The following is a 230,686-nucleotide window of genomic DNA, read 5'->3' on the forward strand; positions in this document are numbered from 1 at the left end:
AACGAGCCGGGTCGATAGCGAGGTTCAGGCGTTCTTGGCGTACTCGGCGAGGATCTTCAGCGACTCGCCGGGTGCCTCGGCCTGCACACTCAGGCGGTCCATGACCGAGAGGTACAGCGCCAGATCCTGTTTCCGATCCAGGTACAGCGCACTGGTCAGATGTTCGAGATAGACGATGTCGGGCAGCTCGGTCTCGGCGAAACGCAAGATGCTGAACGAGCTGCCCGCAGCGGCGTGTTCGCCCGCCGAGTACGGCAGGACCTGCACCGTGACATTCGGAAGTTCCGCCAGCTCGATGAGGTGTTCCATCTGCTCGCGGTGCACCCGCGAACCACCGACCGGCCGATGCAGCGCGGCCTCGTCGATGATCGCCCAGATGATCGGCGGCTCGGCTCGGCGCAGCACCTCCTGCCGACGGATGCGGACCTGCACGCGGCGGTCCATATCGGCGTCCTCGTACCCGAGTGACATTACGGCCCTGGCATATTCGGGCGTCTGTAGCAAACCGGGCACCAGGTGCGCCTCGTAGGTACGGATCTTGGTCGCGGCCTGCTCCAAGCCGAGGTAGGTGCCGAACCAGGACGGCAGCAGATCGCTGTAGCGATGCCACCAGCCTGGTTCGTTCGCCTGCCTGGCCAGATCCAGGAATCGCTCCCGCTCCTCGGCGTCGTTGACGCCATAGAGGGTCAGCAGGTCGCGGATATCGCGTTCCTTGAATCCGGTGCGCCCCAACTCGAGACGACTGATCTTGGCGTGTGAACCGCGGATGGCGTCACCTGCGGCCTCACGGGTGATGCCATTCTTCACCCGCAGGTCACGCAACTGCCCGCCCAGCGCGATCCGCAACACGGTCGGACCACGTTCCACTACAACCGATTGCACACGACCGTCGTCATCGGGTTCTGCGATCATGAAGTCATCTCCGATACTCGGGTTTGACCACAGTGTGTCACAAATACCACGTTTGGAAACACACCGCACCGATCGCCTATGTTACCGCTCAGCTAGTCAGGTCGTCGAACTCCCCGGCCTTCGCGCCGCGCACGAACGCATCGATCTCCGGTCGAGTGTAGAACAGGATGCCACCTTCCGGGTCGCGTGAATTGCGAACGGCGATCGAACCATCCGACGCCTCGGCGACCTCGACGCAGTTACCGCCCGACGGACCGCTGAACGAACTCTTGCGCCACGTGCCTTTGATCTTGGGTGTACCGGTGTCGAACATCTTCCCCGCTCCTCGGCTGCTTCCAGTGTGAGATGTACGCTCGAGCGGCTTTGCAGATGTGCGCTCAAACGTTCTTGCATTTGCACCTACATCTGCAAGATAGCACGAAGTCTCCTATGCGGCACAAAAGAATTCAGACCTGCCGGTCCCTTCGTGTCCCCTGTTCAACGCATTACGCGAGTGCTGCACGCGACGCACTCGAAATGGGTGATCGACTACTCCATCCCGCAGGTCGAGTCGATGCGAATCTTGTACTGTCACAGTGCACATCGGCCGTGCCAGCCAATCGCGACACCCGCCGCCTGAGCAGTCCGGTTCACCGTTTATCAGCTCGCCGAGGAGTCCAGCCCCATGTCCGACGATCAAACCCCGCTCATCCGGACCGACATCCCGCATTCCGCGCGCATCTGGAACTACTGGATGGGCGGTAAGGACTATTACGAAATCGACCGGATCGCCGGTGATGCCGGCGTCGAGGTGGATCCGGACATCACCACCATGGCCGTGCAGTCGCGTCAGTTCCTCATTCGCGCGGTGCGTTGCCTGGCGGGCGAGGAGAGCATCCGCCAGTTTCTCGATATCGGCACCGGCCTGCCGACGATGCAGAACACCCATGAGGTCGCCCAGAGCGTCGCGCCCGACTCGAAGGTCGTGTATGTCGACAACGACCCACTGGTCCTCACCATGGCGCGAGCGCTGCTCACGAGCACGACTCCCGAGGGCGTAACCACTTACGTCGATTGCGATTATCACGATCCGGAGCAGATCATCGCCGACGCCCGCAACGTGCTCAATTTCAATGAGCCGGTCGCCGTGATGTTCATGGGCGTGCTCGGCCACGCCAAGTCCTACGACGAACTGCTTCGCATCGTGCGCACGGTGCTCGCGGCGGTACCGTCGGGCAGCTTCCTGGTCATGTGGGATGGCACCGACGACAGCAAGGAGTACGTAACGCTGTGTGAGAACTACACCGGCACCGGCGGCGTGCCCTATGTTCCCCGACCCCAGGCCGAAATCCGTGCCGTCTTCGACGGTTTGGAACTGGTCGATCCCGGATTCGTATCGATCACCCAGTGGCGCACCGATGCCGCCGAGGTCGGCGAGGTCCGGCCGATCTCCGCCTACGGCGCGGTCGCGCGCAAGCCCTAAGCGCAAGCGGCACAACGGCGGTCATCGGCCACCCGGTCGACGACCGCCGTTCATATTTCTGTTGGTCGTTCGTGCAAATGTACTTGCATCTGTAAGTGCCGACAGCCTAAACTCGGAACCAGAATCGGGGAGGTACGCACGGAGTTCGCACCGGCGTCACCACATTCACCTCCCCATCCGGCAGACGCGAGGGCGGTCGAGATGAGTACGCCATTCCGAACACCGCGCGGGGTCACGATCGCCGGCGGATCCGGGATCGACACCCTGCGGCAATCCTCGGCGCCGGAGTATGCGCCCCTCGATTGCGGTGTCGAGCCGCATGGCCTCACCTATCGGCAGGCCCGCGAGATCCTGCACCTGCACGAGGTACACGGCCCACAGTGCCGCCAGTGGCTTGCCGCCGCGGCCTACCTCTCCGCCGGACTGGACGACGAATAACGTTCGACCCCAACGGTTCCACTGACACGGCCCAAATCGCTTCGCACGCAGCGATGTTCGTACGGATGTACTTGCATCTGCACGGCACACCGCTTTAAACTCGTGCGTGACAAGGCAGTTTCGCACCCGAGAGCCCGTGCCACTGTCGCCATCGGGATCTCTCGGCGCCAGAGCCACAGGGGGCATTCGCATGAATCCACCACGCGTTGCCGGTCGACTCGGGATCGCTGATATCGCCGCGGCCTACGGCACCGACGCGTTGCATCGACGCATCGCCGAACTGCGCGCCAGCGGCCAGCACTACGCCGCCATCGCGATCGAGCGCGAAATCCGTAGCGGTGCAGTCGTAATCGATTCCGAACGGCAAAATCAGCAAGGCGCGGCCTAGCTTCGCCTGCGTCGGCGACGAACCTGGAGTTCAAGGCGCACACCAAGTTCGGATGTACGGCCGGGTCGAGGGCTTGCAGCGCAATGGATATCTTGCGCGGCGCGGACATCGTCGTCAGGCGCACGGACATGTCCTGATCACGCCGTTCTGGAGGTGACTTCGTGCACTGTCGCATCCGGACCCGCGCTACGCCGGCGCAGGCCGATCACACACCGACGTCGGTTCCGCGCCAACGTCAAGACGGCTGGTCACGGATTTCGACAACTCGCGCCGGGCGCTGGGGCTTCCCACCACGGGACATTGCCCCCGCATGTGGACAAGGCACAACGTTGCCGCGCCGCAATAGATTTCGCGTAGTCTTCCCTGGTTCATAACCATTTCGTATAGTGATGTAACGATTCGGGCGCAGATCTATCACGTCCGATGTGGCACTGGAGCGACGCGTATGACCTTCTCCGCGCTGGATCTGTCCGTCGACCCGACGGACCCTGTCCTAGAGATCGGCGGCCAGCCCGCGTCGATTCCCCTACTCAATACCGACCGTGTCGCCTCGCGCATGGTCGGTTACTTCGCGACCTGTATGGCGCCGTGTCGCACGCTGCCCGGCGAGCAGCTACGCGGCGATGTCACCAAGCTGACCCGCAGCTGCCTGGCATTGGCCGCCGAAATGTTCGACAAGCGCACGGTTCCCGGCGACGAACAGCTCGGCGAGGTCAGGGAAGCCGCGGCGCAATGGGCCCGCGAGGCGGTGCCGCTCGGCACCATCCTGCGCGCCTACCACGAGGGGCTGCGCATCGGATTCGGGCTGGTGACCGCGCGCGCCAAGGCCGACGACATCGATGAACTGCTGGTCGCCACCGACCTCATGCTCGAACTCCTTGAGGTGATCACCGCGGCGGTTTCGGACGCCTACGTCGAGGAACAGCATCTCGTCGCGCGCGAACACCAGACCGCGACGCAGACGCTGGCTTCGGCGCTGCTGAGCGGTCGCGGCAGTTCCGCGCTCGCCCGCCAGGCCGGCATCCCGATCGTCGACTCGTACCAGGTGGTCGCGCTATCGATTCCCGAACATCCGGACGAGCGCGATCCACGCGTCGACAGCCAAGTCGCCGCCCGCAGGAAACTGCGCCGCCTGCAATCGGAGCTGGCCACCGCCTTCGAATCCCCGGTGCTCGCGCTGCTGAGCACCAAGGGCGGCACGCTACTGGTCCCGATCGAGGACGATGCACCGGGCCTGACCGCCGAAACACTGCGACTACTCGCCGAATCCGCCGAGGTCGCGCTCACCGCCACGCTGGTCACCAGCGAGACCGACCAGATACCCGACGCCGCCGATCAGGCCCACGAACTACTCAATCTGGTGCGGGTCGGCGGACGCGCTCCCGGCCTGTATCAGATGGCCGACCTGGCCGTGGAGTACCAGCTCACCCGGGGCGGCCCGGCCACTCGACGCATCGCGACCATTCTCGATCCACTCGACACCCATCCCGAACTGTTCGACACCATGCGCGCCTACCTGGGCAACGATATGAATCGCCAGCTGACCGCGCGCCAGCTCTATGTGCACCCGAATACCGTCGATTACCGGCTACGCCGCATCGCCCAGCTGACCTCGATCGATCTGGCCACCTCGGCAGGCATCTCACAGGCCGCCATCGCTCTGCTCGCGCGCGATCTGGACCGCAGCGTCGCCCGACGGTTGTAGATTGCACCCTGATGCGGATTTGTGCTGGTCACGGGATCACAAAGGCGTCATCCTGGTAGTGCTGCGACCTCTGGATGGTGGATTATGCGAATAGCGGAGATCTTGCACAGGAAGGGCAGCGACGTGGCGACCGTCGCGCCCGAGACCACGGTACGGACCCTGCTCGGCAAGCTCGCCGAGCACAATATCGGGGCGGTGGTGGTATCGCCGGACGGCAGCCGGATCGTCGGCATTGTCTCCGAGCGCGATGTGGTGCGCAATCTGCACGCGCGTGGCGCCGCGCTGCTGGATACGCCCGTCTCGGAGATCATGACCGTCGATGTGCGCACCTGCGCACCCGACGACCTGGTCGACGGACTGCGCGCAACCATGACCGAGCACCGCGTCCGACACCTGCCTGTGGTCCGCGACGGCCGTCTGATCGGCATCGTCAGTATCGGCGATGTGGTCAAGAGCGCGATCTCCGAACTGGCCACCGAACGTCAGCATCTGGTCGAGTACGTACAGGGGCAGTACTGAACTGTCGCGAATATCGGCGACAGGGCCTTTGATAGCTGCGACTTGCCGAAAGACGTTGGCTACGAGAATCCTTCGAAGTCGTCACCGAAAGTGCGTATCGTTGGTGGCGTCCAGCGCGGTCCTCGGAGGGAGCGCCACCTTGCGGTCATCTGCGTCCGGGACGCACCCAGCCCGACCGGCCACCACCCGGTCCGCATCGCGGATTGCGGCGCCGTCGCCCCTCGCGACCGTGCGCGAACTCTTTCCGGCGCTGGGCGAATCCACGGAGATCTATCTGGACAGTGCGGCAACGACGCAGAAGCCGCTGCCGGTCATCGAGACCATCCACCGCTATCACACCTCGCGTACCGCCAACGCCGGTCGCGGAACCTACCCCTGGGCTACCAACCTCACCACCCGCCTGGCCCGGGTCCGCGATCGCATGGCGACCTTCATCGGCGCCGAATCGCCCGCGGAGGTAGTTTTCACCGGCGGCGCGACCGCGGCGCTCAATGCCGTCGCATCGTCCTGGGGGCTGGCCGAACTCGATGACGGCGACGAAATCCTCTACAACCCACGCGATCACGCCTCGAATGTGCATCCGTGGCACCATCTGCGCCAGGTGCTCGCGCGCTTCGGTCGGCGCATCGAACTGGTCCCCTACCGGGCGACCGAACTCGGCGAAGCCGATACCGCGGACATCCTGGCCAAGGTCGGGCCGCGCACCCGGCTGATCACCACCAGCCATCTGCACCACGTCTTCGGCGGACTCACCACGCTCGAGGAGTTGCGCGGCAAACTCGATCCCCGGATTCTACTCTGCTTCGACTGCAGTCAGAGCGGTGGGCATATGCCGCTGGATGTGACCGAACTCGGCGCCGACTTCGCGATCTTCGCCGCGCACAAGATGTTCGGCGCACCTGGCACCGGAATCCTCTACTGCCACCGCAGAGTTCACGATCGGCTGCTGCCCTTCCTGCCCGGTGGCAATACCGGGGTCGACCTCACCGACGCCGGATTGACCTCGACCGGCATGCCGCAACTGCTCGAGGGCGGCACCCAGAACATCCCGGGTATCCTCGCTCTCGGCAGCGCGCTGGAGGTGCTGGAATCGCTGGATGTCGGTGTGATCGCCGCGCACAATCGCGAGTTGACACTGCGGCTCATCGACAATCTGCGTCCGGTGCCCGGGCTGGAATTCCTGCCCGGTCCGGCGCATGCGCCGTGCGCGATCGGCTACGGCATCGTGTCCTTCACCCTCGCGGGCATTTCCGCGACCGATCTCGGATTCGTATTGAGCGAGTTGGGTTTTCTGGTCCGCACCGGCTTGCACTGCTCACCCCGGGCTGGCGACGACGCCACGGACTCGGTACGAGTCAGCACGCACATCTACAACACCGTCGAGGAGATCGACCGGTTCGCGACCTGCGTCAAGACGATTGCCGAGGAGGTCACATGAGAATGGACGACATCCCGCGCTATGACCGGCGGGCGGCGTCCCGGGTGCTGGCGGGCCTGGCCCAACCCGGATTGTTCGCCGGTACGATCGCGGTCCCGTCGCGTCGACATATCGAATACACCTGCGCCGCACTGCGTCCCGAGCCCGACAGTCACCTCACCTATTCGCAGCGGCTGTACCTGCAGCAGTTCATGCGGCCATGCCAACCCGCACAGGTCACCAGCGCGACGCACCGCATCGCCTGGACCGATAGCGACGGCGTCCCCAATACCGGACACTTCCGCGCCGACGGCCTCGGGCCGGTGGTGCCCATCGCCATGCGCGAAACGGTGCTGGTGCTGTGGCATGCCCTCGCCGCGAATTCCGCACTGACACAACGGGTCGACGGTCTCGGCCCGCGCGAACACGCGGTGCTGGAGGGCACCACCACCGATCACGATCCGATCGAAATCTTCCGCGTCGGCATCGAGGCCACCGGGCGCGCACTGGCCCAGCACGCACTGCTGGCGCGGCAGACGCACTATCGCAGCGCGGCCGAATTCGCCAGGGGCATACATAATTCCGGCATCTTCTCGGCGGTTGCCACCCGCTGGTTCTGGGAACTGCAGGCCTCCACCTACCGGCGCGGCATGATCCCGGTGACGCTGGCCGCCCAACCGGACGGCACGGTGCGCTACACCGCCGACACGGTGGCGACACTGCGCGCGATGAAGGACGCCACCATCGAGGACGCGCACACGGTGATGCGGCGAGCGACCCGGGTCGAGAGACTGAGCGTCGACGCGGCCATCGCGAAATACCACGACGATCTCGATCTCATCTCCCGCCAGTACGCGTTACTGCCCGCCAATACCCGTCCCTCGTGCCTGGCCGCCATGCCCCATCACCTCGGCGGCGGGCACTTCAACCTGTTACCGCTGGTGGTGGACAAGTTCGTCGAGATCTTCGAACAACTCGCCGAGCGGATCCGGATCACGGAGGTGCGTCCGGAGCTGGACGAACTGACCGCTGACGCTCCTGCAAGCGCCGAGGATCGGATCTTCTATGTGCCGGATATGAGCTGTCAGCACTGTGTCCGCACGATCACCGGGGTGCTGGAGTCGATGGGCATCAAGGTGATCGAGATCGATCTGCCGAGTAAACGGGTGGTCGCCGAATTCCGCAGTCCGCGTAATCGGGCCCGCGCCTTCGAGTCGATCCGCGACGGCGGCTACAACCCGGTGGCCGAGAAACCGGCGCGAACCGCATTGACATCCCCACGGTCCCAGCCCACGGAAACCGTCGTATGACGGCACCGCTACCGGCGCTACCCGCGAAGATCCATCCGCTGGTGCGCGCCTTTCTCGATACCCGCGATGCCGTCGAGGAGACGCTGAGTCGCTTCGGTTCACCGACCCACCTGGTGTTTCCGCAGGTCTACGCGGAGAATCTGAAACGGTTGCGCGCCGTACTCGACAGCAGGGGTGGGCGCTACCGAATCTGCTACGCGCACAAGGTGAATCAATCGCGTGCCTTGGTGCGCACCGCCGAACATGCCGGTATCGCCATCGATGTCGCTTCTCCGCAGGAGTTGGCCAGTGCCATCGGGGCCGGATTCGGCCCGATGCGGATCGAGGTGACCGGACCGAAGGGTGAAGTGTTCCTGCGTGATCTGATCGACTGCGGCGTCACGATCAATGTCGACAATCTGTGGGAGCTGCGGCGGATCACCGAATTGGCCGGCGACCGTGCGAGAGTACCGGTGCTGCTGCGAGTTTCCGGTTTCGACGAGACGGCGGTGAGCCGGTTCGGTGTGCCGCTGGCCCATGTGGACCAGGCCCTGGATCTGCTGTCGGCGAATCGCCGGCGCATCGCGTTCCTCGGCTTCGCCTTTCATATCGACTCCGGTGACACCGGCGAACGCATCCGAGCCATCGACGCCTGCCTGGAGTTGGTCGAGCGCGCCTACGACCACGGACTCGGCCCGTCGGTGTTGAATATCGGCGGCGGCTTCCGACAGGTGTTCACCGCCGATGCGGACCGCTTCGACGGGTATGTTCGGGCGCTGCGCGAATCGCTGCTCGGCCGCGGCGAATCGATGAGCTGGTCGAACAATACCTTCGGCTATCACGTGGACGACGGTGTGGTGCACGGGATTCCGGTCTTCCACAAGTATGCGAACACCGTTCCCGCGACTGCGATGTTGAACGATCTGCTCGGCGCTGCGCTGGAGCGGCACGGTGGCCGCACGGTTGCCCAAGTGGCCGGTGACAATATGCTCGATATCTGGTTGGAGCCGGGTAAGGCGCTGGTCGATCATGCGGGGGTGACGGTGTCGCGAGTGGAGTTCGTCAAGGAACTCGCGGATGGCACGGTGCTGGTGAATCTGGATCTGAGCCGGGATCAGGTGACCCCGGCGGATCAGGAGGCCATGGTCGATCCGGTGATCCTACCGAGTGTCGCGCATATGCCGAGCAGCGCTCCTGTCCACAACGCCATCCCAGGTGACGGGGTGACGCCGCTGCGCAGTGCCGCCGACACCATGCCGACCTTGCGTCCGGTGGTCGAATCCGGGCCGGTCGGTGTGTATTTCGCCGGACGCCTGTGCCTGGAGCGCGATCTGATCACCAATCACAAGGTCTGGCTGCCCGAGTGCCCGCGCCAGGGCGATCTGGTGGTGTTCCCGAATACCGGTGCTTATCACATGGACCTGTCCGCGGCCTCGGCGTCGATGCACGCACTGCCCGCGAAACTCGCTGTCGTGCACCGCGCGGACAGTTTCCAGGTCTATCGCGATACCGATTACGAACCGCTCATACCCGTCGGTCTGCCGCCACCGCGCCGCACTCCGCCACGCGGCCCGCGTCGTCCGCTGCCGCGCCGCCCCTCTGGAGCGCCGTAATGCGCTACGACCACATCACCGAGCTGATCGGCAATACGCCGCTGCTGCGGCTGGATCCGGCCGTGCACGGACTGGCCGATGTCGAGCTGTACGCGAAGCTGGAGTCGCACAATCCCTTCGGCTCGGTCAAGGACCGAGTGGCCTGGAGCATGATCCGCGACGATCTCGACGAGATCCGAGCGAGCGGGCAGACACTCATCGAGGCGTCGAGCGGCAATACCGCCAAGGCGCTGCGCATTCTCGGCGCGATACACGGCATCGGCCTGCGCGCGGTGACCAATCGGATCAAGGTCGCCGAGGTGCGAGAGCTGCTGCAGCTGTTCGGCACCGAGATCGTGGAGTTGCCCGGGCTGTCCGAATGTCCGGACCCGACCACACCGAACGATGTGTATTCGGTGATCGAGGCGACCATGGCCAAGGAGCCTGGCGCCTACTATCACGCCTCGCAGTACACCAACGAGAAGAATATCGAGGCGCATCACCACGGCACTGGCCGCGAGATCCATGAGGATCTGGCCGCCGACGACATCACCCGCGTGGACTATCTGATCGGCGGGCTCGGCACCACCGGCTCCACCCGTGGGACCGCAACCTACCTGCGCAAGCACAATCCCGAATTGCGTTGTATCGCAGTAGTTTCCGATCGGTCGGACTTCATACCCGGTATCCGCTCGGAGACCGAGATGTGGGATGTCGGGCTGTTCCAGCCCGATTTCTACGACCGCATCGTTACTGTCGATTCCACCCGGGCGGTGGACGCCACGCTCGCGCTGGCCACCGGGTATGGCATCCTGGCCGGTCCGACCAGCGGCGCGAGCTATGCCGCCGCGCTGGAAGTCCTTGGTGAGCAGGCACTTTCATCGAACGAACCTATCGTTGCGGTCTTCATCGTCTGTGATCGGCTCGAGCCGTACCTGTCCTATATCAAGAAACGCAGACCGGAACTCTTCGACCGCGCCGATCGCCGCCGCGCACCCACCCCCGCCGAACTGGCCGCGACACCAGCCGTGTCCCCGCAGGAACTGGCCGAACTGGACCACACCGCCCGGCCCACCATCGTGGACACCCGCGGCGCGATGGCCTATCGCATCGGCCATGTGCCCGGCGCGATCAATATCCGCGACGACCAACTAGACGATATGTTCACCCACGGCATCCCGTTCTCCCGATCGCGCCCGCTGATCTTCGTCTGTCCGGTCGGCGAACTATCGCTGCGCTTCGCCGCCATCGCCCGCCAGGACGGCTTCGACGCCAGCAGCCTCGGCGGCGGGATCGTCGCCTGGCGCGATGCCGGATTCGCACTCGAACGCGGCGGCTGATCCCCGATCGGTGTGGCCCAGCGCTGAGCCGGTCATTACGGCCAGGCATTAGTGTGGGCGGGTGCAAAAAGGCCAGGAATCAGCTGACGATGCCGGTCCTCGGATCTGGGGCGGTACCACGCTGACCGAACGTCGGGAGGCACGCCGCTCCGCGCTGCTCGAGGCTGCGCTCGACCTGATCGGAGAATCGGGCGCGGGCGGTGTCACTATGCGCGCGGTATGCCGACGTGCCAACCTCACCGACCGGTACTTCTATGAGAGCTTCGCCAGCCGCGACGAACTGCTGGATGTGCTCTACCGGCAGGTCGCCGATGAATTCCTGGAACCGATGACGGCGTTCGCCGCCGCCGATCCCGCCCGCGACCGCGTGCTGTCGGAGATCCTCGTCGACAAGGTGCTGGCCGATCCGCGCAAGTCCCGACTGTTCCTGGTCGAACCATACTCGAGTACCGGCCTCGGCCAGACCACCATCGCGGTCATGCCGGTCTTCACCAAGGTCCTGCAGGACCATCTGTTCTCTCACATCGATGATCCGGTGCGCCGCAGACTGGCCGCGCTCACCATGGCCAGCGGTAATGCGGGCATGTTCTCGGCGTGGTTGAACGGATCGCTGCGCGCCACCCGCGAGCAGGTGATCGACCACTGCGTGGCCACGCTCGCCGCCTACCGCTCGCTGTACCAGTCCTGATTCGGTCCGCATTCGGCTGCGGCGCAGCGCGATCGGACGTTGCGCGGCTCACATCGGGTTGCGAGGCAGGCACCGCGGAGTGTCTATTTGCCGACGCAAGGTGCCGATCGTTCGGCGAGGATGCGGGCGTAATCGATGACGAGCCGTCCAGTCCGCTACCGTCCGCACGAGCTGGCCCATATGACCGCGCCGATCCGCGATGTCGTAGCGGGTGGTGACGGTATCGGGATCATCCACGCCCAGTACCCGCGTCTGATCGCGGCCCAGCTCCTCCAATTCGGTGACGGCGGCGTCGAATTCGCCACTTCGGCCACGGCAGTTCGCGAGATGGTTACGAACCAGCAGCGTGACGCGATGATCCGGCCCCATAGCGGCAGTCAACACGACCATGCCACCTTCGACTCCCCGACGACGTCGACACCCCGACATGGGCCGCCGTGCGTGGTAGGAAGGTAGCCGAACACACATCGGGGCAAGTGACAACGGGGGCGGCTGATGGCAGCGATCGTCTTGGTGCACGGGATCGCACAGGAGCAATACGGCGCGGATCTGCTGGAAGCGCAATGGCTTCCGGCGCTGGCCGCGGGGGTCCGCACGGCCGGCTACGGTGAACTCGCCGATCAGCTGTGGCGCGGCCAGCGCCCGGGGGTGCTAGAGGTTCGAATGGCGTTCTACGGCAATGCCTTTCTAGATCCCGGCGCGCAGGGCGGCGGCGCGCCGGTCGGTACCGAGAATGCCGAACTCACCGAGCAGATCGCCGAGGCGTGGTTGGCGACGGCGGCCGAGCAGGCGGCCGACCAGCGCGATCGGCTGGAAGCGCAACGCTACCTGGACAATTCCGCGCTCGGCACCGAGGGTGCACAGGGCTTCGGCCGCAAGACCAGACCTGCGGCCAATGCGCTGGCCAAGCTGAAGTGGTTCGCGCCCTTCGGTTTCGGGATGGCGGGGAAATTCGTCAACCGGTCACTGGCCCAGGTCAGCAGATATCTGGCCGAGGGCGCGGTGCGTGACTACGCGCAGCAACAGGTGCTCGACTTGATCGGTCCGGAGACCCGGCTCGTCATCGGACATTCGCTCGGCTCGGTGGTCGCCTATGAGGCACTGCATCGGACCGATCAGCCCGCGACGCTGGTCACCCTTGGTTCGCCGCTGGCGTTGCAATCCATCATCTATCCGCTGCTGCACCCGCAGCCGCCCACGGTGCCCGCCGCGCTCACCCGCTGGGAGAATTTGGCCGATCGCGACGATATCGTCGCGACGCATCTGGATCTGGCGCCCTATTTCCCGCCCGCGCCGGGACACGATGTGGTGCCGACGACCCATCCCGAACTCGACAATGGCTCCAGTCCGCACGATGCCACGCACTATCTCACCAAGAAATCGGTCGGGCGCATCATCGCCGAGTCCTTCTCGTAACCGGAGCCATTCCGAATCGCGCGTACGCTGACAACTCGGGCACCGAGTGCGAGGAGTTCACCGAGATGACCGACCCCGTGCAAGGTTTGACGGGTACGCTCACCTCGCCGATCCGGGGACCCGGAATGCTCGGCGAAGTATTAGTTGCGATTCGCGGGGGCACGGAGATATACATCGCGCGGGCGGCCGAGCCGATCTCGGCCGGTGAAACCGTCCTGATCATCACGGTACAACCGGGCCGCATCGTCGATGTGGTGCCGTGGATTCCGCTGGAACCCGTCCCGGTCGACGACATCTGACACCGCGACCGAAGTTATGAACTGCCATGGAGGCACAGTGCTGGGTTATCACGTTCCAGATCCTGACGAGGCGATGCTGGTCAGCGGCGGTACGAGCAAGGACAACGCGCCCTTCGGCGTAGTCATCGGGCGCGGCAAATGGGTGATGCCGTTCTTCCGCAAGGTGAGCTATCTGTCGCTGGCCATGTTCGAGGCCGAGATCAAGGAACGCTGCGTCACCAAGCAGGCCATCCAACTCGAGGTGCGCGCGGTGATCGCGTTCAAGGTCGCCAACGATACCCAGTCGATCGTCAATGCCGCCCAACGCTTCCTGTCCGAACAGGAGCGGGAGATGTCGGTGCTGACCGGCCGCATCTTCTCCGGGCACCTGCGCTCGATCGTCGGCTCGATGACGGTCGAGGAGATCATCCGCGAACGCCAGCGGCTGGCCGACGAGGTGCTGGTGGCCTCCAAGGTGGAGATGAGCAATATCGGTCTGTGGGTGGATTCGTTCCAAATCCAATCCATCGATGACGGCAATCTGGGGTACATCACCGCATTGGCCGCACCGCACAACGCGGCAGTGCAGCGCGATGCGCAGATCGCGCAATCACAGGCCGCGCAGCGTGCCGCCGAGGCCGAACAGGAATCGCTGCGCCGCCGAGCCGAATATCAGCGTGAGACCGCCATTCTCCAGGCGCAGTATCAGCAGGATATCGATAAGGCCAATGCCGAAGCGGCACAGGCCGGTCCGCTGGCCGAGGCCAAGGCGATGCAGGAGGTGCTCAGCGCACAGGCCGAGCAGGCGCGCAAGGAGGCCGAGTTGCGTGAACAGCAGTTGCAGGCCGAAGTCGTGAAACCCGCTCAGGCCGAAGCCGAACGGGTGCGCATCCTCGCCGAGGCCGAGGCCGATCGGACCCGGATCCAGGCCGAGGCGGCGGCCTCGAACAACCGGATCGCCTTGGACCAGTTGCTGATCGAGCAGCTGCCGGAAATCGTCAAGCAGGCCTCCAACGGCCTGGCGAACGCCAACCTGACGGTGCTCAACGGACCTGACGGTGTCGGCGAATTGGTCAACGGAATGGTTGGTCAGGGCCTCACTGTATTCAACTCGTTACAAAAGGCGCTTTCATCCAACGACGGGGATAATGCGGGCTAAAGTGGCCGAGTAGCGACGGCGCGAGGAGCGGGTGTTGGTGTCCATCGGGAAATTGGTGTCGTTCGACAGTTCGCGGGGATTCGGGTTCATTCGGCCCGACGATGGTGGCCCAGATGTGTTCGTTCATGTGAACGACATCGGACTGGACGAGGATGAACTGCGCCAGGGGCGGGTGTTCGAATTCGATGTGACCGAGGGTGATCGTGGTCCGAAGGCGGTGAACCTCGCGGTGGTCGGCGGTCAACCACTACCACCCGCTCCTCGGCACAAAAAGGACAGATCCGGCTCCGGCCAGCTCACCGTCACCGAACACAAACGCCTGATCACCGAGCTACTACTGGACGCCAGTCCGGCCCTCACCGCCGGTGAGATCCTCACCATCCGCGACCGCCTCACCGCCTTCGCCGATCAGCACGGCTGGCTGGAATAGCGGTATCACCCAGGATTCCCGAGTCGACAACTGATCTGGTGCGCACATGGGTAACTCACCGGGGACGGGCTAACTCGATCCCCCACGTTTATGTCGGCCGCCAGCGCTATTCTCGAGGCACCTGAGTCTGGCCTAGAGGCTCGGGGAGGCGGAACAGCCCGAACCCCCGAGGAGGATCGTGTGGACTTACCGGTCATGCCGCCTGTCCGGCCGATGCTGGCGAAAACGGCACCGTCGGTGCCGCACGAGCCGGGCCTGAGTTACGAACCGAAATGGGACGGCTTTCGCTGCGTGGTGTTCCGCGACGGTGACGAAGTGGAACTCGGTTCCCGCAACGACCGCCCCCTCACCCGCTATTTTCCCGAGGTCGCCGAACTGCTGAAGGCGGCGTTGCCGGATAAATGCGTGGTGGACGGTGAAATCGTGGTGGTCACCGATGAGGGACTCGACTTCGACACCCTGCAGAACCGGTTGCATCCGGCGGCCTCACGAGTCAACAAGTTGGCCAAGGAAACACCGGCCAGCTTCGTAGCCTTCGATCTGCTCGCTCTCGGCGACAAGGACCTGACCGGTGAGCCGTTCGCCGAACGTCGACGGCTGCTGGAGACCATTCTCGATACCGAACTCGCCCGCGTGCACCTGACTCCGATCACCCAGGATCCCGCCGTCGCCGAGGACTGGTTCACCCGCTTCGAGGGTGCGGGTTTCGACGGTGTCATGGTCAAGTCCAGCGAGCTGGCGTATCTGCAGGACAAGCGGGTGATGCTCAAGGTCAAACACGAGCGCACCGCGGACTGTGTGGTGGCCGGTTTCCGCTGGCACAAGGATGGCGAGGGCGTCGGTTCGCTGCTGCTCGGACTGTTCGACGACGAGGGCAATATGCACCATGTCGGAGTCGCGAGCAGTTTCACCGCGGCCAAACGCAAGTCGCTGGTGGATGAGCTGAAACCGTTGCGGGAGAACGCATTGGCGAATCATCCGTGGCGGGAGTGGGCCGATGCCGCGGCGCAGGCGAAGGCCGACGGCAAGATGCCGGGCGGGGTGAGCCGATGGACCGGCGGCAAGGATCTGTCCTGGGAGGCGCTGCGTCCGGAGTTGGTCGCCGAGGTCCGCTACGAACATGTGCAGTCCGGCCGATTGCGGCACGGCGGCAGGCTGGTGCGCTTCCGGTCCGATCGAACACCGGAATCGTGTACCTACGCTCAACTCGACGAGGTCGCACCGGCCGAGTTGAGCGCCATCTTCACCGAAGCCCGGGGGCAGTGATGACCGAGTCGGTCGATATCGAGGTGGCCGGCCGAACCGTCGCCATCAGCAATCCGAACAAGGTCTACTTCACCAAACGCGGTGAGACGAAACTCGATCTGGTCCGGTACTACCAGGCCGTGGCCGACCCGTTCCTGCAGGTGGTGCGCGATCGGCCGCTGCTGCTGGAGCGTTATCCCGATGGGGCCTCCGGTAAGTCGTGGTTCCAGAAGCGGGTGCCGAAATCCGCGCCGGATTGGCTGCACACCGTCGAGGTCGCCACACCCAACGGCACCACCAGCGATGCCCTGGTCGCCCACGATCTCGCACACATTCTGTGGGCGGTGAACCAGGGCTGCCTCGGCTTCCACGTCTGGCCCAATCACATCGACGATCTGAGTATCGCCGACGAGCTGCGCATCGACCTGGATCCCTCCCCCGGTATCACCTTCGATGATCTCAAACACGCCGCCGTACTCACTCGTGAGCTGTTCACCGAACTCGGTATCGACTCCCGCGTCAAGACCTCCGGCTCGCGTGGATTGCACATTTACGTTGCGCTGGAACCGAATTGGGACGGCTATCAGGTGCGCGCGGCCGCGGTCGCGCTGGCTCGCGAACTGGAGCGGCGGCATCCGGACGAAATCACCGCGCAGTGGTGGAAGGAGGAGCGCGGCAACCGCGTCTTCGTCGACTTCAACCAAAATGCACCGCACAAAACGGTTTTCGGCGCGTGGTGTGTGCGACCGAAGGTCGGCGCGCAGGTCTCCACGCCGATCGCCTGGTCCGATCTGGATACCGTTGTCCCCGAGGAATTGACCATTGCCACCGTCCCCGCGCGGCTGGCCGAATCCGGTGACCCGTGGGCGGACCGACCGGCCCAGTCCATCGAGCCGCTGCTGAAAATGTCGGAGCGGGATATGGCGTCCGGACTCATGGACGCACCGTGGCCACCGCAATATCCCAAGATGCCGAACGAGCCGCCCCGGGTACAGCCGAGCCGGGCCAAGAAGCCGGAGACCGAAGGCTAGCTACCGGGAGGCTATTCGGTCCAGAGCACCCACACCTTGCTCTCGCACGTCACTGCGCGCCCGTCCGCGGTGCGGGCACTCTTCGTCGAACCGTCGCATTTGGTCCCCGGCTCCGCGACGGTGCCGCCGACGGTGTATGGACCGTTCCACTGGTAGACACCGCCGCTGGCCAGGCACAGCAGTGTGTTGCCGTCTGCCCCCGTGCCGATGCGGCCCGGCTCGGTGCACACCGTGCCCTTCTTCGGGGCCACCTGGCTCGTCGGCGCCGCGGCCGAGGTGGCCGGAGCCGTGAAGACGGGCGGCGCCACCGAGGGCTGCGGGACGGCGGTCTGGGCGATGGTGGAGGGCAGCGCGGCACTCGATACGACCGAGGCCCGGTGCACCCCGGACAGTGCGTCGGAGAAATTGCCCCCCGACAGCACGACATATCCGGCGATAGCGACCACCTCGATCACACCGAGCAGCAGTGCGCACACCGCCATCGTCTTGCCGCGCGGATGACTGAAGGCGATGAACCCGAAGACGATCGCGACCGGAAAGAGGCCGAGCAGCGCGGCCACCAACGCGACGATCGCATACGGGTTGACGATGGGCGGGACCTCGACCCGCAGGCGACCGGCCCGGGTCGGGCGTCGGGCCGGCGGCTCGGCCTCCGGCCAGCGGTCGTTGGGATCCGGATCCGGCCACCTGCCGATCGCCCCGGTCTCCGGCTCGTACTCCTCCGGCTGTGCCTCCGGCCAGCGCTCTCGCTCACGGTTATCCGTCCGTGCCATTCAGGTCCCTCTTCCACCACAAACCGCGCAGGAACCACGAACTGCCCGGACCCGCCCCGATACCGACAAAGGATAGGGGCCGACGGCCGCAACATCATCCGAAACGGCCGATCGATCGTCATCAAACCGTAATCGCGAACGCCACCATGTCAACTCGGCCCCTACTCGGCACCGGGGCGACCGGATTCGGCACGGTGCGGTTCCAGCACCGGAGTAACAAACCGGCAAACACCACTCGCGCCGCGCGCCGTCGAGGTACATGCTGGTCTCGGGACCGATCCATGCGGTGACGTCAGCAGAGGAGGGATGTATGCGCGGTGAATCCGGTTCGAGAGGACAACAGGGGCGGCCGTGGCATTCCCACGCGGGCGATCTACTCGGTGACGACTACAACGTGCCCGGCATCATTCTGTGCGCGCTCGGCATCGTCGCGATGGCGTGCACACTCACCGCGGCCGGTTACGGCTTCATCGGCTGGACCCAGATCGGTGCGACACTGACCGCCGCATTGTGGATCTCCGGAATCGGCGCACTGCTGGTCGAGCATCGCCGGGAGGAAGTGATCGAGCGGAAGTACGGTCGCAACGGGCACGCCCCAGGGCATGTGCGGCGCGTCCGCTACAGTGCCACCGAGCGGAGGATCGCGGCGGGTGAAAGGCCTTCGGAATTGCCGAAACAACCCACGCCGCACAGTTAGTGCCTGGGATCCACCTTCGGCATGGTTTCGGTCACCAGTGTCATCAGCATGTCGGACAGCAGCGTGTGCACCTGCTCGCGGGTGAGCGCGCCGCGGGTGATCCATTCTCGGCCCGCGACTTTCACCAACCCACCGAATGCGCGGACCATTGCGCGCAGTTGCGCACTGTGCGCCGACTCCGCGCGCCCGACCATCAGCAGCATCCGCTCGGCGGCCGCGTCATCGGCCTGATCCAGGATTTGCTGCACCTCGGGATCGTCGCCGACGCCCTCGTGACTGGTCACCTTGACCCAGGTGCTGCCGTGTTCGGAGATCACATCCAGCAACCAGTGCACACTCGCGTCGACGCGTTCGCGATCGGTGCCGGTCGGCGCGACCATATCGTCGAGGCGCGGCAGTGTGACCATCCGGCGCACGACCGCGAGATACAGGTCGCGCTTATTGCCGAAGTAATGGTTGATCAGCCCGCGCGCGACACCCGCCCGCTGCGCCAGTTCCGCGGTGGAGACCGCCGCGTAGGGCCGCTCGCCGAACATGTCGATCGCGCACTCCAGGATCTGTGCGCGTCGCTCGTCCGGCTCCAGCCTGCGCCTGCGCGGCTGCGCCTCGGTGTCGTTCCCAGCGACCCGCAAGCGATCGCTGGCGGCGACCTCAGAGTGACCTGGCAATGAGATCCTTCATAACCTCGTTGCTGCCCGCGAGGATGCGCAGCACGCGGGCACCGGTGTAGAGCTGGGAAATCGGATACTCCGTCATGTAGCCGTAGCCGCCGAACAGTTGCAGGCAGCGATCGACCACAATACCGAGTTGGTCGGTCAGCCAATACTTCGACATCGCAGCCGTGGGAATGTCGAGTTCGCCGCGCAGATGTTTGCCGATGCAGTCGTCGAGGAAGATCCGGCTCACCTTGGCAATGGTCGCGCATTCGGCCATCTCGAATTTGGTGTTCTGCATCGCGAACAGCGGCTTACCGAAGGCCTCGCGCCCCTTGGTGTAGTCGACTGTCAACTGCACCGCCTTCTCCATCATCGCGACCGCGATAATGCCGGTGACCAGCCGCTCCTGGGCCAGCAGCTGCATCATCTGATAGAAGCCCTTGCCCTCTGCCTCGCCGAGCAGATTCGAGGCGGGCACGCGCAGTCCGTCGAAGAACAGCTCCGCGGTGTCCTGGGCCTTGCCGCCGATCTTGTTCAGGATGCGGCCGCGCTTGAAGCCCGGGGTGTCATCACCCACCTCGGCGAAGATCAGCGAAACGCCCGCCGCGCCCTTGGTCGGATCGGTCTTGGCGGCGATGATGATGCCGTCGCAGAGCCAGCCGTTGGTGATGAAGATCTTCGACCCGGTGATGACGTATTCGTCGCCCTCGCGGACCGCGCGGGTCTTGATGTTCTGCAGATCCGAGCCGGTGCCCGGTTCGGTCATGCCGATGGAGAGCACCATCTCTCCGGCCGCCGCCTTGGGCAGCACCCGCCGCTTGAGGTCTTCGGTACCGAAGTGGTGGATATAGGGCGCGATGATCGAGGTGTGCACGGCCATGCCCATCGAGCCGTCACCCGCGAAGGCCTGTTCCTCGATAATGGCGGCCTCGTGCGCGAAAGTGCCACCGCCGCCGCCGTATTCGGTCGGGGTCGCGGTGCAGAGCAGGCCGAGTTCGCCTGCCCGGTTGTACAGGGCGCGGTCGGGATGTCCCTGCGCGACGAACTTCTCCTCGTGCGGGACGACTTCCTTCTCGAAGAAGTTGCGCGCCAGTTCCCGGACCGCTTCGACCTCGTCGTCACTCCATGCCGCGCGTGCCATCGCAGAATCCTTTGCTCGATCGCGCGGGCCTGTCGCACCCGCGTTTCGTCATCAGAGTGGCGCACTATTGGCATGATGTCAACAAAGCGGACCCATGGTGGGCGACGTGGGGTTACAGCGTGAGCGCACCACCGAGGTGCCGGTGCAACTCGTCGTGGACACCACCGACGTGCTGGTGCCCCCGTTCCTCTACGACGGCAGCGCACGCGGGTGGATCGACTGTGGCGCTGCCCGATTCCGGCCGATCACCGGCTGCCGGTGACCGAGCCGCTGCTCGTCGCCGAGGCCATCGCGAACTTCGTCGAGGACCTGCGCGCGGCCGACGCCAGCATCCCGCAGTGACCCGCCAGCGGTGAGTGGTCGCCAAATCGGAGGGGGTGGTACTTTGCGCGCATGACCGGACCGGGGGAACAACAGAACCAGCCCAACGACGCATGGTGGGCGCAGGAACAGCCGCAGCAGCAGGGACCGCAGTATTCACAATCGGATCCGACGATGGTGGGGCAGCCGGGGTATCAACTGCCGTCGCAGCCCGCGGTTCCGGTGGTGGGACCGCAAGGCCCAGCCGAGCAGCAGCCCGCTGATCCGACGATGGTGCGTCAGTCGTTCGATCAGCCGGGGGCCGCGCCCGCCGGATACCAATCGGGCACCGGATACCAGCAACCCGCCTACCACCAGTCCTCGCCCGGATATCCGCAGCCGGGGACATCGCCGGCCGCGCCCGGATTCCAGCAGGCCGGAGCACCGCAAGCCACACCCGCCGGATACCAATCGGGCACCGGATACCAGCAACCCGGCTACCACCAGTCCTCGCCCGGATATCCGCAGCCGGGAACGCCGCAGGCCGCGCCTGGATTCCCGCAAGCCGGGGCACCACAGGCCACACCCGGATTCCCGCAGCCCGGGTTCCGGCAGCCCGGATTCGAGCAGCCCACACCCGGATTCCCGCAGGGCGCACCAGGTTTCCAACAGCCCGCATACCAGCAACAGGCACCCGGATATCAGCAGCCGCCCAAATCCGGTGGCAAAGGCTGGCTTTGGGCGCTCGGCGCGGTCGTCGTCACCTCCGCGGTATGGGCGGGCGCGATGTTCGCGATCGGCGCATTCGATGCGGGCAAGGCCGATATCAGCAAGGATGCCGATCTGCGCGGCTACAAGTACGTCGCCAATCTCTGCGATATCACCGACACCTCGCCCTACACCAGTGCCGGCTTGACGTTGTCGAAGACCGATTCCTCGGGCAATACCTACCCGAAGCACGAGGGTTCCACGCACGCGGCGGTCGATTCGATGGGGTGCGATGTCCGCTTCACCCCGTCCGGCTCGACCGAGAAGTACGAATACGCCGCCATCTACACCAGCGCGCAGGTGCATAAGCAGACCAATCCGGGACCGGAGTTCACCGCGTCGTACGAGACCTGGACCCAGAGCGAATACGGCAAGGACGCGAAGGTCGACAAGATCTCCGGACTCGGCGACGAGGCGTATGTGATCACCGGTAAGCACAAGTCGGACGATCCGACGGCCGATGTCTCGGTGGCGGTGCGAGACGGCTGGGCCACCTATCACATCAGCTGGTCGCAGTATTCGTCCAGTTCGTCGAAGTCCTCGGGCAAGATCCTCAGCGCGTCCGAGGTCACCGATCTGCTGAAGAAGACGGCTACCTCGACCATGAGTAAGCTGCGCAAATAGGCGATGTCCGGCCGGTGCGGGACTGCTCGCGCCGACCGGTCCGCATTCGAATGCGACAATGGCTGGGTCAACCTCCCAGTTCACGAAGGATAAATTCGCATTCCGATGGTTCAGAACACCGCATCGACGTCTACCGCACCAGCGCCGAGCGGCACCGCTATCGACCCCGATGAGCTGGCGATCTGCTTGCGCGTGCTGGAGCAGGCCGGGCAGCTGGACAAGGACGATCCGGCGTCGGTCACGGTGCAGCGCGCCGTCGGCCATATGTTCAAGAAATTGAAGCAACGCAGGCGAACCGTGGCCAGGGATGCGGTCGCCGAGGCGGACCGGGCGGTGGTCGCGGCGACCGCGACCGGATCGCCGAATCGGATCGATGACGAAACCGCTGGCATTCCGCTGACCTCGAATGCGGCGGGTGCGAGCGCGGGCACGCTGCTGCGGGCACGGCCCTGCTATATCTGCAAGCAGCGCTACACCAGGGTCGACGCGTTCTATCACCAGCTCTGCCCGGACTGCGCGGCAGGCAGCCTCGCAAAACGAGACGCCCGTACCGATCTCACCGGGCGGCGTGCCCTGCTGACCGGCGGTCGCGCCAAGATCGGTATGTATATCGCGCTGCGGCTACTGCGCGACGGTGCGCACACCACCATTACCACCCGCTTCCCGAACGATGCGATCCGCCGCTTCGCCGCCATGGACGACAGCGCCGACTGGCTGCACCGGCTGCGCATCGTCGGCATCGATCTGCGGGATCCGGCCCAGGTCGTCGCGCTCGCCGATGACGTCGCGGCACAGGGACCGCTGGATATCCTGATCAACAATGCCGCCCAGACCGTGCGCCGCTCCCCCGGCGCGTACGGCGCGCTGGTCGATGCCGAGTCCGGTCCGCTGCCCGCGGGTGCGCTGCCGGATGTGGTGACCTTCGGCAAGACCATGCAAGCGCACCCGACCGCACTCACCGCATCCCTGACCCCGACGCTGTCCTCGGCCGATGTGGCGGAGTTGGCGCTGGTCGCGGGATCGGCCACGCCGGAACGCATTTCGCGCGGTATCGCCATCGACGCCGGTGGTCTGGTGCCGGATCTCGCCCACACCAACAGCTGGGTGCAGACCGTCGCCGAGGTGGACCCGACCGAGCTGCTCGAGGTCCAGCTGTGCAATTCGGTGGCGCCGTTCATTCTGGTTTCCCGGCTGCGCCCGGTCATGGCCGCTGCCGGGGCCCGCCGCAAATACGTTGTGAACGTCTCCGCGATGGAAGGCCAGTTCTCCCGTGCGTACAAGGGTGCGGGCCACCCCCATACGAATATGGCCAAGGCCGCGCTGAATATGTTGACCCGCACCAGTGCCCGCGAAATGTTCGAGCAGGACGCCATCCTGATGACCGCGGTGGATACCGGCTGGATCACCGACGAACGCCCGCACTACACCAAACTCCGCCTCGCCGAAGAGGGCTTCCACGCGCCGCTGGACCTGGTGGACGGCGCCGCCCGCGTCTACGACCCGATTGTCCAAGGCGAATCCGGTACCGACCTCTACGGCTGCTTCCTCAAGGACTACCAGCCCTCGCCCTGGTGATCCGCGAGGGCCGAGTCCGCACACATCCAGCGCTACGCTGGGCATATGCTGTATCGGCTGCTGGCCGATGCCACCGCCGCGGTGCATTTCGTATTCGTGGCGTACGTGGTGGTCGGCGGGTTCATGGCGTGGCGGTGGCCGCGCACCATCTGGCTGCATCTGATCGCGTTCGGGTGGGGATTCAGCACGGTGCTGTTCGGATTCGATTGTCCGCTCACATATTTGGAGAACTGGGCGCGACACCGGGCCGGGATGGCGGGGCTGCCGCCGAGCGGGTTCATCGACCATTATCTGACCGGGGTGATCTACCCGCAGAGTGCGCTGGGATTGGTGCGCGGGCTGGTCGCGGTGTGCGTGGTGGTGTCGTGGGTGGGCTATGTGTGGAGGGTGCGGACGATGAGGTCGGCGACCTCGGAGACCTTGTCGTCGAGGTAGAAATGACCGCCGGGAAAGACCGTGTGGTCGAACGAACCGGTGGTGTGTTCGCGCCATTCCTCGGCCTGCTCCGGCGTCATCGTCGGATCTTCGGTGCTGACCAGGGCCGACACAGCGCAGGACAGCGGTGCGCCCTCGCGGTAACGGTAGGTCGCGACGGCCTGGTAGTCGCTGCGCACCGCGGGCAGTACCAGTTCGGCGAGGCTCGGTTCGTCGCGCAGGATCTGAACGGACGCGGGATCGGTCGCCAAGCGCTCCAGATCACCGATCAGATCGTCGTCGGAGCCGAGATGCAGCCGACCCTGCTCGACGAAAGTCGGTGCGGGACGGCCGGATACGAACAGCGCGGTAAGCGGCTGTCCCTTGCGTTCCAGGCGGCGTGCGGTTTCGAAGGCCACGGTCGCGCCCATGCTGTGGCCGAACAGCGAAAGCTGTTCCACCGGGCCCTGATTCAGCACCTCGTCTACGATCCGGTCGACGAGGGTGTCCATATCGCCGATGGTGGGCTCACCGAGCCGGTCCTGCCGACCCGGGTACTGGACGGCGGCAACGGCAATGCCGTTGTCGAAGCGTTCGGCCAGTGCCCGATAAGCCGTGACCGCTCCCCCGCCGGGCGGGAAACACAGCAGTTGATGGCTCGGCGCGGGATGTGCGCGCAACACCCGCAGCCAGTCCGTCGCGGCAATGGCCCTGCCCGCCTTGCTCTTCTTCACCCGAGGTACTTTCCGTACCAATCCAGGACCCGCTGCCACGCCTCCGCGGCGGCGGTCGGGTTGTAGCGCGGTCCGGTGTCGTTGAAGAAGGCGTGGTCCGCATTCGGTGCGACGTAGATCTCATGAGTGAGACCGGCCCCGCCCAGGGCCGCTTCCGCGGTGGGACGCGAAGCGATCACCCGCTCGTCCTTGGCGGCGTAGATCCCGAGTACCGCCGCCTTCGAACCGGACAGATCCCCGTTCTCCGGGAATGGGCCGTAAAACGGTATCGCCGCAGCGAGTGTCGGCGTACCCGCGGCCAGCAGCATCCACACCAGACCGCCGCCGAAGCAGAATCCGGTCGCGCCGATCTTCTTTCCCGGGACCCGCCGTTCCAACTCGGCGATACCGGCCCGCAGATCGCCGATGAACTGTTGCGGCGCGATCTTGCCGAGTTCGGCGGTGGCCGCCGCCGGGTCGGTGAAGGCGGCGGTGCCGCCGAGTTCGGACAGCAGGTCGACCGCGAGTGCGGAATATCCGGCACCCGCGAATCGCCCTGTCACCGAACGGATGTGGTCGGTCAGACCCTTGTTCTCGTGGATGACGAGCACGCTGCCGCGCGGCTGTGGCGCGGCGGCCCATGCGGCTTGTAGCCGGCGGCCTTCCGGTCCGGGAAAAGTGATCGCGGTGGCCGCGACCGCGCCGCTCGTGCCCGGCGGGGCCGAGGACGCCGCGGGTTTCGAGCCCGTCGACGCGGTATTCGCCTGGTCGCCGCTATCGGAGCAAGCGGCGAGCAAGGCAACCGCCGTGGTGGCGCCGACCCCGAGCATTCCAAGTCGGCGCAATGCTTCCCGGCGGCCGATCAATCCGTCGGCATGGTCGGTGGCTATCTCTTCGGCGATATAACGCTGCAGCGGCGTCATGGCCCCGACCCTACTACTGCGGCGCAACAACTACTCTCGATCTCGTGATTGCGCACGAACAGCTGGTCCGCGACTACGAGGCCGGAATCGGTGTACCGGCCTCCGGCACCGTCCCCGCCGCCGATCCGGGCAGCTGTTTGGCTGCGGCGCTGCCGGTTTGGGCGCTGGCTGCCGGATCAGTCGCCGCGGTGACGGCGGCGGCGAACCGAATTCGCGACGCACACCACCTGAATCCGGTGCTGCACCGACTGGATCCGGTCCGGATCACCGCCGCCTTCTCCAGTGAACGCCTGCTGCGCGTCGGCGGTGCGCCCGCCAAGGGATTCGCCGATCTGTCGGGATTCTTTCCCACCTTCGACGGCTGGGTCCGCACCCACGCCAACTATCCGCATCATCGCGCGCGATTACTCGCCTCGCTCGGACTGCCCGACGACGCCCCCGTCGATCTCGCGGTCGCGCAGATGGCGATGAGCCGGGCCCGCGATATCGAGGAGCGTGCGGCCGCGCACGGCGCCATTGCGGTGCAGGTGCGTAGCGAGCAGGAGTGGGCGGAGAGCCCACAGGGCGAGGCCGCCGCATCGGGGCCGCTGGTGGCGATCGACACCCGGATCGACCGTGGCGAACTCGGCCTGCCGATCGGGGCATCACCATTGCAGCCGTTACGCGGAGTCCGGGTACTCGATCTGACCCGGGTGATCGCCGGACCCGTCGCGACCAGGACCCTGGCGCTGCTCGGCGCCGAGGTGCTGCGGATCGACCCGCCGCACCTACCCGAGATCCCCTGGCAGTATCACGACACCTGCCAGGGGAAGCGCTCCACGCTGCTGGATCTGCACCGGCACCTGCCGCTGATCAACGAGCTGCTCGCCGCCGCCGACGTACTGATCACCGGATATCGACCCGGCGTACTGGAAAACGCCGGGCTCACCGCCGCCCGTCGTCCCGGCCTCGTCCACGGTCGGATATCGGCGTGGGGTGAATCCGGCCCGTGGGGTCGGCGGCGCGGTTTCGACAGCATCGTGCAGGCCGCAGCAGGTATTTCGATTGTCGAGGGCGCACCCGCGGTGCCGGGGACGCTGCCCGCGCAGGCACTCGACCACGCCTCCGGCTATCTGCTCGCCGCCGGGGTGATCGATGCGCTGGTCGCCCGCGCACACGACGGTATCGGCCGCGACGTCCGAGTCGCGTTGGCGCGCACCGCAGCCTGGCTCCTCGACGCGCCCGGACGCGCCCCACGTCATCCGCGGGCCGCGCCGCCGAGTCCGATGGCGGCGGTCACCCACGGCAATGTCACCACCGCAGCCCCGGTGCTCGCCGAGTATCCGGATTACGCGTGGCCGGCACCGAGATACGGCGCGGACCGGCCGGTGTGGCCGCTGCACGCCCGATAGCACGCACGCCGTTAGACGCGCTCAGGGCTCACCGGCCAGGGCCGCAATCGCCTTGGCCAGCCGCGCGCCGTCGGGCAGGTTCTCACCGCAGGTGATCGTCCACAGGATGCCGAGGCCCTGGGTCAACACGAAGTAGAGCTCACCTATCGCCTGGGCGGTGTCCGCATCGAGGTCAGGACGGGATTCCCGGACCGCTCGACCGATGTCCTCGTATGCACCGTTGAGGCTTTCGTCCATGAACGTCCGCGATTCCGGCGTCCGCGCGACGCGAACCAGATTCTCCAGACTGGCCAGCATGCCGTCCCGGTTGTCCTCGAAGACCCGCGGCATCGCGTTCCACATCTGCGTGAACGCCTCGAGCGGCGACTGACCGCGGCCCGCGCGAATCAAAGCTTCCATCCGATCGCCGATATCGTTGCCGAGCGCCTCCGCGAGCGCCTCGGTGATCAGCCGATCCTTCGAGCCGAAGTGATAGCCGATCGCGGCCAGGCTGACACCCGCGGCCGCCGCGATATCGCGTGCGGTCGTCTTCGCCACGCCACGTTCGATGATGGCCTTACGCGCTCCTGCCAATAGGTCTTCTCGGTTTCCCATGACCTCAGCTTACACACGACTAAGACATTTGTACTAGACATCCGTGCCAACCATGTGTTAGACATATGTCTGACACATTCGTTCGAAAGATTGGCGCGGGGCATGAGCATCAAATCCCTCCACATCCTCATCAGCGGCGGCGGCATCGCGGGCAACGCACTCGCACTGCAATTGCTGCGGGCGGGCATCCGAACCACCGTCGTAGAGCGCGCTCCGAAGCCACGCCCGGGCGGACAGGCCGTGGACCTGCGCGGCCCGAGCCGCGACGTCGCCGAGCGGATGGGACTCATGTCGGGCATCCGCAAGTACCAGCTCGACGAGCGCGGCATGGCCTACGTCGACGAAAACGGCCGGGAATTCGCCCGGATGCCCGCGGAGATGTTCGACGGCAAGGGCCCGGTGGCCGAAATCGAAATCACCCGAGGCGATTTGAATCAGGTACTGCTCACCGAAGTGGCCGGCACGGCGGGCGAACTCGATTACCGCTACGGCGAGTGGATTGCGGCGCTGCGCCAGGACGATACCGGGGTCGAGGTGGACTTCGCATCGGGGCGGACCGAGCGGTTCGATCTGGTGGTCGGCGCGGACGGCGTGCATTCGGCGACCCGACAGCTGGCCTTCGGACCGGAGGAACAGTTCGTCACTTATCTCGGCGGCTACATGTCGTTCTTCACCATCCCGACACCCGCTGGAACCGAGCCGGGCTGGTTCAAGATGCATACGGTGCCCAGCGCCGCGGTCGCGATTCGACCTGATGCCGATCCGGCCACCTCGAAGGCGATCATCACCCTGCGCACCGAGGCCGATCCGGCACTGCGCCGCGATGTCGCCGCGCAGCAGCGGCTCATCCACGACATGCTGGCCGAGGCCGGATGGGAGGCGCCGGCCATCCTCGACGCGATGACCACCACCCCGGACTTCTACTTCGACATGCTGGCCCGCGTCGATATGCCGTCGCTGTCGGCCGGACGGGTCACGTTGCTCGGCGACTCCGGCTTCTGCGGCTCCCCGATGACCGGTATGGGCACCGCCACGGCCATTGTCGGCGCCTACGTCCTGGCCGGTGAAATCGCCGCCGCCCCAGATGACCTCGTGACGGCACTGACCCGCTACGAGGAGATCGTCACACCGTTCCTGGACAAAGCCAAGGAGGTGCCCGGCGGCGGCATCAAGATGATGCTGCCCACCTCACGCCTCGGCACGCGGATGGCGCGCGCGAGTATGAAGGTCATGACCTCGCGAGTGATGCGCCCGGTCATGCTGCGGATGATGTCCGATACCGACGGCTACGTGCTGCCCACCTACTGAACCGTCCCGGTCCGCTCGCTAGGCTCGACTGGTGCGGCAGAAGATCGTCATGGATGTCGATACCGGGATCGATGATTCACTCGCGCTTCTCTACCTGCTCGCCTCCCCGGAGGCCGAGATCGTGGGAATCGCCGCCACCGCGGGCAATGTGCCCGCACCGCAGGTGGCAGCGAACAATCTCGCCTGGCTGGATGTGTGCCGCGCACGCGATATCGAGGTCGCGCTGGGTGCCGCGGAACCGCTCGCGATCCCGCTGCGCACCACCGAGGACACACACGGGCCGCAGGGAGTCGGATATGCGGAACTGCCGCAATCCGCACGGCCGATCTCGGCCCGGTCGGCGGCGCAGATGTGGGTCGAGCTGGTGCGCGGGGCTCCCGGCGAGATCGTCGGGCTCTGCACGGGACCGCTGACGAATCTGGCGCTCGCCCTTCGCCTCGAACCACGGCTGCCGCTGCTGCTGCGGCGGCTGGTGATCATGGGCGGAGCCTTCAATCACCCAGGCAACACCACGCCGACCAACGAGTGGAATGTGCACGTGGATCCGGAGGCGGCCAAGGAGGTCTTCGACGCCTTCTCCGCCGCCCCCGCCGATCGGCGGCCGATCGTGTGCGCGCTCGATATCACCGAGACCATCGAGATGCGGCCCAAGCATGTGGCGCAGCTCGCCGAACGCGCGGGGAGTCTGCCCGTGGAGCTCGTTTCGCAGACCGATCCACCGGAGGCCAGGTCCGCGACGAGTAACCCGATCGTGCGCTACTTCACCGATGCGGTCCGGTTCTACTTCGATTTCCACAAACTCTACGACCAGGGCTATCTCGCGCATATGCACGATCCGTTCGCGGCGGCCGTCGCGCTGGATCCGGAACTTGCCATAACTCGACCGGCCACTGTCGATGTCGAACTCGTCGGCGCCATCACCCGGGCCACCACGGTGGCCGACTGGGCGGGCATGTGGGGGCGAGAACCCAACGCCGACATCGTGGTCGGCACCAACCCCGAGGTGTTCTTCGAGCGATTGATCACCAGGGTCGGTGACTTCGCACGGTCGGTATACCCGCAGGAGGCTGCTCGATGATCGGTGACAGCGACGACAATACCTATCTGACCGCATTCCGCACCCGGCTGGAACTGCCCGGAATCATCGACGTCCATACGCATTTCATGCCGGAGCAGGTCATGGCCAAGGTGTGGGCGTGCTTCGATTCGGCCGGCCCGCTGGTCGGCCGGGATCGGCCGATCGCCTACCGCGACGATGAGCAGGTCCGTTTGAAGACGTTGCGCGGCTTCGGTGTTCGCGCGTTCACCTCGCTGGTGTATCCGCACAAGCCGGATATGGCGGCGTGGCTCAACGAATGGACCGCCGATTTCGCCGAACGCACCCCGGACTGCCTGCACACAGCGACGTTCTATCCCGAACATTACGCGGACAGCTATGTGGAGGCCGCGATCGAGCGCGGTGCCCGGGTGTTCAAGGTGCATGTGCAGGTCGGCGATTTCCATCCCGGTGATCCATTGCTGAATCCGGTGTGGGGCATGATCGAGGACGCCGGAATACCGGTGCTGATCCACTGCGGCTCCGGACCCGCGCCCGGCGAGTACACCGGACCGGAGCCCATTGCCGGTCTGCTGCAACGCTATCCGCGCCTGCGGCTGATCATCGCGCATATGGGCACACCCGAGTACTCCGAATTCCTGGATCTGGCAGCGGAATACCCGGGTGTGCACCTGGACACGACGATGGTGTGGACCGATTTCACCGAGGCCACCGCCCCCTTTCCGACCGCCGAGCACGGCAGGCTGCACTCGTTGCGTGACCGTATTCTGTTCGGTAGCGACTTTCCGAATATCCCTTACTCCTACGGGCATTCGATCAGTGCGCTGGAGCGCCTTGACCTGGGTGATTCCTGGCTGCGGCAGGTCTGCTACCGAAATGCCGCACGGCTCTTCGACATCGCGTAGCACTCACACCGATGCGCGGGTGAACCTGGATCGCCGGTGCCAGAGCCGCTCGGTTTCGTCGAGCAGAGCTACCGCGAAATCCGCTACAAATATCACCGAGACTCGGTCGGCATTCATGAGCAGTTCGTCCGCGCCGAACCGGTAGGCGCCGGTTTGCCGACCCTGCGCGAGGCCCACCGCGACTAGCTCTGACACGCTCGGCGACAACCCCGCGGCACCGCGGCGGCAGGGTGTCACCACCTCAACTGTCGAAAGCGTCGAGGAGCTGCTCGGCGGCCAGTGCGGCGGTCGATGTTCCGTCACGCACCTGCTTCTCCACTTGTGCCCGAATGGCCTTGACGTTCGGGTTCTCCGCGAGGCGGCGCAGCAGTTGGTCGTGCACCATGGTCCAGGTCCAGTCGACCTGTTGGCGGCGCCGCTTTTCGGCGAATTCACCGGCCTCGGTGATGATCCGGCGGTAGTCGAGGACGGTGTCCCAGAACTTGTCCAGCCCATGGCCTTGCAGACCGCTCATGGTGAGCACCGGCGGACGCCAGAGCGCGTCGTGCGGATGGATGAGGCGCAGCGCCCCGGCCAATTCGCGGGCGGCGGCCTTGGCCTCGATCTCGTGCTTGCCGTCGGCCTTGTTCACCGCGACCAGGTCGGCGAGTTCCAGGACACCTTTCTTGATGCCCTGCAACTGATCTCCGGTGCGGGCCAGGGTCAGAAAGCAGAACACGTCGACCATATTGGCGACCGTCACCTCGGACTGACCGACACCGACGGTCTCCACAAGGATCACGTCGTAGCCCGCGGCCTCGAGCACCACGATGGTCTCGCGGGTCGCCTTGGCGACGCCGCCGAGGGTGCCCGCGGTCGGCGACGGACGAATATAGGCGTTGCGCTCCAACGACAGTCGCGCCATGCGGGTCTTGTCACCCAGGATGGAGCCGCCGGTGCGGGTCGAGGACGGGTCGACGGCCAACACCGCGACCCGATGCCCCTTGCCGATCAGATCCATACCGAGCGCATCGATGAACGTCGACTTGCCGACGCCGGGAACACCGGTGATGCCGACACGATTCGAGGTGACCGTATCGGTCGGCGGGGTCAGCTGCAGCAGCAGTTGCTGCGCAAGCTTCCGATGATCGGCCCTGGTCGACTCGACCAGGGTGATGGCTCGGGCAAGGGCGGCCCGCTCCCGCGAGCGGACCGCCTGCGCGAGCGCGTCGACATCTATGGCGCGCTTCGCACCCGTCGCCCGACCACCACCGCTGCTCGAATCGCTGCGCGATGCTGCAGTCATTCGCCGCTGCCGCCGCCGATCTCGTGACCGAGTTCGCCCGCCAACTTCTTCAGCAGATCGATCGCGGCGTCCGCGATCACCGTGCCGGGCGGGAAGATCGCGGCGGCACCCGCCGCGTACAGCTCCTCGAAGTCACCGGGCGGGATGACGCCGCCGACGATGACCATGATGTCGGGTCGCCCGACATCGGCCAGTGCCTGCCGTAGGGCGGGCACCAGGGTGAGGTGGCCGGCCGCCAGCGAGGACACACCGACGACGTGTACGTCGTTATCGGCCGCCTGCTGCGCCACCTCTTCCGGGGTCTGGAACAGCGGGCCCACATCGACGTCGAAGCCGAGGTCGGCGAACGCCGTGGCGATCACCTTCTGACCTCGGTCGTGCCCGTCCTGGCCCATCTTGGCGACCAGGATGCGCGGCCGACGACCCTCCGCCTCGGCGAATTCCTCGACGAGTTCGCTCGCCTTGCTGATATTGGTCACCTTCCCGGCCTCGTCGCGGTACACACCGGAGAGCGTACGGATCTCGGCCTGGTGGCGGCCGTACACCTTTTCCAGCGCATCGGAGATCTCACCGACGGTGGCCTTGGCGCGCGCCGCGTTGATGGCCAGCGCGAGCAGGTTGTTCTCCATGCCGCCCTCGGAAGCGGCCGCCGCACGGGACAATTCACCCAGCGCCCGTTCCACCTCGGCCGAATCGCGTTCGGCGCGAAGCCGGTTCAGCTTCTCGATCTGTTCGGCGCGCACCCGCGAATTCTCGACCTTGAGGACCTCGACCTGCTGGTCCTCTTCGACCTGGTACTTGTTCACGCCGATCACGGGCTGCTGACCGGTATCGATGCGAGCCTGCGTGCGAGCGGCCGCCTCCTCGATGCGCAGCTTCGGGATACCCTCGCCGATCGCCTGCGCCATCCCGCCGTGCGCCTCGACCTCGGCGATATGCGCACGGGCGCGGTTGGCCAGCTGGTGGGTGAGCCATTCCACGTAGTAGGAACCACCCCAGGGGTCGATCGGGCGGGTGGTGTTGGACTCCTGCTGAATCAGCAGCTGGGTATTGCGGGCGATACGCGCGGAGAAATCCGTCGGCAGGGCCAGCGCCTCGTCGAGGGCGTTGGTGTGCAGCGACTGGGTGTGGCCCTGGGTCGCGGCCATCGCCTCGATGCAGGTGCGCGCCACATTGTTGTAGGCGTCCTGCGCGGTCAGCGACCAACCCGAGGTCTGCGAATGCGTCCGCAGCGAAAGCGATTTCGCGCTCTTGGGCTCGAACTTCGCGACCAGCTCACTCCAGAGCAGCCGTCCCGCACGGAGTTTGGCGACCTCCATGAAGAAGTTCATGCCGATGGCCCAGAAGAACGACAGCCGCGGCGCGAACTTGTCGACCTCCATGCCCGCGGCGATACCCGCGCGAATGTACTCGACACCGTCGGCGAGGGTGTAGGCCAATTCCAGATCGGCCGTGGCTCCGGCCTCCTGGATGTGGTAGCCGGAGATGGAGATCGAGTTGAACTTCGGCATCTTCGCGCTGGTATAGGCGAAGATGTCGGAGATGATCCGCATCGAGGGCTTAGGCGGGTAGATGTAGGTATTGCGGACCATGAACTCTTTCAGAATGTCGTTCTGAATGGTTCCGGCCAGCTGTTCCGGTGCGACGCCCTGTTCCTCGGCCGCGACCACATAGAGCGCGAGGATCGGCAGCACCGCGCCGTTCATGGTCATCGACACCGAGACCTGATCCAGCGGGATGTGGTCGAAGAGCTGACGCATATCGAGAATGGAATCGATGGCAACACCGGCCATCCCGACATCACCCTGGACGCGCGGGTGGTCGGAGTCGTAGCCGCGGTGGGTGGCCAGGTCGAAGGCGACCGACAGACCCTTCTGGCCCGCCTGCAGATTGCGACGGTAGAAGGCATTCGAATCCGCGGCGGTGGAGAAGCCCGCGTACTGGCGAATGGTCCACGGCTGATTGACGTACATGGTCGGGTACGGACCGCGCAGGAACGGCGCGATACCGGGCACGCTGTCGAGCGGATACCCTTCGGCCGCAATGGCATCACGGTCGGCCTTGGTGAAAACCGGTGGCACGTCGATACCTTCGGGCGTCGACCACACCAACTGTTCGGGGGTGTAGTTGTTCGCCTCGGCGGCGGCGCGCACATAGGCGTCGACCTGTGCGGAGTCGACGTCGGCGGGCTCGGCCGGACGCTCGGACAGCGGCACCTCGGCGAAACTACCGATCCGGTGCTCGATGCCGCCCGGCTCGTCGATTTCGCCCGGCTTGTCGATATGACTCAATGTCATCAGGCTCCCACCTTCTCCAGCAGGTCGGACAGTGCGGCCACCGCATCGATGCGGGCCGCGAGATAACCGTCGGGGCGCTGTGCGGCGCCGAGCTCGGCGACGGCCTTTTCCGCACCGGCCAGCAGCACCGTCTCGATACCGGCGGCCCGCAACTGCTCGGCCGCCGGGCCCGCTTGCTCGGCGTAACGCTTGTCCGAACCACATAATACGGCGATCGTGGCACCGGATTCGGTTGCCGCCGTGCCGATTCCGGCCACCTCCAGCGGACCGGGGTCGATCGACTCGATACCGCCCGAGGCCAGCAGGTTCGCAATGAAAGTGACCCGCACATTGTGCTCGGCCACTGTTCCCAGCGGCACCAGCAGCGCACGTGGCCGCGCCCCCTTGGCGGCGAGGTAGGAATCCGAGCGGTTGCGCAGCGCCTCGAAGGCGGCGCCGTAGCGAACCACCTGTCCGGGCCGGCGCGCGGCCTCCGACAGCGGCTGCTCGGCCAGGTTCGGGAATTCGTTGACACCGGTGAGCGCCGTCTTGCGGTGTGCCACATCGGCGTCCCGGGCCGACCGGGTCGCGGCGATCCGCTCGGCGAGCAGGCCGGAGTCCAGCGCGGCCGGGTAACCGCCCGCCGCCTCGAGTTCCTGCATGAACTCCCATGCCTTGGCGGCGAGTGCGGCGGTGAGATCCTCGACGTACCAGGAACCGGCGCCCGGATCCTGCACATGACCGAGGTGCGACTCCTCGAGCAGCAGCAGCTGGGTATTGCGAGCCATACGGTCGGCGAACGACTTCGAGACGCCGAGTTCGCCGGGCGGCAATGCCGAATCGAAGGGCAGCACCGTGACCGTGTCCGCGCCACCGACTCCCGCGCCGAAAGCCGCGAGGGTGGTGCGCAGCATATTCACCCACGGGTCGCGCTGGGTCATCATCGCGGCGGAGGTCACCGCATGCTGCGGGGCGTCACCGAATGCGGGTGCGCCGCACACATGCGCGACGCGGGCCCAGAGCTGGCGGGCCGCACGGAATTTCGCGATGGTGGCGAACTGGTCGTCGGTCGCGGCGAAGCGGAACTCCAACTGCTCGAAGGCATCCGCGATATCGTGACCGCCATCGGCGAGTGCACGCAGGTAGGCCAGGCCAGCGGCCACCGCCGCACCGAGCTCCTGGGCGTCCGAGGCGCCCGCATCGTGAAAGACGGTGCCGTCCACCGTGATAGCGCGCACGCTCTCCGGACGCTGCACCGCCTGACCGGCCAGGGCGATGGCCTCCGCCAGTTCGATATCGGCGGTTCCGGCGAAGCGACTGGTGAGCGGGGCCGCACCCAATGCGACTCGAATTTCGGTCCGGTCCGCCACCTGGTAATCGTCGAGCTGCGCGAAGACCTGTTGTGCCGCTGCGGAAACCGCGTCACCCGCGGCGAGTGTCAGCGGTGCCAGTTCGAACAGCAGACCCGACAGCCCCGCGGGCAATTCGGCCACCGGCACACCCCGCTCGCCCACGCCGAGCCACAGTGCACTGATTCCGTTCTCCAGCGCGGCCAGGATCTCGCGATTCGCCGCGGCGCCATCGGCCGCGCCGATGAAGGCGCTGACATACCAGCCACGATGCACATCCCTGGTGGCGTCGCGGCCACGGACGAACGGATATTCACCCGGCAGCGGCAGTTCGGCCCGCTCATCCCCGCGGGTGTACAGCGGGGCGATGGTCAGACCGTCGTAGGTCTGTTCGTCGAGCAGCTTTTCTGGCTCCTCCGGAAGTTCGGCGACGTCGACCCTGCGGGCCTTCGCCAGCACCCCCGCCACGCCCTTGCGCCATGCGGCGTAATCGGGCACCGGCTCTGAAGCAATCGGCATAGCTGCTGTTCCTCTTCTCCTCGGCGCACACCCTCGCGTGCGCCCGAAACCGTTGCATTCGCCCAGCTCAGCGAGCGCATCGGTTAACGAGCATTCGTCCCGTTTCCTTCGATGCTAGCGGCAGCTCCGCAGCCGGTTGACCGTGGCCGCCACTACCAACGGGTAACCTTGCGCGGTGCTCAGGCTCATCCGTGACCCACGCATCCTGGCCCTGCTCGTCGGTGGCGCGGCACTGTTCATTGCGGCCATGCTGGTCCCACTACCGACACCGCAGCAGATGCAGGACTGGGCCACCTCGGTCGGCCCGATCTTCCCACTGCTGTTCTTCGTGGTCCATGCGCTGGTCACGGTGGCTCCGATCCCGCGGACCGTGCTGACGGTGAGCGCGGGCGTCCTGTTCGGACCCGCGCTCGGCGTCGTCCTTGCCGCCTCGGCGACCACGGTCAGCGCCGCACTCGCGATTCTGCTCGTCCGCGCGCTGGATCGCGATCGAGTGGCCGCCCACCTCACCCATCCGGCGGTCCGGTCCATCGATGAACGCCTCGAACGCCGCGGCTGGCTCGCCGTCGGCTCGCTGCGCCTGATCGCCTTCGCACCGTTCTCGGTGATCAACTACTGCTGCGCCCTCTCTTCGATCCGCTTCTGGCCATACCTGATCGCCACCGTCATCGGCATCCTTCCAGGGACCATCGGCACCGTCATCCTCGGCGACGCGCTCACCGGACGTACCCACCCCGGCATGCTCGTAGTCTCCGGGGTGCTCATCGCCATCGGCATCATCGGTTTGATCGTCGATGCGCGCTGGTCGCAAACCCATGAGCCGGATCTCGAGACCGCCCCGGTCACCGTGACCGACTGACGACCGAGCGGCGTATGCACGCCTTGCATCGATTCCGGTTTGCGGTTGCTCGCGGACGGCTAATCCGCAACAGCAACTACCGCTCGAAGGGAGGTGACGAACGATGGCGGTACACGCAGTCGAACCAGGGCCGAACGGCAATAACCACGACAACTGGAATCAAGACCCCCGCGAAGATCTAGCCGACGACGTCATCCGACCGTGGGGCCGATGACGACCTGAGCTAATCCACGGTCAACTCGATCGGGATGGCGAAGACATCGACCATCGCGCCGTTGCGCAATACCGTCACCGGCATCGAGACCCCGATGGCGTCGCCGAAGAGTTGGCGTTGGATGCCCTGGGCGTCGGCCACTTCCGAGCGGGCGACGCTGAGTACGAGGTCGCCGCGGCGCAGCCCCGCGTGATCGGCGGGGCCGCCGCGGACGACTTCGACGATGCGGACACCGGCATGTTGGCCGGTCCGGGCGGCGACCGGTGCGGGCAATGGAGCCGGAACGCCGACCAGGCCCAGGTAGGCGCGGCGCACCCGGCCGTCTTTCAGCAGGGTGCTGATGATGCGACGCGTGGTGGCGTTGATCGGGATGGCGAGGCCGAGTCCGACGCCCGCGACCGCGGTATTGACACCGACCACCCGACCCGACGAATCCGCAAGTGCGCCACCGGAATTGCCCGGATTAAGGGCGGCATCGGTTTGGATCACGTCCTCGATCACCCGACCGGCCCGGCGGGAGGCGACCGGGACAGCGCGCCCCAGCGCGCTCACCACGCCCGCGGTCACCGAGCCCGCCAACCCCAGCGGACTCCCGACCGCCACCACCAATTGGCCGACCACCAGCTTGTCGGCATCGCCGAGCACCACCGCGCCCGGCGCACCGGCGCGGGCGCGCAGGACCGCGAGATCGGAGAGCGGATCGATGCCGACGACGTCGATGCGTGATTCCACACCGTCCGCGAACACCACATCGCCGCTGCTCGCCGAGCCGACCACATGCGCGTTGGTCAGCAGGAATCCGTCATCGTTGAAGACCACCGCGGATCCGCTCCCCCGACGGGTCCGGACACTCGCGACATGTGGTGTTACCGATGCCGCGACGGCGATGACCGACCGCGAGTACGCGTCCATCGCCGAATCATCCAGATCCTGTTGCCGTGTGGTGTCTTCCGGACCCGACAACGGGACCGACTCGTCGTCCACGCTGACCACCATCCTGCTCATCGGGCGCGCACTCGATATTTGGGCCGCCCTCTCCAGCATCCTCCGCCACATCGTCCGGTGCAGCGTGTTCGCCACAGGCGCAACCGGATTCATCCGACGTTCACCAACGCCCGCGGAGGCAGCGCGATCGCGCAGAACTATTGCCCGAACCGTCTCAGACGGTATCGGGTGCGAGCGTCCGGGCGCGACCGAGCCGGGTGCCAGTTGGTCGTCGATGCCACCTGCCCGAGGATGCCCGCGATGCCACCGCGCGCCGGCGGATACCTCAACCTTGCCCGCCGCCGATCACGGAGTCGATTACGCGCGAGGTAAGGATCAGCGCGCGAACCACCGCGGCCATTGATGACCGCGCTCCCACACCGTGTCCCCCGCGACGACGACCAGATCGCAGATCTCGGTGACCGCGCGCCGCGACGCCCAGATGTGCTCTCTGCTCGGCACGATGACCGCATGTGCACCGTAGCGCGCGATGGCCGAGAGCAGCCGCGCGACCGGGTCGCCCTGCGGCCCCACCGTCATCGGGACCAGGCCGTAACCCATCCGAGCCGCGCAGCAGCGGGTCACCCGCACATCGTGATCGACCATCGATCCCGAAATATCCCACCGCACGAACCCGATCGCCCACGGTTTGGTCGACACCCCGTTGCCGAGTAACCCCGTTTCGCTTGCCAACCGCCCGACAACCTCCCATGCTACCGACCCGCTCATGTCACCAAACCTGTCTGCCAGCACCCACCGAGAACGGTAGAAAAGTGGCCGGGCGCGGCACCATGGTTTTGCGGGGATTTGCGGAAGTTGTTGACCCATTTGACGCTGACCCGTGACGATTGTGTGCAGCCAGCGCAATACCCACGCGAGACGAGGCCACTCTGATGCGTATACAACTGCTCGGCGGACCCACCAACAACACCGGCTCGCCCCGGCTGTGGATCGATGAGGATCGACATCTATATCTCGTGCAGGGCTACCGGGTGGCCCATGACGCGAACCGCGTCGAGATCCCGCACATGCTGCTCGGCTGGCTGCAGCCCGGCACCTACATCGGCGCTCCGCTGCTCGATTCCGGGCACGGTTCCTTCACCCTCGCCGGACAGCCGATCACCGATCCGGATGCCTTGGCACATATGCGTATTCCCGAGCACGAAACCGCGGTCGCGGTCCCGGTCGGACAGAGCCCGTGGGAATGGTAATGCAATGCTCTTCTTCAGCATCGAGGAAACCAACGATCTCATTCGCGAGACCCGAAGCGACGCTTTCCATCTCGAGGTGTCCGATGATCACTCCCAGGTCTCCGACGAGACCGAACCGATGCGCCGTGTGCTCGCGGGCCTTCCGCCGTTCGAGGAGGAGTCCTATCCACCGTCGTGGCGGGCCTGGGAGGAGCTCACCAGCGAGGTCGCCGGACGCGGTGTGCCGATCCGGCGCGTTCGGGTGGTCTCGGAGCCGCTCACCGACTACGTGCGATTCCTGCACGCGCTCACCGATCGCAATCAGCGTTACGGCGAGGATATCCGCTGGCTGCCAAGGCATCTCGCCGATCCCTCGGAATACACCGACGACGAATGGTGGCTGCTCGACGATACGGTCGCCTTTACGATTTTCACCAAGACCGGCGATCTGGCGGGGGCCGCGGTGACCACCGACCCCGTGTTGGTCGCGCGCTGCACAACAGTACGAGATACACTGTGGAACAAAGCAATTCCGCACCACGACTATATGCCCGGCGGGCGGAGTGGATGACCGGTGTCGAGCAGTCCCGGCAAGCCTTCGGAGCACGCTTACGCGAAGTGCGCAAGGCCGCACATCTGACCGGCGTGCAGCTCGCCGCCGATGCTGGCTGGCATTCGGCCAAGGTGTCGCGCATCGAACACGGTAAGCAGACGCCGAGCGATAGCGATCTGGCCGAGTGGTGTCGACTGTGCGGCGCCGAACTGCTGCTGCCGGATCTGCGTGCGGCACTGGCGAATATCGAGGCGCTCTGGCAGGAGTGGCGGCGCATCGCCGCGACCGGACATGCCCAGCAGCAGCGCCGCCGCATCGAGTTGGAGGCGCGCGCCACCACCATCCGCAATTTCGAGAACGCAGTCGTCCCTGGCTTGTTGCAGACCGAACCCTATGCCAGAGCCGTGCTCGAGACCTGTATCGACTTCGTCGGCGGTATCGACGATATCGATCGCGCGGTGGCGGCGCGGATCGCGCGCCAACGGATTCTGCATCACGGCACCCATCGGATCAGCATCCTGTTGGCCGAACAGGCGCTCTACACCACGGTCGGCGATAACGAGGTGATGGCCGGTCAGCTCGAACGTCTCATCGATGTGATGCCGCTGCCCCGGCTCGCACTCGGCATCATTCCGCGGACGGCGAACTTCCTTTACACCACAACATGTTTCGTACTGCTCGACAAACGCGTCGCGGAGGTCGAGACCATCTCGGCGGGTCTGACCATCACCCAGCCACGCGAACTCGCGTACTACGAGAAGACGTGGGCCGCGCTGCACCGGCAGGCCCGGTACGGCGAAGCCGCCCGAGCCATAATCACCGATGCGTTGAAGCTGCGGTTGACGCAGCTGTAGTTACAGTGCCGCACGGAGTTTCGCGGCACTCTCGTAATCGTGCTGCCATTCGGGGCCGGTCGGAGCGAGGATGACGCGTTCGACGCCGGCGTCCCGGTGGGCGGCGAGCAATGCGACAGCCGCCGAATGATCGGCGGGCAATACAGGCGCGACCACGGTCACCGCTGGCACCGAGCGATCGAATCCTGCTGCCAGCGCCCGCAATTCGTCGAATTCGGCGGCCAACTGGTCCAGGCCCGGCTGCAGAGTGATCCAGCCGTCGGCGTATTCGGCCGCCCGCCGCCGCGCCCGAGTCCCATTGCCCGCCACCAGGACCGGCGGCATCGTCGATCCGGGTGCCAGCGCCACGTCGACGCCGTTGACCGTCGCGGTCGAACCGGTGACGAGATCTGGCAGCACCCGCAGCGCCTCATCGGTGCGCCGACCGCGGTTCTCGAATGTCGTACCGGCCGCGCGCCAACCGATATCGCCGTGCGCCGGATTTCCGGTGCCGACACCGAGCAGCAACCGGTTCGCCGATACGTACTGGAGCGTGCTGATCTGCTTGGCCGCCCACGCCACCGGGCGCAGTGCGAGCAGCATGACGTTGTAGCCGATCCGGATCCGCTCGGTGACGGCGGCAGCGGTCGCGAGCGTTACGGTGCTGTCCAGCATGGGCGCGCTGGCCACGAGATGGTCGGTGGACCAAACGGATTCGAGCTCGAGTTGTTCGGCGAGGCGGGCGGCGGCCCGCGCATCGCCGAGGATCGGATGCGCCGGATCGGGGGTGGAGGTCGGGAGGATCACGCCGATATCGAAGGTCATGAGCACAACGTCAGGTACGAATTGTGAGCGTTCCAATGGCTCGATCGCTCAGCCCATGCCCGCAACGCTCATTCCGTCGCGGCCGCCTGCTCGGCGGGTTTGCGGTGCAAGCCCTTTCGGTCGTAATACTGGGTCACCAGGGCACCGACGACCAGGCCGATGCCCAAACCGAGCACCGCCATCCAGCTTCCACGCGCGAGTCCGGCGGCACCGTTGGCGTTGAAGTAGAGGATGGCGCGCAATCCGAGGAAGACCTGGTGCATGGGTTCGAAGGTGGCCAGCCACTCGAAGTACGTCGGCGTGGCTTCGATGGGCACACTACCGCCCGAGGACGGCAGGCCAAGCACGATGAACAGGATCAGATTGACCAGCAGACCCGCGGTGCCGAGCGCGGCCAGCACCGACAGCGCGGTCACACCGACCGCGATGATCGCGAGCACGCAATACAAGAACAGCGCGAGCGGATGATCGAGCGGCACGTCCAATGCCGCGGCGACACCGAGGAATACCGCGGAGACGATCGGCGCGGTGACGATCAGGATCGCCCATTTCAACAGCAGGGTGCGGAAGCGGGAGATCGGCGCGGCCGGATAGTGCACGTACCACGGGCCGTATTCGGTGGGCGCGAAACCGAGGGCGGAATCGGTCATCGCGTGGATGATCATCGCGCCGGTGAATCCGGCGAGCAGCACCATGATCGTGTAGAAGAATGCGGACAGACCCTGTCCGGTGCCCTCGGGCAGCGGCCGATAGGGATCGACCACCACCTGGATCGGATGGGCGAGCATCAATTGGCTGGCACCGGCAAGCTGTGGCGCCTGGCCGCCCCCGGCAGATTGCAACTGGGTCTGCACGGTATCAGTGAGTTGTTTGCCGACTGTCTCGTCGACGCGAGTCAACGCCTGATCGGCGATGCGCTGCATGACCCCGGTGGCGAAACTGCCCGCCCGAGGGTTGGTGTGCACCGTGATGATCGGCTGTTCGACCTTGCCCGGCACCACACCGGCCGCGCCGAGAATGGCCAGCCGCTTGGTGAAGTCACTGGGGATGACGATCGCACCGTAGACCTTGCCCTGGCTCAATTGCCGTTGCGCCTCGCCGAATCCGACGACCCGCAGGTCGATCTTGTCGGTGGGCAGGCTCGCGACGAGAGCGTCGGTGATCTGATCGCCGACATCGGCGGGCTTGCCGCCCAGGGTGTCGCCGTCGTCCTGATTGACCAGTGCGACGGGGAAATCGTGCAGGTTCTTGGTCGGATTGACCACGTATGCCAGATACATCGTGGCCAGCAGTGACATGAGCAGGGTGACCACGGCGATCGGGGCGATCCAAGCCCGTGGCCGCAGATGGCGGGCGGCCGGTCCGGCAATCGTCATGGGCGCACGGTAGTCCGTCGCGGCGGTGTTTCGGTACCGATCCGGCGCGTTCGGTGGCTGCTCACACCCCGGCAACGACACCCATCACCGAGATCGCGATCACAGCCTCAGCGCAAAGGCCATCGCCCGAACCCAACGCCGTGACCAATTCCGCAGCGAACTCGGCGGGCCGCACCCCACCCGCTTCGCGGCCGCAAGCGCGACGTTCGACTGGAAATCCGCACGCTCTGAGCGCCGCACCACCGGATCCGCCCCTACCAGGTCCGCACGCGCCCGACCGATCGCCGCGCCTACGACCACGGGCAACCCGATCGAGCAGCGGCAATACCCCCGAATCAGCCATGCGCAATCCCTCCTGTCCTTGTGGACCGTGAGTATTGCGGCGCACCCGATGCCACGCCGAACCATTTTCCCAGCGGGCGCCGACCAGGTCACCGCGGCAAGACCGCCCCGCCCGCGGACCGGCCGGTAGCCTCGACGAGTGGCCGAGGCTCGGCGTTCGAGGAAGGGAGCGGCTGTGACCGCATTCCGTGTGCGTAGCGGACTGGCCGTGCTCGCGGCCACCGGACTGTTGACCGGCTGTTCAGATAAGGCCGCACCGGACGCCCATCCCTCCGCCACCCCTGCGGCCGGCTCATTCGCGAACTGCACACCGCTGACCGAAGAGCAGATCAGCCGGGCCACGCAGGCCGACACCCTCACCACCCGCCACCGTCCACCGGTCTGCGTCTGGCAGGCACAACGCGGCGCCGACGAATCCGACCTGACTTTCACCTACACCGACCGCGAATCGCTCCAGCAGACATGGCAGCGGGCCGAGGACGACGGTTTCCAGACCGAACATCTGACGATCACCGAACAGATCTTCGGTGCGACCGTCACCGCGACCGGTTTCTATATCCGCAGTCCACAGGATCCTGGTGACTGCGCGGTCGCAGCCGCGGACAACGGCACCATCGTCTGGCGCGTGCAAAACAATTCCCATACGACAACACCCGATCCCTGCGCCATCGCACTCCAATTGGCAACGCTGACCATCGATCTCGCGCCGTAGGCAACGAGCAAGAACCCCCCGGATCTCGACAAGGTCCGGGTATTCGCGGCTACTGCGACGGCGGCTGCCAGGACTGTCCCTGCGGACCGTCCGGGCGGTACGGCGGCTGGTGCGGCGGAATCTGCTGCGGCGGGGTCTCCTGCCGAGCTGGCATTACCGGCTGGTGTGGGGAGGGCTGGGTTCGGGTCACCGGAGTCGCCACGCCCTCCACCGAAGCGCGGGCATCGGCCTCCGCCGCGCGCACCGCCTGTTCGATGGCCGGATCCCGAGCCGTATCGAACCAGCCCTCGACATCGGAATCGTCCTCCGGCTTGCTCTCCACATCGTCGACCGGGGTGGGTTCGTAACGGAATACGCCGTCCTCGCCCTTGGTCGCGAAGTTCTGGGCGAAGCCCTCTAGCGCCTTGCCGAAATCGCTCGGCACCAGCCACACCTTGTTCGCGTCACCGCGGGCGACCATCGGCAGCGTCTGCATGTATTGGTAGGCAAGCAGTTCCGGCGTCGGCTTGCCGGATTTGATTGCGGCGAAGACCTTTTCGATGGCCTTTGCCTGGCCCTGGGCCTGCAGGTAGGCAGCGGCCCGTTCACCCTGGGCGCGCAGAATCCGGCTCTGCCGTTCACCTTCGGCCGCCAGGATCGAGGACTGCTTGGCACCCTCGGCGGAGAGGATCTGCGCCTGCTTGGCGCCCTCGGCCGTCTTGATCTGCGATTCGCGGGTGCCCTCCGCGGTGAGGATCATGGCACGCTTCTCGCGGTCGGCCTTCATCTGCTTCTCCATCGACTCCTGGATCGATGGCGGCGGATCGATGCTCTTGAGTTCGACCCGCGCGACGCGCAGCCCCCAGCGCCCGGTAGCCTCGTCGAGCACCCCGCGCAGCTGACCGTTGATCTGATCGCGGGAGGTCAGCGTCTGCTCCAGGGTCATGCCGCCGACCACATTGCGCAGGGTGGTCACGGTGAGCTGCTCGACGGCCGCGATATAGTTGCTGATCTCGTACACCGCCGCCTGCGGGCTCGTCACCTGGAAGTACACGACGGTGTCGATATGCAGGGTCAGGTTGTCCTCGGTGATCACCGGCTGCGGCGGGAAGGACACCACCCGCTCGCGCAGATCGACCTTCGCGCGGATCCGGTCGGCGAAGGGCACCAGGAATGTCAGCTGGCCCGAGATTGTGCGCGAATATCGGCCTAATCGCTCGATGACGGCCGCCTCCGCCTGTGGCACCAGGGCGATCGATTTGAAGACCACCACCACGACCAACAGCACGAGCACGGCGGCAACGATGAGCACAGCCATTTACGGCTCCTTCCAGACGACGGCGGTCGCGCCGTCGATCTTCATGACGTATACCGTCGTCCCCTTGGGATACTCGACCGTCGAATCGAACGGCCGCGCGGTCCACTCTTCGCCACCGATTTTGACCAGGCCGCTGTGTTCGGCGACCGGTTCGAGCACAAGCGCCTGCTTGCCCGGCAGCGCATCGACATTGGTCGGGATCGGCGGCGGAGTTCCGAAGCGGCGCCGGAGAACTGGCCGCACCCCGAGCAGCAGGATCAGCGCCAGCACCGCGAAGATCACCGCGTCGGCGACCAGTCCGGTACCGGCCACCGCACCGACTCCCGCTGTGCCGAGCGCGGCGACGCCCAACATCAGCAGCGTGAGGTCCCCGGTGAGCATCTCCGCCGCCGCGAGCAGCAGGCCCGCGACCAGCCAAACGATTGCGGCCACAGCCCCACTGTAGTGGTCCGAACCACTTCTGGGGCGCGACAAACTCGAGATCACCGGCGACGGTTCGACGCGTCTTTTGTCGGACTGCTCAGCCATCGAAACCGAAACGACTGTGCGCCTATTGATTTCGGTCGAAGCGCCGACCCAGCGGCAATCCGCTGAACCAAACCGGCTCCGCATCCGTAATCGCAACAACATCGCGGACGAAGGACGAGGAGCCTGGGATGTTTCGGAGATCACGCACCCTCATTTCGGCTGCCTGCATAGCGGTAGCGGGTCTGCTGGCCGGGTGCGGCATCGCCGGTATACCGGTCGCGGCCGAACCCGATGTTCGCAAGCTGGAGATCGGCGATTATCCGGTCGACAAATACCACTACGACCAGGACGCGCACGGCAACGGCGCACTGCTGGAAGGCATTCGGATGGCCGAGGCGGTGGTAGCGACGAGCCGTATCGATCCGAAATTGACCTTCGGTGTGCTCGGTGGCGTCGTATCCGATAACCAGGAAGCGGCCGACTACTACACCGGCAGCGCGTCGATACCGGTGCTCGAACGCCACAAAATGCTGGCCGCCTACGGCGCGGTCGGTGCGGACCGCCCCTATGAGCCGTTCCAGATCGATCAGCGCGGCCCCAGCCCGGACGTCACCATCATCTCGCAACTGCTGATGCGTTTCCCCAACGCGACCGAGGCCGAACAGGCGGCACGCGAACTCGAAGCCGCCGATTTCGCGGTCGCACCCGATCAGAACAAGCGGCTCGAGCTGGACAAATATCCCAATGCGCACACCCACTGGCGGCCCGATGTCGCCAATATCGGATCCTTCATCGCCGATAAGGAATTCGTCCTGCAGGTATTCATCCAGCGACCCAAGGCCGATGAACGCGATCTACTGGGCTGGCTCGGCAACACCTTCGACGCCGAACTCGCCGTCGTCGACAAGTTCCGGGCCACCCCCCTGGACCAGCTCGACGACTTGAAGATCGATCCGGATGGGCTGCTGGCCCGCGCTGTCGTCCGCGACCGCCGCAATCACACGCTCGACCTGCGCGAATTCAGTGTGTACGGCCCGGCCATCGTCGTGCACACCGCCACCAATCAGGCCACCTCGCAGCGGATGATCGACGAAACCGGGCTGGACGCCTGGGCGATCGCGGACGACACCATCGTCTATCGAGTACGCGACGAGGCTTCGGGGCCGCGTCTGGTCAACGAACTCATCGCGCGTTCCGGTGACGAATACGATCCGATCGATGCGCCCAAGGATGTGCCCGGCGCGATCTGCCAGCGACTCAATCGGCGCGGCGATACCGATAAGCAGTACAAGCACAGCTGCTACGTCACCTATAAGCGCTATGTCGCGAACGTCAACGGCGATAACGAAGCCGACGTTCGGCAGAAAGTGGCGGCGCAATACGCGCTGTTCGCCAATAGTCTGTGACCGGCACACCAACTCGCTTGCGCCGCAACCCGAACCGGCGGTGCTAGTTTCGGGCGGGTGAGCGGGCGTGACATGTATGGCGGCGACATCTTCTCCGGACATTCGCGATCGAACAAGCGGGCCGTGCCGACGGTCGTCGCCGAACGCGACCTCGTGGTGGAGGATGCGGCGACCGGATTCTGCGGTGCCGTGGTCGGATTCGACCGCGGCTACGACGGCGAATTCGTCAAGTTGGAGGATGCGCGCGGTGCCGTGCGGCTGTTCGCATTGCGCGAGGCGGCATTCCTGATCGACGGTGCGCCCGTCACGCTGGTCCGGCCCAAGGCCGCGGCCCCGAAGAAGCCGACCCGGTCGGCATCGGGTTCGACTCGGGTGGAGGGGCTGCGCGCGCAGGTCGCGAAGACGAGCCGGATCTGGGTGGAGGGCGTCCATGATGCCGCATTGGTGGAGCGGGTCTGGGGGCACGATCTGCGGGTCGAGGGCGTGGTGGTCGAACATCTCGAGGGTCTGGACAATCTGGCCGAGCGGCTGACCGAATTCGCGCCCGAACCGGGTCGACGGGTCGGTGTGCTGGTCGACCATCTGGTCACCGGTTCCAAGGAAACCCAGCTGACCACCGGCCTCGGTAAGTATGTGCTGGTCACCGGACATCCCTATGTCGATATCTGGCAGGCTGTGCGTCCTGCCGCGGTCGGTATCGCGGCATGGCCGGAGGTGCCGCGCGGGGAGGATTGGAAGACCGGCATCTGCCGTCGTCTCGACTGGGGCACACCGCAGGAGGGGTGGCGGCGGGTCTACCACGCGGTCGAATCCTTCCGTGATCTGGAATCCCCCCTGATCGGCGCGGTGGAGCGGCTCATCGACTTCGTCACCGAACCGGAGTGACCGGTATATCGGGTCCATTCGCTGAAATCATGTCCCACTCCGCGGAATTCGGCCCGCACGCCGACGGCGGCGGCGCATCCGCCGTTGTGGTACTCGCGGTACCGGGTGGCGGATCGATGCGCGCAGCTCACCGAGGTATCCGGCATGGCCGCCCCCGAGTCGCAACCCTCCTTTATGCTCGATAATTATGTGCTCTCCTAGTGCCACGTTGACGGTGTGGGCCGGCTCCTGGCTGGCCGGTTGCAGCGCGCCCGACGACATCCTCGAGGCGCTGTACGCCTGGGCGCCACGGCACACCATCGCCGCAGGCGATCCGTTGACCGGCGGCCGCGACGACCTGCCGTGGTCTTCTCGCGACAATCTGTCCGGCACCGGAGTCATGGCGCTACTCAAGGTGATTCGCGAGGCGATGGCACAACCCGGTGCACAGCTGCGCTTGGTGTTGCCGGTGCCCGGCGATGTGCGCGGACTGCCGACCGGAACGGCCTTCGCCGCTGATGCCATCGAGGCGGGCGAGGGAATGTTGTTCGGCGTTCCGGGCGAGGAGGGCACCGGATTGATCCCGCAGTGGCCCGATGACGACACATTGCAGTGGACCGTCTACAGCACCCCGATTCCGGCCGCGCCGGGCCAGGATATGTCGCTCGGCGAGGCGGAATACACGATGCGCGAAGCGGTGCGCGATGCCGCCGACGCCCTGATGCGCCTGCACACCACCGCCGCCGGCGCGGCCGTCGACTCCGACCCACGCGAACTCATCGAGGCCGAACTCGCGGACTACTCCCGCCACGACTATCCGGATTCGATCCCGTTGCGCGCCAGGCGAATCCTCGACAGCGCCGACCACGTCGCCGCCATCCTCACGGTCGCCCAACGCGAACCGGCCTCCTCCCCCACTTCCGCCACTGCCATCGGCGCGCAGGAAGACCTCCTACGCCCACTGTGGGACGCGATCCGTGCTGCACGGTTGGTGGCGGTACACGCGGCGGCTCGCGGCAATTCGTAAAGCACCGGCGCGAGGCGGCCACCGGTCCCGTAGGCGCGAGAACACCGGCATCCTCTGGTTGAATAGGCCGAGCGATCGCCTGAATCGTCCGGGAGGCGCCATGTTTCGCATATCTCGCATTGCCGCGGCGATAACCGCCGCATTCATCGTCGCCGTCGGCGCCCCTGCCGTTCCCGCCACGGCGATCGTGGGCGGAAATACCACCGAGACGAGCGCCTACCCGTGGCTCGCCGCCGTCGGCAGCCCGTTCTACGTCTTCCGACCATCCGGGCAGTTCTGCGGCGGTGCGCTCATCGCGCCCGATCGGGTTGTGACAGCTGCGCACTGCGTCGATGTGGCGCGGCTGCTGCCGCAGGCGATCACCGTCACCTTCGGCCGCACCGACCTGCGCTCGCACGACGGAATCACCGTGGGAGTCAAGGAGATTCGCATCGACCCGGATTTCCGGGAATCCGATTTCGAGGGCGAGACCGTGCACCACAATGATCTCGCGATCCTCGTCCTCGACGAGCCGAGACCGGGCCCGTTCCTGGAAATCGCCGCGCCACAGGGCGATCCGCGCGCATACGGCGACACCGGCACCATCGTCGGCTGGGGCGCGACCTCCGAGAGCGACACTTCGAATACGCTCCTGCGCTCCGCACCCGTCCCGATCGTCTCCAACGCCACGTGCGCTGTCGCCTATGGCTCCGCCTTCGACCCCGCCGATATGCTCTGCGCCGGATCCCCCGACGCCGATACCGCCGAATACGACAGCGGCGATCCACTTCTCGTCGCGGGCCGCCTGATCGGGCTCACCTCATGGGGCAAGGGCAGCGCCCGCCCTGGGTATCCCGGTGTCTACGCCTACCTCACCACCCTCAGCTTCTGATCGACAACACCGCGACGGAGCCTGCCTGAACTGGTCCTCGGGTGCCGACGTCAGCCTGGACCGCGGTTTACGTCGTCGACACCCAACACCGAACAGGTGTTTGTGCTGGCGGGTTGCTGACGACCGGAATTGCGAGGTAGTCGAACATTGCCGAGAGGCTGCGGTCCAGTCGTATACTCGCGTCATGGCGGATCACCAGTCCTCCATCGAATCCCCCGGGACGCCGGTTCTTGTGGTGCAGACCCGGGAACGCGTCTATCGGCTACGCGCTGGGACGGCGTACAACGTCGGTCGCGATCCGGCATCCGACATTATCGTGACCGATCCACGCGCGTCTTCGGTACATGCCGTGCTGGAGCGCGGTGCGGACGGTTGGGAAATCGAGGATGCGGGCAGCCTCAACGGCACCTTTTTCGAAGGTCACCGCGTCGAGCGGATGCTGATCGACCATGACGAGACGTTCCAGCTCGGTCACGCCGTGGACGGCGAGCAGTTGGCCTGTTCCCTGGAAGGGCAAGAAGACCGAACCGGCCGAAAGTCCGATGACGATATCGGGGTAGACACGATGATCGTCTCCGATCCGGGCTACGACCTCGCCGATGAAGCAACGATCACGAGGTTCCACGCGGGTCGGTCCAGGCGAGTTTCGCGAACGTCACCGTCGGTGGCCCGCCCCAGCGCGATCGTCCAGATCACATCGCCCACACTTCGGATCGGACGCGCGGCGGACAACGATATCGTCGCGCACGACCTCATGCTCTCCCGCCATCACGCCGAGCTGCGCACGATCGGCGACGGCAGATACCGGATCGTCGACCTCGACAGCCACAACGGCACCTACGTCAACGGCCACCGGATCGACGCCGCGGACCTGTCCGAATTCGATCTCATCGGCATGGGCCACACCACGTTCCGGCTGGTGGGCAACGAACTGCGCGAGTTCGTCGACACAGGTGACGTATCGGTCTCGGTGCAGAGCCTCACCGTGCGGACTCCCGAGGGCAAGGTGCTCCTCGACGGGGTCAGCTTCCCCATTCCGCAACGCTCACTTGTCGGGGTCATCGGGCCGAGCGGAGCGGGCAAGTCGACACTGCTCGGCGCGGTCACCGGGTTGCGGCCCGCGACGGAGGGGACGGTCCGCTACGACGGACGCGACCTGTACACCGACTACGACGAACTCCGGCACCGCATCGGACTCGTCCCGCAGGAGGACATCCTGCACAACCAGCTTCCGACCCGGCGCGCATTGCTTTACGCGGCCGAGCTGCGCTTCCCTGGCGATACGCGCGCCGAGGAGCGCGAACAGCGGGTCGACGAGGTCCTCGACGAGCTCGGTTTGACGCGGCACGCCGATACTCGCATCGATCGACTCTCGGGCGGGCAGCGCAAACGGGTCAGCGTGGCACTGGAGTTGCTGACCAAACCGTCCCTGTTGTTCCTCGACGAACCGACCTCCGGCCTCGACCCGGGCCTGGACAAGACGGTCATGGAAATGCTGTCGGAATTGGCACACGACGGGCGGACAGTCATCGTCGTCACCCACAGCGTGGCGAATCTCGATTCCTGCGACCGCCTGCTGGTCCTGGTGCCCGGTGGTCGGCTGGCCTATTACGGGCCGCCCGCCGAGGGGCTGCAGCAGTTCGCGCAGCCCAGCTGGGCCGAGGTGTTCCAGGCGTTCGACCGCGAGGAAGACCGCGACTGGGCAGATGAGTTCCGTACTTCGCCGCGCTTCGAGAACTACGTGGCGGTCGGGCTGACCGACGACGTCGGCCCAACGGAAGTACACACACCCGCGCCGCCGCCCGCACAGCAGTCCAAGTTCAGCCAGCTCAGCACCCTGTGCCGGCGATATCTGGCAGTGATCGCCTCGGACCGCAGCTATTTGGCCCTCCTTGGGGTGATGCCCCTGCTACTCGGTGGCTTGATCGCTGCGATCCCGTCTGGCCAGGGATTCGCCGGGGCGCCGGGATCCAATACCGACGCCCCGACAAAGCTCATGGTTTTGGCATTCGGTGCGTGCTTCGTCGGCACCGGCAACTCGATTCGCGAGATCGTCAAGGAACAGACGATCTACCGCAGAGAACGCGCGGCAGGCCTGTCGGCCGGAGTCTATTTGATGTCGAAACTGCTGGTCCTGGGCGTGATCACCGCCCTGCAGTCGGCGGCGCTTGTGCTGATCGGCCTCATCGGTGTCGATATGCCGCCCAAGGGGCTCTTCACATCTGTCGAGCTGGAGCTGATCCTGGCGATGGCGCTGCTCGGCATCGCGTCGTTGGTATTGGGCTTGCTCGTGTCCGTCTCGGTGAACACCTCGGAGAAGACACTGCCGCTGCTGATTGTGCTGTCGATGGCACAGCTGGTGCTCACCGGCGGGCTGGTGCGGCTACCCGGCACCTTCGGCTTGGAGCAACTGGCCTACATAGCGCCTGCCCGTTGGGGGTTCGCCGCCGGAGCCGCCACCATCGACCTGGATACCCTCTCACCGCACTCGGGCGCGGCCGACCCGCTGTGGAAACACAGCATCGGCACGTGGCTGCTCGATATGGGAGTCGTCGCCGGGCTGGCGGCAGTCTTCCTGGCGCTGGCCTGGTACCGCCTGTATCAGCTGCGTCCACGGCGCCGCGGTGCGCGACGCGCGACGATTTGACGGCGGACGCCCACTTCGAAGCTACGTTGCCGCGGCAGGCCGTCGCGGTGGGGTGCAGCAGTCGATTGCGCAGGGGGCACCATTCACGGTGCACCCATAACCCGGAATGTCGCCGAGTCGGCGCGGCGGGCTACCGGTCAGGCGCTCGGTGATCAGTTCGACGACCAGCTGGGCGAAGCGGGGATCGGTGCCGGGGGTGGCGGCCCTGACGAACGCCATGCCGAGTTCCTCGGCCTTCTCCCTGGCTTCGTTGTCCAGATCCCAGATGACCTCGAGGTGATCGGAGACAAATCCGACCGGGCAGACCACGACCGAATCCACACCCTTGCCGGACAGATCCTCGAGATGATCGACGATATCCGGATCGAGCCAAGGGATCCGCGGTGGCCCGGAGCGGGACTGCCACACCAGGTCATAATCGGCGAATCCCGTTGCGGCGGCGCATAATCGGGCGGCCTCGGCGACTTGACGACTGTACAGACGACCACCATCGACGGGCGGTCCCGCGGAAATATCGGCCGATACCGGGATCGAGTGCGCGGTGAACACCAGTCGAGCACCTTCCCGGCGCTCGGCCGGAAGCGCATCCACCGCGGCGCGAATCGACGCAACAAACGCCTCGATCAACAGTGGATGATCGAAGTACTGCCGCAACTTCACCAGCTCCGGCGCATCCGGCCCGAAAGCCGCACGCGCCCTTGCGATGTCCTCGTCGTACTGCAGACAGCCGGAGTACCCACCCCACGCCGAGGTCGGGAATACCAATGCCGTCCGCACACCGTCGGCCGCCATGCGCGCGACGGTATCCTCGACCATCGGATCCCAGTTGCGGTTACCGAAGTACACCGGCAATTCGATTCCGGCACCGGCCAATTCGCGCTCCACCGCGGCGATGATGTCGCGGTTGAGCGCATTGATCGGGGAGACACCGCCGAAGTGCAGGTAATGCTGCGCGACCTCCTCGAGACGTGGGCGCGGCACGCCCCGCCCCCGAGTGACGTTCTCCAGGAACGGCATCACGTCCTCGGGCCGCTCGGGACCGCCGAACGACAGCAGCAGCAGGGCGTCGGCGGCCCGAACCACGGTGTCTCCCTTCGGATTACCTCAGTTGATCGACATGTTCTCCGGGAACCAGGTGTTGTGGCTGGCTCCACCGTCGACGTAGATGATCGAACCGGTGGTGCCGGGCAGCCAGTCCGAGAGCAGCGCGACGATCGACTTCGCCACCACGGTCGGGTCGTCGACATCCCAGCCGATCGGCGACGCGCCGTCCCAGTAGGCGTTGAGCTGGTTCAGCTTGGCGGCATCATCGGTCGCGGTGCCCGCGATGGCCTTGGCCGCGAGGGTCTTGATCGGGCCCGCGGCGATCAAATTCGAGCGAATCCGCTTGGCGGTGCCGACCTCGCGCGCCACATACCGGTTCACCGACTCCAGCGCGGCCTTGGCCACACCCATCCAGTTGTAGAACGGCATCGCGGTGCGCGGATCGAAGTCCATGCCGACGAGCGAACCGCCCTCGTTCATCACCGGCAGCACGGCGCGGGCCAGCGAGGCGTAGCTCCAGGCAGAGATCTCGAAGGCCTTGGCCGCATCCGGACCGGGACCGTCCAGGAACGGACGCGCCTCCGGGCCCATCAGCGTGCGCGGCGCGAAGGCGATCGAGTGCAGCACACCGTCGAGACCGACCGGTGCGAGTTCCCGGACCTTATCGGCGAGCGCGACCAGGTCGTCCTCGTTGGTGACATCGAGCGGGATGGCCGGGGCGACCTCTTGCGGCAGCCGCTTGGCGATCCGATCGATCAGCCGCAGCCGCTCCGGAATGCCGGTGATGATCACCTTCGCGCCCTGCTCCTGCGCGACTGCCGCCGCGTGGAACGCGATCGAGGAATCGGTGATGATGCCGGTGATCAGGATGGTCTTGCCTTCGAGCAATCCGCCCATGGGTTTCGGTTCTCCTGTAATCGAAGTTCAACTGGTTACGCGACCGCCGAACACGCCGGCTGTCGGTTGGGTCAGTGGCCCATGCCCATGCCGCCGTCGACCGGGATCACCGCGCCGGACACGTAGCGCGAATCCTCGGAAGCGAGGAAGCTGACCACGGCCGCGACATCCTCGGGCTCGCCCAACCGCTGCAGCGGAATGAATTTCTTCGCCATATCGCGCAGATCGTCGGGCAGCTCAGCGGTCATATCGGTCTCGATGAAGCCGGGCGCGACGACATTGGCGGTGATCGAACGCGAACCGAGTTCACGGGTGACCGAGCGAGCCAGACCGATGACGCCGGCCTTGGACGCGGCGTAGTTGATCTGTCCGGCCTGACCGGCAAGACCGACCACCGAGCCCAGGAAGATCATCCGACCCCAGCGTGCCCGCAGCATCGCGCGGTTGGCACGCTTGGCGCAGCGGAACGCACCGGTCAGGTTCGCATCGATGACCTTGGTGAACTGCTCCTCGCTCATCCGCATCAGCAAGGTGTCGTCGGTGATGCCCGCATTGGCGACCAGCACCTCGACCGCCCCCTGATGCTGCTCCACCTCGGTGAAGGCGGCATCGACCGAATCACTGTCCGTCACATCGCATTTCACACCGAACAGACCGTCCGGAACCCCCGACCCACGATGCGTGACGGCCACCTTGTGCCCATCGGCAAGCAGACGCTGCGCGACCGCGAGTCCGATACCGCGGTTGCCACCGGTCACCAGGACCGACCGGGATGTGATTTTCGACATGAAGACCAACCTATCTGTTCGGGTTCGTGCGCCACGCCCGGGCCACACATAGTGCGCTATGTCGAACCGGGCGCGTCGCGACGGCGGGCATTGACGACTACGGCAGGCGTTGACGATAGAGCAAGCCGGTAACTACACCGGCAGCGACAACGAGCATGCCGAGCAAAAGCCACGGTCTGCTGGCATCGCCCCTGGTCATCTCGTAACCGATCTGCTCTTCGAGCGTGTCGTAGACCGCGGTCAACTCGGTCAGGCTCGAGGCGGTATAGAAATCGCCGCCGGAGAGTTTGGCGATCTCGCGCAGCGCATCGTCGTCGACAGGCACCTTGACGCGCTGGGCGCCTTTACCGTCCTGATCCGGAATCTCCACCGTGCCCCATGACGTGCCGAACGAAATCGTGGATACCGGAACGCCTTTGTTCTTGGCGAGGCGGGCCGCGGTGAAACCGTGCCGTGGATTGTCGACATCCTTGTCGTCGGGCACCGTTTGCTTACCGTCGGACATCAACACGATGCGCGCGGGCGGTGGCGTTTCCGCACCACCGAGCACGGTGGCGATGGTGTCGATCGACTGCAGCGCGGTGAGAATGCCCTCACCGGTGGCCGTGCGCTCGGCGAGTTTGATGTTGTCGATGGCCGCCTTGACGGCCTCGCGGTTCGTCGTCGGCGGCACCATCACCGAAGCGGTGCCCGCGAAGGTGACGAAGCCGAGATTGATACCGGGCGGCAGCCCGTCGACGAATTCCTTACCGGCCTTCTGCGCCACCTTCAGTCGCGACGGCGGCACATCGGTCGCCTCCATGGACAGCGAAACGTCCATCACCAGAACGACTGTCGCGCGATTGCGCGGCACCTTCTTGACGGCGGTCGGCCCCGCGGCCGCGATGGTGAGGAACACCAGACCCACCAGCATCAACGCGATCGGCACATGCCGCATCGGACTCGGCCGCGACGGGGCGACCTTCTCCAGCAGCTCCATATTGGTGAACTGCAACATGTGCCGGTGGCGGCTGCGCTGAACGAGGATATAGCCCAACGCGATCAGTACGACCACGGCGAGAAAACCGAGCCAGACCAGCGCGGTGAAATGCGAAATACTCACTGGCGCGGCGCCCGTCCGCTCGGGGCGCCGAATGCGTGGCGCCGGGTGGACACGAACCGGACCACGTCGGAGATCCAGTCCCGATCGGTCTGCAGGGTGAGCACCGGTGCGCCGCAACTACGCAGCGCCTGTTCGACCTGAACACGATGCCGCTCGGCGGCGGCCGCGAAATCGGCACGCAGCGAAGGTGTCACGCTGAATTCGCGGGTGCGCCCGGTCTCGGGATCGTGCAGCACCACATCACCCACATCGGGCAGCGACAGGTCGCGCGGATCGAGCACCTCCACCGCGAGCAGATCGTGGCGCGCGGAGATGGCGCGCAGTGAGCGCTGCCAGTTGATATCACCGAGGAAGTCGCTGATCACCACCGCGAGTCCGCGCTTGCGCTGCGGGCGGCGCAGCGATTCGATCGCCTCGCGCAGATCGCCGCGCACACCGTCGGGGGCGTGCGGCGTCGTCGCGATCTCGCGCAGCATCGACTGCGCGTGCACCCGGCCGCTGCGCGCGGGAATGCGGGTCAACTGCTCACCGGTCGCGACGACCGCACCGATCCGATTGCCACCGCCGCTGGTGAGGTGGGTGATCGCCGCGGCGGCCGCGACGGCCAGATCGCGTTTCTGGCACAGCGCGGTACCGAAGTCGAGGCTGGCCGACAAATCGACCACCATCCAGGTCTCGAGTTCCCGGTCCGCGATCATCTGCCGCACATGCGGATGGGTGGTGCGGGCGGTGACGGACCAATCCATCTGGCGCACATCGTCGCCCGGCTGATAGGTCCTTGCCTCGCCCGGCTCCGAGCCGGGGCCCGGAATCAAACCGAGGTGATCGCCGTGCAGAACACCGTCGAGCCGGCGACGGACGGTGAGTTCCAGCGTTCTGAGCGCTGCGGTCAGTTTGGGGTCGGACAGTTCGCCCGATCGGAAAGACGGTGGTGCATGTGGGGACATCGGCACTGGTGGAACCCCGTCTTGTGGAAAATCAGGCACAGCCGATGCCGAGGTCACTTCGGCTGGTTATTGCCGGCGGCCGGAGACATCTGCGCGACCGGCGGCTGCGGCACCGCGTCCTGGGGGGCGGGCGGCTGCGGGATCGGCGGCTGCGCCCCGTGCGGACCCATGGCGGGCGACCCGGCCGGAACGGGTGCGGCCTGCGGCTGTGCCCCGGCTCCTCGAGGTGCGACCGCCTGCGGCGCGACCTGCGGCAGGCCGACTGTCTGCAGCACGCGCTTGATCACATCGTCGGGGCTGATCTCATCGGCGAGCGCGTCGTAGGACAACACGAGCCGGTGGCGCAGCACATCCGGAATCACCTCGACGACATCCTGCGGCACCACATAGTCGCGGCCGCGGATCAGCGCGACGGCACGGGCCGCGGCGATGATGCCGAGGCTGGCGCGCGGCGAGGCACCGTAGGCGATCCAACTCGCCACATCCTGCATGCCGAAATCGCCGGGCTTGCGGGTCGCCGCGATCACCCGGACCACGTAGTCGACCAGCGCGTGGTGCACGAACGTATTCGCGGCCACCTTCTGCAAGCGGATCAATTCGGACGGCTCGAGGATCGGCTTGGCCTCCGGCGGGGTGACACCCATCCGGTAGATGATCTCGCGCTCTTCCTCCACCGACGGATAGTCGACGACCACCTTGAACAGGAAGCGGTCGCGCTGCGCCTCGGGCAGTGGGTACACGCCCTCGCTCTCGATCGGGTTCTGGGTCGCCATGACCAGGAACGGATCGGGCATCGGATAGGTCTTGCCACCGATCGACACGTGCCGCTCGGCCATCACCTCGAGCAGTGCGGACTGCACCTTGGCCGGCGCGCGGTTGATCTCGTCTGCGAGCACGAAGTTCGCCACGACCGGGCCGAGTTCGGTATCGAATTCCTCGCGGCCCTGGCGGTAGATGCGGGTACCGATCAGGTCGGTGGGCACCAGGTCGGGGGTGAACTGGACGCGGGCGAACGAACCGCCGACCACCCTGGCGAAGGTCTCCACCGCAAGGGTTTTGGCGATACCCGGCACACCCTCGAGCAGTACGTGGCCGCGTGCGAGAACCCCGACGAGCAGCCGTTCGACGAGCCGGTCCTGGCCGACGATAACGCGCTTGACCTCGTATATCGCCTTCTCCAGGGTCTGGACGTCACGCTCCAGGGTGCTGGGTGCGGGAGCAGCGGCCTCTTTCGCCAAACTTGCCCCGCTCACACCGTCCGTCGAAGTCACCAACATCCCCGCTTTCGCTTTGGTCCTGTGCGTGCTGCCACAACTATTCCAGGTAATGGCCGCATATGCCGCAACCGGACCCGAGATCACGGCAAATCAACAGGTTCACGGTCGGGTTCGCGGCGTTCGGCCCAGCCTGGGGGTTACCAGACGAGCCTAGGGGTTAGGAGACGATCCGCACCGCGTACGGCATGATGCCGCCCTCGCGCACCGAAGACACCCGTACCACTTCGCCGGATTGCGGCGCCTCCACCATCTTCCCGTTTCCGAGGTAGAGCGCAACATGTTCGCTGCCGTTCGGCCCCCAGAACAGCATGTCGCCGCGGCTGCGCTCGGCGACGGGCACCCTGGTGCCCGCGTTGTATTGATAGCCGCTGTAGTGCGGCAGTGAGACGCCGATGCCGGCGAAGGCGTAGATCATCAGACCGGAGCAGTCGAAGCCGACCTTGTTGTAATCGCCGTAGCTGTCGGCGACACCGCCGTCGCGGATGCCGAGGGTCGGCCCGTCCTCGTCGCCACCGCCCCAGGCATAGACGACACCCAGCTGCGACATGGCCCGATCGACCACGGTTTCGATCGCCTCGGAGCCGCCGATGGACGGCGTGGTCACACGCGGGCGGGTCTGGCGCGGCGACGGCGAACCGTCCATCTGGATATGCGGCCGATTACCCTCGCCCGCCTGTGCCGCGCGGTCCTTGGCGGCCTGGTCCTGGGCCGCACGGGCGGCCGCGGCCGCGGCGGCCGCACGGATGGCGGCCTCCTCGGCCTTGCGCTGTTCGTCCCAGGCCAGATAGGCCTCGCGTTGTCCTTGCAGCCCGGCCACATTCGCGCGCGCCTGGTCGAGACGGCCCTGCACCACCGCGCGCTCGCGTAATAGGCCCTCCCGCTGCGCCGCCTGCTGATCTTGTTCGGCCTTTACGGCGGCGACGGCGTTTTCGGCGTCGGTCTTCTTCTGCTCGGCCACCGCGGCGGCCGCGTCGGCGGCCGATTTCGCTTGGCGCGCACTGGCATTCCTATTGCCCTGTTCGATCTGGGCGCGGCGCAACGAGTCGAGTACCGACTGCTGATTCTTCGATACCAGCGTGACCACCCGGGCGCGGCTGAGGGCGACATCCGGGGTGGCCGAGGACAGATAGGTGACCATCGAGGTCGCGGCGGGCCGGGTGTACGCCTGCACCGCGAACTGGTCGAAGTTGTGTCTGGCCTGGTCGACCTGGGCTCCGGCGTCGCTCAGTTCGCGCTGGGTCCGCACCACCGCGGCCGCGGCCGCGTCGGCGGCTTCGCGAGCGTCCTGCAGATCGACGAGGGCCTTGTTCACCTCTTCGCGCTTCTGGGCGATCGCGCCGTCGAGTTCCTGCAGCTTCTGATCCGTCACCGCGACCTGGTTGATCAGCGCGCCGACCTCGGTCACTCTGGCGTCGACTTGTGCTCCGGCGTCGGCGATCTGGCTATCGCTCGGATTGGGCGGGGCAGGCGGCACCGCAGCGACCGGTCCGGCTGTCACGAGCACAGCGGCAGTAACCAGCAACCCCAGAGCGACCCACAGTGGACGCCGAGAACAGGCAACGCCGTTGTTGCGCATCGCACCTCCCAAGGACCCGACCAGGCTTGACCTCACGAGCCCCCTGCGAACCATCACGCTCAGTGGTGCACAGATAGCTCTCTGAACACTCTTTCCCCATCAGTCACCATTCGAACCGTACGACACATCATTCACTAAAGAAACTCCGGCAACAGAACTACAGCCGCGTAATTTGTCCGTTGCCGAGAAATAGCCACATGGGCACGGGGATTCGGTCGGCAAAAACAAACCGACCGACAGGAAAAGTAGCTGAGCGGATGCTCGCTACGAGGTTGGGTCCCGGTCGTCGCGGCGACCCGAAACCCCTACCGGCACAGCCCGCTCGGCAGAACGGCGGGACTTCACCCAGTAGAGTCCGCCGACCAGCGCCGCCGTGCCGACAAGCAACACACTGGTGATCACGGTCCAGGAGAACGTCTCCGGCCGCTCCAGCTGATCGACGAAAAGCTGCGCCGCCTGCGCCGAATGCCCCTGCGTGCTCTTGGAAAAGTCCTCGGCCCGCTCCAGCTTCACCCGGCTGATCGAATCGCTGTAGGTGCCGACCCAGTCGTCGCTGAACACCACAACGGTTCCGTGCTCGGTCTTACCGACCTCGGTGGCCAGGTCCCGTAGATTGGAGTCGTGGCCTGGATTACCGGGAATCACTACGATGCTGAGCTCGATGCCGTGGGCACGAGCATCCGCGACGACCGCCTCGAGCGCGTCCTGATCCTTCCCCTTCGGCGTGGCCACATGATTGTCGACCACATCCTCCTTGATCTGGGTCAACGTCTTGTCGTCGATACCAGGGGGGAGTTCGGCGCGCATAGGCGTGAACACCGAGGTGTGCGAGACGGTCATCTTCCATCCGGTCTGTCGAGCCGCATCGGCACGCGAGGCGACGGGCATACAACACTGCAGGGTGAAGCGGTGCAGGCCCACCGGTCACCCCGAGCAACTCGAAAGCACAGTACGCGACGGAGTGTCGGCTCACCTTCGGACGGCGCGTTCAACGGCACCCGCGCGTTTCACAGGACAAGCGTACTGTTAGGCTCGAAGCCGCGAGGAGCCAGTATGTTCCAGCGCTGGAACCCTCCGAACACGTAACCGTAGCGACTGCCTGCAAGTCGCTCGAAAAATCAGCCGCGGGCACAGCCCCGCCCGCGGCCACCCTCACAGACGAGTGGAGCTGACGTGACGACAAGTATCGATACTTTCGGCGCCAAGGGCACCCTCGAGGTCGGAAGCGACTCCTACGAGATCTTCCGTCTCTCGGCCGTGCCCGGGACCGAAAAACTCCCCTACGCACTGAAGGTCCTCGCGGAGAATCTGCTCCGCACCGAGGACGGCGCCAACATCACCGCCGACCATGTCCGCGCGATCGCGAACTGGGATCCGTCGGCCGAGCCCGACACCGAGATCCAGTTCACCCCGGCCCGCGTGATCATGCAGGACTTCACCGGTGTGCCCTGCATCGTCGACCTGGCCACCATGCGTGAGGCCGTCACGACCCTCGGCGGCGACCCGAACAGGGTCAACCCGCTCGCCCCCGCCGACATGGTCATCGACCACTCGGTCATCCTCGATGTGTTCGGCCGCGCCGACGCCCTCGAGCGCAACGTCGACCTGGAGTACCAGCGCAACGGCGAGCGCTACCAGTTCCTGCGCTGGGGCCAGGGCGCCTTCGACGACTTCAAGGTTGTGCCGCCCGGCGTCGGCATCGTGCACCAGGTCAACATCGAATACCTGGCCCCCACGGTTATGGTCCGCAACGGCCAGGCCTATCCGGACACCTGCGTCGGCACCGACTCGCACACCACCATGGTCAACGGCCTTGGCGTACTGGGTTGGGGCGTCGGCGGTATCGAGGCCGAGGCGGCCATGCTGGGCCAGCCGGTCTCCATGCTCATCCCGCGCGTGGTCGGCTTCAAGCTGACCGGTGAGATCAACCCCGGCGTGACCGCCACCGACGTGGTGCTCACCGTCACCGATATGCTGCGCAAGCACGGTGTGGTCGGCAAGTTCGTCGAGTTCTACGGCAAGGGCGTCGCCGAGGTGCCGCTGGCGAACCGCGCCACCCTGGGCAACATGAGTCCCGAATTCGGTTCCACCGCAGCGATCTTCCCGATCGACGGCGAGACCATCAACTACCTTCGCCTCACCGGCCGCACCGACGAGCAGCTCGCGCTGGTCGAGGCGTACGCCAAGGAGCAGGGCCTGTGGCACGACGCCGACAACGAGCCCGCCTACTCGGAGTACCTCGAGCTGGACCTGAGCACCGTGGTGCCGTCGATCGCCGGTCCGAAGCGTCCGCAGGACCGAATCCTGTTGTCGGACTCCAAGACCGCGTTCCGCAAGGACATCCACAACTACACCAGCGACGCGGAGACCGGCCCCGCTGCCGTCACCCCGCACTCGCACCTGGACGAGGCCGTCGAGGAGTCCTTCCCGGCTTCCGATCCGGCCGTGCTGTCCTTCGCCGACGATGACGCCTTGCTGCCGTCCGCCGCAAACGGCAATGTCGGCCGCCCGTCCAAGCCGGTCAAGGTTTCCGATCCAGAGCGCGGCGACTTCGTGCTCGATCACGGCGCGGTCGTGGTCGCGGGTATCACCTCGTGCACCAACACCTCCAACCCGTCGGTCATGCTGGGCGCGGCCCTGCTGGCTCGTAACGCGGTCGAGAAGGGCCTGTCCTCCAAGCCGTGGGTCAAGACCAACATGGCCCCGGGCTCGCAGGTCGTCGCCGACTACTACGAGAAGGCCGGTCTGTGGCCGTACCTCGAGAAGCTGGGCTTCTACGTGGGCGGCTTCGGCTGCACCACCTGCATCGGCAACACCGGCCCGCTGCCGGACGAGATCTCCAAGGCGATCAACGACAACGACCTGTCGGTCACCGCGGTGCTGTCCGGTAACCGCAACTTCGAGGGTCGTATCTCCCCCGACGTGAAGATGAACTACCTGGCCTCGCCGCCGCTGGTCATCGCGTACGCGCTCGCGGGCACCATGGACTTCGACTTCGAAACCGACGCCCTTGGCAAGGACACCGACGGCAACGATGTCTTCCTGAAGGACATCTGGCCGTCCCCTCAGGAGATCGACGACACCATCAAGACGGCGATCAGCCGGGACATGTTCACCAAGTCCTATGCCACGGTCTTCCAAGGCGACGAGCGCTGGCAGGGCCTGAACACCCCTGAGGGCGACACCTTCGCGTGGGACGAGAACTCGACCTACGTCCGCAAGGCGCCCTACTTCGACGGCATGGATATGGAGCCGGTTCCGGTCGAGGACATCAAGGGCGCGCGCGTGCTCGCGCTGCTCGGCGACTCGGTCACCACCGACCACATCTCCCCGGCGGGTCCGATCAAGCCGGGCACCCCGGCCGCGCAGTACCTCGACTCGCACGGCGTGGAGCGCAAGGACTACAACTCCCTCGGCTCGCGTCGCGGTAACCACGAGGTGATGATCCGCGGCACGTTCGCCAACATCCGGCTGCGCAACCAGCTGCTCGACGATGTCTCGGGCGGTTACACCCGCGACTTCACCCAGGAGGGCGGCCCGCAGGCGTTCATCTACGACGCCTCGCAGAACTACCAGGCCGCCGGGATCCCGCTGGTCGTGCTCGGCGGTAAGGAGTACGGTTCGGGTTCCTCGCGTGACTGGGCCGCCAAGGGCACCTCGCTGCTGGGTGTGAAGGCCGTCATCACCGAATCCTTCGAGCGCATCCACCGCTCGAATCTCATTGGCATGGGCGTCATTCCGCTGCAGTTCCCGGCCGGTGAGTCGGCCGCGTCGCTGAAGCTGGACGGCACCGAGACCTTCGACATCGAGGGCATCACCAAGCTGAACGAGGGTGCGACTCCGAAGACCCTTAAGGTCACCGCCACCAAGGAGAACGGTGATGTCGTCACCTTCGACGCGGTGGTACGGATCGACACCCCCGGTGAGGCCGACTACTACCGCAACGGTGGCATCCTGCAGTACGTGCTGCGCAACATGATTCGCGGCTGAACGACTGTGCTGCAGTAGGTCCGCGCACCGCATAACCCGCGGTGCGCGGACCTCTTCACATCGCATTGCCCGCTTCGCTCGGAGGAGCCCGCCGAAATGCCCAAAGTCAGTGATGATCACCTCGCCGCCCGGCGTAGTCAGATTCTGGACGGGGCGCGGGCCTGTTTCGCCGAGTACGGGTACGACGGTGCGACCGTGCGCCGCCTGGAAGAGGCCATCGGCCTGTCTCGCGGCGCGATCTTCCACCATTTCCGGGACAAGGACGCGCTGTTCCTCGCGCTGGCCCAAGAAGATGCCGACCGCATGGCCGATGTCGCGGCCAATCAGGGTCTGGTGCAGGTCATGCGCGATATGCTCGCCCACCCGGAGCAATTCAATTGGCTCGGAACCCGTTTGGAGATCGCGCGCCGCCTGCGCACCGATCCGGAATTCCGTGCGAGCTGGACCCAGCGCTCCGCCGAACTCACCGCTGCCACCCTCGCCCGCCTGGAACGCCGCAAGGCCGCAGGCGCTTTGCGCGACGATGTCCCGACCGATGTGTTGCTCGGATATCTGGACCTCGTGCTGGACGGGCTCATCGCCCGCATCGCCTCCGGACACACCAACGAAAACCTTTCGGCCGTACTGGATCTCGTAGAAGCCTCGGTCCGCCGCAAGGAGTGAGTCAGCCGCGGCATACCCGCGCGAACCATCCGGTCACGGCGACATCCTGCAACCACAGATGCGTCACGGAATGCGGAATCTCGACAATAATCGTCGACATGGAACTGAACGGAGCACGAGTCCTGATCACCGGCGCGACGGGCGGGATCGGGGTCGCGATCGCCGCCGCGGTCACCGCACGGGGTGCGAACGTAGTGCTGTCCGGACGGCGAGCCGAAGCACTCGACCAGGTCGCGACCCGGTTCGGCGCGCGGGCGGTGGTCGCGGACCTCGCCGTGCCGGGCGGTGCCGAGAAGCTGCTCGAGGAGGCCGGTGACCTCGATGTCGTCATCGCCAACGCCGCACTGCCCGGTTCGGGCGACCTGCTCGACTATTCGCTGACCGAGATCGATCGGGCGCTCGAGGTCAATCTGCGCGCCCCCATCGTGCTTGCCCGCCTTGCCGGTGCGCAGCTGGCCGAACGCGGCACAGGACACCTGGTCTTCATCAACTCCCTGTCCGGCAAGGCCGCATCCGGCAAGGCGGCGATGTACAACGCGACAAAATTCGGACTGCGCGGCTTCGCCTTGGCCTTACGCGCCGACCTGCAAAGCCGGGGCATCGGTGTCTCCTCGATCTACCCCGGATTCGTCAGGGACGCGGGCATGTTCGTCAAATCCGGCGCGACCGTACCACCGGGCGTCGGCACCCGGAGCCCGGAAGACGTCGCGAAAGCCGTGGTCCGAGCGATCGAACGGAACATCGCCGAAACCGACGTGGCCCCGCTCCCGGTCCGCCTCGGCGCGACATTGGCCCTGATCGCCCCCAATCTCTCGAGCCGCGTCCAGCGTCTCTTCGGCGCCGACAAGGTAATGACCGAACTGGCCACTGGTCACCGCAATATGCGCTGAGCCCTACAACGGGATGCGACGCCGTTCCGCAATTCTCGTCGATCTTCACCCGCGGCATGTAGAAGCTGGTCAGCTGTGCGATAGCCGACTGAATACGATGCCGGCACCGGCGAATCCGAGGGTGCCCAGCACAGCGCACCAGAGGAGGGCGAGGGGGGCGTTGTGGCCGGTGTCCAGGGAGTTCAGGAGTCCACGCACGGTTTCGATGATGGGGGTGGCGGGTTGGTAGTCGGCGAAGCCGCGTAGCCAGTCGGGCATGGTGGTGGTTTGGACGAAGGCGCTGCTGATGTAGGGGATGAACATGATGGCGTAGGTGAGGCCGCCGGCGGCTTCCGGATTCTTGGCGACCAGGCCGAGCGCGACGGCGATCCAGGAGATGGCGGTGACGAACAGGGTGATTACCGCGAGGGCCGCCAGCCAGCCGAGTGGACCGGCCTGCGGGCGGTAGCCGAGCGCGAGCGCCACCGTGACCGCGATGGCGATGGCCGCGAGATTGCGGACAACGCCCTCGGCGACGTGGCCCGCGAGCACGGCCTGACGGAACATCGGCAGGGTGCGGAAGCGGTCGATGCTGCCCCCTGTCATATCGGCGGATACGGCGGTGGCGGTGATCGATGAGCCGAAACCCGTGCACAGCAACATGATTCCGGGCACCACATAGTCGAGGTAGGGTCCGCCGACATCGATGGCACCGCCGAAGACGTAGGTGAACAGCAGCATCACCAGAATCGGCATGAGCAGCGAAATGATCAGGGTGTCGCGGCTGCGCAAGGTGTGCCGGGCACAGCGTCGGAACATGACGAGGGTGTCGGCGAAGACGTCGGTCACCGGGCGGCGGTTTCGATGATGTCGGCGGTGCGGGCGGCGGCGTCCTCGGCGCTCAGCGTCTTCGCGAATTCTGCTGCACGGGAGCGGCGTTCGGGCGTCAGCAGCGACGCGACGCCTTGTTCCAGCCGGGCTTCGGTCAGTCGCGTGAACGGCAGATGCGCACCCACACCGAGCCGCTCGACCTGCCCGCCCCACATCGGTTGTTCGAACGACACCGAGCACACCAACGTCGGCAATCCGGCGCGCAGACTCTCGAACAGCGTCCCGATACCGCCGTGATGCACCGCCGCGGCACAATACGGAAAAACCAGATCGTGCGCGAACGGACCGACAACTTTCACATTCGGCCCTGCCTGCGCATCGGCAATATCCAGATCACTCCATCCCGCACTGACCAAAGCACGCACACCCGAACGAGCAGACACCTCGATAACCATCGCCAGCACCGCGGCCGTATCCCGAATGGGCATACTGCCGAATCCGAAGAACACGGGCGGCTCCCCCGCCTCGATCCACGACAGAATGCCGGCGTGGTCGCCGGCCAGATCACCGACGGCCTCACGGGCAGCGTGATCGAGCGTCAGAAATCCGGTGAACGGCCTACGCTCATCCCATTGTTCGGGCAATCCGGGAACCAACGCCGGATCGTAGATCTGCACCTCGGGAACATGCGCACGTGCCAATACCGCTGCGGTACTCGCCCGTGATTTCGGCAGGCCGAGCGTCGCGCGTAGCTCGTTGAGATAACGCATGAACACCACCCGGCGCAGATTCTCCGCGACCGCCCATGTCGCACGATTCACGGCCGCGGGCGGATTCCACCGCGGCGGCAGCGCACCCGGGAACGGATATGCGCCATTACTCCGGCAGGGAAAGTAATGCAGGCTTACCAGCGGAATCCCCATTGCCTCCGCAACCGAACTCGCGCGATCCTCGGTGACCGTGCTCGCCACGATCAGATCCGCACCCGTGCAAACGTCGATGACTTCTCGATTCATCTGCTGGGCGTAATCGGCCATCTGCCGGGCTACCAATTGCATCAACCGCAAGGTGTTGCCCGCGGCCAGCGCCCGCTGCCCGGCGTCCGAACTGTAGAGTTGCTGCACATCCGGTCCGCAGGCGAGGGCGGCAAGCCCGGTGGCCGTGGCGAATTCGACCAGATTCGGCGGCGCCCCGAGCAGCACATCGTGGCCGCGACGACGCAGCTCGACTCCGAGTGCCACGACGGGCTGGACATCACCGCGGGTTCCGGTGAGCGGAATCGCTATTTTCACGGCGGCTCTTTCGGTGTCGGTTCCCCTGGCGACGCCGACCGGATATTCCACAGAATTGAGGGCTCCGCACGGCGGCGATGTGTCAGTACAGTGCCATTGTGCACATAGCGATGTTCATGGACTACCACCCGACCACCCTCGGTGGGGTCCAGACCGCGGTCGCTTCGCTGTGCCGAGGACTCGAACGCGCAGGTCACCGCGTCACCCTGTTCGTCGCACCGCAGCCGGGCGCCGACCGGCTCCCGAATGTGGTGCCGCTGCGCGCCGTCGGTGGTCTCGCGGTGAACGGATTCCCGGTTGTGCTGCCGACCGAGCACAATGCCGAACTCATCGACGCCGCCTTCGCCGCACACGGCTTGATCGACCTCGTCCACACCCACACCACCTACGGTGTCGCCATCGCCGGCATGAAAGCCGCACGGCGACACCGGATTCCGCTGATCCACACGGCCCAGAGCCGCGACGACGCGTTCATCGAGAACACCTCACCCGCACCCTATCCGGCGGCGCTGGCACTGCGCGCCCTGCACGGCCGGTTCGTACCGAACGATCAGCACATGCCGCACCGCGCCGAAAGCCGTGCGGCACGCCATGCCTGGTGGACGATCGTCGCTCAGGCCCAGGCCGCGGATCGCGTCATCGCGCCGACCCAGCACTTCGCCGACCAACTACTCGCCCACGGTCTGACCCGGCCGCTTCGGGTGGTATCCAACGGCGTCGATGACGAGCTCATCGAAAACCTCGGCGGCACACCGGTTGTCGAACGCGCGATCGACGCGCCATTGCGGCTGATCTGGTGCGGGCGGCTCTCGGCCGAGAAGCGCTTGCTCGCCGCGATCGAGGCAGTGCGGTATCTCGACGACTGCACACTGGACGTCTTCGGCGACGGCGACCTACTGACCCAGGCGGCCGCCACCATCGCCGAAAATCGACTCGCGGACCGAATCCGCTTGCACGGCAGGGCCACTCAGTCCGAATGCCTCGTTGCCATGTCCGAAGGCGACGCACTGCTGTTCCCCTCCAACGGTTTCGACACACAGGGCATGGTCCTGCTGGAGGCGGTGGCAGTCGGCCTGCCGATCATCTATTGCGATGCCGATCTCGACGAGTCGGTGCCTGCCGGGGGTGGCATTCGCACCGCCGACCCGTCGCCGGGAGCGATCGCCGACACCATTGCCGAACTCGACGCCGATCGCACCGCGCTCGCGGAAATGCGCCAGATTCTCGGCAAATACGGCGACTCGGTGCGCCAGTCGCAGCACATCGGGACCGTGCTCGAAATATATCGACAGGCTCGGGCCGAGTCCGCGCGCAGCCCAGAACTGGTCATGCCGCAGTCACTTTCGGACGTACCTACCGCGCCTGGTCGATTGCCACTGGTCGGCCACAGTCTGCGGGCCCTGCGCGACGCTCCGGGCTTCGTCACCTCGCTGGCCGATCTCGGCCCGATCGTGCGCCTGCGGTTCGGCCAGAAGACCGGATATCTGCTCACCACACCGGATCTCGTGCGCGAGGTCGGGCTCGGCGATGCCGAACTCAATCGGGACGATCTGCGTGAGGCCATCGAGGATGTCGCGGGCGGCTCCGTCAATGTTCTGCGCGGTGAAGAACACAAGCTGCGGCGACGCATGATCTCGCCCGCACTGCGGCAGAGCAGGCTTACCGAATACACGCGGTCGGCGGCCGATATCGCCGAAACCTGGTCGGCGGGACTGCCTTCGGGCAGACGCGTGAATCTCATGGACGAGGCGCACGGCCTGATTCTCGACACGGTCTCCTCGACACTGTTCACCGCCGAGTTCAGCGATCACGCGCGCCGCGAGATCCGGGACAGCGTCCCATGGCTGCTCAGTCAGGTCATTCTGCGCACCGCGCTGCCCCCGCAGGTGCGCCGACTGCGGCTCATCTCGAACTGGCGCTGGCGCACCAAGGCTCGCCACCTACGCGCGGCCATCGGCGCCGTCATCGCCGAATACCGCCGCCGCGACGAGGATTTCAACGATGTGGTCTCGGCGCTCATCCGGCACACCGACAGCGAGACCGGCGCGACGCTGTCCGATGAGCACATCATCGACGAAGCGATCCTCATGCTGGCCGGTGGCGTCGGCTCGATGGCATCGCTGACCGGCTGGCTCTGGCACGAGGTCATGCGTCGCCCACACATCGCCGAGCGGTTGTATGCCGAACTCGATTCCGTCGTTGGAACGGGCCCGGTCCGCGCCGATCATCTCGGCGCCCTTCCCTACCTGAAACAGGTTGTGGCAGAGACGCTTCGGTTCTGGGGGCCGTGGATCAGCGCGGGCACCGCCGAGGGCGACGTCACCATCGGCGGACTCACCGTTCCGGACGGCACCGCAATCATGTTCTCCCCCTACCTGGTTCAGCACAACAAGCGCTACTACGCCGATCCGGAAGCGTTCGACCCGGATCGCTGGTCGCCCGAGCGCGCAGCCGATATCGACAAGAAGGCCAACCTTTCGTTCGGCGTCGGCCGTCGCCGGTGCCTCGGCGACCATTTCGCCATGATCGAGATCGGCCTCGCCGCCGCCGCGCTGCTGGCCCGCTGGCGCCCGACACCCGACCCGAACTACACGGTGCGCGCCTCCAATCGAGACTTCGTCCTGTCTCCCTCGGCGCTGCCGGTTACGCTGCGACCGCGATAAATACTTGCTTGGAGTGCACTCCAGGTCACTAGCGTGGGTCGTATGAGCAAAGCTTGGTTCATCACCGGAGTCTCACGAGGATTCGGCCGTGAATGGGCACTCGCCGCATTGGAGCGTGGCGATCAAGTGGCCGGCACGGCGCGCGATACCAGCACACTCGATGATCTCGTCGCCAAGTATCCGGACACATTCCTTCCGCTGCAGTTGGACGTCACCGACCGGGACGGTGATTTTGCCGCGGTACAGCAGGCCGCCGAGCGATTCGGGCGGCTCGATATCGTGATCAACAATGCCGGTTACGGTCAGTTCGGCATGATCGAGGAACTCAGCGAGGACGAGTTCCGCGCCCAATTGGAAACCAATGTCTTCGGCGCACTGTGGGTCACCCAGGCCGCACTGCCGATCCTGCGGGCCAAGGGCGGCGGCCACATCATCCAGGTATCGAGCATCGGCGGTATCTCCGCCTTCCAGAACCTCGGTGCGTACCACGCGTCGAAGTGGGCGCTGGAAGGTTTCTCACAGGCGCTCGCTCAGGAGGTCGCACCCTTCGGCATTCACGTCACCCTGATCGAACCGGGCGGATTCGGCACCGACTGGGCTGGCCCCTCTTCGCGGCATGCCACCCCGCTCCCGGCCTACGATGCGGCCAGGGCCGCGCGAGCCGCCCAACGCTCGGCGGTGCGCCAGGGCGATCCGGCCGCCACCAGCGCCGCCATCCTCGCGGTCGTCGATGCGCCCGAGCCGCCGCTGCGCATTTTCCTCGGCGAGGTCCCGCTGACCATCGCCACCGCGGATTACGAATCCCGCCTGGCGCTCTGGCGCGAGTGGCAGCCCATCTCCGCTGCCGCACAAGGGGATTGAGCCGCAATCTCTGGTGCGACGCCGCCCGGGGAGAGTGAGGATGATGGTAGCCTTGCCCCCGGCGGAAACCGCCGCGGACGGGTCAGTAGTTGGCGTTCAGATAGTCGGCGGCATGGGTCGTCCACAGCACATTCGTGCCGGGCATATTGTGTCCGGAGTAGAGAACGTGCTGACCGTCCGGCCACGGCGTCAGATAGCCGATGACACCGTTGACCGCGGTCGCATAGCGATCGAGATTGTCGATTGGATCGTTCATCAGGAAACGCAGCAATTCGGCGAAGATCAGCGGAGCCACGTTTCCGATGCGGGCGCCTTCGACGAACGAGAACGGCGAGATGCCGACATCGATGACCCGCAGCGGCGAGTCGCCTGGCGACGCGGTGATGATATCGCCCGGATTCGCATACTCCTTGACATCGAGGGCCGGCCAGGAGCCGCGTTCCCCGTGCAGGCCGTAAGTCGTTGCCGGACACAGATTGCCGACCGACTGGCCGCGTTTGCGCAGTGGGTTCGCGATATTGACGGCGAAGGCGATCTCGAGGGGCGAGCCGTCGGTGTTCTTGTACTTACCCGACCGCACTCCCTCCAGAATCTTGCTCGCACAGATACTTCCGAGCGAATAACTCAGCAGCCCACAGACATTCGGCGAGTCCTGAATCGCCCGCACGCCCGCGGCAACACCGAGCCGGATCGAGGTATCCAGCGAAGGGCCCCACAGATCCGGGCTCGGCCCGACCGAGGCAGGCCAGTCCGGCTCGAAGGCGGTGAAACGGCCGGGATCGAGCAGTTTCGTGACATCGCGCAGCATGCCGGCGGGCGTCCCATTGATATTCCGCGGTTCACCCGTGCCGCGGAGGGTGATGATGTCGATCATCGTCCCATGGTGAACTCATGACCCGCCCAGCACCCGAGTAGCGAACTACCCTATTACACCCCGCCCTCGAGGCTCCCGAGCAGTACCCGGGCGATCCGATCCAGGTCGCGTCGATCCTTCGCCGAAAGGACCGACAACATCCTGGTCTCGTTCTCGGTATGCGCGGTGACGACCTTGTCGATCAGTGTGCGGCCCGCCTCGGTGAGCGCAACCCGGATGGCGCGGCGATCCTCCGCATCCGCGATGCGCCGGACCGACCCCGCCGACTCCAGACGGTCGAGCCGCCCGGTCATTCCGGCGCGCGACAGCATCAGAGTGTCGGCGAGCACCGATGGGTTCAGTTCGAACGGCTCACCCGAACGACGCAGTGCGGCAAGCACATCGAACTCGCCGCGTTGCAGCCCGTGCGCGATGAAGACCGCCTCGATATCCCGCTGCGCGACCACGAGCAGCCGACCCAGCCGCCCGATCACGCCCATCGCCTCCAACTCGAGGTCCGGCCGCTCCCGCCGCCACTGCTCGACGATCGCATCCACCGGATCCTGTCCCGCCTCCCCGAGCCTTTTGCCGGTCGCTCCTGCCGCGACAGTGTCATTGCGGGCCGACGGTCGAGTGCCTGGCGGCGTTCTGGGCGTACCCGGCGAGTTACCCATGTGCCTGCGAAATCAGTTGTCGCGTCTCAGCCATGGACAGCATTCTATTCGCTGAGATATAGTTCGCTAGCGAATTATATCTCAGCGAACCACTTGGAGACCGCCATGAACGCCATTGCCGACCGCTCTTTCGCCATCCGCCAGCCACAGGAGGCCGAGACCCTGGTGACCCCCTCGGTCACCATGCGCCTGCTCATCGACTCGAACGAAGCGGGCGGCGCGGTCAGCCATCTGGAGGTCAATATGGACAAAGGCGCAGACGGCGCGGCACCGCACTACCACACCAAGTCGGACGAGCTGTTCTACGTCGCCGACGGCGAACTGCAGGTACTGGCCGGGGACAAGATCGTCACCGTCGGAGCGGGCGGGTCGATCGTCGTCCCCAAGCTCATGCCGCACGCTTTCGGCGCCGCCCCGGACAGCTCCGCGCGGATCCTGATCGCCCTGATGCCCGCGGTGGAGCGCTTCGGCTACTTCCGCCTGCTCGATCGGCTGGTCAAGGGCGAGGCCACCTTCGAAGAACTGGCGGCATCCCAGGAGGAATTCGACAACTGGTTCGTCGAGTCGCCCGAATGGTGGGCCGAGCGCAACGCGAACCGGCGCGATTCGTGAAGCAACACAGCGACAACTGATTTCGTACGCACATGAGTAACTCGTCGGGTGCGTCCAAAACGCAACCGAACGGTCGACCGCCGGCCCGCGCCGAGACGGTCGAGGCACCCAGATCCGGGGAGGCGGAGAAGCCGGCGGCAAGATCTTTCGAATACACCAGGAGATGCGCGAGATCGACGGTACTGTCGCAGCAGAGGTCGAGGTGGTACTCGGCATCTTGGATCTCACCGCACGCAAATTGGTCACCGATCCCGGCGAACACTTGCGCGCCATCGCCGAACAACCGGATCTGCTCGGACCCTGAACAGCGGCGGGTAGATCCGCGCCAACGGATGCACGGCCGCCGATCCCGGGCAATATCGACCGCCAGAACTGCCCGAAAGTAGCTCGAGGGTTGCTGATGCCGTGGCGGGCCCATACTGAAAATCTTTCGGCGCTAGCACATCCCGAGCGAAATCTAGTTTGCCAGCGGCGGTGAAATCTCGCGATCCGGACCGTGCGAGACCGCTTGCGCGATATGATCCAGTTCCCGCTCGGGGTCCTGGCAAATCGCGAGCAGATCGGAGAGCTCACTATGACCGACGCAATCCACCTCCCCGGCACCGGGCCGGCGGGTGACCGCGTCCCCGCGTTGCAGGGACTGCTGGTGGCCGAGTCGGAACGAGATTTCACGGTCAGAGTGACCGAAGGAACCTGGACCTTCCGGCGCGACGATGTCCTCCGGGTCCTCGATTGGACCGACGGCGCGACCACCGAGCGCGAAGGCCGTCCGGTGCTCATGGATATCCGTCCCGGCGCCACCGCCGATTTCACCCGCCGTCTGCGCATCGACCTCGTCGACCGGCCCATGACACTGGCCGAGGAACCCTCCGCGGCACTGGGAGATGAAGCGCTGCAACAACTCACCGCATCCTGGGCCGACAGCCTGCAGCTCGCCGATTGCCTGGGCACCAGCGGAGCGACCTTCACCTACTGCCAAACCAAATCGCTCGCGACAAGCGACGACGGCATAAACTGCGACAGTCTCGACTGAACGGAACTGCGCATGGCGGCGCGCCGGACAGGTTCGGTCCTCATCGTCTCCGAATCCGATGATCTGCACGGGACCGCGATGGCGGCAACCTTGCGAGAACACCACGGGCTCAGCCCGATTCACCTCGACCTGCGCGACTTCCCGCGCGAGTCCGGAAGTTTCCGGCTCGATCGGCACGGCACCACGCGTTCGCTGTCGCATGTGATCGGGCTCGACGACGTCCGCTCGGTCTGGTGGCGCAGACCGCATCCCGCACAGGTTCCGGCCGGCGTGCGCGCCTCGGATGACGCCTACCGCCAAGCCGAGTGCGATGGCTTCATCCAGGGTCTGCTGTGGTCGATTCCGGCGTACTGGGTCAACGATCCGGGCGCCGATCGCACCGCGAGCCGCAAGATCGTGCAGTTGGAGACGGCACGGCGAGCCGGCTTCGCGATTCCGGAAACGCTCATCACCAACGATCCGGACGAGGCACGCAGCTTCGTCGAATCACGTTCGGGCTCGGTGGTTTACAAGCGAACCGGCACCGGACGCGCCGAATTCGCAGAAACCCGATTGATTACCAAGGCCGACTTCGGCCGCCTCGCGGGCATCCGCTCCGCGCCGACCACCTTCCAGGACTACGTCGAGGCACAGTGCGATCTGCGTGTGGTGTGGATGGACGGCGTCGAGTGGGCGGTGCGCATCGACTCGCAGTCCGGGGTCGGCCGGGTCGATTCCCGGCTGGACACCACGGTCGACTTCGTACCGGAGCATCTGCCCGCCTCGGTCAGCAAGTCGCTGGCGACGCTGATGGGCGCACTCGGCCTGAGCTTCGGCGTGCTGGATCTACGCCTCGGCCTCGACTGTGAGTACTACTTCCTCGAGGTCAACCCACAGGGCCAGTTCGCGTATCTGGAGATCAAGACGGGCCTGCCGATGTTCTGCAGCCTCGCCAACCTGCTGGTCAACGGCGACGGCGCGGTTCCGGGCTATTAGCGCGCACGATCTCGCTCGGTGTCGGCGAAATCCATTCGCCGACACCGGCATCCAGATCCAGGAACGCTACTGGCTCTTGCGGCGGTTCGCGCCGCCACGACTGCGGAGCTGCACGTGCGACTCCACCAGCACGTTGTGGATGAAGCCGTAGGAGCGGCCGGTGGACCGGGCCAGCGATCGAATGCTGGCACCCGCCTCGTACTGCTTCTTCAGCTGGGTTTGCAAACGGTCTCGTGATTTCCCCGTGACGCGTGTGCCCTTACCCAGTGTGGCCTTGACTTGTGTGGGCCTGTCGCTCATGGCTTCCTCCGAGTCGCCGAGCCGCGTCTTTCCAGGCTAGACACTCGGGAAGCTGTGATCAACGGGTCCTTGTGATGAAAATCACCGGAGATCGGATCCCGGGGAAGCGAAAACCCACCGCCCGCAACGCAACTCCGGCCGGACCACCCCGGATCAGGCCAGCTGAATCAGTTCCAAATATTCCGCCGACCAGTGGTCTTCCTGGCCGTCCGGCAGCAAGATCACCCGTTCCGGGGACAGTGCCTCGGCCGCGCCCGGGTCGTGGGTGACCAGCACGACCGCGCCCGCATAGGTGCGCAGCGCGTCGAGGACCTGTTCGCGCGAAATCGGGTCCAGGTTGTTGGTCGGCTCGTCCAGCAGCAGCACATTGGCCGCCGAGGAAACCAGCCCCGCCAGCGCGAGACGGGTCTTCTCACCACCGGAGAGGGTGCCTGCGGGCTGGTCCAGCTGCGTTCCGGAGAACATGAACGCACCGAGCAGTCCGCGCAACTCCTGCTCCCCCGCATCCGGCGCGGCATGGCGGATGTTCTCCCACACCGTGGCCTGATCGTCGAGGGTGTCGTGCTCCTGGGCAAAGTAGCCGATTTTGAGCCCGTGACCAGGAACGAGACCGCCCGCCGTCGGCGTCTCCACCCCGGCGAGCAGGCGCAGCAGCGTGGTCTTGCCCGCACCGTTGAGACCGAGCACTACGACGCGGCTGCCGCGGTCGATGGCCAGATCGACGCCGGTGAAAATTTCCAGCGAGCCGTAGACCTTGGTCAGGTTCTCGGCCATCAGCGGGGTCTTGCCGCAGGTGGCGGGTTCGGGGAATTTGATCCGCGCGACCTTGTCGGCCACCCGCACGTCGTCGAGTTCGGCCATCAATCGGTCCGCGCGCTTGGCCATGTTCTGTGCCGCAGTGGCTTTCGTGGCCTTGGCGCCGAGTTTGGCCGCCTGGGCACGCAGGGCGCTGGCCTTCTTCTCGGCATTGGCACGTTCGCGCCGGCGGCGCTGTTCGTCGGTGGCACGCGCGTCCAGATATTTCTGCCAGCCCATGTTGTAGACGTCGGCCTCACCACGCACCGCGTCCAGGAACCAGACCTTGTTCACCACATCGCCGAGCAGTTCGACATCGTGGCTGATCACGATCAAGCCGCCGTCGTGGTTCTGCAGGAAGCCGCGCAGCCAGGTGATGGAGTCGGCGTCGAGGTGGTTGGTCGGCTCGTCGAGCAGCAGAATGGTGTCCGAGCGTCCGCCGCTGCCGTCGGAAGCCGCGAACAGGATGCGCGCCAACTCGATTCGTCGGCGCTGACCACCGGAGAGCGTGCGCAGCGCCTGGCCGAGCACCCGATCGGGCAGGCCGAGGCTATTGCAGATGCGCGCGGCTTCGCTCTCGGCCACATAGCCGCCGAGCGCGGAGAAGCGTTCCTCCAGCCGACCGTATTTGCGCACCGCCTTCTCGCGTTCGGCGTCATCGACCACCTCGGCCATCAGCGCCTGCTGCTTCTCCATATCGCGCAGCAGGGTGTCCAGGCCGCGGGCGGAGAGGACGCGATCGCGGGCGAGTACGTCCAGATTGCCCTCGCGCGGATCCTGCGGGAGATAGCCGATATCGCTGGAGCGCAAAATCTTTCCAGCGTAGGGCTCACCCTCGCCCGCCAGAATGCGCAGCGTGGTCGTCTTGCCCGCGCCATTGCGTCCGACCAGTCCGATCCGGTCGCCGGCCTGCACCCGCAGCGCGGGCCCGGGGGCCGACAGCAGGGTGCGGACGCCGGCCCGGACCTCCAGGTCCGTCGCGGTGATCACAGGCTTCTCCTACGGGTACGTGGTGCTGGTCGGTTGCTGTTCGATTGTGCGGGGCGAACCCGCACAAGAACCACCGATTTTACCTGGTGCCAGCGGTGCTTCTGACACCCCACGATCCAGGTGTGACCGCGCTAACTCCGGGATCGACGCTAGGCCGCTACGCCGGCCATGCTGGACGCGATGCTGTTGGCGTTCGCAACGCGCTGGCCACGGGCCTCACCCGAGCTTCGTTCGTAGTACTGATCGAACGCCGCTGCCGCGGCACCGGCCGAGCTCGCCGACGTCAGATGACCGTAGGCGCTCGATTCGCTGCCCTTCAGTTCGTGAATCATGAAATCGACTTGGGTCTGCCAGTCGGTGACGGATCTGCCCTGCGAGGCGGCGAATGCCTCGAGATTCGCCCGTCGACCACCCTCCCACTGGCACAGGCCAATGGCGCCTTCGCCCGGGTTGTACGCGCCGGTATCGAAACCGGACTCGACCTGCATATTGCCCAAGATGCCTGCCGCTTGCGCCGGTGTGAAGCCCTTGCTGATCAGATAGTCGTAGATCTTCTTGGCGGTCACCTTCTGACCACCACCGATCGGTTGAGCATTCGCGCCGTTGCCAAGCCCAGCGGGTCCACTGGTGTTGCGGCCGTTTCCGCCGCTCCCGGTATAGGCGGGGAACTGGTTACCGCTACCGATCGAATTCGGGGCACTTCCGCTGTGGTCCGACTCCGGGTCGGTGATCTTTCCGGCGTGGTCGTCCAATGCTTCGTACGCGTCCGAGACTGCCTTCGCCGTTTTGTCGACCTCTTTATCGATCTTGTCGATGGCGGTTATCTGCAACTCGATGCTGCGGGGCAGCGGAACATCGGTCAGATTCGGCACATCGGCAATAATCCCTTTGACGTTCTTCACCAGGCCTTCCACCTCGGTGGTCACGGTGTTGGACACGTCAGCCGACTTCGACGCGATCTGGGCGATATTGCTGTCCAACGAGTTCAGATCGTCTCGATATTTCGTGGCGTCGCTCTGTTGAGCATGGTATTTCGTGACGAGATCGCCATCCTTCAGCTGCGACTCCCCCAAGCCCTGGAGCCCGTCGACGGTAATCGACTTCGCCGACCCGTCGCCCACCGCCTTCACCAACTTCGCCAGCACCGCCTCTATATGGCCGACGAAGGCGTTGAGGATAGGCGCATCCGGGCGCGACGGCAGCGATGTATCGACAGCCATGCTCCGTACCTTTCCGCCGAAACCCTGTCCGGCAGCGTAATCCGATGCGCACCGACGATATTTGTCCGTACTCCCGCCGCTGGGAACACCGAGCTGGGGCGCGGTCCGGTGTCCGAGAGCTCGACGATCCGGCTACTGCGGTAGCGTGCCATCACATGACGACCGATCTGTTGGGCAAGAGCGCACTCGTTTCCGGAGCCAGCAGGGGCATCGGCAAGGCTGTCGCCGCCGAGCTGTTGCGCCGCGGCGCGAATGTGCTGATCACCGCCCGCAAACCGGAACCACTCGAGGAGGCCGCCGCCGAGCTGCGGGCGCTCGGCCATCGGGGCGAGGTCAGCGCGCTGGCGGGCAATTCGGGTGATCCGGACAGCCGGGCCGCCGCGGTTGCGCGGGTGGTCTCGGAATTCGGCTCGCTGGACATCCTGATCAACAACACCGGCATCAATCCGGTCTACGGCTCGCTCATGGATGCGGACCTGGAGGCGGTGCGCAAGATCTTCGACGTCAATGTCGTCGCGGCGCTCGGCTACGTGCAGGAGGCCTACAAGGCTTGGATGCGCGAGCACGGCGGTGCGGTGGTGAATGTGGCCAGTGTCGCCGGGCTGCGCTCGACCGGCGTGATCGCGGCGTACGGCGCGTCGAAGGCCGCGCTGATCCGGCTCACCGACGAACTGGCCTGGCAGCTGGGCCCGAACATCCGGGTGAACGCGGTGGCGCCGGGCGTGATCAAGACCAAGTTCGCCGATGCGCTGTACTCGGCGGATGAGGAGCGGGCCGCGAGCGTGTACCCGATGAAGCGACTCGGTGCGCCGGAGGATGTGGCGCAGCTGATCGGATTCCTGGTCTCGGACGAGGCCGAGTGGATCACCGGTGAGACGATCCGCGTCGACGGCGGATTGCTGTCTACCGGCGGAATCTGAACCGTCCCAACAGAACTGATGGCCGTGCGGCGAATACCGCACGGCCATCGGCGTTTTAAACCCTGGCGGGCTGGCGCAGATCTTCCGGATCGGGCAGTGACGGCGCGGACGGTCCTTCATCGAATCCGAAACGCTCGTGCAGCTTTTCGAGCGGGCCGGGCGCCCACCAGTTCCAGTCGCCGAGCAGTTTCATCACCGCGGGCAGCAGGAAGCCGCGGACCAGGGTCGCATCGACCAGCACCGCCAGCGGCAGACCGATACCGAAGGCCTTCATGAAGGTGATGTCCGAGGCCAGGAATCCCAGGAATACCAGAGAGATCAGGACTGCGGCGGCGGTGACGATCCGGCCGATCTTCTCGAGCCCATGGGCAACCGCGGATTCGTTCTTGCCGGTGCGTTCGTATTCTTCGAGGATCCGTGACAGCAGGAATACCTGATAGTCCATGGCCAGACCGAAGGCGACACCGAAGAGCATGACCGGCACCGTCGGCGGCAGGTCGCCGGTCACGGTGAAATCGAGCAGGCCGGACAGGTGCCCGTCCTGGAAAATCCAGACCAGCGCCCCGAAGGTCGCGGTGAGGCTGAGTGCGCTGAGCACGATCGCGACCAGCGGCAGCACCACGCTGCCGGTCAGCAGGAACAGTACGACCAGCATGATGATCACGACGAAGGCCAGTGCCACGGGCAGCGCCGAGGTCACCGCATCGAGAGAATCGGCGCTCGCGGCCGCGATACCGCCGACCAACCGCTGTGCGGGTGCGGGCACTGCGCGCAACTCCTCGGCCACCCGATCCAGCAGCGCCGGATCGCTGGTGTCCGGTGTCACCGAAAGGTATGCGGCGTCCTTGGTTTCGAAGCGCGCGTGCTCTGCCATGGCCGGGGCGAGTTGCCCGCCGTGGGCGTAGCTGCCGGTGGCGGTGTCGACGCGTCGGACGTTGTCGAGTTCGGAGAGTTTCCTGGCGTAGGCGTCCAGCCCGGATTTACCGTCGGGCAGTACGACGAAAAGTCCATTGGTGTCGGTGGCGGCGAAGTCGCGCTGGATGGTCTCGGTGATCTGCCGGTTGTTCATCGACTCCGGCAAGGCCCGCTCGTCCGGGAAGCCGAGTTTCACACCGAGGAAAGGGGCCCCGAGCAGCAGCAGGAATGTAGTGACAGCCAGACCGATCGGTACCGGCTTGCGCATCACGAATACCGCGAGCCGATGCCAGAAGCCCTCACCGGGCGCGGGACGTTGCGGACGGAAGAACCAGCCGAGTTGGCCGCGATCGATGCGACTGCCGAGCACCAGCAGAATCGCGGGCAGCACTGTCAGCGATACCGTCGCGGCGATCGCAGCGACGGTCAGACCTGCATACCCCATGGAACGCACCGCGAGCAGTGGGAAGAACAGCAGTCCCGACAGCGCTACCGCGACGGTGACCGCCGAGAAGGCCACGGTACGCCCGGCCGAACGCATGGTCGCGGCGACGGCAGGACCGGTTGCGGCGCCTGCGGCCAGTTCGTCGCGGTAGCGGCTGATGATCAGCAGGCTGTAGTCGATCGCGAGACCGAGACCGAGCAGGGTCGCGACATTGGTCGCGGTCGCGGCGAGATCGGTGACCAGGGTGATCATCCACAGCGCGCCCATGGTGATCATCACGGTCACCGCCGCGACGACCAGCGGCAGGCTGGCCGCCACCAAACCGCCGAATACGAACAGCAGGGCGATCAGGGTGATCGGGAAGGCGATGGATTCGCCGAGGACGACGTCCTTCTCGCTCTGCTGCACGGTCTCGTGCAACAACATCGCGTAACCGCCGACCCGGACCTGCACCGGCCCGTGCGTGCCACCGTAACGATCCGCAAGACCGCCGACCTTCTGGTCGACCGCACCCTCCTCGCCGAGAATGCTCGCGACGATCAGCCCGGATTTGCCGTCGGCGCTGCGCAGCGCGGGCGACTTGTCCATCCAGTACGACATGACACCCGCGACACCCGGCTCATCCTTCAGCTTCAGCGCCAATTTCACCGCGGCCGTTGCCGATTCGGGATCGTCGACCGAGGTGTCGCTGTGCACCAGCAGCACGAAGTTCGGCGGCGCCTGACCGAAGGTATCGCGCAGAATCTCGGTGGCCCGGCTGGATTCGCCGCCGGGGTCGCTGTAGCCACCGCCCTGGACTCTGTCGAACAACGTCGAGCTGAGCATCCCCATCAGCAGCGCGAGACCGACAAATATGCCGAGGATCCATTTGCTGCGCTTCATAGCGACTGCTTGCAGGTCGCTCGAAATGGTCAGCTTGGTCAGTTCGAACACCGCTACACCCTCATCACTCGTTAAGCCGCGCCGCGTTCGCTCCCTGACGAATCCGCGACGTGCCCGGTTTGCACCTGCCTGGCCACCACCCGCATCGGCAGATACTTCGGGTGCACCAGAGCGCCGATCACCGTCTCTTGCACCGCGATACCGGGCATCGGGCGCAGGCGCCAGCGCCCGCCGATCGTAGCAACCTGCAGGGCAACCTCGGTGAGCGAGAACACGTTTCCCGGACACTGCCGGGTGCCCATACCGAACGGCAGGTACGCGCCTTTGGGCCGGGACTCCAATGCCGCAGGCAGCCAGCGGTCCGGGTCGAATTCATCGGGCTTCGGGAAGATCGCCGGATCCCGATGTACCGCAACGGGACACACCAGCAACATGGCGCCCTCCGGCAATGCCTTGCCGCCGAGTTCATAGTTCGCGGGCACATCGCGGACGGTCAGCCAGGGCGAGTACATGCGCAGGGTTTCGGTGACGATCCGCTTGGTCAGATCGAGTCGGCCGAGATCGGCGAATTCGGCCGGGCGGCCGCCGAGCACCGCGTCGATCTCCGCGTGGAAAGCGGCCTCCAGCTCGGGATTTCGGCCCAGCTCGTGGAACACCCAGGACAGCGTCATGCCGGTGGCCTCGGTGCCACCGACCAGGAAGTTGATCAGCTCGTCGTGCACCTGAGCATCGGTGAGCGCGACATCGTCCTCGTCGCGGGCCTTGATCAGGGTGTCCAGCAAGTCGCCGTGATCCAGGTTCGGGTCGGCGGCCAGGTCCGCACGGTAGGCGGCGATGATCTTGCTGGTCGCCGACTTCATGCCGGCGACAAGGCCTTCGAAGCGCCGGTTGCCGGGCAGTGGCAGCTTGTCGATCCAGGCCGGGCGGGTGACGCGGCGGGCGAGCAGCGTCATCACCGGTGTGAGCATCTCGTGGATTTCCGCACCGGTCTCCGCGCCGAGGTCGCCGCTGAACAGCGCCCCCGCGACCGTGCGCAGCGCCAGATCGTGCATCTCGGTATCGACGACCACCATTTGACCGTCGCGCCAGGCATCGGCCTGTTCCGCGCCCAGACGCGTCATTACCGTGGCGTACTGCGCGATGCGGCCGCGGGCGAAGGCCGGGGCGATCATTCGGCGTTCCCGCTTGTGCTGCGGGCCCGACAGCACCGTGACGCCGGCGCCGAGCAACGCATCCGCGCGATCGATCATCGCCCCCTGATCGGACAGGCCGACGAAGGCCTCGCGAATCAGGTCCGGTTCGGTGACGACATAGGTGTCGTAACCCGGAATCTTCACCCGCACGACGGGTCCGAGGTCCGACAGCGTCTGCAGGAAGCGGTACGGCCTGCGCGCGAGGCGGTGTGAATGGCCGATGAGGGGTAGGGCGCCCGGTGCGGTCGGCACCGCGTTCGTGCCGGTCGGGCGGCTGGCGAGCCGGGTGGTCATCATGGGAGTCTCCTAGTCATCTGCGAGCGATGACGGCGTCGACGCCGCCGATCTGTCCGACCCAGTCCACGTAGGCCGCCAGACCGTCGGCCAGCGAGACCGTCGGCGCGTAGCCGAAATCCCGGGTGGCAGCGCTGGTGTCATAGGTGCTGGAGACGGTCAGTGCCGCAGTGGTCCAACTGGACAGCGGCGGCGCGTAGCGCTCCTTGATCGCCGGCACTCGCCAGATAGTGTCGAAAACCGCGATGGCGGCGTCGAATACCGGTTTGGGAATGGTCCGGGTGGGCGGCGTCAGATCCAATGCGACGGCGAGATCCTTGACGAACTTCCACAGATCGACATCCTCGGGATCGGCGAGGAAGTAGGCATTGCCCGCGACCTGATCCGAGCGCGCCGCCTGCAGACAGGCCGTCGCGGCGTGCTCGCAGTAGGTGATCGACACCATGACGTTCCTGCCGCTGGAGAGGTCGGGCAGCTTGCCGGACTGCAACTTTCGCAGCAGCAGCGTCATCCAACCCGAGGAACGCGGCCCCCAGATCATCCGCGGTCGCAGCGCGCAGGTCACGAAGTCCGGGGTGTTGGCGGCCAGGACGAGCTGTTCGGCGGCGGCCTTGGTCTCCACGTACAGACTCTTCGGGGCGGTCACGTACGGCTCGGACTCGTCGATGCCGAAGCGGTCGGTGTCATATGAGGTCGCCACCGAGGGGCTGCTGACGAAGACGAACCGGCCGACACCGGCCTCCCGCGCGGCCTTCAGCAGCCGCCGGGTGCCCTCGACATTGGCCTCCCGGAACTGCGCCCGGCTACCGACCTCGGCGACCAGCCCGGCGCTGTGATACACCACATCGACGCCTTTGCACGCGGTGACCAGCGATTCGTAGTCGCCGAGATCGCCTGCCACCGTTTCGAGTTCGGGCACCGTCGACAGGTAGCCGAGATCGCTCGACGACCGGACGACGGCACGTACCTCGTCACCGGCCGCCACCGCGGCGTCGACGAGATGGCTGCCGAGGAATCCGGTTGCCCCGGTGACCAAAGCCCTCATGGCGTCATACCCTTTCCGGCCCATACGGCCAATTCCTCGCGCCCGATCTTGGCGTTGTGCCTGATGTCGACCGGGAATCCGGGATGGGCGCGGAATACCTTGATGGATCTGGTGAATTCGCGCTCACGTGCGATGGACCACAGCTCCCGCTGGACCCGTGGGATCTCGGATTCCGCCACCCCGGACCGTAATTCGAAGCACAGCACCGGGATCTGTGCACCTGGCTCCCCGACACCGACGAGCGCCGTGCGTTGCACATCCGGGTGGGCGTTGAAGATTTGCTCGCACTGCACGGTGAACAGGTCACCGGCGGCGGTGCGGACCCGCTGCGCCGATCGGCCACAGAACCACAGCCGACCGGACTCGTCCTGCCAGGCCAGATCGCCGACGCGATGCCAACGGCGCACAGTGCCGTCCGGGCGGGCTTCGTCGATCTTGTTACGGGCATCGGCGGCCGGGTTGCGGTGATAGGCGGTGCTGACTTGGGCACCGGTGGCGACGATTTCACCGATCTGCCCCTGCGGCAGCACGAGATCCTCACGCCAGGTGGGGATTTCGTCATCGGAGACGGCAATGATCCTTACTCTTGCCTCGTTCTCGGACCCAGCGCTGTCGGATTCCGCTATGGGGCGGCCGACACAGGTGCCCGCGCCCTCGGCGGTCTGCTTGCGGGTTTCGTCGAGTTCGGACCATTCGAGCGTGGTCAGCGGCAATGCCTCGGTCGCACCGTAGGTGGTGAAGACGCGCGCGGACTCACCGAGAGCGGCCCTGACCCCCACCAGCGCATCCAGGTTCGCGGGCGCGCCCATCGAGATGACCCGAACCAGACTCGGCAGCGTGATCCCGGTTCTTGTCAGATATTCGCCGAGCGGACCGAGCAGGGCGGGCGATGCGGTGATATCGGTGGCCTGGAAACTCTGGACCACATCGGTGAGCAGTGCCGGATCGGCCTTGGACACCCGAACCGGATCGACCGGCCCGAGCACCACATGCGCACCCTGCAGCAGATCGAAGATGCCGAACAGCGGCACCGAGGTCAGCGAGACGAAACCCATTGGGCGACCGTGCAACTGCTCGATCACCCGCAACGAGGCCGCGAATCCGGCCCTGGTGAACTCGACTCCCTTGGCCGGTCCGGTACTGCCGGTGGTGAAAGCGATCATCAGCAGATCGTCGGGCGCATGGTCGATTTCGGGTGCGGCCGCACCGGGCGTCTGCCGCATGGCGAGCAAGGTGTGTCCACCCCAGAACGAATGTCCGGCCGTCACATGCACCCGCACCGATGCGAAGGTGCGCCGTGCCGCCAGCCGCACCAGATGCGCCAGCGGTATACCGATGAACGCCTCCGCACCGACGCTGCGGAAGCAATGCAGCATGCGGCGCACGCCCATACCCGGATCCACCACCACCGGCACCGCGCCGACCCGGAACAGCGCAAAGATCACCGCGAACAGATCGGGATCGGGCTTGACCATGACAATGGTCTTGACGCCCTTGCTGATTCCGATCCGTTCGAAGGCCGCGGCATACGCCTCGACCCGCGCGCCGAGTTCGGCGAAGGTCAGCACCGCGAAGTCGAGATCCGCTGTGCGTTCGGCACGTTCGGGATGCGCGACGGTCGGATAGCTGATAGCGGGCAGGTCGGCGCGCCGCCGGAGCTGGTGCTCCAGCAGCGCGCTCAGATCTGCGGGCTCCTGGCTCATCCCGCACCGCCGACGGGAATGGTGTAGCTCACGCAGCCGGCGATCGGACCGGATCCCGCGGCGACCAAGAGCAATTCGTCACCGGCCGACAGTTCACCGGCCTCGAGCAATTGGTGGTAACCGATGATCAGACCCGAGCTGCCCGCGTCCAGGTCGCCGGTCGCGGCCTGATGGGTTCGGACGAAACCGAATTCGCTCGCCAGGGTGGTCGCGAAGTCGGGCACCGGGTTATTGGTGACCAGTACGCGCTGTCCCTCCGGACGTTCGGCCAGGTACGGGCGGACCGCGGCAAACGCTGCGCCGCTGACCAATTCGGCGTAGTCGTCGGCGACATCGACGGTGATCGAGCGCTGCCCGTTGTTACCCATCGCCTTCAGATCGAGATACCCGGCGACACCGGGATGGGTACCGACCGCGCGCGGTAGCGGCGCCGGGATATGTACGCGGTCGAAGCCGGTGCCCTCATCGATCCCCTTGGTCACCAGGAAGGCGGCACCAACCGCGGCATATCGGAAGTCGGCCGGTGCGTGTCCGACACCGCCGGGATGGGCGTCGCTGCCGACGATCAGCACCCGCTCGACCGTGCCGTTCTCCAGCAGCGCACCCGCGGCCTGCAGTGCGTTGAGCACGCCGCAGGCCCCATTGCGCAGATCGAGCGAGAATCCCGCCCGCGAGGAGCCGACCTGGTAGTCCAGGTGCATCCCCAATTCCTTCTGGATCAGCGCCGCATTGGACGGTTCGACGATATTGCTGTCGCGGTAGACGCCGACATTGATCAGCACGTCGATATCGCCCGGCTCGACGTCCGCGCCCGAGAGGCACTCTCCGGCCGCCCGCACGGCGTGGTCGATGGAACCCAGGGTGGGGTCGGCGCTGACGGCGGACCGCCGAATAATGAACGTCATTTCATCCCACCAATGCGCTGATAGTTGCCGAAAGGACACCGAAGACCATTCCGGAGGCCGTCGGCACGAAACAGATTTTGGCCCCCCTCGGGATCTCGCCTCGGGAAATGTAGTCGTGCAGCACCAGGAAATGCGTACTTGCCCCGGTGTTGCCATACTTTTCGACGGTCGCCAGCCGCGGCGGCATCGCGGTGCCGTGAATCTTGCTGCCGGATTCGGCGAGCTTCTCGGTGAATCCGACGCCGAGCTGGTGGAACACGATGAAGTCGAACTTCTCGTCGGCGAATGTGGTGCCGCGCTTTGCGAGGATATCGCGATGGAATTTCGCCCATGTTTCCCGGCGCGGCGCTGCTTGCATAGTGAGATTGTCGGTCAACATGATCATGTTCTCGCTGGCATCGCTCGGTTTGGCAATACACAATGGCGAGTACTCGGCGCAGGTCGTCAGATCGACGTAGTGCAGTAGGTCTTCCTCGTCCACGGCGGGGTCCAGGATGACCGCGACAGCGGCATCCGCGAGCGTGAGTGCGGCGAACTGTGGATCGCGCACATCGACGGCCTCGGCAAGTGCGCCCTCGGTCACCGGCGAGATCACCTCGGGCGTGACGACCATGCCATTGCGCACCGCACCCGCGCGAATCAGATTGTCCAGCAGATAGATTCCGGTCATGGTGCCGCCGCAGGCATTCGCCACGTCATAGCCGGAGGCATTGACCGCGCCGATGCGCCGGGCGATCTCCTGCGACGCCGACGGTTCGAAGACCATCTGGAACCCGTCGTGCACGGTGGTGCCGCCGCAGATGATGATGTCCAGGTCGGCGGCGTCCAATCCGGACTTCGCCAGCGCGTCCCGCGCGGCCCGCGCGCCGAGGGTCAGGGTGTCCTCGCTGGTGCGGTCGACCATATAGCGAGTAACGATGCCGGTAATTCGCTCTACGTCGAACTCGCCGCCGCTCGTCATCCGACTCAGTACTTCCGAAGTGGTGTATTCGCCGTCCGGAAGGGCGGCTCCCAGGGCGCGTAATCGGGAAGAATTCACCGTAGCGGTCCTTTCGACAGAGACGGGCAGCACGAACTCCCCGGGTGGCACGACAATGGCCGCGGGCAGATGATGCGAGAATTCCGTTCCACGCGATCGCGAGAACAGAAGGTTCCGAAATCAACATTGATTTCGGTAATCGGATCCGAATTGCCCGACCCTGGGCAATCCGTTCGACAACGCCGAGCATACGGCGCACCGGACAATGTGACCAGCCAGATGACAGCACGGAGCTACTGGCGAGTCACATCGTTGCTGGAAAAGCGAGATCTGACATGATCGCATTATGAAGAATGTCACCGTCGATATCCGTGAACTATCACAGCGCAACGGTGACCTGCCCGCCCGACAGTACGATCCGCACGACCGACGGACCGCGCCGACAACGAAGGGGTTCGCTCTGCAAACCACCGAACTCGCTGTGCCACAACGGCATCCACGTTCCGCACGGGAAACGCGATGACCGCGGACATCGTCGTCTGCGGTCTCGGACCCGCCGGCCGCGCACTCGCGCACCGCTGTCTCGCGCACGGAATGTCGGTCACCGCAATCGATCCGGTGCCGGATCGACGCTGGGCGGCGACGTATGCGGGGTGGTACGACGAGCTGCCGGGATGGCTGAATCCTTCGGTCGTCGCCACTACCGTGGAGCATCCGACGGCCTGGGGTACGAGGTCGCATCGACTCGACCGAACCTATGTCGTCTTCGACTCGGCGCGGTTGTGGGATTCGCTGAATCTCGACGGTGCGCGAGTAGTTGCCGATCGGGTTGTCGAAATTCGGCACAACACAGTGACTTCGGCTTCGGAAACAATATTCGGCGGGAAACGTGTTATCGACGCACGAGGAATTGCCCGCTCCTCCGAACTGGCCGAGCAAACCGCGTACGGCGTGGTCGTGCGACGCGACGCCGACATAGAACCTCTGTTCATGGACTGGCGCGTGGACAACGGCGCGGAACCCGATGCGCCACGGTCGTTTCTGTACGCGGTGCCGCTGAGCGCGGACACGATGCTGCTGGAGGAGACCTGCCTCGCCGGACGCCCCGCCCTCGACACCGCGGTGCTGCGCGACCGCCTGCACCACCGGTTGCGCTCGCGCGGAATCTCACTCATCGGCACCGAACCGATCGAGCGCGTGCGTTTCCCGGTGCAGGGCGGCCACCCCGGACAGCGACGATTCGGCGCGGCGGGCGCGTTCACTCATCCCGCAACGGGTTACAGCGTCACCGCATCGCTCGCCGCCGCCGACACTGTCGCCTGCGATGTGTCGGCATGGCCGGCCCGGGCGCGAGCGGTACACGCGTTGCGGTCCGCGGGTCTGCGCGCACTGCTCGCACTGCCGCCCGCCGACCTTCCCGTCTTCTTCGATGCCTTCTTCACTCTGCCATCGCAACTGCAACGGGCCTATCTGTCGGGCCGCACCGATCTCGGCGGCACCGTCGCCGCCATGCGCACCCTCTTCGCCACCCTGCCCGCACCGCTGCGTCGGCGCGTCGCGACCGCGACAATCGGGATTCCGATTCGCTCGCCTATTCGAATCGGTTCGTCCATGATGGAGTGATGGCACGAGCTATCTGGAAGGGCTCGATTGCGTTCGGGCTGGTAAACGTCCCTGTCAAGGTGTACACGGCCACCGAGGACCACGACATTCGGTTCCACCAGGTGCACGCCAAGGACGGTGGCCGGATCAAGTACGACCGCGTCTGCACGGTCTGCGGCAAGTCCGTGCAATACGCCGATATCGATAAGGCCTATGAATCCCCCGAGGGGGACAAGGTTATCCTGACCGACGAGGACTTCTCGAAGCTGCCCGCCGCCGAGAAGCACGAGATTCCGGTGCTGCAGTTCGTACCCAACGACCAGATCGACCCGATCCTGTTCGAGAAGAGCTACTATCTCGAACCCGACTCGAGTACGCCCAAGGCCTACGTCCTGCTGGCGACCACACTGGAACGCATCGATCGGACCGCGCTCGTACACTTCACGCTCCGGCAGAAGACCAGGCTCTCGGCGCTGCGGGTGCGCGACGGCGTACTGGTGCTGCAGACGCTGCTATGGCCCGATGAGGTCCGTGCCGTCGAATTCGAATCCCTGGACGGTGTCGCCGAGCCGAAGCCGCAGGAGATCAAGATGGCCGAGACGCTGGTCGAGACCATGTCCGACGATTTCGATCCCGAGCAATACACCGACGAGTACCAGATCGAGCTGCAGAAGGTGCTCGACGAGGCCATCGCCAGCGGCACCGGGAAGGTGGTCAGTCAGCCCGAGGAGGCGCCCGCCGCGATGGACGCCGAGGTCGTCGACCTGGTTGCCGCACTGCAACGCAGTCTGGAGGCCAGTGGACGACGAACGGCCGAGAGTTCGGGCAAGACAGCCGCCAAGGCCAAGGCGGAACCGGCGAAGAAGGCTACCAACGCAGCGGCCTCCAAGTCTGCGGACTCCAAGGCAGCGGCCTCCAAGGCAGCGGCCTCCAAGTCTGCGGCCTCCAAGTCTGCGGCCAACAAGACCACCGCCAAGCCCGCCAAGAAAACCGCGAAGAAAGCAGCCGCCCGCAAGGGCGCATAACCGACTTGATCGTCAGGACTCGGCGGCCCGCGCTTTGCCTTCCTCGAAGAAATCGAGCAGGGCGGCAGCGTTGTTCACCTCCTCGCGCGAGCGCAGCGCGCCGAACGAGGCATTCCAGAATTCGCCGGTGCGCGGCGTCCATGGTCCGACATAGGCGTACGGACCCGGATGCGCCGAATCACCCGGTGATACACCGTAATTGACCTCGTTGAGGGTGCTGGAAAGATCGAAATGCTCCGGCCACAGCACCGGAATGACGTCGGGCGCTGTGCAGCGCAGCGTCGAATCCCCGAGCGCGAACCACCCCGCGATGACACCCGCCGCCTCAGGATCGACAGCGAGCTGGTCGCCGGGGTCGACTCCGGTGGTGTCGGCGTAGACGTTCGGGGCCTCGGGTTCGAAGCCCGCGGCGGCGGCGACCTTGTCGAAGGTGCCCGCGAGCGCGACCCGGCCCTCCGGCCACACCAGATCGGTGCCGACCACGGAGACCGGCCACTGCGCACCGCCGAAACCACCATGCACTACCCGTAGCCGGATGGTCCCGAATCGCCGATATTGTGGGCCCGCGATCAACAACTCACCCACCGCGTGCAGCGCGAGCCGGGTGTCCCGATACGTGATGTCGTCCACCCGGAAATCATCGCCGCTGCGGGTCGCGCGCGCTGGCGAATCGCACCAGGGGAATCAAGACGGATGGGCGATAACCGACAACCGGGCTCGATGCGGATTCATCGCTGTCGCCTACTATCGAGATGTTGTCGAGGGAAGGACACTGCCGTGGAATTCCGAGTGCCGGTCATCGATATCTCGTCATATATCGGCGATGGTTCCCCAGCCGAACGCCGGGCCGTTGCCCGCGCAGTCGACGCCGCCGCGAGCACGGTCGGCTTCATGCAGATCACCGGCCACGCCATTCCGCAATCGGTGCTCGACGACTTCGCGGCCGCACTCGACAGCTTCTTCGACCTCGAACCGGTGACCAAACAGGGCTATCGCACCCCGCCCGAAATCAATCGCGGCTATTCACCGCCCAAGAGCGAGAATCTCAGCCTGAGCCTCGGCGGCGCATACGCCACCCGCATGAACGATTACTTCGAGGCATTCAATGTGGGCATCTCCGCGGCCGCCTATCCGGAGGTCGAGTTGTCCGCTGGCGACTACGCCGAAAACCTGTGGCCGACAGAGGTTCCCGGCTTCCGCGCACCCGTGGAGACCTATTTCGCACATGCCGCTCGGATCGCGCGAACCCTCACCACCATTTTCGCCGACGCCCTCGAACTACCGCCGGGCTACTTCACCAGGTTCACCGACCATTCCCTCGACGTCCTGCGAATGAACAACTACGCGCTGCCGCCGGGCACCGTGGAAATCGACGACGAACTCACCGGTATGGGCGAACACACCGACTACGGCATCGTCACCGTCTTATGGGCCGACCAGGTCCCCGGTCTCCAGGTCGTCGGCGCCGATAACCGATGGCACGATGTACAACCCGCTGACAACGCCCTGCTGGTCAATCTCGGCGACGTGATGGCGCGCTGGACAAACGAACGCTGGTTGTCCACCCTGCACCGCGTCATGCCGCCGATCACCGGCGGAACCATCCGAAGACGTCGCAGCGCGGCCTTTTTCCACGACGGCAATCCGGACGCCGTCATCGAAACACTCCCCTCCTGCCTCGGCGAGGGAACCAAATACGCCCCGATCACCGTCGCCGAACACCTGCGCACGAAACTCGCCGGTTCCCGTGCCCTGCAACCCAATACCGATGCCACTCGCGAAGCCGCACGTGCCCTGGCCGCGACAAGCGCAAAACGTACTCCGGAGTGAGCACCCCCACTCCTTTGCGGAATTCGGTCTCCAACTCGGCCAGTGTGGCTTGCAGATCCGCCGCATCAACCGTCTTGATGATGCCCTGAATCCGGCCTCCCCACAGACGGCGGCCTCGACCGGTTTGCCGTCAGCCCGCGTTCGCGGTGCACTGCGAATCGACGATGCGCGGTTCGCGCGGTGCCGAACTGCCGAAGTTCAGCAGCGGCGGCGGTGCGGTCGGCCCGGCATTGGCGATCGCCTGCTGCTCGGCCTCGGCCCGTGTCGGCGCCCAGGCCCAGCCCAGGTGATCATCGCCATTGCGGGCCACGGCGGCGCACGCATTGGCGAACTGCACGATGACACGGCAGCTGGACAGTCCGCACTGCTGCACCGCCGCGCGGTCCGAATCCGCCCAGTTCGAGTAGTTGTACGCCCAGCCGAGGGTCGCATCGCCGCGCGACGAGACCGAAATCGCCAATGAGCCGTACAGGCCATCGTCCGCCTGTGCGGTGCCGGCGGCGACGAACGCACCCGCGGACGCGGCCACCAGACCCATGGCAGCCTTGGACGATAGTGACATGTGTTGTGCTCCCCAGTTCCGAAAATAGCTTCGGATCGAAATCCTGACCGTTCCGATCCGAATTGTCCAAACCTTTGTATCACCAGAGCTGGACAACCCGTCGGTCAGCGACCCTTCAGCGCCTCAGGTCCTCTTGCCGCTAACGCCGACGAGCCCCACGGCGGCACCACATCCCGCCAGCCCGCCTGCCAATTCGCCAGCGCCACAACCATCATGATCACCAGATGAATCGGCGCCGAGGTGCCCTGCCAGAACGGCGAGTCATCGATGAGATGTGTGGTGACCGCACCGGTCAGCACCAGCATGGCCGCGCCCAAGAATCTGCTCTCGCGGCGCGGAAGCACGAGCAGCACCGCGGCGAGCAACTCCAGTCCACCGACCACGAACCGCATGCTCTGATGAAATCCCCACTTCGCGAACTTCTCCGAATAGGCGGGCCCGAAAACGTAGACCCCGGGCCAGAACTCGGTTGCGAAGCCGACGAAGAACTCGAATCCGAGAAACCAGTAGAGCCCGGTAACGTACCCGCTCCGACCGCAAGCGTTGCGACATGTTCCCTCTCGTCCACCGCTATGACCGCTCCCCGCCGTGAAATGTGACGACGGCGCGAAACGCGGCGACCCCGACCGGATGGTCGGGGTCGCCGCGAATGGGTTCGGCCGCGGCCGGATTCGTGGTGCTAGACGGTGAAGCCGAGGGCGCGGAGTTGTTCGCGGCCGTCTTCGGTGATCTTGTCGGGGCCCCATGGGGGCATCCAGACCCAGTTGATCTTGAGGTCTTCGACCAGCCCGGAGCGGACCAGTGCGTTGCGAGATTGATCCTCGATGACATCGGTCAGCGGGCAGGCCGCCGAGGTGAGGGTCATATCGAGGGTAGCGATATTGTCCTGGTCGACACTCAGGCCGTAGACCAGGCCGAGGTCGACGACATTGATGCCGAGTTCGGGGTCGACGACGTCGCGCATCGCCTCCTCGATGTCCTCGAGCTGCTTGATGTCCTCGGCCGAAAGTTCGACCTGCTCGGTCGTTTCGGTGACTGGTGTCTCACTCATGCCGTTTTCCATTCGTGGAGATGTCGCTGCCCATGATGCGCTTGGCCTCTTCCGCGGAGGATATCCGGATCACCGCATCCTTGAACGCCAGCCAGCCGAGCAGTGCGCATTTGACTCGCGCCGGGTACTTGGACACTCCGCTCAGCGCAATACCGTCGCCGATCATGTCCTCGTCGCCCTCGACGGTGCCGCGGCTGGAGATCATCTCGTTGTACGAGTCGACGACCTCGAGCGCCTGCCGCACCGGCAGCCCGATCACCTGATCGGTGAGGATCGAGGTGGCGGCCTGGCTGATCGAACAGCCCTGACCGTCGTAGGACACATCGGCGACATCACCGTTGTCGTCGAGCTGGACGCGCAAGGTCACCTCGTCACCGCAGGTCGGGTTGACGTGGTGCACCTCGGCACCGAACGGCTCCCGCAGCCCGCGGTGATGCGGGTGCTTGTAGTGATCCAGGATCACTTCCTGGTACATCTGCTCCATGCGCATGTCTTATGCAACTCCGAAGAAGCTCTGGGCCTTCCGCACGGCGGCTACCAGCTGGTCTACCTCATCGAGGGTGTTGTAAACCGCGAAGGACGCACGGGCGGTGGCGGGCACGCCGAGACGACGCATCAGCGGCCAGGCGCAGTGGTGACCGACTCGCACGGCGACGCCCTCATCGTCGAGAATCTGCCCGACGTCATGGGCGTGGATGCCCTCGACCACGAACGACACCGCGCCGCCGCGATCGATGTTCTCGGTCGGTCCCATGATCCGCACGCCCGCGATCGCCGCGAGTCCCTCCAGCGCCGCGCCGGTGAGCGTGTGCTCATGCGCCGCAACGGCATCCATGCCGATCTGTTCGAGATACCGCACGGCCGCGCCCAATCCGACCACCTGAGAGGTCATCGGCACACCGGCCTCGAACCGCTGCGGCGGCGGCGCGTAGGTGCTGCCCTCCATGGTCACCGTCTCGATCATCGAGCCGCCGGTGATGAACGGCGGGGTCTCCTCGAGCAGCGCACGCCGCCCGTAGAGCACGCCGACGCCGGACGGGCCGAGCATCTTGTGCCCGGAGAATGCGGCGAAGTCGACACCCAGCTCACGGAAGTTCACCGCCATATGCGGCACCGACTGGCAGGCATCCAGCACGGTCAGCGCGCCGACTTCCTTTGCCCGGCGGACCAATTCGGCGACATCGCTGACCGCGCCGGTCACATTCGACTGATGCGTGAACGCGACAACCTTGGTGGCGGAAGACAATTCGAGCGAATCGAGGTCGATCCGGCCGTCGTCGGTGATGCCGTACCACTTCAGGGTCGCACCGGTCCGGCGGGCGAGCTCCTGCCAGGGCACGAGATTCGCGTGATGCTCGAGCTCGGTGATGACGATCTCGTCGCCCGGACCGACGTGGTACGGGAAGCGGTCATCGGAGAACGCGTACGTCACCAGATTGAGCGATTCGGTCGCGTTCTTGGTGAACACGATCTCGTCCGCGTCCACGCCGACGAATCGGCCGATATCGGCCCGCGCGCCCTCGTAGGCGTCGGTGGCTTCCTCGGCCAACTGGTGCGCACCGCGGTGTACGGCCGAATTACGCTCGGTGAGGAATTCACGTTCCGCGTCGAGCACGGCGAGGGGACGTTGCGAGGTCGCGCCGGAGTCCAGGTACACCAACGGCTTCCCGTCCCGAACCGTGCGGCTCAGGATCGGGAAGTCGGCCCGGATCCGGGCGACATCGAGGGTACGGACCGTGGCGGTCATATCAGGCTCCAGCGGTAGCGGTCTGAGTGAAACGGACGTAGCCATTCGCATCGAGTTCTTCGGCCAGCTCGGCGCCGCCCTCGGCGACGATGCGGCCGCCGACGAAGACGTGCACGAATTCGGGCTGGATGTAGCGCAGGATGCGGGTGTAGTGCGTGATCAGCAGGATGCCGCCGTTCTCGCGCTCCTTGTAGCGATTGACGCCCTCGGAGACGATGCGCAGCGCGTCGACGTCCAGGCCGGAGTCGGTCTCGTCCAGGATGGCGATCTTCGGCTCGAGCAGGCCCAGCTGCAGGATCTCGTGGCGCTTCTTCTCACCGCCGGAGAAACCCTCGTTCACGCTGCGCTCGGCGAAGGCGGCGTCGATTTCCAGCTCGTTCATCGACTCCTTCACCTCCTTGACCCAGGTGCGCAGCTTGGGCGCCTCGCCGCGGACCGCGGTGGCGGCGGTGCGCAGGAAGTTCGACATCGAGACACCGGGGACCTCGACCGGGTACTGCATGGCGAGGAACAGACCCGCGCGCGCCCGCTCGTCGACCGACATGGCGAGCACATCTTCGCCGTCGAGGGTGATCGAACCGGAGGTCACCGTGTACTTCGGGTGCCCGGCGATCGCGTACGACAGCGTCGACTTGCCGGAGCCGTTCGGGCCCATGATCGCGTGCGTCTCACCGGATTTGATGGTGAGGTTCACGCCCTTGAGGATCTTGATGGGCGCACCGGACTCGTCCGGGTTGGCGACCTCGACGTGCAGGTCCTTGATTTCCAGGGTGGTCATCGAATTCGGATTCCTTTGCGGGATAAGGGGTTCTGGGTCAGGCGCCGATGGCGGCGAGTTCGGCCTCGATGGCCGACTCGAGCCGCTCCCGGACCTCGGGTACCGCGATCTTCTGGATGATTTCGTGGAAGAAACCACGCACCACCAACCGGCGGGCGGCATCCTCCGGAATACCGCGAGCGCGCAGGTAGAACAGCTGCTCGTCGTCGAAACGGCCGGTTGCGCTCGCGTGGCCCGCGCCGACGATCTCACCGGTCTCGATCTCCAGGTTCGGCACCGAGTCGGCGCGCGCACCGTCGGTGAGCACCAGGTTGCGATTCACCTCGAAGGTGTCGGTGCCCTCGGCGGCGGCGCGGATGAGCACATCACCGACCCACACCGTGCGGGCATCGCCCTTGGGCGAATGCGGATCACCTTGCAGCGCACCCTTGTACAGCACATTCGACTTGCAGTGCGGCACCCCGTGGTCGACCAGTAGACGCTGCTCGAAGTGCTGACCGGCGTCGGCGAAGTAGAGGCCGAGCAGTTCGGCATCGCCGCCGGGACCCGCGTAGCGGACATTGCCGGTGAGGCGCACCAGATCACCGCCGAGGGTGACCGAGGTGTGCCGCAGGGTGGCATCGCGCCCGAGCTCGGCGTAGTGCGCGGTGGCGTGCACGGCGTCGTCGGCCCAGTCCTGGATCGCGACGACGGTCAGCTTGGCGCTGTCAGCGAGTACGAATTCGATGTTCTCGGCGTAGGTTCCGCTGCCGCGCTGGTCGATGACCACAGTGGCGACGGCGAAGTTGCCGAGCCGGATCTGAAGGTGGCCGTAGGCGGTCTTACCCTCGCCGGGACCGTCGACGGTAACGGTAACCGGTTCGGCGACTTCGGTTTCCGAACCGACCGTGATCACGGTCGCCCGCTCGAAGCCCGAGTACGCCTGGGCCGCAACACGATCCGACGGCACCCCGGCCGCGCCGAGGCGAGAGTCGGTGCGCGCCACCGTTTCCACGGTCACACCGGCGACCGGCGCCACCTCAATGGTGGCCTCGCCGTCGCGGACGGCGGTACCGTCCTGCAGACCACGCAGGCGACGCATCGGGGTGAACCGCCACGCCTCATCCTTCGCCGAGGGCACTTCGAAGGCGTTCACATCGAAGGAGGTGAACACCTCCCCCTTATTGCTCGGCGCATGCGTCGTGTCGGTAATGCGAGCCTCGGCGGCTTCCGCAACGTTGTCCAGCGCTGCCATCAGCCGACGGCTCCTTCCATTTGCAGTTCGATCAGGCGGTTCAGCTCGAGCGCGTACTCCATCGGGAGTTCCTTGGCGATCGGCTCGACGAAGCCGCGCACCACCATCGCCATCGCCTCGTCCTCGGTGAGGCCGCGGCTCATCAGGTAGAACAACTGGTCCTCGGACACCTTCGAGACCGTGGCCTCATGGCCCATGGTCACGTCGTCCTCGCGGATGTCGACGTAGGGGTAGGTGTCGGAGCGGCTGATCGTATCGACGAGCAGCGCATCACATTTCACGGTCGACTTGGAACCGTGCGCCCCCTTGTTGACCTGGACCAGACCGCGGTAGGAGGCCCGGCCGCCACCGCGCGCCACCGACTTGCTGATGATGGTCGAGGAGGTGTGCGGCGCCAGGTGCAGCATCTTCGCTCCGGTGTCCTGGTGCTGACCGGCACCCGCGAACGCGACCGAGAGCACCTCACCGCGCGCGTATTCGCCGGTCATCCACACGGCCGGGTACTTCATGGTGACCTTGGAGCCGATATTGCCGTCGACCCATTCCATCACCGCGCCCGCCTCGGCCTTGGCCCGCTTGGTGACCAGGTTGAAGACGTTGTTCGACCAGTTCTGGATGGTGGTGTAGCGGCAGCGTCCGCCCTTCTTCACGATGATCTCGACCACCGCGGAGTGCAGCGAATCGGACTTGTAGATCGGCGCGGTGCAACCCTCGACGTAGTGCACGTAGGCACCCTCGTCGACGATGATCAGGGTCCGCTCGAACTGGCCCATATTCTCGGTGTTGATCCGGAAGTAGGCCTGCAGCGGAATGTCGACGTGCACGCCCGGCGGCACGTAGATGAACGAACCACCCGACCATACGGCGGTATTCAGCGCGGAGAACTTGTTGTCACCGGCCGGGATCACGGTGCCGAAGTACTGCTCGAAGATCTCCGGGTGCTCGCGCAGACCCGTGTCGGTGTCCAGGAAGATGACGCCCTGGGCCTCCAGATCCTCGCGGATCTGGTGGTAGACGACCTCGGATTCGTATTGCGCGGCGACACCGGCGACCAGGCGCTGCTTCTCCGCCTCCGGGATGCCGAGCTTGTCGTAGGTGTTCTTGATGTCCTCGGGCAGGTCTTCCCAGCTCTCGGCCTGCTTCTCGGTCGATCGCACGAAGTACTTGATGTTGTCGAAGTCGATGCCGTCGAGGTTGGAGCCCCACTTCGGCATCGGCTTGCGATCGAAGATGCGCAGCGCCTTGAGCCGGTGCTCGAGCATCCACTCGGTCTCGTTCTTCTTGGCCGAGATGTCGCGGACGACAGCCTCGGACAGGCCTCGTTGCGCGCTGGCACCGGCCACATCCGAATCGGCCCAGCCGTAACCGTATTTGCCCAGGGAAGCAATGGTTTCTTCCTGAGTGAGCGGTTGCACCTGGTCGGTGGTCGTCGTCATTCGGCACTCCTTCCGGAGTCGTTCGTACGTACCGCTGCGGGCTGTGCAGCGGTTTTATGGGAAGCGTTATCGGTAGTAGGGAGAACGAACAGCGGCACATGGGTAGTGCACGCGCAGTCGCCGTTGGCGATCGTCGCAAGTCGCTGCACGTGGGTTCCGAGCAGATCCCGGAACGCCTCGAGTTCTGCCTCGCACAACTGCGGGAATTCCTCGGCGACGTGGGCCACCGGGCAGTGATGCTGGCAGATCTGCACGCCCGCCCCGACCTTGCGGGTGGACGCGGCGAATCCGGCGTCGGTGAAGGCCTCGGCGATCTCGTCGGCCTTGGCGGTGGTGGTCTCGGGGGTGTGTTCGGCGACCGGCTCGATGCCCTCGACGATGGTCCGCGCCCGCTTGCGCGCGAAATCGACAATGGCCTGCTCGCCCCCGACCTCACCCAGCTGGCGAATGGCCGCACCGGCCAGATCGTCGTAGGCGTGGCCGAGCCGTCCCCGGCCGACGGCCGTCAGCTGATATTGCTTGGCCGGTCGGCCGCGACCCTTCTGCTGCCACGGCGCCGAGCGGCCGGCCCGCGCCTGACCGGAGTCGATCAGCGCGTCCAGGTGCCGACGGACACCGGCCGGCGTCAGGCCGAGCTTGGTGCCGATCGCCGTCGCGGTGATCGGGCCCTCTTCGAGCAGCAGTTGGACCACGGCGGCGCGAGTATGTCCTTCACCGCCCGTGACCAGGGGCGTGGGCGCAGCAACGGACCCGGCACCGGTACGGCGACCGGCCCCTCGATCCTCGTCATGCGGCAAACCCACGGTTTTCACAACACCAGTGTGACGGAATTCGTTCCCGGAATCCAATAAGGATGCCCTGAGTTGAACGCGCCGATGACCTGCGCGGGAGCGCTTTTCCGGCGGCGTTCGGATGCGACACGTTCGTTACCTGCGGGTCTCGTGCGACGACCGGCCCGAGCATCCGGCGAAATCATGAGTGCGATTTAGGCCACACGTCGGTGCCGAAAATCCGTCAGCGCACCGTGACCAGCTTAATCGACACCTGACAGTGGGCCCGGTTCGAACTTCCGCAGCCGCGCCTGTGCCCGGCCCGAACGTGCCCCGCGGTCGGTTCCGCGGGGCACCGGATCCGCCGGTGGTATCGGCTACGCTGGCCGCGTGATGTCAGGCGAACACGGCGAACCAGGTGTCGAACGTGTCGAACGCAGCCGGTCGACCAACCTGATTCGCCTGCGTCGGACCGCGCCCATCAGCACCGCCGTCGCGGTGGGGCGCCGGATCATCGGTCTGGATGTCGCGCCCGACCACACCGTCGGCGACACCCTGCACATCAACGAACCCGAAGCCGCCGAACTCAACCCGCAGGAGACCGCACAGCTGCGCCGCGTCCGTCTGTTGGGCGCGACGGGTGCGGTGATGATGGCCATCGGCGCGCTCGGCCTCGGCGCCCAGCCCACGCTGCAGAATCCGACCTATGGCAAGGCGATTCTCGGGCTGCCCGCGCGGGTGCACAATTCGGGACTGGCAACGACCATGGTCGGCACGGTCATCGTCATGCTGGCCTGGCTGCTGCTCGGCCGATTCGCACTCGGCTTGCAGTCCAACCGCATTCGCCGCATCAGCCGATCACAACTCGACCGCACGCTGCTGCTGTGGATCATCCCGCTTTCGGTCGCACCGCCGATGTTCAGTCAGGATGTCTATTCCTATCTGGCCCAAGGTGAGATCGCGGCCAGCGGACTCGATCCCTACGACGTCGGCCCGGTACAGGGACTCGGCCAGGACCATATTCTGACGCGCAGCGTCCCCAATATCTGGCAGAATTCGCCCGCGCCATACGGGCCCCTCTCGATTTGGCTGGGCAAGGGCATCGCCGAAATCGTCGGCGACAATATGCTCGCCGGAGTGCTGCTGCACCGAATGCTGGCGTTGCTCGGCGTGGCCTGCATCGTTTGGGCGCTGCCGCGACTGGCCCAGCGCTGCCGAGTATCGCCGGTGGCCGCATTGTGGCTCGGCGCCGTGAACCCACTGGTGATATTCCACCTGGTATCCGGTGTGCACAACGAGGCCATGATGCTCGGCCTGATGCTGGTCGGGTTGGAATATTGTCTGGCGGCCCTGAGCAATATCGGACCGATGCGCGGCCACGCACTCGTGCTGCTCTTATCGGGCACCACGCTGATCGCACTGTCCGCCATGGTCAAGATTCCATCGATGCTGGCACTGGCGTTCGTGTGGATGGCACTGAGCCGAAAATGGGGCGGCGACTGGCGTGCGGTGCTCAGATCCGCGCTATTCCTCGGTTGCATCACCGGTACCGTCATGCTCGCGGTATGCCTGGGCAGCGGTCTCGGTTTCGGCTGGATAGACACCCTGACCATGGCCAACTCGGTGCGCAGCTGGATGTCGCTGCCCACCGCGCTCGGGGTGGTCACCGGATTCGGCGGCGTTCTACTGGGATTGGGCGACCACACCACCGCCCTGTTGAGCATCACCCGACCGATCGCGGCGGTCGCGGCCTCGCTGATCGTGGTGCGGCTGATGGTGGCCACCTGGCGCGGGCGGCTGCATCCGGTCGGTGCGCTCGGCGTCGCCTTCGGCGCGGTCGTCCTGCTGTTCCCGGTGGTGCAGCCCTGGTATCTGCTCTGGGGCATCGTCCCGCTGGCGGCGTGGGCCAGCCGCCCCGCCTTCCGGGTCCCGGCCACGATTGCCTCGGCGGCGATCAGCGTCATGCTCATGCCCTCGGGCAGCGAAATCCAGCCGTTCGTCCTTATCTATGCGGCCTGCATCACCATCCTCACCTGCACGCTGATGATCCTGGCCACCCGCAAGTCGCTGCCGTGGCGGCTACACCAGCTCGGCGCCGACACGGCGCCCACCGCGGCCGGTCCTGCCGGACCGCAGAGTTGACGAGGCAGGGGTGTCGTCCGGGTCACATCCGTCGACGGCTTACGGTGTGACACCGTGAGGGAGCCAAGCGAGCGAACAATGGGTACAGCACCCTTGGACGCGACGGAGCCGAGCACCGGGGCGCGATGGTGACCGCAGCTTCGGAACCCGCCGTCTGTATCGACGGCGTCGTCAAGCGTTACGGCGAAACCACCGCCGTCGCCGGGATCAGCTTCGCGGTCGAACGGGCACAGGTGCTGGCCCTGCTCGGCCCGAACGGTGCGGGCAAGACCACCACGGTCGAAATGTGCGAGGGGTTCAAAACCCCGGATGCCGGTTCGGTCCGGGTGCTCGGACTCGATCCGATCGCCGACTCCGACCGGTTGCGACCGCGCATCGGCGTCATGCTGCAGGGCGGTGGCGCGTACCCGGGTGCGCGCGCGGGCGAGATGCTCGATCTGGTCGCCGCGTACTCGGCAGATCCGCTCGATCCCGAGTGGTTGCTGAAAATCCTTGGCCTGCAGGACAACCGACGCACTCCGTATCGACGGCTGTCCGGCGGCCAGCAGCAGCGACTCGCCCTGGCCTGCGCGCTGGTCGGAAAGCCGGAGATCGTCTTCCTCGACGAACCGACCGCTGGCCTGGACGCGCAGGCCCGGCTCATCGTGTGGGAGCTGATCGACGCGCTGCGCCGTGACGGGGTCACGGTGCTGCTCACCACCCACATGATGGACGAGGCCGAGCAACTGGCCGACCAACTGGTGATCATCGATCACGGACAGATCGTCGCCTCCGGAACACCCGCCGAGGTCACCGCACACGGCGCGGCCGGGCAGCTGCGTTTCACCGCCCCGCCGAAACTCGATCTGCGCCTGTTGAAAACCGCTCTACCGGAAGGCTTCTCGCCGCGCGAGACGACGCCGGGACAGTATCTGGTCGAGGGTGAGATCGATCCGCAGGTACTGGCGACGCTGACCGCCTGGTGTGCCCAGCAGAATGTGCTGGCCACCGATATCCGGATCGATCAGCGTCGCCTCGAGGATGTCTTCCTGGAACTCACCGGACGGGACCTACGCGGATGAAGCAGCCAGGTCTCACCGGGAACCGCTTCGCGCCGGGCACTTTCACCCCCGATCCGCGCCCGAGCGGCCGCCTCGCCATGATGACCGCGCAGACCCGGCTCGAGCTGATCCTATTGCTGCGCAATGGCGAACAGCTGCTGCTCACCATGTTCATTCCGATCACGCTGCTGGTCGGGCTCAGTCTGTTGCCGTTCGGGGACCTCGGCCAGGACCGAGTCGACAAGATCGTGCCCGCGGTCATGATGGTCGCGGTCATGTCGACCGCCTTCACCGGACAGGCCATCGCCGTCGGATTCGACCGGCGCTACGGTGCGCTGAAACGCCTCGGCGCGACCCCGCTCCCCCGCTGGGGCATAGTGGCGGGCAAGAGCGCCGCCGTCCTGATCGTGGTGGTGATGCAGGCAATTCTGTTGGGGGCCATCGGATTCGCGCTCGGCTGGCGACCGGAACTCGCCGGGCTCGCGCTCGGTGCGCTGGTGATCGCGCTCGGGACAGCCACTTTCGCGGCAATGGGTCTGCTGCTCGGCGGCACCCTCAAGGCGGAGATCGTGCTGGCACTGGCGAATATCCTGTGGTTCGTCATGCTCGGTATCTCGAGCATCGTGTTCGCATCCGACGATCTGCCCGCGGCGGTGAATGTGCTCGTGCGGTTGGTGCCGTCCGGGGCGCTGGCCGTCACGCTGGAAGACGCCATGCGCACCAGCATCGACTGGTTCGGCATCGCCGTGCTCGCCGCTTGGGGCGGCGTCTCCGGCTTCCTCGCCACCCGCTGCTTCCGCTTCGATTGATCGGGCCAACGACGGGATGTAGTAGACCGGGTGCGGGTGGCCGAAGTGGCCCGGCTACCATCGTTGGGTGCTGTATCGCGCATTCCTGCGACTCGTCGATCTGCTCCCGCTGCCCTCGTTGCGGGTGCAGCGACTGATCGCCATCGCGGTCATCGTCTCCCAGGCGGGTATCGCCGTCACCGGTGCGATCGTGCGGGTCACGGCGTCCGGACTCGGGTGCCCGACCTGGCCGCAGTGCTTTCCTGGCAGCTTCACCCCCACCGGGGTGGCCGAGGTTCCGATACTGCATCAGACCGTCGAATTCGGCAACCGCATGCTGACCTTCGCGGTGACACTGTGCGCGGCGCTCATCGTGCTCGCCGTCACCCGGGCCCGTCGCCGTCGCGAGGTGCTGGTGTACGCATGGTTGATGCCGGGCGGCACGGTGCTGCAGGCGGTCATCGGCGGCATCACCGTGCGCACCGGTCTGCTGTGGTGGACGGTGTCGGTGCATCTGCTGGCATCGATGCTGATGGTGTGGGTCGCGGTGGTCATGTTCGCGAAGGTCAGCGAACCCGATGACGGCCTCGAAGTAATCCAAGCGCCCGCGCCGCTGCACTGGCTCACCGGACTGAGCGGGGTCGCACTCGCCGGGGTCCTCATCGCGGGCACGCTGGTCACCGGCGCCGGACCGCATGCGGGCGATAAGAGCATCGAGCGACCGGTCGAACGCCTGCAGGTCGAGATCGTCACCCTGGTGCATCTGCACTCACAGCTGCTCGTCGGCTATCTCGCACTGCTCATCGGCTTGGCCTTCGGCCTCTTCGCCGTCGGCATCGCCCCCGCCGTCCGCACCCGACTGTTCGTCCTGCTCGGCCTGGTCTGCGCCCAGTCTCTCGTCGGCGTCGTCCAGTACTTCACCGACGTGCCCGCCGCCCTGGTCGCCACCCATGTCGGCGGCGCCGCAGCCTGCACCGCCGCCACCGCCGCCCTCTGGGCGTCCCTGCGCACCCGCGAACGCGTCACGGCGTCGGTCTCCAACTCCGCGGAACAGTTGGCATAGCGCACACCGTTCCGATGCGCCAATCAGCGTCGAGTACCGATGCGCCACAACCGTTCCCGGATATCGAGCCGTACGAGCGCGGACTCCTCGACGTCGGCGAGGAAACCAGGTCTATTGGGAGACCAGCGGTAACCGGCACGGTAGGCCCGCGCCGGTGGTGCACGGCGGACCGCCGCGGATCGCGAAAGTTATTCGATCCCAACGTATATCGGATCATCCTCTGCGATCAGCGCGGGTGCGGGGAGAGTCTGCCGCCCGCCTCGGACCGCGGCCGAGTGACACGCGCGAGTGTTCGGATCAAAGCATCCGATGCCAGTTGCCCGCGTTCGATGCGCAACCCCGCATAGCACGGATCGCCGTTCTCGACGAGCCCGACGATCGTCGGCTCGTCCAATTGCTCCGCGGCGAACGCGTATATCTGCTCCAACTTGGGCACGATCAGACCGTAATCGAGCGCCCGCGCCACGCGTCCCTCGAGCGCGAGCACCGCATCGACGGACATATTCGCCAGCGGATACACCTCGGGAAAAACATTCCGCAGGTCGAGGAACAGGCGAACCGAGCTGCGGCGCGGATCGGCCGACCAGCTGCCGAGACCCCCGAACCGGCCCAGCGCCAGCGTCGGTCGTGCCACCAGGACGTGGGTGAACAGCACCCGCATGAGCGTCACATTGATCATCAACCGCTCGGCGGGCAATTCGGCCGCGGCCAATTCCTGATGTTCCAGATAACCGGCGACGATGCTGCGGTTGTGCGCCCGGTACCACGCCGCGGGCGAAGGGGCGATGAGGAATTCGAGCCACAGCCGGGCACCGGGTGTCGACGCCTCGCGGGCATCGGCGTGATGCAGCAGCGCGGCCTCCAGTTTGTCGTGCAGTAAGCGGTCGTTGATGGCCCGCCACCACGGGCTGCCGGTATCGGCGTGCAGCACACCGCGAGCGAGTTCCCATTGCAGAAAAGCGATTTCGGCCCGACGGAAGGCGCGCAGTCGCGGCGGATAGAAGCTCTCGGCGAGGGCGACGCGGTGCTGCGCGTCGGCATGCGCGGCGCCGACCCGCCGAGCCGCCAGCTCGCTCGCCTTATCCGCGTTCATCGTCCCCTACTTTACGATCCGGACGCCGCCCGCACCCGGAACCAGAGACCCATCAATATTACGATGTCTCTTATTGGCGATCCTATTGGTGCTTCGATGAACGGGTGCCTAACGTCGACATCGCGACGAACTGACACGCCGCATGCGCCAGCGCGTCAACCCTAATCCCCGATCAGGAGGCACACGATGTCGAAGGTTCTTTTCGTCATGACCGGCGTCGACTATTGGACGCTCGCCGACGGCACGAAACATCCGACCGGGTACTGGGCCGAAGAGGTCGTGGCTCCGTACAAGGCCATCAAAGCGGCGGGTCACGAGGTTGTGGTGGCCACTCCCGGCGGCGTCGAACCGAGGGTCGACCAGGGCAGTCTCGCACCCGAGGTCAACGGCGGCGCGGACGGTGCCGCGGCGATCGCCGAGACCCTGGCCGATGCGGCAGAACTGCGCAGCCCGATCCGGCTCGAGGATGTCGACCTGGCCGACTACGACGCCGTCTACTACCCGGGCGGACACGGCCCGATGGAAGACCTGTCGGTGAATGTCGACTCCGGCGCCCTGCTCACTGCCGCGCTGGCATCGGGCAAACCACTCGGCGTCGTCTGCCACGCGCCCGCCGCGCTGCTCGCGACCGCCATCGATGGCGATTCCCCGTTCGTCGGCTACCAGATCACCGGATTCACCAATGCCGAAGAGGCACAAGCCGGATTCGCCGATAAGGCCAAGTGGCTGCTGCAGGATCGGCTCGTGGAACTCGGCGTCGATTTCCGCGAGGGCGAGCCGTGGGCACCGCATATCGAGATCGATCGCAATCTCTACACCGGCCAGAACCCCGCATCGTCGGCACCGCTGGCCGCAGAGATCGTCAAAGCGCTCGGCTGACGTGAGAGAGGGCGAGGCAGAGGACATCGGGGAAACGTAAAGATCGCTTGCGCCAACGGCTCTCGGTGGCCGCGAGGTCTAGCGCGGAGTGGTCGAACCGCGGCCAGGGAGGTGTCGGTGGCGACAAACGTGATCGGCAAGATGCCGATCGGGCCCCAGCCCACGCCTACGCTGCCCACGCCTACGCTGCCCGCGACCGTCGCCCGCGTCACCGCGAGATCAAACCGGACCATCTCGGCGAAGTTCTGATCGAGGTACGAACTCCCGAAGTAGACCACGAGTCGGCGGCGATCCGCGAACGATTCGCCGCCGACGCCCGAAGTACCCTTCGGTAAGGGCCGTTGGTCCCTTGTTCGACATTCGGTGTCTCTGCGACGGTAATACGTCCGATCATCGGTAAGCGGAAAGCGAACTCGCGTGACATCGCTGTTGTGGATCGCGCTGCCCTATGGCGCGTTCGTATCTTTCGTACTCGGTCATGTGTGGCGCTACCGGCGCGACGGTTTCCGCAGCTACACCCGTTATCCGGAGATGGACCGCAGCCAGCGGTTCGGATCGACGGCATTTCGGTCCGGGGTGTGCCTCATAGTCCTCACCCGCCTGATCAATGTGATCACCACCGAACCGCACGCCCGCCCCTCCGGTGCGCTGCACGTGGTCACCACGATCGTGCAGATCGGCGGCGTCGCCGCTGCCACGATCGGGGCGGTATTGCTGTTCCTACCGGATCTGATAGTGGGTCCGTCGCGTCCGGTGATCACCCCGCTGGACCGCATAACCTTCCCGGCCCTGACGGCCGCGCTGCTGTCCGGGGTGATCACCGAATACGACCCGACCACGGTGGCGCGCGAATATCGAACCGGCGAAACGCTTTTCGCGTGGTTCCGCTCGCTGGTCACCATCGATCCGAATCCCGAGGCCATGCAGCATGCACCGCTCATCTACCAGGCGCGGGGTCTGATCCTGCTGCTGGTCCTCGGCATCTGGCCATTCACCCGGCTCGCGGGTATTTTCGCGGGCCCGGTCGCGCGGCGGATCCTGCGCGCCCTCCCACGCGAGACTCGTGGATTGAACGGCGCGACCACGGGAGGCTGAACGGCTCAGTTCTCGTTGCGCGCCTTGGGAAAACGGGTCTGCCGGGCGACCCAACCGGCCATCTTGGCCCAGTGTCCCTTGCGCGGGGTGACCACCGAGATCAGCTCGCGATCCCATTCATCGGCCTCGGTCAGGCCATCGATGGTCTCGACCAATTCCTTGGCGGTCGCCAGATCGTCGACCACGCGGTCACCGAGGACACCGTCGGAGCCGATCAAGGTGACGCGCACGCCCGCGCGGCCGATCGGCTGCAGTACAGCGGTGGCGGAGCCGCCGTGCTCGGCGACGAATCCCTTGACCGAATCCACCAGGGAACCCGACAGCTGGACTGGGGCGGCGGCTTCAACACTCATGGCGGTCAGTTTACTGACCGGTACGTTCGGGTCCAGCACCCGTGGGTGTAGAACGGATCTCATGCGCGCTATTCAGGTTTCCGAGCACGGCGGTCCCGAAGTCCTGAACTACGTCGAGGTGCCGGATCCGCAGATCGGTCCGGATCAACTGCTCGTTGACACCGAGGCGATCGGCATCAATTTCATCGATACCTATATCCGCACCGGCCGCTACCCGCAGGCGGTGCCCTATGTTCCGGGCGCCGAGGGCACCGGCGTGGTGGCCGAGATCGGCACGAATGTGACCGAATTCGCAGTCGGCGACCGGGTCGCCTGGGCAGCCGCACCCGGCAGCTATGCCCAACGGGTCGCGGTACCTGCGGCGGTCGCGGTCAAGGTGCCCGACGGTGTCGACGCACCGGTTGCCGCCTCGGCGCTGCTGCAGGGTATGACCGCGCACTACCTGATCGAATCGATCTACGAGCCCGAACCCGGCGAGACCGTGCTGGTGCATGCGGGCGCGGGCGGCGTCGGCCTTATGCTCACCCAGCTCGCCGCCGCGCGCGGCGTGCGGGTGATCACCACCGTCTCCTCGGACGCGAAGGAAAAACTGTCCCGCGAGGCGGGCGCGAGCGAGGTGCTGCGCTACAGCGATGATCTCGCAGATCAGGTTCGTGCACGCACCGAGGGCGTCGGCGTCGCGGCCGTATACGACGGGGTCGGCGCGGCCACCTTCGAGGCCGGCCTCGCGTCTTTGCGGGTGCGCGGCATGCTGGCACTTTTCGGTGCGGCCAGCGGCCCGGTACCGCCTTTCGACCTGCAGCGTCTCAATCCGGCAGGGTCGCTGTTCGTCACCCGCCCCACGCTGGCGCACTACACTCGCGACCGGGCCGAATTACTCTGGCGCGCAACCGATATCCTCACCGCGATCGCCGACGGAACGCTGCATGTGCGGATCGGCGCTACCTATCCGCTGGCCGACGCCGAGCAGGCGCACCGCGATCTCGAGGGCCGCAAGACCACCGGGTCGATCGTCCTGCTGCCGTAACGGATGCCAACGGCCGTGCGCCAGCGCGGGCCGTTGGCATCTGGAATCCATTGCCCAGCAGCTTAATTCGCACCTGATCCGCCGGATCAGTCCCGGCGACAAGGCGACCGGACAGTACGTCGTGGATGTCGACGGTCACGCCTTCACCGCATATGACGCGGTCGACGGCACCATCGTACGAGTCCGGCCCGACGGATATATCGGCTGATTCAGCCGAAGAAGCTGCCGATCGTGTCCCACCCGAGCACCGAATCCACCGCGAGACCACAGAACACCACGGCCAGATAGTTGTTGGACTGCAGGAACAGTCGCAGCGGCTTCACCGATTCACCGCGCCGCACACCGGAGTACAGCTGGTGCGCCATGAGCAGGAACCACGCTCCGGCCACCAACGCGACGGCCGCGTAGACCACACCGGTCGCGGGGACCAGCGCGAGAGTGGTGAGCACGGTGAGCCAGGTGTAGATGACGATCTGCTTGGTGACGGCCTGCTCGGTGGCCACGACTGGCAGCATCGGCACACCTGCCGCGCGGTAGTCCTCCTTATAGCGCATGGCCAGCGCCCAGGTGTGCGGCGGCGTCCAGAAGAAGATGACACCGAACAGCGCGATCGCGGGCCAGCCGATATTTCCGGTGGCCGCCGACCAGCCGACCAGCGCGGGCATACATCCGGCCGCGCCGCCCCACACCACATTCTGCGAGGTCCGGCGTTTCAGGCCGAGGGTGTACACGAAGACGTAGAACAGGATCGTCGCGACGACCAGCAGGCCACTGAGCAGATTCGCCTGCCACCACAGCCAGGCGAAGGAGCCGATGCCGAGCGTGACACCGAAGACGAAGGCATGCGAGGTCGGCACGGCCTCCCTGGCCAGCGGCCGCTTCGCCGTCCGCTTCATTACCTTGTCGATATCGGCGTCGGCGACGCAGTTGAGCGTATTGGCGCTGGCGGCGCCCATCCAGCCGCCGAACAGCGTGACCAGGATCAGCCGGATGTCGACATGGCCGCGATCGGCCAGCAGCATCGTCGGAATGGTCGCGACCAGCAGCAGCTCGATGACGCGCGGCTTGGTCAACGCGATATAGGCGAGGGGTCGGCGCAGTAGTCGGGACAGCAGGCCATCGCCGGTCAACCGGTCGGCCAGCGCCGTCGCGGAGGAGCCGTGTGCGCCATTGCCACCCGGCTGTTGCCCAATCCGCACTGTCTCTCCTCGCACGCTGTGCATCGCATCCGGCATCGAACCGCCACCGTCCTCCCCTGCTCGAGCTGGTGCGAGGCGGCAACTACTACAGACGATGGTAGACCCAGCCGCACAGCCTTCTTTCCATAGCCCCTCGCTCCGGCATACTGTCGCAGCGATTCGACACCCGTAGTAAGCCGGGTTCCTCACATGCCGGTCACCGGGCACATCTAGGGTAGTTGGGGTAAACCGGTTCGCATTCCACCGCTGCCGTGCGTGCACCCCTCCGCCACCGTCGACGAAACAATGTCAGGAGAACCTCGGTCGTGTCAGTGACAGACGACATCCGCGCCCTCACTCAGCCGCACCACCCGGACGACTGGACGGATCTGGACACCAAGGCCGTCGACACCGTTCGGGTTCTGGCCGCCGATTCGGTGCAGACCGCCGGGAACGGGCACCCCGGCACCGCGATGAGCCTCGCACCGCTGGCCTACACGCTCTACCAGCGCACCATGCGCCTGGACCCGAGCGATCCGAGCTGGGTCGGCCGGGACCGCTTCGTACTGTCCTGCGGCCACTCCAGCATCACCCAGTACATCCAGCTCTACCTGGCCGGATACGGTCTGGAGTTGAACGATCTCGAGCATCTGCGCAAGTGGGGCTCGCTCACCCCGGGCCACCCCGAATTCCGCCACACCGACGGCGTCGAGATCACCACCGGCCCGCTGGGTCAGGGTCTGGCCGCCGCGGTCGGTATGGCGATGGCGGCACGGCGCGAGCGCGGTCTGTTCGACCCGGACGCCGCACCGGGCACCAGCCCGTTCGACCACTTCATCTATGTCATCGCCTCCGACGGTGATATGGAGGAGGGCGTCACCTCCGAGGCCTCCTCGCTCGCGGGTACCCAGCAGCTGGCCAACCTGGTCGTGGTCTACGACGACAACAAGATCTCCATCGAGGACGACACCACCATCGCCTTCACCGAGGATGTCGCCGAGCGCTACGCGGCCTACGGCTGGCATGTGCAGGTGGTCGAGGGCGGCGAGGACGTCGTCGCCATCGAGGCGGCGCTGGCCGCGGCCAAGGCGGAGACCGGTAAGCCGTCGATCATCGTGCTGCGCACCATCATCGGCTTCCCCGCCCCGAACAAGATGAACACCGGCGCCGCGCACGGTGCCGCACTGGGCGCGGACGAAGTGGCCGCCACCAAGAAAATCCTCGGCTTCGACCCGGAAAAGAACTTCCAGGTCGACGATGACGTCATCGCGTACACCCGCAAGGTCGTCGAGCGCGGCCGGCAGGCGCATGCGGCGTGGCAGCAGCAGTTCGACGCGTGGGCTGCCGCGAACCCGCAGAACAAGGCGCTGTTCGATCGGCTCGCCAAGCGTGAGCTGCCCGCGGGTTGGGCCGCGAATCTGCCTACCTACCAGGCGGATCCGAAGGGTATGGCCACCCGCAAGGCGTCCGGCAAGGTGCTCGCCGCGCTGGCGCCGGTGCTGCCGGAGCTGTGGGGCGGTTCGGCCGACCTCGCCGAATCCAACAACACCACCATGCCCGATGCGCCGAGCTTCGGTCCGGAGTCGATCTCGACCGGCATGTGGAAGGCCAACCCGTACGGCCGCACCCTGCACTTCGGTGTGCGCGAGCACGCCATGGGCGCGATACTGAACGGCATCGCCCTGCACGGACCGACCCGTCCGTACGGCGGCACCTTCCTGGTCTTCTCCGACTACATGCGCCCGGCCGTGCGCTTGGCGGCGCTGATGCGGGTGCCCGCGATCTACGTGTGGACGCACGACTCCATCGGCCTCGGTGAAGACGGCCCGACGCATCAGCCGATCGAACACCTGGCCGCGCTGCGCGCGATTCCGGGCCTGAACGTGGTCCGTCCCGGCGACGCCAACGAGACCACCTACGCCTGGCGCACCATCCTCGAGCGCGACAGCAGCGAGCACACCTCGCACTTCTCGGTCTCCGAACCGGCCCACCAGGACGGGCCGTCCGCGCTCGCGCTGACCCGCCAGGATCTGCCGATCGTCGAAGGCACCAGCTACGAGGGCGTCAAGAAGGGCGGCTATGTGCTGGCCGAGGCGTCCACCGGCACCCCGCAGGTAATCCTCATCGCGACCGGATCCGAGCTCCAACTCGCAGTCGCCGCCCGCACTACGCTGGAAGCGCAGGGTATCGGCACCCGTGTGGTCTCGATGCCGTGTGTGGAGTGGTTCGACGCGCAGGACAAGACATATCGGGACGAGGTGCTGCCCCCGGCGGTCGCCGCTCGCGTGGCCGTCGAGGCCGGTATCGCGATGCCGTGGTATCGGTTCACCGGTGACGCGGGCGAGATCGTTTCGATCGAGCACTTCGGTGCCTCGGCCGATTTCAAGACCCTGTTCCGCGAGTTCGGTATCACCGCGGAAGCCGTAGTCGCTGCCGCGCAGCGCACCCTGGAAAACGTGAAGGGATAAGAGCTCATGGCACAGAACGAAAACCTCGCCGCCCTCTCCGCCGCGGGCGTCTCGGTGTGGCTCGATGATCTGTCGCGGGACCGGATCCAGTCCGGGAACCTGGCCGAGCTCATCGAAACCCGCAGCGTCGTCGGCGTCACCACCAATCCGACCATCTTCCAGGGCGCCCTGAGCCAGGGCCACGCCTACGACGGTCAGGTGAAAGAGCTTGCCGCACAGGGCGCGGATGTGGATTCCGCGATCCGGACCATCACCACCGACGACGTGCGTGCGGCCTGCGACGTGCTGGCCGGGGTCTACGAGGCCAGCAACGGTGTCGACGGCCGGGTCTCCATCGAGGTCGACCCGCGCCTGGCCTTCGACGCCGAGCAGACGGTCGCGCAGGCCATCGACCTCTGGAAGACGGTGGATCGGCCCAACCTGTTCATCAAGATTCCGGCCACCGAGGCGGGCCTGCCCGCGATTACCCGGGTGATCGCGGAGGGCATCAGCGTCAACGTGACCCTGATCTTCTCGGTCAAGCGCTACCGCCAGGTGATGGGCGCCTACCTCGACGGTCTGCGCGGAGCCAAGGCCACCAGCCACGACCTGGCCAAGATCCATTCGGTCGCTTCGTTCTTCGTCTCCCGCGTGGACACCGAGATCGATAAGCGACTCGAGGCGATCGGTACACCGGAGGCGCTGGCATTGCGCGGACAGGCTGGTGTCGCCAACGCGCGCCTGGCCTACGCCGAATACCAGGATGTCTTCGACGGTGGAGCGCATACCTCGACCTACGCGCATCTGGCCGCCTCCGGTGCGAATCGGCAACGGCCGCTGTGGGCTTCGACGGGTGTGAAGAATCCTGAGTACTCGGACACGCTGTATGTCACCGAACTCGTCGCACCGAATACGGTGAACACGCTGCCGGAGAAGACCCTCGAGGCCGTCGCCGATCACGGCGCGATCCGTGGCGACGCCATCAGCGGTACCGCCGCGGCCGCGCAGGATGTCTTCGACGAGCTGACCGCGGCCGGCATCGACCTCGACGACGTGTTCGACGTGCTCGAGCGCGAGGGTGTGGAGAAGTTCGAGAAGTCGTGGGAGGAGCTGCTTTCCGCCACGGCAGGTGAACTGGCTGCGGTCGATTCGGCCGGATCGGGTGCCTCCGTGGCCACGCAAGCTGCCGCCTCCGGGCCTGCCGATCCTGCCGGGTCCGGGGCCAACTGACCCGATGGCCGGCACCCAGACGAATACCTGGAAGAACCCGCTCCGCGACGAGCGGGACAAACGGGTCCCCCGCATCGCGGGGCCGTGCAGCATGGTGATCTTCGGCGTCACCGGCGATCTGTCCCGGAAGAAACTGATGCCGGCCATCTACGATCTGTCGAACCGGGGGCTGCTGCCCCCAGGCTTCGCGCTCGTCGGCTTCGCCCGCCGGGACTACGCGGACGAGGACTTCGCGAATGTCGTGCTCGAGGCGGTAAAAGCGCACGCCCGCACCCCCTTTCGGCAGGAGGTCTGGGACCACCTGGCCGAGGGCATCCGCTTCGTGCAGGGCTCTTTCGACGATGATTCCGCCTTCGCCAAACTCGCCGACGTATTGGCGAAACTGGACAAGGACCGCGGCACCGGCGGCAACCACGCCTTCTACCTGTCGATTCCGCCGAATATGTTCCCGGTCGTGCTCGATCAGCTCTCCGAGCACAAACTGGCCCAGCCGACGAAAACCGAGGGCGAGGGCCGCAAACCCTGGCGCCGGGTGGTGATCGAGAAGCCGTTCGGCCACGATCTGGACAGCGCGGTCGAACTCAACGCACTGGTCAACCGGGTGTTCCCGGAGGAGACGGTATTCCGCATCGATCATTATCTCGGCAAGGAGACGGTGCAGAACATCCTGGCGCTGCGCTTCGCCAACCAGCTCTACGAACCGATCTGGAATGCGAATTACGTCGACCATGTGCAGATCACCATGGCCGAGGACATCGGATTGGGCGGGCGCGCAGGCTATTACGACGGTATCGGCGCGGCCCGCGATGTCATCCAGAATCACCTGCTGCAGTTGCTCGCGCTGACCGCCATGGAGGAGCCGATCAGCTTCGAGCCCAAGCAACTGCAGGCGGAGAAGATCAAGGTGCTCTCGGCGACCAAACTCGTCGAGCCCCTCGATGAAACCACCGCGCGCGGACAGTACGCGGAGGGCTGGCAGGGCGGCGAGCATGTGGTCGGACTGCTCGACGAGGAGGGTTTCGACCCGCAATCGCGCACCGAGACCTACGCGGCGATCACCCTCGAGATCGACACCCGGCGCTGGGCGGGTGTGCCGTTCTACCTGCGCACCGGAAAACGCCTGGGCCGCAGGGTGACCGAGATCGCGGTGGTGTTCAAGCGGGCCCCGCATCTGCCGTTCGACCAGACCATGACCGAGGATCTCGGGCAGAACGCAGTGGTCATCCGGGTACAGCCCGATGAGGGCATCACCACCCGATTCGGTTCGAAGGTGCCGGGGTCGAGCATGGAAGTGCGCGACGTCAATATGGATTTCAGCTATGGCGAGGCGTTCACCGAATCCTCCCCCGAGGCCTATGAACGCCTGATCCTCGATGTGCTGCTCGGGGTGCCGTCCCTGTTCCCGGTGAACGCGGAGGTCGAATTGTCCTGGCGCATCCTGGATCCGGTGCTCGAGCACTGGACCGCCGACGGTAAACCCGAACAGTACGAGGCGGGGACCTGGGGTCCGGCCTCGGCCGATGAGATGTTGGCCCGCACCGGGCGCGAATGGCGGCGGCCATGATCGTCGATATGCCGCAGACCACCACTGCCGAAGTCACCAAACGCCTGGTGCGCCTTCGAGAGAGCAATGGTGTGATCACCATGGGCCGGGTGCTGACCCTGGTCGTGTGCACGTTGGACAGTTCCGAGGCCGAGGACGCCATCGACGCCGCCAATGACGCCAGCCGCGAACATCCCTGCCGTGTGGTCGTTTTGGCGCGCGGCGATCGCGAGGCCGAGCCCCGGTTGGATGCCCAGATCCGCGTCGGCGGTGATGCCGGAGCAGCCGAAGTGATAGTGCTGCGGCTGCAGGGGGATCTGATCAACCACGAGAGCAGCGTCGTCATCCCGTTCCTGCTGCCGGACACTCCGGTCGTGGCGTGGTGGCCGCGTGGTGCCCCGGAGTTCCCGTCCAAGGATTCGGTGGGGCGCTTGGCGACTCGCCGCATCACCGACGCCACCTTCGCCGCCGATCCTCAGGCGACGATCAAGAAGCGGCTCGGCTCGTACGCCTCCGGCGATACCGATCTGGCGTGGAGTCGCATCACCTACTGGCGGGCGCTGTTGGCGGCCGCCATGGACGAACCGCCATTCGAGCCGGTGGATTCGGTGATCATCTCCGGACTGCGCGAAGAACCCGCGCTGGATATGCTCGCGGGCTGGTTGGCCGCCCGGCTCAACTGTCCGGTGCGTCGCCGCTCGGGTGCGTTGCGGGTGGAGGTGCATCGCCCGACGGTGTCGATCGCGATCGAGCGGCCGCAGACCGGGCGCACCGCGACACTCACCCGCACCGGTGATCCGGATCAGCGAATCGCCTTGGCGCGCCGAGAAACTCGCGACTGCCTCGCCGAGGAACTGCGACGGCTGGATGCCGACGAGATCTATGCCGAGGCACTCGCCGGAATCGAAAAGGTGACATATGAGTGAGCGCGCGAACGTTCCCGCGAGCGCCGTCGAAGTACACGACGACACCGATGCCTTGATCGCCGCCGCAGCCGCGCGATTCGTCGCGGTCGTGGTGGCGGCGCAGGCCGAACGTGGCTCCGCATCGGTGGTGTTGACCGGCGGTGGCACCGGGATCGGACTGTTGGAACTGGTCCGTAAGGCACCCGGCGATATCGACTGGTCGCGGCTCGATGTGTTCTGGGGTGACGAACGATTCGTGCCCGCGGGCGATTCGGAGCGCAATGATCTGCAGGCACGACAGGCGCTGCTGGATCATGTGCCAGTTGATCCCTCGCGAGTGCATCCGGTTGCCACCTCCGATGGTGAGTATCCGGATCCGGTCGAAGCCGCCGCCGAATATGCGGCGGCAGTGCACGCGCACCTGGCCGAGCACGGGGCTTTCGATCTGCATCTGCTCGGTATGGGTGGCGAGGGGCATGTGAATTCGCTGTTCCCGCATACCGATGCGGTGCGCGAACAGCACGAACTCGTTGTCGCGGTACCGGATTCGCCGAAGCCGCCGCCGGTGCGGGTCACGCTGACGCTGCCCGCGGTGCGGCACAGTCGCCATGTTGTGCTGGTTGTCGGTGGTGCCGCCAAGGCCGAAGCCGTCGCCGCCGCGGTTGCCGGTGCGGATCCGGTAGAGATTCCCTCGGCGGGTGCCGTCGGGTCGGAATCCACTACGTGGCTGTTGGATCGGGATGCAGCCGCGGCATTGGCGGATGCCGCGAGCTGACTCAGCAACTGCCGCTCGGTCGGGCGGCGGGTCAACTCACCGTGGTATTCGGAGAATTTTCTTGCAACTACCGAGGTGATCAGAATACTTTCGGAAATAGCGCCGAAATCAGGTCCGCGGAGCAGCGTCTGTCGGAGATGATCACAGCGTGACCGAACAGCGAGTCGACCTCGAGGAGCGGTTCCGTGCCGAGCTATCGGCCTTGGAGCCGCGGCCCAGCCGTCCTGTCGAACAGCCGCTCGAGGAGGTAGGGCTCACCGGAGCCCAGTGCCTGGACCTGTTCGAATCACAGGCGACCAGTAGGCATCTCGATCTGGCGGCGCGCCGGTTGGGCAGCGCCAAGCGCGGCTATTACAGCATCGGGTCGTCCGGGCACGAGGGCAATGCGGCGGTTGCGGCGGCTCTGCGCCCCACCGATCCGGCACTACTGCACTATCGCTCCGGGGCATTCTTCGTGCACCGGGCCAGGCAGGTGCCCGGTCTCGACCCGATCCGCGATGTGCTCCTCGGCGTGGTCGCGGCGGCCACCGAACCGATATCCGGCGGCCGTCACAAGGTTTTCGGCAGCAAACCGGCCGCGGTTATCCCGCAGACCTCCACCATCGCATCACATCTGCCGCGCGCTGTCGGACTCGCCTTCGCGATCGAGCGTGCGGCTCGGCTCGGCGTCACCTGTGAATGGCCGTCGGATTCGGTGGTGGTCTGCAGTTTCGGCGATGCGTCGGCCAATCACTCCACCGCCGCCGGTGCCATCAATGCCGCGATTCACACTGCGCGCCAAGGTGTTCCGCTGCCGCTGCTGTTCGTATGCGAGGACAATGGCATCGGCATCAGCGTCCCGACCCCGCCCGGCTGGATCGAACAATCCTACGGCATCCGCCTCGGGCTGCAGTATTTCGACGCGGACGGCTGCGATCTCCTCGACGTCGCGACAACCGCGACCCAGGTGGTCGACTGGGTGCGCGAACACCGCAAGCCAGCCTTTCTCCACCTGAGCACCGTGCGACTCATGGGACACGCCGGATCCGATGTCGAATCCGCCTACCGCAGCCCCACCGATATCGCCGCCGACCTGCGCCGCGACCCGGTGGCCGCAACCGGCCGCATCCTGGTCACTTCCGGTGTCGCCACCCCGGCCGAAGTCATCGCACGCTACGACGAAATCGGTCGCCGAGTCGCCGCCATGGCCGAATTGGTTTGTCGTGAACCGAAATTGACTTCTGCCGCTGCGGTGATGGCACCGCTTGCCCCGCCGCATCCGGACCTGGTGCAGGCCGATGCTTCGCGTCGAGGACACTCAGCGACACAAGGTGATTCGGTGACATTGGCACAGGCGATCAATCAGACGCTCGCCGCCCTGCTCGACCGGAGCAATGACGTCCTGGTATTCGGCGAGGATGTCGGCCGCAAGGGCGGCGTGTACGGCGTCACCAAGGGCCTGCAGAAGCAGTTCGGGGTGCGCCGCGTCTTCGATACATTGCTCGACGAACAGAGCGTGCTCGGCACGGCTCTGGGCGCCGGGCTCGCCGGATTCGTGCCGATTCCGGAGATCCAGTATCTCGCCTACGTGCACAATGCCGCGGACCAGTTGCGCGGAGAAGCCGCCACACTGTCGTTCTTCTCCCAGGGGCAATACCGGAATCCGATGGTCGTCCGCATCGCCGGTTATGGCTATCAGAAGGGGTTCGGCGGCCACTTCCACAACGACAATTCCATCGCGGCACTGCGCGATATCCCGGGCTTGATCATCGCCTCCCCCGCTCGCGCCGACGATGCCGCCGCCATGCTGCGCACCTGCGTCTCCGCCGCTCGCGTCGACGGCCGCGTATGCCTCTACCTCGAACCCATCGCCCTCTACCACACCCGCGACCTGCACCAACCCGGCGATAATGCCTGGCTTGCAACACCTTCCGATACCGACCATATCGCCATCGGCCGCGCCCGCAGCTACGGCGACGGCACCGACCTCACCATCGTCACCTTTGCAAACGGTGTCCCCATGAGTCTGCGTGTAGCCCAACGGCTCTCATCGCGCGGCATCCGAACCCGCGTGCTCGACCTCCGCTGGCTCTCGCCCCTCCCCCTCGACGACCTACTTCACCACGCCCGCGCCACCGGCCGAGTCCTCATCGCCGACGAAACCCGCCACACGGGCGGCGTCTCCGAATCCCTCTGCGCCGCCCTGATCGACGCCGGTTTCCACGGCCCCGTAACCCGCGTAACCAGCGCAGACTCCTTCATCCCCTTGGGCAAGGCCGCCACTGCCGTCCTGCTCGACGAATCCCGAATCGAATCCGCAGCCACGAAACTCCTCACCCGCTGACCGTTCCGGACCGCGCGTCACTCGCCGACCCCTCGTATCGGCGAGTACCGCGCGCCCGCCGGAACCGTTATCGCCGCAACCGCAGCACCGCTTCCAGGACTTCTCGCATCGATGGCCGAAACCTGTTGTGCGGCTCGTGGATCCAGCGCCGAAATCCGCGCCGCTCGTCAGCGGGAGACGGCAGCACAATGTAGTTCGACGCAACGCCGATATTCCAGCGCAGCAGCGCGGGGGTCAGACTCTCCGGACACGGTCCGGACGGTCCGGTCAGAAAGGCCCACCGCCGCGACGTCGGATGCTCTATCACTGGACCCAACGGCCCCTGCTGCTGCGCGATGACTTCCGTTGCCAGCCTCGAGGGCATCACCACCGCACTGACGGGTCCGGTCTGCACGATGATCCGCGTCTCGGTGTCGGGCATGATCACCGCGGGCAGTCCCAGATCGCGTTGGTAGTGCCGACAGCGCTGCGCGGTTGCCTCTGCGCTACTGGACATTTCACACCATCCGACGATCGTTCGTGGCTGTCGTCATCCGACACCCCCTCAAAACGCGACGCAGGGGACGGTCCTCGATGACACCCACTGCCTCGGCGTGCTGTGATATCTTTGGTGTGGTAATGCTAGCGTGATTATCACGCTCCAGGAAGTGAATCGGATGAGTAGCGTCAGACCGATACGCTGGGGAGCCATGGGAACTCGATTACGGACCGCGCGAAAGCTGTTGCTGGGACGCGAGATCGAGCATATGGTCCGCACCGCGGGTGTGAGCCAGACCGAAGCCGGCAAAATCATCGAGTCGACCCAGAGCCGAATCAACCAGCTGATCAACGGAGTCGGCGCCATCAGCGTCGGCGATCTGGAACTCCTCGCGACCACACTGGGTTTCACCGATCCGGGCTATGTCGAGACGCTCAAGGAACTACGCCGCGACAACCACAAGCGCGGCTTCTGGACCACCGGCCATCGCCGCGCCTATGTCGAGGACCTGCGACTGCTCGTCGATCTGGAGGCGCATGCCAGTCTGTTGCGCACCGCCGAGGCGGAGATCATGCCGGGACTCGTGCAGTGCGAGTCCTACATTCGCGCACTGCACGAACCGATCACCACGGTCGCGGCCGACCGCGTCACCGTCGAGGAGTCGGTGCAGGCGCGGCTGGCCCGGCAACAGGTCCTGACCGAGGCGGACCCGCCGGAATTCCGCGCGATCCTGTCCGAATCCTGTCTGCGCCGCGAATATGGTGGCCGCGAGGTGATGCTCGAACAACTCGAACAACTGTCGAATCTGTCCAGACGGCCGAACATCCTGATCCAGGTACTCCCATTCACCGTCACCACCCGCGGGGCGGGAATGGAGGACCGGTACAGCCTGGTCCGAGTGCCGTCACCGGGTGCCGCGGGCGACCTCGAGATGGCGATCGTGGAGAGCCAGGGCGATATCCGCTACATCGATGACAAACCCGCGGTGGCGGCCCGCGAAAGTGTATGGTCCCGACTCAGTGCCGCCGCTCTCGGCGCCGCGGACTCCCGGAAATTCATGGAGCACGTCGCACGATCGTTGCGCCGCAAGACATTCACCAGTACTTGACGAATCAGGAGCACCCGGATGTCCGCCGACTTCGAGCCCCGAGAGATTGATGCGAGCCGACCATCCGCCGCCCGCATGTACCACTATTACCTGTCCGGGGAAGCCGTGTTCGAGGTCGACAAGATCTTCGGTCAGCGACTGTTCGAAATACTTCCGTTCCTCGATGTGTGGGCACATCACAACCGCGGATTCCTGCGCCGTGCAACACGATTCATGGTGGAGCAGGGCATCCGGCAATTCCTCGACATCGGTTCCGGACTCCCCACCGTCGGCAATACGCACGAGGTCGCACGGGAATCGGCGCCGGATTCGCGCGTGGTCTATGTCGACAACGACCTGGAAGCGGTCAATCGCGCCCACGATCTCCTGCTGCACGGCGATGCCCTCGACAACACCGCCGTCATCGAGGCCGACCTGCGTTATCCCGACCTGATTCTGGACCATCCGGATACCCGACGACTGATCGACTTCGGGCAGCCGCTTGGCCTCTTGATCGTCAGCGTCTGGCCGTTCGTGCCCGACGCCGACCAGCCGCACGAGTTGATGGCTCGATTACGCGACCGGCTCCCCTCGGGCAGCTATGCCGCGATGACCCACGTGTCCCTGGACGACGCCGGTCCGGAGATCAAGCAGCAGATGGCCGCAGCCGCCGCACTGTATGACGAGACCTCCGATCCGGTGTCCTTGCGCACCCGTGCCCAGTTCACCGCCCTCTACGACGGCCTTGACCTGGTCGAACCCGGTATTGCCTACGCACCGGACTGGCGCCCGGACCAACCGGTCGACCGGGCAGATACGGCGCGGCCGTGTAATTTCGCCGCCGTTGGCTATAAGCCTTGAAGGACGAGCAACGGGTCTGCCAACCCGCGCGACTCCTGCTCTACCCGTTGAAAGGAAATGCAATGACGCAGCCCACCTTCACCGTCGCCGAATTCCGCAAGGCGACCTTCAGCTCGCCCAACCAGAATTGCGTGCGCGTCGCACGCAAGAACGGGTGGACTGCGGTCTGGGACGACAAGCTCGCCGACGAACGCTACACGCCCGGAATGGCGTTGCGCGACCAGGAAATTCTCGTCTTCACCGATGAGCAGTTCGACGTTTTCCAGGCCGGGATGCGGGCGGGTCGCGTCGAGGATCGATATCTGGCGATATCGCGCCGCGACGGCGGATACGTTTTCCGCGCCGCCATTCCCCAGCCGATCGATGGCGTGGAACTACTCTTCGATCAGGATGAGTTCGATGCCTTCCGACAGGGTGTGTTGAACAACGAATTCGATTGCGCGCGATTCATCGCGGCCTGAGAGCTATCCCGGTGGCGCCGACCGATCCGACACGCGGTAGCCGACTTCCGGTGAATCCGATTCGGCGGCGCCACCGGGGAAATACAGTGGACACACGGTGACCAGCAGCGAAAGGGCACGGCTATGACCACGATGTCCATGCTCGGCGAGGTACGACCCGAACACGATCGGGCGATCGAGGAAGGCCGGGTGCTATTGCACTTTCTGCGGTCGTTCCGCATGCCCGTACTGGACGTGTGGTCCGCCTGCGCCGAACGCAGGCAACTGGATCGCTGGTTCGGCAAGGTCACCAGTGGCAATGGCAACCTGACCATCGAACCGTTCGACGGTCCGGTCCCCGGCCCCATCGCAATCCGTGTCGAAGACTGCCGCGCACCACATGATCTGGTGATACATATCGATGGCGGCATCCTCGAAATGCATATGACACAGGTGGGGGTCGTCACCAATCTCGAACTCATCCGCCGCCACATCTGCCCCGCCGACGCCTGCTCGGTCGGCCCGCGCTGGCAGTACCTGCTGGATCGGCTCACCGCCTACCTGGACCGACGTCCACTCCCCAGCTGGGCCGACTACCCCGAGTTGACCAACGAATACCGCTGACCCGGCTATTGCGTGAGGGCCGGATTCGGAACCAGGTCGCGCAGGTGGCTCGTGATCAGAGCGTTGATCTCGTCGGTGCGTTCCAACTGCACGAGATGGCCCGCGTCCGCGATCTTGGTGACGGCGCGCAGCTCCGGAACGTTCGCACGCAGAGTTGCGAGCGGGTCACGCCCGCTGAAGCCCTCCATATCCGGATCTCGGTCGCCGTAGAGGAAATACGTCGGAACGGAGATCTCGGCGTCGGCGAATTCGGCGGTGAGTTCCCAGTTCCGATCGAGCACGCGGTACCAGTTGAGACCGCCGGTGAAGCCGGTGCGCTCGAAATCCTGTGCCAGGGTGTCGAATTCGGCGATGGAGAGCCAGCGCCACGGCGGCAGCGGAGCTTCGGGGAGAACGTCGAGGTAGCCGGTACCCTCGGCCGGGAAGCGCCAGGTGTCGAGGTAGTGGTAGTCCGCGCTGAGCGAGTAGTAGACGCGAGCCAGGAATTCCCTTGTGCGGCCGCCCAGTTCGGCATCGGCCACGCCAGGCTTCTGGAAATAGTCCAGATGCAGGAAGTGACGCCGAGCGGCCTTGGCCCATAGCCGCGATGGCGCGCGCGGCGGCCGCGGGGCGAACGGATTATTGACCACGATGACACCGCTGACCCGCTCCGGCGCGCGCAACGCCAGCTCCCACACCAGCGCGGCCCCGAAGTCCAGACCGACGAAGACCGCCTGCTCGGCACCCATCTCGTCCAGCAGGCCGAGCAGATCGCCGATGACAGCGCGGTTGGTGTAGTCCTCGATATCGGTCGGCACATCCGTGCGCCCGTATCCGCGCAAATCCGGCGCAACGGCCCGGTAACCCGCGGCGGCGACGGCCGCGAGCTGGCGATGCCACATGAACCAGGTATGCGGAAAGCCATGGCAGAAGATCACCGGATGCCCCTCGCCCTGCTCCGCGACATGCATGCGAATGCCGTTGCTCGTAACGAACCGATGGATCAATTCCACTACGGCCTCCAATTGCTAGAACGTGTTCTTGTTTCACGGTAATGTCCCGGGATCGTGAACGGAATACCTCAGCTTCTAGGCGGCCGGGTCGCAGTGGTGACCGGCGCGAGCCGCGGCATCGGCAAGGGCATCGCGCTCGAGTTGGGCGCTGCGGGTGCCACCGTCTTCGTCACCGGGCGCTCGGCCGTACCAGGACGGCTGCCGGGGACCGTGCACGCGACCGCGGCCGAGATCGACCTGCACGGCGGCATCGGGGTTCCGGTCGTCTGCGATCACCGCGACGACGATGCGGTCGAGCGACTGTTCGAGCGGATCCGCAACGAGCACGGGCGACTCGATGTGCTGGTTAACAACGTCTACAACGCCCCCGCTGCCGCGCGTTGGCTGGGCAAACCGTTCTGGGAGGTGCCGCCGCAGGCCTGGGATGAGACATTCGACGTCGGCCTCCGATCACATTACGTCGCAAGCGTTTTCGCCGCTCCCCTGCTGATCGAATCGGCGGGCCTGATCGCCAATATCTCCTCCCCCGGCGCCGAACGCTATATGCACAACGCGGTGTACGGCGTCGCCAAGTCCGCGCTGGACCGGCTCACCTCGGATATGGCCGACGATCTCGCCGAGTCGGGCGTCACGGTGGTCTCACTGTGGCCCGGAATCGTCGACACCGAACTGCTGCAAATGGTTCCACGCGATAAGGACGGCCGCCGCGTCGTCTCGCTGCCCGGTGAGGGCACCTACGACCTCGACAACGCCGAATCCCCCCGCTTTCCGGGCCGCGCCGTCGTCGCACTGGCCGCCGATCCGGACCGCAGCCAACGCTCCGGATCGGCGTGGCGCATAGCGGATCTCGCCGAAGAATACGGTTTCACCGACGTCGACGGCCGCATCCCGCGCAACGACTGAGATTCAGACCAGGCTCAGGAAGCGCTGCACCGATCGCAACGGCGTCGGCTCGACCCGCCAAGTCAGATAGATATGCGAACGCGGCGCATCCACGATGTCGACATAGACCACGCCCGGATGCGGTGCCCGAGAGCGTGCCGGCACCGGCACGATCCCGCAATTCAGGCGAACTTGATCTCCAGGCCGATGCCGAGGATGGCGATGAGCCAGATCAAACCGGTGAAGATGGTGATGCGGTCGAGGTTCTTCTCGACGACGGTCGAACCCGACAGGCTGGACTGCACGCCGCCGCCGAACAAGCTGGACAGACCTCCACCCTTGGCGCGGTGCAGCAGCACCAGCAGCACCAGCAGCACGCTGGTGACGATCAGGAGGATATCCAGGAACATCCGCATGCCGCACAGTCTATGGGTGCGGGTCGGTACCCGCATAATCACCCCGGCTCGACGCGACCTACGGTGTGTCTACCGCAACCAGGTGCGTGGCGGCGTCCTGGCCGATCATGAACTCCGCGACGGCGCGTTCGCGCCCCAACACCGCCATCGCCGACTGGGCCCCGACCAGCAACCTGCGCCGATCCAACAGATCCGCCAACACCCCGACGGAATCGATAACAGCATCGCCGGCAATGTCGTCGCCGTCTGCACGAAAGCCACCAACGTCGCGGCACTGGGCGCATCGACCAGAATCCACCGCGCCCCAACGGTTTGCATCCAGGTACCCAGATTCGAGACCAGCTGCGCGATCCACCGCCCGATAGATTCGCGACCGTAACGGCGCCCAAGTGGATAAGGGTGTCGTCGCATCAGCAGTGGTCAGTGGCCCGAGCATAGCTATGGGTCGAATTACGTGCCCGTTCGCCATTGGTGTGGATCTGGTGACTACGACCTCGGCGCGGCTCGGGTCGGTGCGGTGGCAGGCCGGATCGGCTGGTGGTCGACGAGACGGCGGTACGCGCGCGCCCGATCGGCTGCCTTACGCCACTGGCGTAGTACGAGCGCCGCCACACCGAGGGCGAGGAGGACCGAGCCGATTCCCAACACTGCGCCGAAGTGGTCGCGCCGCTGCGGCGCCCGCCCTGCAGTCGACGTGTCGGATGTTTGCGCGACAGCTGCTTGGCTGGTGGTCGTCGTGATCGGCTTGGTGGTCGCAGCAGTGGTCGCGCCGGAGCGAGGGGCGATCGTGATCTGCCGGACTGCAGATGACTCGCCACACGCCGCGCTGATCGTCTGCGGGCCGGTTGCGGCCTGATTGGACACGGCGATCGAGGTGGCGAACCTCCCCTGGGAGACCGATGCGTTCTGCGGCGAACCGGACCAGCTCGGGGTAAGGCGGACCATGGTACACGGCCAGTTACTGCCGTTCACTGCGATCTGTGTGCCGCGTTCCGCACGGGTCGGCGCAACGTCGAAAGTGGGATCGGGAAGCGGACAAGTTTCCCCCACCGCCGTGCGAGCCGTAGTGCACGGCCCCGCCTGTCCTGCGGTTGTCGAAGATGTGGTCGGCGTAGGTGTGGTTGTCGTAGGCTCCGACACCGCGATCGGTACCGCCACCGCGCCGAGCACACCCGCCGCGGCCGCCGCGACAAGGAATGCTCGCACCTCGCTTCTCATAGCTACCTCTCCGAAACGCGGATCACCGAGCATCGATCCGTGCTCCGGAATCAAGTCTGTGCCCCGCCCCGACACACTGACATGAGTAATCCACTACCTGTCTCGACGGTCGAGGCGCCGCAGCGGCCGGCTGAATTGCGCGGTTTCCAGCGGCAACGCCCGTACCATCGGCTACATGTCGGCTACCACGGTGCGCGTCGGGATTCTTCTGGCTATGGCGGCCGGTCTGGTGGCCGGATGTTCGGGCGATGAGAAGCAGAACCGACCGGCGGGGTCGCCGATGGGGCGCACATTTGTCTCGACCGGGGTCGAGGGGCTGCCGATTCCGGGCGGCGGACCGATGACGCTCGCCTTTACCGATGGCAGGATCTCGGCGAACTCCGGCTGCAATACCGCCGATGGCTCGGTGGATCTGACCGATGGGACCCTGCATGTCGGCACCCTCTCGAGCACGCTGATGGCCTGTCCGGATGAACGGAGCCAGGCCGATAGCTGGCAGGACAAGGTGTTGACGTCGCTGCCGAAGTGGCGAATCGACGATTCGACACTGACGCTGACCGGGAAGGAAACAACGGTCACGTTGCTGGACAAGAAGGTCGCCCAACCCGATAGGCCGCTCATCGGCACGACATGGATCGTCTCCGCCCTGATGACGCCCGATGCGCAGATCCGTTCCCAGACGCTGGACGATGTGAAGCCGACGCTCGCCATCGCGGCGGACGGTGGGGTCGCCGGAAGCTCCGGATGCAATCGCATGACCGGTCACGCCACCGCATCGCCCACCGCCAACGGTCCGGACGTCACGTTCCAGATCGGCACCACGAAGATGGCGTGCGCGCCGGAGATCATGGAGGTCGAGCAGGCGGTGCTGAAGGCCCTCGACGGCGAGACAACGGCGACCATCGACGCGGACACGCTGATCCTGCGCAATACCAACGGCTTCGGCCTGACCCTGCGCGCGGCATAGTCGTGAACCAAAACGCCTCCCGCACACCGGATCTCCGCCACCCGGACCGCAAACGCACCTGGCATACCGAGATAGGCCCGTGGCCGGATCTTCCGTCCGCCCACATCGAGAAGCTGCCCGCGCCGCCGTCCCCGGTAACCCTCGTCCGCTACGCCGAGCTCTACACCGCCGCAAGCCGCATCCGCCGCACCGAACACGGCGGCTCGGATATGGATTCCGTCGCCGCGCTACTCGCCGCGCGCGACGAATTCCTGCACACCACCTTCACTTTGGGCTTTATCGACCCCGACGGCGCACTCCTGGCCGAATGCTCGGTCGGCATCTCCGGTACCACGGCCAAGCTGTACATCGTGCACGCCACCAAGCAGCCCGCCGAACTCGCCCACCTCCTGCGTGGCACCCTGTACCGACTGCACGTGCACTATCCGAACGTGCGGACCGCCGAGATCTCGATGGACCCGCACGACGAGCCACTGGAGCTGGCACTCACCGCCAGCGGTTTCATCGTGAATCACCTGTGATCCCAACTACTTCCGCGTCAGGATCACCCGGTCCGCAAGTCGCATCCCGAGCACCGGTATGCCTCGCCCCGGGCGGGAAGGCTCGACGCAAATCAGCCCGGCAACACGCGCTCGAGCGTGCTACCGGGCTGATTCGAACATTCACCCGTCAGGGCAGCGGACCACCCGCGGCAATCGCGGACAGCGTGGCGAATTCGTCGCCCTTGAGCGACGCACCGCCGACAAGCGCGCCATCGATATCGGTCTGCGCGACCAACTCGCCGACGTTCTTGGCATTCACCGAACCGCCGTAGAGCACCCGCACGCCCGCCGCGATCTCGGGCGAGGCCAGTTCGACGAGCTCCGCGCGAATCGCACCGCAGACTTCCTGCGCGTCGGCGGGGGTGGCGACCTTGCCGGTGCCGATGGCCCAGACCGGCTCATAGGCGATGACGATCTTCGAAATCTCTTCGGCCGTCAGACCTTTGAGCGAACCACGCAACTGCTCGAGGTTGTACTCGACATGGGTCTTCGCCTCGCGGACATTGAGACCCTCACCGATGCACACGATCGGGGTGATCCCGTACTTCAGCGCCTGTTTGGTCTTGGCCAGCACGGTGGCGTCGTCTTCGGAGTGGTACTGCCGCCGCTCCGAATGGCCGACGACCGCGAAGGCGCAGCCCAGCTTGGACAGCATGGCGGCGCTGATCTCGCCGGTGTACGCGCCCTCGTCGTGCGTCGAAACATCCTGCGCACCATAGGTGAGCAGCAGTTTGTCACCCTCGACAAGGGTCTGCACACTGCGGATGTCGGTGAACGGCGGAATCACCGCGACGTCGACCTTGGCGAAGTACTTCTCCGGCAGCGCGAAGGCGATCCTCTGCACCAGGGCGATGGCCTCGAGGTGGTTGAGGTTCATCTTCCAGTTACCCGCGATGAGCGGTTTACGTGCCATGGTTCAGTCCTCCAGTACCGCGATACCGGGCAGTTCCTTGCCCTCGAGGTATTCCAGGGATGCGCCGCCACCGGTGGAGATGTGCGAGAAACCGTCCTCGGGCAGGCCGAGCGCGCGCACGGCCGCGGCCGAATCGCCACCGCCGACAACGGTGAAGGCACCCTTGCCCGTCGCGGTCACGATCGCCTCGGCGACACCCCGGGTACCCGCGGCGAAGCTCTCGAACTCGAATACGCCCATCGGGCCGTTCCAGAACACCGTCTTCGCCTCGGTGAGCAGTGCCGCGAACCGGTCCACCGACTCGGGACCGATATCGAGGCCGAGCCAGCCGTCCGGAATCTCGTTGGCGGGCACCACCTTCGAGTCCGCATCGGCCGCGAACTTATTCGCGACGACGATATCGCGCGGCAAGTGGATGACGTCCCCGTAGCGCTCCAGCAGCCCCTTGCAGGTCTCGATCATCTCCTCCTGCAGCAGCGAGGCGCCCACCGCAAGGCCCTGTGCGGCAAGGAAGGTGAAGCACATGCCGCCGCCGATCACCAGGGTGTCGACCTTGGGTGCCAGTGCCTCGATGACGGCCAGCTTGTCGGAGACCTTGGAACCCCCGAGCACGACCGCGTACGGGCGCTCCGAGTTCTCGGTCAGCTTGGCAAGGACCTCGACCTCGGCGGCGACCAGCGTGCCCGCGTAATGCGGCAGCAGCTTCGCCACGTCGTAGACCGAGGCCTGCTTGCGGTGCACCACACCGAAGCCGTCGGAGACGAACGCACCGTCATCGCCGACCAGCTCGACCAGCGCCCCGGCCAGCTTGGCTCGCTCGGCATCGTCCTTGCTGGTTTCGCGTGCATCGAAGCGCACGTTCTCCAGCAGCAGCACATCGCCGTCGGTGAGGCCCTCCGAGCGCGACAGCGCGTCGTAGCCGACGACGTCACCGGCCAGCTGGACATTGCGGCCCAGCAGCTCGGCCAGCTTCACCGCGACCGGAGCGAGGGAGAATGTCGGATCCGGCTCACCCTTGGGACGGCCCAGATGCGCTGTGACGACGACCTTGGCACCGGCCTCGACCAGCGCCCGCAGCGTCGGCACCGATGCGATGATGCGGCCGGGGTCGGTGATCTCGCCGTTCTGGTCGAGGGGGACGTTCAGGTCGGAGCGCACGAGTACGCCCCGACCCTCGACACCCTCGTTCAGCAGATCCTGGAGTGTTTCGACCGCCATGTCAGAGCGACTTGCCGACGAGGCCGATGAGGTCGGCCAGGCGGTTGGAGTAGCCCCACTCGTTGTCGTACCAGCCGACGACCTTCACCTGGTCATTGATGGTCTTGATCAGCGGCGCGTCGTAGATGCACGAGTGCGGGTCGGTGACGATGTCGCTGGACACGATCGGGTCCACGTTGTACTTGAGGATGCCCTTCAGCGCACCTTCGGCGGCGGCCTTGTAGGCGGCGTTGATGTCATCGATCGAGGCCGACTTGCTCAGAGTCACGGTGAGGTCGGTGACCGAGCCCGTCGGGACCGGGACGCGCAGCGCGTAGCCGTCGAGCTTGCCGTTGAGCTCCGGGAGCACCAGGCCGATGGCCTTCGCGGCGCCGGTGCCGGTGGGCACGATGTTCAGCGCGGCGGCGCGGGCACGACGCAGATCGCCGTGCGGGCCGTCCTGCAGGTTCTGGTCCTGGGTGTAGGCGTGGATGGTGGTCATCAGACCACGCTCGATGCCGAAGTTGTCGTTGAGCACCTTCGCCAGTGGACCGAGGCAGTTGGTGGTGCAGGACGCGTTGGAGATGATGTTCTGGCTGCCGTCGTACTTGTCGTCGTTGACGCCCATGACGACGGTCAGGTCCTCACCCTTGGCGGGCGCGGAGATGATGACCTTCTTGGCGCCCGCGGCGATGTGGCCCTTCGCCTTGGTCGCGTCGGTGAAGATGCCGGTGGATTCGACGACCACGTCGACGCCGAGGTCACCCCACGGCAGCGCGGACGGGCCCTCCTTGATAGCCAGCGCCTTGATCCGCTGGTCGCCGACCACGATGGTGTCGTCGCCGTCCAGCGACACGTCCTGGGGCAAGCGGCCCAGGATCGAGTCGTACTTGAGCAGAGTGGCCAGCGTCGCGTTGTCGGTGAGGTCGTTGACCGCGACGATCTCGATGTCGGTGGTGCCGAGCGCCTTCTGCGCCTCCACCGCCCGGAAGAAGTTACGTCCGATACGGCCGAAGCCGTTGATGCCTACCCGGACAGTCACGTTATCGCTCCTCAGCTTTCAAGCGGATTCATTCCGATGCCACAGACCACAGTAATGCCCGAGCCGTGTCTGATTTGCAGCGCCTACGGCGCTGCGTGTTCGCGGCCTCGCGGCGTCACGCGGCTGACTCTTTCGAGCGACCCGCAAGCAGTCGCCAGCGATGCCGTCGAGACTCGCGACTACGTTGCATGCGCTTCGACGACTCGGACGCCAGACGGGCCGCGAACGTCGCTCGTAAGACAGCTCCGTGGTGGTCAACTGGGCCGGAACGGGACATACGTCGCTCGACTTGTTGTCTGTTGAATTCACGTCGACGGGCAACTCGGCGGTGGCGATCCCCATTACCGACTGCTTGTGCCGCCGGGTGGACGCCACCGATATTCGACGTAAGACACATTGACATGCGACGTCCGGTCGAATCGCCGCCCAGTCTCGGGCGACGATTCGGCTCAAGCTTCGTCGAGCAGTTCGGCCGTGACGGCCGATTCGGTATCGGGGACCCCCAACTCCTTGGCCCGGCGGTCCGCCATCGACAATAGTCGCCGAATCCGGCCCGCCACAGCGTCTTTGGTCATCGGCGGATCGGCGAGCTGGCCCAGCTCCTCCAGGGACGCCTGGCGATGCTGCACGCGCAGCTTGCCCGCCGCGGCCAAATGGTCGGGCACCTCATCGCCCAGAATCTCCAGTGCGCGTTCGACTCTCGCGGCGGCGGCGACCGCGGCACGGGCCGATCGGCGCAGGTTGGCGTCATCGAAATTGGCCAAGCGGTTCGCGGTGGCCCGCACCTCACGGCGCAGCCTGCGCTCCTCCCAGACAATCCGGGTGTCCTGCGCGCCCATCCGGGTCAGCAGTGCGCCGATGGCCTCACCGTCGCGTACCACGACCCGATCGGTGCCGCGTACCTCACGCGCCTTCGCGGTGATGCCGAGCCGCCGCGCCGCACCGACGAGTGCCAGCGCGGCCTCCGGACCGGGGCAGCTGACCTCGAGCGCCGAGGAGCGACCGGGTTCGGTGAGCGAGCCGTGCGCGAGAAACGCTCCGCGCCAAGCGGCTTCGGCGTCGCCGATGCTGCCGCCGACCACCTGTGCGGGCAGACCGCGCACCGGACGGCCGCGCACATCGAGCAGGCCGGTCTGTCTGGCCAGCGCCTCGCCCTCCTTGGACACCCGTACCACGTAGCGCGAGGTCTTGCGCAGACCGCCCGCGCCGAGCACGTGCACATCGGAGCCGTAGCCGTACAGCTCGAAGATCTCGCGCCGTAGCCGGCGCGCGATGGAACCCATATCCACCTCGGCCTCGACGATCACCCGCCCGCCGACGATGTGCAGACCGCCCGCAAACCGCAGCAGCGCAGACAATTCCGCCTTGCGAGAACTCACCTGCGAGACCGTGAGCCTGCTCAGCTCGTCCTTCACTTCGGCCGTCATCGCCACGAGACGCGCTCCTTTCCACCCAACCCGGAACGCACATCCTGACCCATGTGCCGTCCCTCGACTCGAAGCCCTGCCATATGTGGCCGAGGTTGCCGGATCAGCTGATCCAGTGCGGCGGCAAGCTTTCCGGGGTGATGCCGGTCGGTTCCCGCTTCGGCGACATCGGAGAAGGTTACTCGCGCCCGCAATTGTTCGGCAGCCCTGGCCACATGTTCTCTTTCGCGACCCTCCGGCACCGACCCGGAATCGACCAGTACCTCATCGACCACGAATTCCGGTGCGTGCTGGGACAATACATGTAGATGGCGTTCCGCGGAGAAACCTGCCGTTTCTCCCGGCTCCGCAGCCAGATTCAGCACCAGGATCTTGCGTGCTCTGGTGTAGACCAGCGCATCACGTAATTCGGGTACCAGCACGTGCGGAATCACGCTGGTGAACCAGGAACCCGGGCCCAGCACAACGACATCGGCGTGTTCGATGGCCGAGGTTGCCTCCGGACTGGCGGGCGGATCGGACGGAATCAGCCGCACCCGCCGCACTTTGCCCGGTGTCGTCGCGATGGCGACCTGGCCGCGGATACAGCGGCTCACCCGCGGATCCGCTTCCAGCCCAGCAACATCTGCCTCGATATCGAGGGCGATGGGCGACATCGGCAGCACCCGTCCGGTGATACGCAACATCTTGGCGACCTCGTCGAGCGCCGCGACCGGATCGCCGAGCACCTCGGTCAGGCCGGCGAGGATCAGATTGCCGACCGAATGTCCGGCCAGCGCACCGGTGCCGCCGAAGCGGTGCTGCACGGTGCGCGTCCACACATCGTCGCCGTCCGCGGCCAGCGCCGCCAGGGCCATGCGCAGATCGCCAGGTGGTGGCACACCGAGTTCGGCGCGCAGTCGGCCCGATGATCCGCCGTCATCGGCGACGGTCACCACCGCGCTGATCTTTCTGGTCAGCCGCCGCACCGCGGTGAGCGTCGCATACAGCCCGTGCCCGCCACCGAGCGCAACTATGGCGGGATCCGATTCCCACCCCGTCATTCGCGCCCCAGATCCCGATGCACGACCCGCACGACATCGGCCGGGCCGGATTTCTCCGGCTCGGAGCCGATCAGTTCGCCGAGCGCCTCGGCTATCGCCACGCTGCGGTGTTTACCTCCGGTGCAGCCCACTGCCACCGTCATGTATCGCTTCCCCTCTTGGCGGTAACCATTCGTCGTCAGGTCGACCAGGTGGTGGCAGGTGCTCAAGTAATCGGCCGCGCCGGGACGCGACAATACATACTCGCTGACCACGGTCTCCTGTCCCGAATGTTCCCGAAGTTCCGGTATCCAATGCGGATTGGGTAGAAAACGCACATCCAACACCATGTCCGCATCGAGTGGAACCCCGTACTTGAATCCGAACGACTGCACCGTCAGCTGCAGTGCGGTGGGCGCCCCGCCGCCGTAGGCCTCCTCCAGCTTGCGGTGCAACTGGTGGATCGAGAGTTCGGTCGTGTCGATCACCAGGTCGGCCGCCGTTTTCACGGCGGAGAGGCGGATCCGTTCGGCTGCGATGCCCGCCGAGAGCGTACCGTCGGCGCTTTCGCTCTGCAGCGGGTGGCGCCTGCGTGCGAAGCCGAAGCGCCGGATCAGCACGTCATCGGAGGCCTCCAAGAACAGGATCCTGGTCGGCACGCCCGCGGACCGCAGCTGATCGGTGACGGCCGAGAGATCGCCGGTGAAGAAACGACTACGTACATCCATGACCAGCGCGAGCCTGCGAATCGGCGGTTCGGCGGAGGCACCGAGTTCCACCATCGGCCCGATCAGCTCGGGCGGCAGGTTATCGGTGACATACCAGCCCAGATCCTCGAGTACTCGGGCCGCGGTACCCCGACCCGCGCCGGATAGCCCCGTTACGATGACGACCTCGACCTTTGGCTGCGCCGGGTTGCCGTCGCCGCGTTCGACAGGTGCGCCGACGGTGCCCGCGGGGCCGGTCCGCCCAGCGGTCGACCGCGGGCTGCCCGCACTGTTGTTCGATTCGACGCGTGTCATGTCCTACCGGATCTGTGTCAGGGTGCGTGTCGATCATCCCGCACCCGTTCGGGTATCGGGCGCAGACACACAACGTAGGTGTCTTATTCCTCCCGCAAAGCGGCCAGAACCGCCTTCGCGGTCGCCACACCGATGCCGGGCACCTCGGTGATCTGCTCGACCGTAGCCTCCTTCAGTTTGGCAACCGACCCGAAATGGGTGACGAGCGCGGTCCGGCGCGACTCGCCGAGGCCGCGCACCGAGTCCAGTGCGGACGCGGTCATCCGACGGGAGCGTTTGCTGCGGTGGAAGGTGATGGCGAAGCGGTGCGCCTCGTCGCGCACCCGTTGCAGTAGATACAGCGACTCACTGTTGCGCGGCATGATCACCGGATCGCTCTCCCCTGGCACCCACACCTCCTCCAGCCGTTTGGCCAGGCCGATAACCGCGACATCGGTGATGCCGAGTTCGTCGAGGACCTCCGCGGCGGCCGCGACCTGGGGTGCACCGCCGTCGACCACATAGAGATTGGGCGGGTAGGCGAATTTGCGCGGGCGACCGGTGCGTGGGTCGATGCCGGGGCGTGAAGTCAGTTCGAGGTCGTCGTCGGCGTGTCCGTTCTCCTGGCCGGACGCCAACTCGTCGGCCGCCAGCTCGTCGCGTTCGCGGCGCAGGCGATAGAACCGCCGTCTGGTCACCTCCGCGATGCTGCCGACATCGTCGGAGCGGCCCTCGCCCGCGGCCTCTTTGATCGCATAGTGGCGATACTCCGACTTGCGCGGCAGGCCGTCCTCGAATACCACCAGCGAAGCCACCACATCGGTGCCCTGCACGTGGCTGATATCCACACACTCGATTCGTAGCGGCGCGCTGTCCAGATCGAGGGCATCTTGAATGTCTTGCAGCGCAGCGGATCTCGAGGTCAGGTCGCCGGCGCGCTCGAGTTTGTGCTGGGCCAGCGCCTCCATCGCATTGCGCTGCACGGTTTCGGCGAGCGCCTTCTTGTCACCACGCTGCGGCACCCGCAGCCGCACCGCCGAGCCGCGCAGTTTGCTCAGCCATTCCTCCACCTGTTCGGCATCGGCGGGCAGTTCCGGCACCAGCACCTCGCGCGGCACCGCGGTGGCCGGTTGTTCGGCCCCGCCCGGTACGTCCGCACCCTGTGCGGCCAGCTCGCCGTAGAACTGGGTGAGGAACTGCTCGACCAGTGCGGCGACCTCACCACCGGCCTCCTGGCCGTCGATGGCGTCACCGGATTTGTCGACCACCCAGCCGCGCTGGCCGCGCACCCGGCCGTCGCGGACGTGGAAGACCTGCACCGCCACCTCTAGCTCATCGATGGCGAAGGCGACCACATCGGCGTCGGTGCCGGTACCGAGGACGACGGCCTGCTTCTCCAGTGCCCGCCGCAGCGCTTGGACGTCGTCGCGCAGCCGGGCGGCGGTTTCGAAGTCCAGGTCCTCGGCGGCGTCGTGCATCCGGCGCTCCAAGTCGCGCACCATGCGATCTGTGCGTCCGGCCAGGAAGTCGCAGAAGTCCTCGACGATCCGGCGATGCTCGTCGGCATCGACGCGGCCGATGCACGGGGCCGAGCACTTGTCGATATAGCCGAGCAGGCAAGGCCGCCCGATCTGGTTGTGCCGCTTGAAGACTCCGTTGGAGCAGGTGCGCGCGGGGAAGACCCGCAGCAGCAGATCCAGGGTTTCCCGAATGGCCCAGGCGTGCGCGTACGGCCCGAAGTACCGCACCCCCTTCTTGCGCGCGCCGCGATAAACGAACAGCCGCGGGTACTCCTCGTTCAAGGTGACCGCCAGCACCGGATACGACTTGTCGTCCCGATACCGCACGTTGAATCGCGGATCGAACTCCTTGATCCAGTTGTATTCCAACTGAAGGGCTTCCACCTCGGTGGAGACCACGGTCCATTCGACGCCGGCCGCCGTCGTGACCATCTGCTTGGTCCGCGGATGCAGCGACGCCACATCGGCGAAGTACGAATTCAACCTGCTGCGCAGGCTCTTCGCCTTGCCGACATAGATCACACGCCCGTGCGCGTCCCGGAATTTGTAGACACCGGGTTCAACGGGAATCGTGCCCGGCTTCGGCCGGTAGGTCGCGGGATCTGCCACGAATCCAAGCCTATCGACCGGCTCCGACACATCCGCACGGGCGCGGCTCAGCCGAAGCGGCGGGCACCGGCGGCGATCGCGTCGCGCAGCGCCTGCTCCGGCGCGGACAGGGTCGTCCGCCGCCGCATCAGCACGAATTCGAGGTCGCCGAGCACCGAAGCCGCGGGTCGGCGAGCACGCGCAGACCGTCCGGGATCAGGGCTTCGGCATGCACGATAACGCCGAGACCGGCGAGGACCGCGTCGCGCAGGCCGAGCTGGCTGTCACTGGTGCAGGTCACGCGCGCCAGCTGCGGGCGTCGCGTTCGTCGAACCACGCCTTGGCTTCCGGTCGCGACAATTGGTAAAGGATCGTCGCCGACGCGCCCAGCGTGAAGAGGACGATGACCAGCCGGGCCGAGTCCGGGACAGCCTCGACATGAATTCGCAGTACCGCGACGGACTGCACCATGACCGAAACGATCGCGACCCGGCGCACCCGCGGCCCACGGCCGAGAACCAGTACCGCGAGGCCGAGCACCCAACTGCAACCGAATTGCAGGGCCGCCGATCTGGCCGCCTCGTCCCCGGCGATCAGGCCCATGACGACCGGATACGCGAGGCCGAAGCCCGCAAGTCCCAATGCGGCCTCTCTGGCCTCGCCGACCGATCCGGGCAGGCCGGCGGGCCGTGCCGTCCGCACCACCGACGATTCGAAATATGCCTCGGCATCATCCATGGCCACTCCCCGTCGAGCTTGCGCACCGCACCGCGATGTGGTGGGCGTCACAGCAAGCTAATTCAGTTCGCGGACATCGACATTCAGTAACAGCAGAGTGTGTCGCAGGTCACATAATGGACGCTAGGCCAGTTCGTGTCGCCGCAATACCTCGAGCAGACCTTCGGCACGCTGCACCGTCGGCAACGGATCGACCAGCGCGAAACCGCAGCCGGCCGCGACCGCGCCGCCATCGGCCTCGGCACTGTCGCCGACCATGAGCGCCGATTCGGGACGCACACCGAGCTGTTCCACCGCGGCCAGGAAGATCCGCGGATCCGGCTTCACCGCACCGACTTCGAACGACAGCGTGTGCGCGGCGACCAGCCGATCCCAACCGTTTGCGGCGAACGCCGGACGGATATCGAAGGCGATATTGCTCACCACGGCGACCGGAATGCCCTGTGCCGCCAGGGTTTTCAACACGGCACCGGTGTCGGGATACGGCGTCCAGGCGAGCGGGTCGAGCATCCAGTCGTAGAGTCGCGCGACCAGCGCCGGTGTCGGCACCCCGGCTTGTCGCATCAACTCGCGGTAGGCCGTGCGATGCATCGCCGGATCCAGATCCCGCCGTTCCCATGCGAACCGGCCCTCGGCGTCGAAGACCGCACCGTCGCCGACCGGCCTCGTCATCCGATCCAGGATCGCGTCCTGCCGCGACCGGTCCAGGGGTTTGCCATCGGCCCCGACCATATCGGCCCAGGTTTCATCGGGTTCCAGTCGGAACAGAGTGCCGGAGAAGTCGAAGAGAACTGCCTCGATCGCCACTGGGCCAGCCTACCGATGACGACGGGTGTCATTGGGGTCGAGCGGAATTGGCCTCAGCGCCTATTCCTGCGCAGATCTCGCAGAAATTGCATCCGACATGGGCGCTCAATGCAATTGCCCGCTAACCGTTTTCGCTGAACTCACCAGTACCGGGAGCCCACAGCGCCGGATTTGCCGCGACGCTCGGCGATCGGCGATACAGTGCCGTCCATGAGTGGCACGCGAAGAACCTGGGTCAGCGCCGCGGCGGCGCTCACGCTCATCGTCGGCGTTGTCAGCGGATGTTCCTCCGACGACACACCCGCGAACGCGGCGTGTAGTGCGACGCCGAACGGAACCCCGGTGGTCGCGACCTCAGCGGGTGCGACTCCAGGCGCGACCAAGGATCTGAGCACCAATCCCGAGATCGCGACCGGCTACCGGTCCGATATGACGGCGGTGCGCACCAAGACCTACGCGGTGTCCACGGCCAACCCGGTCTCCACCAAGGCCGCCTGTGAGGTGCTGAGCAACGGCGGCACGGCCGCGGATGCGCTCATCGCGGCGCAGATGGTGCTCGGGTTGGTGGAGCCGCAGGCCTCCGGCATCGGCGGTGGCTCGTTCGTGCTCTATTACGACGCGGCCAGCAAGAGCGTGGAGGCGTACGACGGTCGGGAGATCGCCCCCGCCGCGGCGACCGAGAACTATCTGCGCTGGGTCAGCGATACCGATCGCACCGAGCCGAAACCGAGTGCCCGTGCGAGCGGGCGCTCGATCGGCGTGCCCGGCGTCTTGCGCATGCTGGAACTGGCGCATCGCGACCACGGCAAGACCGCTTGGCGGGACCTGTTCGACCCGGCCATCGGACTGGCCGATCGCGGCTTCCCGATCAGTCCGCGCCTGGCCGGTCAGATCGCCGAATCCGCCAAGGATCTCGCGGTGGACGAGTCCGCGAAGGCCTACTTCCTCAATCCGGACGGCACCCCGAAACGGGCCGACACCGTACTGACCAACCCGGCCATGTCGAAGACCTTGAACGCCATTGCCACCGACGGCGCGAATGCCTTCTACACCGGCGCTATCGCCCACGACATCGTCGATGCGGCCGGATCCACCGCAGGCGGGCGCACCCCGAGCCTCATCACCGCCGACGACCTCGCCGGGTATCAGACCAAGAAGCGGACCGCGCTCTGCACGAACTACCGCACGCACGAGATCTGCGGTATGCCCAGCCCGTCCTCGGGCGGCATTACCGTCGCGGCCACCCTCGGCATTCTGGAGAACTTCGACCTATCGCCGCTGAAGCCGGACAATATCGACCGCAACGGCGGCAAGCCGAAGGCCGAAGCGGTGCATCTGATCTCGGAGGCCGAGCGGCTCGCCTACGCCGACCGGAACAAGTACGTCGCCGATACGGATTTCATTCCACTGCCGGGTAATTCACCGCAGACCCTGCTGAACAAGGACTACCTGAAGCAGCGCGCCGGTCTCATCGATCCCGGCCACAGCATGGGCACCGCGCAGCCGGGCGATTTCGGCCCGGTGCCACTCGGTGTCGGCCCGCAGCCGCCCGAGCACGGCACCAGCCATATCTCGGTCGTCGACAAGTACGGCAATGCCGCCTCGATGACCACCACGGTCGAATCGGCCTTCGGATCATTCCACCTTGTCGACGGATTCGTGCTGAACAACCAGCTCACCGACTTCTCCGCCGATCCGCTCGGCACCGACGGCGCCCCTGTCGCCAATCGCGTGCAGCCGGGTAAGCGGCCGCGCAGCTCGATGAGCCCGACCCTGGTCTTCGACCACAATGCCGACGGCTCACGCGGCGATCTGACCCAGGTCGCCGGCTCCCCCGGCGGTTCGGTGATCATCCAGTTCGTCGTGAAAGCCCTTGTCGGCGTGCTGGATTGGGGCCTGGACCCGCAACAGGCGGTTTCCGCGGTCGCGTTCGGCGCCGGAAACAGTCCGGCCACCGGCGTAGGCGGCGAGCATCCGGCCATCAACGCCACCGACAACGGCGATCACGACCCACTGGTCCTACGCCTGCGCGAACTCGGCCACCAGGTCTCGGTCGCCCCCCAATCCAGCGGCCTCAGCGCACTGCAGCGCGACGGTGCCGAAGGCTGGATCGGCGGCGCGGATCCCCGACGCGAAGGCGCCGTCCTCGGCGACACCCGTTAACCCGCGGTTGTTCTATCCGGTCTGCGGTGTCGGACGGAGCGTCGGGCCGTCATCGAGCGCCAGGTGACCCTGTATGAATCCCAGAACAGCGGTAACGTTGTTCGACGGCGAACCGCGATCGGCCGCAAGTAGCGTCATGAACGGATCGTCAGCGAATGCCTCGGCGACACGCTGACATCCGGCGGCCGACTACTCTTCGGCGGCGGTGTATTTCGCGCCGAGTGCGCGCAGTTTGTCCAAAGCCTCGACGGCGCGTTGCTTATCGTTGGAACGGATAGCCATGAGGGGGACGTAGTCGTCATCGACGAGTTCGAGGCGGGCCCAGGACTTTCGGTCCGGGAAGGAGACGCCGCGGATGTACTCCCAAGGGAATTCGGTGTCACCCAGGATGTTCCGCACCGAGACGCCGCGCTTGCCGACACGGACGCGCGGCCGGGTCAGCAGGAGTACCGCCGCCGCACCGAGCACGCCGATGCCGATCATCGCGAACTGGTCCGCGAGCCGGAAATTCACACCGGTCGAACCGTGGCGCAACAGGATGCCGCCCGCGGTGAAACCGGCGACGAGCAGCACCGCCACGGTCCATGCGGTCCGCACCGCGCGATGCGGCCGCACCTCGAGCTCCCACTCGCGGGAGCCCGATTCGGCAGCCGCGGCCGGACCTCTACGCCAGATGCGAACGACCGGCATGATCTACGGCCGCAGAGCGCGCAGCGTCAGCGCGGCATCGAGCGCTGCCGCGGCGGCCTGTTCGCCCTTGTTCTCGGCGGAGCCCGGCAATCCGGCCCTGTCCAGCGCCTCCGCCTCGTTATTGGTGGTCAGCACACCGTTGGCCACGGGCGTACCCGCATCGAGTGACACCCGCGTCAGACCGGCGGTCACCGCGTCACAGACGTATTCGAAATGCGGTGTGCCACCACGGATCACCACACCGAGCGCGACCACCGCGTCATGGGAGCGGGCCAATTCCTGAGCGACCACCGGAAGTTCCATCGCACCCGCGCACCGGACCACGGTGATGTGCTCGACGCCCGCGTTCTTGGCCACCTGCTCCGCATTCGCGACCAGCGTGTCGCAGATCTGGGTGTGCCAGCGCGAGGCGACGATGCCGAGCTTCAGATCCTTGGCATCCGACAGCTCGAAGCTGGGGACGCCAGTGCCGCTCATGCCTGCGCCTCGCTGACGCCCGGCTCCGGCATGCGCGATGCACGCTGTGACATGGTTCGCTCGCTCACTGGTGTCCTTTCCAGGCTGCGTCGAGGTGAGAACTCACTGGGCGGTCTCGCCGAGATCGAGTTCGTCCAGCCCGATCAGGTCGTGCCCCATCCGGTCCCGCTTGGTGCGCAGGTACCGCAGGTTCTCGGCGTTGGCGCGCAACGGCATCGGCACCCGTTCGGTGATCTTCAGCCCGTAGCCGTCGAGTCCGACGCGCTTGGCCGGATTGTTGGTGAGCAGGCGCATCGATCGAATCCCGAGGTCCACCAGGATCTGTGCGCCGGTGCCGTAGTCACGGGCGTCGGCGGGCAAACCGAGCTCCAGATTCGCGTCGACGGTGTCGTGGCCCGAATCCTGCAGCTGGTAGGCCTGCAGCTTGTGCATCAGCCCGATGCCACGCCCCTCGTGTCCACGCATGTAGAGCACCACACCGCGCCCCTCTTGGGCCACCATCTCCAGTGCGGCGTCCAGCTGCGGACCGCAATCGCAGCGCAGCGAACCGAAGACATCACCGGTAAGGCATTCGGAATGCACCCGCACCAGCACATCGTCGCCGTCATCGATATCACCGCGCACCAACGCGACATGTTCGACATCATCGTAGATGCTCTGATAGCCGACGGCCTTGAATTCGCCGTGCGCCGTGGGGATCCTGGCCTCGGCGACCCGAATGACCTGCTTCTCGTGCTTGCGCCGCCAAGCGATCATTTCCGCGATGGAGATCAGCGCCAAGTTGTGCTCGTCGGCGAAGACGCGCAGTTCCTCCGTGCGGGCCATATGGCCCTCGTCCTTCTGGCTGACGATCTCGCAGATGACACCGGCGGGCTGCAATCCGGCCATCCGCGCCAGATCGACCGCGGCCTCGGTGTGCCCGGGACGACGCAGCACGCCGCCTTCCTTGGCGCGCAACGGAACCACGTGACCGGGCCGGGTCAGATCGTCGGCCTTGGCGTTCGGATCGGCGAGTAATCGCATGGTGGTGGCACGGTCGGCACCGGAGATACCGGTGGTGATTCCGTCCCTGGCATCGACCGAAACGGTGTAGGCGGTGCCGTGCTTGTCCTGGTTCTGCGCGTACATCGGCGGCAGGCCGAGCCGATCGCAGTCCTCACCCGTGAGCGGCACACAGATATAACCGGAGGTGTAGCGAATCATGAAGGCGACCAGCTCGGGGGTCGCCTTTTCCGCCGCGAAGATGAGGTCACCCTCGTTCTCACGGTCCTCGTCGTCGACGACGACAACCGCCTTACCGGCAGCGATATCGGCGACTGCGCGCTCGATGGTGTCGAACCTGGTCACGTCTGTTGTGCTCCATCTCGAAATAGGTGCCTCACATACAGTAGTCGACTGGTCATAGGCCGACGCCGAGCCGCCCGACCAGCCACCACGGAGCTGTCTTACGAGCGACGTTCGCGGCGCAGGCGCGGCAATTAGACAGAGTCGCGCTGTTGGAGGCGTTCGACGTACTTGGCGATGACATCGACTTCCAGGTTCACCTTGGCACCGACGGCGGCCGCACCGAGGTTCGTCATGGACAGGGTGGTCGGGATCAACGAGACCTCGAACCAATCGCGGTTGCCGTCTGCGGCGGGCGCGTCGGCGATGCCGAGGCCCGAGACGGTCAGCGAGATGCCGTCGACGGTGATCGAACCCTTCTCCACTACATAGCGGGCGATCGCTTCTGGCAGCGAGATTCGCACGACCTCCCAGTTCTCCGAGGGCGTGCGCGCGAGCACGGTCCCGGTGCCGTCGACGTGGCCCTGCACCAGGTGGCCGCCGAGCCTGCTGTTCAGCGCGGCCGCACGCTCGAGGTTCACCCGCGAACCCGTGCCGAGTCCGCCGATGCTGGAGCGGTTCAGCGTCTCCTGCATGACGTCCACGGTGAACGAATCGCCGTCGACCACGTCGACAACGGTCAGGCAGACGCCATTGACGGCGATCGAATCACCGTGTCCGGCATCGGAAGTGACCAGCTTGCCCCGGATCGTCAGCCGAGCGGCATCGGCCAACTCTTCGGTGGCGACGATCTCGCCGAGTTCTTCGACGATGCCTGTGAACATGCCTTGACTCCCTGTCGCGTCGTTTCTACGGTTGCCGAACAGCCGGATCCGGGCGACTATTCCCGCCGGTACGCCGATCCCTCCTCAGCCTAACGACGCCGGGTCGTAGACGACACCGCGGTTCCAACCAGCGGTCGGTCGATACCGCGGTTCGGCAAGTCCCCAGGGAAGCGGACCGCAGGGCAACGCACGCAGCGTCGAACCAGCGGCAGTTATTTTTCGAAGCGAAATAGTACGCGTCCGCGCGGAAATATCGCCGTTTCCCGGCGACGACAATTATTCATTCCTTTTTCCGGAACCGCGCGAACGGACTTCATATGTGGCGCATAGTGTCGAACAGGTCGTAATACCCAGCGGAGACACGATTACACCAAAGCCTTGCGCGGCTCCGAAAACGGTCGCAAGATTGTTATGTTGTTGATTCCTGTCGTTCAACTTCTACCCGAGCAGTGCAGTGCGGAACGGTTCTACCCGGTCCGACGCGGTCCGGCGAGTTCGACCCAGGGAAATCCACCACTCGAGGAAGCCAGAGACAGCAGTGGGTCAAATCAGGTTCGATACCAACGGGGGTGCTGCGTGACCACTCTTGTCGATTCGACGCTGGAAGTTCGCTGTGTGCAGTATCGGCGCGAATTCCATATGCCGGCGTCGATCGACCCGACGTCCCGCCGCATCCTGCTCCATATCGGCACCTATTACGGCGCTATAACGATGCCCGCAGAGCTGGGCGAGCAGGTGCAGCAGCAGCTCACCCAGACGCAGATCGCGGCACCGGTGGTGCACCATCCGCGAGCCAAGCGCTGGACCTTCATCACCGGCCCCGCCCGGCCCGATACCCTCAGCGCGGCCGTCTCCGCAGAGCTGTTCCGGCTCTACGCAACGGTCGCCTGTACCGGGAGCCAGGTCGTGCTGCCCTCACCCGATGACGAGCGCACCGGCTATCGCACTTGGATCCAGCCGCCGGCGAACGCGACGGCCCTGCCACCGCTCAGCGCGGTGATCGAGGCGACACGTGCCATCGGCAGCCGGAAAGCGCCCGCCCGCTAGGAAATTCGCGAGCTAGGAGCTGCGCAGCGCCGCGGCCTGCTGCCGCAGCTTTTCCACGGCAGCACCCGGATCAGTGGTGTTGTAGACCGCGGATCCGGCGACAAAACAATCGATGCCCGCCTCCGCTGCGGCCTCGATCGTGCCGGCATTGATGCCGCCGTCGATTTCCACGATCAAACGCAGTTCGCCCGCGTCCACCAGTCGACGCACGATCCGCGCCTTTTCCAGCACATGCGTGATGAACGACTGGCCACCGAAGCCCGGCTCCACACTCATCACCAGCAGTGTGTCGAAGTCGCGCAGGATTTCCAGATATGGCTCGATCGGCGTATTCGGCTTCACCGAAAGACCGGCCTTGGCGCCGGCCGCGCGAATATCGCGCGCGACCGCGATCGGATCGTCGGTCGCCTCGGCATGGAAGGTGACATTGTATGCACCCGCCTCCGCGTAGGGCGGAGCCCAGCGGGCCGGATCCTCGATCATCAGATGGCAGTCGAGCGGAATATCGGTGGCCTTCAACAGGCTTTCGACCACCGGGAGTCCGAGAGTGAGATTCGGCACGAAATGTGCGTCCATCACATCGACATGCAACCAATCCGCGCCATGCACGGCATTCGCCTCATCCGCGAGTCGTGCGAAGTCGGCGGACAGGATGGACGGGGCGATCATCGGCGTGGTCGGGCGCGTAAACGTCGAAGCGGACACATCGCGGGAGCTTACCGGTACCTAGGGTTGCTCCGGCCGGGAGTGGGTAGCCTGCATAGGGTGATCAACATTTCGGCGGAACAGGGGCTCTACAGCACCCCGGTGGAGATTCGGGTGGCTGCGTCGGTGACGCAGCTGCCGATCGTGCGCGGGCTCGCCGAAACACTGGTGCTGCTCAGCGATTTCACCCTCGACGAGGTGGCCGACATCCGGTTGGCCGTGGACGAGGTGTGCTCGACGCTGATCGCGGTCGCAGCACCGGCGACCAGCCTGCACTGCCGGTTCACCGTGGGTGACACCGAATTGCTCGTCAAGGTCACCGGCCTCGCCGGGACGGAGGGGTTGCCGGATCAGCGCAGCTTCGGCTGGCATGTGCTGCGCACCCTCACCGATGAAGTACAGGCGACACAGGACCCATTCGACTCGGCCGCATCCGGATATCCGACGACGGTGGAGTTCCGTCGGGTCCGGGGGAAAGCGTAGTGGCGGACGAGAACACCGTGTCCGACGCCGAGCGAGACGACGACGCCGAACCTGTGCTGACCGAAGAGGCAGCCGAGGAAGTCGAAACCCTCCAGGCGTCCGGCGCGGGGTACGACGACGTCGGCGCGCTGTTCGAGCAGCTCGCCGCCAGCAATCCGGGTACCGCGCGGCATACCGCACTGCGTGCCGAGCTGATCAGCCGGTGCATTCCACTCGCGGACCACATCGCCCGCAAATTCAGTGGGCGCGGTGAGCCGTTCGACGATCTCACGCAGGTGGCACGGGTCGGTCTGGTGCACGCGGTGGACCGTTTCGATATTTCGCGCGGCTCGAACTTCCTGTCCTTCGCGGTGCCGACGATCATGGGTGAGGTGCGTCGCTATTTCCGCGACAACACCTGGGCCATGCGGGTACCGAGACGGGTGAAGGAGACCCATCTGCGCATCGGCGCCGCCATCGACACGCTCTCGCAATCCCTCGGCCGCTCCCCGACCGCGAAAGAGATTGCGGCCGAACTCGATGTGGATCCCGACGAGGTGACCCAGGCCGTCATCGCGGGCAACGCCTACCAGCCGAGTTCCATCGATGCCGCCTCACTCGGGCGCGATACCGAGGCATCGCTGCTGGACACCCTCGGCGAGGAGGAATCCCAATTCGACCGGGTCGAGGAATACGTCGCGATCCGTCCGCTGCTTGCCGGACTCCCGGAACGCGAACGCCGCATCCTCACGATGCGGTTTTTCGAATCGATGACCCAGACCCAGATCGCCCAGCGCATGGGTATCTCGCAGATGCACGTCTCGCGCATTCTCGCGAAAACCCTTGCCCGCCTGCGCGAACAGTCGGCCCGCGACTGAGCGGAGTCAGCGTGCCTGCTGTTTGCGAAGTTTCGCGGGCGCTGACAACCACCAGGCGGCGTCGAGCAGCTCGCGCAGTTGATCGGGATCGATCCGGTCGAGGTCGATGAGGATGTAGGGATATCCGTCATAGTGCGGGGTGGTGTAGAAGGCCGGGTCACCGGAGGCGAGCATGGCCTCCTTCTCCGCCATCTCGCACAGCAGCACGAGTCCACCCTCGGCCTCCGACCGTAACCGCGCGAACCCCTTACCGCTCACCTCGAGCGCGGGACTGCGCCACCACGTCGATTCCGCCACCTCGGGCAGTTCGGTCGCCAGCGCCACCACCTGCTCCCATGTCATCGCCATGCGATCAGTCTGCGCCGCCGACCTGCCCGAGTCTTGGACGAATGTCGCCTCGGACTCTGGACCTCCAGTTGTCTTTCCAGACCGACCGATGCAAGGCCCGACGCGATGTTCGATGCGGCACGCGCGCGGCGATGCAGCGAGCCATCGGGATCCGCGACAAACCGCAAGCAGCACAGGCTGCTACCGGGCTGGCTGCCAACGGGATACTGGAAAGTTGCCAGAGGCGCCTCGGATCAGGTGCTATTCGATTTGCGACGCAGCACAGCGGCGAACATGGCGTCGCCACCCGGCGGTGCGAATCCCGTGCCGCACCTGGCACGAACTCGCGACCCGTCGCCGCTCGATTGCCGAGCCCGATGTCGCAGACCGCTGGGCGCGCCTCCGATCAGGTGCTACTCCACAGGCTTTCGCAAGGCGGCCAGGAACATGGCGTCGGTGCCGTGGCGGTGGGGCCAGAGTTGGGCGCCTGGGCCATCGCCGATATCGGTGACGCCGGGGAGGATGTCGCGGGTGTCGAGTTGGATGGCGCCGGTGCGGCGGACGGCGTCGGCGACAACGGCGACGGTCTCCAGGAGGTGTGGGGAGCAGGTCGAGTAAAGGACTACGCCGCCGGGGCGCAGGAGATCCCATGCGGCGGCGAGGAGTTCGCGCTGCAGGACGACCAGCTCGGCGACGTCGGCGGACGTGCGCCGCCAGCGGGCCTCCGGGCGGCGACGCAGAGCGCCGAGGCCGGTGCACGGTGCGTCGACGAGGATGCGGTCGTAGCCGGGAGTGAGGCCACTGTTGCGGCCGTCGGCGACGTGCACGTCGACGGGTAGGTCGTGGACGGTCTTGCGGACCAGCTCGGCGCGGTGTTCTGCCGGTTCGACCGCGTCGACGCGGTGGCCGTCGATTGCGGCGATCGCGCCGAGCAGGGCCGCCTTGCCGCCGGGTCCTGCGCACAGGTCCAGCCAGCGGCCGTTGTCCGGACCGTCCAGTTCTGCGCGGGTCAGCGCGAGTGCGACAAGTTGACTGCCCTCGTCCTGTACTGCCGCCATACCTTCGCGGACCGGCTCCAACTTGCCGGGATCACCGCCGCTGTCGAGGTAGACCGCGTACGGCGACCACTTGCCCTCTTCGCCGCCCGTCACCAGGGCCAGTTCCTCGGCGGTGATATCGCCGGGACGAGCCACCAGATGCACGATCGGACGAGCATCGTCGGCTGCCAGCACGTCCCGCAGTTCCCCGGCCCGCGCGCCGAGCGCATCCGCGAATGCCTGCGCGATCCACACCGGATGCGCGAATTCGAATGCCAACCGGCCCACCGGATCTCGCGGCGCGAGCTCGTCCACCCACTCGTCGACGGACTTCTCCCCCGCCCGCCGCAGCACGGCATTCACGAAACCCGCTTTGCCCGCACCGAATTCCGTGCGCGCCAATGCCACCGAGGTATCCACCGCCGCATGCGCCCCGATCCGGGTACGCAGCAACTGGTAAACCCCGAGCCGCAGCACATCCAGCAGCGGCCCATCGATCTCGTCGACCGACCGCCCAGCGCCCGCCGCGATCACCGCGTCCAGCAGCCCGAGTGAACGGCAGGCCCCGTAGGTCAGTTCAGTCGCCAACGCCGCATCCCGCCCCGAAATCCGCCGGTCGCGCAGCAACCCCGGCAGCACCAGATTCGCGTAAGCGTCCCGCTCCCGCACCGCCCGCAACACATCTCGCGCCACCTGCCGCACGGGATCACCGTGTGCTACCGAATCCTTTTGCCGCCCACGACCTTTCGATGCGGCAGCACGCGTGTCCGAAGCGCCACCGGTTCGGCCGCCTCCGCCTGCCGCCGAGCGCTGAGCACGGTTCGAACGCCGCTCATCACCACCCGCAGCTTGTCGCCCCTCGTTCGATCCCGCCGAACCGGACTTCGCCGAGCGGTTGACCCGCCGCTGCCCGCCGGACGCCGCATCGCCCTCGTGTGAACGAGCACGCCGGTTCGCTGGAGATGACGCGTCCGCGCGCCGGTCATCGCCGGACCGTCGCGCGTCCCGGGTGCTGTCCTCCCACGCCGAAGACCGCCTCGTGGCATCGCCACGCCTCACCGGATCGTCCTGCCCGCCGGCTCGACCGCCCTGCCATCCGCCGCGCGCCGAGCCTTTGCCCGGCGCCGAGCCCGAACCCTTGCGCTGCGACGAACTGTCCCCCGATGATGCGGACTTGCGCTGATCGGTCATATTCCGCCGCTCTGATTGAGTCCGCGGCACAGTGCCGCGGATCTGGTCGATGCGCCACGGTCGGGCTTCCTCGTCGCGCCGTATGGACTGCGAATTATTCTGTTGTGCACCACTTTTCGCTGACATCGCGCGGGCGAGCCAACCGCCGTCGACGGATTTCTCGGCGGACTTGCGATTCGTGGTCACTCGACCACCGCGCCGGCCTGCAGGCGCGCACCGCGGGCCCAGTCGAGGGCCGACATCATGCGTTTGCCTTGCGGCTGAACCTGATCGAGGCGGACCGCGGTGGTTGCGGTGCCGACGAAGACCCCGGACTTGCGGACCTCGATCGTCCGTTCCGGCAGGACTTCCTCGACCATCTCGACGGGACCGACCTTCAAGCGGGTGCCGTTCACCTCGGTCCAGGCACCGGGTGCGGGGGTGACCGAGCGAATGCGGCGGTTGATCGCCAGCGCGGGCTGATCCCAGCGGATGTGCCCGGCCTCGACCGGCACCTTGGGTGCATAGGAAACACCGTCGTGCGCTTGTGGAACCGCCTGCAGTGTCCCGTCTTCCACGCCGTCGAGCGTTTTCTCGAGCAGCACCGCCCCGGTATTCGCGAGCCGGTCGAGCAACGCGCCCGCGGTATCGGCCACCGCGACCTTCTCGGTCACCACACCGAAGACCGGGCCGGTGTCGAGGCCCGCCTCGATCTGGAACGTGGACGCGCCGGTGATCTCGTCGCCCGCGTCGATCGCCGCCTGCACCGGAGCCGCGCCGCGCCATGCGGGCAGCAGCGAGAAGTGCAGATTGATCCAGCCGAAGCGCGGAATATCGAGCACCTGCTGCGGCAGCAGCGCACCGTAGGCCACGACCGGACAGCAGTCGGGCGCCAGTTCGGTGAGCTGCTCGACGAATTCCGGCTCGGCCGGGCGCCGCGGCGTCAGCACGGGAATGCCGTGCTCATCGGCGAGCCGCCCGACCGGCGACCGCTGCACCTTGCGTCCGCGCCCCGCGATGGCATCGGGGCGGGTCAGCACGGCGAGCACCTCGTGCCGCTCCGAATCGATGAAACGCTGCAGCGACGGGACCGCCGGTTCCGGTGTGCCCGCGAAGACGATGCGCATCAGCGACCCCGCCCGAACGGTCCGGCCTCGGTCGAGCCGAGCGCACGCGAACTGCGCACGGTGATACCCGCGCTGAACCAATCGGATTCGCGAATGGTGCGCATCGCCTCCTTGCGCTGCGCGGGATCGAGCCGATCGATGAACAGCACACCGTCCAAATGATCGGTCTCGTGCTGTACGCAGCGGGCCAGCAGGCCCTCGGCCGCGAATTCCACCGGCTTGCCGTTCACATCGACACCGGCGGCCCGCACCCGCAGCGCGCGGCGCGTGTCATAGCGCAGCCCAGGAATGGACAGGCAGCCCTCGGGCCCGACCTGCTCCTCCGCACCCACTACCTCGTAGGTCGGATTGATCAGATGCCCCCTGGCGTCCTCGGTGTCGTAGACGAAAACCCGCAGCCCGACGCCGATCTGCGGCGCGGCCATTCCGACCCCGCCATCATCGTGCATGGTCTCGGTCAGGTCGGTGACCAACTGCCGCAGCTCACGATCGAATTCGGTGACCTCCGCCGCACGTGATCGCAGGATGGGATCGCCGAAGAGGCGAACGGGCTGAATGGTCACGGTGGCGGCTCCCCAAAACGATGAACACGGTCGATTCATTCTAGAGAGCGACACCGTTCACGCCGATCTCCCCGACCGAACGGGAAAAAGCTGGTAGAACTCCAATGCGGTCCGGGCGGGGTGTTCACCCCTCCGCCCGGCCGCCTGTGCTTGTCAAGCTTATTTCCGGCTTGTTTCCAAGCACCCTGAACGTCGACCGCGTCGCCGAACCCACGTAGCGTCGATGGGGTGATTGTTCCTGAACACCTGCCGACTACCGTCGGCGAATTGCGCGCGGGCGGCCATCTGCCGCGCAGCGTGAAGTCCGAGATTCGCGAGAACCTGTTGTCCCGGTTGGGTTCCGGTGACGATCCGTGGCCGGGCATCGTCGGCTTCGATCGGACCGTCCTGCCGCAGCTGGAACGTGCACTGCTGGCCGGCCATGACGTCGTACTGCTCGGTGAGCGCGGCCAGGGCAAGACCCGGCTACTGCGCACCATGATCGGCCTGCTCGACGAGTGGACACCCGTCATCGTGGGTACCGAACTGGGCGAGCATCCACTCGCGCCGATCAGCCCGGCCGGTCGCCGATTGGCCGAGGAGTTGGGCGACGACCTGCCGGTCACCTGGCGGCACCGTTCCGAGCGTTACGCGGAGAAACTCGCAACTCCGGACACCTCGGTCGGCGACCTGATCGGCGATGTCGATCCGGTCAAGGTGGCCGAGGGCCGCAGCCTCGGCGATCCTGAGACCATCCACTTCGGGCTCGTACCGCGCGCGCACCGCGGCATCGTCGCCATCAACGAATTGCCCGATCTCGCCGAACGCATCCAGGTCGGGTTGCTGAATGTGATGGAGGAGCGCGATATCCAGGTCCGCGGTTACACCCTCCGACTACCTCTCGACGTGCTGCTCGTCGCCACCGCCAACCCCGAGGACTACACCAACCGAGGCCGGATCATCACTCCGCTGAAGGACCGGTTCGGCGCGGAGATCCGCACCCACTATCCGTTGAGCGTGCCGGCCGAGGTGGCGCTGGTCCGTCAGGAGGCCGAATTGGTGGCCGAGGTCGGTGACCCGCTGATCGAGGTGCTCGCCCGATTCGTGCGACACCTGCGCGAATCGTCCGCGATCGACCAGCGCTCCGGCGTATCCGCCCGATTCGCGGTGGCCGCCGCCGAGACGGTGGCGGCTGCCGCACTGCGCAGATCGGCGCTCACCGGCGAGCGTCCCGCGGTCGCGCGACCCGTCGACCTCGAATCCGTGCCCGCGGTATTGCGCGGCAAGCTGGAATTCGAGTCCGGAGAGGAAGGGCGTGAGCAGGAGCATCTCGCACACCTGATGCGGCGTTCGTTCGCCGAGGCCGGGAGTGCGCTGCTCGGCGGCCTGAATCTGCGGCCGTTGGCGGAGGCGGTCGGCGACGGTCATCTGGTCACCACCGGCGAACGCGTCCCTGGCAAGGATGTGCTCTCGGCGTTGCCGGAACTGCCTGTCCTGCACGAGGTGGCGCGGCGGCTCGGCGTCGGCGCCGACGAACCGCCGGCCCGCATCGCGTCCGCGGTCGAATTCGCGCTGGAAGCCCTCTATCTGGCTCGTCAGATAGCCAAGGATTCCGATGACGGCGTCGCGGTGTACGGCTCATGACCGCGCCCGACCGCTACGCCTACGGGCCCTATCACGACGGACCCGATCCACTGGCGCCTCCGCTCGATCTGCGCGAGGCGCTGGACCAGATCGGGCGCGACGTGATGGAGGGCAGCTCCCCCCGCTCCGCACTGGAGGAGTTGCTGCGCCGCGGTATGCGCGAAATGCGGGGGCTCGATGAGCTCACCCGGCAGGTGTGGCAGCGCCGCACCGAGATCAGTAGACGACACCGGCTCGACGGCACCCTGCAACAGGTCCGTGAGCTGCTGGAACAGGCTCTGAAAGCCGAACGCCGCGAACTGTTTCCTGATCCCTCCGACGATGCCAGATTCGCCGAGGCACAGCTGGATGCCTTGCCGCCCAGCACCGCGGCCGCCGTCAACGAACTCGCCGATTACCAATGGCGATCCGAAACCGGCAGGGAAAACTACCAGAAGATCCGCGACCTGCTCGGTCAGGAACTGCTCGAATCCCGGTTCCAGGGCATGAAACAGGCCCTGGAGAACACCACTCCCGAGGATGTCGAGCGCGTCGGACGGATGCTATCGGATCTGAACGACCTGCTCGCGGCGCATGCGAGAGGCGAAGACACCGAACAGCAGTTCGCCGAATTCATGGCCGAGCACAGCGAATTCTTCCCCGAGAATCCGCGCAATACCGATGAGCTGATCGACGCGCTCGCCGCCAGGTCCGCCGCCGCACAACGCATGCTGAACTCGATGTCTGCCGAACAGCAAGCCGAACTGGCCGAGATGATCGGGCAGGCATTCGGCGATCCGCGCATTGCCCAGCAGGTCGCCGCACTCGACGCCGCGCTGCGGGCGCTGCGGCCGGGCGAGGACTGGGACTCCGCCCAGCGGTTTCGGGGCAACGATCCATTGGGCCTCGGTGCGGGCACCCAAGCCCTGCAGGATCTCGCCGAACTGGACGCGCTCGCCGAACAGCTCAGCCAGTCCTATCCGGGCGCCAGCCTCGAGGATATCGATCTGGACGCCCTGGCCCGCCAACTCGGCGACGACGCGAGCGTGGATGCCGCCCGGTTGGCCGAACTGGAACGCGAACTGCGCAGACAGGGCGTATTCGAACGAGCACCGGACGGCTCACTTCGGTTGACGCCCAAGGCTTTACGACGGCTCGGCGAGACCGCACTGCGCGATGTCATCGGGCGGTTGCGGTCCCGGCGCGGCGAGCGAGATACCCGGTTGGCCGGTGCGGCGGGTGAGCCGACCGGCGCCACCCGGGCATGGCAGTTCGGCGATACCGAACCGTGGGACGTACCGAGGACGGTGCGCAATGCGGTGCTGCGCTCGTTGTCGGTGGGCCGTCGCGGCGTCACGCTAGATGTGTCCGATGTCGAGATCATGGAAACCGAGCAGCGCTCCCGGGCCGCTGTTGCGCTCTGCGTCGACACCTCGTGGTCGATGGTGCAGGAGGGCAGATGGCTGCCGATGAAACGCACTGCCCTCGCGATACATCAGCTGATCAGCACCCGGTTCCGCTCCGACGCACTGAGCTTGATCACCTTCGGTCGGCACGCCACCACCGTCGATATCGGCGAACTGACTGCGCTGGAACCCGTTTGGGAACAGGGCACCAACCTGCACCATGCATTACTGCTGGCCGCACGCCATCTGCGCAGACATCCGGATGCGGTGCCCGTCGTACTCGTCGTGACAGATGGCGAGCCGACCGCGCACCTGGATCCGAACGGTGCGGCGTACTTCAATTGGCCGACCGCACCGCGCACCATGGCCGTGACAATGGCCCAGGTCGACGCCCTGGCCAAGCTCGGTGCATCGGTCACCGTTTTCATGCTCGGCGAGGATCCGAGCCTGGCCGCGTTCGTCGATTTGGTGGCCCGCCGCAGCGGCGGTCGCGTCGTCGCCCCGGATCTGGACGGACTCGGCGCCGCCGTGGTCAGCGACTACCTGCACGGCAGGCGCGGTTGATCCGCTAGTCGTCGACCACGACCACCTTTCCGGTGGCATGGCCTTCCTCCTGGTAGCGCACGGCCGCCGGTACCGAACAACTCCTGGGTGAAACCAGTGCCCGACTACCGAGCACATGCATCGCGTGGTGGGTCTGGTCGTAGGAGAAGCCGCCTTCGCGCATCAGCCCGAGCAGGCCGTCGTAGTAGCGCAGCACTGCCCGGCTGGTATTGGTCCGCGTCTGGAAAACACCCGGCGCCCACGGATGTCGGAGCAGTACCTCGTGTGCGGACAGAATCCGCTGCCGCACGGCCTGCTGCCACGCGGCGCCGGCAGCGGGCACATCGATGTCGGCAACGACCTCGTTGATCTCCCCCGCGATGCGTCGACGATGCCGTCCAGCACGTCTTCCTTGTTGGCCACGTGGTGATATAGCGACATCGCCTCGACCCGAGCAGTTCCGCCAACCGACGCATCGTCAGCGCTTCGATACCACTCGTGTCAGCGACGCCGATCGCCGTGGAAAGTACTCGCATCCGGCTCAATGGGATTCGAGACTCGACTTCGGCCGCGAGTTACGCATCTTCCCATACGGCGTAAGTCCGGCATGGACAGCCGAGCCGGGCGAAGGGTCGACGCCTCCGCCCGGTCGACCGAATGGCGGTCGTCAGGAATGTCCGGCGATGATGACCTCGGGAATGCCGGTGCCGAGCGGCACCTCTCGGCACGTCGGAGCCGGTGCGTGGACCGGGTCCAGCGTCCGCAGCAACAGTTCCTGCACGAATGGGTCGTAGACCATGTGGAAGTGACCGGTCTCGTCGATCGCGCATTCGTCCTGCAGTGCGATGTTCTCCACGTTCGGGCCGTGGTGCAGTGCGATATTGCTGAACGGCTGGATCATCTCGTCGACGCGGCTGCCGATGGTCACATAGTGCGGGCCGGGCACCGTGTCACCGCCCGCATTGAGTTCGACCATCAGCGGCGAGCCCTGCACCTGCTGCACCGCCGCGAGTGAGGTGACCTGCGCGACGGCCTGCAGCGCACCCGGAATCGACTGCGCCACCGGCACCAGTCCGTACATCACCCCGCCGTAGCTCGGCGATGCGAGGCCGATCCATTGACCGACCTTCGGCGCGCCACCGAGCTTGTTCACGTAGTAGCGAGTGACGTTGGCGCCCTGGGAAAATCCGACAATATCGACCTGGGTGGCATTGGTGGCGGCCATTACCTGGTCGACGAATGCGCCGAACTGGTAGGCGCTCACCCACATGTCCTCGGTGCCCCAGGTGTCTTTGCCCGGTGCACCGCCATAGTTGAGTGCGAAGACACAGAAGCCGAGCGCCGAGATCTGCGGGCCGATGGCCGCCCAGTCGGAGTACGCCGAGGAATCGGTGCCGTGCGCCAGGACGACCGGGCGGGGATGTTCGGCGGTCGGCTTGCAGTCGAAGTTGTTGGTACCAGCCGGGGCAACGTTCTTGTGCGCCTTCTGATACACCGCCGCGGCCAGGTGGTCCGATTGGGACGGACCGATTTGGGTGGGTACATCCGGCGGGCGATATCCGGCGATCTGGCCACTCACCGGCGCAGGACCAGCTGGTTCGGCACTTGCTATGGGTGCCGCGCCGGAGCCGAAGAAGACGGCTCCGGCCAATACACCGGCAGACACCACTCGCCTGAACTGTGATACTCCCCAACCCCACTGACCATTCGGCTGTTCCATATCACAATGATGTACCCGATCCGCTCGAAAAGTGCACGCTCAGGCGGCGTTTCACACTGCCATTACTTTTCGGGGGCGTCGTCCTCGGCGAGAATGCGGTATAGCGATTTACGCGCCTCGGTCAGCACCTCCGCGGCCCGAGCCGCCTGCTGCGGAGTACCCGCCGCCGCGACCTGGGCGGCCGCACCCATCAGCTGTCCGATCAGTGCGCGCAGATCCATCGCCTGAGTGCCGACGTCCTCCTTGACATCGGCCCAGGGATCGCCGAGTTCGTCCCGACGCTCGGCGACGTAGGTCTCGCCCGCGTCGGTGAGCTTCGCGGTCTTGCGACCGGCGACCTTCTCGATGAGCACCAGACCCTCGTCCTCGAGCTGCGCGAGCGCCGGGTAAATGGATCCCGGGCTCGGGCGCCAGACATCGTCGCTGCGCTCCCTGATCTGCTGGATCAGCTCGTAGCCGTGCATCGGACGCTCGGTGAGCAACAACAACACCGCGGCACGCACGTCACCGCGCCTGCCCCGGCCACCGCGGCCACGCCCACGTCCGAATCCCGGGCCGAAGCCGGGCCCGAAACTCGGTCCGAACTCGGGTCCGAAACCGTGCCGCCCACCGCGGCGATGCTGGCGATGACCGGCGTCGCCCTCGTCGTGACCAGGCTTCCGCCAGCGACCACGACCTCTGAATTCTCCGTATTCGATGTTCTCCATGTCAGCCTCCTCGGGCTCTCGTGTATATCTCACGTTATCAACGATATATCGACAATGCATCGCATGCAAGGGTGGCGGGCGACACGAACCGACCGGCGCTCTGAAACGAGGGATGGGCCGCACATCGGTCGATGCGCGGCCCGCATAGGAACTAGTCACATGAGTGGTTTGTCCTGATGGAACAAGTCACCGCCGAATGCCGCATGCAAGTCAGAGCGCCAAGTGGCGTTCGGCACCCAATTCCGCGGAAGCCCGACGGAACACGGTGTGGCAGCCGGACACTCGCCATCGTGGCCAGCGTCTCGGCGTCGCGAACCGAGAGTTACCGACCAGGCGCTCATCAACCCGGGAAACTCCACTATGGCGCAAGCGAATCGATCCAGCGCTCGAGCCGATGCCCCTCGGTCACCATGAGTTCCGGATCACGGAGGGTATTGGTCAGCAACGAGATCCCCTGATAGGCGGCGAACAGCGCAACCGCGAGTTCCCCCGCATCCGCGCGACCCATTGCCGCGAACTGCTGCTCGATCCAGTCGAGCAGCGTGCGAATACTCGCCGCCGATGCCAACTCCAGGCCGTCGCCACGTTTTCCCAGCTCCGAGGCCAAAGTCCCAGTGGGGCAACCGAATTGCACGGCGCGGTCACGCTGGTCCACCCAGCCTCGGACCAGCGCCTTCAGCCGGTCTTGCGGCTCGTCGTACTGCTCGAGCACGGCAATCAACTCCTGCAGCGTCTGCGCGTGCGCGCCGAGTGCCGCCTCGACCAGCTGATCCTTGGTCTTGAAGTAGTAGTACACATTGCCGAGCGGAACATCGGCGACCCGCGCGATATCGGCGATGGTCGTCTTCTCGACGCCCTGCTCGTGGAACACCTGAGCGGCCGCGGCGGCGAGGCGTTCACGCTTGCCCGCCTTGGGCGTCGCGCGCCGACCTTCGACTGAGTTAGTCATGCAACTAACCATAGACAAGCGCCGGATCCATCCGCTACGTTCATTTAAGTCAGTCAACTAACTCAGGAGTGAACGTGATCGTAGTGACCGGAGCGACCGGCAATATCGGACGTACCCTCGTGCGCCACCTCGCCGCCGCCGGTGCGCAGGTGACCGCCGTATCCCGCGGGAATCAGGACATCGTCGTGGCCGACGACGTGCGGCATCGGCGGGCCGATCTCGCCGATCCCGAAAGCCTCTCCCCCGCAGTCGAAAACGCGGATGCGCTCTTCCTGCTGCTGACCGGGCCGCAGCTGGTGACCGGACCCGATCCGGCGCGGTTCATCGAGGTCGCCGCGGCGGGTGGAGTCAAGAAGGTGGTGCTGCTGTCGTCGCAGGCGACGGGTACCCGGCCCGGACTGGCGTCACATGCTCGACTGCATGCGTTCGAGTCCGCGCTGCAGCGATCGGAGTTGGACTGGACGATCCTGCGGCCCACCGGATTCTTCTCCAACACCTACGCGTGGATCGAGTCGATCCGGGCCGAGCAGGTGATTGCCGCCCCCTTCGCCGATACCGCACTGCCCGCCATCGATCCCGAAGATATCGCCGAGGTCGCCGCAACCGTATTACGCACGGACGGCCACTCCGGACGCACCTATGAACTGACCGGTCCCGCCGCGATCAGTCCGCGCGAGCAGGCCCAAGCCGTCGAAGAGGCGTTGGGAATTTCGTTGCAATTCGTCGAATTGACCCGCGATCAGGCGCGTTCCGGCATGTTGCGATTCATGCCGGAGGATGTGGCGGATGGCACGCTCGATATCCTCGGCACGCCGACACCGGCCGAGCAGCAGGTCAGCGCCGATGTCGAGCAGGTGCTCGGACGGCCCGCGACATCGTATGCCGAATGGGCGCAACGCAATCGCGCCATCTTCGGCTAACCTCGCCGGCGGCTCGAATCTGACACTCGCCCTTGCGATCTCGCCCATCGACACCGAGGCAGACCAGCAGCTTGTCGTCGAACGAAGGCAGGTCAGTGGTGGTCGCCGTCCCGGCCGCGGGTCTAAAGGCGGTCGCGCCGGGGCGAGTCCACTGCGGTGCGGGGACAAGTTCACAGACCGCGCCCTTATTGTTCGCGCCCGTTCCGGGCGCGTTGGACGTGGTCGTCGGCACGGTGAGCGCCAGGCTCTCGTTGGGGATCAGCCGATGTCGACAGGGTCGATTTGGACGCGGAGGGGGGCGTCGGAGCGGTGGGTGCTGCGGACCGCCTGGGCGGCCGCGAGGGCGCGGGCGAGAGTGGTGCCGGCGGTGCGGTGTACGCGCAGGAGCATGCGTTCGACTTCGGCGGGGGTATCGCCGCTGTCGAAGGGTTTGCGGGCGCCGGGCGGGAGGGGTACTGGGCCGAGGATGTCGACATGGTCGGGAAGCTTTGCAGCGGAGAGCAATTCGGCGATGGAGTCGGCGGTGCCGTCGATGGCGGCCATGCGGACGGCAGGTGGGAATCCGACCTCGGCGCGGCCGGCCACCTCGGCGCGGGCGTGGCCGACCGGATCCCAGCGCAGTAGCGCCTGGACCGTGGGTAGCGAAGGTTCGGCCATCACGATGACCTGGCCGTGATTGCGCACCAGGGTGGCCGCCGACATCCAGCGACGCAGGGTGTCCTCGGCGGCGCGCAGGTCCGCCCGGCTCAGCAGCGCCCATCCGTCGAGCAGCAGGGCGACGCCGTAGCCGCCGGGCAGCACCGGTTCGGCGCCGACCGTCGCCACGATCACCTGCGGTCCCGGTTCCACCGTGTCGAGTACCGCGCCGCCGCTGGATCCGCGAATCGGTACGCCGGGAAAGGCCCGACCGAGTTCCTCGGCAGTCCGGGCCGCACCGATCACCACCGCACGTAGCGCTCTGGAAGCACAAGCCGGACAGCGGAAGGCGGCCTCGGTGATACCGCACCAGCGACATGCTGGACTGTGCGCGGTCTCGCCGCGATGCCCAGCCCGGCCGTCCGGCAAGGAAAGTGGGCCATTGCAGCGCCGACATCGTGCGGGCGTACGGCATTTCACGCAGGCCAGCGCCGGAATGTATCCGCGCCGCGGCACCTGCACCAGCACCGCGGCACCTTCCTTCAGCGCGGATCGCGCGGCAGCGTAACCAACGGCGGGAATGCGGACCGCGCGCGCGACCGGGTCACGCTCCATCGCGATATCGGAATCACCCGGTGCGCTGATGCGCGGGGAAAATTTGCGCACCACAGTACGATCGGCGACCAGATCGTGCGCCCACCCCGAATCGACCACCGCCTGGATCTCCGCCGTTCGCGCGAATCCGGCCGCGACGAATGCCGCCCCGGTGTCATGTGCCCGCAGCATCGCGACCTCGCGCGCATGCGGATACGGCGCTCGAGGCTCGGCATAGGTGTCGTCGCCGTCGTCCCAGATCGCGATCAACCCGAGATCAATTGCGGGAGCGAACACCGCACTGCGCGTCCCGACAATCACCCGTGCGGTCCCCCGCAATGCCGCCAACCACCGCCGATACCGCGCGGCCGGCCCCAGCCCCGCAGCCAACCCGACCGCCGAATCCCCCACCAGCCGAACACATTCCGCCAGCACGCGATCTAGATCCCGCTGATCCGGGACCATCAGAATCGCGCTGCGCCCCCGCCCAACGACAACCGCCGCCAATTCCGCCAACCGCCGCGCCCAATCCTCCCCGGGCACCGCCTGCCATCCCGCCCGCACTCCTTTCCCCTGCCCCAGCGCCGACACAAACGCCGCCCCATGGATGTAGCGCTCCCACGGCCGCCATTCCACACCGTCCGGCAGCCCGGTGCCACCCGAATCAGCTGGTACCGCAACAATATTCGCTGATTCAGCAGCAACGACAGCGCGCTCACCCACCGGAGCGTCAGCACCCTCCGGTTCCACCTCCCCTTGTCGGTCGGCGGCCGCGGCAACGTCCTCCACCGATTCGATCGAATCCGCTGACAGCGACTCCGATCCAACACCAGCGACCATCACATGATCGGCCGAGCGCGAGGGCGCCGGAGCAGTACCGAACCGATCGCGAACGTCGACCGCCTCGCCCTCGCCGGCCACCGTCGGCGCATCGACGGAATGATCGAGCGCCGCGACCGCAGCGTCGGCCGCAGCGGATTCGGCGGAATCGGCCCCCGTCGCCGAATCACCCACCGTCGGCAGGTCACGCGAATCCACCACCGCCGCTGCGGCATTCGGAGTTCCAGTAGGCCCGACAGTGTCAGCTGCCAATGCCGCCGAGTCAGTCACCAGCGTGGCATCTGGCGACGGTGAGCCGGGCGACGACGATACGGCCGCCTTCTTCGCCCCCCCGTTCTCGGTGCGCGCATGCCGGGGCGGAATCGCGAGCCGCAGAACATCCGCGCGGGTCCCTGCGTAGCGGGCGGCCACGGCGGTGGCCAGTTTCAGGATTTCCGGGGTCAGGACGCGTTCGGCGGAGACCACGCGTTCGAGTTCGACCATTTTTCCGGTGTGGTCGCTGCGCGACAGGCGGGCCAGCAGATACCCGTCGACGAGGCGGCCGGCGAAACGGACGCGGACTCGGACGCCGGGTTGGGCGATTTCGTCCAGCTCAGGAGGGACCAGATAGTCGAAGTCGCGGTCCAGGTGAGCAGGCGAAAGCAGCGGAAGCACCCGGGCGATCGGGTGTCTCGCTGCTGTCGAATCGTGCGTTGCCGTGGCTCCCGCCCCTGCGGAAGCCACGGCGGTGAGGTCCGCTGTGGGTTCGTGCACGCGGGCCCCGATATACCTACAGGCCGACGGCTGCGCGCAGCTTGTCCGCGCGCATCAGGCAGGGCCTCCCAGCACAGGTCGGCTTATCCATATCAGCTACTCCTACAAGCCCACGGCTGCACGCAGCTTGTCGGCGCGCATCAGGCAGGGCCTCCCAGGACAGGTCGGCTTATCCATATCAGCTACTCCTACAAGCCCACGGCTGCGCGCAGCTTGTCCGCGCGCATCAGGCAGGGCCTCCCAGCACAGGTCGGCTTATCCATATCAGCTACTCCTACAAGCCCACGGCTGCGCGCAGCTTGTCCGCGCGCATCAGGCAGGGCCTCCCAGCACAGGTCGGCTTATCCATATCAGCTACTCCTACAAGCCGACGGCTGCGCGCAGCTTGTCGGCGCGGTCGGTATGCTCCCAAGGCAGGTCGACGTCGGTGCGGCCGAAGTGGCCGTACGCGGCGGTCGGCGCGTAGATCGGGCGCAGCAGGTCGAGGTCGCGGATGATCGCGCCGGGACGCAGATCGAAGACCTCGGTGATGGCCGTGGCGATGCGCGCCGGATCGACCTTCTCGGTGCCGAAGGTTTCTACGAACAGACCGACCGGTGCGGCCTTGCCGATGGCGTAGGCGACCTGGACCTCGACCCGCTCGGCGAGTCCGGCCGCGACGACGTTCTTGGCGACCCAGCGCATGGCGTAGGCGGCCGAGCGGTCCACCTTCGACGGATCCTTACCGGAGAACGCGCCACCACCGTGACGAGCCATGCCGCCGTAGGTGTCCACGATGATCTTGCGGCCGGTCAGGCCGGCATCGCCCATCGGACCACCGAGAACGAACTTGCCGGTCGGGTTCACCAGCAGGCGAATATCGGAGACATCCAGCGGCGCGGGCAGCTCGAGATCGGCGAGCACCACGTCGACGACCTTCTCGCGGATATCGGGTGCCAGCATGTTGTCCAGGTCGATATCGGCGGCGTGCTGTGTGGAGATCACGACCGTATCCAGGCGGACCGGACGGTCGCCGTCGTATTCGATGGTGACCTGGGTCTTGCCGTCGGGACGCAGATATGGCAGCACACCCGACTTGCGAACCTCGGTCAGCCGGCGCGAGAGCCGGTGCGCGAGCGCGATCGGCAGCGGCATCAGCTCGGGAGTGTCGGTGTTGGCGTAGCCGAACATCAGGCCCTGGTCGCCGGCGCCCTGCCGCTCGATCTCGTCATCCGATCCGGCGGTACGTGCCTCGTGCGAGGTGTCGACGCCCTGTGCGATATCCGGCGACTGTGCGCCGATTGCAATATTCACACCGCAGGAATTTCCGTCGAAACCCTTTGCGGACGAGTCGTATCCGATTTCCAGAACCTTTTCTCGGACGATTTTCGGAATATCCGCATAAGCCGACGTGGTTACCTCACCCGCGACGTGCACCTGGCCGGTGGTCACGAGAGTTTCCACCGCGACCCGGCTGCGCGGATCCGCCGCGAGCAGGGCGTCGAGGATGGAATCGCTGATGGCGTCACAGATCTTGTCCGGATGACCTTCGGTCACGGACTCACTGGTGAAAAGGCGGCTGCCAGACGTGGGCACAGTTCTTCCCTCTCCCTCAACGGGTTACTCGTATCGGATTGCGACGGTAACGCGATGTGGCCACCGCACAACCCTTCATTCAGACTATTCCAAACCACCGACACGACGGGGTTGACGACAGGCAACTGTCTCAGACTATTGAAATCCGTCGATATGTCGGGCCGGGGCTCCAGCCTCCAACACATCGACCAGTCCGGGTTGCGGTCGACAACAGCCTAACCATCACGCGGCGGTGTATCCACCGGACATCCTCGATGCACAGCACAAACCAAGCGCCGCAACAGGTCTCAGCGCAGCAGCGGACCGAGCGCGTCCAGCACCCGGCTCGCGAGCAATGCCTTCGATCCGTGGTCGAGCGCCTGTTCGGTGCCGTCGGCACCGAGTAGCCAGCCGTCGTTGGTGTCGACCTCGAACGCCTTGCCCTCGCCGACCGCGTTGACGACCAGCAGATCACAGCCCTTACGCGCCAGTTTGGCCCGCGCGTGCGTGAGCACATCGCCGTGCTCGTCACCGGTCTCGGCGGCGAACCCGACGATCGCGGTTCCAGGTAGCTGACCATCACGTCGCGACTGAACGAGTCCAGCGAGAATATCGTCGGTCTTGGTCAGCGGGATCACGTCGGGCTCGTGCGCGCCCTTCTTGATCTTGGCCGCGGCCACGGTGGTCGGCCGGAAGTCGGCGACGGCCGCGGCCATGATCACCGCGTCCGCACCGAGCGCATGCTTCTCGACGGCGGTCTTGAGCTGTTCGGCGGTGGTGATGTGCACCAGATCGACGGCGGCGGGTGCGGCCATCTCGATCGTGTTGCCCGCGATCAACGTGACGTGGGCGCCGCGCTGCGCGGCGACCCTGGCCAATGCGTAGCCCTGCTTGCCGGAGCTGCGATTGCCGAGGAAACGCACCGGATCCAGCGGTTCCCTGGTGCCGCCCGCGGTGATCACCACGCGGCGGCCCGCCAGATCACGCGGGATGGCGTCGGCGCGTTCCAGCAGCAGCGTCGCCAGCCCGAAGATCTCCTCGGGCTCGGGCAACCGGCCGGGTCCCGTATCGGTACCGGTCAACCGGCCCGACGCGGGTTCCATGACGATCGCACCGTGCGCGCGCAGCGTCGCGACATTGGCGACGGTGGCCGAATGCTCCCACATCTCGGTATGCATCGCGGGCGCGAACAACACCGGACATCGGGCCGTCAGCAAGGTGGCGGTGAGTAGATCGTCGGCGCGGCCCTGTGCGGCACGCGCCATCAGATCGGCGGTCGCCGGAGCGATGACCACAAGGTCCGCCTCCTGGCCCAACCGCACATGCGGCACCTCGGGGACATCGGTGAACACATCGGTGTGCACCGGATTCCCGGACAGCGCCTCGAAGGTTGCCTTACCGACGAACTGCAGCGCCGACTCGGTGGGGATCACCCGTACCTGGTGCCCGGTCTCGGTGAACCGGCGCACGATCGAACAGGCCTTATAGGCGGCGATCCCTCCGCCGACGCCGACGACGATCCGTGTGGTCACTACGCCTCCGGCCTAGATGTGGTTGTTACTCGCCTTCGGAGTGCTCGAGCAGGTCGGAGTGGATCTCACGCATCGCGACCGACAGCGGCTTCTCCTGCAGACCCGGCTCGACCAGCGGGCCGACGTATTCGAGGATGCCGTCGCCGAGCTGGTTGTAGTAGTCGTTGATCTGACGGGCCCGCTTGGCCGCGTAGATCACCAGCGCGTACTTGGACGACGTGCGCTCGAGCAACTCGTCGATCGGCGGGTTGGTGAGGCCGACCGGAGTGTCGTATGCGGGCGCGGGCTTGATGTCCGTACTGCTCACTGAGAGGGCTCCTGCGGGGATCGGTTCTTCGGGTTGGGTGGTTTTCCGAGAGTGCGGGTCACGAACTCGAATTTGTGCTAACGAACAACGATACCAACTGCTCACAGGCGCTGGTCACCTCGTCGTTCACTATGACGATGTCGAACTCGTCACAGGCCGCCAATTCCGTCCTGGCGGTCTCCAACCTGCGGGCGATCACCTCGGGTGATTCGGTACCCCGCGCGGTCAGCCGGGAAACCAGTTCCTCCCAGCTGGGCGGGGCGAGAAATACCAGCAGCGCCTCCGGCATGGCCTTGCGCACCGACCGCGCGCCCTCGAGGTCCACCTCGACGAGCACCGGCAGGCCGGCGGCGAGTGCGTCACGCACCGGTTTCGCCGGTGTACCCGAGCGCTGCAGTCCCCCGTGGATATCAGCCCACTCGAGGAGTTCGCCCGCCGCGATCATGGCGTCGAACTCCTCCCGGGATACGAACCGGTAGTCGCGGCCGTCGACCTCCCCGGGCCGGGGGGCCCGGGTTGTCGCCGACACGCTGAAGACCAGCTGGGGCAGTCGCTCGCGGACGCAGCGGACCACGGTCGACTTGCCCACGGCCGAGGGGCCGACCAGCACTACCAGTCGACCCTTCCGCGTGTGTTCGACCACCTTGGTGGTCAGGCGAAGTCGAATCGGGCGAGCAGCGCCTTGCGCTGCCGATCACCCAGTCCGCGCAGACGCCGGGTGGGGGCGATCTCCAGCTCGCTCATGATCTCTGCCGCCTTGACCTTGCCCACCTTGGGCAGGGCCTCCAGCAGCGCCGACACCTTCATCTTGCCGAGGATCTCGTCGGTTTCGGCGTCGGTGAGGACCTGCTTCAGGTCGGTGCCGCCACGCTTCAGGCGCTCCTTGAGCTCCGCCCGAGCACGGCGAGCGGCAGCCGCCTTCTCCAAAGCAGCGGCGCGCTGCTCGTCAGTCAGCTGGGGAAGGGCCACGGTTCCTCCGTCTCATCGTTCATTACATCAACTCCTGCCGGTAACCCAGCAGTCTCAGCGACCGTACCCACGACGTTGCCCGATTGCGAACCCACCCCCCAGGTCAGCGCATGATTCGCCGATGTCGTAAGGGTAGGCCCGGCGGGATGCGCACAGCGTGTCGATCGCTGCGGTGATCCTACCGCCGAAATCTCGAAACGCCCCGCTAGCAGGGCTTTTTCATGCCGAAAGCGGGTTAGCGGAGCGGTTGCGGCGCCAACGTGCATCGGACCAGCAACCGGTCACGTGTCCGACCTGGAATTTTCTGGGATTTTTCCGCGTGTCGCGTTGTTCTTGCGCGTGTCGGAGGCTCGAAATGACCGACTTCAGGCTTCCTTACCTCCCGAACCGACGCCCGACTCGCGGATCGCCACAAAGTCCTGGCATTGGCCTGGACCACAGCACGGCGACAGCGAACGGCACTCTGTGCCGGGCCAGTTGGCTCCGTGATCGATCAGGACGCCGCCTCGGCCACCGGTGTGCCCGGTGGCGGGGAAATCGGCGCAGCGGGCCGCACAGCTGTTCGATATGACACGTCATCCCCGATCAACGTGCCCGCCTCGCCCGAAACGCGAAATGGACCGACGCCCGAAGCGTCGGTCCATCGCAATCGTCACGCGTCATCGCCGCAGGAAGGCGAACTCCTCCTGCAGCGCGCTCACCTTGGCACACAGTGCCGACACGGATGGGCCGACGCCGAGCACCTCGCGCGAAACGGTCGGCACCGCGGCGTGCAACGACTGCTCCGGCACCAGCTCACGCGCAGTTTCCGGACCGCCACCCTGCGCGCCGACGCCCGGCATCAGGATCGGGCCGTTGAGCCCGGCGAGATCCGGCGCTTCGGTGAGGGTGGCGCCGAGCACAATGCCGACCGAGCCGAATTCCTGGCCCGCATTGCACTGCGCCACCGCATCGACCATGGTCTGCGCGATCGTGCGACCGTCCGCCGCCACTGCCCGCTGCACCTGTGCACCTTCGGGATTCGAGGTGGCGGCGAGTACGAAGACACCGCGCCCGTTCGCCTCCGCGAGCGTCAAAGCCGGTGCGAGGGAACCGAATCCGAGATACGGCGAGACCGTCACCGCATCCGAGCCGAGCGTGCCGTCGGCGAGCCAGGTCCGCGCGTAGGCATCCATGGTCGAGCCGATATCGCCGCGCTTCGCATCGGCGAGCACCAGGGTGCCCGATGCGCGCAACACCTCGATGGTGCGCTCGAGCACCGCGATTCCGCCGGAACCGTAAGCCTCGAAAAAGGCGACCTGCGGTTTGATCAGCGCAACCCGGCCGTCGAAAGCCTCCACGCAGATCTCGGCGAAGGCCTCGACACCGTCGACATCGTCGGTGAGACCCCACGATCGGAGCAGGCCGGGATGCGGATCGATGCCGACGCACAGTGGCCCGAGATGCCGCATGGCGTGCTGTAATCGGGCACCGAAGGTCTTCACCGCACCGTCTCCTTCGTCAGCCACGCAGCACCGAATGCAGTTCCTGCAGCGAGCGCACCCCGATGCCGCCGTTGATGCTCGCCTCGATGCCCTGCACGGCCGCGGCCGCACCCTGCACCGTGGTGATGCACGGGATGTTCACCCCGACCGCCGCCGTGCGGATCTCGTAACCGTCCACGCGCGGCCCGGAGTTGCCGTAGGGGGTGTTGAACACCATGTCGATCTCGCCGTCGCGGATCTGCTCCACAATGGTCGGCTGGTCGGCCGGCCCCTCCTCGGAGTGCTTGCGCACCTGTTCGCACGGAATTCCGTTGCGGCGCAGCATCTCCGCGGTGCCCTCGGTGGCCAGGATGCGGAAGCCGAGGTCGTTGAGGCGCTTCACCGGGAACACCATGGCGCGCTTGTCCCGGTTGGCGATCGAGACGAACACGGTACCGTCGGTCGGCAGCGAACCATAGGCCGCGGCCTGGCTCTTCGCGAAGGCAGTGCCGAAATCGGCGTCGATGCCCATGACCTCACCGGTGGACTTCATCTCCGGCGAAAGCAGCGAATCCACACCGCTGCCGTCGGCCTTGCGGAACCGGTGGAACGGCAGCACCGCCTCCTTCACCGCGACGGGTGCGTCGAGCGGCACGTGGCCGCCGTCGCCCTCGGCGGGCAGCATGCCCTCCTTGCGCAGTTCGGCGATGGTGGCGCCCATGGTGATCCGTGCGGCCGCCTTGGCCAGCGGCACCGCGGTGGCCTTGGAGACGAACGGAACCGTGCGGCTGGCCCGCGGATTCGCCTCGAGTACGTAGAGCACATCGTCCTTGAGCGCGTACTGCACATTGAGCAGGCCCTTGACGCCGATCCCCTTGGCCAGCGCGATGGTGGAGCGGCGAACCGCCTCGATATCGCTGCGGCCCAGGGTGATCGGCGGCAGTGCGCAGGCGGAGTCGCCGGAGTGGATGCCCGCCTCTTCGATGTGCTCCATCACACCGCCGAGGTAGACCTCGTCACCGTCGCAGAGCGCGTCGACGTCGATCTCGATGGCGTCTTCCAGGAACCGATCGACCAGCACCGGATGTTCCGGACTGAGTTCGGTGGCCCGGGAGATGTAGCCCTCCAGCGAGTCCTCGTCGTAGACGATCTCCATACCGCGACCGCCGAGCACGTACGACGGGCGGACCAGCACCGGGTAGCCGATGCCTGTGGCGATCTTCTTGGCCTGCGCGAAGGTGGTCGCGGTGCCGTACTTCGGTGCGGGCAGGCCCGCGGCGACCAGCACGTCACCGAATTCGCCGCGATCCTCGGCCAGGTCGATGGCGGCGGCGCTGGTGCCGACCACCGGCACACCGGCGTCGGTTAGGCGCTGCGCCAGCGCCAATGGGGTCTGGCCGCCGAGCTGGACGATTACCCCGGCGACCGTGCCGGACTCGGTTTCGGCGTGGTAGACCTCGAGCACATCCTCGAAGGTCAGCGGCTCGAAGTAGAGCCGGTCGGCGGTGTCGTAGTCGGTGGAGACGGTTTCCGGGTTGCAGTTGACCATGACGGTCTCGTATCCGGTCTGCGAAAGCGTCTGCGCCGCATGGACACACGAGTAATCGAACTCGATGCCCTGGCCGATCCGGTTCGGGCCGGAACCCAGGATGATCACTTTGTCGCGTTCGCGCTGCGGCGAGACCTCCGACTCGGCGGCGGGATCGAGTTCGTAGGTCGAGTAGTGATACGGGGTCTTGGCGTCGAACTCCGCGGCGCAGGTGTCCACGGTCTTGAAGACCGGACGAATACCGAGTCGATGACGCAGTGCGCGCACGCCGGTCTCACCCGCCAATTCCGGTCGCAGCGCGGCGATCTGGCGATCGGAGAGGCCATAGTGCTTGGCGCGGCGCAGCAGCGGCTCGTCGAGTACGGGTGCGTCGATGACCTCTCGGCGCAGCTCGACCAGTCCGGCCACCTCGGCGACGAACCAGGGGTCGATGCCGGAGGCCGCGGCGACGTCCTCGATGCTCGCGCCCAGCCGCAGCGCCCGCTCGACCTGGTAGATGCGTCCCTCGGTCGGGGTGCGCAGGTCTTCGAGGATGGCTTCGGTATCGGTCCAGTTGCCGTCGCCCTGGGTCCAGAAGCCGGCGGCCTTGGTCTCCAGCGAGCGCAGCACCTTGCCGAGTGCCTCGGCGAAGTTGCGACCCAGCGACATCGCCTCGCCGACCGACTTCATGGTGGTGGTGAGCGTGGCGTCGGCGCCAGGGAACTTCTCGAAGGCAAAGCGCGGCGCCTTGACGACCACATAGTCCAGGGTCGGCTCGAAACAGGCCGGGGTTTCCTTGGTGATGTCGTTGACGATCTCGTCCAGGGTGTAGCCGATGGCCAGCTTGGCGGCGATCTTGGCGATCGGGAAACCCGTTGCCTTGGAAGCCAATGCGGACGAGCGCGAGACGCGCGGGTTCATCTCGATGACGATCAGGCGTCCGTCGGCCGGATTAACCGCGAACTGGATATTGCAGCCACCGGTGTCGACGCCGACCTCGCGCAGGATGTCGATACCCAGGTCGCGCAACCGCTGGTATTCGCGGTCGGTCAAGGTCATGGCGGGTGCGACGGTGACCGAATCACCGGTGTGTACACCCATCGGGTCCACATTCTCGATCGAGCAGACCACCACGACATTGTCGCGGCCGTCGCGCATCAGCTCGAGTTCGTACTCCTTCCAACCGAGGATGGATTCCTCGATGAGCACATTGGCGGTCGGCGAGGCGGCCAAGCCACCGCCGGCGATGCGATCGAGGTCCTCGTCGTTGTAGGCCATGCCGGAGCCGAGGCCGCCCATGGTGAACGACGGCCGCACGACCACCGGAAAGCCCAGTTCAGTGACGGTTTCGCGGACCTCTTCCATGGTGTGACAGACCCGCGAGCGGGCGCTCTCGCCGCCGACCTCGGCGACGATGTCCTTGAACTTCTGCCGGTCCTCACCGCGTTGGATGGCCTCGAAATCGGCGCCGATCAACTCGACGTTGTATTTCTGCAGCACTCCGCGCTCGTGCAGGGCGACCGCGGTATTCAGCGCGGTCTGCCCACCGAGGGTGGCGAGAATGGCGTCGGGGCGCTCCTTTTCGATGACCTTCTCGACGAACTCCGGCGTAATCGGTTCCACATAGGTCGAATCGGCGAACTCCGGATCGGTCATGATGGTCGCCGGGTTGGAATTCACCAGCGATACCCGCAGGCCCTCGGCCCGCAGCACCCGGCACGCCTGGGTGCCGGAGTAGTCGAATTCGCAGGCCTGGCCGATGACGATCGGACCGGAGCCGATCACCAGGATGTGCTTCAGATCCTCGCGGCGAGGCATCAGGCTCCTTCCATGAGACCGGCGAAACGGTCGAAGAGATAGGCGGCGTCATGGGGTCCGGCGGCGGCCTCCGGGTGGTACTGCACCGAGAACGCGCGTCCGTCGACCAGGCGCACGCCCTCGACGGTGCCGTCATTGGCGCACACGTGGCTGACCTCGGCCTTGCCGAACGGGGTGTCGAACTGTTCGCCCTGTTCGCCCTCCAGCGCGAAGCCGTGGTTCTGCGCGGTGATCGAGATCCGGCCGGTCTCGCGTTCGACGACCGGGATATTGATGCCGCGGTGGCCGAACTTCATCTTGTAGGTCTTGCGGCCGAAGGCGCGGCCGAGGATCTGATTGCCGAAGCAGATGCCGAACAGCGGCAGCCCCTGCTCCAGCACACCCTGGGTGATGGCGACCGCGCCGTCCTGGGTTGCCGGGTCGCCCGGACCGTTGGACAGGAAGACGCCGTCCGGCTTCAACTCCAGGATCTGATCCAGCGAAACGGTCGACGGCACCACATGCACCCGCATGCCGCGCTGGGCGAACATGCGCGGGGTGTTGGTCTTGATGCCGAGGTCGACCGCGACGACGGTGAAGCGCGGGTCGCCGTTCGGTTCGATCGTGTACAGCGCGTCGGTGCTCACCTCCTCGGCCAGATCCGCCCCCAGCATCGAGGGCTGTCCGTTGACCCGGGCCAGCAGTTCGTCTGCATCGGCGAGCGCCGAGCCGGAAAAGATGCCCGCTTTCATCGAACCGCGGGTGCGCAGGTGGCGCACCAGGGCCCGGGTGTCGATGCCCGCGATACCGACGATCTGCTGACGGTCCAACTGGTCCTGCAGGGTGCCGGTCGAGCGCCAGTTCGACGCGACGCGCGAGGCGTCGCGGACCGCGTATCCGGCGACCCAGATCTTGCCGGATTCGTCGTCCTCGTCGTTCCAGCCGGTATTGCCGATCTGCGGGGCCGTGGCCACCACGATCTGGCGGTGGTAACTGGGGTCGGTGAGGGTCTCCTGGTACCCGGTCATCGCAGTGCAGAACACCGCCTCACCGAGTGTTTCGCCCATCGCGCCGAAGGCCGTGCCGCGGAAAACCCGGCCGTCCTCCAACACCAATGCTGCTGCTTCTTGTGTCATCCCTCGTCGTCTCCCGTCATCGCCCTGGCCCACGCCGGGTACACCGTCTTGTCGTCACCTCGGAAACCGGTATCTATCTCGGTTCCGGTGGGCAGCTTCCAGCGAATTACCAGCACACCATCTTCCGTCATCACCTTGCCCGCATGTCCACGTTCGGTCCGCACGGCGGTAATGGATTCCTGCGGAATCCAGATCACCGTCGCACCGTCGCGCTCGAGCAGAATCCCCCGTTCGAACCGTGTGAGTTCCGCGGTGGCCCGGAAACCCAGGTCGCCCACCGCGATCCGGTCCTGCCAGCTCGGCGCGATGGTGCTGCCGAGATACAGTCCGGTGGTCGGCTCGAGCACCTGAGCGCCGAGATCACCCGGCACATGCGGTAGTTCGCCGATGCGCGCCTCCTGACGCGCGGCACGGTTCTGCCAGCCCCGGTACATCAGCCAGACGCACAGAACGAACAGTGCGATCAGCCCGACCACCAACAGCACTCTCATTTACGAACCTCCCACCGCCTTGCCCTCACGGGCGGTTACCCGGCCTCTGAGCAACGTCGTTGTCACCCGAGCCGGGAACGTCATGTCCTCGAACGGCGTGTTGTTCGAAATGCTGGCGAGTTCGGCGGCCCGCACCGTCCAGCTCGCATCCGGATCGACCAGCGTGAGATTGGCCGGCTCGCCGACCTCGATCGGGCGGCCATGGCCGTCGAGTCCGACGATTTCCGCCGGACGCTCGCTCATCACGCGCGCGACACCGCGCCAGTCCAGCAGGCCGGGTTCGACCATGGTCTGCACGATGATCGACAGCGCGGTCTCCAGGCCGAGCATGCCGGGGCGGGCGGCGGCGAATTCGCAGCACTTGTCCTGTTCGGCGTGCGGGGCGTGATCGGTGGCGACGCAGTCGAGGATGCCCTCGGCCAGTGCCTGCCGCAGCGCGATGGTGTCGGAGACCTCGCGCAGCGGCGGGTTCACCTTATTGACCGCGTCGTAGGTCTCCAAGCGCGAGTCGTCGAGCAGCAGGTGGTGCGGGGTGACCTCGGCGGTGATCGAAATACCTTGGGCCTTGGCCCATTTCACCAGCTCGACGGTGCCGACGGTGGAGGCGTGGCAGATGTGCACGCGCGCATCCGCGTCGCGGGCCAGCAGTGCATCGCGGGCCACGATCGACTCTTCCGCGGCGCGCGGCCAACCGGCAAGCCCGAGGCGAGCCGCGGTCGGACCTTCGTGCGCGACAGCGCCTTTGGTCAGGCGCGGCTCTTCCGCATGCTGTGCGATCAAGACGCCGAGGGAGTTCGAGTACTCCAGTGCGCGGCGCATGAGCAGCGGGTCGTAGACGCAGTGGCCGTCGTCGGAGAACATGCGCACCGCGCCGACTCCGGCGGCCATGGTGCCCATTTCGGCGAGCTGCTTACCTTCCAGCCCGACCGTGACCGCCCCCACCGGGTACACGTCGACCAGCCCGACCTCCTGACCACGCCGCCACACGTGATCGGTGACGACCACGGAGTCGGCGACCGGGTTGGTATTGGCCATGGCGAAGACCGCGGTGTAACCGCCGAGTGCCGCTGCGGCGGAGCCGGTTTCGATGGTCTCGGTGTCCTCGCGGCCGGGTTCGCGCAGATGGGTATGCAGATCGACGAAGCCGGGCAGCAGGATCTGGCCCTGCGCGTCGATGACCTCGGCGTCGATAATGCCGAGATCGGTTCCGATGGCGGCGATTACACCGTCACGCACGAGTACGTCGACCGGCTCGCCCTCGCCGTACGGCCGAACACCCTCGAGCAGCACGCTCATGCCTTCACCTCGCTGGCGCTCGGCTCCGGCATGCGCCATGCGCACCGGCACATGATTCGCTCATTTCGTTCGCTCATGCGGCTGCCTCCTGGGTACCGACCAGCAGCCGGAACAGCACGGCCATCCGCATATGCACTCCGTTCGTGACCTGTTGCAGGATCGCCGCTTGCGGGGAATCGGCCACCGGCGAGGCGATTTCCATGCCGCGCAGCATCGGCCCCGGATGCAGAACGACCGCGTTCTCGTCGAGCAGTGCCAGCCTGCGCTCGGAAAGTCCGTAGTTGACCGAGTATTCGCGCGCAGACGGGAAGAAACCGCCGTTCATCCGCTCCTGCTGCACCCGTAGCATCAGCACCGCATCTGCGCCGGGCAATTCGGCGTCGAGCGAAGGCGAGATCCGAGCGGGCCAGAGGTCCGCACCGACCGGCAGCAGCGTGCGCGGCGCGACCAGCACCACCTCGGCGCCAAGAGTATCGAGCAGAAAGACATTCGAGCGCGCGACCCGGCTGTGCAGGATATCGCCGACAATGACGATCCGCTTGCCCTCGATATCGCCGAGGCGCTGACGCAGGGTCAGGGCGTCCAGCAGCGCCTGCGTCGGATGCTGGTGGGTACCGTCACCGGCGTTGATGATGGCCGGGCCCTGCCTGCCCTCGGCGACCGCCCAGCCATCCATCCAGCGCGCGATCTGATGCGCCGCGCCGGAGGCCGGGTGCCGGACGATGAGCGCATCGGCGCCCGCCGCGTGCAGAGTCAGCGCGGTGTCGCGCAAGGATTCGCCCTTGGCGACCGAGGAGCTGCTCGCGCTGACATTGATCACATCGGCGCTCATCCACTTGCCCGCGACCTCGAACGAGACCCGGGTGCGAGTCGAGTTCTCGTAGAAGACCGTCATCACGGTGCGGCCGCGCAGCGTCGGCAGCTTCTTCACCTCGCGACCCAGCAGCGCCTGCTCGAAGCGCTCGGCCTCGTCGAGCAATTCGGTGGCGGTGGCACGATCGAGGTCGGTCACCGTCAAGAGATGTCTCACAAACGCACCTCATAGCCACTCGCTCCGGCGAGCCGGTTCACTGCGCTTCCTCCTGATGCAAGTAGACGCCGTCGCGGCCGTCGTGTTCGGTGAGCAATACAGAGATGTCCTCGCTGCGGGAGGTCGGCACGTTCTTGCCGACGAAATCCGCGCGGATCGGGAGTTCGCGATGGCCGCGGTCGATGAGCACCGCGAGTTGGACGGCGCGGGGGCGGCCGAGATCGCGCAGACCGTCGAGGGCGGAGCGCACGGTGCGGCCGGAGAAGAGCACGTCGTCGACCAGGACCACGAGTGCGTCCTCGATACCGCCGTCGGGCACCGAGGTGCGCTCGAGCGGGCGGTGCGGACGGCTGCGTAGATCGTCGCGATAGAGGGTGATGTCGAGTGAGCCGAGTGCCGGGCGGACCCCGGAGAACTCCTCGATCTTGTCGGTGAGCCGCGCGGCCAGCGTGGTGCCGCGGGTGGGAATACCGATCAGCACCACACGCGGCGCGTCCGGCTCGCCCGCATCGAGGGCGGTCTTTTCGATGATCTGATGCGCGATGCGCGCGATGGTCCGGCCGACGTCGGACGGAGACAGCAACTCTCGTCCCGCGCTCACCCACTCCGGGGTGTGTCGCTGCGACGTTTCGGCAGCGCCGGACTTGGCGGCCCGGTCCTCGGGCACAGCCATGCCGACCTCCTTCCCCGCCTCACCGGACGGTCCGTTAAAGGATGTCTTTACGGCATGCAGCCTAGCAGCGCCGTTCGCACTGCTTTAACCAGGCATATCCCGCTGTGAGCGGGCCGCGCGCGGTTCGGACACTCCGGGCATTGCGGGCGGTTCCCGCTTCGCGGACCGCGATGACGACTCCGATGTCCGGATCGTTCGAAGCGACGGGCCGGTCCAGCGCGGCGACCGTATCGTCCCAGCTACGGAATTCGGTATGCCAGCCGTGTTCGTCCAGCCAGGTTCTGGCATCGGCGCCGAGGCGGTGCGCGGACGATCCGCGTCGTCGTCACCGCGGACCAGGCGTTCGAGTTCGGCGTACGGCCGGGCATTTTCGTCGACGGCGAAGCGGTCTGACGCCGAAACGGCTTCCCGGAGCGGATAATTCGGTCAGTGCGGTGACCACGTGCAACGCGTGTTCATGGGGCCGGGTAGCCCAGGACGCCCTCGTCTACCCAGTGCGTGGACAGATCCGGCCGAAATCCGCGCTCCCCGAGCAGCTTTGCCCAGTCTTCGCGCAGATCGATGGCGAGCACCGCGCGGCGGCAGCGAGGTTGCGCACGTGCCGCGGCGAGGACCGGTTCCTTGAACCCGATGGCCGGTCCGGACCAGCCGGCGCTCGCCGTCTTCCGTGCACGCGAAGCCCTGCTCGCCATCAGCTGGAGCACCGCCATGATGGGCGATCTTCCGCTCACCGACGACGAGCGCTACGCCGCGGCCGTCGATATCGCGCGAGACATTCTCACCAAGAGTTGAATGACCGTTTCTCGCTAGCACATATGTTCGACAACGCGTAGATTCGACGGCATGTCGACACCGCTGCAGGGATCATTGCTGGACGGATTCGGAGACATCGAAGTGGGCGGGCTCGATGGTGTGCGCCGGACGGCGTTGAGTCATGGGGCCTGGGTGGATGTGTTGCCCGGGTGGCTGTCGGGGGCGGATGTGTTATTCGAACGGTTGGCGGATGGGGTGCCGTGGCAAGCGGAGCGGCGGCCGATGTACGACCGGGTGGTGGATGTGCCGCGGCTGCTGTGTTTCTACGAAGAGGGCGCGGAATTACCGGATCCAGCATTGGACGAGGCACGGGAGGCACTGACCGCGCACTACCGCGAGGAACTCGGTGAACCGTTCCGCACGGCCGGGTTGTGCTACTACCGCGACGGACGCGACAGCGTGGCCTGGCACGGCGATACCTTCGGACGCGGCGCGACCGACGACACGATGGTCGCCATCGTGTCGATCGGTGCGCCGCGAGCGTTGCTGCTGCGACCGCGCGGTGGCGGCGCGAGTCTTAGATTTCAGGTCGGACATGGAGATCTGCTGGTCATGGGCGGCTCATGCCAGCGTACCTGGGAGCACGCCGTACCGAAGACGAGCAGGCCGACCGGGCCGCGAATCAGCATTCAATTTCGACCGCGCGGCGTGCGCTGACTACGCAGCGGCGGGACGGCTTGTCGTCCTCAACCACGGTTGAGATAAGAAGCTGATCTGCATGAGCGCACCGACAATTCAGCCTGTGGTCGCGGACACCACGGTCGACCACACCCTAGTTCTGCCTCGCGTGCGTTCCAGGAGAACACGGCCGCCACGACGAGGCAACGGATTATTTGCGCGTGGTTGAACAATGGTCCAGAGCACAGCGGTGCACGGCCTCTCCCGATAGATTGGCCATATGACCAATCCTGGGGCGGGGGTTTTGGCCGTGATGCCGCTGCATACGATCAGCGAGGTTTACGGCGAAAGCGGACTGCGTGAACGACTACTGCTGGAAATCGCGGAACTGTCCGATACCGAACGGCTCACCCAGGCATTGGACCTGGCTACCGAACTGCACCGCGAGGATCGCTACGGCCGCGAGCCGTATCTGAGTCACCTACTGCGCGTTGCGATTCGGATCGTCAGCCACTACGAGGTGCGGGACCCGGACGTCGTCGCGGCCGGGCTGCTGCACGATTCGGTCGAGGATCACCCGGAAGAACTGGCCGGAGCGCGTCCCGGTTCGCCGACCGATGCCGCTCTAGCCGAACTCTCGGCCCGGTTCGGCACCCGGGTCGCCGAACTCGTCGCCGCCGTCACCAATCCGGAACCGGATCCGGACATAGATCAGCACGCGCAATACCGCGAACATGTGTCGGCCAATCTCGATCGGGCGCCGTGGGCCCGCATCGTCAAACTCTCCGACTTCACCGACAATGGCGTCGGCATCCTCTACGCCGACGGACCGGCGATGCACAAACTCGCCACCAAGTACCGCCCGCTCACCGATGTCTACCGCGACCTCGTCACCCGCTCGGATACCCCGCTCGCCGAGCACGTCAAACGGCATATCCTGCACCAGCTCGACAGCGCCGACGAACGTTTCGACGCCATTCTCGCCAGGGACTAGGGCGCGCGCAGCACAGATTCGACGAGTGCACGAACCGCCGCGCGCAGCCGTTCGGTAGCTCCGGCACGAGCCAGTCGCGGCACCTGTTCGCCACCCAGTGCACCGAACAGCAGCCTGCCGACCACTTCGGCATCCAGGTCCGGGCGGGCCTCCCGCAACAGCGCGGTGATGTGCGCATCCCAGAATTCGTGGATTTCGGTGGCACGCGGATGCGGCGGGCCCTGTAGATAGGCGACCGTCACCTCGATGTTGTCGGTCATCATTCGCACGAAGGCGTCGAAGAAGGCCAGTAGTCGCTCCCCGGGCGCCGCCCCTGGACCCAGCGGCGGCGGTCCGCTCCGGACGGCATCCATCAAGGCGAAGGTGCTCTCGGCGATCATCTCGTGCAGTAATCCGGCGCGATTGCCGAAGCGGTGGAAGATAGTGCCCTTGCCGACCCCGGCGGCCGCCGCGACTCGATCCATGGTGAGTGCGTCGGCGCCGTGTTCGGCGAGCAGGGCGGCCGTCGCGGCCAGGATCGCCTGCCGGTTACGCGCGGCATCCGCCCGTTCCCTCGGGCGTTCGTCGGTCATTCCACCACCTTCATTGACAACCTGACCGGCGGTCCATATTGTTCCGAGACATCTGGACCGACAGTCAAGTTATGGAGTTAGCAATGAAAGCAATCGTAATGACGGGCGTCGGCGGACCCGAGGTCCTGGTCGCCCAAGATGTCGCCGTACCGCATCCAGGCCCCGGCGAACTGGTAATCCGCGCCGAGGCGATTCCGGTGCTGTTCCCGGAGACCAAACTGCGCTCGGGTGAGTTCCCGATGCCTGTCGAAACACCGGTGGTTTTCGGTTTCCAGGCCGCCGGAGTGGTCGTCGAGATCGGAGACGGGGTCGACTCGGCACTGCTGGACCGGCGGGTCGCGGTGGCCACCGCAGGCTGCGGTTCCTACGCCGAATTCGTCTGTGCACCAGCATTTTCCGCGATCACGATCCCGGATGCCCTCTCGTCGGAAGACGCTGCGGCTGTCCTGATGGACGGATCGGTGGCACTGCCTCTGCTCGCGAAGGCGGCGCTCACCGGCACCGAAACCGTCCTGATCGAAGCCGCCGCAACAGGAGTCGGCAGCGCACTCACCCAACTCGCCAAGGAATTCGGCGCCGCGCGCGTCATCGCGACCGCCGGCGGTCCGGAAAAGTCCGCGCGGGCATTGGCATTGGGAGCGAACGAGGTCATCGACCACAATGCGCCGGACTGGCCGGCCCGGCTGCGCGAAGCCCTCGGCGGCACAACACTCGACGTCGTCTTCGATTCCATCGGCGGCGGCACCGCTCGAGATCTACTGCCAGCCATGACCCCGGTACGCGGCCGAATCCTCAGCTACGGCTGGCTCTCCGGAGCCCCCGCCCAGATATCCACAACAGACTTACTCCCCCACGGCCTCACCCTCACCGCCTGCGCCGGCCCGGCCTGGCTCACCGAGGTATCCCGCTCCGGTGCCGCCGCCCTCGACCGAGCCACTTCCGGAACACTCACTCCCCGAATCGATTCCGTTCTCCCCCTCGACGAGGCGGCCAAAGCCCACCAGCTCATCGAGCAGCGTTCCCCCATCGGCAAGATCGTCCTGTGTCCCTGATGCACCGCGGATATCCGCCGCGCCGTCGCCGTCATCGAAAGTGCATACGGACATCGAAATAGATTGTGGCCCATGATGTTTCCCCAGAGCATTCGGTGCCCGGCCTGCATAGTTGCACCGAGTGCATCCACCGGCTGTGTCAGGGGCGGCGAGCGAAAGCGGGGGCGTGTTCTGGGAGTATCCCTCGGGCGATCAGGAATGGGGGGAGGGTGCGGACGACCGGAATTCGGCGCAGGATGCGTAGCGGCAACGGAGTCGTTGCGGCGTTGGCGATATCGATTCGGCCGGACAGGGCGGGGCGGAATACGGCGGTGTGCAGGATACGTTGCAAGCCCTGGGTGACGGCGGTCGGCAGGGTGCGGCGACGCTGCACCCTGGCCAGGTCGTGGGTGGTCAGGGTGCCCGAAGTCAACGGTGGGGCAAGGATTCTCGCGGTGGCGACGGCGTCCTGGATGGCCAGGTTGATGCCGACTCCGCCGGCGGGTGACATGGCGTGAGCGGCGTCGCCGATGCAGAGCAGGCCGTCGGTGTACCACTTGGTGAGGCGGTCCAATTTCACATCGAGTAGTTTCACCTCGTCCCAGTCGCGCAGCGCATCCTCCCGGTCACGCAACCACGGTGCCGAATCGGCCATACTGCACACGATTTCGGTGACCGGACCGCGCCGGGCCGCCGCGTCGCCGCCCTTGGCGATGAGGGTTGCGACCTGCCAATAGTCACCGCGATCGAACATGACAGCGGCGCGGTGGGCGCTGAGCAGTCCGATCAAACCGGCGGGGTCGATATCGGTGCGCGGCAAACGGAACCACCACACATCCATCGGTGTCGGCCAACTTCGCGAGCCGAGTCCGACCTCGGCCCGCAGCACCGAGTTTCGGCCGTCGCAAGCCACGGTCAGATCGGCGCGGATCTCGCCGGTTTCGCCGTCTCTGGTCCGGTAGGCGACACCGGCGACCCGGCCGTCCTCCCGAATCACTGCTGTCGCTTCGGTATTCATGCGCAGCCGGAAACCCGGCTCCCGATCGGCCGCCCCCGCCAACAGGTCCAGCAGATCCCACTGCGGCACCATCGCGATGTATTTGTGCGTACCCGGCAAATGTTCCAGGGTGAATACCGTCTGCACCGACCCGCGGATCGGCAGCTGGATCTGCTGCAGCTTGCGCGCGGGTAGTTTCGCGAACTCCTCGCCGAGACCCAGTTCATCGAGCAGGTCCAGGGTCGTTGGATGTACTGTGTCGCCGCGGAAGTCACGCAGGAAGTCGTTATGTTTCTCCAGGACGGTGACATCGATACCAGCGCGAGCCAGCAGCAGCCCGAGCACCATCCCCGCCGGTCCACCACCAACCACCAAACACGTCGTACGTTCCATTGCCCCGACCTCCCTCCGTGCGCACGCGCCGGACGGACATTCCGCGGGCGCGGATGTAGCGGTTTCCCTGGCCGACTTCAATGGTATGCCGCTCCGTCGAGCCCAAGGCCCGTAACCGCTGCGGCAACGATCAGATCAGCGGCGGAGAACGAAAAAGTACGGCTCGGTCATCCCTCGCATATCCATCACCCCGAGTAGCGTATCTACATCCACGCGGCGGAAGTGGTCGATGATCGGCAGCTGGTCGTAAACCATCGCGGCACCCACCGCACCGCGGTATTCGATATCGCGCAAACGTGCTGTCGGCCTGCGAGTTCGGATCGCCGGGGCAACGACGGGCAATAGCTTCCGCGCCGTCCGCACGCCCGCGACCGGCACCTTACCGACCAGACCGAGCGGCACCCGCCGCGGATCGACTGCGAAGATATTTCCCGATTCGTCGGCGAACAGCAGTGGATGCACCGACTCCGGATCATCGAACTGCTTGCCGTACCAGCCCGAGGCGACCAGCACCCCGGCCATCGGATGCCCGGTATCCAGTTCCTCGCCCCGCCAGCGGCCGACGGTCACCTCCGCAACCCTGGCCGCGGGCAATCTATCGAACAGCTCCCACGCCTGATCCGTCGTGCATCCACCATCGAGCAAGTCCGCCAGATCGGACTGCGCGCTCTCATTCTCGGCCATGACCGATCTCCTTCCCCATGGCAACATTGCGAGAATAAGGCTATCAATCTCTTATTCCGGTTCGAGGAGTTCGGGCTGCTCGGCCGTCGGCAGCGCTGCGGTCACCTTCAGTCAATCGAATTCGAGCTGCGCGGTGGAACTCACCGCGTCCCGCCGCCCTCCTGAAGCACGCCATCGGCATGGCTCAGGCCAATACGCAAGGGGCCCAATCGGAATGCCACCGGTCATCCGACGGACTCAGGGTAACTTCCACCCGATTAGTCGGTCCGCGACGGCAGAATTGTGCGTACCCTGTGAATGCAACCGCGACGGGGGGTTCGGCCGCTGACCGGCCAATGGTCTCCGATGCCCACTCCTCGATTTCGTGGCTCGAACGATCAACGGAGTATCGAATGGCTTCTGCCGGCACGGAGCGGCGCAGCGGGATGCTTGCCGCTCTCCTGAGGACGACCCGCACCCAGATCCTGTGGGCTGGCGTCGGTATCGGTGTGTTGATCGCGGTGACGATGCTGGCCAGGGGAAATCTACACAAGATCTACGAGGTGCAGCCGGATTTCGTGCTCGGCGCCACGCTGACCATCAGCACCTTCTGCTTCACCAAAGCGTTCAGCCGCAACGGTGTCGATATCGCGGTGCAACTCATCCAGGAGGGCACCGCGCCCGAGGTGGTAGAAGCGCTGAACCGGGCCCGGGAGGAGACACTGCATCGCGACGGCGTCTATGAGCAAACCGCGCTGCTGATAAGAAATCTGACCGCCGCCAACAACCGTGCCGTCGAGTATTACGACTTGCAGGCCAAGTCGCCGCGGTTCTATCTCGTGGCGCCGTATCTCTCGGTGGTGATGCAGGATCTCGACGAGGCACTCCACAATGCGGCCCAGATCGGTCGCGCGGTCGGCAGCCAGCAGATGCAGCTCCCCAGCTATCCCTTTCCCGAGCAAGCCAGGTACCTGCTCAGAGAGGCGCTGCGCGATCTGCACGAGGCAGTTGCCCGCCGCAACGAGGCCTACGAAGCGCTGTCCACCCAGTTCGAGGTCCCGCAGGAGGATGAGCTCTGGGGCGCTTTCACGGTGATGACCTCCGACTCGCTCAAAGCATTGCGGGACCTGGAGTCACTGCTGGGCAAGAACATCCTTGCTCCGCCGAAGGATCAAGTCGCCAGCCTGCGCGGTTATGTCGAAGCCGCGCAGCGACGGGCCAAATCAGTCGATGAAATGATCAACGGACGACCGGCGCTCGCGTATCCGCCCGCCCTCGCAATTCTGCTCCAGGACCTGGAGCATGTCCTGGCAAAACTCGAGGGAGTCGACACCGCTCTCGCACAGGATAACGGCGCGTGATATCGCGCCGACGCTATTCCGGTGATCCGTTGTGCCGGTGCATGAATCGGAGCGCGCCAGCGGCTACCTGGTGGAATCCGACCGCGCCGACCTCGAAGTACTGACCGACCTGGTCGAGCGGCGGCAGTTGCGCCCACTGGTGGAAACGGTGCTGCCACTGGAGCAGGCAGGCACACCGCCTCATCGAGCAGGGCCGAGCCAGCGGAAAGATCGTGCTCACCGTGAGTGACCCAGACCACACAGCGGAATCTTGACCTCGAGTGCAGTTGAGGAACCAGGATCGAACCGTGCCAAGGTTCGCCGAAAGCGGTGCACACCCGTCGGTGCGCACCGCGGCGCCGGGCACGCCCGATTCCGCGAGACGGTCCTCGCGGTTCGCTCCCGCTGGGCCAGTACACCCACCAGCGGGAGCTCGGAGCGGCTATGGCACCGGATCGCGATCGGCCCTGAAACGTCAACAGCCGCACACCATTTCGGTGTGCGGCCGGGGCCGACGGCAATCAGGCGGAGACGGCGATCTCCCACTCGTACACGGTGAGCTCCGAGGAGCCGGTGGTGTGCACCGGGTCGGTGAACGCGATTTCCCTTGCGGCTTCCAGACTTTCGGCGTTGATCACATACGCACCGCCGGTGCCGTCGGTGAACCGACCGCTCTCCACCAACTGCCCGCGCTCGAGCAATTCGTCCAGGAACTGCTTGTGCGGCTCGATCACGGCCGGGTCGAACGACGGCTTGCGCATCGCCATGACCAGATACTTGTTGATCACGCCTGCGACTCCGGACGCGGTGCCCTGGTCGCCGCGGCGGCGGCGCGCACCTGCGGGGCGACCAGCACGACCTGGCCGAGCACACCGTTGACGAATCCGGGCGAATCGTCGGTGGACAGCTCCTTGGCCAACTCCACCGCCTCGTCGACCGCGACCACCGGCGGAACATCGTTGGCGTGGAACAACTCCCACACCGCGATCCGCAGGATGGCGCGGTCCACGGCGGGCAGCCGGGACAGCTCCCAGTCCTTGAGGTAGGACTCGATGGTGCCATCCACCCGATCGAGATCGTCGGCGACGCCCTCGACCAGGGTGTGGGTATAGGCGTGCACCGGGGCGACCGCCTGATCCTGGGTGGCCAGTTCGACCCGCTCGGTGAGCAGGTCGGCCGCGTCCACATCGCGGGCCTCCGCCTCGAAGAGCAGATCGACCGCCCGGCGGCGGGCCTTGTGACGCGCGCCGAGCTTCTTGAATGTGGACTTCTTGTCTATGGGCTGTTCCGCCACAGCACTCATTATCCCTGTTCGCAGTGTCTGATGGCGGCAGCAGCGGGTCCCTCCGTGGTCACGCTGCGCTACCGCCTCCGGGCCTGTCGCTACTGCCGCGGGGTGGGCGATCAGGCGTTCACGCGGCCGAGGTAGCTGCCGTCGCGCGAATCGATGCGCAGCTTGTCGCCGGTGTTGATGAACAGCGGGACCTGCACCTCGGCGCCGGTCTCCAGCGTGGCGGGCTTGGTTCCGCCGGTGGAGCGATCGCCCTGCAGGCCGATGTCGGTGTGCTGCACCTCGAGTTCGACGGTGACCGGCAGCTCGACGTAGAGCGGGGCGCCCTCGTGGGTGGCGACCTGAACGAGCATGTTCTCCAGCAGGAACCGGGCGCCGGGGCCGATGGTCTCCTCGGAGATGGAGATCTGGTCGAAGGTCTCGCCGTCCATGAAGACGTAATCCGAACCGTCGTGGTACAGGTAGGTCATATCGCGGCGGTCGACGGTGGCGGTCTCCACCTTGACGCCCGCGTTGAAGGTCTTGTCGACGACCTTGCCGGACAGCACGTTCTTCAGCTTGGTCCGCACGAAGGCAGGGCCCTTACCCGGCTTGACGTGCTGGAATTCGATGATCTGCTGGAGCTGACCGTCGATCTTCAGCACGAGGCCGTTCTTGAAGTCGCTGGTGTCCGCCACTGTTCTCGGATCTCCTAGTTCTGGATATGCGCTCTCGGTGACCGGCATCATTCGACGACGGTCAGGTCTTTGCTGGTGTTGGTGAGCAGATCCGGGCCCCCCTCGCGCACCACGAGCGTGTCCTCGATCCGGACGCCGCCGCGGCCGGGGAAGTACACACCTGGTTCGACGGTCACCGCCACGCCAGACAGAAGTGTACCGGTTCCGGTTTTGGCGATTCCCGGCGCTTCGTGGATCTGCAGTCCGACACCGTGTCCGAGACCGTGCACGAACAGCTTCCCGTGCCCGGCCGCCTCGATCACCGCACGAGCGGCCGCATCCACGTCGGTGACCGGCGCCCCGGGCTTCAGCGCCTCGCGTCCGGCCCGCTGGGCCGCCTCGACCAGCGCGTACACCTCTCGGTGCCAGTCGGATGCGGTGCCGAGTACAAAGGTGCGGGTCATATCGGAGTGGTAGCCGCCGACCACGGCGCCGAAGTCGATCTTGACGAAATCGCCAGTGGTCAGGACCGCTCCGGTGGGCCGGTGATGCGGGATGGCGGAGTTCGCACCGGTCGCCACGATGGTCTCGAAGGCGACCGCATCGGCGCCGTGTTCGAACATCGCCCATTCCAGATCCCTGGCGACCTCGCGCTCGGTACGGCCGGGGCGCAGGCCGCCGCGTTCCCGCAGGGTCGCCAGCCCGGCGTCCCCTGCGGCGCAGGCGGCACGCAACTGTTCGATCTCGTAAGCGTCCTTGACCATGCGCAGCTGTTCGACCAGCCCCGGAGTGGCGACGAATTCCAATCCGGTCTTCTGCTCGATGAATCCGCGATGCTGGTCGACGGTGACGATATGGCTCTCGTAGCCGACCCGGCCGAGCTGCCACTCCCCTGCGAGTTCCACGATCCGCCGGGCGGTGGCCCTGGCGATTTCGGCGCGCAGATCCGGCACCTGTTCGGCGACCTGGCCAAGATAGCGCCCGTCGGTGCCGATCACGGTGCGCTCCTCGGAATTACGCATATCCCAGGAGGTCACCAGCAGTGCGGCATTGGACCCGGTGAAGCCGGTCAGGTACCTGATGTTCACCAGATCGGTGACCAACAGCGCGTCGACCTCGTTCTCCACCAGCAGACTGCGCAGTGCGCCACGGCGCGCCGCGTAGTCGGGCCCAGGACCCGCGTGATCAGCAGACATGTCTCAAAACTACCGCCGACACGCCGCAGATCCCGCATTAAACACAGGTTTACCGGTATTCGAGCGAGGCGATCGATGTTCACATATCGATCGGTTATCCCCAATCCGAAATCAGGGGCTGCGTCCGCGACCGGGAGCGGACGAGGCTGAAAGCCATGTCCCCCATCGCTTTTGCCCTGCTGCTGGCATGGTGCTCGGTGCTCACCGCCAGCGATATCCGGCAGCGCCGACTGCCCAACGCGCTCACCGTCTCCGGTGCGCTGATCATCTTCGGATATGCGCTGTTCACAACACAATTCACAGCCGCTGCGGTCGGTTCGATCTTGTTGGCGACGCCATATTTATTGGTGCACTTGATCGCACCGGCCGCACTCGGGGCGGGTGATGTGAAACTGGCCGTCGGGCTCGGCGCGGTCGCCGCGCTCGGCGGTGCGCAGGTATGGGTGCGGGCGGCGCTCATCGCACCCGTGCTGACTGCGGCATCAGGGCTCGCCGTATTGGCTCACTGGCGGATTCGGTCCGGTGCTGATCGGGCCGGACCGCGTCCGCTTCCCCATGGGCCGGCCATGTGTGTCGCGACGGTGCTGAGCCTGGCGGCGGCGTATGGCTAGCCGATGCCACGACGCCGCCGTGCCGGTCATCACGGCGGGCCGCGTGCCAGAGCACCCCCGTCGACATGGGAAGATGGACAGCGTGTTGCGCTGGATAACTGCCGGAGAATCCCATGGTCCCGCTCTTGTCACCATCCTCGAGGGGATGGTGGCGGGTGTCGAGGTGACGTCCGACGAGATCTCCGCACAGTTGGCGCGCCGACGGCTCGGGTACGGGCGCGGCGCCCGAATGAAGTTCGAGGCCGATAGGGTCACCGTCATCGGCGGAGTGCGGCACGGGCGCACCATGGGCGGACCGGTGGCCATCGAGATCGCGAACTCCGAGTGGCCGAAGTGGACGACGGTCATGTCCGCGGATCCGGTGGACGAGAACGAACTCGCCGATCTGGCGCGCAACGCACCGCTGACCCGGCCGCGGCCGGGGCACGCCGACTACTCGGGCATGCTCAAGTACAACTTCGACGACGCCCGCAATGTTTTGGAGCGGGCCAGTGCCCGCGAGACCGCCGCGCGCGTCGCAGCGGGCACGGTCGCCAGGAATTTCCTGCGCCAAGCCTTCGGCGTCGAGGTCATCTCGCATGTCGTCTCGATCGGTACCGCCGCCAATGCCACTGGGATCGTGCCGACAGCCGCCGACCTGGCCGCGATCGACGAGAGTCCGGTGCGCGCATTCGACAAGGACACCGAGGCCGCGATGATCGCCGAGATCGAGGCCGCCAAGAAGGACGGCGACACTCTCGGTGGTGTGGTCGAGGTGGTCGTGGACGGGCTACCGGTTGGATTGGGTTCGTTCATCAGCGGCGCGGATCGGCTGGATTCGCGCCTCGCGGGCGCGCTCATGGGGATTCAGGCGATCAAGGGTGTCGAGGTCGGCGACGGTTTCGAAACCGCGCGCCGCCGCGGCAGCCAGGCACATGACGAGATGAAGCCGGGACCGGACGGCGTGCTGCGCTCGACCAACCGTGCCGGTGGTCTCGAGGGCGGTATGACCAATGGCGAGCCGCTGCGCGTGCGCGCCGCGATGAAGCCGATCTCGACGGTGCCGCGCGCGCTGTCCACGGTCGATATGACCACCGGCGAAGAGGCTGTCGCCATCCACCAGCGCTCGGATGTCTGTGCCGTGCCCGCCGCGGGTGTGGTCGCCGAGACCATGGTCGCGCTGGTCGTCGCGCAGGCCGCGCTGGAGAAGTTCGGCGGTGATTCACTGGTCGAGACCGTCGACAACATCACCAGCTACGTCAAGCGCATCGGCACCCGACCACACGTGCCGCAATGATCGTGCAGTCCGATCCGCGCGCACCGCGCGTGGTGCTGGTCGGACCGCCGGGGGCGGGGAAGTCGACGATCGGCCGCAAGCTCGCCAGGGAACTCGGTGTCGAGCTCTACGACACCGATGCCGGAATCGAGCGCGAGACCGGACGCACCATCCCGGAGATCTTCACCGAGGACGGCGAACCGGAATTCCGCCGGATCGAGGAGCAGGTGGTGCGTCGCGCCATCCTCGCCGAACGCGGTGTGGTCTCGCTCGGCGGTGGGGCCGTGCTGTCCGAGGACACCAGGGCGCTGTTGCGCAATCGCACCGTGGTGTATCTGGAAATCAGTGTGGCCGAAGGACTTCGGCGCACCGGCGCGAGTACCCAGCGACCGCTGCTCAATGGTGTGGATCCGGTTGCGAAATATCGCGAGCTGATGCGCAAGCGCAGACCGCTGTATCGGGAGGTTGCCACGGTGCGGGTGCGCACCGACGGTCGCAGTCCTGGTCGGGTGGTGCGGATGATCATGGCGAAGCTGGGCATGGAATCGGTACTGCCGCAAGAAGCGGAGCCCGACTCGAGCGGAACTACGCCGGACATCGCAGCGCCGAAACCGCAGGGCAGCAATAGATCCCGAGCCCGGCGCGCCGCCCGGGCGCGGGCGGCCGCGCGGAGTCGGGCCGCCGCCGCACAGGCGGACGGCACCGAATCCGCGGCGACCGAGCGGCTCGAGTCCAGCGGCAATATCACCGCGGCCGTCCGGATCCCGACCGATACCGCAACAGTCGATCGCCCCAAGCCCACCGGCAAAATCGCCAGCGGGCGTGCCGGTTCCGAAGGATCCGGTGACCCAGCGACACCCGGGAGCCGGTCCCGCCGCACCCGGGCACGTCGCGCCCGCGCGCGAGCGCTCAAACAATCAGCACGCACAGAATCGGAGCCGAGTACACGTGAGTGAGCGAAGCGAGCGACCCATCAGCCCAGCTGAGCAGCAGCCGACCAGCCCGACCGAGCCGAGTCGGATCGAGGTCCGCACCGCCGATCCGTATCCGGTGATCATCGGCCGCGGCCTGCTCGGCGAGCTCGTCGAGTCGGTCGTCGGCGCGACTACCGGCGTGCGCACCGTCGCGATCTTCCATCAGCCGCCGCTGGCCGAAACCGCCGAGGTGGTGCGCAAGGCCTTGGCCGACAAGGGTATCGACGCGCACCGCGTCGAAATCCCGGATGCCGAGGCAGGTAAGGATCTGGCCGTGGCCGGCTTCTGCTGGGAGGTGCTCGGCCGCATCGGCCTGACCCGCAATGACGTGGTGGTATCGCTCGGCGGCGGTGCGGCTACCGATCTGGCCGGATTCGTCGCCGCGACCTGGATGCGCGGAGTGCATATCGTGCATGTGCCGACCACGCTGCTGGCCATGGTCGACGCGGCCGTCGGTGGTAAGACCGGTATCAATACCGAGGCGGGCAAGAACCTCGTCGGCAGCTTCCACGAACCGGCCGCGGTGCTGGTAGACCTGGCGACTCTGGAGACAATCCCGCGCAACGAGATCGTCGCGGGGATGGCCGAGATCATCAAGGCCGGCTTCATCGCCGACCCGGTGATCCTGGACTTGGTCGAGCGTGATCCGGAGGCCGCGCTCGACCCGACCGGTGATGTGCTGCCCGAATTGATCCGCCGCGCCATCCAGGTGAAAGCCGATGTCGTTGCCGCCGACCTCAAGGAAGCCAGCCTGCGCGAGATCCTCAACTACGGCCACACTCTCGGCCACGCCATCGAGCGCCGCGAGCGCTACCGCTGGCGTCACGGTGCGGCCGTGTCGGTGGGCCTGGTCTTCGCCGCCGAACTCGGCCGACTCGCCGGTCGCCTCGACGATGCCACCGCCGACCGCCATCGCAGCGTCTTGGCCAGCGTCGGCCTGCCGACCAGCTACGACGCCGACGCCCTCCCGCAACTCCTCGACGCCATGCAGACCGATAAGAAAACCCGCTCCGGCGTGCTGCGTTTCGTGGTCCTCGACGGCCTCGCCAAGCCCGGCCGCCTCGAAGGCCCGGACCCTACCCTGCTGGCCGCCGCCTATTCGGCGATCGCCCGCGAGGACAGCGCCAGCAGCGGCGCGATCCTGCTGTAGTCGCGAACAGCGAAGCGGCGCATCCGATTCGGTCGGTTGCGCCGCTTTTGCGTCACGATCTCGGCCGCACGCACATCGGCATCGGCCCGCCCGCTGGATGGGCGAACTCAGCACCTGAACAGGCGCTGCGGCCCATCCGGAAAACGAAGGCGACCCTCGTGGCCGTATCGGCCGATGAAGGTCGCCTCCAATCGAATTCGCCAGCGGCTACGCGGGAGTCGCGGCGGCGCCCGGTGCCTGGGGTGTCGACCGTTTGGCAGACTTGTCGATCTGGCGGTCGGCAATGATGCGGCCGATGCCGATGCCGATGAGGCCCGGGATGAAGACCAGCAGGATGATGAAGGACGCGCCCGCCGTCAGCTCGAAGAGCAGGCCGTTATCGCCGAGATCGAAGCGGGGCAGCCAGTCGAGCAGCCACGAAACCACACCGCTGCCCAGACCCGCGGCAGCCGCGGTCTTCAGCCACAGGATGGTGAGGTCGGAGCCGTGCTCCGGATCCGGATGGACCTCACGGTCCTTGCGGCCATCCAGCACACCCCAGAACACCACCGCGGCGAGCAGCACCACCAGGCACAGCGGTCGCATCCAACTGCCCTGGGTCGGCCAGTACACCATCGCGAAGCCCAACGCGGCACGCAGGAAAACGACCAGCGCACCGAGCCCGATGGCCCGCAACACCCAACCATTCATGGTCAACACCATAGCCTCGAGTCGGCCGGATCCAAATGAGAACCGGTTACAGATTTATCGCCGCGGCCATCTCCGCGTGCGGAGCCGGGCGGCCGGTGAACTGTTCGACCTGTCCGTAGGCCTGGTTCAGCAGCATCTCCAGTCCGCCCACCACGGTGTGCTCTGCCCGCGCGACCGCAACAGCCAGCGGCGTCGGCCACGGGTTGTAGATCGCGTCGAGCACCACCGGGGCTACCGCCACCGCCTCGGCGACAACCGCGGCCGCCTCGGCCGGGATCGTGCTCACCACGGCACCGGTCACCGCGCACGCCGTGCGCAATGCGTCTTTGTCGAAGCCGATCACGACGGTGGTCATACCGAGTTGCTCAGCGAGGTCCACTGCGTTGCGCGCCCTTCCGGCATCGCGGGCGACAACGGTGACCGCCTTGGCACCGAGTTCGGACAATGCGAGCAGCGCCGGACGTGCGGTTCCACCCGCACCTAGTACGACGGCCTCGGTCAACTCGCCGACACCACCGCCGCGCAACGCGCCGAGCACACCGTCGACGTCGGTGCAGTCGGCACGCCAATCCTGCGAGCCGATCCGAACCAAGGTGTTGGCCGAGCCCACCAGAACCGCCCGTTCGGTGCGTTCGCTCGCATATGCCAGCGCGGCCTCTTTACCCGGCATGGTCACCGAAAGTCCGACCCATTCCGGTCCGAGCCCATCGACCAGACCGGGCAACTCCTCGGCCGAACATTCGATCCGCTCATAGCTCCAATCGAGCCCGAGCGCACGGTAGGCCGCAAGATGCAGCTGCGGCGACCGCGAATGCGCGATCGGCTTACCGAGCACAGCCGCTTTGCGGGTTTGCGTCATCGCCTCACCGCCCACTGTCGAGAATTCCGCTCTGCCTGGCCTTTTCGATATTGCGCAGATGTTCGCTGTAGCTCTCGGTGAACAAGGTGGTCCCCTGTTTGTCGACCGTCACGAAGTACAACCACGTCCCCGGCTCCGGATTCTCCACGGCGCGCATCGCATTCAACGATGGCGCGGAGATCGGGGTCGCCGGCAGTCCCGGCATGGCGTAGGTGTTCCACGGCGTGCGCTTGGCCCGGTCGCTGTCGGTGGTCGCGACCTCGGTGCGGTCCAGTGCGTAGTTCACCGTCGAGTCGAACTGTAGTGGCTGGTTCTCGGCGAGCCGGTTCACGATCACCCGCGCCACCTTGCCCATATCCTGCGGCAGTGCCTCGCGTTCCACCAGCGAGGCGGCGATCAGGGTTTGATATGGATTCAGCTTCGTCTCGGCGCCGGACTGCAGCAGACCGGTCGACTCGTAGCTGCGCGCACTCGCACTCACCAACTGCTTCAGAATCTGATCCGGCGTCCCACTGGGATCGAAATCCCAGGTGCCCGCGGCGATTAGACCTTCCAGCTGCCTGCTGCGGTCGGGTACGTCACGCACCCGCTGCTCGGCCCAGCTCGGCACGCCGAGGGCGGTCAGATCCGCACCCGCACCGGCGGCATCGAGCTGGTCGTAAGTGATGCATTTCTGATTCGTACCGGTGCCGACGCAGCTGGCGTCGGCGATCTTGCGGTAGATGCCGTCCTTGCGCGAGCCGGTATTCACGTCCTGCTGGTCGTGCAGCTGCCGTCCCTCGGAGACGACCAGATTGCCGACCCGCGAACTCTTGCCGAGCAGTGCCGTCACCGCCTGCGTGGACGGGCTGTGACTCGGGATCGCGTAGTAGCCGGGTTGCACCGAATTCATATTCGAATTGCGCACGGCCGCTTGGAAGAAGGCCTCACTGCTCGCGACGATGCCCTTGTTGTGCATCTCCTCCGCGATCTGGTTCGACGTATCGCCCGGATGGACCTGCACCACCACCAGCGGTCCAACCGGACCCGCGAAATCCTCGGGCGCGCCGAACATCTTGACCACTTTCATCCCCGCGAATACCGCGGCACCGGCGAACAGTGCCACGAACAGCGCACCGATCAGCCACAGATTCCGGCGCCGTTTCTTGCGCTCGGCGGCCTTACGGGAGGCCGCCCGAGACCGTCGGCCGCGCGTGGGCGTACTGCGCCGACGCTCCGAGCGGGACTCCGCACGCTCCTCGTCTGCCCGGCTCCCGCCGCGGTCGGGCCTGGTGCGCCCGGAGCGCGCGGACGCGGCACCGGAGCGTCCACCCACCCCGGCACCGCGGGCCCGCCGCGGCTCCGCTCCATCGGTCCGCTGCGGCCGCCCACGCCGCGGTTCCCCGTGCTGGGTCGCACGCCGCGAACGCTCGGCCGCGAGCACCTCGTCGTGATCTTCGTCGGTATAGCGCGGAATGACCGTGGTGTCGTCGTCGTAGTCCTCCCATGCCTGGTCGTTTCGCCGATAACGCCGCTCAGCCTCGCGCTGACGGAAACGTTCCTCGGCTCGCGCCCATCGATCCGTCATGCACCGTCTCCGGAATCAGACGCCGCTTCGGCCGACTTCAACACCGCACTCCGTTCGTCCAACCATCCCTGCAGGATCGCTACGGCGGCCGCCTGATCGATCACCTGCCGCTGGCCACGCGCGCGAACTCCACTGTCCCGCAATGCACGTGCAGCTGACACCGTAGTCAAACGTTCGTCGGAAAGTCGGATAGGCACCGGGGCTATGACTGCGCGCAAATGCTCCGCAAACGCCATCGCCGCATCGGCTGCGGTCCCTTTTTCCCCGCGCAATGTCCGTGGCAGACCGACGATGACCTCGACGGCCTCGTATTCCCGCACAATTTCGGCAATTCTGGAAATGTCGCTTGCTGGTCCGGGCGCGCGCCTATTCGGCTTTGCGCGCGCCACTGTTTCCACGGGCGTGGCGAGCATGCCGTCCGGGTCGCTGGAGGCGACCCCGATCCGGACACTGCCGACATCGATGCCGATCCGCCTGCCGCGGCCGGGGTCGGTGTCGGGCGAGGGACGATGACTCTCCGAGTCGCCCATCACCGGGCGAGTTCGGCCACCTGGGCACGGACCGAGGCCAGACCGACTTCGATACCCGAGGGGTCCGAACCGGCACCCTGCGCCATCTCCGGCTTGCCGCCGCCACGACCGGAAATGCTCGGGCCGAAGCTCGAGACCAGGTCTCCGGCCTTGAAGCCGAGAACCTGCGCGCTCTTGTTGACCGTCACGACGAAGGGGACCTTGCCATCGGCATTGCCGAGCAGCACGACGACCGCAGGTTCGGTGCCGAACCGGCCGCGGATATCGGTGGCGAGGGTACGCAGGTCACCGGCGGTGACGCCTTCGGGCGCGGCCGCGGCCACCAGCAGCACGCTACCGACCCGCTCGGCCTCGTCCACGAACTTGGCCGCCGAAGCGAGCACCGTGGCAATCTTGGTGCGCTCGAGCTCCTTCTCGGCCACCTTCAGCCGCTCCACGAGCTGCTCGACGCGCGCAGGCACCTCTTCCGAAGGCACCTTCAACGAGGACGCGACACCGGCCAGCAGGGCACGCTCCTTCGCCAGATACCTATACGAGTCCAGGCCGACGAAGGCCTCGACGCGTCGCTTACCGGAACCGATCGCCGATTCGCCGAGCACGGTGATCGGGCCGATCTGCGAGGAATGCTGTACGTGCGTACCACCGCACAGCTCCATCGAGAACGGTCCGCCGATCTCCACTACGCGCACCTCGTCGCCGTAGTTCTCACCGAACAGCGCGAGCGCGCCCATCTGCTTGGCCTTGGGCAGATCGGTGACGAAGGTGTTCACGGGGAAGTCCGAGCCGACCGCGTCATTGGAGACGGCCTCGATATCGGCCTTCTGCTGTTCGGAGAGCTGTCCCTGCCAGTTGAAGTCGAAGCGCAGATAACCGGGCTTGTTCAGTGAACCGGCCTGCACGGCGTTCGGGCCGAGCACCTGCCGCAGCGCGGCATGCACCATATGCGTGCCGGAGTGTCCCTGGGTGGCGCCATGGCGCCAAGCCGGATCGGCTTGGGCGAGTACGACATCACCCTCGGTGATCTGGCCCTGTTCGACAGTGGTCTTGTGCACCCACAGCTTCTTGGCGATCTTCTGCACATCGTTGACGCGCAGTTTGAGGCCCTGCGCCGTAATGGTGCCGCGATCGGCGATCTGACCACCCGACTCCGCATACAGCGGGCTGCGGTCCAGGATCACCTCGATGTCCTGTCCGATGGTGGCGGTCGGCACTCGGACACCGTCGGCGATCAGCGCGAGAACGTGCGCCTCGGAGGTGAGCTCGTCGAAGCCGGTGAATTCCGTGGCGCCGCGGTCGACCAGCTCCTTGTAGATGGACAGGTCGGCATGGCCGTGCTTGCGCGCCTGCGCGTCCTCCTTGGCCATCTTCCGCTGCTCGGCCATGAGCGAGCGGAAGCCCTCCTCGTCGACCGACAGTCCGGCCTCGGCTGCCATCTCCAGGGTCAGCTCGATCGGGAAGCCATAGGTGTCGTGCAGTTTGAAGGCGTCCGAACCTGGAATCGTCTTGCCGCCCTTGGCCGCAACCTCGTCGACGGCATCGGCGAACAACCGGGAGCCGGTATTGAGTGTCTTGAGGAACGCGGTCTCCTCACCCACCGCGACATTCTCGATCCGCGCGAAGTCGGTGGCCAGTTCCGGATACGACGGCGACATCAGCTCGCTGACGACCTTCATGAATTCGCCGATCACCGGCTTGTCCGCGCCGAGCAGCCGAGCCGAGCGCACGATTCGGCGCAGCAGGCGGCGCAGCACATAGCCACGGCCCTCGTTGCCCGGGTTGACACCGTCGGCGATCAGCATGGCCGAGGTGCGGGCATGGTCGGCGATGACGCGGAAGCGGCGGTCGTCCTCGTGTTCGACACCGTAGGACCGGCCCGTCAACTCCTCGGCCTTATCGATGATCGGGCGCAGCAGGTCGGTCTCGTAGACGTTGTCGACGCCCTGCAACAGCAGCGCGATGCGTTCGACGCCCATGCCGGTATCGATATTCTTCTTGGGCAGCGATCCGACCGGCGGGTGGCCGAGCTTGGGGCTCTGCTCACCGCGAATGTCCTGCATGAAGACCAGATTCCAGATCTCCAGGTAGCGGTCCTCGTCGGCGACCGGGCCGCCGTCCCTACCGTATTCGGGGCCGCGGTCGTAGTAGATCTCCGAACACGGGCCACCCGGGCCGGGCACACCCATATCCCAGTAATTATCCTTGCCGTCGCGGAACTGGATCCGCTCCTTCGGGATGCCCGCGACCCGGTGCCAGATCTCGGCGGCCTCCGGATCGGATTCGTAGGCCGTCACCCAGATCCGCTCGGGATCGAAGCCGTAGCCGCCGTCCTCCTGCGACTTGCTGATCAACTCCCAGGCGAGGGTGATGGCGCCCTCCTTGAAGTAGTCACCGAAGGAGAAGTTGCCCGCCATCTGGAAGAAGGTGTTGTGCCGGGTGGTGACGCCGACCTCTTCGATATCACCGGTGCGTACGCATTTCTGCACACTGGTCGCGCGCGGGAACGGCGGCGCCTCCTGGCCCAAGAAGTACGGCTTGAACTGAACCATGCCCGCGTTGACGAACAACAGGGTCGGGTCGGCCAGGATCAGCGAGGCACTGGGCACCTCGGTGTGTCCGGCACGGACAAAATGGTCCAGGAATCGCCGTCGGATCTCGTGGGTCTGCACAGATATCCAGCCTACCGGTGCCCCGCATCCCCTTTTTCAGCGACCGGGTGGTCCACCTCCGCCGCCGGGAGCGCCCGGACCGGGTCTGCGGCGAAATGAGCGATTATCGTCCGCGGACGATTCTGCGCAGCTTCTCGACGCGGCGTTGGATATCGCGCTCGACGCCGTGATCGGTCGGAGAGTAGTAGTCGCGGCCGACGATTTCGTCGGGCGGATACTGTTGGGCCAGTATGCCGTCCGGGTCGTCGTGCGGGTATTTGTAGCCTTGGGCGTTGCCGAGAGCTGCGGCTCCCGCGTAGTGGCCGTCGCGTAGATGCGCGGGGACCGTACCCGCATTGCCTGCCGAAATATCGGCGAGCGCGGCGCCGAGCGCGGCGGGCACGGCACCGGATTTGGGGGCCGTGGCCAGGTGGATCGTCGCGTGGGTCAGGGTGAGTTGGGCCTCGGGCATGCCGATCAGCTGCACGACGTGCGCCGCCGCGACCGCCGTCTGCAGTGCCATCGGATCGGCCATGCCGATATCCTCGCTCGCCGAAATGACCAGGCGGCGGGCGATGAAGCGGGGGTCCTCGCCCGCGCTGAGCATGCGAGCCAGGTAGTGCAGTGCCGCATCGACATCCGAGCCGCGAATGGACTTGATGAAGGCGCTCACCACGTCGTAGTGCTGGTCACCTGCACGGTCGTAGCGCACGGCCGCCTTGTCCACGCTGGCCTCGACCAGATCCACATCGACGGTGCCGTCCAACGAGGATTCCGCCGATGCCTCCAACGCGGTCAGCGCCCGGCGCGCATCACCGCCGGCGATCCGCACGATGTGCTCGAGCGCGGCCTCGGTCACCGTGTACGCGCCGCCGTAACCACGCGAGTCCGCGAGCGCACGATCGAGCACCAGCCGGATATCGGCGGCGGTCAGCGACTGCAATTGCAGTACCAGCGAACGCGACAGCAGCGGCGAGACCACCGAGAACGATGGATTCTCGGTCGTCGCGCCGACCAGCAGCACGATCCGGTTCTCCACCGCGGCCAGCAACGCGTCCTGCTGCGTCTTGGAGAAACGGTGCACCTCATCGATGAACAGCACAGTCTGCTCGCCCGCGGTGAGACGGCGGCGGGCCACATCGATGACCGCACGCACTTCCTTCACCCCGGCCGACAAGGCCGACAGCGCCTCGAAGCGCCGACCCGTGGCCTGCGAAATCAGCGACGCCAGCGTCGTCTTGCCGGTTCCCGGCGGTCCGTACAGCAGCACCGACGCCGCGCCCGAACCCTCGATCAACCGCCGTAACGGCGAGCCGGGCCCGAGCAGATGCTGCTGGCCGACCACCTCATCCAATGTCGCGGGCCGCATCCGCACCGCCAGCGGCGCACCAGCATCGCGGCGCACCACACTGTCGATGGAGTGTCCGGTCGGCACCTCGTTACCGGGCACGTCGAATAAGCCTTCGCTCACACCGAGCACGTTACCGAGGAGCACCGACAGCGCCGGGTCGTGTGCCGATTTGCCTCGCCGACGTGGATCGGCTGTGATCGCAGCCGTGGCTGAAAACGTCGTCGTTCCGGATTCCGAGCCTTTCGCTCGACGCACTCTGCTGAAGGGTGGTGCCGCGGCGACAGTCGCCGCATTCGCGGTCGCCACGCCCGCACGCGCCGAGGGACCGGTATTCCGTCACGGCGTCGCTTCGGGTGATCCGCTGGCGAACGGTGTGATCATCTGGACTCGTGTCACCGTCTCCGACGACGCGACACCCGGTTCCGGCGTCGGCGAATCCGCGGCCGTGCGCTGGGAACTGGCCGCCGATGAGCGCTTCGCATCCGTGATCGCATCCGGAATGGCCACGGCCACAGCGGATTACGATCACACTGTCAAGATCGATGTGACCGATCTGCAGCCCGGCAGCGCGTACTTCTACCGCTTCACCGCGTTCGGCGTGCACTCCCCCGTCGGCCGCACCCGAACCGCTCCGGCCACTTCTGCCGCGGTCGATCGCCTGCGCTTCGGCGTGGTGTCCTGCTCGAACTGGGAGGCGGGATACTTCGGCGCGTACCGGCACCTGGCCGATCGCACCGACCTCGACGCGATCGTGCACCTCGGCGACTACATCTACGAATACGGCCGCGGCAAATACGGCGGGCGCAGCGGCGCGGTGCGTCCACACGAGCCCGCCGATGAGATCGTCACCCTGGCCGACTATCGCATTCGGCACGCGCAGTACAAGACCGATCCGGATCTGCTCGCGCTGCACGCGCGGGTGCCGTTCATCTGCACCTGGGATGATCACGAATTCGCGGACAATGCCTGGTCCGGCGGTGCGAACAACCATGATCGGGCCACCGAGGGCGACTGGCAGCGGCGCCGCAGCGCCTCGGCCCGCGCCTATCTCGAGTGGATGCCGGTCCGGGCGAGCAGTTCGGGATCCGACGTCCAGATCTATCGGCGGCTGCGTTTCGGCAACCTCGCCGAGTTGTCCATGCTCGACCTGCGCAGCTACCGCGACCAGGAGGTCGAACCGGTCGCGGGCTGGCGCGAGGTCGACAACCCGGCGCGCACCATCACCGGCAAGGCCCAAATGGATTGGCTCACTGCCGGTTTGGCATCCGCGCCGGTGCAGTGGAAGCTCGTCGGCAATTCGGTGATGATCGCGCCGCTGGTGTTCCCCCCGCTGGAACCGGCGACCACGGAGGCCATCACGACCATGGTGGGTGTGCCGCGATCCGGCGTTCCGGCCAACGCCGACCAGTGGGACGGCTACACCGCCGACCGTCGCACACTGTTCCAGTCGATCGCCGATCAGCAGGTCCGCGATGTCGTCTTCCTGACCGGCGATATCCACTCCTCGTGGGCCGCCGATCTGCCCGTCGATCCGGCGGACTATCCGGGCGGGCCGACGGTGGGCGCGGAATTCGTGGTCCCGTCGGTGACTTCATCGAGTCTCGGGGAGCTGCTGAAGGCACCGCCGCGCACGGTCGCGGTCTCGGTCGAGGAGTCCGTCAAGGGGGTGAATCGGCATCTGCGGTACGTCGAGATGGAATCGCACGGCTACGGTGTCTTGGAGCTCACCCCGGCGCAGGCGCAGATGGACTGGTTCTACGTCACCGATGTCGCCGATCCCGATTCCGGCGTGCGCCACGGTGCGTCGTTCGCCGTTCGTTCCGCTGGACGCGTCGAGCCACGCCCGGGTCCGGTCGCCTGATCGTTCGCGAGAGTCCGCATCGGCCCGACATGCGAGACGCCACGCGATTCCAGGAGCAGAATTTTCTCGCGAAAGGTTGTCGATTTCCGTCGAGCTCGATCGTCGGAACGAATACGACGGCCCGATCGGCGGGCCGGCGCAACCCGAAGGAGCGAGATCATGAGCCAGTACCTGGTGCTGATTTACGAGGACGAAAATGCGTACGCGACCGCGTCGGAACAGGTCATGGGTGAGGTCTACCAGGCGCACGTGACCTTCCAGGAGATCGCGGGCGACGCCGTGCAGGGCGGCAACGCACTCCAACCGACTGCTACCGCCACCGCCATCCGGCAGAAGGACGACGGCGATTTCACCGTGACCGATGCCCCGTTCGCCGAGGCCAAGGAGGCGCTCGGCGGCTACTACCTGATCGAGGCCGCGGATCTGGATGCCGCGATCGCAGTGGCCAAGCAGGTGCCCGCCCGATTCGGCGGCGTCGAGGTGCGCCCGATCATGACCTTCGACTAGCCCTGTGCCGATCGACACCGAAGCGGCTGCCGCCGTCGACCAGGCGCACCGTCGCGAATGGGCCTTCGTGCTCGCCGCGACGGTGCGGCTGGTTCGCGATTTCGACCTCGCCGAGGAGTGCGTGCAGGATGCTTACGCGCGGGCACTCACCGAGTGGGTCGCGCACGGCGTTCCCGCCAAGCCGGGCGCCTGGCTGACCACCGTCGCCCGCCGCCGCGGCCTCGACCTGCTGCGCCGCGATTCGACCATGCGGCGCGCACTGCCCATGCTGATCACCGACTTGGCCGACGACACCGCCGATCTCGCACTCGCGGAACTGGATTCGGCATCGGCCATTCCCGATGACCGGTTGCGCCTGATCAGCACCTGCTGCCACCCGGCACTGGCCCGTGAGGCCCGGGTGGCGCTGACCCTGCGTCTGGTCTGCGGTGTCACCACCGCCGAGGTCGCCCGCGCCTTCCTCACCAGCGAATCGACCATGGCAGCCCGAATCACGCGCGCCAAGAAGAAGATCGCGGTGGCGCGCATTCCGTATCGGGTGCCGTCGGTGCGCGAACTCCCCGACCGGCTCGATGCCATCTGCGCGGTCATCCACCTACTGTTCACCACCGGTCACACCGCGCCGTCGGGTGACGCGCTGGTTCGTACCGATCTGGTCGAACGGGCGCTCCAACTTGCACGAATGATGCATGCGCTCGTCCCGGACGACCCTTCCGTCACCGGGCTCCTTGCCCTGATCCTGCTCACCGACGCGCGCCGCGCCGCCCGAGTGGATACTGAAGGGCGCCTGTGCACTCTCGAACACCAAGACCGCTCCCGCTGGGATCGTGCGGCCATCGCCGAGGGTATTGCCTTGGTGAAAACCGCTCTGCCACATACGGATCGGTACACGCTGCAGGCCGCCATCGCCGCCGTCCACGACGAGGCGCCGTCCTGGGCGGAAACCGACTGGCGTGAGATCACCGGCCTGTACGTACTCCTGCTCCGGATCTGGCCCGCACCGGTGGCGCGCCTCAATCACGCGGTAGCAGTGGGCCTTTCCGGCAATCCGAGCCGAGCGCTCGCCCTCCTCGACGCGCTCGCCGCCGAACCGTCCCTCGCCACCTACGGCTACCTCGAAGCCTCCCGCGCGGCCTTTCTGACCCAACTGGGCCGCACCAACGAAGCCGCCCGAGCCTACGAATCCGCTCTACTCCTAACCGAAAACACCATAGAGCGAGCCCACCTCGAATCCCGGCTGTCCGACCTCACGGCCTGACGCAGCCGAGTAGGCGCGAAGCTATTCCGACCAGCGCTCTTCGAGCATCGCCGACACATCCTCGGCGAAATCCCCCACCGCGTCGTCGCCGGTGCAGCGCGCGTCTTCTGCCAGGGCGGCCCAGCGATTGATCAGGGCTTCCGAGCGCGGAACGGACAGGCCGTGTTCGCGGGCGGCGGCGATGCGGGTGTGGTCGGCGGGCAGGAACCAGTAGGTGGTGAGCCAGACCCAGATGAGGCGGGCTTCCAGGATGCGTTCGGCGAGTACGGTGTCGTCGGCCAGGGCAGGCCAGACGCCGACGACCTCCGCGCGCCACGCTTCGACCATTTGCTTGGCGCGCTCGCGGGATAGTTCGAAGTCGCAGAGGCAACCCGGAAAGGATACCAGCGCGTAGGCGATATCCAGGGTGGCGTCGCGGTAGCCGCCCCATTCGTAGTCGAGGAAGCGTGCACCCTCCTCGTTGAGGATCACATTGTCCGGGCACAGGTCCGACGGGCTGAATGCGCGGAAGCGCCCAGCGGAGAACAGACGATTGCCTCGAACGATCCGCTCGGCGATCTCACCGGGCACCTCGATGCCGAGTTCGCGCTGCAGCATGCCAGGCACCTCGGAGATGGCGGCCTCGGCCTGTTGCGCGATGCCGTCGACCCGGTGCACCACATCCACCCGGCGCAGCAGCGCGACAAAATCCGCTTCGCGCCCGACGGTTGCCGCATGCATCCGACCCAGCGCCTGCGCGAAGGCCATCAGCGCGTTGCGCGTCGCCGGTTCCGCACCGGATTGCAGCACCTGCGTCATCCGGGCGTTCTCCCCGAGATCACTCAGGACGAGCAGCCGGTCCGGGAGGCTGTGCGCGATCAGGTACGCACCGGGCCGCTGATCGCGGCTGAGCGCGGTCGTGAACTGATACGACACGGCCTCGCGTAGAAACGCGGAGTCGATGCTGGCGACGCCGGGCGCTAGTCCACCCGTCGTGCGGTCCGCCGCGGATCCGCGAACCTGCTTGACGATGAGCGTCCGGGGCAGGGAGAAGGCGTTCTCTGAAACACGCACGCGTAGGACCGTCGTCCTACCACTACCGCTGAGTTCCATCGGATCGCTCAGCTTTACCGGAGCACCCATTCGCTTTGTGAGCAACTGCTGTGCTGCGGACACGACTTCGGCGGCGCGTTCGGCCAATAGTGCGGTCATCGCTAATCAAGCTACTCGCACCGGGTCACTTCTAGCGAGCGGTTACACAACCTTTCCGCGTCGTTCGGCGTGTCCGCGTCAAGGTTGCGGAACGGGCGCTGGTTGCTTGACACCATTGCGGCTGTCCGGTTTTCTCATCGTCAACTGCCGTGCGCCACACCGCAAACCAGTTGCGTCGAAAGGTCTGCAGACAATGTCCGACTCACCGTCGCCCAAGCCGAACGAACCAACTGACTCGCCCGAACCGAGCGGCGGCGCGCCCGACGAAGGTGACGGCGAACAGTTCGCCGCACGTCCGGGTCAGCACGAAAGCCCGAATCCGCACCCGACGGAACCCAGCACCGGGCACAGCAGGCACGAGATGGCAGGCCCGGCGGGCTACCCGCAGTTCGAGGGTCCCGGCGCGGCGCAGTACGGCAGTGAACCGGTGGAGCCGCCACCGCCGGTCGGCGCGCCCGGGCAACCGGGACAGCCGAGCTACGGCCCACCGGGAACCGGTCCCGGTTCGGCGCATCCCGCAACGATGCCACCCGGCACGATGCCACCCGTCACGATGCCACCCGGGGTTGCCGCAACGCCTGCTGGAGCGGTCCCGCCGGGCGCAATGCAATCCGGCTTCGATCCGGCCGGTGCGGCAGCGCCCGGCCTGGCGAAGCCCGGCACCATGCCGCCCGGTGCCGTACCTCCCGGCGCAACGCAACCCGGCTTCGAACCTGCGGGCACGATGCCTCCTCCCGGCGCAATGCCTCCGGGCGCTCAGCCCGCCGCGCCGACCTACGGCTACCAATCCGCCCCCGGCGCGCCGACGACCCTCGATGTCGGCAATGCCCTGAGCTACGGCTGGGAGAAGTTCCGCGCGAATTTCGGCCCATGGCTGGCCGTTACCGCGATGGGCGTGATCATCTACCTCGCCTTCGTGCTCATCGTCCAGGCCGTGCAACCGAATTCGCTGTTCAGTCTGTTGCTGATCTTCCTCGCGGTCATGGTCGCGATCTGGCTGCTGCAGGCCGCCATGATCCGCGGCGCTCTTTATGAAACCGACGGCAACAAACCGACTTTCGCGTCCTACTTTCATTTCGTGAATGCGGGCAATGTCGTCTTGACAGCACTGCTCGCCTTCGCACTCACCTGGATCGGCGCGGCGCTGTGCTTCGTGCCCGGTCTGATCGCCGGATTCCTGTGCATGTTCTCGCTGCACTTCGTCGTCGATCAAGAGCAGGGTCCGTTCGACGCGATCAAGTCCAGCGCGACGCTGGTCATCGCCAATATCGGGCAGGTGCTGCTACTCGGCCTCGCCGTACTGGTCATCACCGTTGTCGCCACCCTGCTGTGCGGCTTCGGCCTGCTGGTCGCCGGGCCGGTGTGCACGATCGCGGTGACCTACGCCTACCGGGCACTCACCGGCGGCACCGTGTCCGTGTCCTAGCCTCCGGTGTCCTAGCCTCCGGTGCGCTGGGCGCCGCCGCTCCCAGCGCACCGGAACATCGGCCCCGCAAAGGAATTGGCGGTCACTTCGAGGGCACTGACCGCAGCCACCACCACTGCTTGAACCGGGCGATCGGTCCCCCTTCGCTACCCGCACGCGGACGCAGCGCCAGCACGAGCACCCCGGCCGTGACGATGCCCGCCAGGTTCACCGCGAGCTGCCCCGCCGACATGAATGCGATATGCCACTGCCCCAGAGTTGCCGCGATTACCGCGAATCCGGCCGCGGGCACGGTGGTCACCGAGATGAACACCCCGACCAGTGCCGCGGATTTCGCGGTGACCACCGCCAGCATCCCCGCTGCACCAGCCAACAGCGCGACCACCAGTGAGAACGGCCCGACCTCGTAAATGAAGTCGACATTCTCGATGGTTTCCACACCGGTGACCGTGATCCAGCCGAACTGCTCCCACAGCAAGGTCGCCAACAGCGTGATGACCATCGCCACCGGAAATGCGACCAGCAGCGCGACCGCCGACTTGCGAGCGAGCATGAAATCGCGCCGCCACAGCCCCACCGAAAAGGCTGCCAGTGGCCCGAATTCCGGCCCGACCACCATCGCGCCGACGATCGTCACCGGTGAGTCGGTGGCCACGCCGACCGCCGCGAGCAGGCACGCGATGGTGAGGAAGGCGACGAAGGTCAGCGTCAGCGAGGACTCCTCATGAGTCTGGGCGAGCAGTTCCTCCCACACCACCGCGTCGGTCGGATCCCCCGGAGCCTCCTCGATGGCCCGCTCACCCGCATCGGAGATCACCGTCTCGACGGGGCCGAGCGTGATGCCGCCGGTGTGCTTGATGCCGAGCGTGGTCAGATCGGCGAGCACGTCATTGGCGGCCTCACGCGCGACATCGGCCTGGATCAGATCACCGACGGGCTCGACGGCGACACCGCGCGCCAGCGTCACATGCGTGACGCCTGGGTCGGCACTCAGCACCGCCATCACCTTGTCGGTGAGTTCGGACGGGCTGATCATGCGCAAGTGCAGCACTGGAACCCCTTGTGGTCAGCATCGATGAGACTGACCAGAAAGTACCGTTCCAGCGGCAGCGCCCGCTATTCCGAAGCGCGACCCGCGTCGTCGACCTGGTCCTTCTTCTTCTCCGGTTTGAAGTCCAGGCCCGCTTCCTTACGCTGCTGTGCGGTGATCGGCGCGGGCGCATCGGTCAGCGGATCCACACCACCACCCGTCTTCGGGAAGGCGATGACCTCGCGGATCGAATCCATGCCGGCCAGCAGCGCGGTGATCCGGTCCCAGCCGAAGGCGATGCCGCCGTGCGGCGGGGCACCGTAGGAGAACGCGTCGAGCAGGAAACCGAACTTCTCCTGCGCCTCGTCATGCCCGATGCCCATCACCTTGAAGACTCGCTCCTGCACATCGCGGCGATGGATACGGATGCTACCGCCGCCGATCTCGTTGCCATTGCAGACGATGTCGTAGGCGTAGGCCAACGCCGAACCCGGGTCGGTGTCGAAGGTGTCCAGCGACTCCGGCTTGGGCGAGGTGAACGCGTGGTGCACCGCGGTCCATGCCGAATGACCAAGTGCCACATCGCCACTCGCGGTCGCCTCGGCGGCGGGTTCGAACATCGGCGCATCCACGATCCAGACGAACGCCCACGCGTTCTCATCGATCAGACCACATTTGCGCGCGATCTCGCCACGAGCCGCACCGAGCAGCGCACGCTGTGCTTTGGCCGGACCGGCGGCGAAGAACACACAGTCACCCGGTACCGCGCCGACATGCTTGGCCAGGCCCTCGCGCTCGGATTCGCTGAGGTTCTTGGCAACCGGACCGCCCAGCGTGCCGTCCTCCTGTACCAGCACATACGCCAGCCCCTTGGCGCCGCGCTGCTTGGCCCACTCCTGCCAGGCGTCGAGCTGACGCCGCGGCTGACTCGCGCCACCGGGCATCACGACCGCGCCCACGTACTCCGCCTGGAACACCCGGAACGGGGTCTCCTTGAAATACTCGGTGCATTCGGTGATCTCGACACCGAAGCGCAGGTCCGGCTTATCGCTACCGAAGCGGCGCATCGCCTCCGCGTAGGTCATATGCGGAATCGGGAACGGAATCTCGTAGCCGACGAGCTTCCACAAAGCCTCCAGGATCTCCTCGGCGACCAGGATCACGTCCTCCTGGCGTACGAAGCTCATCTCGAGGTCGAGCTGGGTGAATTCGGGTTGGCGGTCGGCGCGGAAGTCCTCGTCGCGGTAGCAGCGCGCGATCTGGTAGTACCGCTCGACACCGGCGACCATCAGCAGCTGCTTGAACAGCTGCGGGCTCTGCGGCAGCGCATAGAAGCTGCCCGGCTGCAGGCGCGCGGGCACCAGGAAGTCGCGGGCGCCCTCGGGCGTCGAGCGGGTCATCGTCGGGGTCTCGACCTCGACGAATTCATGATGGGCCAGCACCGCGCGGGCGGCCGCGTTGACCTTCGACCGCAGCCGGATGGCCTTGCCCGGCGCCTCGCGGCGCAGGTCGAGGTAGCGGTACTTGAGGCGGGCTTCGTCACCGGGCTGCTCGTCGAGCTGGAACGGCAGCGGCGCGCTCTCGTTGAGTACCTCGAGTTCGCTGACGTTGACCTCGATGGAACCGGTCGGCAGCTCCGGGTTCTCGTTGCCGTCGGGCCGCTGCTCGACCACACCGGTGACCCGGACGCAGAATTCGGCGCGCAGTTTGTGCGCCTGCGCAGCGGGCTCGCCCTCGCGGAACACCGCCTGCGCCACACCCGACGCATCGCGCAGATCGATGAAGATCACGCCACCGTGGTCACGACGCCGGGCCACCCAGCCGGTGAGGGTGACGGTCTGACCGGCGTGCTCGCTTCGCAGCGAACCAGCCAAGTGGGTGCGCAGCACGGGATTCCTTTCGACGAATGTGACACCGGCAGGGCGATCCGGTGCGGTTGCCATCGTAGTGAGGCACATATCCCGAGAGGAAACCGATATCGTCACCCCGCGTGCGAAGCTGTATCGGCAGGGTATGACCGAGTCGTTCAGGACACGAGAAAGCGAAGCAGATGACCTTCAACGAAGGCCTCCAGATCGATCCGGATCGGGCTTCATCCGGCGGTGGCCCCGGGATGGGCGGCAAGCTCGCCCTCGGCGGTGGTGCGGGTGGTCTCATCCTGCTGGTAATCGGCCTGTTGCTCGGTGGGGATCCCGGTTCGCTGCTCGGGCAGTTGAACGGCAGCGAGAGCAGCACTGTGCAGCCCGGCACCGCGGGCACGCCCGCGCACTGCAAGACCGGCGCGGACGCCAACAAGTACGTCGACTGCCGGGTGGTGCTCACCGCACAGAGCCTCGACGCGGTGTGGGCGGCACAGCTGCCCCAGCAGACCGGCAAGAAGTATTCGAAGCCGAAATTGGTGTTGTTCTCCGGCGCGGTCTCGACCAGCTGTGGCAACGCGACCAGCGCAGTCGGCCCGTTCTACTGCCCGGCCGACCGGACCGCGTACTTCGACACCGCCTTCTTCCAGGAACTGGTCGACCGCTTCGGTTCCAGCGGCGGCCCGCTCGCCCAGGAGTACGTGGTGGCACACGAGGTCGGCCACCACATCCAGAATCTGCTCGGCGATATCGGTCGGGCCCAGCAGGATCCGCGCGGACCGGAATCCGGCGCGGTGCGGACCGAACTCCAGGCCGACTGCTACGCGGGCATCTGGGCCCACTTCGCCGACAAGCAGCCCGCCCCCGGCAGCGATCAACCCTTCCTGAAACCTCTGTCCGACAACGATATCCGTGACGCCCTCTCCGCCGCGTCCGCGGTCGGCGACGACCGAATCCAGCGTGCCGCCCAGGGGCGCGTCAACCCGGAGGCCTGGACCCACGGTTCCTCGGACCAACGCCAGAAATGGTTCCTCACCGGCTACAAATCCGGTCAGGTCCAAGCATGCGACACGTACTCGGCCTCCGACCTGAACAACCCGTCGGCCTTACGCTGATCGCCGACGGATGATCGATAACCGAATCCAGTTGGACTGTGGCACAGCGTAGATAGGGATTTCATGCGGAGAACGAAGTCGGCACTGCTGTTTCTCGTCGTGGCGCTTGCGGGTAGCTGGGGGGTCGCCTCGGCCGAACCCGCTGCCGACGCACCACAACCGCCCGCCCCGGCACTCCTGACACTCACCACCATCCCGAGCGGTTGGTCCGAGCGGGTCGACCTGCGCCCAGTGCTGCAGATCTACGCCGACGGCCACGCGGTCGCACAGCCCGACGCCGCGTCCACCACCCGCGCCGCCGACACACCACCGCAGCGGCTCACCGGCACCGTCCCCGCCGACGTCCTGAATGCCGCACTGGCGGAAACCAAATCACTCGCCGCCCTCGACCTCGGCATGCCGAGCGCCACCGACCAGGGCACTCAGATCATCGACCTCATGCCTACGCCGCCCGACCAAGACGTCCATGTCCTCATGTACGCCCCCGATGCGACCGAGAACCTCACCTCTGACCAACAAGCCAACCGCAAGCGCTTCACCGATCTCTATCGCAAACTCGTCGACGCCTTCACCCGAGACCATTGAGCCGGTTGTCGACCTCGGTGGCGCTGGCACGAGGAACATTGCGCGCTTCGGTATCTCCGAGGCCTGAGGTACCGCAACACCGTTCGGACGTATGCCCGGCTGGAACTCCAGTGCCCCCACTCGAAACCGAGCGGGGGCACTGGAGGACTGTTTCGGCCTAGAACTGATCCTGTTCGTAGTCCGAGCTGACCAGTTCATCCGGGTGGGTCGCGCCGATGACGTCCGGGGTGGACTCACCGAGTGGCCCGGTGAGGTCGTCGTTGCCCGTGCGGCTCTGGTACGGGTCCACATTGCGCGTGTGCTCGTCGTCGTTGCCGCCGCGTTGGCCGGTGGCGCCGGGGCTGCCGCCCATGAAGGAGCTCCCCGAGCCGGCCACGCCGGTCGACGTACCTGTGCCCGAGGATGTGCCGGACAAACCCGGGACCCGGCTGATGGGCGAGACGGTGCTGCCCGGCGTCCCGGTCACCTTCTGCGTCGACGGCGAGCCCGATGTACTCGGCGAACCGGAACGGCTTCCGATGCCGCTCATGCCCGAGATCCCAGAGGTGGTGTGCCCGGCATTGGTCGATGCCGCCATGGTGGACGTGCTCGGCGAACCGGAGGTGCTGGAACCGTCCAATAGGCCGGCGGCATTGGTCGACGCATCCTGTGCGACCGACTGCGCCTGTTCCATGATCGGCTCACCGATGTTCTGCATGACCGCCTGCGCGACCTCCTGCGGCGCAGGCAGACCGCTGGTCCCGAGCAGCTGGTTCACCAGACCGGTCAGCTCGGCGGTCTTCCCGGCCAGGTCACCGCGGGTGGCATTGGCGACCGCGACGGCCGATCCAAGATGTTCGGTCGCGGTCGCGATGAGCGCGGCCTGACCGGGCGGCGTCAGCGCCACCGGCACGAGCGCGGTTGCCTGCGTGGCGAATTCGCTCGCGATCCCGAGCAGCTGCGCATTGCCCTGCTGCACCACCGCGGCGGCCCGTTGGGTGAGTTCGGAAATATCGATACCGCGCTGACTGGTGTCCTGCCCCTGGGTCTGCGCGGTATTGCTGGCGGCCTGCGCCTCGCGGGACGACTGGCCCTGCCACAGCTGCTCGACCGTCTGCAGACCACCCTTGCCGACCGATACCGCGGCCTCGATGATCTTGGACGACTGACTGAGAATCGCGGTCGGGTCGAAGGCTCCGATAACGCCGGTGCCGAAGCTGTTGAGCAGCTCCAAGATCGGCTGGAACAGCGTGTCGATGCCGGGAATTCCAGGAATCGACAAACCCTGCATCAGCGCCGCGACCGGATCGGATGGAATATTCGTCGTCGCCGCGGCCGCCGCGGCACCCTGGTTGCCCGCCCCGCCGAGGGCACCGGTGACCGCACTCTGCGCCTGTTGCGCCGCGCTCTGTGCCGCCTGCACCACCGGCGCGGCCGCATGGCTGATCGCGGTCTGCGCATCGGTAAGCGCCTGCGACACATCGGGGGGCACCGCACCGGACAGAATCGCGCTCGCGTCGGGGGTCGAATTGCCGTTGAGCCCCGGCATGCCGGTCGGTATGGTCCCCAGCTGCGGCGAATCCTCGGTGATCTTGCGCGCGAGCACGAATTCGGGCGCCTCGATCGGCGGCAGATCCGCGGGCAACTGCGGCAGCGACAGATCGCTCAATCCCTGCGATGCGTTCTGCAGTGCGTCGACGGCGGTATTCTGCGTCGCGATCACGGCCTCTTCGATTGCCGCGCTCTGCTGATCGGGCGCGATTACGCCGGTCGCGCCGGAATCCATCGGTCTCATGCTCCGCCTCCGACCTGGTCGGCGATCGCGTTCAGTGCGCCCGCGTTGCCGAAGTCGGTGGTATCGAACGCTGCGGCCGCGGTGAACGCGGACTTCGAGAGCTTGTCGTATTTGGTCGACAGATCATTGATGTCCTTGGCCTGCAATACCTGCGCCGCGGCGAACGCCAACAGATAATCGGCGCCGATCAAACCGAATACCGGCGTGAGCGCCGCAACGTTCTGCACGGCATCGAAATTGCCCGCTCCCGCGATCTCGCCGGCGACCCCGGCATTGGTCGCCGCGAACGCTCGGACCGCATCGGTCTCCACCGAGAGATCAGCCATCGAGTTGCACCCCCCAAATCGTCGTGAACTGTAGTTCCGTGTTCATAGCGTCGATCAACATCTACTCCCTGCCCGCACCGGCAGCTCGGCTGCGATCGGGCCCCTGCGCAGCTGCGAGTCGGTACCGGCGCCGCTGCGGTTGCGCTCAATATAGCGGACCCCACCGGCAAGTTTCGAGCCCGACGCGGCCACCGGAAACGAACTGGAACAGGTTGCAAATTAGAACAAGTTCTATATTCTCGATCGCATGAAGGTCGCAGTGACCGGCGCAGCCGGCTACCTTGGCACGAATCTGCTCAGCCTGCTGGTCGAACGAGGACACGAGGTCACAGCAATCGATCGCGTCGTTCCGGAGCAGCGGACGGACCCGAACGTCGCCTGGGTCGCCGGCAATGTGCTCGACCCCGAATCCATGCGCACCGTGCTCGCCGGCGCGGAGATCGTCTACCACCTCGTCGCCGTGATCACCCTGGCCGAGCAGCACGACCTGGCCTGGAAGGTCAATACCGAGGGGGTGCGTGTCGTCGCCGAGGCGGCGTTGGATCTGGGCGTGCGCCGCATGGTGCACGCGAGTTCCATCCACGCCTTCAACCAGTACACCTGCGGCGGTCGCATCGATGAGACCTCGGCGCGCTCGACCGATCCCGACCTGCCCGTCTACGACCGCTCCAAATGGGCTGGCGAAATCGAACTGCGCGAGGTGATCGAGCAAGGCCTGGACGCGGTGATCTGCAATCCCACCGGCGTCTTCGGCCCGCTCGACTACGGCACCCCGCTGTCCAGGATCAACCGCACCCTCGAGGACGCCGCCCGCGGCCGGGTACCGGCGATGATCCGTGGCGGCTTCGATCTGGTCGACGTCCGCGACGTCGCGAAGGGCCTGATCCTGGCCGGAGAGCGGGGCCGGACCGGCGAGAACTATCTGCTCGGCGGTTCGATGATCTCGATGCTCGACCTGTGTCGCACCGCGGCGGAATGCGGCGGCAAGAAGGGACCGAAGTTCTCGATCTCGCCCAGGTTCGTCAACGGCTTGATTCCGGTGCTCGAACCGATCGGCAAACTGCTCAAGACCGACATCATCTCGAAGGCCGCACTCGGTGCGCTGGTCTCCGCCCCGATCGTCGACCACGGCAAGGCGGAGCGCGAAATCGGTTATCAGCCCAGGCCCATCGAGGAGACGGTGCGCGACCTGGTCACCTTCTTCACCGATCCGCTACAGCTCACCACGCCCGATGCCCGACAGATCGCTTGACACTCCTTAGAACACATGTTCGACTGATGGGGTGCGGTGGCAAAGCCAAACCCTGGATGCCGACGACGGCGCCCTGCCCGGTCTCGACCGGGCGGGTTTCGTACGCACCGTACAGACCCCCGAATTCGAGGGCATCACGTTCCACGAGGTGCTGTGTAAGAGCGCGCTGAACAAGATGCCGGAGGCGTCGAATCTGCCGTTCCATTGGACGATCAATCCGATGCGCGGCTGTTCACACGCCTGCCGCTACTGTTTCGCGCGGCCCACCCACGAGTATCTGAACCTGGACGCGGGCCGGGATTTCGATTCGCAGATCGTGGTGAAGACCAATATCGCCGCGGTGCTGCGCAAGGAACTCGGCCGGCGGTCCTGGCATCACGAACCGGTCGCGCTGGGCACGAATACCGATCCGTATCAACGGGCCGAGGGCCGATATCGGTTGATGCCCGGCATTATTCGCGCGCTGACCGATTCCGGCACACCGTTCTCCATTCTCACCAAGGGCACGCTGCTGCGCCGGGATCTGCCCCTGCTCACGGCGGCGGCACGCCAGGTCCGGGTGAGCGTCGCCGTCTCCATCGCGATCCTGGATATGGATCTGCACCGCAGCCTGGAATCCGGTACGCCATCGCCCAGGGCGCGGTTGGAGATGGTGCGGGCGCTGGCCGATGCCGGGTTCGAAGTGAATGTGATGGTCGCGCCGGTGATTCCATATCTCACCGACAGCCGCGCCCAGCTGGACTCACTATTCGCTGCGGTCGCCGAGGCAGGGGCGGTATCGGTGGTCGCATTCCCGATGCATCTGCGCGGCGCCACCCGTGGCTGGTTCCTGAGTTGGCTGGCCGAGGCGCATCCAGCGCTGGTCCGCCGCTATCGCCAGCTCTATGGCCGCGGCGCCTATGTGACGCCGGAGTATGCGTCCTGGCTACGCGAGCGGGTGCAGCCATTGCTCCAACAACACGGCCTCGCCCGCGAGCACACACCGGAGCCGCAGACACAAACCCCGACACCGCTGCCCAACGACACGCAGCTGGCGCTCTTCGCGTAAAGCATTTCACAAACAATTCCCGCACACGGCGGAGTAGGTTGGCCAATGGCACCTCCCATCGGACGAGGAAGTGAAGCAGGCATATGGTTTCCGACCAAAGTGATGTCGGCACAGCGAAATTGGAAAAGGTCGTAATTCGGTTCGCCGGGGACTCCGGTGACGGAATGCAGCTCACCGGTGATCGCTTCACGCACGAGGCAGCCGCATTCGGCAACGACCTCGCCACCCAACCCAACTTCCCGGCCGAGATCCGGGCGCCACAGGGCACGCTGCCCGGCGTCTCGTCCTTCCAGATCCAGATCGCCGATTACGACATTCTCACCGCGGGCGACCAGCCCGACGTGCTGGTCGCGATGAATCCCGCGGCGTTGAAGTCCAATCTCGAGGACCTGCCGCGCGGTGCCACCCTCATCGTGAACACCGACGAGTTCACCAAACGCAATCTCGGTAAGGTCGGCTACACCACCGATCCGCTCGACGACGACACACTGAGCGATTTCGTGGTCCACCGCGTGCCGATGACCTCACTCACCCTCGGCGCGACCGAGCCGACCGGTGTCGGCAAGAAGGACGCTCAGCGCGCGAAGAATATGTTCGCGCTCGGCCTGCTGTCCTGGATGTACGGACGTCCGATCGGCGGCACCGAACGCTTCCTGCGCGAGAAATTCGCCGCGAAACCCGATATCGCCGAGGCGAATCTGCTCGCCTTCCGAGCGGGCTGGAACTACGGCGAGACCACCGAAAGCTTCGCAACCACCTTCGAGGTGGCCCCGGCCAAGCTCCCGACGGGCACCTACCGCCAGATCACCGGCAATACCGCGCTCGCCTACGGCCTCGTCACCGCGGGGCAGTTATCCGGGTTGCCGGTCTTTCTCGGCACCTATCCGATCACACCAGCCTCCGACATCCTGCATGAACTCAGTAAGCACAAGAACTTCGGCGTCACCACCTTCCAGGCCGAAGACGAGATCGCCGGCATCGGCGCTGCGCTCGGCGCGGCGCTGGGCGGCGCGCTCGGCGTCACCAGCACTTCCGGCCCCGGGCTGGCGCTCGAGAGCGAAACCATCGGGCTGGCGGTGATGACGGAACTGCCGTTGGTGATCGTCGACGTGCAGCGCGGCGGACCGTCCACCGGACTGCCGACCAAGACCGAACAGGCCGATCTACTGCAGGCGCTCTACGGCCGCAACGGGGAATCGCCGGTGGCGGTACTCGCGCCCCGCTCCCCCGCCGACTGCTTCGCCACCGCGGTGGAGGCCGCTCGCATCGCACTCACCTACCGCACGCCAGTGCTGTTGCTTTCCGACGGCTCGATCGCCAATGGCTCTGAGCCGTGGTCGATTCCGCGGGTCACCGAGCTGGAGCCGATCGATCCGCGCTTCGAACCCGAGGCCGAGGAGGGCACGCCGTTCCAGCCCTACTCCCGTGATCCCGATACCCTCGCCAGGCCGCTCGCGGTGCCGGGGACCACAGGTCGCGCGCATCGGATCGGCGGATTGGAGAAGGCCGACGGCAGCGGTGATATCTCCTATGAGCCCGGCAACCACGAACTGATGGTTCGCCTGCGGCAGGCCAAAATCGATGGCATCACCGTCCCCGATCTCGAGGTGGACGATCCGGACGGGCGGGCCGAACTCCTGCTGATCGGCTGGGGCAGTTCCTTCGGGCCGATCGGCGAGGCGTGCCGGCGCGCCCGCCGTCGCGGCGTCCCGGTCGCACAGGCACATCTGCGATATCTGAATCCATTGCCCGCCAACCTCGACACCGTGCTGCGGAGCTACCGGACGGTGGTCGCGCCGGAAATGAACGGCGGTCAGCTGGCCATGCTGCTGCGGGCGAAGTATCTGGTGGATGTGCGACCGTGGACGAAGATCGCGGGCACGGCATTCTCCGCACAGGAACTCGTCGGGGTAATCGATGCGGCACTGGACGGGTCGATCGAGGATATGGAACACGACAAGGCGTTCGCGGCACGGGCGCGTGCCACCTACTCGACTGGGGGTAACTGATGACCATCGTCGAGACCTCGCTCGTCGGAACCGATCTGGGCCTGACCGGACTCTCGGGAGTGCCGGCCGCGGACGGGCCGCAGAAGGTCAAGGACTTCACCTCCGATCAGGAGGTGCGCTGGTGCCCCGGCTGCGGTGACTACGTGATCCTGGCGACCGTGCGCGGCTTCCTCGCCGAACTCGGATTGCGCAGGGAGAACCTGATGTTCGTCTCCGGGATCGGCTGCTCGAGCCGGTTCCCGTACTACCTCGAGGCCTACGGCATCCACTCCATCCACGGCCGCGCGCCCGCCATCGCGACGGGGCTCGCGGTGACTCGCCCGGATCTGTCGGTGTGGGTGGTGACCGGGGACGGTGACGCGCTGTCGATCGGCGGCAACCATCTGATCCATGCCCTGCGCCGCAATGTGAATATGACGATCCTGCTGTTCAACAACCGGATCTACGGACTCACCAAGGGCCAGTACTCCCCGACCTCGGAAGAGGGCAAGATCACCAAGTCGACGCCGATGGGGTCGGTCGACCATCCGTTCAATACGCTGTCGGTCGCGCTCGGCGCGGAAGCCAGTTTCGCCGCGCGCGCTCTGGATTCCGACCGGGCGGGCCTCACCGAGGTGCTGCGTGCCGCCGCCGAACACCGCGGGACTTCGTTCGTGGAGATCCTGCAGGACTGCCCGATCTTCAACGACGGTTCCTTCGATGTGCTACGCAAGGGCGATGCCGAATCCCGCCTCATCCCGCTGCACCACGGTCAGCCGATCCGTTTCGGCGCCGATGGCGAATTCGCCGTGGTACGTGCCGGTTTCGGGCTCACGGTGGTGCGCACCGAGGAGGTCGAAGAGTCCGAGATCATCGTGCACGACGCCTACACCGACAATCCGGAGTACGCCTACGCGCTCTCGCGCCTGTCCGACCAGGACCTCGGCCACGTGGTCACCGGCATCTTCCGCAATGTCACCCGGCCCACCTACGACGATGCGGTTCGCACCCAAACCGCCATGGCGCGGGAACGCAAACCGGTACAAGAGGATTCACTGCAGTCCCTGCTCAACGGCTCGGAAACCTGGACCATCGGCTAGGCAGACCGTGCCGATCGGCGAGCGTGCCGAGAATGCGATGTAGGTCGGCACGCTCGGCGGCGCTGAGGTCCGCGGTGGTCTCGGCGTCGATCGCCTGCGCGGCGTCGAGGCTTTTGCGCAGTAGTGCGCCACCGTGAGAGGTCGGGCTCAGGTTCTGACGGCGGCGATCCTCCGGGTCCCGCAACCGTTCGGTCGCCCCGAGGGACTCGAGGTGGTCGGCCAGCGCGACTACCAGACTCGGCGCGACGCGCAGTACCTGCGCCATCTCCATCTGCGACGTCGGGCCATTGACTGCCAACACATTCAGCAACCCCGGCATGCTTCGTCTCGAGCCCGAGACTCGACACATCGGCGCTGAAGCGGCTGGTCAGGACCGCGCCCAGTATGCCCAGGCCTACGCCGCGCGTGCCATCCCGTTGGGCGCCGCGTTGCTATTCAGCCTGGCCAGCCGCCGCAAGTGGTCGCTCCTACCGCTGCTGACTGTGGTCGGGCGCGGTACAGCTCGGTGATGTCGCCATCGGCGCCACCCAGGGAATTCCGGGCTGATGGTCGGCGGCAGCTGATTCATCTCGCCACCGCGGGTCATTTGGGCCTCCGCAGCAGGCGCTCGGCCGTAGCCGCAGCCTGAGCTGTGGCTCTACCGATATCGATCAGACGTGCTTGGCGAAGCCGAGGTCGATAACGGCGTCGCGTTCCTGTTCGAGTTCCGCGACGCTGGCGTCGATGCGGGCGCGGGAGAATTCGTCGAGTTCCAGGTCCTGGACGATCGAGTAATCGCCGCCCACGCAGGTGACGGGGAACGAGGTGATGAGGCCTTCGGGAATGCCGTAGGAGCCGTCGGAGGGGACGGCCATGGAGGTCCAGTCGTCGGTGTGAGTGCCGAGAGACCAGTCGTGGATGTGGTCGACTGGCGGCCGAGGAGGCGCCGCGGGCCTGGATGATGGCGGTGCCGCGCTGCTGGACGGTGGGGATGAATTCCTCGCGCAGCCAGCTCTGGTCGACGAGTTCGCCGGCGGGACGGCCCGCGATGGTGGCGTGGGTGATATCCGGATACTGGGTCGCGGAGTGGTTGCCCCAGATGGCGACGCGGGCGATATCGGCGGCGGGCGCGCCGGTCTTCTTGGCCAGCTGCGCGATGGCACGGTTGTGGTCGAGGCGGGTCATCGCGGTGAATCGCTCGGCCGGGACGTCCGGGGCATTGCTCATGGCAATGAAGGCGTTGGTATTGGCCGGATTCCCGACCACGAGCACCTTGACGTCGTCTGCCGCGCTGGCGTTGATCGCCTGGCCCTGTTCGGTGAAGATCGGGCCGTTGGCGGCCAGCAGGTCCGCGCGCTCCATCCCCGTGGTGCGCGGCCGGGCACCGACCAGCAGTGCGACGTTCGCGCCCTCGAACCCGACCCACGGATCGTCACTGATGTCGATCGACTCGAGCAGCGGAAACGCACCGTCCTCGAGCTCCATCGCCACACCCTCCAGCGACGCCACTGCCGCCGGAATCTCCAGCAACCGCAGCCGTACCCGCGTCTGGGACCCCAGCAACGCACCGGACGCGATACGGAACAGCAGGCCGTAGGCGATCTGCCCAGCACCTCCGGTCACGGCGACGGTCACGGGCGCGGTCCGGGCAGCGGTGCTCACGAGAGACTCCTTGCGATAGACGGACACTCGATCCCCACCCTAACGACTCTCACGGCACCCGAACCCCAGTGGTGAGCTACGCGACAATCACCCCCGCCACATCCGTCCACCCGCACCAGCTAACGACAAGCACCCACAACGGGCGCGAAATCCGACAGAGTGCGCGCCGTTCAGCGCATGACGCAACCGCGCATCGCACGCAAACCCGCATGGCACGCCGATTCGCGTGTCGCACAACTCAACTCGCGTGTCAACACAGCCCCGCGACTTCCTGATCGGTCAGGACGATCGGCGACACATAGTCCTTCGCCCGAGCCAGGCGAACAGCACGGTACAGCGGCCGCTCCTCCAGTCCGGCATCTCGGGCCTCGGCGCGCAGTTGGTGGACGAGCATGGTCGACACCGCTACGGCCGCGGCGAGTTCGCTGGCGGCCAGGGCGTCGGCCAGTTTGCGGAGGCCGAGCAGATGGAGTTCGCGACCACTGCCCGCATCGGTGTACATCGCGAGCGGCACGACCTGCGACTCGACGCCTGCGGTGACCCGCAGGACGATGCGGCTCAAACGGGCCGGGAAGACGAGGATCTCGACGCCGCTGGCGGCCGCGATATCGACCTGACGCTCCCCGATCACCCGCCGCGCGTGAATCGTGGTCCCGGCCAACCACATCCGCCGACGGCGCAGCGCGATCGCGTAGGCGACGGTGGGCGCACCGACGGCGAGACCGATCGCGATCGCGATCGACCACGGCACCAGCAGCGCCGCGAGCAATGCGGCCCCGATACCCACCCCCACCGCGGCGAGGGCGAGTCGCCGTAGCATGGGCGCGTAGGTCTCGGGCGCGACGAGATCGAGTCCTACCGACGGAACCGGTTGGGCTGCACCGGGATTCGTGGGTTCTACAGGCACGGCTGCCCATTCGTCGTGGTGCGGGTGTACCCCGGCACCGTACTACTCGCCCGAGCGCAGAGCGGTCGCGACGGCGGCCACCGTCTCGTCCAGTGGGATCTGACGCTGTTCACCGGTGGCCATATCCTTCATGCCGATGGTGTTCTCGGCCAGATCCCGGTCACCCAGGACCAGGGTGAATTTCGCGCCGGACTTATCCGCGGCCTTCAGCGACCCTTTGACGCTTCGACCTCCGTAGGCCAGATCGACCCGGATGCCCGCCGCCCGCAACTGTGCCGCGAGCACGACCAACCGCTGCTTGGCCGCATCTCCGAGTGATACGCCGTAGACCTCGCACCGCGCCGGATCGCCCGCCGACTTGCCCTCGGCACGCAGCGCCAGAATGGTGCGGTCCACACCGAGCCCGAATCCGATGCCGGACAGCGGTTGTCCGCCCAGTTCGGCCATGAGCCCGTCGTAGCGTCCGCCGCCGCCGATACCCGACTGCGCCCCGAGACCGTCGTGCACGAATTCGAAGGTCGTCTTCGTGTAGTAGTCCAGGCCGCGCACCATCCGCGGATTCACCACGTAGGCCACGCCGAGCGCGTCGAGATACCCGAGCACCTGCTCGAAGTGCGTCTTCGCCGACTCCGACAGGTGATCGATCATCAGCGGCGCGTTCGCCGTCATCGCACGCACCTCGGGCCGCTTGTCGTCGAGCACCCGCAGCGGATTCAAGCGCGCCCGTCGCTTGGTCTCCTCGTCCAGCGGCAGCCCGAACAGGAACTCCTGCAACAGCTCTCGATACTGCGGACGACAGGTCTCGTCACCGAGCGAGGTGATCTCCAGCCGGAAGCCATCCAACCCGAGTTCGCGATATCCGGCGTCCGCGATCGCGATCACCTCGGCGTCCAGCGCCGGATCATCGATTCCGATCGCCTCGACACCGACCTGCTGCAACTGCCGGTACCGACCGGCCTGCGGGCGCTCATACCGGAAGAACGGACCCGAGTACACCAGCTTCACCGGCAATTGTCCCCGGTCGAGCCCGTTTTCGATGACCGCACGCATGACACCCGCGGTGCCCTCCGGCCGCAGCGTGACACTGCGCTCGCCGCGGTCGGCGAAGGTGTACATCTCCTTGGTCACCACATCGGTGGATTCACCGACACCCCGCGCGAACAAGGCGGTGTCCTCGAAGATCGGCAGCTCCACATGCCCGTACCCGGCGAGTCGGGCGGCACGGATCAAGCCGTCACGCACCGCGACGAACTCGGCCGAGCCGGGTGGCACGTAATCCGGAACCCCCTTCGGGGCGGAGAAGCTGCTGGTCTTGGTCACGATGGTCCAGTTTCCACCACTACGGCCCGTCAAGTCCAACCGGTTTGCCACCACGGGTTGATAGAGCGTCACGACTGGTCGAAACGGCCTGCTGAGCAGTCTCAGGAATAGATGGCACAATCCTGTGCCGTACGTAACGGATACGGGAGGAACGTGGTAGTGCCGAGCAACGAACAGCGACGAGCAGCGGCGAAACGCAAGCTGGAGCGCCAGCTGGCCAACCGGGCCGACCGGGCGCGCAAGCGCAAGCGACTCATGATCGCCGGATCGGCGCTCGGCGTGGTGGTCGTGGCGGCGGCGGCCGTCGGCGTCTACTTCCTGACCAAGGGTGACGGTAATAAGCCCGCGGCCATCAGCTGCGACTACCGAGACAGTCAGAAGCCCGCGGATAAGCAGGTGCAGAAGCCGCGCACCAGCGGCATCGAGAACACCGGCGACAATGCGAGTCTCAGCGTCAGCATGGAGACCACCCAGGGCCCCATCGGCCTCACCCTGGACAACGCCAAGGCGCCGTGCACCGTGAACAGCTTCGCCAGCCTGGCCAGTCAGGGCTACTTCGACAACACCACTTGCCACCGCATGACCGCGGACGAGGGCCTGAAGGTGCTGCAGTGCGGTGACCCGACCGGCACTGGCACCGGCGGTCCCGGCTACCAGTTCGACAACGAGTACCCGACCAATCGGTACAACCCCGCCGACCCCGCATTGCAGCAGCCCATGGACTACAAGCGCGGCACGCTGGCCATGGCCAACGCGGGACCGGATCCCGTCACCGGCGGTGGCACCAACGGCAGTCAGTTCTTCATCGTCTACGGCGATTCGAAACTGCCGCCGAATTACACGATCTTCGGCACCGTCGATCCGGACAGCATGGGCACGCTGGACAAGATCGCCGCCGGCGGTCAGGACAACTCCAACGGCCAAGGCGACGGCAAGCCCAATCTCCCCGTCACCATCCAGTCGGTCCGCCTCGACTGAGCCGACGCTTTCGGGCCACCCGCGAGCAGTCGCTACGACACGCCCGATCCGAATACTCGCTCCATTCGGACCCGCTGCGCACAATGAGCAGCGGGCCCGACCTACCTCCCTGAACCAGCCAGGGTAGGCGACCCTAATCGTTCGGTTAGGGTGTGCTAAAACCGGAGATCCTCCGAAGCTTTCCCGTAACCGCCGGAATTGTGCGATATATGCTGTTAAGCGGCACACCCACACGGTTGGCGCCGGGTTTTCTCGGGTAATCTCGAATAAAGGAGAACGCGTAGCGTAGTCATCTCCGGATCGGACGATCCCCAACCGGGAATGCCACGCGACGAGTTCTCTGGGTGTCCACGTTTGCAGGCGGGGCACCGGCGCGGCGGACTACAGTTCGACGTGGCGGCGTCCGTGACGAAGCACCACAACATCCATAGTGATCACTGCAGCATCGGGGAGCAGCCATGTCCGAGGAACTGGACGACATCGGCCGGGAAACCGCGGCCATGATGAAGACTATGTTGCAGCTTGCGACCCTGGTCGCGCTGCGGACCCGTGAGCGTGGTCAGAAAGAAGCCGAAGCGCGCGTCAAGCAGACCGAGGCCCGCATCAAGGAGGCCAGGGAAGTCCAGATCCGTGAGGCCCGCGACGCCAAGGCGAAGGACCCACGCAATCTCGAACTGGCCCGAATGGTCGAGAAATCGGTTCCGGCCAAGGGGATTTCATTGGAGAAGGATCGCTTCTCCGCACAGGCAGAGGCCAGCCGGATGGCCGCGACGGCGTCGGCTCAGTCCAAACCGCTCGTTCGTTACGACTCCCAGGAGCGTCGGCAGGCCATCGCGGCGCATCTCGCCCGGATCGGTATCGCACCGGAACTCGCGGCGGTGCGGATGCTCATCGAGGTAGGTCAGGGCCAACCGCCCGAAGAGGCCGTACGCATACGCGACGAAGCCGCCCGCGCGGCCGCTGCCCGAGGTCGGGAACAGGACGCACGCGGTTTGGAACGCGTCCGACAGTAGCTGGATCCGACGCCGGAAACCGAAAACGCCCGCTGAAATCAGCGGGCGTTTCGACGTTCTCGGCTCCTCAGACGCGGAAATCGCCGACGGTCGGATCGCCGAAAAGCCCCTGGGTGGGCGACTTCAGCGGCAGTGGGCTCAGCATGTCCTTGTGGCCGTTGCGCACACTGCAGTACTTGAACGGTCCGCGGGGATCGAAGAGTTTGATCATATGCGGATCCGCGTGGTCGAGGAACCAGATGCTCAATCCGGTGCTCGGCTCGAGCCGGTAGTGCTCCCATGCGCGCCAGAGCGCATCTAGTCGTGCCACCGCCTCGGCATGTTTCCACCACTCCGGGCACCACACCGTTTCACTGATGTCGGTGACCTGACGCCGGTACACCAGGCCGAGGTAGTTCTCGACGAAGTCCACCACATTGCTGTAGATCATGGGCTGTTGCTGCTGTTCAGTCACAGCTCCACCTCGCCGGCGCTCGGCTCCGCTGTGACTGGCGGTGCTGTGTCCATGGTTCCCTCGCTACGCTCGGTCACAGTGGCCGAACCTCCTCGATTTGACCGTATTCGGGTGGCGGAGCAGCCTTGGTCAGGTTGGGCGAGCCGAACAGGTCGGCGATCTCGGTCTTACGCCCCGGAAGATGGTGCGAGATCGACTTCTTCACGTCCTCAGCGTAGTCGCCCTCCCACCAGGGCACGGTTCGCACGAGCACCGCCGGCTGGCCGGAGGTGAAGACGATCGCGCGGCTCTGTGGCAGGGTAGCCAGCGCGTTCACGGTGAATGTCTTGGACGAACCGAGTGAACGCGAATAGCTCTTGCCGCCTTTGGATTCCGAGACCGAGGACGAGATCGCGTCGTATTCGCCGATTGCCTCGGAACGGTCGCGCAGGAAGTTCATGTCGTCGACGCCCGGACCGAGCACCTTGATGTTGGCCGCCGACCACAGCGCCAGCATGCCGTCGTCACCCCAGCAGCGCGCACCCTGGGCCCAGGACTGCAGCACCGTCATCACTACGATGCCGCGTGAACCGAAGTGACTGTACTGCTTGGGCAAATCCTTCCAGCGCACCACATTCGCCGCCTCGTCCAGGACTGCGAGCATCGGGATCGGCAACCGTCCGCCGGGCGAATGTGTGGCCTTGCGCATGGCCACATCGACCACGGCCTCGGTGAGCGCACTGACCAGCGGCGCCGCCGAACCGCGGCCCTCGAGCGAGAGGCTGTAGAGCGTGCCGTTGTTCTCGATGAATTCGAGTTCGTCGAACTGCATGCGGTTGTCGCCCGGCAAGATCCATGGGTGCACATTGGACAACTGCAGGCAGCGGATCATTTTCTTCGCGGTGCCGAAAATACCGCTCTTGGTGCGCGGGTCGGCGTTGTACTGCATCGCGAGGCCCGAGGCGGTGTAGTGCTTACTCGAATTGCGCAGCAGCTCGATGGGTTCGGAGTCGTTGGGATTGGTCACCCAGTCCCAGACCTGGACGATCGGGCGACCACCGAGCGCGGCCGCCAGGAACAGCCCGGCGAGCAGATCCTCGGCCTCCGGGTCGAAGAACACATCGCCCTTGGCCGCATCGGAACCGCTGTCCGCATCGGCGAAGTGTCCGGCCAGCCGCGCGGCTCGCATCTCCGCACCATCGTGATGTGCGTCCACCCAGGCAAGTGGATCCCAGAACCAGGTCGGCTCCTCCCCCGCGACGCCCTGCGGATCGAAGACGAACGTACGACTTCCCTTGGCCTCGCGCACATCTCGGGTCGCATCGACCACATCGCGCTTGTTCGAGGTGGACAGGACCGGTCCGATGGCAGTCAGGATGGCGGGAATCACCCGCGAGGTCGATTTGCCCTGGCGCGGACCCCAGATGTCCAGGTGCAGATCCTCATACGAGCCGTAGAGCATCACCCCATCGGCAATACCGATGCCGATGGGCACACCCGGGCTGTCGTTGTAGCCGAGCCGCACACCGAGCATTTCGGCCTTCGACCGCACCCCGGCCTCGGTGAGCGATTTGATGGCGCTGCCGCTGCCCATCACATCGGCCTTGTCGTCCACGGAGAGCCGACCGACCGACCGACGTGCGGCGAGTTGCTTGCGCACCACCACGTAGGCAACGATCGCGCCGATGACGAGCAGCACGATCACCGTGGAGGCGCGCGGCCAGTGCACCTTTCCCTTGACCAGATCTGCGACGATCGCGATCGGGTTGAGCGGAATGTCCTGCGGGGTGACAGCCATCGCGTTGCCGAGATGCAGGGCGATCCACAGGGTTCCGAGGGTCGCGAAACCGGCGTAGATCATGTAGAGGGTGATGTCGGGTCCGACCACGGCCGGATCCTGCACCTTCTTCTTTTTCGCCATGTCTGCCTCCTGTTAGGACCTAGCTATGTGGTTGTCGCTGGTGCGGGTTCAGCGGAAGGCGTCGAGCCGCCAACCTTCCGACGTACGCACCACGGTCGCGATGACCGTCGCGGGCGGCAGGGATTCCTTGCGCCCGTTCGGGTAGACGACCGTTTGCTCGATCCCGATCTTGAACTGTTGGACGTTCGGATCGGCGCTCGCGGGCGGGCGCTCACCCGACGCAAAGGTGAAGGCTTCGACATGTGCCTGCGCCTTGGCCCAGTCAGCCCATTGCAGCGTCGCTTTCGGTGTCTCGATCCCGGTCGGTGTGCTGTCCAGCACGCGGATCAGGCTGGGGCCCAACCATTTCCGCGCGCGCGACAGCGAGGCGCCCTGAGCCTCGGTAGCGGGCTGCCAGGAGTAGATCTCCTTCAGCGCGGCCACCGCAACACCGTCGGGCGTCACCGGATCAGGTGCGGGCACCCCCTCCAGCAATCGGGTCGTGGACGTGGGTTGCTGCGGCGCACCGGAACCCGACTCCCGATCCGAGCCGGCGCACCCCGCACCCGACATCGCGACGCTCAGCACCAGCATCACCACCAGTTTCACGCGTGCAGTGTTCGATATGCGACGTTCGCGGGCCCCTTCGTGGTCACGCTCCGCTACCGCCTCCGGGTCCGTCGCTCGCGCCGCCGTGTTATTCAAGGCTAGCCGCCGGGACCGACACTTGTGCGGTCCAATCGCCGCATGCGCTTCCGCGTGTTCGCCGGCCGCGGTATCGCTTGTCGTCACAGCACCCTCCTCCCGCGGCCGTCACCCGGCACCGCGACCTCGGTCACGCCACTGGAATGCCCGTATGCGGCGGGTACGGATTGGATCATTCGGCCGTTGCCGGAATAGATTCCGACCTCGGCGGGGCCGCGCGGGCCGAATGAACTGAAGACCAGATCACCGGGTTGCAACTTGCTCAGCGGTACTTCGGCGCCCGCCTCCCACTGCTGTTCGGCGGTCCGCGGCAAGGTCACCGCGCCCGACGAGGCCGCGAACACCGCGGCCGAGGTGAGGCCGGGGCCGTCCATGCCGCCGCCGCTGGGCCCCTGCGGGCCACCGCCCCCCCAGACGTACGGCGTGCCGAGCCATTGCTGCGCCGCCTGGACGACCTGAACGCCGCTCGCCCCCTCCTGCGGGGTGAAGCGGCCATTGGAACCCTGCGCGCGGTATTGCGGTTCCATCGCAAGGATATTCGCGACGTACGGCTGGGTTTCGGCGTAGTGCGCGGCCACCTGGTTCGGCATACCGCCGGAGGCGAGTACGGCGCCTTCGCCGGCGTTGTAGGCGGCCAGAGTCAGTGCGACGACATCGCCCCGCACGCGGCCCTGGGACTCCCACGCCGTGATCTTGTGCGCCAGCGCGCACATATAGCGGCCCTGACCGATGATCGCGTCGCCGTCGTCCCATACGCTCGCGACGCCATTGCCGTCGGCATCGATGACATAGGGCTGACCGTCGTCGGGATCGATACTGGCCGCCGTGCCGGGCAGGAACTGGGCCAGCCCCTGCGCGCCCGCGGGAGAGGACGCGCTGCGCCGGAATCCGGACTCCTGCCTGCCCTGTGCGGCCAGCAGCGACGGGGTGATCTGCGGGCAGATGGAACCCGCACGCCGATACCAGATCTCGAGTTCCTGCGGCACCTTGCCCGCGGCCAGCGCACCACCCGCGGTGCCGAAGCCGCGATTGCAGCGCGGGTCGGCGGAGAATGCCTGCGCGCCCCCCACATCCGGGGTCGGTGCGCCGTCGAGCCAGGGCAGCGGGTCGATTTGCCGACCACCGGTGAAACGTCCGCCCGGCACGATCTCGAAATGCAGGTGCGGGCCGCTGGACTCACCCGCCGACCCGACCTGCGCGATGGGCTGACCGGCGACGACGGTATCGCCGACGTGCACATGCACCCCGCTGTCCCACATATGGCCGTACACCGCGGAATACGCGCGACCGTTGGTGTCGACGGAATCGACGACGACCCAGTTGCCGAAACCCGAAGCGGGACCGGCCGCGACGACGCGTCCATCGGAGACCGAGTAGATCGTGGTGCCGTCGGCCGCGGCGAAGTCGACGCCCTTATGGGTGCCGCCGCGTGCGCCGAATACATCCGAGACGGTGAAGGTGCCTGCGGCCAGCGGCAGCGTCCGCCGGATCGGCCCCACGCCCGCGGCCAGCGACGGCGTACCGATAGCGGTCGAATGGGGTTGGGTGGCAGTCGGATTGCCGTTAGTACTCGTGGGAGTGGGGGTGCCCGCGACGCGGGAATTACCCGGCGTATATCCGCCGAGCGGCGCCGGCATGGTCGACGATACGAGCACCGAGGTGCCCTCGCAGGAGTCGTCCACGGCCGGCATCACGATGACGACCACCAGTGTCATCAGCCCGAGGACGCTCGCCAGCGCCAGGTAGAGGAGGGTCCGCCCGGTCACCGCATCCCCGGCGGTGCCGAACGACCGCGAACCGAAGCCATCACGTTTGCCGCCGAGACTCGTTGAGGGTATCGGCCAGCGTGCGGTTCATCTCCGCGGCGGCGGCCAATTGTTGTTGTAGCAGTGCGACTTTGCGGCGCAGCGCCGTCGCGTCCAGGCGCTCCAGACCGGGTCCCTCGGCAGCGCGCACCCAGTTGCGCACCGAGTTGGTATGCACGCCGATCTGCTCGGCGACCACCCGGCAGGCCTCCGATTCGCTGCGTAGTTTGCCGGTAAGTGCGATGACCTGCTCGACCGCGGCCTTGCGCACTTCCGGCGACACTCTCCGATAGGACCGGTGCGGCATCATGCGCCCCACCTCCCACAGCCATCCACCGCTCTCGACAACCGTGCACGAAGCGCCCTCATGCGGCACTCCCACTGGGGGAATCGCCACCACGCGAAGTCGACTCGGTGAACTCGGAGAAGCGTTGGTTGGTTTCGTGGATCCCACTCTCCTTCTCGGACAAGGTGAATTCCATATGGAACGGGATGCCGGGGCGGCGATCCTCACCGATCTTCAGTAGGAATTTGCCGGTACCCGGCGGCGACGGCCGCAGCTGACCAGGTTTGAGCGCCTCGCCCGTCAGCGCTTGCGGTGCGGACCATCCGGTCACCATCTCCTCCTCGGCGGATGTGAACGGAACCACGCTGTCCAAGCGCTTTATCTCCTCGCCGGGCAGCGCGCCGAATACCTTGGCGCGCGCGCGTTCGAGGAAGCCCAGCGCCTTCGCGATGGCGGCTTCCGATCCCAGTGCTTGCAGGTCCTTGATGGTGTGGCTGATCATGATCAGCGCGGTGGCGATGGTGCGCTGCAGACGGGTCAGCTCATCGACCCGGTCGACCATGAAGTCGCCGAGGCCGAGCACCTGCCACAGCTCGTCCATCACCACCTGGAAGTAGCGCTGCGGGCCGAGTTTCGCATCGGCGAGCACATGCGCGGCCTCTACCGAGGCGAAACCGTCGGCCCAGCAGGCCAGCATCACCGCGGCCTTGAGCTTTTTATCGCCGGTGGGGATATGCGATACGTCGATGCAGACCGCGACGGCGCTGGTATCGATCGGAACGGTGGTCTGCCCGTTGAAGATCGCGCCGAACGGGCCCTGGGTCAGGGCGCGCAGCGAGCGGCGCAGGCCCTTGATGGCGACCTGGTATTCGTTCGGATCGTCGGCGCCGGCGTCGAGCTGTAATTCGTCACCGCCGGCGACGATCACCTCGAGCAGGTTCTCCATGATGGGCGGTTGGTCGGGGGTATAGCCGCTGCCCGGTCGGTAGAGGATACGCAGTGCGGTGGCGATCAGCGTCTCCTCGTAGTCGCGTACCCGCGCGCCGCGTACGAGTTCGACCAGACCGGCGATGAGCGTGACCTGGCGAGCGCGCAGATCCTGTAGCACCTGAAGTTGCAGTGCCGGAAACTCGTCCAGCATCGGCACGACCGAACCGAGCACACCGGCGGCGAGCGGGTTGAGCTTGCCGTGGCCGTAACCGAGGTCGATCACCTGGCCACCGACCAGTTCGACCAACTTACGGTAGTCCGGTTTCACGTCGGCCAGGATCAGCGGGGTGATGCCCTGCGCGATACCGCCGAGCACAATCCGGCGCACCAGCGAGGACTTACCGAAACCGTTGAGCCCCAGGACGAAAAGGCTGGGCGCGGTGATGAAGCTGCCGCGCAGGAACCAGTTCATCGGATCGAAGCAGACCGGGGCGCCGGTATGCAGATGCGAACCGAGCGGGGTGCCGATCAACGGCGCACCCGCGCCGACCGACCACGGCCACAGACCCGCCACCTGGGCGGTGGTGGCCCGATATTCGACCGGGCGGCCCACAACGTTCATCCGGCCGCCGCCGGGACCCATATAGCCGCGATCGGTGAGTTGGGCTGTGCTGCGGTCGAATCCGTCTTCGAAGACCTGTTCGGCACGCGCCGCGTAATTGCGGCGGCGGATATCATCGGTGCGGATCCGGAAGGTCGCGAATGCCGCCCGCAGGCCGGTGCCCTCCCGGCTGATCTGCTCGAGTTTGCCCCTGGTCACATCGTCGAGCAGCGGCGGACCGGACTGTTTGCGCTTGTCCGACCTCGCCTTTGCGCGACGGGCGGCCTTGTCCGTCTGCGGCGTGCCCATGGCGCGGTCCGCGGTGTAGTCGATCTTCGCCGCGCGCTGTGCCTCGCGACTCGTCCGCGATCCATTGCGTTCCGGTCGTGCCACGCGTTCCCCCCGTGCCGTTCGTTGCGGTGCGCCATCGCGCGGGCGAGCGGTCCGAGCGCCGTCGGGACGTCCGCGCTCCGTCGAAGTCCGTTCACCGCGGCCGTGTTCGGTTCTGATGCGACCGCGGTCCGGATGCGGCCGATCGGCACGGCCACCGTCCGCGGCTGCGGCGCCGGGGCGCGCCCGTCGCTCGGCCGCATCGCGCGACGGTCGCCGCTCCCGATCGGACGTTTCGCCGATGCCGGTCCGCTCGCCGCCACTCACCCCCGCCGGGCCTCGCGCGGCCCGCCGACCCCGGTCGGGCATCTCCTCGATGCCCGAGCGCTCGACCCGACCCCCGGTGGGCCGCTGAGCGCGTTCGTCCGCGGGCCGCTCCCATGCCGCGTCCTCTGGCCGCCGTTTGCGCCGCACCGGCGCCTCGTCCCGTTCGCGCACGGGTGGCTCGTACTCACGTGCCATGTAATGCTCACCCCGCCAAGGCTTTCGGAATTGTCGCGTGTTCCGGCAGGATCACCCCGCAACCGAGCGAGGCCGCGAAGGCCGCCGCCTGGTAGCGGTAGCACCGCCGGATCTTCAACCGCGCCTGCGTGGACAGGTCACGGGTAATGGCTTCGATGCGTGGCAGATCACCGCGCAGGGGCTCGGTGATGGTCACCAGCGCACCGAAGCGGGTCACACCGTGACCCCGGGCTTGTTCCTCACGGGCCTGCTGGGTGGCGCCCACCCGCAGGGTCGCGGCCGCCGAGACGACACCGCGTTCACTCTGCTGGGCCACCAGCGCGTTCTTGAAATCGTCGTCGAC

General features: G+C 66.1%; 220 protein-coding genes and 3 pseudogenes (2 of these 223 only partly in view). 100 read left to right on the top strand and 123 right to left on the bottom strand.

Going from position 1 to position 230,686, the window contains the following annotated elements; translation table 11 throughout:
* A protein-coding gene (locus ACQPXH_RS17735) for a carbohydrate kinase family protein (RefSeq protein ID WP_433597637.1) crosses the window boundary here: on the top strand, positions 1–18 show its 3' end. The gene continues 930 nt to the left of window position 1, outside the view; 18 of the gene's 948 nt are visible here — the last part of the coding sequence; its start codon lies off the left edge, out of view; its stop codon occupies positions 16–18.
* Positions 19–24: 6 nt separating this feature from the next.
* On the opposite strand, the gene ACQPXH_RS17740 is transcribed toward ACQPXH_RS17735, so the two are convergent.
* Positions 25–912 (bottom strand): helix-turn-helix domain-containing protein, encoded by an 888-nt coding sequence (locus ACQPXH_RS17740; RefSeq protein ID WP_063040232.1) that lies wholly within the window; start codon positions 910–912, stop codon positions 25–27.
* An 88-nt stretch (positions 913–1,000) separates the two neighbouring features.
* Positions 1,001–1,225 carry a DUF397 domain-containing protein gene (locus ACQPXH_RS17745; protein ID WP_387284239.1) on the bottom strand — a complete coding sequence of 75 codons (225 nt, stop codon included), beginning with the start codon at positions 1,223–1,225 and terminating at the stop codon, positions 1,001–1,003.
* A gap of 351 nt (positions 1,226–1,576) precedes the next feature.
* Here ACQPXH_RS17745 and ACQPXH_RS17750 point away from each other — a divergent pair, with 351 nt between their 5' ends.
* The 10 genes from ACQPXH_RS17750 (at position 1,577) to ACQPXH_RS17795 (ending at position 11,750) form a co-directional block, all read left to right on the top strand.
* Positions 1,577–2,374, top strand: coding sequence for an SAM-dependent methyltransferase (locus ACQPXH_RS17750; RefSeq protein WP_433597638.1), 798 nt, complete (start codon positions 1,577–1,579; stop codon positions 2,372–2,374).
* Between the two features lie 201 nt (positions 2,375–2,575).
* Complete coding sequence (locus ACQPXH_RS17755; protein ID WP_433597639.1) at positions 2,576–2,812, top strand: hypothetical protein; 237 nt, start codon at positions 2,576–2,578, stop codon at positions 2,810–2,812.
* Positions 2,813–3,002: 190 nt separating this feature from the next.
* Entirely contained in the window at positions 3,003–3,200 is a 198-nt protein-coding gene (locus ACQPXH_RS17760) for a hypothetical protein (protein ID WP_433597640.1), read from the top strand.
* A gap of 445 nt (positions 3,201–3,645) precedes the next feature.
* The gene (locus tag ACQPXH_RS17765) at positions 3,646–4,905 is read left to right on the top strand and encodes a PucR family transcriptional regulator (RefSeq protein ID WP_433597641.1); all 1,260 of its coding nucleotides are present in this window, start codon (positions 3,646–3,648) and stop codon (positions 4,903–4,905) included.
* An 84-nt stretch (positions 4,906–4,989) separates the two neighbouring features.
* Positions 4,990–5,424: a CBS domain-containing protein gene (locus ACQPXH_RS17770; protein WP_433597642.1), complete on the top strand. Its 435-nt coding sequence runs from the start codon at positions 4,990–4,992 to the stop codon at positions 5,422–5,424.
* A gap of 229 nt (positions 5,425–5,653) precedes the next feature.
* A complete protein-coding gene (locus ACQPXH_RS17775; protein WP_433597643.1) occupies positions 5,654–6,862 on the top strand; it encodes an aminotransferase class V-fold PLP-dependent enzyme in 1,209 nt (402 codons plus the stop codon).
* On the top strand, positions 6,859–8,151 hold the full coding sequence (locus ACQPXH_RS17780; protein WP_433597644.1) for a heavy-metal-associated domain-containing protein: 1,293 nt from the start codon (positions 6,859–6,861) through the stop codon (positions 8,149–8,151). The genes ACQPXH_RS17775 and ACQPXH_RS17780 overlap by 4 nt, the downstream gene beginning before the upstream one ends.
* The gene (locus tag ACQPXH_RS17785; protein WP_433597645.1) at positions 8,148–9,743 is read left to right on the top strand and encodes a decarboxylase; all 1,596 of its coding nucleotides are present in this window, start codon (positions 8,148–8,150) and stop codon (positions 9,741–9,743) included. The genes ACQPXH_RS17780 and ACQPXH_RS17785 overlap by 4 nt, the downstream gene beginning before the upstream one ends.
* Positions 9,743–11,062, top strand: coding sequence for a pyridoxal-phosphate dependent enzyme (locus ACQPXH_RS17790; RefSeq protein WP_433597646.1), 1,320 nt, complete (start codon positions 9,743–9,745; stop codon positions 11,060–11,062). The genes ACQPXH_RS17785 and ACQPXH_RS17790 overlap by 1 nt, the downstream gene beginning before the upstream one ends.
* 61 nt (positions 11,063–11,123) lie before the next feature.
* A complete protein-coding gene (locus ACQPXH_RS17795) occupies positions 11,124–11,750 on the top strand; it encodes a TetR/AcrR family transcriptional regulator (RefSeq protein WP_433597647.1) in 627 nt (208 codons plus the stop codon).
* Between the two features lie 48 nt (positions 11,751–11,798).
* Here the strand turns inward: ACQPXH_RS17795 and ACQPXH_RS17800 are convergent, their stop codons facing one another.
* Complete coding sequence (locus ACQPXH_RS17800) at positions 11,799–12,134, bottom strand: hypothetical protein (RefSeq protein ID WP_433597648.1); 336 nt, start codon at positions 12,132–12,134, stop codon at positions 11,799–11,801.
* Positions 12,135–12,245: 111 nt separating this feature from the next.
* Between ACQPXH_RS17800 and ACQPXH_RS17805 the strand changes: the two genes are divergently transcribed.
* The 6 genes from ACQPXH_RS17805 (at position 12,246) to ligD (ending at position 17,309) form a co-directional block, all read left to right on the top strand.
* Positions 12,246–13,166: a hypothetical protein gene (locus ACQPXH_RS17805; RefSeq protein ID WP_433597649.1), complete on the top strand. Its 921-nt coding sequence runs from the start codon at positions 12,246–12,248 to the stop codon at positions 13,164–13,166.
* 65 nt (positions 13,167–13,231) lie between these two features.
* On the top strand, positions 13,232–13,465 hold the full coding sequence (locus ACQPXH_RS17810) for a hypothetical protein (RefSeq protein ID WP_433597650.1): 234 nt from the start codon (positions 13,232–13,234) through the stop codon (positions 13,463–13,465).
* Positions 13,466–13,502: 37 nt separating this feature from the next.
* Positions 13,503–14,603, top strand: coding sequence for an SPFH domain-containing protein (locus tag ACQPXH_RS17815; protein ID WP_433597651.1), 1,101 nt, complete (start codon positions 13,503–13,505; stop codon positions 14,601–14,603).
* Between the two features lie 55 nt (positions 14,604–14,658).
* Positions 14,659–15,033, top strand: coding sequence for a cold-shock protein (locus tag ACQPXH_RS17820; RefSeq protein ID WP_433603491.1), 375 nt, complete (start codon positions 14,659–14,661; stop codon positions 15,031–15,033).
* 180 nt (positions 15,034–15,213) lie between these two features.
* Complete coding sequence (locus ACQPXH_RS17825) at positions 15,214–16,299, top strand: ATP-dependent DNA ligase (RefSeq protein ID WP_433597652.1); 1,086 nt, start codon at positions 15,214–15,216, stop codon at positions 16,297–16,299.
* The gene (ligD, locus tag ACQPXH_RS17830) at positions 16,299–17,309 is read left to right on the top strand and encodes a non-homologous end-joining DNA ligase (RefSeq protein WP_433597653.1); all 1,011 of its coding nucleotides are present in this window, start codon (positions 16,299–16,301) and stop codon (positions 17,307–17,309) included. The genes ACQPXH_RS17825 and ligD overlap by 1 nt, the downstream gene beginning before the upstream one ends.
* Before the next feature lie 11 nt (positions 17,310–17,320).
* Here ligD and ACQPXH_RS17835 read toward each other — a convergent pair whose 3' ends face one another.
* Positions 17,321–18,082, bottom strand: a complete 762-nt coding sequence (locus ACQPXH_RS17835; RefSeq protein ID WP_433597654.1) for a DUF4190 domain-containing protein — start codon at positions 18,080–18,082, stop codon at positions 17,321–17,323.
* A gap of 310 nt (positions 18,083–18,392) precedes the next feature.
* Here ACQPXH_RS17835 and ACQPXH_RS17840 point away from each other — a divergent pair, with 310 nt between their 5' ends.
* A complete protein-coding gene (locus ACQPXH_RS17840; protein WP_433597655.1) occupies positions 18,393–18,779 on the top strand; it encodes a hypothetical protein in 387 nt (128 codons plus the stop codon).
* Here the strand turns inward: ACQPXH_RS17840 and ACQPXH_RS17845 are convergent.
* Both ACQPXH_RS17845 and ACQPXH_RS17850 read right to left on the bottom strand, forming a co-directional pair.
* Entirely contained in the window at positions 18,776–19,447 is a 672-nt protein-coding gene (locus tag ACQPXH_RS17845) for a TetR/AcrR family transcriptional regulator (protein WP_433597656.1), read from the bottom strand. The genes ACQPXH_RS17840 and ACQPXH_RS17845 overlap by 4 nt on opposite strands.
* Positions 19,431–20,576 carry an acyl-CoA dehydrogenase family protein gene (locus ACQPXH_RS17850; RefSeq protein ID WP_433597657.1) on the bottom strand — a complete coding sequence of 382 codons (1,146 nt, stop codon included), beginning with the start codon at positions 20,574–20,576 and terminating at the stop codon, positions 19,431–19,433. The genes ACQPXH_RS17845 and ACQPXH_RS17850 overlap by 17 nt, the downstream gene beginning before the upstream one ends.
* A 210-nt stretch (positions 20,577–20,786) precedes the next feature.
* Here ACQPXH_RS17850 and ACQPXH_RS17855 point away from each other — a divergent pair, with 210 nt between their 5' ends.
* The 4 genes from ACQPXH_RS17855 (at position 20,787) to ACQPXH_RS17870 (ending at position 24,278) form a co-directional block, all read left to right on the top strand.
* Positions 20,787–20,918, top strand: a complete 132-nt coding sequence (locus ACQPXH_RS17855) for a hypothetical protein (protein ID WP_433597658.1) — start codon at positions 20,787–20,789, stop codon at positions 20,916–20,918.
* A gap of 51 nt (positions 20,919–20,969) precedes the next feature.
* Positions 20,970–22,268 carry a hypothetical protein gene (locus ACQPXH_RS17860; protein WP_433597659.1) on the top strand — a complete coding sequence of 433 codons (1,299 nt, stop codon included), beginning with the start codon at positions 20,970–20,972 and terminating at the stop codon, positions 22,266–22,268.
* A 105-nt stretch (positions 22,269–22,373) separates the two neighbouring features.
* On the top strand, positions 22,374–23,843 hold the full coding sequence (locus ACQPXH_RS17865) for an SDR family NAD(P)-dependent oxidoreductase (protein ID WP_433597660.1): 1,470 nt from the start codon (positions 22,374–22,376) through the stop codon (positions 23,841–23,843).
* 45 nt (positions 23,844–23,888) lie between these two features.
* Positions 23,889–24,278 carry a DUF2784 domain-containing protein gene (locus ACQPXH_RS17870; RefSeq protein ID WP_433597661.1) on the top strand — a complete coding sequence of 130 codons (390 nt, stop codon included), beginning with the start codon at positions 23,889–23,891 and terminating at the stop codon, positions 24,276–24,278.
* Here ACQPXH_RS17870 and ACQPXH_RS17875 read toward each other — a convergent pair.
* Both ACQPXH_RS17875 and ACQPXH_RS17880 read right to left on the bottom strand, forming a co-directional pair.
* On the bottom strand, positions 24,218–24,991 hold the full coding sequence (locus ACQPXH_RS17875; RefSeq protein ID WP_433597662.1) for a thioesterase II family protein: 774 nt from the start codon (positions 24,989–24,991) through the stop codon (positions 24,218–24,220). The two genes, ACQPXH_RS17870 and ACQPXH_RS17875, sit on opposite strands and share 61 nt — an antisense overlap.
* A complete protein-coding gene (locus ACQPXH_RS17880; protein ID WP_433597663.1) occupies positions 24,988–25,893 on the bottom strand; it encodes a dienelactone hydrolase family protein in 906 nt (301 codons plus the stop codon). Before ACQPXH_RS17880 ends, ACQPXH_RS17875 begins: the two co-directional genes overlap by 4 nt.
* A 44-nt stretch (positions 25,894–25,937) precedes the next feature.
* On the opposite strand from ACQPXH_RS17880, the gene ACQPXH_RS17885 reads away from it, so the two are divergent.
* A complete protein-coding gene (locus ACQPXH_RS17885; protein WP_433597664.1) occupies positions 25,938–27,284 on the top strand; it encodes a CoA transferase in 1,347 nt (448 codons plus the stop codon).
* A 21-nt stretch (positions 27,285–27,305) separates the two neighbouring features.
* Here the strand turns inward: ACQPXH_RS17885 and ACQPXH_RS17890 are convergent, their stop codons facing one another.
* On the bottom strand, positions 27,306–27,878 hold the full coding sequence (locus tag ACQPXH_RS17890; protein ID WP_433597665.1) for a TetR/AcrR family transcriptional regulator: 573 nt from the start codon (positions 27,876–27,878) through the stop codon (positions 27,306–27,308).
* A gap of 102 nt (positions 27,879–27,980) precedes the next feature.
* Here ACQPXH_RS17890 and ACQPXH_RS17895 point away from each other — a divergent pair, with 102 nt between their 5' ends.
* The 4 genes from ACQPXH_RS17895 to ACQPXH_RS17910 are packed head-to-tail and all read left to right on the top strand — an operon-like array spanning position 27,981 to position 31,334.
* Complete coding sequence (locus ACQPXH_RS17895) at positions 27,981–29,186, top strand: FAD-dependent monooxygenase (protein ID WP_433597666.1); 1,206 nt, start codon at positions 27,981–27,983, stop codon at positions 29,184–29,186.
* A 49-nt stretch (positions 29,187–29,235) separates the two neighbouring features.
* Complete coding sequence (locus ACQPXH_RS17900) at positions 29,236–30,264, top strand: nucleoside hydrolase (protein ID WP_433603492.1); 1,029 nt, start codon at positions 29,236–29,238, stop codon at positions 30,262–30,264.
* Positions 30,261–31,148, top strand: a complete 888-nt coding sequence (locus ACQPXH_RS17905; RefSeq protein WP_433597667.1) for an amidohydrolase family protein — start codon at positions 30,261–30,263, stop codon at positions 31,146–31,148. The genes ACQPXH_RS17900 and ACQPXH_RS17905 overlap by 4 nt, the downstream gene beginning before the upstream one ends.
* A 36-nt stretch (positions 31,149–31,184) precedes the next feature.
* Positions 31,185–31,334 (top strand): hypothetical protein, encoded by a 150-nt coding sequence (locus tag ACQPXH_RS17910; RefSeq protein WP_433597668.1) that lies wholly within the window; start codon positions 31,185–31,187, stop codon positions 31,332–31,334.
* 55 nt (positions 31,335–31,389) lie between these two features.
* On the opposite strand, the gene meaB is transcribed toward ACQPXH_RS17910, so the two are convergent.
* The 3 genes from meaB to ACQPXH_RS17925 are packed head-to-tail and all read right to left on the bottom strand — an operon-like array spanning position 31,390 to position 36,577.
* Positions 31,390–32,433, bottom strand: coding sequence for a methylmalonyl Co-A mutase-associated GTPase MeaB (gene meaB / locus ACQPXH_RS17915; RefSeq protein WP_433597669.1), 1,044 nt, complete (start codon positions 32,431–32,433; stop codon positions 31,390–31,392).
* The gene (gene scpA, locus ACQPXH_RS17920; protein WP_433597670.1) at positions 32,430–34,730 is read right to left on the bottom strand and encodes a methylmalonyl-CoA mutase; all 2,301 of its coding nucleotides are present in this window, start codon (positions 34,728–34,730) and stop codon (positions 32,430–32,432) included. Before scpA ends, meaB begins: the two co-directional genes overlap by 4 nt.
* Positions 34,730–36,577, bottom strand: coding sequence for a methylmalonyl-CoA mutase family protein (locus tag ACQPXH_RS17925; protein ID WP_433597671.1), 1,848 nt, complete (start codon positions 36,575–36,577; stop codon positions 34,730–34,732). Before ACQPXH_RS17925 ends, scpA begins: the two co-directional genes overlap by 1 nt.
* A gap of 175 nt (positions 36,578–36,752) precedes the next feature.
* On the opposite strand from ACQPXH_RS17925, the gene ACQPXH_RS17930 reads away from it, so the two are divergent.
* Positions 36,753–37,436, top strand: a complete 684-nt coding sequence (locus ACQPXH_RS17930; RefSeq protein WP_433597672.1) for a TVP38/TMEM64 family protein — start codon at positions 36,753–36,755, stop codon at positions 37,434–37,436.
* Between the two features lie 223 nt (positions 37,437–37,659).
* On the opposite strand, the gene ACQPXH_RS17935 is transcribed toward ACQPXH_RS17930, so the two are convergent.
* Together ACQPXH_RS17935 and ACQPXH_RS17940 are read right to left on the bottom strand one after the other, a co-directional pair.
* A complete protein-coding gene (locus ACQPXH_RS17935; protein WP_433603493.1) occupies positions 37,660–38,562 on the bottom strand; it encodes a S1C family serine protease in 903 nt (300 codons plus the stop codon).
* A 408-nt stretch (positions 38,563–38,970) separates the two neighbouring features.
* Positions 38,971–39,363 (bottom strand): hypothetical protein, encoded by a 393-nt coding sequence (locus ACQPXH_RS17940; RefSeq protein ID WP_433597673.1) that lies wholly within the window; start codon positions 39,361–39,363, stop codon positions 38,971–38,973.
* 164 nt (positions 39,364–39,527) lie between these two features.
* Between ACQPXH_RS17940 and ACQPXH_RS17945 the strand changes: the two genes are divergently transcribed.
* Genes ACQPXH_RS17945 through ACQPXH_RS17955 form a run of 3 tightly spaced genes read left to right on the top strand, consistent with a single transcriptional unit; the run spans position 39,528 to position 41,231 of the window.
* Positions 39,528–39,845 carry a hypothetical protein gene (locus ACQPXH_RS17945; protein WP_040691888.1) on the top strand — a complete coding sequence of 106 codons (318 nt, stop codon included), beginning with the start codon at positions 39,528–39,530 and terminating at the stop codon, positions 39,843–39,845.
* Between the two features lie 4 nt (positions 39,846–39,849).
* Entirely contained in the window at positions 39,850–40,395 is a 546-nt protein-coding gene (locus tag ACQPXH_RS17950; RefSeq protein ID WP_433597674.1) for a DUF6879 family protein, read from the top strand.
* Positions 40,392–41,231 (top strand): helix-turn-helix domain-containing protein, encoded by an 840-nt coding sequence (locus ACQPXH_RS17955; protein ID WP_433597675.1) that lies wholly within the window; start codon positions 40,392–40,394, stop codon positions 41,229–41,231. The genes ACQPXH_RS17950 and ACQPXH_RS17955 overlap by 4 nt, the downstream gene beginning before the upstream one ends.
* Here ACQPXH_RS17955 and ACQPXH_RS17960 read toward each other — a convergent pair whose 3' ends face one another.
* A complete protein-coding gene (locus ACQPXH_RS17960) occupies positions 41,232–42,035 on the bottom strand; it encodes an LLM class flavin-dependent oxidoreductase (RefSeq protein WP_433597676.1) in 804 nt (267 codons plus the stop codon).
* Between the two features lie 68 nt (positions 42,036–42,103).
* A complete protein-coding gene (locus ACQPXH_RS17965) occupies positions 42,104–43,411 on the bottom strand; it encodes a YhgE/Pip domain-containing protein (protein ID WP_433597677.1) in 1,308 nt (435 codons plus the stop codon).
* Between the two features lie 517 nt (positions 43,412–43,928).
* Here ACQPXH_RS17965 and ACQPXH_RS17970 point away from each other — a divergent pair.
* Positions 43,929–44,465 (top strand): DUF3558 family protein, encoded by a 537-nt coding sequence (locus tag ACQPXH_RS17970; RefSeq protein ID WP_433597678.1) that lies wholly within the window; start codon positions 43,929–43,931, stop codon positions 44,463–44,465.
* Positions 44,466–44,514: 49 nt separating this feature from the next.
* Here the strand turns inward: ACQPXH_RS17970 and ACQPXH_RS17975 are convergent, their stop codons facing one another.
* Both ACQPXH_RS17975 and ACQPXH_RS17980 read right to left on the bottom strand, forming a co-directional pair.
* A complete protein-coding gene (locus tag ACQPXH_RS17975; protein ID WP_433597679.1) occupies positions 44,515–45,762 on the bottom strand; it encodes an SPFH domain-containing protein in 1,248 nt (415 codons plus the stop codon).
* The gene (locus ACQPXH_RS17980) at positions 45,763–46,194 is read right to left on the bottom strand and encodes an NfeD family protein (RefSeq protein WP_433597680.1); all 432 of its coding nucleotides are present in this window, start codon (positions 46,192–46,194) and stop codon (positions 45,763–45,765) included.
* A 224-nt stretch (positions 46,195–46,418) separates the two neighbouring features.
* On the opposite strand from ACQPXH_RS17980, the gene ACQPXH_RS17985 reads away from it, so the two are divergent.
* From ACQPXH_RS17985 to ACQPXH_RS18005, 5 genes are all read left to right on the top strand, one after another.
* The gene (locus ACQPXH_RS17985) at positions 46,419–47,636 is read left to right on the top strand and encodes a DUF7373 family lipoprotein (protein ID WP_433597681.1); all 1,218 of its coding nucleotides are present in this window, start codon (positions 46,419–46,421) and stop codon (positions 47,634–47,636) included.
* Positions 47,637–47,693: 57 nt separating this feature from the next.
* The gene (locus ACQPXH_RS17990) at positions 47,694–48,521 is read left to right on the top strand and encodes a DUF3097 domain-containing protein (RefSeq protein WP_433597682.1); all 828 of its coding nucleotides are present in this window, start codon (positions 47,694–47,696) and stop codon (positions 48,519–48,521) included.
* 187 nt (positions 48,522–48,708) lie between these two features.
* On the top strand, positions 48,709–49,527 hold the full coding sequence (locus ACQPXH_RS17995; protein WP_433597683.1) for a hypothetical protein: 819 nt from the start codon (positions 48,709–48,711) through the stop codon (positions 49,525–49,527).
* 100 nt (positions 49,528–49,627) lie between these two features.
* Positions 49,628–50,398, top strand: a complete 771-nt coding sequence (locus ACQPXH_RS18000) for a S1 family peptidase (protein WP_433597684.1) — start codon at positions 49,628–49,630, stop codon at positions 50,396–50,398.
* A gap of 184 nt (positions 50,399–50,582) precedes the next feature.
* The gene (locus ACQPXH_RS18005) at positions 50,583–53,045 is read left to right on the top strand and encodes an FHA domain-containing protein (RefSeq protein ID WP_433597685.1); all 2,463 of its coding nucleotides are present in this window, start codon (positions 50,583–50,585) and stop codon (positions 53,043–53,045) included.
* 21 nt (positions 53,046–53,066) lie between these two features.
* Here the strand turns inward: ACQPXH_RS18005 and ACQPXH_RS18010 are convergent, their stop codons facing one another.
* From ACQPXH_RS18010 to ACQPXH_RS18045, 8 genes are all read right to left on the bottom strand, one after another.
* The gene (locus ACQPXH_RS18010) at positions 53,067–54,128 is read right to left on the bottom strand and encodes a ferrochelatase (protein ID WP_433597686.1); all 1,062 of its coding nucleotides are present in this window, start codon (positions 54,126–54,128) and stop codon (positions 53,067–53,069) included.
* A gap of 21 nt (positions 54,129–54,149) precedes the next feature.
* Complete coding sequence (gene inhA, locus ACQPXH_RS18015) at positions 54,150–54,986, bottom strand: NADH-dependent enoyl-ACP reductase InhA (protein WP_433597687.1); 837 nt, start codon at positions 54,984–54,986, stop codon at positions 54,150–54,152.
* Between the two features lie 71 nt (positions 54,987–55,057).
* The gene (gene fabG1, locus ACQPXH_RS18020; protein WP_433597688.1) at positions 55,058–55,774 is read right to left on the bottom strand and encodes a 3-oxoacyl-ACP reductase FabG1; all 717 of its coding nucleotides are present in this window, start codon (positions 55,772–55,774) and stop codon (positions 55,058–55,060) included.
* A gap of 97 nt (positions 55,775–55,871) precedes the next feature.
* Positions 55,872–56,876 carry a VWA domain-containing protein gene (locus ACQPXH_RS18025; protein WP_357472199.1) on the bottom strand — a complete coding sequence of 335 codons (1,005 nt, stop codon included), beginning with the start codon at positions 56,874–56,876 and terminating at the stop codon, positions 55,872–55,874.
* Entirely contained in the window at positions 56,873–57,823 is a 951-nt protein-coding gene (locus ACQPXH_RS18030; protein ID WP_327101666.1) for a DUF58 domain-containing protein, read from the bottom strand. The genes ACQPXH_RS18025 and ACQPXH_RS18030 overlap by 4 nt, the downstream gene beginning before the upstream one ends.
* Before the next feature lie 53 nt (positions 57,824–57,876).
* Positions 57,877–59,100 carry an AAA family ATPase gene (locus tag ACQPXH_RS18035; protein ID WP_433597689.1) on the bottom strand — a complete coding sequence of 408 codons (1,224 nt, stop codon included), beginning with the start codon at positions 59,098–59,100 and terminating at the stop codon, positions 57,877–57,879.
* 157 nt (positions 59,101–59,257) lie between these two features.
* Positions 59,258–60,676 carry an NlpC/P60 family protein gene (locus tag ACQPXH_RS18040; protein ID WP_433597690.1) on the bottom strand — a complete coding sequence of 473 codons (1,419 nt, stop codon included), beginning with the start codon at positions 60,674–60,676 and terminating at the stop codon, positions 59,258–59,260.
* Positions 60,677–60,940: 264 nt separating this feature from the next.
* A complete protein-coding gene (locus ACQPXH_RS18045) occupies positions 60,941–61,516 on the bottom strand; it encodes an Rv1476 family membrane protein (RefSeq protein ID WP_433597691.1) in 576 nt (191 codons plus the stop codon).
* A gap of 333 nt (positions 61,517–61,849) precedes the next feature.
* Here ACQPXH_RS18045 and ACQPXH_RS18050 point away from each other — a divergent pair, with 333 nt between their 5' ends.
* From ACQPXH_RS18050 to ACQPXH_RS18060, 3 genes are all read left to right on the top strand, one after another.
* Positions 61,850–64,666, top strand: a complete 2,817-nt coding sequence (locus ACQPXH_RS18050; protein WP_433597692.1) for an aconitate hydratase — start codon at positions 61,850–61,852, stop codon at positions 64,664–64,666.
* Positions 64,667–64,762: 96 nt separating this feature from the next.
* On the top strand, positions 64,763–65,329 hold the full coding sequence (locus tag ACQPXH_RS18055) for a TetR/AcrR family transcriptional regulator (protein WP_040691943.1): 567 nt from the start codon (positions 64,763–64,765) through the stop codon (positions 65,327–65,329).
* Positions 65,330–65,427: 98 nt separating this feature from the next.
* Positions 65,428–66,219, top strand: a complete 792-nt coding sequence (locus tag ACQPXH_RS18060) for an SDR family NAD(P)-dependent oxidoreductase (protein WP_433597693.1) — start codon at positions 65,428–65,430, stop codon at positions 66,217–66,219.
* A gap of 69 nt (positions 66,220–66,288) precedes the next feature.
* Here ACQPXH_RS18060 and ACQPXH_RS18065 read toward each other — a convergent pair whose 3' ends face one another.
* Positions 66,289–67,017, bottom strand: coding sequence for an ABC transporter permease (locus tag ACQPXH_RS18065; protein ID WP_433603495.1), 729 nt, complete (start codon positions 67,015–67,017; stop codon positions 66,289–66,291).
* 26 nt (positions 67,018–67,043) lie between these two features.
* The gene (locus tag ACQPXH_RS18070) at positions 67,044–68,321 is read right to left on the bottom strand and encodes a glycosyltransferase (protein WP_433597694.1); all 1,278 of its coding nucleotides are present in this window, start codon (positions 68,319–68,321) and stop codon (positions 67,044–67,046) included.
* 98 nt (positions 68,322–68,419) lie between these two features.
* Here ACQPXH_RS18070 and ACQPXH_RS18075 point away from each other — a divergent pair, with 98 nt between their 5' ends.
* Together ACQPXH_RS18075 and ACQPXH_RS18080 are read left to right on the top strand one after the other, a co-directional pair.
* A complete protein-coding gene (locus ACQPXH_RS18075; protein ID WP_433597695.1) occupies positions 68,420–70,984 on the top strand; it encodes a cytochrome P450 in 2,565 nt (854 codons plus the stop codon).
* Positions 70,985–71,026: 42 nt separating this feature from the next.
* Positions 71,027–71,845, top strand: coding sequence for an SDR family oxidoreductase (locus ACQPXH_RS18080; protein ID WP_433597696.1), 819 nt, complete (start codon positions 71,027–71,029; stop codon positions 71,843–71,845).
* 82 nt (positions 71,846–71,927) lie between these two features.
* On the opposite strand, the gene ACQPXH_RS18085 is transcribed toward ACQPXH_RS18080, so the two are convergent.
* Entirely contained in the window at positions 71,928–72,719 is a 792-nt protein-coding gene (locus ACQPXH_RS18085; RefSeq protein ID WP_433597697.1) for a hypothetical protein, read from the bottom strand.
* A gap of 53 nt (positions 72,720–72,772) precedes the next feature.
* Positions 72,773–73,255, bottom strand: coding sequence for a MarR family winged helix-turn-helix transcriptional regulator (locus ACQPXH_RS18090; RefSeq protein WP_433597698.1), 483 nt, complete (start codon positions 73,253–73,255; stop codon positions 72,773–72,775).
* Positions 73,256–73,555: 300 nt separating this feature from the next.
* Here ACQPXH_RS18090 and ACQPXH_RS18095 point away from each other — a divergent pair, with 300 nt between their 5' ends.
* From ACQPXH_RS18095 to ACQPXH_RS18110, 4 genes are all read left to right on the top strand, one after another.
* Positions 73,556–73,984: a cupin domain-containing protein gene (locus ACQPXH_RS18095; RefSeq protein ID WP_387286003.1), complete on the top strand. Its 429-nt coding sequence runs from the start codon at positions 73,556–73,558 to the stop codon at positions 73,982–73,984.
* Positions 73,985–74,147: 163 nt separating this feature from the next.
* On the top strand, positions 74,148–74,288 hold the full coding sequence (locus ACQPXH_RS18100) for a hypothetical protein (protein WP_433597699.1): 141 nt from the start codon (positions 74,148–74,150) through the stop codon (positions 74,286–74,288).
* Positions 74,289–74,501: 213 nt separating this feature from the next.
* The gene (locus tag ACQPXH_RS18105; protein WP_433597700.1) at positions 74,502–75,017 is read left to right on the top strand and encodes a hypothetical protein; all 516 of its coding nucleotides are present in this window, start codon (positions 74,502–74,504) and stop codon (positions 75,015–75,017) included.
* A 12-nt stretch (positions 75,018–75,029) separates the two neighbouring features.
* The gene (locus tag ACQPXH_RS18110) at positions 75,030–75,992 is read left to right on the top strand and encodes a hypothetical protein (RefSeq protein ID WP_433597701.1); all 963 of its coding nucleotides are present in this window, start codon (positions 75,030–75,032) and stop codon (positions 75,990–75,992) included.
* Positions 75,993–76,058: 66 nt separating this feature from the next.
* Here ACQPXH_RS18110 and ACQPXH_RS18115 read toward each other — a convergent pair whose 3' ends face one another.
* From ACQPXH_RS18115 to ACQPXH_RS18125, 3 genes are all read right to left on the bottom strand, one after another.
* Positions 76,059–76,292, bottom strand: coding sequence for a helix-turn-helix domain-containing protein (locus ACQPXH_RS18115; protein WP_063043281.1), 234 nt, complete (start codon positions 76,290–76,292; stop codon positions 76,059–76,061).
* A gap of 153 nt (positions 76,293–76,445) precedes the next feature.
* On the bottom strand, positions 76,446–78,077 hold the full coding sequence (locus tag ACQPXH_RS18120) for an ABC-F family ATP-binding cassette domain-containing protein (RefSeq protein WP_433597702.1): 1,632 nt from the start codon (positions 78,075–78,077) through the stop codon (positions 76,446–76,448).
* A 149-nt stretch (positions 78,078–78,226) separates the two neighbouring features.
* A complete protein-coding gene (locus tag ACQPXH_RS18125) occupies positions 78,227–79,297 on the bottom strand; it encodes a phage tail tip lysozyme (RefSeq protein WP_433597703.1) in 1,071 nt (356 codons plus the stop codon).
* A 155-nt stretch (positions 79,298–79,452) separates the two neighbouring features.
* Here ACQPXH_RS18125 and ACQPXH_RS18130 point away from each other — a divergent pair, with 155 nt between their 5' ends.
* Entirely contained in the window at positions 79,453–80,217 is a 765-nt protein-coding gene (locus tag ACQPXH_RS18130) for an SDR family oxidoreductase (RefSeq protein ID WP_433597704.1), read from the top strand.
* A gap of 55 nt (positions 80,218–80,272) precedes the next feature.
* Here the strand turns inward: ACQPXH_RS18130 and ACQPXH_RS18135 are convergent, their stop codons facing one another.
* Genes ACQPXH_RS18135 through ACQPXH_RS18160 form a run of 6 tightly spaced genes read right to left on the bottom strand, consistent with a single transcriptional unit; the run spans position 80,273 to position 88,638 of the window.
* A complete protein-coding gene (locus ACQPXH_RS18135) occupies positions 80,273–82,510 on the bottom strand; it encodes an MMPL family transporter (RefSeq protein ID WP_433597705.1) in 2,238 nt (745 codons plus the stop codon).
* Between the two features lie 20 nt (positions 82,511–82,530).
* Complete coding sequence (locus ACQPXH_RS18140) at positions 82,531–83,949, bottom strand: cytochrome P450 (RefSeq protein ID WP_433597706.1); 1,419 nt, start codon at positions 83,947–83,949, stop codon at positions 82,531–82,533.
* Positions 83,950–83,962: 13 nt separating this feature from the next.
* A complete protein-coding gene (locus tag ACQPXH_RS18145; protein ID WP_433597707.1) occupies positions 83,963–84,991 on the bottom strand; it encodes an NAD-dependent epimerase/dehydratase family protein in 1,029 nt (342 codons plus the stop codon).
* A complete protein-coding gene (locus tag ACQPXH_RS18150) occupies positions 84,988–86,694 on the bottom strand; it encodes a fatty acid CoA ligase family protein (protein WP_433597708.1) in 1,707 nt (568 codons plus the stop codon). The genes ACQPXH_RS18145 and ACQPXH_RS18150 overlap by 4 nt, the downstream gene beginning before the upstream one ends.
* A complete protein-coding gene (locus tag ACQPXH_RS18155) occupies positions 86,691–87,599 on the bottom strand; it encodes a hypothetical protein (protein ID WP_433597709.1) in 909 nt (302 codons plus the stop codon). Before ACQPXH_RS18155 ends, ACQPXH_RS18150 begins: the two co-directional genes overlap by 4 nt.
* Before the next feature lies 1 nt (position 87,600).
* Positions 87,601–88,638, bottom strand: coding sequence for a 3-oxoacyl-ACP synthase III family protein (locus ACQPXH_RS18160; RefSeq protein ID WP_433597710.1), 1,038 nt, complete (start codon positions 88,636–88,638; stop codon positions 87,601–87,603).
* 459 nt (positions 88,639–89,097) lie between these two features.
* On the opposite strand from ACQPXH_RS18160, the gene ACQPXH_RS18165 reads away from it, so the two are divergent.
* Positions 89,098–90,201: a lycopene cyclase family protein gene (locus ACQPXH_RS18165; RefSeq protein WP_433597711.1), complete on the top strand. Its 1,104-nt coding sequence runs from the start codon at positions 89,098–89,100 to the stop codon at positions 90,199–90,201.
* The gene (locus ACQPXH_RS18170) at positions 90,201–91,205 is read left to right on the top strand and encodes a Ku protein (RefSeq protein WP_433597712.1); all 1,005 of its coding nucleotides are present in this window, start codon (positions 90,201–90,203) and stop codon (positions 91,203–91,205) included. The genes ACQPXH_RS18165 and ACQPXH_RS18170 overlap by 1 nt, the downstream gene beginning before the upstream one ends.
* Before the next feature lie 12 nt (positions 91,206–91,217).
* Here ACQPXH_RS18170 and ACQPXH_RS18175 read toward each other — a convergent pair whose 3' ends face one another.
* Positions 91,218–91,835: a hypothetical protein gene (locus ACQPXH_RS18175; RefSeq protein ID WP_433597713.1), complete on the bottom strand. Its 618-nt coding sequence runs from the start codon at positions 91,833–91,835 to the stop codon at positions 91,218–91,220.
* Between the two features lie 147 nt (positions 91,836–91,982).
* Between ACQPXH_RS18175 and ACQPXH_RS18180 the strand changes: the two genes are divergently transcribed.
* Entirely contained in the window at positions 91,983–93,035 is a 1,053-nt protein-coding gene (locus tag ACQPXH_RS18180; protein ID WP_433597714.1) for an isopenicillin N synthase family dioxygenase, read from the top strand.
* Between the two features lie 130 nt (positions 93,036–93,165).
* Here ACQPXH_RS18180 and ACQPXH_RS18185 read toward each other — a convergent pair whose 3' ends face one another.
* The 9 genes from ACQPXH_RS18185 to ACQPXH_RS18225 form a co-directional block, all read right to left on the bottom strand.
* The gene (locus tag ACQPXH_RS18185) at positions 93,166–93,597 is read right to left on the bottom strand and encodes a DUF4189 domain-containing protein (protein ID WP_433597715.1); all 432 of its coding nucleotides are present in this window, start codon (positions 93,595–93,597) and stop codon (positions 93,166–93,168) included.
* A 104-nt stretch (positions 93,598–93,701) separates the two neighbouring features.
* On the bottom strand, positions 93,702–94,343 hold the full coding sequence (locus tag ACQPXH_RS18190; RefSeq protein ID WP_433597716.1) for a DoxX family protein: 642 nt from the start codon (positions 94,341–94,343) through the stop codon (positions 93,702–93,704).
* Positions 94,277–94,648, bottom strand: coding sequence for a metal-sulfur cluster assembly factor (locus tag ACQPXH_RS18195; RefSeq protein ID WP_433597717.1), 372 nt, complete (start codon positions 94,646–94,648; stop codon positions 94,277–94,279). Before ACQPXH_RS18195 ends, ACQPXH_RS18190 begins: the two co-directional genes overlap by 67 nt.
* Positions 94,641–95,138, bottom strand: a complete 498-nt coding sequence (gene sufU / locus ACQPXH_RS18200; RefSeq protein ID WP_433597718.1) for a Fe-S cluster assembly sulfur transfer protein SufU — start codon at positions 95,136–95,138, stop codon at positions 94,641–94,643. Before sufU ends, ACQPXH_RS18195 begins: the two co-directional genes overlap by 8 nt.
* Positions 95,139–95,141: 3 nt before the next feature.
* Positions 95,142–96,395 (bottom strand): cysteine desulfurase, encoded by a 1,254-nt coding sequence (locus ACQPXH_RS18205; protein ID WP_433597719.1) that lies wholly within the window; start codon positions 96,393–96,395, stop codon positions 95,142–95,144.
* Between the two features lies 1 nt (position 96,396).
* A complete protein-coding gene (gene sufC / locus ACQPXH_RS18210; protein ID WP_433597721.1) occupies positions 96,397–97,173 on the bottom strand; it encodes a Fe-S cluster assembly ATPase SufC in 777 nt (258 codons plus the stop codon).
* Between the two features lie 37 nt (positions 97,174–97,210).
* Complete coding sequence (gene sufD / locus ACQPXH_RS18215) at positions 97,211–98,407, bottom strand: Fe-S cluster assembly protein SufD (RefSeq protein WP_433597722.1); 1,197 nt, start codon at positions 98,405–98,407, stop codon at positions 97,211–97,213.
* Positions 98,407–99,843 carry a Fe-S cluster assembly protein SufB gene (gene sufB, locus ACQPXH_RS18220; protein WP_433597723.1) on the bottom strand — a complete coding sequence of 479 codons (1,437 nt, stop codon included), beginning with the start codon at positions 99,841–99,843 and terminating at the stop codon, positions 98,407–98,409. The genes sufD and sufB overlap by 1 nt, the downstream gene beginning before the upstream one ends.
* Positions 99,840–100,655: a helix-turn-helix transcriptional regulator gene (locus ACQPXH_RS18225; protein WP_433597724.1), complete on the bottom strand. Its 816-nt coding sequence runs from the start codon at positions 100,653–100,655 to the stop codon at positions 99,840–99,842. Before ACQPXH_RS18225 ends, sufB begins: the two co-directional genes overlap by 4 nt.
* 351 nt (positions 100,656–101,006) lie before the next feature.
* On the opposite strand from ACQPXH_RS18225, the gene mptB reads away from it, so the two are divergent.
* From mptB to ACQPXH_RS18245, 4 genes are all read left to right on the top strand, one after another.
* A complete protein-coding gene (mptB, locus tag ACQPXH_RS18230; RefSeq protein WP_433603496.1) occupies positions 101,007–102,755 on the top strand; it encodes a polyprenol phosphomannose-dependent alpha 1,6 mannosyltransferase MptB in 1,749 nt (582 codons plus the stop codon).
* Between the two features lie 125 nt (positions 102,756–102,880).
* A complete protein-coding gene (locus ACQPXH_RS18235; protein WP_433597726.1) occupies positions 102,881–103,816 on the top strand; it encodes an ABC transporter ATP-binding protein in 936 nt (311 codons plus the stop codon).
* The gene (locus tag ACQPXH_RS18240) at positions 103,813–104,604 is read left to right on the top strand and encodes an ABC transporter permease (protein ID WP_433597728.1); all 792 of its coding nucleotides are present in this window, start codon (positions 103,813–103,815) and stop codon (positions 104,602–104,604) included. The genes ACQPXH_RS18235 and ACQPXH_RS18240 overlap by 4 nt, the downstream gene beginning before the upstream one ends.
* A gap of 67 nt (positions 104,605–104,671) precedes the next feature.
* Positions 104,672–105,646 carry a COX15/CtaA family protein gene (locus tag ACQPXH_RS18245; protein ID WP_433597730.1) on the top strand — a complete coding sequence of 325 codons (975 nt, stop codon included), beginning with the start codon at positions 104,672–104,674 and terminating at the stop codon, positions 105,644–105,646.
* Between the two features lie 226 nt (positions 105,647–105,872).
* On the opposite strand, the gene ACQPXH_RS18250 is transcribed toward ACQPXH_RS18245, so the two are convergent.
* Positions 105,873–106,739, bottom strand: coding sequence for a hypothetical protein (locus tag ACQPXH_RS18250; protein WP_433597732.1), 867 nt, complete (start codon positions 106,737–106,739; stop codon positions 105,873–105,875).
* Positions 106,740–106,925: 186 nt separating this feature from the next.
* Between ACQPXH_RS18250 and ACQPXH_RS18255 the strand changes: the two genes are divergently transcribed.
* Positions 106,926–107,618: a type 1 glutamine amidotransferase domain-containing protein gene (locus tag ACQPXH_RS18255; RefSeq protein WP_433597734.1), complete on the top strand. Its 693-nt coding sequence runs from the start codon at positions 106,926–106,928 to the stop codon at positions 107,616–107,618.
* A 417-nt stretch (positions 107,619–108,035) separates the two neighbouring features.
* Complete coding sequence (locus ACQPXH_RS18260; protein ID WP_433597735.1) at positions 108,036–108,713, top strand: respiratory nitrate reductase subunit gamma; 678 nt, start codon at positions 108,036–108,038, stop codon at positions 108,711–108,713.
* Between the two features lie 5 nt (positions 108,714–108,718).
* On the opposite strand, the gene ACQPXH_RS18265 is transcribed toward ACQPXH_RS18260, so the two are convergent.
* A complete protein-coding gene (locus ACQPXH_RS18265) occupies positions 108,719–109,066 on the bottom strand; it encodes a hypothetical protein (protein WP_433597736.1) in 348 nt (115 codons plus the stop codon).
* 61 nt (positions 109,067–109,127) lie between these two features.
* On the opposite strand from ACQPXH_RS18265, the gene ACQPXH_RS18270 reads away from it, so the two are divergent.
* On the top strand, positions 109,128–110,093 hold the full coding sequence (locus ACQPXH_RS18270; RefSeq protein WP_433597738.1) for a quinone oxidoreductase family protein: 966 nt from the start codon (positions 109,128–109,130) through the stop codon (positions 110,091–110,093).
* Positions 110,094–110,302: 209 nt separating this feature from the next.
* Here ACQPXH_RS18270 and ACQPXH_RS18275 read toward each other — a convergent pair whose 3' ends face one another.
* The gene (locus ACQPXH_RS18275; protein ID WP_327099879.1) at positions 110,303–111,292 is read right to left on the bottom strand and encodes a heme o synthase; all 990 of its coding nucleotides are present in this window, start codon (positions 111,290–111,292) and stop codon (positions 110,303–110,305) included.
* Between the two features lie 305 nt (positions 111,293–111,597).
* On the opposite strand from ACQPXH_RS18275, the gene tkt reads away from it, so the two are divergent.
* The 6 genes from tkt (at position 111,598) to ACQPXH_RS18305 (ending at position 120,494) form a co-directional block, all read left to right on the top strand.
* The gene (tkt, locus tag ACQPXH_RS18280) at positions 111,598–113,739 is read left to right on the top strand and encodes a transketolase (RefSeq protein ID WP_433597739.1); all 2,142 of its coding nucleotides are present in this window, start codon (positions 111,598–111,600) and stop codon (positions 113,737–113,739) included.
* A gap of 6 nt (positions 113,740–113,745) precedes the next feature.
* Positions 113,746–114,948, top strand: coding sequence for a transaldolase (tal, locus tag ACQPXH_RS18285; protein ID WP_433597740.1), 1,203 nt, complete (start codon positions 113,746–113,748; stop codon positions 114,946–114,948).
* A gap of 4 nt (positions 114,949–114,952) precedes the next feature.
* A complete protein-coding gene (gene zwf / locus ACQPXH_RS18290) occupies positions 114,953–116,512 on the top strand; it encodes a glucose-6-phosphate dehydrogenase (protein ID WP_433597741.1) in 1,560 nt (519 codons plus the stop codon).
* Entirely contained in the window at positions 116,509–117,417 is a 909-nt protein-coding gene (opcA, locus tag ACQPXH_RS18295; RefSeq protein ID WP_433603497.1) for a glucose-6-phosphate dehydrogenase assembly protein OpcA, read from the top strand. The genes zwf and opcA overlap by 4 nt, the downstream gene beginning before the upstream one ends.
* The gene (gene pgl, locus ACQPXH_RS18300) at positions 117,410–118,171 is read left to right on the top strand and encodes a 6-phosphogluconolactonase (protein ID WP_433597743.1); all 762 of its coding nucleotides are present in this window, start codon (positions 117,410–117,412) and stop codon (positions 118,169–118,171) included. Before opcA ends, pgl begins: the two co-directional genes overlap by 8 nt.
* A 148-nt stretch (positions 118,172–118,319) precedes the next feature.
* Positions 118,320–120,494 (top strand): thiamine pyrophosphate-dependent enzyme, encoded by a 2,175-nt coding sequence (locus ACQPXH_RS18305; RefSeq protein WP_433597745.1) that lies wholly within the window; start codon positions 118,320–118,322, stop codon positions 120,492–120,494.
* 67 nt (positions 120,495–120,561) lie between these two features.
* Here the strand turns inward: ACQPXH_RS18305 and ACQPXH_RS18310 are convergent, their stop codons facing one another.
* Positions 120,562–120,990, bottom strand: coding sequence for a hypothetical protein (locus tag ACQPXH_RS18310; RefSeq protein WP_433597746.1), 429 nt, complete (start codon positions 120,988–120,990; stop codon positions 120,562–120,564).
* 193 nt (positions 120,991–121,183) lie between these two features.
* Between ACQPXH_RS18310 and ACQPXH_RS18315 the strand changes: the two genes are divergently transcribed.
* The 4 genes from ACQPXH_RS18315 to ACQPXH_RS18330 all read left to right on the top strand — a co-directional run bounded on the left by ACQPXH_RS18315 (position 121,184) and on the right by ACQPXH_RS18330 (position 123,984).
* Entirely contained in the window at positions 121,184–122,080 is an 897-nt protein-coding gene (locus ACQPXH_RS18315; RefSeq protein ID WP_433597748.1) for a Scr1 family TA system antitoxin-like transcriptional regulator, read from the top strand.
* A gap of 18 nt (positions 122,081–122,098) precedes the next feature.
* The gene (locus ACQPXH_RS18320) at positions 122,099–122,920 is read left to right on the top strand and encodes an SAM-dependent methyltransferase (protein ID WP_433597749.1); all 822 of its coding nucleotides are present in this window, start codon (positions 122,099–122,101) and stop codon (positions 122,918–122,920) included.
* Between the two features lie 62 nt (positions 122,921–122,982).
* A complete protein-coding gene (locus ACQPXH_RS18325; RefSeq protein WP_433597751.1) occupies positions 122,983–123,381 on the top strand; it encodes a DUF397 domain-containing protein in 399 nt (132 codons plus the stop codon).
* Between the two features lie 123 nt (positions 123,382–123,504).
* A complete protein-coding gene (locus ACQPXH_RS18330) occupies positions 123,505–123,984 on the top strand; it encodes a hypothetical protein (protein ID WP_433597752.1) in 480 nt (159 codons plus the stop codon).
* Between the two features lie 5 nt (positions 123,985–123,989).
* Here ACQPXH_RS18330 and ACQPXH_RS18335 read toward each other — a convergent pair whose 3' ends face one another.
* Entirely contained in the window at positions 123,990–124,976 is a 987-nt protein-coding gene (locus tag ACQPXH_RS18335; protein WP_433597754.1) for an alpha/beta fold hydrolase, read from the bottom strand.
* Between the two features lie 54 nt (positions 124,977–125,030).
* Here ACQPXH_RS18335 and ACQPXH_RS18340 point away from each other — a divergent pair, with 54 nt between their 5' ends.
* Positions 125,031–125,879: an SDR family NAD(P)-dependent oxidoreductase gene (locus ACQPXH_RS18340; protein WP_433597755.1), complete on the top strand. Its 849-nt coding sequence runs from the start codon at positions 125,031–125,033 to the stop codon at positions 125,877–125,879.
* Between the two features lie 3 nt (positions 125,880–125,882).
* Here the strand turns inward: ACQPXH_RS18340 and ACQPXH_RS18345 are convergent, their stop codons facing one another.
* From ACQPXH_RS18345 to ACQPXH_RS18360, 4 genes and pseudogenes are all read right to left on the bottom strand, one after another.
* Complete coding sequence (locus ACQPXH_RS18345) at positions 125,883–126,023, bottom strand: hypothetical protein (protein WP_433597756.1); 141 nt, start codon at positions 126,021–126,023, stop codon at positions 125,883–125,885.
* Positions 126,024–126,040: 17 nt separating this feature from the next.
* Entirely contained in the window at positions 126,041–126,274 is a 234-nt protein-coding gene (gene secG, locus ACQPXH_RS18350; RefSeq protein WP_063043223.1) for a preprotein translocase subunit SecG, read from the bottom strand.
* A gap of 142 nt (positions 126,275–126,416) precedes the next feature.
* Positions 126,417–126,710: pseudogene (locus tag ACQPXH_RS18355) on the bottom strand (MFS transporter); the annotation flags it as partial.
* A 50-nt stretch (positions 126,711–126,760) separates the two neighbouring features.
* A complete protein-coding gene (locus ACQPXH_RS18360; RefSeq protein ID WP_433597758.1) occupies positions 126,761–127,480 on the bottom strand; it encodes a hypothetical protein in 720 nt (239 codons plus the stop codon).
* Positions 127,481–127,667: 187 nt separating this feature from the next.
* Between ACQPXH_RS18360 and ACQPXH_RS18365 the strand changes: the two genes are divergently transcribed.
* Both ACQPXH_RS18365 and ACQPXH_RS18370 read left to right on the top strand, forming a co-directional pair.
* Positions 127,668–128,459, top strand: coding sequence for an META domain-containing protein (locus ACQPXH_RS18365; RefSeq protein ID WP_433597760.1), 792 nt, complete (start codon positions 127,668–127,670; stop codon positions 128,457–128,459).
* A gap of 2 nt (positions 128,460–128,461) precedes the next feature.
* Positions 128,462–128,980, top strand: a complete 519-nt coding sequence (locus tag ACQPXH_RS18370) for a hypothetical protein (protein WP_433597762.1) — start codon at positions 128,462–128,464, stop codon at positions 128,978–128,980.
* Between the two features lie 148 nt (positions 128,981–129,128).
* Here ACQPXH_RS18370 and tpiA read toward each other — a convergent pair whose 3' ends face one another.
* The 9 genes from tpiA to ACQPXH_RS18415 all read right to left on the bottom strand — a co-directional run bounded on the left by tpiA (position 129,129) and on the right by ACQPXH_RS18415 (position 139,256).
* A complete protein-coding gene (tpiA, locus tag ACQPXH_RS18375; RefSeq protein WP_433597764.1) occupies positions 129,129–129,914 on the bottom strand; it encodes a triose-phosphate isomerase in 786 nt (261 codons plus the stop codon).
* Positions 129,915–129,917: 3 nt separating this feature from the next.
* Complete coding sequence (locus ACQPXH_RS18380) at positions 129,918–131,132, bottom strand: phosphoglycerate kinase (RefSeq protein ID WP_433597765.1); 1,215 nt, start codon at positions 131,130–131,132, stop codon at positions 129,918–129,920.
* Between the two features lies 1 nt (position 131,133).
* Entirely contained in the window at positions 131,134–132,153 is a 1,020-nt protein-coding gene (gap, locus tag ACQPXH_RS18385; RefSeq protein ID WP_433597766.1) for a type I glyceraldehyde-3-phosphate dehydrogenase, read from the bottom strand.
* Positions 132,154–132,602: 449 nt separating this feature from the next.
* Entirely contained in the window at positions 132,603–133,586 is a 984-nt protein-coding gene (gene whiA, locus ACQPXH_RS18390; RefSeq protein ID WP_040692075.1) for a DNA-binding protein WhiA, read from the bottom strand.
* Positions 133,577–134,623 (bottom strand): gluconeogenesis factor YvcK family protein, encoded by a 1,047-nt coding sequence (locus tag ACQPXH_RS18395; RefSeq protein ID WP_433597768.1) that lies wholly within the window; start codon positions 134,621–134,623, stop codon positions 133,577–133,579. Before ACQPXH_RS18395 ends, whiA begins: the two co-directional genes overlap by 10 nt.
* Positions 134,620–135,624, bottom strand: a complete 1,005-nt coding sequence (rapZ, locus tag ACQPXH_RS18400; RefSeq protein WP_433597769.1) for an RNase adapter RapZ — start codon at positions 135,622–135,624, stop codon at positions 134,620–134,622. Before rapZ ends, ACQPXH_RS18395 begins: the two co-directional genes overlap by 4 nt.
* 83 nt (positions 135,625–135,707) lie before the next feature.
* Complete coding sequence (gene uvrC, locus ACQPXH_RS18405) at positions 135,708–137,732, bottom strand: excinuclease ABC subunit UvrC (protein ID WP_433597771.1); 2,025 nt, start codon at positions 137,730–137,732, stop codon at positions 135,708–135,710.
* 276 nt (positions 137,733–138,008) lie between these two features.
* Complete coding sequence (locus ACQPXH_RS18410; RefSeq protein WP_433597772.1) at positions 138,009–138,449, bottom strand: hypothetical protein; 441 nt, start codon at positions 138,447–138,449, stop codon at positions 138,009–138,011.
* Between the two features lie 123 nt (positions 138,450–138,572).
* The gene (locus tag ACQPXH_RS18415) at positions 138,573–139,256 is read right to left on the bottom strand and encodes an HAD family hydrolase (RefSeq protein ID WP_433597773.1); all 684 of its coding nucleotides are present in this window, start codon (positions 139,254–139,256) and stop codon (positions 138,573–138,575) included.
* A 210-nt stretch (positions 139,257–139,466) separates the two neighbouring features.
* Here ACQPXH_RS18415 and ACQPXH_RS18420 point away from each other — a divergent pair, with 210 nt between their 5' ends.
* Positions 139,467–141,419, top strand: coding sequence for a gamma-glutamyltransferase family protein (locus tag ACQPXH_RS18420; protein ID WP_433597774.1), 1,953 nt, complete (start codon positions 139,467–139,469; stop codon positions 141,417–141,419).
* 189 nt (positions 141,420–141,608) lie between these two features.
* On the opposite strand, the gene ACQPXH_RS18425 is transcribed toward ACQPXH_RS18420, so the two are convergent.
* The 4 genes from ACQPXH_RS18425 to ACQPXH_RS18440 all read right to left on the bottom strand — a co-directional run bounded on the left by ACQPXH_RS18425 (position 141,609) and on the right by ACQPXH_RS18440 (position 144,694).
* On the bottom strand, positions 141,609–142,109 hold the full coding sequence (locus tag ACQPXH_RS18425) for a PH domain-containing protein (RefSeq protein WP_433597775.1): 501 nt from the start codon (positions 142,107–142,109) through the stop codon (positions 141,609–141,611).
* A 3-nt stretch (positions 142,110–142,112) separates the two neighbouring features.
* Positions 142,113–142,586 carry a 6,7-dimethyl-8-ribityllumazine synthase gene (ribH, locus tag ACQPXH_RS18430; protein ID WP_433597776.1) on the bottom strand — a complete coding sequence of 158 codons (474 nt, stop codon included), beginning with the start codon at positions 142,584–142,586 and terminating at the stop codon, positions 142,113–142,115.
* A gap of 102 nt (positions 142,587–142,688) precedes the next feature.
* Positions 142,689–143,933 (bottom strand): bifunctional 3,4-dihydroxy-2-butanone-4-phosphate synthase/GTP cyclohydrolase II, encoded by a 1,245-nt coding sequence (locus tag ACQPXH_RS18435; RefSeq protein ID WP_063043206.1) that lies wholly within the window; start codon positions 143,931–143,933, stop codon positions 142,689–142,691.
* A 131-nt stretch (positions 143,934–144,064) separates the two neighbouring features.
* A complete protein-coding gene (locus tag ACQPXH_RS18440; RefSeq protein ID WP_433597777.1) occupies positions 144,065–144,694 on the bottom strand; it encodes a riboflavin synthase in 630 nt (209 codons plus the stop codon).
* Positions 144,695–145,270: 576 nt separating this feature from the next.
* Here ACQPXH_RS18440 and ACQPXH_RS18445 point away from each other — a divergent pair.
* A complete protein-coding gene (locus ACQPXH_RS18445) occupies positions 145,271–145,741 on the top strand; it encodes a hypothetical protein (RefSeq protein WP_433597778.1) in 471 nt (156 codons plus the stop codon).
* Between the two features lie 12 nt (positions 145,742–145,753).
* On the opposite strand, the gene rpe is transcribed toward ACQPXH_RS18445, so the two are convergent.
* Complete coding sequence (gene rpe, locus ACQPXH_RS18450; RefSeq protein WP_433603498.1) at positions 145,754–146,410, bottom strand: ribulose-phosphate 3-epimerase; 657 nt, start codon at positions 146,408–146,410, stop codon at positions 145,754–145,756.
* Positions 146,411–146,506: 96 nt separating this feature from the next.
* On the opposite strand from rpe, the gene ACQPXH_RS18455 reads away from it, so the two are divergent.
* Together ACQPXH_RS18455 and ACQPXH_RS18460 are read left to right on the top strand one after the other, a co-directional pair.
* A complete protein-coding gene (locus tag ACQPXH_RS18455) occupies positions 146,507–146,929 on the top strand; it encodes an ATP-binding protein (RefSeq protein WP_040692115.1) in 423 nt (140 codons plus the stop codon).
* A gap of 53 nt (positions 146,930–146,982) precedes the next feature.
* Complete coding sequence (locus tag ACQPXH_RS18460; protein ID WP_433603499.1) at positions 146,983–147,786, top strand: RNA polymerase sigma factor SigF; 804 nt, start codon at positions 146,983–146,985, stop codon at positions 147,784–147,786.
* A 6-nt stretch (positions 147,787–147,792) separates the two neighbouring features.
* On the opposite strand, the gene ACQPXH_RS18465 is transcribed toward ACQPXH_RS18460, so the two are convergent.
* From ACQPXH_RS18465 to def, 4 genes are all read right to left on the bottom strand, one after another.
* Positions 147,793–148,134, bottom strand: coding sequence for an MmcQ/YjbR family DNA-binding protein (locus ACQPXH_RS18465; RefSeq protein WP_433597779.1), 342 nt, complete (start codon positions 148,132–148,134; stop codon positions 147,793–147,795).
* A 392-nt stretch (positions 148,135–148,526) separates the two neighbouring features.
* On the bottom strand, positions 148,527–149,852 hold the full coding sequence (locus tag ACQPXH_RS18470; protein WP_433597780.1) for an RsmB/NOP family class I SAM-dependent RNA methyltransferase: 1,326 nt from the start codon (positions 149,850–149,852) through the stop codon (positions 148,527–148,529).
* 671 nt (positions 149,853–150,523) lie between these two features.
* On the bottom strand, positions 150,524–151,447 hold the full coding sequence (fmt, locus tag ACQPXH_RS18475; protein WP_433597781.1) for a methionyl-tRNA formyltransferase: 924 nt from the start codon (positions 151,445–151,447) through the stop codon (positions 150,524–150,526).
* Positions 151,447–152,010, bottom strand: coding sequence for a peptide deformylase (def, locus tag ACQPXH_RS18480; protein ID WP_040692128.1), 564 nt, complete (start codon positions 152,008–152,010; stop codon positions 151,447–151,449). The genes fmt and def overlap by 1 nt, the downstream gene beginning before the upstream one ends.
* A 228-nt stretch (positions 152,011–152,238) precedes the next feature.
* On the opposite strand from def, the gene ACQPXH_RS18485 reads away from it, so the two are divergent.
* Positions 152,239–153,633, top strand: coding sequence for a sigma 54-interacting transcriptional regulator (locus tag ACQPXH_RS18485; protein WP_433597783.1), 1,395 nt, complete (start codon positions 152,239–152,241; stop codon positions 153,631–153,633).
* Positions 153,630–155,582, top strand: coding sequence for a VWA domain-containing protein (locus ACQPXH_RS18490; RefSeq protein ID WP_433597784.1), 1,953 nt, complete (start codon positions 153,630–153,632; stop codon positions 155,580–155,582). The genes ACQPXH_RS18485 and ACQPXH_RS18490 overlap by 4 nt, the downstream gene beginning before the upstream one ends.
* A gap of 4 nt (positions 155,583–155,586) precedes the next feature.
* Here ACQPXH_RS18490 and ACQPXH_RS18495 read toward each other — a convergent pair whose 3' ends face one another.
* From ACQPXH_RS18495 to ACQPXH_RS18510, 4 genes are all read right to left on the bottom strand, one after another.
* Positions 155,587–155,904, bottom strand: coding sequence for a TetR/AcrR family transcriptional regulator C-terminal domain-containing protein (locus ACQPXH_RS18495; protein WP_433597785.1), 318 nt, complete (start codon positions 155,902–155,904; stop codon positions 155,587–155,589).
* A 324-nt stretch (positions 155,905–156,228) separates the two neighbouring features.
* Complete coding sequence (locus ACQPXH_RS18500; protein WP_433597787.1) at positions 156,229–157,230, bottom strand: esterase/lipase family protein; 1,002 nt, start codon at positions 157,228–157,230, stop codon at positions 156,229–156,231.
* Positions 157,231–157,343: 113 nt separating this feature from the next.
* Positions 157,344–157,988, bottom strand: a complete 645-nt coding sequence (locus tag ACQPXH_RS18505) for a PadR family transcriptional regulator (protein ID WP_433597789.1) — start codon at positions 157,986–157,988, stop codon at positions 157,344–157,346.
* A 358-nt stretch (positions 157,989–158,346) separates the two neighbouring features.
* A complete protein-coding gene (locus ACQPXH_RS18510) occupies positions 158,347–158,937 on the bottom strand; it encodes a TetR/AcrR family transcriptional regulator (protein ID WP_433597790.1) in 591 nt (196 codons plus the stop codon).
* A 74-nt stretch (positions 158,938–159,011) separates the two neighbouring features.
* On the opposite strand from ACQPXH_RS18510, the gene ACQPXH_RS18515 reads away from it, so the two are divergent.
* Complete coding sequence (locus tag ACQPXH_RS18515) at positions 159,012–159,857, top strand: NAD(P)H-binding protein (protein WP_433597792.1); 846 nt, start codon at positions 159,012–159,014, stop codon at positions 159,855–159,857.
* Between the two features lie 258 nt (positions 159,858–160,115).
* On the opposite strand, the gene ACQPXH_RS18520 is transcribed toward ACQPXH_RS18515, so the two are convergent.
* The 14 genes from ACQPXH_RS18520 to ACQPXH_RS18585 all read right to left on the bottom strand — a co-directional run bounded on the left by ACQPXH_RS18520 (position 160,116) and on the right by ACQPXH_RS18585 (position 177,148).
* Entirely contained in the window at positions 160,116–162,581 is a 2,466-nt protein-coding gene (locus ACQPXH_RS18520) for a primosomal protein N' (RefSeq protein WP_433597794.1), read from the bottom strand.
* 459 nt (positions 162,582–163,040) lie between these two features.
* Positions 163,041–164,255, bottom strand: coding sequence for a methionine adenosyltransferase (gene metK / locus ACQPXH_RS18525; protein ID WP_433597795.1), 1,215 nt, complete (start codon positions 164,253–164,255; stop codon positions 163,041–163,043).
* Positions 164,256–164,542: 287 nt separating this feature from the next.
* Positions 164,543–165,766: a bifunctional phosphopantothenoylcysteine decarboxylase/phosphopantothenate--cysteine ligase CoaBC gene (gene coaBC / locus ACQPXH_RS18530; protein ID WP_433597796.1), complete on the bottom strand. Its 1,224-nt coding sequence runs from the start codon at positions 165,764–165,766 to the stop codon at positions 164,543–164,545.
* A 25-nt stretch (positions 165,767–165,791) separates the two neighbouring features.
* Positions 165,792–166,073, bottom strand: coding sequence for a DNA-directed RNA polymerase subunit omega (gene rpoZ / locus ACQPXH_RS18535; protein ID WP_040692158.1), 282 nt, complete (start codon positions 166,071–166,073; stop codon positions 165,792–165,794).
* Positions 166,074–166,131: 58 nt separating this feature from the next.
* Positions 166,132–166,716, bottom strand: coding sequence for a guanylate kinase (gene gmk, locus ACQPXH_RS18540; protein WP_433597798.1), 585 nt, complete (start codon positions 166,714–166,716; stop codon positions 166,132–166,134).
* 8 nt (positions 166,717–166,724) lie between these two features.
* Positions 166,725–167,042, bottom strand: a complete 318-nt coding sequence (gene mihF / locus ACQPXH_RS18545) for an integration host factor, actinobacterial type (protein WP_062993489.1) — start codon at positions 167,040–167,042, stop codon at positions 166,725–166,727.
* 659 nt (positions 167,043–167,701) lie between these two features.
* A complete protein-coding gene (gene pyrF, locus ACQPXH_RS18550; RefSeq protein WP_433603500.1) occupies positions 167,702–168,526 on the bottom strand; it encodes an orotidine-5'-phosphate decarboxylase in 825 nt (274 codons plus the stop codon).
* A gap of 16 nt (positions 168,527–168,542) precedes the next feature.
* Positions 168,543–171,851, bottom strand: a complete 3,309-nt coding sequence (gene carB / locus ACQPXH_RS18555) for a carbamoyl-phosphate synthase large subunit (RefSeq protein WP_433597800.1) — start codon at positions 171,849–171,851, stop codon at positions 168,543–168,545.
* Complete coding sequence (gene carA, locus ACQPXH_RS18560) at positions 171,851–172,966, bottom strand: glutamine-hydrolyzing carbamoyl-phosphate synthase small subunit (RefSeq protein WP_433597801.1); 1,116 nt, start codon at positions 172,964–172,966, stop codon at positions 171,851–171,853. The genes carB and carA overlap by 1 nt, the downstream gene beginning before the upstream one ends.
* Positions 172,963–173,457, bottom strand: a complete 495-nt coding sequence (locus tag ACQPXH_RS18565; RefSeq protein WP_387284567.1) for a transporter — start codon at positions 173,455–173,457, stop codon at positions 172,963–172,965. The genes carA and ACQPXH_RS18565 overlap by 4 nt, the downstream gene beginning before the upstream one ends.
* Positions 173,458–174,753, bottom strand: a complete 1,296-nt coding sequence (locus tag ACQPXH_RS18570; protein ID WP_433597803.1) for a dihydroorotase — start codon at positions 174,751–174,753, stop codon at positions 173,458–173,460.
* Between the two features lie 73 nt (positions 174,754–174,826).
* Entirely contained in the window at positions 174,827–175,783 is a 957-nt protein-coding gene (locus ACQPXH_RS18575; RefSeq protein WP_364475022.1) for an aspartate carbamoyltransferase catalytic subunit, read from the bottom strand.
* A gap of 37 nt (positions 175,784–175,820) precedes the next feature.
* On the bottom strand, positions 175,821–176,456 hold the full coding sequence (gene pyrR, locus ACQPXH_RS18580; RefSeq protein ID WP_433597805.1) for a bifunctional pyr operon transcriptional regulator/uracil phosphoribosyltransferase PyrR: 636 nt from the start codon (positions 176,454–176,456) through the stop codon (positions 175,821–175,823).
* Between the two features lie 455 nt (positions 176,457–176,911).
* Positions 176,912–177,148 (bottom strand): class I SAM-dependent methyltransferase, encoded by a 237-nt coding sequence (locus ACQPXH_RS18585; RefSeq protein WP_433603501.1) that lies wholly within the window; start codon positions 177,146–177,148, stop codon positions 176,912–176,914.
* On the opposite strand from ACQPXH_RS18585, the gene ACQPXH_RS18590 reads away from it, so the two are divergent.
* The 3 genes from ACQPXH_RS18590 to ACQPXH_RS18600 all read left to right on the top strand — a co-directional run bounded on the left by ACQPXH_RS18590 (position 177,078) and on the right by ACQPXH_RS18600 (position 178,881).
* Positions 177,078–177,248, top strand: a complete 171-nt coding sequence (locus tag ACQPXH_RS18590) for a hypothetical protein (RefSeq protein ID WP_433603703.1) — start codon at positions 177,078–177,080, stop codon at positions 177,246–177,248. The two genes, ACQPXH_RS18585 and ACQPXH_RS18590, sit on opposite strands and share 71 nt — an antisense overlap.
* A 51-nt stretch (positions 177,249–177,299) precedes the next feature.
* Positions 177,300–177,926: an alpha-ketoglutarate-dependent dioxygenase AlkB gene (locus ACQPXH_RS18595; protein ID WP_433597807.1), complete on the top strand. Its 627-nt coding sequence runs from the start codon at positions 177,300–177,302 to the stop codon at positions 177,924–177,926.
* 241 nt (positions 177,927–178,167) lie between these two features.
* Positions 178,168–178,881: an HD domain-containing protein gene (locus ACQPXH_RS18600; RefSeq protein WP_433597808.1), complete on the top strand. Its 714-nt coding sequence runs from the start codon at positions 178,168–178,170 to the stop codon at positions 178,879–178,881.
* Here ACQPXH_RS18600 and ACQPXH_RS18605 read toward each other — a convergent pair.
* Positions 178,878–179,453, bottom strand: coding sequence for a TetR/AcrR family transcriptional regulator (locus tag ACQPXH_RS18605; RefSeq protein ID WP_433597810.1), 576 nt, complete (start codon positions 179,451–179,453; stop codon positions 178,878–178,880). The genes ACQPXH_RS18600 and ACQPXH_RS18605 overlap by 4 nt on opposite strands.
* A gap of 83 nt (positions 179,454–179,536) precedes the next feature.
* On the opposite strand from ACQPXH_RS18605, the gene ACQPXH_RS18610 reads away from it, so the two are divergent.
* Complete coding sequence (locus ACQPXH_RS18610) at positions 179,537–180,505, top strand: quinone oxidoreductase family protein (RefSeq protein ID WP_433597812.1); 969 nt, start codon at positions 179,537–179,539, stop codon at positions 180,503–180,505.
* 139 nt (positions 180,506–180,644) lie between these two features.
* Here ACQPXH_RS18610 and ACQPXH_RS18615 read toward each other — a convergent pair whose 3' ends face one another.
* Both ACQPXH_RS18615 and ACQPXH_RS18620 read right to left on the bottom strand, forming a co-directional pair.
* Entirely contained in the window at positions 180,645–181,874 is a 1,230-nt protein-coding gene (locus ACQPXH_RS18615) for an FAD-dependent oxidoreductase (protein WP_433597814.1), read from the bottom strand.
* A gap of 135 nt (positions 181,875–182,009) precedes the next feature.
* Positions 182,010–182,558 (bottom strand): DUF4334 domain-containing protein, encoded by a 549-nt coding sequence (locus tag ACQPXH_RS18620; protein ID WP_433597816.1) that lies wholly within the window; start codon positions 182,556–182,558, stop codon positions 182,010–182,012.
* Between the two features lie 392 nt (positions 182,559–182,950).
* On the opposite strand from ACQPXH_RS18620, the gene ACQPXH_RS18625 reads away from it, so the two are divergent.
* Positions 182,951–183,898, top strand: a complete 948-nt coding sequence (locus tag ACQPXH_RS18625) for a hypothetical protein (RefSeq protein ID WP_433597817.1) — start codon at positions 182,951–182,953, stop codon at positions 183,896–183,898.
* A 31-nt stretch (positions 183,899–183,929) separates the two neighbouring features.
* Positions 183,930–184,127, top strand: coding sequence for a hypothetical protein (locus ACQPXH_RS18630; protein ID WP_433597819.1), 198 nt, complete (start codon positions 183,930–183,932; stop codon positions 184,125–184,127).
* Between the two features lie 271 nt (positions 184,128–184,398).
* On the opposite strand, the gene ACQPXH_RS18635 is transcribed toward ACQPXH_RS18630, so the two are convergent.
* From ACQPXH_RS18635 to ACQPXH_RS18650, 4 genes are all read right to left on the bottom strand, one after another.
* Positions 184,399–184,665, bottom strand: a complete 267-nt coding sequence (locus ACQPXH_RS18635) for a YciI family protein (RefSeq protein ID WP_433597821.1) — start codon at positions 184,663–184,665, stop codon at positions 184,399–184,401.
* Positions 184,662–185,171, bottom strand: a complete 510-nt coding sequence (gene nusB, locus ACQPXH_RS18640) for a transcription antitermination factor NusB (protein WP_433603502.1) — start codon at positions 185,169–185,171, stop codon at positions 184,662–184,664. Before nusB ends, ACQPXH_RS18635 begins: the two co-directional genes overlap by 4 nt.
* 110 nt (positions 185,172–185,281) lie before the next feature.
* Positions 185,282–185,845 carry an elongation factor P gene (gene efp, locus ACQPXH_RS18645; RefSeq protein WP_433597823.1) on the bottom strand — a complete coding sequence of 188 codons (564 nt, stop codon included), beginning with the start codon at positions 185,843–185,845 and terminating at the stop codon, positions 185,282–185,284.
* A 47-nt stretch (positions 185,846–185,892) separates the two neighbouring features.
* Complete coding sequence (locus ACQPXH_RS18650; protein ID WP_433597825.1) at positions 185,893–187,020, bottom strand: M24 family metallopeptidase; 1,128 nt, start codon at positions 187,018–187,020, stop codon at positions 185,893–185,895.
* Positions 187,021–187,175: 155 nt separating this feature from the next.
* Here ACQPXH_RS18650 and ACQPXH_RS18655 point away from each other — a divergent pair, with 155 nt between their 5' ends.
* The 4 genes and pseudogenes from ACQPXH_RS18655 to aroB all read left to right on the top strand — a co-directional run bounded on the left by ACQPXH_RS18655 (position 187,176) and on the right by aroB (position 191,010).
* Positions 187,176–187,631 (top strand): prepilin peptidase, encoded by a 456-nt coding sequence (locus ACQPXH_RS18655; protein ID WP_433597826.1) that lies wholly within the window; start codon positions 187,176–187,178, stop codon positions 187,629–187,631.
* An 82-nt stretch (positions 187,632–187,713) separates the two neighbouring features.
* Entirely contained in the window at positions 187,714–188,907 is a 1,194-nt protein-coding gene (aroC, locus tag ACQPXH_RS18660; protein ID WP_433597827.1) for a chorismate synthase, read from the top strand.
* Positions 188,904–189,422, top strand: a pseudogene (locus ACQPXH_RS18665) (shikimate kinase); the annotation flags it as partial. The gene aroC and the pseudogene ACQPXH_RS18665, both read left to right, overlap by 4 nt.
* A 412-nt stretch (positions 189,423–189,834) precedes the next feature.
* Positions 189,835–191,010, top strand: coding sequence for a 3-dehydroquinate synthase (aroB, locus tag ACQPXH_RS18670; protein WP_433597828.1), 1,176 nt, complete (start codon positions 189,835–189,837; stop codon positions 191,008–191,010).
* Between the two features lie 207 nt (positions 191,011–191,217).
* On the opposite strand, the gene ACQPXH_RS18675 is transcribed toward aroB, so the two are convergent.
* The 6 genes from ACQPXH_RS18675 to ACQPXH_RS18700 all read right to left on the bottom strand — a co-directional run bounded on the left by ACQPXH_RS18675 (position 191,218) and on the right by ACQPXH_RS18700 (position 198,772).
* On the bottom strand, positions 191,218–191,712 hold the full coding sequence (locus ACQPXH_RS18675) for a B-4DMT family transporter (protein WP_433597829.1): 495 nt from the start codon (positions 191,710–191,712) through the stop codon (positions 191,218–191,220).
* 34 nt (positions 191,713–191,746) lie between these two features.
* On the bottom strand, positions 191,747–192,559 hold the full coding sequence (locus tag ACQPXH_RS18680) for a shikimate dehydrogenase (RefSeq protein ID WP_433597830.1): 813 nt from the start codon (positions 192,557–192,559) through the stop codon (positions 191,747–191,749).
* Positions 192,560–192,563: 4 nt separating this feature from the next.
* Positions 192,564–194,126 carry an endolytic transglycosylase MltG gene (locus ACQPXH_RS18685; RefSeq protein WP_433597831.1) on the bottom strand — a complete coding sequence of 521 codons (1,563 nt, stop codon included), beginning with the start codon at positions 194,124–194,126 and terminating at the stop codon, positions 192,564–192,566.
* Positions 194,123–194,656 carry a Holliday junction resolvase RuvX gene (gene ruvX, locus ACQPXH_RS18690; RefSeq protein ID WP_433597832.1) on the bottom strand — a complete coding sequence of 178 codons (534 nt, stop codon included), beginning with the start codon at positions 194,654–194,656 and terminating at the stop codon, positions 194,123–194,125. The genes ACQPXH_RS18685 and ruvX overlap by 4 nt, the downstream gene beginning before the upstream one ends.
* The gene (gene alaS, locus ACQPXH_RS18695) at positions 194,656–197,322 is read right to left on the bottom strand and encodes an alanine--tRNA ligase (protein ID WP_433597833.1); all 2,667 of its coding nucleotides are present in this window, start codon (positions 197,320–197,322) and stop codon (positions 194,656–194,658) included. Before alaS ends, ruvX begins: the two co-directional genes overlap by 1 nt.
* A 103-nt stretch (positions 197,323–197,425) precedes the next feature.
* Entirely contained in the window at positions 197,426–198,772 is a 1,347-nt protein-coding gene (locus tag ACQPXH_RS18700; RefSeq protein WP_433597834.1) for a replication-associated recombination protein A, read from the bottom strand.
* Positions 198,773–198,857: 85 nt separating this feature from the next.
* Between ACQPXH_RS18700 and ACQPXH_RS18705 the strand changes: the two genes are divergently transcribed.
* From ACQPXH_RS18705 to ACQPXH_RS18715, 3 genes are all read left to right on the top strand, one after another.
* The gene (locus ACQPXH_RS18705) at positions 198,858–200,513 is read left to right on the top strand and encodes an alkaline phosphatase D family protein (RefSeq protein WP_433597835.1); all 1,656 of its coding nucleotides are present in this window, start codon (positions 198,858–198,860) and stop codon (positions 200,511–200,513) included.
* Between the two features lie 159 nt (positions 200,514–200,672).
* Entirely contained in the window at positions 200,673–201,020 is a 348-nt protein-coding gene (locus ACQPXH_RS18710; RefSeq protein ID WP_063047232.1) for a YciI family protein, read from the top strand.
* A 4-nt stretch (positions 201,021–201,024) separates the two neighbouring features.
* Positions 201,025–202,278: an RNA polymerase sigma factor gene (locus ACQPXH_RS18715; RefSeq protein WP_433597836.1), complete on the top strand. Its 1,254-nt coding sequence runs from the start codon at positions 201,025–201,027 to the stop codon at positions 202,276–202,278.
* A gap of 21 nt (positions 202,279–202,299) precedes the next feature.
* Here ACQPXH_RS18715 and ACQPXH_RS18720 read toward each other — a convergent pair whose 3' ends face one another.
* Positions 202,300–203,469, bottom strand: coding sequence for a phosphotransferase family protein (locus ACQPXH_RS18720; RefSeq protein WP_433597837.1), 1,170 nt, complete (start codon positions 203,467–203,469; stop codon positions 202,300–202,302).
* A gap of 193 nt (positions 203,470–203,662) precedes the next feature.
* Here ACQPXH_RS18720 and ACQPXH_RS18725 point away from each other — a divergent pair, with 193 nt between their 5' ends.
* A complete protein-coding gene (locus tag ACQPXH_RS18725) occupies positions 203,663–204,895 on the top strand; it encodes a hypothetical protein (protein ID WP_433597838.1) in 1,233 nt (410 codons plus the stop codon).
* 82 nt (positions 204,896–204,977) lie between these two features.
* Here the strand turns inward: ACQPXH_RS18725 and ACQPXH_RS18730 are convergent, their stop codons facing one another.
* Positions 204,978–205,946, bottom strand: coding sequence for a DUF389 domain-containing protein (locus ACQPXH_RS18730; protein ID WP_433597839.1), 969 nt, complete (start codon positions 205,944–205,946; stop codon positions 204,978–204,980).
* Positions 205,947–206,011: 65 nt separating this feature from the next.
* On the bottom strand, positions 206,012–207,814 hold the full coding sequence (aspS, locus tag ACQPXH_RS18735) for an aspartate--tRNA ligase (RefSeq protein WP_433603503.1): 1,803 nt from the start codon (positions 207,812–207,814) through the stop codon (positions 206,012–206,014).
* Between the two features lie 161 nt (positions 207,815–207,975).
* Between aspS and ypfJ the strand changes: the two genes are divergently transcribed.
* Together ypfJ and ACQPXH_RS18745 are read left to right on the top strand one after the other, a co-directional pair.
* On the top strand, positions 207,976–208,899 hold the full coding sequence (gene ypfJ / locus ACQPXH_RS18740; RefSeq protein ID WP_433597840.1) for a KPN_02809 family neutral zinc metallopeptidase: 924 nt from the start codon (positions 207,976–207,978) through the stop codon (positions 208,897–208,899).
* Between the two features lie 63 nt (positions 208,900–208,962).
* Positions 208,963–209,484 (top strand): hypothetical protein, encoded by a 522-nt coding sequence (locus tag ACQPXH_RS18745; RefSeq protein ID WP_433597841.1) that lies wholly within the window; start codon positions 208,963–208,965, stop codon positions 209,482–209,484.
* A gap of 157 nt (positions 209,485–209,641) precedes the next feature.
* On the opposite strand, the gene ACQPXH_RS18750 is transcribed toward ACQPXH_RS18745, so the two are convergent.
* Both ACQPXH_RS18750 and ACQPXH_RS18755 read right to left on the bottom strand, forming a co-directional pair.
* A complete protein-coding gene (locus tag ACQPXH_RS18750) occupies positions 209,642–211,258 on the bottom strand; it encodes a hypothetical protein (RefSeq protein ID WP_433597842.1) in 1,617 nt (538 codons plus the stop codon).
* Positions 211,255–211,584, bottom strand: coding sequence for a type VII secretion target (locus ACQPXH_RS18755; protein ID WP_433597843.1), 330 nt, complete (start codon positions 211,582–211,584; stop codon positions 211,255–211,257). The genes ACQPXH_RS18750 and ACQPXH_RS18755 overlap by 4 nt, the downstream gene beginning before the upstream one ends.
* A gap of 247 nt (positions 211,585–211,831) precedes the next feature.
* Here ACQPXH_RS18755 and ACQPXH_RS18760 point away from each other — a divergent pair, with 247 nt between their 5' ends.
* The 4 genes from ACQPXH_RS18760 to ACQPXH_RS18775 all read left to right on the top strand — a co-directional run bounded on the left by ACQPXH_RS18760 (position 211,832) and on the right by ACQPXH_RS18775 (position 216,972).
* Entirely contained in the window at positions 211,832–212,836 is a 1,005-nt protein-coding gene (locus ACQPXH_RS18760) for an NAD-dependent epimerase/dehydratase family protein (RefSeq protein WP_433597844.1), read from the top strand.
* 31 nt (positions 212,837–212,867) lie between these two features.
* Positions 212,868–213,884: an Rv2578c family radical SAM protein gene (locus ACQPXH_RS18765; RefSeq protein WP_433597845.1), complete on the top strand. Its 1,017-nt coding sequence runs from the start codon at positions 212,868–212,870 to the stop codon at positions 213,882–213,884.
* 83 nt (positions 213,885–213,967) lie between these two features.
* Positions 213,968–215,893: a 2-oxoacid:acceptor oxidoreductase subunit alpha gene (locus tag ACQPXH_RS18770; RefSeq protein WP_433597846.1), complete on the top strand. Its 1,926-nt coding sequence runs from the start codon at positions 213,968–213,970 to the stop codon at positions 215,891–215,893.
* Positions 215,893–216,972: a 2-oxoacid:ferredoxin oxidoreductase subunit beta gene (locus tag ACQPXH_RS18775; RefSeq protein ID WP_433597847.1), complete on the top strand. Its 1,080-nt coding sequence runs from the start codon at positions 215,893–215,895 to the stop codon at positions 216,970–216,972. Before ACQPXH_RS18770 ends, ACQPXH_RS18775 begins: the two co-directional genes overlap by 1 nt.
* On the opposite strand, the gene ACQPXH_RS18780 is transcribed toward ACQPXH_RS18775, so the two are convergent.
* Positions 216,941–217,273, bottom strand: coding sequence for a MarR family winged helix-turn-helix transcriptional regulator (locus ACQPXH_RS18780; protein WP_433603504.1), 333 nt, complete (start codon positions 217,271–217,273; stop codon positions 216,941–216,943). The genes ACQPXH_RS18775 and ACQPXH_RS18780 overlap by 32 nt on opposite strands.
* 16 nt (positions 217,274–217,289) lie before the next feature.
* Between ACQPXH_RS18780 and ACQPXH_RS18785 the strand changes: the two genes are divergently transcribed.
* The gene (locus ACQPXH_RS18785) at positions 217,290–217,481 is read left to right on the top strand and encodes a hypothetical protein (RefSeq protein WP_433597848.1); all 192 of its coding nucleotides are present in this window, start codon (positions 217,290–217,292) and stop codon (positions 217,479–217,481) included.
* 141 nt (positions 217,482–217,622) lie between these two features.
* Here ACQPXH_RS18785 and ACQPXH_RS18790 read toward each other — a convergent pair.
* The 3 genes and pseudogenes from ACQPXH_RS18790 to hisS all read right to left on the bottom strand — a co-directional run bounded on the left by ACQPXH_RS18790 (position 217,623) and on the right by hisS (position 220,840).
* Positions 217,623–218,613 (bottom strand): annotated as a pseudogene (locus ACQPXH_RS18790) (malate dehydrogenase).
* 250 nt (positions 218,614–218,863) lie between these two features.
* A complete protein-coding gene (locus ACQPXH_RS18795) occupies positions 218,864–219,520 on the bottom strand; it encodes a hypothetical protein (RefSeq protein WP_433597849.1) in 657 nt (218 codons plus the stop codon).
* A 42-nt stretch (positions 219,521–219,562) separates the two neighbouring features.
* Positions 219,563–220,840, bottom strand: a complete 1,278-nt coding sequence (gene hisS / locus ACQPXH_RS18800) for a histidine--tRNA ligase (RefSeq protein WP_433597850.1) — start codon at positions 220,838–220,840, stop codon at positions 219,563–219,565.
* Between the two features lie 159 nt (positions 220,841–220,999).
* On the opposite strand from hisS, the gene ACQPXH_RS18805 reads away from it, so the two are divergent.
* Complete coding sequence (locus ACQPXH_RS18805) at positions 221,000–221,818, top strand: peptidylprolyl isomerase (protein ID WP_433597851.1); 819 nt, start codon at positions 221,000–221,002, stop codon at positions 221,816–221,818.
* Positions 221,819–222,276: 458 nt separating this feature from the next.
* A complete protein-coding gene (locus ACQPXH_RS18810; RefSeq protein WP_433597852.1) occupies positions 222,277–222,831 on the top strand; it encodes a hypothetical protein in 555 nt (184 codons plus the stop codon).
* Between the two features lie 67 nt (positions 222,832–222,898).
* On the opposite strand, the gene ACQPXH_RS18815 is transcribed toward ACQPXH_RS18810, so the two are convergent.
* The 7 genes from ACQPXH_RS18815 to ACQPXH_RS18845 form a co-directional block, all read right to left on the bottom strand.
* Positions 222,899–223,285, bottom strand: a complete 387-nt coding sequence (locus ACQPXH_RS18815) for a DUF4913 domain-containing protein (RefSeq protein WP_433597853.1) — start codon at positions 223,283–223,285, stop codon at positions 222,899–222,901.
* A gap of 73 nt (positions 223,286–223,358) precedes the next feature.
* Positions 223,359–225,185 carry a type IV secretory system conjugative DNA transfer family protein gene (locus ACQPXH_RS18820; protein ID WP_433597854.1) on the bottom strand — a complete coding sequence of 609 codons (1,827 nt, stop codon included), beginning with the start codon at positions 225,183–225,185 and terminating at the stop codon, positions 223,359–223,361.
* 48 nt (positions 225,186–225,233) lie between these two features.
* A complete protein-coding gene (locus ACQPXH_RS18825) occupies positions 225,234–225,773 on the bottom strand; it encodes a hypothetical protein (RefSeq protein ID WP_433597855.1) in 540 nt (179 codons plus the stop codon).
* A gap of 179 nt (positions 225,774–225,952) precedes the next feature.
* The gene (locus ACQPXH_RS18830) at positions 225,953–227,635 is read right to left on the bottom strand and encodes a peptidoglycan DD-metalloendopeptidase family protein (protein WP_433597856.1); all 1,683 of its coding nucleotides are present in this window, start codon (positions 227,633–227,635) and stop codon (positions 225,953–225,955) included.
* 40 nt (positions 227,636–227,675) lie between these two features.
* Positions 227,676–227,984, bottom strand: coding sequence for a transposase (locus tag ACQPXH_RS18835; protein ID WP_433597857.1), 309 nt, complete (start codon positions 227,982–227,984; stop codon positions 227,676–227,678).
* Between the two features lie 55 nt (positions 227,985–228,039).
* Positions 228,040–230,343, bottom strand: a complete 2,304-nt coding sequence (locus tag ACQPXH_RS18840) for a hypothetical protein (protein WP_433597858.1) — start codon at positions 230,341–230,343, stop codon at positions 228,040–228,042.
* A gap of 7 nt (positions 230,344–230,350) precedes the next feature.
* Positions 230,351–230,686 carry the final stretch of an SCO6880 family protein gene (locus ACQPXH_RS18845; RefSeq protein WP_063825095.1) on the bottom strand. 1,155 nt of this gene lie beyond the right edge of the window, so only the last 336 of its 1,491 coding nucleotides appear in the window; the start codon falls outside the window, past its right edge — the gene reads right to left on this strand; its stop codon occupies positions 230,351–230,353.

The organism is Nocardia sp. CA-135953 (assembly GCF_050955735.1).
GTDB lineage: Bacteria > Actinomycetota > Actinomycetes > Mycobacteriales > Mycobacteriaceae > Nocardia.

What these genes read in the sequence shown, in the direction of transcription:
- ACQPXH_RS17765 (WP_433597641.1), top strand. Translation starts at nt 3,646, where the DNA reads ATGACCTTCTCCGCGCTGGATCTGTCCGTCGACCCGACGGACCCTGTC.
- fabG1 (WP_433597688.1), bottom strand. Translation starts at nt 55,774, where the DNA reads ATGTCGAAAATCACATCCCGGTCGGTCCTGGTGACCGGTGGCAACCGC.
- ACQPXH_RS18685 (WP_433597831.1), bottom strand. Translation starts at nt 194,126, where the DNA reads ATGACGGATCGATGGGCGCGAGCCGAGGAACGTTTCCGTCAGCGCGAG.
- ACQPXH_RS18380 (WP_433597765.1), bottom strand. Translation starts at nt 131,132, where the DNA reads ATGGCGGTCGAAACACTCCAGGATCTGCTGAACGAGGGTGTCGAGGGT.
- ACQPXH_RS17810 (WP_433597650.1), top strand. Translation starts at nt 13,232, where the DNA reads ATGACCGACCCCGTGCAAGGTTTGACGGGTACGCTCACCTCGCCGATC.
- ACQPXH_RS17880 (WP_433597663.1), bottom strand. Translation starts at nt 25,893, where the DNA reads ATGACGCCGCTGCAGCGTTATATCGCCGAAGAGATAGCCACCGACCAT.
- ACQPXH_RS18030 (WP_327101666.1), bottom strand. Translation starts at nt 57,823, where the DNA reads ATGTCCCCACATGCACCACCGTCTTTCCGATCGGGCGAACTGTCCGAC.
- ACQPXH_RS18150 (WP_433597708.1), bottom strand. Translation starts at nt 86,694, where the DNA reads ATGAGCCAGGAGCCCGCAGATCTGAGCGCGCTGCTGGAGCACCAGCTC.
- ACQPXH_RS18130 (WP_433597704.1), top strand. Translation starts at nt 79,453, where the DNA reads ATGACGACCGATCTGTTGGGCAAGAGCGCACTCGTTTCCGGAGCCAGC.
- rapZ (WP_433597769.1), bottom strand. Translation starts at nt 135,624, where the DNA reads ATGACACGCGTCGAATCGAACAACAGTGCGGGCAGCCCGCGGTCGACC.
- pyrR (WP_433597805.1), bottom strand. Translation starts at nt 176,456, where the DNA reads ATGGCTGTGCCCGAGGACCGGGCCGCCAAGTCCGGCGCTGCCGAAACG.
- ACQPXH_RS18750 (WP_433597842.1), bottom strand. Translation starts at nt 211,258, where the DNA reads ATGAGACCGATGGATTCCGGCGCGACCGGCGTAATCGCGCCCGATCAG.
- ACQPXH_RS18785 (WP_433597848.1), top strand. Translation starts at nt 217,290, where the DNA reads ATGCTTCGTCTCGAGCCCGAGACTCGACACATCGGCGCTGAAGCGGCT.
- ACQPXH_RS17895 (WP_433597666.1), top strand. Translation starts at nt 27,981, where the DNA reads ATGAGCATCAAATCCCTCCACATCCTCATCAGCGGCGGCGGCATCGCG.
- ACQPXH_RS17950 (WP_433597674.1), top strand. Translation starts at nt 39,850, where the DNA reads ATGCTCTTCTTCAGCATCGAGGAAACCAACGATCTCATTCGCGAGACC.
- inhA (WP_433597687.1), bottom strand. Translation starts at nt 54,986, where the DNA reads ATGGGCGGATTGCTCGAAGGCAAGACCATCCTGATCACCGGCATCATC.
- ACQPXH_RS18650 (WP_433597825.1), bottom strand. Translation starts at nt 187,020, where the DNA reads ATGTCTGCTGATCACGCGGGTCCTGGGCCCGACTACGCGGCGCGCCGT.
- ACQPXH_RS17940 (WP_433597673.1), bottom strand. Translation starts at nt 39,363, where the DNA reads ATGAGCGGGTCGGTAGCATGGGAGGTTGTCGGGCGGTTGGCAAGCGAA.
- ACQPXH_RS18710 (WP_063047232.1), top strand. Translation starts at nt 200,673, where the DNA reads ATGAGCCAGTACCTGGTGCTGATTTACGAGGACGAAAATGCGTACGCG.
- ACQPXH_RS18835 (WP_433597857.1), bottom strand. Translation starts at nt 227,984, where the DNA reads ATGATGCCGCACCGGTCCTATCGGAGAGTGTCGCCGGAAGTGCGCAAG.
- ACQPXH_RS18770 (WP_433597846.1), top strand. Translation starts at nt 213,968, where the DNA reads ATGGTTTCCGACCAAAGTGATGTCGGCACAGCGAAATTGGAAAAGGTC.
- ACQPXH_RS18100 (WP_433597699.1), top strand. Translation starts at nt 74,148, where the DNA reads ATGCGCGAGATCGACGGTACTGTCGCAGCAGAGGTCGAGGTGGTACTC.
- ACQPXH_RS18170 (WP_433597712.1), top strand. Translation starts at nt 90,201, where the DNA reads ATGGCACGAGCTATCTGGAAGGGCTCGATTGCGTTCGGGCTGGTAAAC.
- ACQPXH_RS18085 (WP_433597697.1), bottom strand. Translation starts at nt 72,719, where the DNA reads ATGATCGACATCATCACCCTCCGCGGCACGGGTGAACCGCGGAATATC.
- rpe (WP_433603498.1), bottom strand. Translation starts at nt 146,410, where the DNA reads ATGATCGCCCCGTCCATCCTGTCCGCCGACTTCGCACGACTCGCGGAT.
- zwf (WP_433597741.1), top strand. Translation starts at nt 114,953, where the DNA reads ATGGCCGGCACCCAGACGAATACCTGGAAGAACCCGCTCCGCGACGAG.
- ligD (WP_433597653.1), top strand. Translation starts at nt 16,299, where the DNA reads ATGACCGAGTCGGTCGATATCGAGGTGGCCGGCCGAACCGTCGCCATC.
- ACQPXH_RS18840 (WP_433597858.1), bottom strand. Translation starts at nt 230,343, where the DNA reads ATGGCACGTGAGTACGAGCCACCCGTGCGCGAACGGGACGAGGCGCCG.
- ACQPXH_RS17850 (WP_433597657.1), bottom strand. Translation starts at nt 20,576, where the DNA reads ATGGCACGCGCGGCATGGAGTGACGACGAGGTCGAAGCGGTCCGGGAA.
- ACQPXH_RS17870 (WP_433597661.1), top strand. Translation starts at nt 23,889, where the DNA reads ATGCTGTATCGGCTGCTGGCCGATGCCACCGCCGCGGTGCATTTCGTA.
- ACQPXH_RS18595 (WP_433597807.1), top strand. Translation starts at nt 177,300, where the DNA reads ATGTCGACACCGCTGCAGGGATCATTGCTGGACGGATTCGGAGACATC.
- ACQPXH_RS17945 (WP_040691888.1), top strand. Translation starts at nt 39,528, where the DNA reads ATGCGTATACAACTGCTCGGCGGACCCACCAACAACACCGGCTCGCCC.
- ACQPXH_RS18155 (WP_433597709.1), bottom strand. Translation starts at nt 87,599, where the DNA reads ATGACGTTCATTATTCGGCGGTCCGCCGTCAGCGCCGACCCCACCCTG.
- ACQPXH_RS17750 (WP_433597638.1), top strand. Translation starts at nt 1,577, where the DNA reads ATGTCCGACGATCAAACCCCGCTCATCCGGACCGACATCCCGCATTCC.
- ACQPXH_RS17975 (WP_433597679.1), bottom strand. Translation starts at nt 45,762, where the DNA reads ATGGCTGTGCTCATCGTTGCCGCCGTGCTCGTGCTGTTGGTCGTGGTG.
- ACQPXH_RS18185 (WP_433597715.1), bottom strand. Translation starts at nt 93,597, where the DNA reads ATGTCACTATCGTCCAAGGCTGCCATGGGTCTGGTGGCCGCGTCCGCG.
- ACQPXH_RS18425 (WP_433597775.1), bottom strand. Translation starts at nt 142,109, where the DNA reads ATGCCGGTCGTTCGCATCTGGCGTAGAGGTCCGGCCGCGGCTGCCGAA.
- ACQPXH_RS18505 (WP_433597789.1), bottom strand. Translation starts at nt 157,988, where the DNA reads ATGGAGAACATCGAATACGGAGAATTCAGAGGTCGTGGTCGCTGGCGG.
- ACQPXH_RS17890 (WP_433597665.1), bottom strand. Translation starts at nt 27,878, where the DNA reads ATGGGAAACCGAGAAGACCTATTGGCAGGAGCGCGTAAGGCCATCATC.
- ACQPXH_RS18810 (WP_433597852.1), top strand. Translation starts at nt 222,277, where the DNA reads ATGTCCGAGGAACTGGACGACATCGGCCGGGAAACCGCGGCCATGATG.
- ACQPXH_RS18585 (WP_433603501.1), bottom strand. Translation starts at nt 177,148, where the DNA reads ATGGCGAGCAGGGCTTCGCGTGCACGGAAGACGGCGAGCGCCGGCTGG.
- ACQPXH_RS18330 (WP_433597752.1), top strand. Translation starts at nt 123,505, where the DNA reads ATGACCACGATGTCCATGCTCGGCGAGGTACGACCCGAACACGATCGG.
- ACQPXH_RS18490 (WP_433597784.1), top strand. Translation starts at nt 153,630, where the DNA reads ATGACCGCGCCCGACCGCTACGCCTACGGGCCCTATCACGACGGACCC.
- opcA (WP_433603497.1), top strand. Translation starts at nt 116,509, where the DNA reads ATGATCGTCGATATGCCGCAGACCACCACTGCCGAAGTCACCAAACGC.
- ACQPXH_RS17785 (WP_433597645.1), top strand. Translation starts at nt 8,148, where the DNA reads ATGACGGCACCGCTACCGGCGCTACCCGCGAAGATCCATCCGCTGGTG.
- ACQPXH_RS18320 (WP_433597749.1), top strand. Translation starts at nt 122,099, where the DNA reads ATGTCCGCCGACTTCGAGCCCCGAGAGATTGATGCGAGCCGACCATCC.
- ACQPXH_RS18005 (WP_433597685.1), top strand. Translation starts at nt 50,583, where the DNA reads ATGGCGGATCACCAGTCCTCCATCGAATCCCCCGGGACGCCGGTTCTT.
- tpiA (WP_433597764.1), bottom strand. Translation starts at nt 129,914, where the DNA reads ATGGCACGTAAACCGCTCATCGCGGGTAACTGGAAGATGAACCTCAAC.
- ypfJ (WP_433597840.1), top strand. Translation starts at nt 207,976, where the DNA reads ATGACCTTCAACGAAGGCCTCCAGATCGATCCGGATCGGGCTTCATCC.
- ACQPXH_RS18420 (WP_433597774.1), top strand. Translation starts at nt 139,467, where the DNA reads ATGAGTGGCACGCGAAGAACCTGGGTCAGCGCCGCGGCGGCGCTCACG.
- ACQPXH_RS17860 (WP_433597659.1), top strand. Translation starts at nt 20,970, where the DNA reads ATGACCGGACCGGGGGAACAACAGAACCAGCCCAACGACGCATGGTGG.
- ACQPXH_RS18755 (WP_433597843.1), bottom strand. Translation starts at nt 211,584, where the DNA reads ATGGCTGATCTCTCGGTGGAGACCGATGCGGTCCGAGCGTTCGCGGCG.
- ACQPXH_RS18045 (WP_433597691.1), bottom strand. Translation starts at nt 61,516, where the DNA reads ATGACCGTCTCGCACACCTCGGTGTTCACGCCTATGCGCGCCGAACTC.
- pgl (WP_433597743.1), top strand. Translation starts at nt 117,410, where the DNA reads ATGAGTGAGCGCGCGAACGTTCCCGCGAGCGCCGTCGAAGTACACGAC.
- ACQPXH_RS17955 (WP_433597675.1), top strand. Translation starts at nt 40,392, where the DNA reads ATGACCGGTGTCGAGCAGTCCCGGCAAGCCTTCGGAGCACGCTTACGC.
- ACQPXH_RS18110 (WP_433597701.1), top strand. Translation starts at nt 75,030, where the DNA reads ATGGCGGCGCGCCGGACAGGTTCGGTCCTCATCGTCTCCGAATCCGAT.
- ACQPXH_RS18615 (WP_433597814.1), bottom strand. Translation starts at nt 181,874, where the DNA reads ATGGAACGTACGACGTGTTTGGTGGTTGGTGGTGGACCGGCGGGGATG.
- ACQPXH_RS17925 (WP_433597671.1), bottom strand. Translation starts at nt 36,577, where the DNA reads ATGCCGATTGCTTCAGAGCCGGTGCCCGATTACGCCGCATGGCGCAAG.
- ACQPXH_RS18205 (WP_433597719.1), bottom strand. Translation starts at nt 96,395, where the DNA reads ATGACCGCCACGGTCCGTACCCTCGATGTCGCCCGGATCCGGGCCGAC.
- ACQPXH_RS18165 (WP_433597711.1), top strand. Translation starts at nt 89,098, where the DNA reads ATGACCGCGGACATCGTCGTCTGCGGTCTCGGACCCGCCGGCCGCGCA.
- scpA (WP_433597670.1), bottom strand. Translation starts at nt 34,730, where the DNA reads ATGACATTGAGTCATATCGACAAGCCGGGCGAAATCGACGAGCCGGGC.
- ACQPXH_RS18080 (WP_433597696.1), top strand. Translation starts at nt 71,027, where the DNA reads ATGAGCAAAGCTTGGTTCATCACCGGAGTCTCACGAGGATTCGGCCGT.
- ACQPXH_RS18270 (WP_433597738.1), top strand. Translation starts at nt 109,128, where the DNA reads ATGCGCGCTATTCAGGTTTCCGAGCACGGCGGTCCCGAAGTCCTGAAC.
- ACQPXH_RS18325 (WP_433597751.1), top strand. Translation starts at nt 122,983, where the DNA reads ATGACGCAGCCCACCTTCACCGTCGCCGAATTCCGCAAGGCGACCTTC.
- sufB (WP_433597723.1), bottom strand. Translation starts at nt 99,843, where the DNA reads ATGACGACGACCACCGACCAGGTGCAACCGCTCACTCAGGAAGAAACC.
- sufU (WP_433597718.1), bottom strand. Translation starts at nt 95,138, where the DNA reads ATGCGCATGGAGCAGATGTACCAGGAAGTGATCCTGGATCACTACAAG.
- ACQPXH_RS18775 (WP_433597847.1), top strand. Translation starts at nt 215,893, where the DNA reads ATGACCATCGTCGAGACCTCGCTCGTCGGAACCGATCTGGGCCTGACC.
- fmt (WP_433597781.1), bottom strand. Translation starts at nt 151,447, where the DNA reads ATGCGCATCGTCTTCGCGGGCACACCGGAACCGGCGGTCCCGTCGCTG.
- ACQPXH_RS17935 (WP_433603493.1), bottom strand. Translation starts at nt 38,562, where the DNA reads ATGGACGCGTACTCGCGGTCGGTCATCGCCGTCGCGGCATCGGTAACA.
- ACQPXH_RS18760 (WP_433597844.1), top strand. Translation starts at nt 211,832, where the DNA reads ATGAAGGTCGCAGTGACCGGCGCAGCCGGCTACCTTGGCACGAATCTG.
- ACQPXH_RS18620 (WP_433597816.1), bottom strand. Translation starts at nt 182,558, where the DNA reads ATGGCCGAGAATGAGAGCGCGCAGTCCGATCTGGCGGACTTGCTCGAT.
- ACQPXH_RS18680 (WP_433597830.1), bottom strand. Translation starts at nt 192,559, where the DNA reads ATGACGCAAACCCGCAAAGCGGCTGTGCTCGGTAAGCCGATCGCGCAT.
- ACQPXH_RS18250 (WP_433597732.1), bottom strand. Translation starts at nt 106,739, where the DNA reads ATGAACGCGGATAAGGCGAGCGAGCTGGCGGCTCGGCGGGTCGGCGCC.
- ACQPXH_RS18310 (WP_433597746.1), bottom strand. Translation starts at nt 120,990, where the DNA reads ATGTCCAGTAGCGCAGAGGCAACCGCGCAGCGCTGTCGGCACTACCAA.
- ACQPXH_RS18820 (WP_433597854.1), bottom strand. Translation starts at nt 225,185, where the DNA reads ATGGCGAAAAAGAAGAAGGTGCAGGATCCGGCCGTGGTCGGACCCGAC.
- ACQPXH_RS17805 (WP_433597649.1), top strand. Translation starts at nt 12,246, where the DNA reads ATGGCAGCGATCGTCTTGGTGCACGGGATCGCACAGGAGCAATACGGC.
- meaB (WP_433597669.1), bottom strand. Translation starts at nt 32,433, where the DNA reads ATGACTGCAGCATCGCGCAGCGATTCGAGCAGCGGTGGTGGTCGGGCG.
- ACQPXH_RS17760 (WP_433597640.1), top strand. Translation starts at nt 3,003, where the DNA reads ATGAATCCACCACGCGTTGCCGGTCGACTCGGGATCGCTGATATCGCC.
- ACQPXH_RS18040 (WP_433597690.1), bottom strand. Translation starts at nt 60,676, where the DNA reads ATGCGCAACAACGGCGTTGCCTGTTCTCGGCGTCCACTGTGGGTCGCT.
- ACQPXH_RS18465 (WP_433597779.1), bottom strand. Translation starts at nt 148,134, where the DNA reads ATGGCGATGACATGGGAGCAGGTGGTGGCGCTGGCGACCGAACTGCCC.
- ACQPXH_RS17770 (WP_433597642.1), top strand. Translation starts at nt 4,990, where the DNA reads ATGCGAATAGCGGAGATCTTGCACAGGAAGGGCAGCGACGTGGCGACC.
- ACQPXH_RS18610 (WP_433597812.1), top strand. Translation starts at nt 179,537, where the DNA reads ATGAAAGCAATCGTAATGACGGGCGTCGGCGGACCCGAGGTCCTGGTC.
- sufC (WP_433597721.1), bottom strand. Translation starts at nt 97,173, where the DNA reads ATGACCACCCTGGAAATCAAGGACCTGCACGTCGAGGTCGCCAACCCG.
- carB (WP_433597800.1), bottom strand. Translation starts at nt 171,851, where the DNA reads ATGCCTCGCCGCGAGGATCTGAAGCACATCCTGGTGATCGGCTCCGGT.
- ACQPXH_RS18365 (WP_433597760.1), top strand. Translation starts at nt 127,668, where the DNA reads ATGTCGGCTACCACGGTGCGCGTCGGGATTCTTCTGGCTATGGCGGCC.
- ACQPXH_RS18235 (WP_433597726.1), top strand. Translation starts at nt 102,881, where the DNA reads ATGGTGACCGCAGCTTCGGAACCCGCCGTCTGTATCGACGGCGTCGTC.
- ACQPXH_RS18055 (WP_040691943.1), top strand. Translation starts at nt 64,763, where the DNA reads ATGCCCAAAGTCAGTGATGATCACCTCGCCGCCCGGCGTAGTCAGATT.
- ACQPXH_RS18065 (WP_433603495.1), bottom strand. Translation starts at nt 67,017, where the DNA reads ATGTTCCGACGCTGTGCCCGGCACACCTTGCGCAGCCGCGACACCCTG.
- ACQPXH_RS18675 (WP_433597829.1), bottom strand. Translation starts at nt 191,712, where the DNA reads ATGGTGTTGACCATGAATGGTTGGGTGTTGCGGGCCATCGGGCTCGGT.
- ACQPXH_RS18725 (WP_433597838.1), top strand. Translation starts at nt 203,663, where the DNA reads ATGTCCGACTCACCGTCGCCCAAGCCGAACGAACCAACTGACTCGCCC.
- ACQPXH_RS18035 (WP_433597689.1), bottom strand. Translation starts at nt 59,100, where the DNA reads ATGTTGGTGACTTCGACGGACGGTGTGAGCGGGGCAAGTTTGGCGAAA.
- ACQPXH_RS18000 (WP_433597684.1), top strand. Translation starts at nt 49,628, where the DNA reads ATGTTTCGCATATCTCGCATTGCCGCGGCGATAACCGCCGCATTCATC.
- ACQPXH_RS18570 (WP_433597803.1), bottom strand. Translation starts at nt 174,753, where the DNA reads ATGAGCGTGCTGCTCGAGGGTGTTCGGCCGTACGGCGAGGGCGAGCCG.
- ACQPXH_RS18125 (WP_433597703.1), bottom strand. Translation starts at nt 79,297, where the DNA reads ATGGCTGTCGATACATCGCTGCCGTCGCGCCCGGATGCGCCTATCCTC.
- ACQPXH_RS17780 (WP_433597644.1), top strand. Translation starts at nt 6,859, where the DNA reads ATGAGAATGGACGACATCCCGCGCTATGACCGGCGGGCGGCGTCCCGG.
- ACQPXH_RS18265 (WP_433597736.1), bottom strand. Translation starts at nt 109,066, where the DNA reads ATGAGTGTTGAAGCCGCCGCCCCAGTCCAGCTGTCGGGTTCCCTGGTG.
- ACQPXH_RS18510 (WP_433597790.1), bottom strand. Translation starts at nt 158,937, where the DNA reads ATGACTAACTCAGTCGAAGGTCGGCGCGCGACGCCCAAGGCGGGCAAG.
- ACQPXH_RS18410 (WP_433597772.1), bottom strand. Translation starts at nt 138,449, where the DNA reads ATGGATGATGCCGAGGCATATTTCGAATCGTCGGTGGTGCGGACGGCA.
- ACQPXH_RS17965 (WP_433597677.1), bottom strand. Translation starts at nt 43,411, where the DNA reads ATGACGATTGCCGGACCGGCCGCCCGCCATCTGCGGCCACGGGCTTGG.
- ACQPXH_RS18745 (WP_433597841.1), top strand. Translation starts at nt 208,963, where the DNA reads ATGCGGAGAACGAAGTCGGCACTGCTGTTTCTCGTCGTGGCGCTTGCG.
- ACQPXH_RS17985 (WP_433597681.1), top strand. Translation starts at nt 46,419, where the DNA reads ATGTTTCGGAGATCACGCACCCTCATTTCGGCTGCCTGCATAGCGGTA.
- secG (WP_063043223.1), bottom strand. Translation starts at nt 126,274, where the DNA reads ATGCGGATGTTCCTGGATATCCTCCTGATCGTCACCAGCGTGCTGCTG.
- ACQPXH_RS18115 (WP_063043281.1), bottom strand. Translation starts at nt 76,292, where the DNA reads ATGAGCGACAGGCCCACACAAGTCAAGGCCACACTGGGTAAGGGCACA.
- ACQPXH_RS17865 (WP_433597660.1), top strand. Translation starts at nt 22,374, where the DNA reads ATGGTTCAGAACACCGCATCGACGTCTACCGCACCAGCGCCGAGCGGC.
- ruvX (WP_433597832.1), bottom strand. Translation starts at nt 194,656, where the DNA reads ATGGGCGACTCGGAGAGTCATCGTCCCTCGCCCGACACCGACCCCGGC.
- ACQPXH_RS17840 (WP_433597655.1), top strand. Translation starts at nt 18,393, where the DNA reads ATGCGCGGTGAATCCGGTTCGAGAGGACAACAGGGGCGGCCGTGGCAT.
- ACQPXH_RS18105 (WP_433597700.1), top strand. Translation starts at nt 74,502, where the DNA reads ATGATCCAGTTCCCGCTCGGGGTCCTGGCAAATCGCGAGCAGATCGGA.
- ACQPXH_RS18655 (WP_433597826.1), top strand. Translation starts at nt 187,176, where the DNA reads ATGTCCCCCATCGCTTTTGCCCTGCTGCTGGCATGGTGCTCGGTGCTC.
- ACQPXH_RS18625 (WP_433597817.1), top strand. Translation starts at nt 182,951, where the DNA reads ATGGCTTCTGCCGGCACGGAGCGGCGCAGCGGGATGCTTGCCGCTCTC.
- ACQPXH_RS17745 (WP_387284239.1), bottom strand. Translation starts at nt 1,225, where the DNA reads ATGTTCGACACCGGTACACCCAAGATCAAAGGCACGTGGCGCAAGAGT.
- ACQPXH_RS17960 (WP_433597676.1), bottom strand. Translation starts at nt 42,035, where the DNA reads ATGACCTTCGATATCGGCGTGATCCTCCCGACCTCCACCCCCGATCCG.
- ACQPXH_RS18140 (WP_433597706.1), bottom strand. Translation starts at nt 83,949, where the DNA reads ATGATGACCACCCGGCTCGCCAGCCGCCCGACCGGCACGAACGCGGTG.
- ACQPXH_RS18190 (WP_433597716.1), bottom strand. Translation starts at nt 94,343, where the DNA reads ATGGGGCCCCGACAAGATCACCGAAGACGGCCGCGAACAACTCCGCGC.
- ACQPXH_RS17995 (WP_433597683.1), top strand. Translation starts at nt 48,709, where the DNA reads ATGTGCTCTCCTAGTGCCACGTTGACGGTGTGGGCCGGCTCCTGGCTG.
- sufD (WP_433597722.1), bottom strand. Translation starts at nt 98,407, where the DNA reads ATGGCAGCGCTGGACAACGTTGCGGAAGCCGCCGAGGCTCGCATTACC.
- ACQPXH_RS18195 (WP_433597717.1), bottom strand. Translation starts at nt 94,648, where the DNA reads ATGAGTGAGACACCAGTCACCGAAACGACCGAGCAGGTCGAACTTTCG.
- ACQPXH_RS18255 (WP_433597734.1), top strand. Translation starts at nt 106,926, where the DNA reads ATGTCGAAGGTTCTTTTCGTCATGACCGGCGTCGACTATTGGACGCTC.
- tal (WP_433597740.1), top strand. Translation starts at nt 113,746, where the DNA reads ATGGCACAGAACGAAAACCTCGCCGCCCTCTCCGCCGCGGGCGTCTCG.
- ACQPXH_RS18095 (WP_387286003.1), top strand. Translation starts at nt 73,556, where the DNA reads ATGCGCCTGCTCATCGACTCGAACGAAGCGGGCGGCGCGGTCAGCCAT.
- ACQPXH_RS17740 (WP_063040232.1), bottom strand. Translation starts at nt 912, where the DNA reads ATGATCGCAGAACCCGATGACGACGGTCGTGTGCAATCGGTTGTAGTG.
- ACQPXH_RS17755 (WP_433597639.1), top strand. Translation starts at nt 2,576, where the DNA reads ATGAGTACGCCATTCCGAACACCGCGCGGGGTCACGATCGCCGGCGGA.
- ACQPXH_RS18060 (WP_433597693.1), top strand. Translation starts at nt 65,428, where the DNA reads ATGGAACTGAACGGAGCACGAGTCCTGATCACCGGCGCGACGGGCGGG.
- ACQPXH_RS17835 (WP_433597654.1), bottom strand. Translation starts at nt 18,082, where the DNA reads ATGGCACGGACGGATAACCGTGAGCGAGAGCGCTGGCCGGAGGCACAG.
- mptB (WP_433603496.1), top strand. Translation starts at nt 101,007, where the DNA reads ATGTCAGGCGAACACGGCGAACCAGGTGTCGAACGTGTCGAACGCAGC.
- ACQPXH_RS17900 (WP_433603492.1), top strand. Translation starts at nt 29,236, where the DNA reads ATGGATGTCGATACCGGGATCGATGATTCACTCGCGCTTCTCTACCTG.
- ACQPXH_RS18395 (WP_433597768.1), bottom strand. Translation starts at nt 134,623, where the DNA reads ATGACGGGGTGGGAATCGGATCCCGCCATAGTTGCGCTCGGTGGCGGG.
- ACQPXH_RS18145 (WP_433597707.1), bottom strand. Translation starts at nt 84,991, where the DNA reads ATGAGGGCTTTGGTCACCGGGGCAACCGGATTCCTCGGCAGCCATCTC.
- ACQPXH_RS18720 (WP_433597837.1), bottom strand. Translation starts at nt 203,469, where the DNA reads ATGACCGCACTATTGGCCGAACGCGCCGCCGAAGTCGTGTCCGCAGCA.
- ACQPXH_RS18565 (WP_387284567.1), bottom strand. Translation starts at nt 173,457, where the DNA reads ATGAGAGTGCTGTTGGTGGTCGGGCTGATCGCACTGTTCGTTCTGTGC.
- carA (WP_433597801.1), bottom strand. Translation starts at nt 172,966, where the DNA reads ATGACACAAGAAGCAGCAGCATTGGTGTTGGAGGACGGCCGGGTTTTC.
- ACQPXH_RS18440 (WP_433597777.1), bottom strand. Translation starts at nt 144,694, where the DNA reads ATGTTCACAGGCATCGTCGAAGAACTCGGCGAGATCGTCGCCACCGAA.
- ACQPXH_RS18600 (WP_433597808.1), top strand. Translation starts at nt 178,168, where the DNA reads ATGACCAATCCTGGGGCGGGGGTTTTGGCCGTGATGCCGCTGCATACG.
- ACQPXH_RS18315 (WP_433597748.1), top strand. Translation starts at nt 121,184, where the DNA reads ATGGGAACTCGATTACGGACCGCGCGAAAGCTGTTGCTGGGACGCGAG.
- ACQPXH_RS18605 (WP_433597810.1), bottom strand. Translation starts at nt 179,453, where the DNA reads ATGACCGACGAACGCCCGAGGGAACGGGCGGATGCCGCGCGTAACCGG.
- ribH (WP_433597776.1), bottom strand. Translation starts at nt 142,586, where the DNA reads ATGAGCGGCACTGGCGTCCCCAGCTTCGAGCTGTCGGATGCCAAGGAT.
- ACQPXH_RS17790 (WP_433597646.1), top strand. Translation starts at nt 9,743, where the DNA reads ATGCGCTACGACCACATCACCGAGCTGATCGGCAATACGCCGCTGCTG.
- ACQPXH_RS17905 (WP_433597667.1), top strand. Translation starts at nt 30,261, where the DNA reads ATGATCGGTGACAGCGACGACAATACCTATCTGACCGCATTCCGCACC.
- ACQPXH_RS18240 (WP_433597728.1), top strand. Translation starts at nt 103,813, where the DNA reads ATGAAGCAGCCAGGTCTCACCGGGAACCGCTTCGCGCCGGGCACTTTC.